The sequence below is a fragment of the Mycolicibacterium moriokaense genome (genome assembly GCF_010726085.1).
GTDB lineage: Bacteria > Actinomycetota > Actinomycetes > Mycobacteriales > Mycobacteriaceae > Mycobacterium > Mycobacterium moriokaense.
The window spans coordinates 4,664,088-4,892,811 of sequence record NZ_AP022560.1 but is presented as its reverse complement, the minus strand read 5'-3'; the positions used below and the strand labels follow the sequence as shown (position 1 = coordinate 4,892,811).

Genomic DNA, 228,724 nt, shown 5'->3' with positions numbered 1-228,724 from the left:
CTGCTTCCGACGATGACGGCCTGGGAGAACGTCGCGGTGCCCAAGCTGCTCGATGGCGCACGGCTATCGAAGGTGAAGTCGCACGCGTTGGATCTGCTCGCACTGGTCGGGCTCGCGGAACGCGCAGAGCATCGGCCGTCGGAGATGTCCGGTGGTCAGATGCAGCGTGTCGCCGTCGCGCGGGCGCTGATGATGAACCCGCCGCTCATCCTCGCCGACGAGCCGACCGGCAATCTCGACACGAAGACCGGGGCGGCGATCATGGGCCTGCTCACCGCCATCGCACATCAGGACGGACGCTCGGTGGTCATGGTGACGCACAACCTCGAAGCCGCTCAAACGACGGATCGGGTGATCACGCTCACCGACGGTCGCATCGGTTCCGACGTGCTGGCTGGAGGGTTGCGATGATCATCGACCGCCTGCGCGTCTTCAATATCCGCGAGTGGCGCAGGCACCCCGGCCGTACCGTGCTGTCATTTACGGTCGTGGCGATTTCGGCGATGCTCCTCGTTGCGGTGTTCGGCATCGCCGGGTCGATCACCGGATCCGCCGACCGTTTCGTTGCCGGGATCGGCGGAAATGCGAATCTCGAGGTTTCCGGCGTCACCGACACCGGGTTACCCGAAGCCGTCCGAGTCGACGTCGCGAAGGTGCCGGGGGTGGCCGCGGCCGTACCCATGCTGCGAACGTCCATCGGGCCGGCCGCCGAACGCGTCGTCCTGCTCGGCGTGGACGAGAGCATCAATGCCATGCAGAGCGATCTGCAGCGAGCGGTACAGGATCAGATCGGCTCGTTGGCAACGGGACCGGGCGCTGTCGCGGTCGGCGTCGCGACCGGACATGCGGTGGGTGATTCCATTGCTGTAGGCAACGGCAAGGCGACGGTCGCTGCCGTGATCACGGGTGCGGACGCCGAAAAGATCAACGGCGGCAATTTCATCCTCGGGCCGCTGCCGCTGCTTCAGCAATTGACGAATCGCGTCGGCATGATCGATTCGGTGCTGGTGATCGCAGCGCCGAACGCCGATCTCGCATCGGTACGTGCCGATGTCACCGAGGCGGTAGGCGGACGGGCCGTCGTCACCGATCCGACTTTCCGCTCCGCCAAGAGCAGCGGAGCCGTTTCGATCATGAGCACCTTGATGCTGTCGGCGGCGTCCTGCTCGCTCATCGTCGCCGGATTCCTGATCTTCAACGCGATGAGCATGTCGATATCCCAACGCCGCCCCGTGATCTCGTTACTTCGGGCCGTCGGCGGCAAGAAGTGGCAGATTGTGCGTGACCTCCTGGCTGAGGCAGGTCTGGTTGGGTTGGTCAGCGGAATCGCCGGATCGGCGCTGGGCGTTCTGATCGGCCGACAGGCAATCGCAGGTCTGCCGGCTGGTCTGCTGCAGGGCCTCGAAACGCGAACCGACTACATCCTGCCCGGCTACGCAATACCCGTCACCGTGGCCGCATGCATCGCCGTGAGCGTCGCGGCGACGGCGTTGGCGGCCCGCCAGGTGTACAAGGTGACGCCGGCGGAAGCCCTTGTCCCGGTGGGCACGTCGACCGCCGATACCGTTCCGCCATCGGTCCGCGCTGTGGTCGGCATCCTCGGGGTGTTCTTCATCGGCGCCGCGGCATACATCGCGTCCATCGACCTCGGCAAGCTGTCGGTGGCGGCCATCGGGCTCGCGGTGGTCGGTGATATCGCTCTGTGCTTCGCCTTCGCGGCCACGATTGTCCGCGCCGCTTCGGCGGTGGCCCGGGCCTTTGGTTCACCCGGCGCGCTGGCGGCGGCGACGATCGAACGCGCCCCTCGGCGAGTGTGGGCCACGCTGATGACAGTGATGATCGCGGTGTCGATCACCGTGCAGAGCACGGGCGCCAACACCAACGCGATCGATTCGACGAACGCGAGTTTCGCCTCGCTCACCGACGCCGCGCTGTTTGTGAGCCCTTCCCCGCCCGGCGTGCTCCCGACCGCACCAATGCTGCCATCGGACGCCCAGTCCTCGGTTGCATCGATCCCAGGCGTCGCAGCAGCTGTTCCTACACAGATGGCATTCGCAACGCTCGGCGACAACCGAGTGGTTGTCCAGGGGCTCGCGCCCGGCTCGGTTGGGCCCCCGGTCAGCGACATGAATCCGCAAGTCCTGCAACAGATGCTTGCTGGAGAAGGCGTCGTGGTGTCACGCGAGATCGCCCGCAATCTGGGAATCGGACCAGGCGATGTGGTGACATTGCCCACCCCCACCGGCGAACGCAAGGTCAGGGTGCTGGAAGTGGTCCCGTACTTCTCGCTCTTCGGCGGTCTCGTATCGATGGGTCTGACTCAGATGCAGGAGTGGTTCGATCGTCCCGGGTCGACCATCCTGGACGTCAAGCTCACGCCCGGCGCGGATCGCGCCGAAGTCGAAGCGCTGATCAAGGATCGGTTGCCGTCCGACGTCCTCGTGTTCTCCGGTGACGAGTCAGTGGCAGCCATCGAGAAGGGGATGGCGTCGACCACCAGTCTCATCGACGTCATGGCGTGGATCGTCGTGTTCGTCGCGAGCATCGCGCTGCTCAACACCCTGATGTTGTCCGTCTTGGAACGGCGCCGCGAATTGGGTGTGATGCGGGCGATGGGCGCCTCGCGCCGCTTCGTGTTGCGCACGGTCGTCGCCGAGGCGGCAGGCATCGGTGTCGTCGGCGCGGTGATCGGGGCGCTGTTCGGTGCGGTCAACCAGTATCTGGCTACGTCCGCGTTGACCAATGTGCTCAGCATCGATGTCGACTACGCGGTCCCCGTGCTGGCTGTCGTCTTCGCCTGCGCCGCATTCATGTTGACGTTGCTCGGGGCGATTCCACCGGCCGTTCGCGCGGCGCGCCTTGAAATCGTCGAGGCCGTGGCAGTCGAATAGCAGGGGTTCTCGTGCCCGCAGCTGGCTATCGCCGTGGCAATCGGAGGATCTGTGCGGCCTGGTCGGGCGTCGCGACGGGTCGGCCCACCCGCTGGCACAGCGCCACGGCTTCCGACACCAGGTCGACGTTGGTCGGCGTGCGGTCGCCGCCGTAGAACTCCAGTCCCACATGGAGGTTCCCGCCGCGTTCGAGGGCAAGCTCGGCGAGTCGATTGGCGCACAGGTCACCGCCGACGATGGAAACCGCCCACGGAATATCGCATCCCTCGAGCAGTTCGAGGTATGCGTCGAGCGCGCGTTCGGTCGGGGGCAGCCCGAAAGGCGCACCGAGGTAACCCCGTTCGGTGGAGAAGTACAGCTTGATCATCGCCCCGGGCGGCAATCGGCCGGCGCGCCACCACGCGAGGGTGGCACGCAGAAAGCCCGGTTCGTAGATCGCCAGACTCGGGCCGAGCCCTCCGTCGCGGCTGATGTCGAAGGCGCGGCCGATCACCTCGAAGGAGTTGCGGTAGACGAAGTCGCCCGAGGGCAGGCCGTCGGCGTCCCTGATGCCCAGGTTCACCGAGCCCGGATCGGTGATCCCGATACGCATACCCGCCGCGGCCAGTGCGATCAGATGCTCATACGAACATGAGCCGTCGGCGTCGAAATGAATCGTCGGATACAGCAGGGCATCGGGCCGGGCGGCAAGCACCGGACGCCACGCATCGAGATACCGCTCGACCGCGCGCTCCACACTGACCCCGGGCAGATCGATGTGGTTGTGGATGATCGCCGCGCCAGCTTCGATACAGGCCAAGGCGTCAGCGGTGATCTCGGAAGGTTCGACGGGCACATGCGGGTTTGCGGCCTTCGACGTCACACCGTTGATCGCACATTCGATGATGACGGGGTCCATCGGACTCCTTTCCTCGCGATCAATCACGATCGTCACACTTCCCATTCGCGCTTTTGGACGCCGCCGGTTGTAACCGTGTGGCTGAAATTCAGGCGCAATCGCGCCATGACGTTACAACCGCGTCGGCTGATCGGCTCCATCGTTGAGATGCGCGTCGCTGCGACCTAGGGTTCAGGTGTGACGACTCGTCCGGCCTTCATCGACTTCCACTTCGACGTCATGTGTCCCTACGCGTATCAGACGTCGCTGTGGATTCGCGAGGTCCGAGACCTGACCGGCGTCGACGTGAACTGGCGCTTCTTCAGCCTCGAGGAGATCAACCGTCAGGAGGGCAAGAAGCACGCGTGGGAACGGGAGTGGTCCTACGGCTGGTCGATGATGCGCATCGGTGCGCTGTTGCGGCGACGCTCGATGGCGGACCTCGACGCGTGGTACGCCCGGGCGGGCAGGGCGCTGCATGTCGACGGACACAAGCCCCACGAGAAGGCCGTCGCGCGCCATCTGCTCACCGAACTCGGTGTGGATCCGGAACTGGTCGACCAGGCGATCGCGGATCCGACCACCGGTGACGAGGTGATGGCCGAGCACCAGCGGGTGGTCGACGCCGGAGGATACGGCGTACCGACGATATTCTTTCCCGACGGGCAATGCCTCTTCGGCCCGGTGCTCATCGACCCCCCCACGGGCGAGGCGGCGCTGCGGCTCTGGGACGCCGTCGTCGCCTGGACGGAGTTCCCGCACCTGTACGAGCTACAGCGGCCCAAGACGCCAGAAGACGGAAAGCTGATCACCGAGACCTTCCGCTCCTATCTCGAGGCTCGCGACTGGGTGTCGATCAATCGTGGTGAAGTCATCACCTTCGACACGTGACGACTGGACCAAAGCCCGCGACTTGATAAAACAGAAGTGGCTAGGTCCAGCTGTTCCACCCCACGCAGATGCAGTGCACGGTGGAGTTCAACCCCGTCATGTCATGGCACACGTATTCGCCGTGTCGATAGAGCTCGTGAGCTTCTTTCGGGCTACCTCGAAAGTCCAAGTTGTGTAATTCTTTTGGGTGACCGCAGGTGCGGCAGTAGTGGGTCAGCTGTTCGACACTGCTTTGCGTTTGGACATCGGTCGCCATGATCACGCTCCTGTTCGGTTGATCATCGTCAGAATGCTCCGAGCGGCGGAGTAGTAATAGGGCCGATGGACCCCTCGTCGACCGTGGCGAAATGCCCTTAATAGCCGGTTTCCGAAGTTGGTCGCTGCGCAAAGAGGCTGCGTTGCAGCGCCTTACGATGTGTCGGTCAGTGGTCTACGTGATCCTTCACCGGCATGGCTGCAATACCCGGGGTATCGACGCCGACCCTGCCGACCTTCTGCGCTCCACCTGGCGAGCCCAGCGGCTCCGTACGCCCGGGCAGCACAGTCTGGAAAAACGCGGCATTGTCTTCGAGGTGCCACAGCTCGTCGTCCTCGAGGTCGGTCTCATATTCGATCGCCTCGACACGGCAGACCAACTTGCACGCCCCGCAGTCGACACACTCGTCGGGATTGATGTAGAGGGTGCGCGCACCCTCGTAGATGCAGTCGGCCGGGCACTCCAGTACACACGACTTGTCCATGACATCAACGCATGCTGAACCGATCACATAGGTCATGTCACCACGGTAGAAACCCGATGCGCCGAAGCGCGGGAGCCCAATGGCACGAGCGGAAGTGACCTTAGTCCCTCGCCGTGTACCAGCGCTTTCGCGTGCCGGCAACCCAAGCCACACCCGCCAGCACGATGTGACCCACGCTACCCGTTTCGGGGACTTTGGTCCGTAGTAGGGGAGCGCAGTTCCGGCGCAGAATCCGGTAATGGCCAGTCTCGCGGAGCCGACGGTGCGCGACGAGCTCGACCGTGTCGTAGCGGAGCTGCGCACCAGATTCCCCGATCGCACGCGACCGGATATCGAGAATGTCGTCAACGGGGTGTACACCGAGCTGTCTGCAACAGCGACTGTCACCGCGCACTTGATTCCGCTGACCCTCAACAGGAGTCGACGCATCCTCACCCGCGGTGCAACGTCCGATCGTCCGATGCGAGCGGTCGGCTCGCGCTAATCCAAGGAGAATGAAATGTCTGCTTCAACCGCGTCTTCGGACACCAAGCACCACGGCATCGTCGTCGCCGTCGACGGTTCGCCCGCATCGGATATCGCGACGGAATGGGCCGCCCGAGACGCGGCACTTCGTAACGTGCCGTTGACGGTCGTTCACGTCTTGCCCACGGTGGACACCGGTGCGTGGGTGGACATTCCGATATCGGCCGACTACTGGACCGAACGGGATCGGCTCGCCGAGCAGGTCGTCAACGACGCCATGAAGGTGGTGCACGAGGCCACCTCCGGCGCACCGGGTTTCCCCACCGAGCATCTGGTGGTCCCCGGACCGGTGGTGCCCACCCTTACTGACCTGTCGAAGGATGCCGAGATGGTCGTGGTCGGGTGCCGCGGTCTCGGCGGTGTGAAGGGGTTGTTGCTTGGGTCGGTCAGCTCGGGGCTGCTTCACAATGCCCATTGCCCGGTAGCAATCATCCACGACGAGGAGCCGGTGACGAACTATGCCGTTAGTGCGCCGGTGGTCGTCGGTATCGACGGCTCGCCGGCATCCGAGCGCGCGACGGCCATCGCCTTCGACGAGGCATCACGGCGCGGCGTCGAGCTGGTCGCCGTCCACACGTGGCTGAACAGCGCCGATTTCGCGATCGACGTGGCTCCTGAGGGTGTGGCGGCGCAGGCCGATGAAGAGCTCGCGCAACGGCTCGCCGGCTGGAGCGAACGCTATCCGGACGTCGTCGTCAGGCGGGTCGTCAGTCACGACGCGCCGGCCCAGCGTCTGCTCGACGAATCGCAGCAGGCACAGCTCCTGGTCGTGGGCAGCCACGGTCGCGGGGCATTCGCGGGCCTGCTCCTGGGTTCGGTGAGCTCGGCCGTCGCACACGCAGCGCGGATTCCGGTCATCGTGGCCCGTCAGTCATAGGTCGACACCGCAAGTCATTCGGATACGGGTCTTTAGACCCTCTCCAGATCGACGCGGAAACGGCAGCCTGACAGAGGACACAAGACTTCTCCTATCGAGGTTGGACGAATGAGCTCACATTTTCCCGGCACCGAGACGATGCGGTCGGCGCTGCTGCTGGCCACGAGGGCCCCGTCGGTGCACAACTCACAACCGTGGCGCTGGGTGGTGGGCGATGAGAGCCTGCACCTTTACGCCGACCGTGATCGGCAGCTGCCGAATACAGATCCCGACTCTCGGGACCTGCTCCTGAGTTGTGGTGCTGCACTGAACCACTGCGTGGTCGCCTTCGCGGCGTTGGGCTGGGCGGCACGGATTCACCGGTTCCCCAATCCCGTCGATGCCGACCATCTGGCCTCGATCGAGCTTCGTCGGCAGACGCCGGCCGATCTCGACATCAGTTTGGCGGCGGCGATCCCGCGTCGACGCACCGATCGCCGCAGTTACAGCGAATGGCCTGTCGCCACTGGTGATCTCGCGTTGATGGGTGCGCGCGCTGCGCGCGCTGGCGTGACCATGCGCAGGATCGACGACATCACGCACCTGAAGCACATCGTCGCCGACGCCGCCTTGCGGCATTCCTCCGACTCCGAGTACTCGGCGGAATTGGCGGCGTGGAGTGGAAGGTATGCGTCGGTGGCAGGTGTCCCCGCTCGGAGCACGCCGGTACCGGACGCGTCAGCGGCGATTCCGGCGCGGTGGTTCGCCGGGTCAGCACTTGCTCAACCCCCTGACGTGGATGCGGCGGAGGACAACGCGGTGGTCCTCGCGTTGGGCACTACGAACGACGATGATGTGTCGAGACTTCGTGCCGGTGAAGCCACCAGCGTGGTGCTGCTGACTGCGACCGCGCTCGGGCTCGCGAGCTGCCCGATCACCGAGCCGTTGGAGATTCCGGAGACGCGCGAAGCCGTCCGGGTAGAGGTTCTCGGCAACGAGAGCTATCCGCAAATGCTATTGCGCGTCGGCTGGGCTCCCATCAATAGTGATCCGCTTCCCGCCACACCGCGCCGTCCGCTGGCGGACGTGGTTACCCGACTGGATGACGCGCCGCTCGACTAGCGGGACCTAGGGCGGTCCAGGCGTTACCCGATGCGTGTTCAGCTCTGCTGCAAAGTGCGCTTCTCGACGCAGTGACGCGTTGTCACCTTCTGCGACTTCCGCGTTGAGGCGCTTGTGCAGCCGGGTCGCTGCCTTTGCGCGCCGTCGGTTGTAACCGTATGGAGAGAATTCGGCCGCAATCGCGCCGTGGCGTTACAACCGCTGAGACGGAGTAGCGACGGCCGACGATGACGCGACGACGGCGGTGGCGTGAGTCTGCTGCGCCGTGAGGGTCGGATGTCGTCCGAGTGAAGTTCGGTGCGGCCTTCCAGTCGTCGGCTGTCTTACGAATGATTGTCACGGCGTCGCCTACCAGTCCGGTGTCGGAAGGACGCCGTTGCGCAGGGCCGCACCGATATTGGCCATGACGTGTTCCAGCACCCCGTTGAAGGACCCGTCGCGGAGCAGGTCGGAGGCCTCGTGATGCTGAAGATAGGCTTCAATACGTCGGTCGATCGGCCAGTCGGCGTAGATGGGAGTGGAGAACTCCGATCGCAGGAACCGCCATGCGACGGCCTCGAGGTCTTCGGTTTCGAGCTCGGGCTCGGTCGGGGTCATAGGCATTCCTCTTGGATGTGTATGAGCGTCTCCATTTTTTCCGCTCAGTTTTTGTGGCACTAGAGACGAAAGTCACCGGCGTATTGGTCACTCGTCGTGCGATGACGTGTGTTTGGCCGCGAGGTCGCTTGGCGGCGGATTCAGTGGGAACAGGTGCCAATGGTCCCTCTGTTCGTGTCCGGTCGGCCCTTATGCGCGGATGCCTTCGGCGATGAATATCGGCGTATGAGCACCACAAAGACGCAGTTCACGGATCGGCTCAAGGATGAAGTGCGCCAATTCAACAAGCGCGTGCTCAACCCGCCGATGATGCATCTGGCCGGGCGCCGATACTGGTATGCGGCAGTCATCCGCCACAGCGGGCGCCGATCGGGGCGGCACTACGCCACGCCTGTGGTGGCCGATCAAGTTGCGAACGGTTTCGTCATACCGCTGCCCTATGGGACCGATGTCGACTGGGTGCGCAATGTGCAGGAGTCCGGGAGGGCCGTCATCGAGGTGGGCGGCCGCCGCTATGACGTCGCGGAACCCGAGATCATCGATGCGGCAACGGCAGGTCCTCAACTGTCGCCGGTGCGGCGGCGTCTTTTCCAGGCCTTCGGAATCGAGAGCTTCCTCAAACTGAATGTGGACAGGGGCTGACAGCATGCTGGAGTGTCCTCACGGTCACCCGAACCCGGATGGGTGGCAGTTGTGCGGCGAATGCGGCAGCCCCATCGAGGCGACGCCGGAACCGTCGGACGGCGTCTGGTACCGGACCAAATGGGCGATCGCCGGGGCGATCGTCGTGGTGGCCATCGTGCTCTTGAGCGCAGCGATCACCCTCGTGGTGACCGGCGATCGGCACGCCGTTCCCTCCGGGCCGGAATCTGCCCACCAGGCAGCGGTTTTGGACTGGTGGTCAGGGGCGCGCGAGCCGTTCGTCGATCTGCAGCGGTCCCTTACCGACGCGCAGCGCGCGCTGACCGACGTCGACCGCGAGGCGATGGATGAGGCGTGTCGGCAGATGCATGACAGTGCAGCGGTCGGCCTTCGGGCGCATCTGCCGGCACCCACCCCCGAACTGACCAGCGAGCTGGAGGCCGCGACCGAGGATGCCCATGCGGCCTCCCATATGTGCATGTCGGTGTTGGCGAGGTCATCGAACAGTTACGACGGCGAGTTCCCCGTCGACGTGGAACAGGCTGAGATGCACCTGGACGCGGCCCAAGAGCTGGTCCGCCAGGCGCTGGCCGGAACCGCCTAGCGCTACCGTCGGTTCCAAACCTGCGAAACGGTATTCCAGCCGCGACCCCTCATGCGTTCGCTGCTGGAATACCGCGTCGTCTATCAGCACGCTACCGCGCAGCCTCGAGCAGCAGTCGTCGCTCAGCCGCGGCGATCGTCCGTCGCGCGGCCACCAGTGCGTCCGGGTTCACCGAGACCGACGTGATCCCCATCCTGACGAGGTGTTCGGCGAACGCGGGCTTGGTCGACGGCGCCTGCCCGCACAGCGAGGATGTGATTCCGAATTTCCTTGCCGTGCTGATGATCTGACCGATCGCATCGAGCACTGCCGGATCGGATTCGTCGAACAGCTCAGCGCAGATGTCGGAGTCACGGTCGACACCGAGCACCAGCTGGGTGAGATCGTTGCTCCCGATCGAGACGCCGTCGACCCCCATGCCGATGTACTCGGGCAGCCAGTGCACGACCGACGGCACCTCGGCCATCACCCAGCGATGGAGCCCGCGTTGACGACCCAACGGGCTTGCGTCGACGAGCGACAGGCACTCCTCGAGTTCCCATCGGGTCCGGACGAACGGAATCATCAGGTGCACGTTCGGCGACTGCTCGCGCACGCGCGCAAGTGCCTGCAGTTCCAGGGCGAACAGGTCGGGTTCCTTGATGTAGCGGTAGCAGCCGCGATAGCCGATCATCGGGTTGTGCTCGACAGGCTCGTACGCTTCGCCGCCCTTGAGACCGCGGAACTCGTTGCTGCGGAAGTCAGTTGCCCGATAGATGACCGGCCGCGAGCCGAACGCGGCAGCGATCCGACCAACTGAGGCCACCATCCCGTCGACCAGAGTTCCCTCCTCACCGCGCGCGATCAGATCGCGTGGATGCCGGCCCTGCAGTGCCTCGGTCAGCATCAACTCGGCACGCAGCAGTCCGACGCCGTCGGGTCCCTGTGCGGCAACGGCTTCGGCGGTGTCGGGCATCGCCAGGTTGACGTAAACCTTGGTGCCGGTGACCTCAGTCGGAATCTCGACCGGCATCCGGCCCTCGATCGTCTGTGTTCGGGCCCGAGGGGTCTCCTCCTCGACGCGCCCGGCCAACACCCGCCCGTGCGCTCCGTCGACGGTCACGGTGGTGCCGTCGTGCAGGTCCCGCGTCGCGGTGCGTGCCCCGACGATGCACGGCACGCCCAACTCGCGCGCGACGATCGCGGCGTGACACGTCATGCCACCGGTATCGGTGACCAGCGCCGCCGAGCGGCGGATGGTCGGCAGCCAGTCGGGGTTGGTCATCTGGGCGACCAGGATCTCACCCTCGAGCAACCGGTCGCCCTGGTCGGGAGTCTCGAGCACGCGTACCTTCCCCGTGGCCACGCCCGGCGCCGCCGCCAGGCCGCGGGCCAACACGGCGTGCTCGTTCGACGTGGGCGGCGCCGTATGACGCAGCGTGGTGATCGGCCTGGCCTGCACCAGGTAGACCTGACCGCCGGAGATCGCCCATTCGGTGTCCTGTGGGCACCCGTTGTGTCGTTCGGTGGCGATGGCGAGTTCGGCGATCCGGCGCAGCTCGGAGTCGTCGAGCACCCGCGCGTCGGCCCGTCCGTCGCTCAGATCGACCCGCTTGTCGTTACCGTCCGGCCCGCGGACGATCTTGAACGACTGATGCCCGAGGCGGACGTCAAGAATCTCGAGGGACTCCTTGGACACGATGTACGTATCGGGCTCGACCAGGCCGGAGACCACGACTTCGCCAAGCCCGAACGCGCCTTCGATGACCACGCGGTCCTGGGCGCCGTTGCTCGGATCGGCGGTGAACGCCACGCCGGCCTTCTCGGAGTCGATCATCTGCTGGACCACGACCGCCATCGCGGGGATCCCGGTGAAGCTCCGGCTGGCGCGATAGGTGATCACCCGCGGCGAGAACAGCGACATCCAGCAGCGCAGCACCGCCTCGACGAGCGCGTCCTCGCCGCTGACGTTGGTGATGGTGGCGTTCATCCCGGCGAAGGACGCGTCGGCACCGTCCTCACCGGTGGCCGAGGACCGCACGGCCACAACGGCGTTCGGCCCGAGCTTTCGATAGGCATCGAGCAGCGGCGCACGGACCGCATCCGCGATACCCGCCTTCTGCACGAGTCCCTGCAACTGCTCACACCGTTCCGGCAGGTGCACGGTGTCGGCGACGTGCTCTAAGGCGTCACGGTGCAGCTGTGCCAGATCGTCATCGACGCCGCCCGCCGCCATCGAGTCGCGGTAGCAGTCCCGCAGAAGCACGAACCCGGGTGGGACGGGCAGTTTCGCGGCGACCAGTTCGCCCATATTCGCGCCCTTACCGCCGGCCTCTTCGGCGTCGGCGATGCGCAACGTCGAGATGTCGCGGATGTATCTGTCGCTCATGGCACCACCCTTGTGTGTGCCGGGCAGCCCACCTAGCGTCCGATGGCCCGATCCTTGGGGTCAAAGGTCCCCTGCGGCGGTAACGGCGGGTATCAGCGACGAACGCCACCGCGGTGCGGGACTTCAGTCCCTACCGTCTCGATATGTCGCATAGTCGGATCAGTGGTGGCGCATGAAGCGAGGAGGTTGTGCCATGGATTCGATCGTCACCTTGACGATGAACCCGGCGCTCGACATCACCGTCGCCGCGCCGGAGGTGCGGCCCACCAGTAAGATCCGCTGTTCACGTGCCCGCTACGACGCCGGTGGCGGAGGCATCAACGTGGCCAAGATCGCGCACGTCCTCGGAGCGCCGGTCGCGGCGGTTTTCCCTGCCGGAGGTGCCAGTGGTGACCTTCTCACGCAGCTCATCGCCGAGGCGGGTGTGCCCTTTCGGCGCATCGACATCGCCGAGCCGACGCGGGAGAGCTTCACCATCGACGAGGAGGCGACCGGTCTGCAGTACCGGTTCTTGCTTCCTGGCCCGCGACTGACCCCGTCCGAACAGGCCGAGTGCGTCGACCAGCTGCGCCGTCAGGCCATGTCGACGCAGTTCGTGGTGGCCAGCGGCAGCCTGCCGCCGGGTGTGCCCGCGGACTTCTACCAGCGGATCGCGGATATGTGCGGAGCGACCGGGGCCCGATTCGTCCTGGACACCTCGGGGGCCGGTCTCCAACACATCAAGGGTGGCGTCGCTGTGCTCAAGGCAAGTGCGCGCGAACTCCGCGAATGCGTCGGACGTGAGTTGGCGACCGAATCCGAACAGCTGGATGCCGCCCACGAGCTGATCGACTCCGGCCGCGCCGAGGCCGTCGTCGTGTCGTTGGGGTCCGAGGGTGCGGTGCTGGCCACGGCGACCGAAAGCTACCGATTCGCCGCCATCCCGATGCGCGCGGTCAGTGGTGTCGGCGCCGGCGATGCGATGGTCGCCGGCATCACCGTGGGTCTGACGCGCGGATGGCCGCTGAGCACGTCGGTTCGCTTCGGCATCGCCGCGGGAACGGCGATGCTGATGACGCCCGGTACAGCACCGTGTACGCGTGCCGATACCGAGCGGCTTTTCGAGATCGCTGAAGAGCCAGTGGAACTCGCTGTCGTACCTGCATGAACCATCGAACAGTCAACAAGGAATACACATGAAGGCGACGGCGACCATCGATCCCCGGTTCTACGATGCCGTGGTCTTCGGCCTCGACGCCGTGGTCACCGAAACTGCTCCCAATGACGGTTGGGCGGTATCCGATTCGACAGTCGCCCTCGTGCGCAAGCTAGCCGAAGCAGGGGTCGCCACGGCTGTGTATTGCCCGGGGCGCAACAGCGAACAGGTGTTGAAAGCGGCCGGGCTCGACGACCTGTTCGACATCCACGCAGACGGTCTGGTCGCCGATGCCCTCGGGCTGCCCGGGCAGCCCGACCCCGCGGTGCTGCTGGCCGCCACCAACAGATTGGAGACGACGCCGGCGCGCACCGCGGTCGTCGAGGCCGCGGAGGCCGGGGTGCAAGCGGCCCGCAACGGGGGTTTCGGTCTGGTCATCTGGGTCGACCACACGGGGCTCGCCACGCAGCTTCGGCAGAGCGGGGCGGATGTGGTCGTCGAGAACCTCGCGCAGATCACCGTGCGGCGGGGTGATAAGCGCATTTCGCAGTTGCCGAATGCGCTCGACTCCTACGGTCAGTTGGTCGGAATTGTCGCCGGGCGGCAGCCGTTCGTATGCCTCGACTTCGATGGCACTCTGGCTGAGATCGTGGCGGAACCGGATGCGGCTGAGCTCGTCGAGGGCGCGGCGAAGACTCTCGAGCGACTCGCAGCGTTATGTCCAGTGGCCATTTTGAGTGGCCGCGATCTGGCCGATGTCCGGGAGCGGATGGCGATACCTGGAATCTGGTACTCGGGCAGCCACGGCTTCGAAATCGTCGGACCCGACGGCGCGCACCGTCACAACGACGCAGCCGCCGCTGCGGTTCCGATCCTGGAAAGTGTTGCGGCCGAACTGCGCGAGGATCTCGGAGAAATTCCGGGCGTCAACATCGAACACAAGCGCTACGCCGTCGCGGTCCATTACCGCAACGTCGCCCCCGAACAGGTGGCCGACGTCGTCGCGACAACACGTCGACGCGGTCAGCGTCGTGGACTGCGGGTCACGGGCGGCCGCAAGATCGTCGAACTGCGACCCGATATCGATTGGGACAAAGGCACAGCGCTTGGCTGGCTGCGCGACCAGATCCATCAGACGGGGCGCGTGCTGCCCATCTTCATCGGCGACGATCTCACCGACGAAGACGCCTTCGACGCCCTTCGGTTCAACGGTGTCGGGATCGTGGTGCGTCATGACGAAGACGGCGACCGTGACCGCGCTACGGCCGCCCAGTTCATGCTGAACAGTCCCACCGAGGTCGAGGAGTTTCTGCGCCGCGGCGGCGACTGGCTGGCATATGAGCAGCAGACCTCCGACGAGGCATGGACCCTGACATACGACGGCTATGACCCGCCGAACGAAAAGCTCCGTGAGGCCCTGTGCACGGTCGGGAACGGTTACTTCGCCACGCGCGGCGCCGCACCGGAATCCAAAGCAGGGCAGGTCCATTACCCGGGCACCTATGCCGCGGGCGTGTTCAACCGACTCGACGACGTGATCGCCGGCACCACCACCGCTCATGAAAGTCTGGTGAATCTCCCCAACTGGCTTCCGCTCACCTTCCGCATCGATGGTGGGCCTTGGTTCGACGTCGACGAAGTCGAGTTACTCGACTATCGCCAGGTTCTCGACATTCAGCGCGCCGTCCTGACGCGCGAGCTCCGCTTCCGCGATCACGCCGGCCGTACCACGTCCGTATCCCAGCACCGATTCGTCGCGATGCATCAGGCGCATGTCGCCGCGATGGAAATGACTGTCACCGCCGAGGATTGGAGCGGCACGATCGAGGTGCGATCCACGCTCGACGGCCATGTCGGCAACACCATGGTCGAACGCTACCGAGATCTCGCCAGCACCCACCTCACATCTCCGAAGAAGCATGCACTGACGCCGAATTCGGTGCTGCTCGAGGTGAGTACGACGCAGTCACAGATCCCGGTGGCGCTGGCCGCCCGAACCACCGTGTGGCGGGACGGCCAGCCGGCACCCGCGACGTACCGATTGGTCGATGAGGAATTCGAGATCGGCCACGAGATCTTCGCCGAACTGACGGCGGGTCAGTCGGTTTCGGTCGAGAAGGTCGTCACCTTGGTCACCGGCCGCGACGTCGCGACGTCCGAGCCCGCCGCTTCGGCGGAACGACGACTCGGACGCCAGGAGCGGTTCGCCGAGATCCGCGATGCCCACGCCCTTCGCTGGGCCCACCTCTGGGAGCGCCTGTCGATCCAATTCGAGGACCACGCCGATGAATTGCGCATTCTTCGACTGCACCTACTGCATCTGTTGCAGACGGTCTCCTACAACAGCGAGGACCTCGATGTCGGCGTGCCCGCCCGCGGCCTGCACGGTGAGGCCTATCGCGGACACATCTTCTGGGACGAGCTGTTCATCTTCCCCGTGCTGAATCTGCGGCTGCCGTCGATCACACGGTCGCTGCTTCGCTACCGATATCGGCGATTGGTCGAGGCGCGCCGCGCCGCCAAGCTCGCCGGTTATGACGGTGCCATGTTTCCGTGGCAGTCCGGCAGCGACGGCCGGGAGGAGAGTCCGGTACTGCATCTGAATCCCCGCTCTGGCCGGTGGAATCCAGATCCCAGCCATCGTGCCCACCACATCGGAATCGCGGTCGCCTACAACGTCTGGCAGTATTACCAGGTCACAGGCGATCTGGCTTATCTGATCGACTACGGTGCCGAGATGCTGGCGGAGATCGCGCGATTCTGGGTCAGCAGGTCGACCTACGACGAGGAACGCGACCGCTACAACATCAACGGCGTCATCGGACCCGACGAGTTCCATACCGGTTATCCGGGTAGACCTTTCGAGGGCATCGACAACAACGCGTACACCAATGTCATGGCTGTCTGGGTGATCATGCGGGCGATGGACGCTCTGAAGCTCCTGCCGCTGCCCAGCCGAATCGACTTTCGCGAGCGGCTCAGACTGACCGATGCCGAACTGCAGCGGTGGGATCACGTCAGCCGGCGGATGTTCGTGCCGTTCTGCGATGGACGCATCAGTCAGTTCGAGGGTTACGACGAGCTGGCGGAACTGGATTGGGACGCGTACCGCACCCGGTACGGCAACATCCAACGGTTGGATCGCATACTCGAGGCCGAGGGTGACGACATCAACCGGTATAAGGCGTCCAAGCAAGCTGACGCGCTGATGCTGCTCTACCTACTTTCGTCGGACGAGTTGCGCGAGGTGCTTCATCGGCTCGATTACAGCCTTGCCCCCGAGCAGATCCCGGAGATGGTTGACTACTACCTGGCCCGGACGTCGCACGGGTCGACGCTTTCCGGAGTGGTCCATACCTGGGTGCTCGCCAGGGCCAATCGTGATCGCGCCATGGAGTTCTTCGAGCAGGTGCTGAAGTCCGACGTCGCTGATATCCAGGGTGGTACCACCTCCGAGGGTATTCACCTCGCGGCGATGGCGGGCAGTGTCGACCTCATACAACGATGCTTCACCGGCTTGGAAACCCGCGGCGATCGCATGGTGTTATCGCCCCATTGGCCGGATTCTCTTGGTGCACTGGGATTCCCGGTCCACTATCGCGGGCATCACGTGTACATCCGGGTGAGTGGAAAGGGCGCGGAAGTCAGTGTGGATCCGTGCGATGTCCCACCGGTCGTCATCGAGTGCCGAGGCCGAGTCGAACAGCTCAGGCCTGGATGCACGGTTCGATTTCCCAGTGGATCCTTCGACGCGAGATGAGGTTACGGCTCGCGCGCGACAATCACCGGCATCCGCGCTGATCGAACCACCGCGGCGCTGACCGAACCGAGCAGCATGCCGGCGAATCCGCCACGCCCGTGGCTGCCGATGACGGTCAACTGCGCCTTTTCCGAGTGCTCGATGAGCGCGCGCGCCGGATGCTCGCAGACGACGACGCGCTGGATATTGACATCCGGGTAGTCCTCTTGCCACCCCGCGAGTCGCTCAGCCAGCGCCGCATCCTCCGAGGTCTTCATCTCCAGCCAGTTCATGCCGAGATAGTCGCCCACCCCGAACTCGGTCCAGGCGTGCAGGGCGATGACGTCGACGTGCCTGCGCGACGCCTCGTCGAAGGCGATCGCGGTAGCCAACTCGGATGAGGGGGAGCCGTCGATCCCGACGAGAACCGGTGCCTGTGCCGGATGCGGCATCAACGGATCCTCGTCGTGGATGACCGCGACCGGGCCGTGCGCGTGCTGCACGACCCCCGCGCTCACCGATCCGAGCAGGCCGCCGACGGCGCTGTGGCGGCGACTGCCCACCACGACCAGGTCGGCTCCCTTCGACATGTCGACGAGAGTGGGCACCGCGGACGAGTAGTAGATCTCGGAGCGGACCTCGAGGGGGCCGGTGTCCTTCTCCACTTCCGCCACCACCGCCACGCCCTCGGCAACGGCTTCGTGAGCCCAGTGCTTCTGCCGCTTCCCGATGCCGGTGGGCAGGGGCACTTGAGACAAGGAGCCGAGGACACTGCTGACGACGTGAACGAGGATAAGCGTTGCACCGCGTTGCGCGGCGTCGCGTGCGGCCCAATCGACGGCAACCTTCGCGGCGGGCGATCCGTCGACGCCGACCACGATTTCCGGGGAACCAACCGAAGACATAGGGCAAGTCAATACGATGCCGGGTCTTCGGGCGGGAGTCTTTGGTCCTCACCCGTTCGGCAATGGGCCCGTCAGTGCCCTGTAAGCGATGCCATGCAAAAGGACCAAAGCACTCAGGGAGTGTGCGTTGGCCCCACCGTTGTGAGGTCCTCGGGTGGTCTGATCAACAAGGTCAACCCAACGAGGAGGCCACCCATGAGATCGCTGCCGGTTTCGACGAGGTGCTGGCGCTCGCGGACTCACGTGCCGAAGCACGCCGGCCGGGACGACGATGTCCCTGCGGTTTGAGGACTTGTGACCCTGCCGCCGGGCGCTGCGCGAAGCGCATCGTGATCACATGGAGCATCTGACCGCACTGGATGCGAGTTCTCTGCAGGCTGAGGATTCCGATTCCCATGTCGGCCAGGCAGTCGCCAGACGACAGACCCCGGCGGCCGGTGACCACAAATGACCGAATTCATGCGAAGCAGCGACGCCTTCACCTGGGGCATGGAAAGCGATCCTCGGTTACGTTCCACGGTGGTCACGGTGGTCATGCTCGACCGATCGCCGGATTGGGACGAGGTCCGCGATCGCTTCGACATCGTTTCGCGTGCCGTACCGATGGTGCGCCAGCGTGTAGTTCCGTCGCCGGCGCCGGCGCCACCGAGATGGGAATACGCCCCGGACTTCGACCTGGGGTTCCACATGCGTAGGGTGACGGCGCCCGCACCCGGCACCATCGACACAGTGCTGGAGATGGCGCGGGTCGCGGCCATGGCGGACTTCGACCGCGCTCGCCCCCTGTGGACGGCCACGCTGATCGACGGACTCGAAAACAACCGTGCAGCGATGGTTCTCAAGTTCCACCACGCGCTGACCGACGGAGTTGGGGGCGTCCAGATCGGGATGATTCTCTTCGATCTGTCCGAGGCTCCTGAGCGGCACGACCTTGGTCACGCCTTGCCTGACGCAACCCCGCCGCAGCGGCTGCGAGGCTACCGGGACACGGCGCGATACGGCGCCGGTTTGATGGTGGACGCGCTGACGGGCACGCTGAAGAATGCTCCGAAGTTGATTGCCGACAGCATTCTGCGGCCAGTGGACACGGTTTCGTCGGCGGCCGAGTTGGCCGCCTCGGTCTACCGCACCATGCGTCCCGTGAGCCGCAGGGGCTCCTCGCTGATGAGCAAGCGCAGCCTCATCCGAAAGCTCGACGTGCTCGAGGTCCCGTTCGCACAGCTGCGGGCGGCCGCTCATCGGGGCGGCGGTGCATTGAACGACGCGTTCGTTGCGGGCGTCGCCGGAGGGCTTCGCCTATACCACGAAAAGCACGGCGTCACGGTCGGCGACCTTCACCTGACGATGCCCATCAGCCTGCGCGAAGAGGGGCACGAAATGGGCGGCAACCATATCACCCTCATGCGGTTCGACGTGCCGGTCGGCATGGCCGATCCCGAGGAGCGAATCCGTGAGATCCGCGACAGGACCGCCAAGGTACGCCACGAGAAGTCGCTGCCGTACACGCAATGGATCGCCGGGGCGCTGAACATGATGCCTCGCTGGTACATCGGTTCGATCCTGCGCAATATCGACTTCCTGTGCAGCGACGTACCGGGGATACCCGTGCCCGTGTTCCTCGGTGGCGCGAAGGTGTTGACACAGTACGCATTCGGCCCGACGATCGGCGCGGCCGTCAACGTCACGTTGTTGACATATGTAGATGTGTGCACGCTGGGCATCGATGTGGACACGGGCGCGATTCCCGACCCCGACGTGTTCATGGACAGCCTCGCCGCGGGCTTCGACGAGGTGTTGGCCCTTGGCTCGGACCATGTCTAGGACTGATGGCCGACGTGTCGCGGTCGCCGGCATCGTCGGCGCTCTCCAAGACCGGCCGCTCCGAGCTGGACCACCAGCGCGAATCGCGGGATACACTGCGAGGTAACAGATGAACGCGGACATCGATACCCTGCTCCGGCGCTACGGCCACGACGGAACGCGGCTGATCGACATTCTGTGGGATGTCCAGCATCTGTACGGCTACCTGCCCAACGACGTCCTGCCGCAGCTCGCGGCAGGGTTGAACCGGTCCCTTCTCGACATCGTGGAGACCGCGTCCTTCTATCACTTCTTCCGTAGCGAGCCGTCGGGGCGGCACCAGATCTACTTGAGCAACACGGTGATCGCCAAGATGAACGGCTATCAGGAGGTCTACGACGCGCTCGAGCGCGAGACCGGCGTCAGATTCGGAGAAACCGACGCAAAGGGGATGTTCGGCCTGTTCGAAACGCCATGCATCGGTCTCAGCGACCAGGAACCCGCGATGATGGTCGACGGCGTGGTGTTCACACGACTGACGCCGGATACCGTCGCACGCATCGTTGCGCAGTTGAAGACGGGGAAGGTCGCCGCCGAGATCGCGAACCCCGCGGGGCTACCCGATGACGACATCGCCTACGTCGACGCTCTGGTGGAGTCCAATGTCCACACGCGGGGGCCCGTGTTCTTCCGCGGCGAGCCGGATTACCAGACGTTGCTCAAGAACTGCCTCTCCCGTACTCCTGACGAGATGATCGGCGCAGTCATCGAATCCGGGCTACGGGGATACGGCGGCGCGGGGTTCCGAACCGGGCTCAAGTGGCAGCTGTGCCGCGCCGCGCCGGGCGACGAGAAGTACGTCATCTGCAACGCCGACGAGGGTGAACCCGGCACCTTCAAGGACCGGGCGCTGCTGACGCGATCACCTCTCGACGTGTTCATGGGGATGGTCATCGCGGCCTACGCGACCGGCAGTTCTCACGGGATCGTCTACCTCCGTGCCGAATACGTCTACCTGAAACGGTATCTGGAACGACAGCTTCAGCGACTCCGGGATGACGGCCTGCTCGGCTCCGATATCGGTGGCCGGACGGGATTCGATTTCGACATCCGTATCCAGATGGGTGCCGGCTCCTATGTGTGCGGTGAAGAGTCGGCGTTGATCGAGTCTTGCGAAGGCAAACGGGGTACGCCCCGGCTGAAACCACCCTTCCCGGTCCAACAGGGTTACCTCGGCAAACCGACCAGCGTCAACAACGTCGAGACTTTGGCTGCGGCAACCCGCGTCATCGAGGAAGGGGCGCAGTGGTTCCGCCGCATGGGCACCCCGGACTCGGCGGGCGCACGCCTGCTGAGCGTCGCCGGCGACTGCGACCGTCCCGGCGTATACGAGGTCCAATGGGGCATCACCCTCAATGAGGTGCTGATGATGGTCGGCGCGCGCGACGCCCGCGCCGTGCAGATCAGTGGCCCATCGGGGGAGTGTCTGTCGGTGGCCGTGGACGGCCGACGCCGCATCGCCTACGAAGACATCCCGTGCAATGGCGCTGTCACTGTCTTCAACGCCTCCCGTGACCTTTTGGACATCGCCAGGGACTACACGAAGTTCTTCGCCGAAGAATCCTGCGGCATTTGCGTTCCGTGCCGAGCCGGCACAGTCGACTTACACGACAAGCTGAGGCTCATCACCGTTGGCACGGCAGACCACGAGGATCTGGATGACCTGGCCGGTTGGGGTGCGGTGGTCAAGAGCGCCAGTCGGTGCGGCCTGGGGGTCACCGCGGCCAATCCCATTCTGACGACCATGCAGAAGTTTCCCGAGCTCTATCGAAAGAGGTTGCGCAGTCAAGAGCAGGCCCTCCTGCCGTCGTTCGATCTGGACGGTGCGCTGGCCGGGTACGACGAGGCAGTGGCCGAACTGGAGACGGACGGGACGGCATGACCATCCGCATCGAGATCGATGGACACCTGGTGTCGACCGACGAGGGCGAAATCCTGGTCGATGTCGCCGCCAAGGCGGGTGTGTACATCCCAACGCTGTGCTACCTCAAGGGAAAACCGTGCCTCGGTACCTGCCGGGTGTGTTCGGTCAAGGTGAACGGCGTCGTGGTCGCGGCGTGCACGGTTCGCGTCTCGGACGGTATGCACGTCGAGGTCGACGAGCCGGAGACGGCTGATACCCGAAAGGCATTGGTGGAATTGCTTTTCGCCGAAGGCAACCACAATTGCCCGAGTTGCGAGAAGAGCGGTCGTTGCACGCTACAGGCCGTCGCCTACGAGGTAGACATGCTGGTCTCCCGTTTCCCGTACCACTTCCCGGTTCGCGAACGGGACCACGCGTCGGACAACATTTGGCTGGAGCGCGATCGTTGCATCTTCTGTCAGCGCTGTGTGGAATTCGTCCGCGACGAAACCACCGGGGAGAAGATCTTCAGCATCAGCGGCCGCGGCAGTGAGTCCCGGATCGAGGTCGATACCGACCGTGCGAACGCGATGCCCTCCGAGCAGGTTCGCTATGCCGTGGAGATCTGCCCTGTTGGTGCCATCCTGAAAAAGGGGGTCGGATTCGACGTCCCTATCGGTCGACGAAAGTATGAAGTCCGCACCGTCCGGGAACGGGCGCTTAATCCCTCAGATGAATCGGATGCACCGTGACCGAGGAAATCGCATCGCACGAAATGCCTTCGACGCCACCTGATCCAGCGTTGTCGACGGCACGGCGGGGCAAGATCAACGTGGCGATGATCGGTCTGTGTGGCTGCTGGGGATGCACCCTGTCGTTCCTCGACATGGACGAGCGAATCGTTCCACTCTTGGCGAGGATCACCATCCACCGATCCTCGCTCACCGATATCAAGCGAATCACGCAGCGATGCGAGATCGGATTCATCGAGGGTGGTGTCGCGAATGAGGAGAACATCGAAACGCTGCGGCATTTTCGCAACAACTGCGACGTCTTGATATCCGTCGGTGCCTGCGCCGTCTGGGGCGGCGTCCCTGCAATGCGCAATGTGTTCGAGCTGAAGGACTGTCTCTCCGAGGCGTACATCAATTCACCCACGGCGATACCGGGGGCCGAACCCGTCATCCCCTCCCATCCCGATATTCCCCGACTCACCACCAAGGTTTACCCCTGCCACGAAGTGGTCAAGATGGACCACTTCATTCCCGGCTGTCCGCCGGACGCCGACGCAATCTTCACGGTGCTCGACGACCTCATCAACGGTCGTCCCGTTGCGCTGCCGCGCTCGGTCAACCATTTCGACTGATCTGGAAGGCTTGGTGTGAGCAGAAAACTGATCATCGATCCCGTAACCCGAATCGAGGGTCACGGCAAGGTCACCGTGCACCTCGATGACGACAACAATGTCGTCGACGCGAGGCTGCATGTTGTCGAATTCCGTGGGTTCGAGAAATTCGTTCAGGGCCACCCATTCTGGGAGGCGCCGATGCTGATGCAGCGCATCTGCGGAATCTGCTTCGTCAGTCACCATCTGTGTGGCGCGAAAGCACTCGACGACATGATCGGCGTCGGGGTGAAGACGGAAGTCGGAATCACGCGGACTGCAGAGAAGATTCGCCGGCTCGGCCATTACGCGCAGATGCTGCAGTCGCATGCGACGGCATACTTCTATCTGGTCGTTCCCGAGATGATGTTCGGGATGGACGCCGCGCCCGAGCAGCGAAATCTGTTCGGCCTCATCGAAGCCGACCCAGCATTGATGCGGCGAGTGATAATGCTGCGCAAGTGGGGGCAGGAGGTCATCAAATCGGTCTTCGGCCGAAGAATGCATGGCATCAGCTCGGTGCCGGGAGGCGTCCACAAGAGCTTGAGCAGGGCCGAATGCGACCGACTGCTGAATGGCGCGGAGGGCCTCCCGTCGATCGACGAAATCATCGACTACGCACAGGACGGTCTTCGCGTCTTCTACGAATTCCACGACAAGCATCGAAGCGAGGTCGACGGTTTCGCCAACGTCCCTGCCCTGAACATGTCCCTTGTCGACGTCGACGGAAACGTGGACTACTACCACGGGACACTACGCATCGTCGACAAGGACAAGAACGTCGTCCGGGATATCGACTATCACGACTACCTGGACCATTTTTCGGAAGCGGTGGAGGACTGGACGTATATGAAGTTCCCCTTCCTGAAAGATCTTGGCAGGGAGGACGGCTCGGTAAGGGTAGGCCCGCTCGGGCGGATGAATGTCACCAAGTCTTTGTCGACGCCGCGCGCACAGGAGGCCCTCGAGCGTTTCCATGCGTATACCGACGGATCCGCCAACAACATGACATTGCACACCAACTGGGCACGGGCCATCGAAGTGCTCCATGCCGCCGAACTGATCGAGGGACTACTGCGCGACCGCGATCTGCAGAACGAGGATTTACTCGTAACCCCCACTGCCGACGCGTGGGTCGGTGAGGGCGTAGGTGTCGTCGAGGCTCCGCGCGGTACGTTGCTTCACCATTACCGTGCCGGTCCAGAAGGCGACATCACGTTTGCGAACCTGATCGTGGCGACCACGCACAACAATCAGGTCATCAACCGGACGGTGCATTCTGTAGCCGAGAAGTATCTGCAGGGGCGCGGTGAGATCTCTGAAGCGATGATGAACGCCATCGAGGTTGGGATTCGCGCATACGATCCATGTCTGAGCTGTGCGACGCACGCCTTCGGACAGATGCCGCTGATTGTCACCGTCTTTGATTCCGCCGGGAACGTGATCAACGAACGTGCTCGATCGGCATCCGGTTCATGAGACTCGACGACTTCGACAACGACTCCTGCCTGGTCTACGGCATCGGCAACGTAGGTCGGCAGGATGACGGATTGGGCTGGGCGTTCGTCGATTGGCTTGAGGCGCAAGGGCTGTGCTCCAACGCGGAGTTGCAGTGGGGTTATCAGCTGTTGCTCGAGGACGCCGAACTCATCAGCACCAAGCAACGCGTGTTGTTCATTGACGCTACCAAGGATGCCGCGGTGGAATCCTTCACGCTGGAACGCGCGGCACCGCGAATGGACTTCAGCTTCACGTCGCACGCCATTTCGATTCCGGCGATCATGGCGACCTGCCAGCAGTGTTTCGATCGCCTGCCGATTGTGCATGTGCTTGCGATCCGAGGGTATGAGTTCGGACTCGAACAGGGTTTGACGCCAGCGGCGAAGCGGAACCTGAACGACGCGACAGCTCATTTTTCTGGTCTGTCGGCCTCGGCCCTCCGACGCTCGAGGAATTGACCCCCTGAGTCCTGAAGTTATGTGACTTTTGGCCGCATTCGCGGGACCACCGTGTTGGGTAGCCTCATGACCATGACCACACCGACGCAACCGATCGCCATCCTGCCGGAGAGTGAGTGCTGGAAGTTGATGTCCAGCGCCGCGCTGGGACGGCTCGTCACGGCCGTCGACGGTCAGCCGGAGATATTTCCGGTCAACTTCGTCGTCCAGAACCGGACGGTGTTGTTCCGCACGGCGGAGGGCACCAAGCTGATCAGCACCGCGATCAACCACAACGTGCTGTTCGAGGTCGATGACCACAACGCCGACGAAGGATGGAGCGTGATCGTCAAGGGCCTCGCGCGATCGCTGCATACCGACGACGAGATCGCCGAAGCCGAACGCGCCCAACTGCTCCCGTGGACGGCCACGGTGAAACAGCACTATGTGCGCATCCGCCCGCTGAGCGTCACCGGCCGACGGTTCACCTTCGGATCCGAGCCGGATCGCGAATTCACCATCGCCTGAGGGGGCCGGGCTCCTCCGCGTCCTGGTGCGGAGAAGCCCGGCAAAACTAGAGGACGTGCAGATCGTCGCTTGCCTGGGAGGCCGACACCTCGGCCTGCACCTGCTGCTGCGCCCGCCGCTTGATGCCGAGCAATATGCCCCGGGTCACGAACGCCGTCGCCGGTCCCAAGAGCTCGGTCACCGGCACCTGACTCGGTAGACGCAACGGCGTCCGAATCCGGATGAGAAGGCGGCAGCGATCCTCCCAGTGAGGAATGACGTGGAAGGACCACACCACATTCCAGGTTTGGCCCACCGAACCCCGCAACACGATAGATTTCTCGGACTCTTGATCGTTGACCTCGACCACCTCGAGGGCGAACCCGTCGCGCAATCCCATCCAACCGCGGGGAACGAGCCTGACGATGTCGCCCGGCGCGAGATGCTGCCATTCGGGATGGATACTGTCGGCGTTGACGTAATGCAGCCCGGCGAGGTTCTCCACTTTCTCGAATGTGTACAGGCCGCCGCGGTCGTGACCCATCTGCACCAGCCACGGCCATACCGCGCTGGCCGGAGCGTCTATCCACACCGCCTCGGTACTCCGCACGACGGGCCCGAAGATGAGCGCATCGCCGTCGAGGTACATCTGGCTTTCTTCCTTGGTGGTGCCCCAGTTGCGGTAGTACCTCCGCGCCGCATACAAGAACGCCAGCGCACCGGCGAGCCGCAGTCCGTTCGCGATCATGGTCCAACAGTGCGGTGTGCAGCCACGATGCGGCTAGGGCCGGTAGTCCCTGATCCGACCGACATTCGCCGTAGCTGTTGCCGCAGGTCCGACAGCGGCCGTCGCGGACACTGATCGCCCAACGGCCCACTGAGCGGGGACTTCGGTCCCTACCCGACGCCGATGTGCGGTGGTCGGATACAGGAGTGGACTAAGAGGAGATGACTGCGATGACCGGGGAACGATCAGATCACGTCGCGAAGAACTGGACAGTCGAGGTGTCGATCGATGAGCACATGGGGCTCACCCGAGCCAAGGCGCGGCTGCGCTGGCGCGAAATAGAAGAGGTGGGTATCGGCACGGCGCGGCTGAATCCGGAGGATCGCGATATCGCTGAGATCGGTGACGAGCTGGCCGTCGGCCGCGCGCTGACGGACCTGGGGAAGCGGTTGATGGCTGTGTCTGCTCAAGACATCGAGCGCGTGACCGGACAGCCGGCGACCCTGCAGCCCTGAAGAAGGGGGAGTGCAGAGATGGGCCGGACCTCCGAGACGTTGAGGAGCCAACCCAGGCGCGTCTTCCGCGATCGTCGCGAAGCGGGTCGGGTGCTGGCCGACTTGCTCGGCGCCTATCGCGGGCGCGAAAACGTCATCGTGCTGGGGCTGCCCCGCGGCGGCATACCCGTCGCCTGGGAGGTGGCGGCGGCCTTGGGTGCGCCCCTTGATGCTTTCGTCGTTCGCAAGCTGGGCGCCCCAGGGCATGAGGAGTTCGCCGTCGGCGCGTTGGCCAGCGGCGGGCGGGTGGTCGTCAACGACGACGTGCTCCGTGCGTTGCGGGTGACGCCGCAACAGCTGCGCGATGTCGCCGAACGCGAAGGACGAGAGCTCATCCGACGGGAGACCGCCTACCGCGGTGATCGGCCTCCGTTGGACCTGGCGGGTAAGACCGTGATCCTGGTCGACGACGGTTTGGCGACAGGTGCGAGCATGCTCGCCGCAGTGCAGGCCCTGCGCGAGATGGAGCCCGCGGAAATCGTGATCGCGGTGCCTGCTGCACCCGAATCGACCTGCCGCGAGTTCGCGGCGATCGTTGACGATGTCGTCTGTGCCTCGATGCCGACGCCGTTTCTGGCGGTCGGTGAGTCGTTCTGGGATTTCCATCAGGTGAGCGATCAGGAGGTGCGTGGCCTACTTGCCACCCCGACAACGGGTTTCGCCACCGCTGCGATCCGTATAAAGGAGAGCCCCGCGGAGGCGATCGAGCGTGTTGCCGTCGACGCACCCGGCGGTGTGCCGTCTCCTGAGGTGCTCGAGGAGATCATCGGGGACGCCCACATCGTCCTGATCGGCGAGAGCTCGCATGGGACCCACGAGTTCTATCGGGCGCGTGCCGAAATCACCAGATGGCTCATCGAGGAGAAGGGCTTCGTCGGTGTCGCCGCCGAGGCCGACTGGCCCGATGCCTATCGGGTCAACCGTTACGTCCACGGTCGCAGCGATGACCAATCCGCGGAGGAGGCATTAAGGGGCTTCGAGAGGTTCCCCGCGTGGATGTGGCGCAACACCGCGGTGCGCGAGTTCGTCGACTGGCTGTACGACCACAACCAGCGCGCCCGAACCGTCGGGGGACGTCAGGCGGGTTTCTATGGGCTCGACCTCTACAGCCTGCACCGGTCGATACAAGAAGTGATCTCCTACCTCGACAAGGTTGATCCGCGGGCGGCGGCGCGGGCGAGGGCCAGGTACGCGTGCTTCGACCACGTGTCGGCCGACGACGGTCAGGCGTACGGGTTTGCCGCAGCGTTCGGTGCCGGGTTGTCGTGTGAGCGCGAAGCGCTCGAGCAACTGGTCGAGATGCAGCGCACCGCAGCGGAATATGCGCGACGTGACGGTCTGCTGGCCGAGGACGAGGCGTTCTATGCCCAGCAGAACGCGCAGACCGTGCGGGACGCAGAGGTGTACTACCGGGCGATGTTCAGCGGCAGAGTCACGTCCTGGAATCTGCGGGATCGCCACATGGCCCAGACCCTGCAAGCGCTGATGGCACATCTGAGCCGTCACGGCGATCAGCATTCAGCTCGAATCGTGGTGTGGGCCCACAACTCTCACGTCGGGGACGCCAGGGCCACCGAAGTGGGTGGCGACGGGCAGCTCACCCTCGGTCAGCTCGTACGTGAGCGGTACGGTCAGGACTGCCGCCTGATCGGCTTCACCACGTATTGGGGCACCGTCACGGCTGCCAGTGAATGGGGCGGAATCGCCGAACGCAAGGTCGTCAGGCCCGCCTTGAACGGCAGCGTCGAGGAACTGTTCCACGAGTCCGGGCGCCCGGAGTTCCTGGTGTCACCGGCTATCAGCCGTGCCGCGGCCGATCCGTTGGACACCGTTCGGTTGGGACGGGCCATCGGCGTCATCTATCTGCCCGAGACCGAAAGGCAGAGCCATTACTACCATGTTCGCCCCGGCGAACAGTTCGACGCGATCATCCACATCGACCGAACGCGGGCGCTCGAGCCACTCGAGACGACGAGCGTGTGGGAGGCCGGCGAGACGCCGGAGACGTACCCGACGGGGTTGTAGTCCTCGGACAGTGAGCTGATTTCAGAACCGGTACAGCGCGGCGCCGGCTGTGACTCCGGCACCCGCGGCAGCGACAAGCATCACGCCTGTCTCGCCGATCACCTTGGCGGCGCGGTCGAATGCGGAGACCAATGCGACGGTGTGCATGCCCGCATCGTCGCCGACGGTGATGGCTTCGGTCTCCACACCCAACTGCTTCGCCAGTACGGCTCGGAAGCGGGGTCGCGCCGGCGCGGCGGCGATGGCGTCGACGTCGTCGATCGTGAGACCCGATTCGTCGAGACATTGGCCGGCAGCCAGTGCCGCGGCCTTTGCATAGTGTGCGTCCAGTGATGATGTCTCCTGAAAGCGCAGCATGTTTCGTCGCCCGTTCTGCAGTCCGACGGTGGCGCGGAACGCGTCGCTGTGCTCGGGCAGATTCTTCCAGTACGTTCGTCCGAGCCCGCGCCCGTGGGTCGCCCGCGAACACAGCAGCGATGCTCCGGCAGGCGTGAACGGAAAGTCCTCGCTCTGGCGGCGTCCGGGATCGGCATCGCTGGCCACCACCAGGGCGCAGTCGATAGCGCGCGAGTTCAGAAATCCGTCGACGATCTGCAGCGCAGTCAGCACACCGCACGCTCCGTTCGCGACATCGAACGAGAATGTGCCGTGCGCGTTTTGGTGCGGTTCCTCAGGATTGGCGCCGATGTCCTGTTGGATCAGGGCGGCGAGGGCGGGCTCGGCCAGGTTGCGATCGCGGTAAATGCCCGCGTTGACCAACAGGTCGACTTCGTCGGCCGTGCGTCCGGCTCCGCGGAGGCAGTCCTCGGCCGACTTCACGGCGAGCCGCAGGGCGCTGTGGCGGTTGCGCCATCCGCGCTCCACGATGGCGACGCGATCAATCAGCATGCCCATGACGACCCACCATTTCTTCATCCAGCGTCAGCAGGATGATGCCGATCTCCAGCCCTGACGCCAGAGCGATCAACGCAATTGTTTCTCCAGGCTTGATGTTTCCGGCCTCCAGCTCCTCGACGAGGGCGACGGTGTGAGTGGTCGACGCGGTGTTGCCGTACCGGTCGACGGTGATCACGGCATCATGCTGCGGGGCGTCACCGAATTCCGCGGAGATCTTCGCCATGCCTTTGCGGATCGCCCGGGCAGAGGTTTGATGTGTGATCACGTGGTCGATGTCGTGGATCGAGATGCCCACCGTGTCAAGCACTTCGTGCAGCAGCACCGGGGTGTTCGCCATCGCTGCCTTGTGGATGCCCCGCGCGTCGGTGAACATGCGCGCGGCGGGTTCGTCGTCCGTCGGATAGGCGAGACACAGTCTGCTGTACTGGGCGACGGTCGTGAATCCCGCGAAGTCGATGCCCGCGCTGCCGGGCTCGGCCCGCTCGAGAAGCAGGGCCGCCCCGGCGTCGCCGAGGGTCAGCGAGGCGAGCTCCTTGCTCATGATGGTGCGGATATGACGCGCCGCGTTCTGACCCAACTGCGAGATGTATTCACCGCTGACCACGAGTGCGCGTTCGATGAAGCCTTGGCGAATCCAGTTGTTGGCCAACGTGACTCCGGTCAACATTCCGGCGCACGCGTTGGACAGGTCGAATGTCAGCGCGTTCTCGGCGCCGATCGCGCGGGCCACCGCGCCGCTCATCGTCGGTTCCAGCCACTGGGTGAAGTCGCTGCGAAGCTTGGTGATGCTGCAGTTGATCACCGCGTCGACCGACGCGGCGTCTGTTTGTGCGTTGTCGAGACACTTCACCGCCGCCGCGGTCGCCAGACTGTACGAGTCCTCGTCGCCCACCGACACGCGCCGCTCTCGGATCCCCGTCAGGCGTTCGAGGTCGATGTGGGTGCGGTGTCGGGTTGTCGACATCAGCTTGTCCGTTGCAAGGCGGGTCGTCGGCAGATGCCGTCCCGCGCCGGCGAGCCGGGTGCGGAAGGGCGCGTCGCGCGACCCGGCCTCAGACGCCGTCGCCGCCAAGGGCTCCATGACCAGCCATTGCTTGCGTGCCATCACCCGATGATGGGCCTCTTCGCGCCGACGATGTAGGGCGCAATTGGCATCGATGGTTGGGACCTTCGGCCCTTCGCCGTGCCCCTGTGCATTTCTAGTTTTGTCGTATGCGCAGACCTCTAACCGTGGCCGGCGGCAGTGATGGCCGTGTCGATGGCGTCATGACGCAATACCGATGCCACCGAGGCGAAACCGCCCGGAGCACCTGACTTCAACGTGAGCAGGGAAAAACGTCAGCCGCGTCAGTTGCCCCCCGGAATCGCCGACATTTGGCGAGCCCGGTGGCACGATGAGGCGGTGAGCGATGGGCCGGGGGCGAGCGCTGAGCCACGTGCGCCGCGGGTGCGTGAAACCCTGTCGGGGTTGCGGCTGCGGGAGCTGCTCACGGAGGTGCAGGACCGCGTCGAGCAGATCGTCGAGGGTCGGGACCGCCTGGACGGTCTCGTCGAGGCCATGCTGGTGGTCACCGCGGGTCTCGAATTGGATCAGACCCTGAAGACGATCGTGCACACAGCCATCGAGCTGGTCGACGCCCAGTACGGCGCCCTCGGCGTGCGCGGCCACGACCACGAACTGGTGGAGTTCATCTACGAGGGCATCGACGAGCAGACGCGTGAGCTGATCGGCCACCTCCCGGAGGGCCGTGGCGTACTCGGGGTGCTGATCGACGACCCCAAACCGATTCGCCTGGACAATATTTCGCATCACCTGTCCTCCGTCGGGTTCCCCCCGAACCATCCGCCCATGCGAACGTTCCTCGGCGTACCGGTGCGCACTCGCGACGAGGTGTTCGGCAACCTGTATCTGACGGAGAAGGTGGGCGGGCTGCCGTTCAGCGAGGACGACGAGGTACTGGTCCAGGCCCTGGCGGCCGCCGCTGGCATCGCGATCGACAACGCCCGGCTCTACGAACAGTCCAGGACCAGGCAGTCGTGGATCGAGGCGACCCGCGATATCGGGACCGAGCTCCTCGCGGGGACCGATCCCGCCACGGTGTTCCGCATGGTCGCCGACCAGTCCCGGCATCTGAGCGGTGCCGAGCTGACCCTGGTGGCCGTCCCGGCCGATGCGGATCTACCCGTCGCCGAGACCACCGAGCTCGTCGTCACCGCGACCTCCGGTGACGGACCGGGGGCGTCGGTGCGCTGCATCCCCGTCGAGGGCACACCGATCGGAGACGCATTCGTCCAGCGCACCCCCGGTCGGTTCGACCACATCGAGTTGGACGCGGCGGAGACCGGTCCGGCGCTGGTGCTGCCGCTGCGTGCCAGCGACGAGGTCGCCGGCGTGCTGGTCGCCCTACGCCCGGTCGGGGCGCCGCGGTTCAGTTCCGAGCAGTTCGACATGATGACCGCCTTCGCCGACCAGGCGGCCCTGGCCTGGCAGCTGGCCAGCGCGCAGCGCCAGATGCGTGAGCTGAGCATCCTCAGCGACCGCGATCGCATCGCCCGTGACCTGCACGATCACGTCATCCAGCGGCTGTTTGCGGTGGGCCTCGCCCTGCAGGGCACGATCCCGCGGGCACGGGCGCCGGAGGTGCAGCAGCGGCTGGTGGAATCCGTCGACGACCTCCAACAGGTGATTCAGGACATCCGGACGGCGATCTTCGACCTGCACGGGTCGTCAGCCGGGGTGACCCGGCTGCGCCAACGGCTCGACGAAGCCGTCGCACAATTCGCCACCGCAGGAATTCGCACCACCGTGCAATACGCGGGGCCGCTTTCGGTGGTCGACGCGACCCTCGCCGACCACGCCGAAGCTGTTGTCCGAGAAGCGGTGAGCAACGCCGTCAGGCACGCGCAAGCCGCCTCGATCGCGGTCAGCGTCGGGGTCGGGGACGACTTGACCATCGAGGTCACCGACAACGGATGCGGCATCGAGGGTGAGATCACCGGCAGCGGGCTGAGGAACCTGCACAAGCGCGCCGAAGAGGTCGGTGGGTCGTTCACCGTCGAAGCGGTACCGACCGGTGGCACCAAGTTGACGTGGAGTGCGCCCCTGCCCTGACCGGCGCCGCCCGCCCAACCATGCAAACCACGCCCGCAAAGCCTCCTGACTGGGTTTAATTGTCGCGTGCGTAACACCCAATGGCTGTTCGGAGCGGGCAGTTAGTACCGCGATCGAACGCCCGCACTATGGCACCGCTGGTGGGACGCACAACAGCCCAGGCTTGCGTACTGGGGAATCGTCGTCTCCGAGTGCTGGGGGAACCAACATTTGACCGTGAGGGTGGATCGCGCGACAGCGGCGGACGCAGCGAATGGCGTGGAAGTCGGTGGACTTCCCGATATCGATGCGTTCGCCACCAGCAACGGCGCAGACGTCCCCGATCTCGTCGCGGTGACCTTCAGTCCGCATCAGGAACCGCAGGAGACGGCGAAGGGCCGTCAGCTTCCCGCCGCCCTGAGCAGGCCACTGCGGTACGCGCTTGCCAAGTCCGATTCCTCGTTGCAGACGTTGGGCCGTTTCTTCGACTTGGCCGCGCAGTCATTCCGCTACCTGATCGTGGATCTGATTCGGTTGCGCCACCCGTGGCGGGACACCATCAATCAGGCCTGGTTCATCATCAGCGTGACCGCGATTCCAGCGTTGCTGGTGTCGATCCCGTTTGGGGTCATCGTGGCCGTGCAGGTCGGCAGTTTCATCCAGCAGGTCGGTGCCTCGTCGATCTCGGGTGCCGCCGGGGGGCTCGGGGTCATCCGGCAGGGCGCACCCATGGTGGCGGCGCTACTGCTGGGCGGGGCCGCCGGTTCGGCGGTGGCAACAGATCTCGGCGCACGCACCATTCGTGAAGAGGTCGACGCGCTGCGTGTCATGGGCGTGGACCCGGTGCAGCGGCTGGTCGCCCCGCGGCTGGCGGCGATGGTGCTCGTGGCGCCGGTGCTGTGCGCATTCATCATCTTCATGGGCCTGGCGGCCGGCTACGCGATCAATGTGGGCTTCCAGTCCGGCACTCCTGGCAGTTACATCGCCTCGTTCGCGTCCTTCGCCAGCGTCGGCGACGTCGTGATCGCCATGCTCAAGACCTGGCTTTTCGGCATGGTCGTGATACTTGTGGCCTGTCAGCGTGGGCTGGAGGCCAAGGGCGGGGCACGCGGCGTCGCCGATGCGGTGAACGCTTCCGTCGTCATCGGCGTGGTCGCGGTGTTCATCCTCAACCTGATCATCACGCAGGGCGTGTCCATGTCCATGCCGCTGAGGGTGGGCTGAAGTGGCGACACCATCACGACATCTACCGCGCGTCCTGCGTGCCCCCGCATGGGTCGTCGGTCAAGGTGACTCGGTTCTGCAGCGCCTCGGTCACCAGCTTTCGTTCTTGATCCAGGTGATCGCCGCGATACCGCACACCCTGCGGAACTACCGTCACCAGACCGGGGTGCTACTGGTCGACGTGATGTGGGGCAACGGGTCGCTCATCGTCGGTGGCGGCACCATCGGCGTCCTGGTGCTGATGGGCGCGGCTGTCGGCGGCGCGGTGGGAATCGAAGGGTACGGGGCCCTCGACATGGTCGGTATGGGCCCGTTGACCGGTTTCGTGTCCGCCTATGCGAACACCCGTGAGATGGCGCCGATGATCGCGGGCATCGGTTTCGGTGCGCAGGCCGGCTGCCGGATGACCGCTGAGATCGGCGCCATGCGGATCAACGAGGAAATCGACGCGCTGGAAGCCCTTGGTATCCGGTCGATCCCGTTCGTCGTCACCACCCGCGTGCTCGCAGGCATGGTGACCATCATTCCGCTGTACATCGTGACCCTGGTGTTGAGCTATGTGTCGTGCTCGCTGGTGGTCAACGTGCTGCACGGGCAATCCTCGGGCACGTACAACCACTACTTCAGCTCGTTCATCCAGCCGTCCGACGTGGTGTTCTCGGTGCTCAAGGCGGCCATCTTCGTAACACTGATCATCGTCATCCACGCGTATCACGGCTACTACGCCACCGGCGGCCCCGAAGGTGTCGGCCGGGCCTCCGGCCGAGCGATCCGCGCCAGCATCGTCACCGTCGTCGCCGTGGATATGGTTCTGACGCTGTTGTTCTGGGGTAACAGCGCCGGCATTCGGATATCGGGATAGCCGCTCATGCCTCTGTTATCGAGTAATCCGCTGTCTGCCAATCAGGGTGTGCGCGCGCTCAGTTCGCGCTCACTGCGGATCCGCGGCCTGATCGCCGCGGTGATTCTGGGTGTTGCGGGCACTGTGCTCTACCAGATGGGCACCGGCGGCTTCGCCAACACGTTCAAGCTGACCGTACTGGCCGACACCCTCGGTGAGGGACTGACGCCGGGAGCGGAGGTGAAGTTCCGCGGTCTGACGATCGGATCGGTGGAGAGCCTGCAGACGGTCGGATACAACAAGCAGAAGATCACGCTGGAGCTCGAGCCACGCCAGGCGGCGGTCCTGACCGCCGACACAACGGCGAACTTCATGTCCTCCAACACTTTCGGCCTCGCAGCCGTCGAACTGGTGAGCAGCGGAACCGGACCGCGGTTACGTCCGAACCAGACGCTGATGGTCGACACCAACGCGCGGTCAACCTCGATCACCGGACTGCTGCGTGAAGGCCAGAAATTCGGCGACATCATCGACTCGCCCGACGTCGACCACATCATCGAGGTGGTGCGCAGGCACTCCGACCTCACACAGCCGGTGACCCGGTCCTATTTCGACCTGATCAAGATGCTCGCCGACTCCCAGAGAGTGCCCTTCTCGCAGTCGCTTTCGGTGTTTGCTTCGGTGATTAACGGTGTCAGCGACTCCGTCCCACTCATCGGGTTGGCGTACGACCTGCTCAACGGGATGGAGTTCCTGGCACACCCCGACGGCGTTCAGCGGATGAACACGATCTTGGATCAGACCACCAAGCTGCTCCTCGACACCACCGAGATTCTCGCGAAGAACATGTCGTGGCTGGTCCCGATCATCGACGCGATGATGAGCGTGTCGCTGCCGCTTTCGTACTTCCAGGGCAGCTTCGCGCCGGCGTACGACCGGCTGTCCGGTCTGCTGGACCGCACCAGCGCGGCTTTTCCGATCATCGACGGCAAGGTCCGCATGCAACTCGAACTCACGCTGGAGACGATGCCGGGGTTGGCGGCGGCCCTGCCGTTACCGACGCCCGCGGATTCTCCGGTGCCTCCCACCGCCCCGCCCATGCTTTCTCCCACCGCCCCGCCCATGCTTTCTCCCACCGCCCCGCCCATGCTTTCTCCCACCGCCCCGCCCATGCCGCTGCCCCTCCCTGACACGGTGCCCCAAGGCGGTGGCCGATGAGAAGTGTCGCCAAATCCGTGACGTGGTTGACGATCTTCACCGCGATCGCGGCGGTCTGCACGCTCATCGTGTTGACCGCCCTACGCAGCCCCGTCAGCGGGAAGGTGTCTCGCTACACCGCGGAGTTCTCCGATGTGTCAGGGCTTTACGTCGGTGACGACGTGCGCATCTCCGGCGTACAGGTCGGCAAAGTGGAGGCCATCCGCCTCGACGGCCGGATCGCCAAGGTGGATTTCACCGCGCAAACCGACCACCCGCTGTTCACCAACACCGTTGCCGCCGTGCGCTATCAGACGCTGATCGGTCAACGCTATGTGGAGCTCGTTCAACCGGCCGAGCCGGACAGCCAGTTGGTCAACAGCGGCACGATCCCGCTGGGACAGACCATTCCCTCCTTCGACGTCGCCAAGCTGTTCAACGGTTTCCAACCGATATTCCAAACCCTTGACCCCGCCCAGTTCAATCTCCTGGGGGAGAACCTGCTGCGGCTGATTCAAGGCGACGAATCCGGCATCGGCCCGTTCCTTCATCACCTCGACGTCATATCGAAGTTGGCCGTGGACCGGCAGGCTGTCATTACCGTCATGATTCGCAATCTCAGCGCGATCTCCCAAGACCTGGGCGGCAAGTCGCAGCAACTGTTCAACCTCATCACCGAGCTCAATGACTCGCTGGCGAGGTTCGCTTCGGTGGGCGAGGAGTTCAATGCCTCGCTGGACACTCAGCTGCCCGGGCTCCGAACCATGACCCATCTTCTGCAATACACCGAGCGCACCTTCGACGGGACGACGGTTCCGCTCTACGACCTCGTCAGCCGAATGTGGCCGCAGACGCCGACGATCATCGCGGGCCTGTCCCTGGCGCCGTCGTTGATCCAGGGGATGCGCAACTGGCTGGTGGATGCGCAGCCGGCCCAGCCGACGTTCTTCTGCTCGAACGGAGAGGTCGAACTACCGGGGATCGGCCAGGTGTCGTTCGCCCAACAGAACTTGGTGGTGTGCCGATGACGGCGTGGCACAACCGACTCACCGACTGGCGCGCACGGCTGGGCAGGCGTCGGGGTGTGCTGGATGAAGGCGAAGCGGCATCCCGCAATCGCAGGCACGGCGTCATCGGCGTCCTTGTCATCGTCGTGTCGTTGGCGGTCACCGCGATGGCCTACCTCAACCCGACAGGTCACACGACCTATACCGCCCACATGGCCAACTCGGCCGGTGTACGCGTCGACGATCAGGTGCGTATCGCCGGCATCCCGGTGGGCAAGGTCACCAGTGTTCGCCTCGACGGCGCGGTCGTCGAGATGAAGTTCGATGTCGAGAAATCGGTGATGGTCGGCTCGGATTCGACCCTGGACGTCAAGCTGCTGACCCCGCTGGGTGGCCACTACATCTCGCTCGACCCGAAGGGCGCTATGCCGCTGGGGCACAAGGTCATTCCGTCAAGCCGTGTCACATTACCGTTCGAGGTGAACGACATCATCCAGGCGGCCACGCCGGTCATCAAAGAGGTGGACGGCGACGTCATCCACGACACCTTCACCGAGGTTGCCAACGCGGCCAACAAGTATCCCGACGCGGTGCGCGACCTCATCTCGTCGGCCAATGCCCTGACCACGTCGATGAGTGCATCCACGGCCGACTTCCACCGCAGCCTCGACTTCGTCAACAACGGCATACGAGCCATGGTCACCAACCGGGCACAACTCATGACGCTCGTCGAGCAGTTCGCTGCCCTCAGCCGGATGTACACCTCGAGGGCGGTGGATATCGTCGAGTTCTTCAGTCTGCTCAAGGAATTGGCCCGAGTTCTCGACCGCGTCGCGACGTTCTACGGTCGGGAGGTCGCACCCATCACCGAAGGTCTCGAAGACATCACCGACACGCTTACCGCGCATCCGGAACGATGGGGCATGGCACTGGACGGCCTGGGGCAGACGCTCAACATCGTGGTGCCGATGCTCAGTGGCAACGGGGTCATCTTCGACAAGAGCGACGTGCGGCTGGCTCCCGGCCAGGACCTGTGCCTGCCCAACATCATGAGGCACTGCTGACATGGCCGGCCTCTGCGCTGTCCGCGCGCGGTTGCGTTCCCCGTTGGGTATCGCGACGGTGACGGCCGTCGTGGTCGCCGTCGTGGCCGCGGCGGTCATGGGTGCCAAGGTCGTGACGCCCAAAATCAACAGCACCCGGACGATGTGTGCCGAATTCACCGATGCGGTAGGGCTTTACCCGGGAAACAAGGTGGCGCTCCTGGGCATCGAAGTCGGTTCCACGAGCGCGGTCGTCAACAAGCCCGACCACGTCGAGGTCCAGTTCACCGTGCCCGCCGATCTCGACCTGCCCGTCGATGTCGGTGCGGTGACCTACTCGCAGTCGATTGTCACCGATCGTCATATCGAGCTGACCAAGGCCTACACCGGCGGTCCCAAATTCACCGGTCCGGGCTGCATCAAGCTGGAGTCGACCAAGACCCCGCTCAGCATCAGCGAAACCTTCTCCGCGGTAGGCAACCTCGCGGACGCCATTATTGGAGCCCAACCGGGTCAGGACCCGTCCAACGCGCCGGGTGTGCGAGCCATCAACGACAGCCTGAGCGCGGCCAGCCGTTCGCTGCAAGGCACCGGGCCAGGCCTGAACCAGACGATGCGCAATCTGGTCACCATGCTCGGCGACCCGTACAAGGCCGACGCCGACTACCGGCAGCTGTTCGAGAACAGCGAGATCCTCACATCGGACTTCCTCAACAACTGGGACAGTTTCGCGTCGGTCATCCGAACGCTTCCCGAGACAACCCAGTTGATCGAGGGCCTGTCGGAGAACTTCTCAGGGTCCCTGAGCTATCTGTCGCACTCGCTGCCGATCCTGGTCGACGCCATGCAGCGGTTCGGCCCGCGGATGTACAACACTGCGGGCTCGCAGGTCGCGTGGCTGCGGGACCTGCTGAACAACCACAAGCCCGCGATCCTCGCCATGATCAACTCGTGGCCGCAGTTCAGCAACTGGATGGCCGACATCTATGAGCCGGCGTGGGGCACTCACAACGTCACCTACATTCCCCCGCAGGTGGCGATAGCCCCGACCCAAGCCGGTGCGATATGCCAGGCGCTGACGCAGCGCAATATTCCCGGTGCCGCGTCGGCCTGCGCGTCGGGTAACGGTTCGGATCCGGTTACCCTCGGCCTCACCGATCTCGTCCTGGGGGCCGCGCTCGGATGACGGGACGATCGATGCGTGCTGTTCGCGTGCTGCTGGGGGTGGTGATGGTCATTGCGGCGGCGGCATGCTCGCTGGATCCGACCCGGCTGCCGGTTCCGGGCGCGTTCACCGCACACGACGCGTACAAGATCAAGATCGAATTCTCCAGCGTGCTGAACCTGCCGGCCCGCGCGAAGGTGGACTCCGGTGGGGTGCAGGTCGGTGTGCTCGACCGTGTCGAGCTCGACGGCAACACCGCGGTCGCGTACGTCGAAATAGCCGGTAAAACCACGCTTTCCGACAACACCCGCGCCGAGCTTCGTCAGGCCACACCGCTCGGCGACATCTACATCGCCCTGCTTCCACCGGAGGAACGGTCGGCCGGGGTCCTGCGCGACGGCGATACCATCCCGCTGCGCAACACCGCCCCGGCCGACAACGTCGAAGACCTCCTGCGGTCGATGTCGAACCTGGTGGGCGGCGGCGCGGTCGGCACGCTGCAAAACACCGTGGTCGAGGTCAACAAGGCGTTCCCGGACGACCCCGCCGAGCTGACCCGGATGCAGCGCACCGTCGCCGGTGTGCTCAATGACCTTGCGGCCAACCAGGACACAATCAACGGCATGCTCTCGAGCATGGAGAACATCAGCACCGCGATGGCGGCGAATACCACGGTGTTCAACCGGCTCGTCACCGAAGGTCCGGCGAAGCTCGAAGGCCTGTCGGATATCACGTTGGCAGTCCTGAACGTGGTCAACAACTCTCGGGACATCGGCACTCTCAACGCCGAGCTGATCAACCCGATCGCCGGCGATCTGATGCAGATGCTGTCCTACCTCACACCCATGGTCGGAACGATGGCCACCGTCGACACCACCATCCCGGTGCTGGCCGACAAGTTCGTCGCGTTCCTGCGTTACAAACTTCTCGTGTTCTTCCGCAAGGGCGGACCGAAGTTCACGATCACCGGGCTTCATCCCCCGACCGGGAACGAGGGCGTGGATCCGGCGGACAAGACCGACGCAGCGGTCGAGGCGATGCAGACGATGGGACTGCTGCCGCCATGAAATTCAACGCCCGCGCCACGCTCGTCATCCTCGCGGTGATGACGCTGCTCGGTGCCGTCTACATGTCGTTCGGTGTGCTCGACGTGAGTCCGGCCAAGCAGGTCACCCGGCTCACCCTGCTGCTCAACACTTCCGGCGGCCTAATGCCGACCTCAGAGGTGACGATGCGCGGCATCAAGATCGGCCGAGTGTCGGATATCCAGACCACCAGCACCGGCCTCGCGGTCTCGATCGAACTCGACGACGAGCACCGGGTTCCGGCCGACAGCCCGATCACCATCGAAAATCTCTCGGCCGCAGGCGAACAGTACATCGACTTCAAGCCGAAGCTCATAGCGCCGCCGTATTACACCGACGGGGCAGTGATCCCCGCTGATCGCGTCGCACCGGTCGTGACGGCCAGTGACCTGCTCGCCAAGATCAATGTCTTGTTCACGGCGCTGGACCTCGACCAGATCCACGCCATCATCAACGAAGTGGCTGCGGCGATGGCCGACAACGACGACACCATCGACTCCCTGGCGACCACCGCCGGGTTGACCGCCGACGTGATCCACGATGACAAGGCCCTGATGGCCACCCTGTTCAACAATGTCTCCGTCCTCACCACCAACCTGGGCGACCTCAACGCCGGCCAGGTGATCAGCGAGACCGGCCATCAGCTACCGCGCTCGATACCGGCGTTCCTGGAGCTCATCCGCGAGATCGAGAGCATTTCACATGCGGGCATGGGCGTGATCGGCCCGGACGATGCGGTCACGGTCCTGGTTCAGAAACTCCGCGAATACCTCGACATGCTGGCCGGCCCGCTTGGCTCTTTTGCCACTGTGCTGCAGCCTGCGCTCAAACCGCTGCACGACATCAAAATCGACGCCGGGCACTGGCTCGACTTCTGGGAATCGACGTTCAACGATACTGGCAGTGTGCGGGTTCAGCTCAATGTGCCCGAATGGCACCAATGAGCCCTAAAGAGACTGCAATGAAAGAAGCCGACATGACCGACTCGACCGACAGCAATGCCGGCGATGCCGACGCCTCAGACGAGTCCCCGCCCAAGGCGGCGACAGACCGTGCCGAAACCGAAGACACGGATACCGCGGCCACCGATGGCGCAGACTCCGTCGACACGTCACGATCCGGTCCCACGAGACCCTGGGTATGGGTCGCAGCGGCGCTGGTTGCGGTGCTTGTCGGCGGGGGCGTGTTCGGGTTCATCAAATATCAGCAGGCGACCAGCCAGCTCGAGCAGCTACGGCAGAGCGTGGCCGATCGCGAGGCAGCGGCACAGCTCGCCAAGGACTATGCGCTGAAATCGCTGAACTACACGTATGAAGATCCGGACGCCTTCTTCCGCGCCGTCGAAGACGGTGTGTCACAACAACTCAAGGACAAGTACGTCAACGCCAGCGAGCTGCTCACGGCCGTCATGCTGGAGGCGCAGGTCACCTCCAGCGGCGAGGTGTTGGCCACCGATCCCGTCCTGCAGCCCGACGGTTCGTATCGCGTGGTGGTGTCGGCCCACCAGACGACCCGTAATCTGCAGAACCCGACGCCCAAGGTGTCGATCATCCTGTTGCGCGTCACGGTGAACAAGGTGGGCGATGGCTGGCAGGTTGCCGACATCGGGCCCGAGACAGGCAGCAAACCACCTGTGGATGAACAGCTTCCGGCGCTGCCGCCGCCGGCGCCGCCGACTCCCACCAAACCGACGCCGCAGCGGTAGGCACATACGTGAAGCGGTTGTCAGCACTGGCCGGCGTCGTCGCATTGGCGACCGTCGGTACGGTGTGCCCAGCCGCCGTCGCCGCCCCCGCACTGCCGCCATGCCCGCAGTCGATGCCGATCATCAGTCCGGAGGGGACGTCGCCACATGTCGACTGCTCGTTGCACTCCGGTGCTCTTGATTTCACCGTCACGTACTTCTCTGTCCCCGAGTTGCCGGAGCCACGGGCGGTAAAGGTCACCGTGACCGACCCGGCGGGGGAGGTCGTGCAGACCATCGACGAGCTGCTGGAGCCGTCGAGTCCGGGCGGCGTCGGGCTGGAGGATGTCGACGCCGACGGTCGCGAAGAACTGATCATCCCGATCGCCCGAAACATGTTCAACGGCAGTCCAAACACCCGGTTCGCAACCTGGCGCGCACCGGGCGACCGTTGGCATTACGAACGCACGCAGATGGTGGGGCAGGCCGCCTATCCCAGCGGGGACGGTTATCTGGTGGTCAACGGTGGCGGTCTGGTCAGCCGCGATCTCACCTTCTATCTGCCGACCGGGGCCGGGTACACGCTCGTCGTGGTGTTGACGATCGAAGCCCAGGAAGTCGACCCGCACACCCGCAAGGTACTGACCGTCATCTGTCGGGCCCACCAGGAAGACGGACTTCATGCGGTCGGCTTGACCATCCGCCAGGCCGAGGCGGCTTTCTGTGCGTCACCGGCTGCGAACGCCATTTGGCCTGGCGCCGAACGGCTGTCGGTTCGAATATGGGGACCCGGGAGCTAACTGAGTCAACTGAAGGGCATGCCCTGAGGTGCACAGGATCCGCGCGCCCCGGCGAGCAGTTCTCTCGTCGCGGCGAGATCGCGGACGAGCAGGTCTGGGCTTGCCGGTCGATAGGGATCACTGTCGTCGATCTGGGCCGCCAGCATGTCCGACCGGATCCGGAGATCGATGGCCGACGGAGTTCTCAAGCCGTACAGCGGCGATACCGCCTTTCGAACCTGGCCTGCCACATACGACGGTGTCCCGGCTGGAGCGACCGTATTGAGCGCCGCCTCCAGGCGGTCAGCCACGGGCAGGATGATGCCGCACTCGCTGCCGGCCGCTGCGGGCGCAGCCGCGAGCCACATGGCCACCGCGGCCACCGAGAGCGGCACTGCGAGAATTCGTCGAGACATCGGTCCTACCTTGACACCGCGCCGCGCGGTTTGTCGCCGTTATGAGTCGCTTGATGTCGCCGGATCCTGCCGGGGGCTGGTCAGCTGCCCTCCGCCGCCCCCGCTCAATGTGTCGGTTTGTTTGGCGATGAAGGCGTCCCAGTCCGTCGCGCGCTCGATGAGGAGGTCACGGACCTGATCGTCGGTATACAGCATGAAGGTGTCGTCGAGGATGGCGTTGGCCACCATCTCGCCCACCGTATCGGGCAGGAGGATTCCGAATTGCGGTCCGGGAAGGCCGGTTTGAACTTCCGGTCCGAACCTTTCAGGCATCGTGGCGAGGATGTTGGTCGCCACCGGTCCCGGACATAGCACGGTGACACCGATACCTTGCGGGTGCAGGTAGAGCCGGAGTCCTTCCGAGATCTGAACGATCGCAGCCTTGGTGGCGGCGTAGGGAATCCGGTCATATGAGTACGTGTAAAGGCCCGCGAAGGACGCGGTGTTGACGATATGGCCGTGGCCCTGCGCGATGAGGATCGGCAGGAACGTGGCGTTACTTCGTACCACCGACATCAGGTTGATGTTGATGATCCGTTCCCATTCGGCAATGGGGAGGTGATCGGGCCGTCCGCTGGTGAGAACGCCGACGTTGTTCATCACGATGTCGACGCCCCCGAAACGCTCCATCGTGAAGGCCTTGAGAGCCCCGAAAGCCCGGTCCGTACCGACGTCACAGACAAAAGCCTCGGCCTCGTGACCTTCCGCCCTGATCTGGTCCGCGACCGCATTCGCGTTGTCCGCGTGGATGTCCGCGACGACGACACGGGCCCCGCGGTTCGCGAGTGAAACCGCCGTAGCCCGGCCTATTCCGCTTCCGCCGCCGGTGATGACGGCTGTGGCGCCCCGTACCGATGTCATCGCCACCTCAACGCACCGTGCAGCCGGCATCGAGCGGCGACTGGGGGTCTCGTCTGCTCAATCCCGGCCGGGACCACACCGGGCCGAACACCCGGTCGGCAACCATCATGTCTTGGTAGCTCGGGTCCGACTCCACGTGCACCTCTTTTTCGGATCGGCTAGCTGAGCGTTCGCAGCAATGCGGCAGCACGGATTTCATCGCCGACCGCGATCGCGATGTTCACGTCGTCGTCGCGTCGGGCCCATCGCAGGGTGACGTCTTCGCCGTACTGGATCGGCCGGCGATACTCGACCACCGCGCGATATGGTGCGCGGCACACCTCAGGCACTTCGGCCATCACTTCGTGGATGGCATGCCAGTAGGCGGTGTTGGTGACGTGTTCGAACACGTCGATATCGGTGCGACGCAACGCGAATGGTCTAACCACATCGGCCTCGTCGAGGTTGGTCAACCACGGCCGCCACTTGAGGCGGTGCTCATCTGCGGTGCTGGAGAACTTGTCGATCAGACTGTCGGAGACCCGCTGCGGTGTCAGGGTGCGTTCGTTGATCGCGATCCAGAAACCCTCGGTCTCGATCCGGCCGCCCTCGCTGCCGACCAGATCGACGCGCATCGTGCACCAGCGCGTCGACAGTGCCGAGCACCAGCGGCTGAACGACACCTCGTTGGGCCACTCGATCGGCTCGATGACATCGATCACCGTGCGCTGGACGAGCCAGTGCGGATGCGCCTCGGCCTCGCCTGCATCGAGCAGATTCTCGGCACCGACTTCCTGGATGTAGCGGGCCACCCCGTCTAGGCGCAACTGCAGCTGGTCGCCGATGTCGCCGGTGGGCACGGCCCAGGACGTGCGGTAGATATAGCCGTCCGAAGGCTGCGGTCGCAGCCGTTGGTTCACATCCATACTTGGCATCGAGTCCTGTCTACCTGGTGATTCACCAAATACTGCGAATTCGTGTCGTTCCGCCCGCTTCGGTCCCTTCCCGAGTCAACCGAACTATTGTGGTCGAAATCTGTCTTTTGGCTGGTCGAAGGGGGCTCGATGTCTCACAGGGGCCTGCGCGGACAGAACCCGCCGTGCACGCCCGGTGAACGGGGGAGGTGTGCGCCATCCACGCTGACCGATGGCGCCACGCCGAAGCGCATACCGGCCGACGACATGCAGACCATCCTCGTTGTCGACGACGACACTCGACTTCGCGATCTGCTGTGGACCGTGCTCACGCCGCTGAAGTGTGTGGTCGTCACGGCAGGTTCCGGCGAAGAGGCCCTCACTGTGCTGCTTCAGCGCAAGGTCGCAGTGATCGTCCTCGACGTCAACCTGCCCGGAATGGACGGTTTCGAGACCGCGCAGCTGATCAGGGACGTCGAGGAGATGGCGTCGACACCCATCATCTTCCTCACCGGCCAGGCCGACGCCGGCGATCTGAACCGGGGCTATGACCTGGGTGCGGTCGACTTCCTCGTCAAGCCCGTCGCTCGGGAGGTGCTGTACGCCAAGGTCAAGGCGCTGTTGGAGCTGGATCGGTCATTCGCCCGGCTCCACCGCGAGGCCGCCGAGCTGCACGAAGAGCAACTGCAGGCGGCTCGCGCCGCTGAGATATGGCACCGGGAGGAGTTGGCAGGTGCGCGGGCGCGGGCGCGGCTGGCCAACATGTTCGCCGAACAGACCCTCGATCTGGCCTCCTTGGAGACGACCATCGTCACCGGGTTGAGCGAGTTGGTCAGAGGCGATTGCCTGCTGCGCCTGCCGACCTCCGGCGACGGTTGGCGCCACTCGTTCGCGCGCCCGGAGTCGGCCGCACCGTCCGGTCTTTCGCGAGAGTGGCTCGCCGAGCAATTGACCGACCGGAATCGAAACCCGAACGACCGACTGGTGCTGGTCGAGGAGTTGACGGCCCGGGGCGAGCTCGTCGGCACCCTGTGCGTCGGCCGACCCGACGGACCTTCGTTCACCGAAACCGAGGTCGCACTGTTTCGCGCAGTAGCGGTGGCGGCCGCATTGTCGATTTCGAATGCCTCCCTGTTCCGGGTCCAGGCCGAGTATGCCGCCGTGATGCAGGGCACCAGCGATGCGATCCTCGCGGTCAACGGTGCGGGCGAGATACGCAGCTGCAACAAGGCCGCCGAAGCGTTGTTCACTCAGGACTGCGACACGTTGATCGGCCGATCCATCGTCGAGCTCGCGGTTGACGGTCACCGGGGCCGGCTGCGGGAGCAGTTGAACGACGCGCTGGCGACGCGCCGGCAGAGCTCGCTGGAAACGACGCTTGCGGCACACGGCGATCGCCACGTCGACGTTCTGATCACGCTGTCACCGATCGGCGACTCGGACGATTTCAGCGTCGCCGTGGTGATTCACGACCTGACCGAGATCAAGCAGGCGCAGTCGGTGATCACCCATCTCGCGACTCACGATCCGCTGACCGACCTTCCCAACCGCAGACAACTGACCGAGCGGCTTGAAGAGCTGGCCCGCCAGCAGGACGGCGACCTGGCGGCGTTGCTGTACATGGACTTCAACAAGTTCAAGCCGATCAACGACACCTACGGCCACGAAACCGGCGACGAACTGCTCGTCGAAGTGGCGGATCGACTTCGTGCGGCGGTACGGGGCGACACCCTGGTCTGCCGTGTCGGTGGCGACGAGTTCATCGTGCTGTTCGAACACGTGGAGTCCGCTAGCGCGGCCGTAGCTGGAGGCAATCGCATCCTCGAGCAGGTGCAGTCGCAGCCGGTGCAGTGTAAGAACGCGACACTGCAGCCCTCGCTGAGCATGGGTATCTCCGTCTTGGGCGCGACGGCTCACACACCGCAGCAATTGCTGACCCAGGCCGATATCGCCATGTTCGAAGCGAAGATCAATCGTCTGGACGAATGTGTGTTGTACACCGAATCGATGGGGTCGCGCCGCCGGGGGAATGCACATCTGCGGGCGAAGCTGGCCGACGCCATCGCGCGTTCGGATCTGCGCATGGTTTACCAGCCGATCGTCAACGCGGTCACCGGCGAGCTGTTCGGACTGGAAGCGTTGGTGCGCTGGCTGGCTCGCGGCGAACCTGATGAACCCGACCGGGACGTGCCCGCGAACGAGATCATCGCGCTGGCGGAGGCGTCGGGACAGGCCGGCGCTCTCGGCCGGTGGACCGTGACACGAAGCTTCGAAGACTATGTGGCTCTTGGCCATAACGACCTGAAGCTGCACGTGAACCTGTCGCCGGCCCAAGTCCTGGACAAGAAATTCCTCAGTCACCTTGTCGCCGCGCACCGCGACTACGGGATAGCCCCGGACAGCATCTGTCTGGAACTCACCGAGCGCGCTTTCACCAAGGACCCCTCACCCGCATACGCGGACCTGCAGCGCGCGCGCGAACTCGGGTTCAGCCTTGCCCTCGACGATTTCGGCGTCGACCACGCGAGCATGACCACGTTGAAACACATCCCCGCCAACTGGTTGAAGATCGATCGCTCGTTCGTCGAGGACGTCCACGAAAGCGACCGTGCGCAACGGCTGGTGCGCGGTCAGATCGCCGTGGCTGCGTGCATGCAGATCGATCTGATCGCCGAAGGAGTCGAGAAGCGCGAACAGGCGGACTGGCTCAGCGAGGCAGGATGTGTTCTGCAGCAGGGGTTCTGGCATGCCCGTCCGATCGAGGTGACAGACCTTGCCGACCGGGTTCAGAACTGGCGTGCGGGGCGGGCCGCCCGCGGTACCGGTGAAGGCTAGGGTGACATGACGCTTGCGACCAGACTGGCCCTCTTGTGCGGATCCGCACTTCTCGCAGTCATTTTGGGGAATACGCTTTACACGATTCAGACCAATCGGATCAACACCCTCTTCGAGGAGCGCAACGCAGCGCGCAACGCGCAGGTCGACGTGCTGGAAATTCAGCGGAACCTCGAGACATTGCTGACCACCTACCACCAGTTCCTGTTCGACCATCCGAGCCGACGTGCCGCACACGCCGCCGAGATAGAAGAACTCGACAAATCCATTCAAGCCGAGCTGCGGGCGGCCGCAGCGGGGGATACCGACAGCGACCAGCGGATCCAATATCAGCAGGCGCTGAATACCTGGGCCAGCTTTCAGTCCGACTACCGGACAGGTATGCAAAACTTCGCGACGACCGGAGATGCCGCGGCTTCCGCGGAAAACCTCAGCAGTCAGGTGGCACTGCTCGAGCAGCAACTGGAAGGCATCGAGCAGGACACGCTCGAGACGGTCGACGTCGCCAGTCTGCGGGTGCGGCAGGCGATTGCGACGACCCGTGCGTTGCTCTGGACATTGGCGAGTGTCATCGTCGCGACGTTGGCGGTGCTGCTCTTCTTCACCAGCCGCAACATTCACCGCACCGTGACCAGCGCGGCGCAACGGGACGAGAAGGCGCGTCGCTCCAAGGAAATTCAGGCGAACCTGATGACCGAGGTGCAGACTGCACCGGATGTGGCTGCCGCAGCCAAGATCGTCATGAAGGGCGCCGCGGACGCGCTGGACGCCAAGCACGGAGCGCTCTACCTCCGACAGCCCGACGACCCCGGCCGCTTCGCCCTGACGGCGTCGTACGCCTTCCACCGCCGCGAGGACCTACCCACCTCGTTCAACCTGGGTGACGGCTTGGTTGGCCAGTGTGCACTGGAAGGCAACAGGATTGAGGTGGTGGGCGCTCCCGACGACTACGTCGAGATCGTGTCGGGACTGGGCAAGACCGCGTCCGTATCGCTGATGCTGATCCCGATCAGCTTCGAATCCGAAGTGCTCGGCGTTCTCGAGCTCGCCGCCCTCCGTTTGTTCACACCGGATGACATCGAACTCGTGGAGAGCATCGCGCTCGGAGCCGGTGTCGCCATCAGTGCGATCGAATCCGCGGAGAAGACTCGGGAATTGCTGCAGCTGGCGCAGGCGCAGACGGAGGAACTGAAGGCTCAAGAGGAGGAGCTACGAGCGACGAACGAGCAACTGACACTGCGTGAAGATCAATTGTCGGCGCAGAACGCCGAGCTCGAGGAGACGACCGAGGAACTCCGCTCGCAGCAGGAAGAGCTCAGGGCCACGTCGGAGCGACTCGAGACGCAGGCGCGTTCCCTGGAGTACAAGAACGAGGAATTGCACCGCCTCAGCCAGACTCTCGAAGAGAAGGCCGAGGAACTGGCCGTGTCGTCACGGTACAAGTCGGAGTTCTTGGCGAATATGTCGCACGAGCTGCGCACCCCGCTGAACAGCATCCTGATCCTGGCGAGCCTCCTTGCCGATTCCGATGAGCCGCTCACCGAAAAGCAAAAGGAGTTCGCGGAAACGATCCAGCACGCCGGCAAGGACCTCCTGAACCTCATCGACGAAGTACTGGACCTCGCCAAGGTCGAATCCGGTTCGATACGCCTCGAGATCGAACCGATCGATGTGTTGGAGCTGGTCAGCTTTCTCAACCGCAACTTCCGCCCGATCGCCGAGAACAAGGGTGTGGCCTTCAGTGTCGTGCTGACCGACGCCGCGCCGCGGGAAGTCATGAGTGACTACACGCGGGTCAAGCAGATCGCGAAAAACCTGGTGGCGAACGCGATCAAGTTCACCGACGAGGGTTCGGTGACGGTCGAGCTGTCCGGAGCGCGCGACATGGAGGGCCACCCTGGCGATGGCTATCTGACCCTGGCCGTCGCGGACACCGGAATCGGCATCGACGAGAAGGACCACAGTCTGATCTTCGAGTCGTTCCAGCAGGCGGGTCGCGGCACCGCGAAGCAGTACGGCGGGACCGGCCTGGGGCTGGCGATCAGCCGGGAACTGGCCCGCAATCTCGGGGGTGAGATCACGGTTCGCAGTGCCCTGGGGCAGGGATCGACATTCACCTGCTATCTGCCGGTCGAGGCGCCGTCGCTGCCTGAGGGAGACCGCTCCGCGGTGCCGGCCGGTACGGCGGTGTCCACCGGTGAGGGCGGTCGGTCGAATGGTGAGGTGTCGCGTCAGTCGGATGGTGAGGATGCCGGGCCCGTCTCGGCGGACACCGGGGGTCTTGGTACCCGCTTCGAAGACGTCGACATCTCGGACGTCACCTGGCCGACAGGCGCCAAACCTGTTCTGCTGATCGTGGAGGACGATCCGATCTTCGCCGGTCTGCTGGCCGACCTGGCGACGGAGGCCGGGTTCGACTTCGTCGCCACCGGCAGCGGCCGAAAAGCGTTGGCGTTGGCGAAACAACGGCAGCCGGCGGCGATCACCCTGGACATCGGGCTGCCGGATATGGCCGGCTGGGTGGTCCTCGACGTCCTCAAGCACGATCTCGACACCCGCCATATTCCGGTCAATGTCGTCTCCGGTTCCGACGACGGTGGGCGTGGCCGTCGTATGGGCGCCATCCAGACGTTGCAGAAACCGAGCGACATCTCCGAGCTCCGGTCAATGTTCGCCACCGTCGCAGATTTCCTGAAGCCTGGGCCGCGACACGTCCTTGTCGCCGAGGACGACGTGAATCAGCGTGCGGTCGTTCAGCAGTTGATCGAGAGCGACGATATCGAGATCACCTGCGTCGGTACGGGTCAGCAAGTCCTGGATGAACTGGCCGGCTCGACGTCCTACGACTGCCTGGTTCTCGATCTCGGATTGCCCGACATCGACGGCATCGACCTCATCGACCGCATCAAGGATCAGCTCAAGCAGCAGAGTCTGCCCGTGATAGTGCACACGGGCCGTGAACTGACAGCGGCGGAAACGGAGCGCCTCGAAGCGTTGGCGTCGGCGATCGTTCTGAAGAACGCCAGATCGCCGGAGCGACTGCTGGACGAGACCGCACTGTTTCTCCATCGCGTGGCGACCGACATGCCGGATTCGGCCCGCGAAATCCTCGCCAACACCACCCGAATCGACGAATCCCTGCAGGGCACCACCGTGTTGCTTGTCGATGACGACGTGCGAAACGTTTTCTCGCTCGGCAGCCTGTTGAAGCGGTATGGGATCACGGTCATCCCAGCCCGCAACGGGCAGGAGGGGCTCGACAGCCTGGCCGCTCACCCGGAGATCGGGCTGGTGCTGATGGACATCATGATGCCCGTCATGGACGGATACGAGGCGATGCGCCGGATCCGGGCCGAGTCCCACTGGAAGAGTCTTCCGATCGTCGCGCTCACCGCGAAGGCCATGAAGGGTGACCGCCAAAAGTGCCTGGACGCAGGCGCTTCCGACTACGTCACCAAACCCGTCGACATGGATCAACTCACGTCGGTGCTCCGGGTGTGGCTGACCGGCAGGCCGCGGGTCTCAAGCACCAGTGAGTAAGCCCGACGAAAAGCCGGAAGCGGCTCGCTCCAACGAGTTGACTGCCATTGAGGCGGAAGCGTTCTTCTACACGCTGTACAACCATCTCGGCTACGACTTCCGCCACTACAGCGACGCGTCGAGGAACCGCAGGCTGATGGCGTTCGTCGAACGACACGATTTGGGCACCATCTCCGAGGCGCAGGGCCGGGTCCTGCGCGAGCCAGAGCTGTTGTCGGCTTTCCTGTCGGCGATGACGGTGAATGTCACCGAAATGTTCCGGGACCCGTTGGTGTTCGCCAAGATCCGTACGGGCGTGTTGCCCAGGCTGGCCACCTACCCGCGCATACGGGTCTGGATCGCGGGCTGTGCGACGGGTGAGGAAGCCTATTCGGCCGCGATCCTGTTGGACGAGGCCGGTCTGTTGGATCGGACGACGATCTACGCCACGGACATCGACAATGGGTCACTGCGGGTAGCGGCGTCGGCGATCTACCCGGCGGATGCCATGGTGGGTGCTACCCGCAACTATCAGGCCAGCGGCGGCGAAAGGCCGTTTTCGGACTGGTACACCGCCAAGTACGGCCGGTGCATCCTCAGCCCCCATCTGCGGTCGAGTCTCGAGTTCTTCTCGCATAACCTCGCCACCGACAGCACATTCGGCGAATTCCACCTGATCCTGTGCAGGAATGTCTTCATCTATTTCGAAGAATCACTGCAGCGCAGGGTCGAGCGGCTGTTCTGGGAAAGCCTAGCGCCCTTCGGCAATCTCGTCACCGGCCCGCGCGAAGGCCTCACCGGGGAGGGCAAGCGACTGTTCACCCCGGTCGAGCGTCGGCTCGGGATCTACGTCAGGGGTCAGAACGAGCATGTCCGGCCCTGACGTCGTCGTCATCGGGGGTAGCGCCGGCGGCATCGGGGCGTGCACGGGAATTTTCGAGACGCTCGAAAACATCGGTGAGAGTGTGGTTTGCGTGGTGCTGCACCGCGCGCCGCAGTATGCGGGACTTGTCGAGGTGCTTCAGGATTACACCGCGATTCCGGTCCACGAACCGAACTCCAGTCCCTGGGCCTGTCCATTAGGCGCGGTGACGGTGTCGCCGGCGGGCTATCACCTCCTGCTGGGTAACGACCGAGTTCCGTCGAACGAGCCGCAGACACCCATCGAACAGTACGAGACCAGGCCGGGTGTCCGCGCGCACCTGACCTTGGATGAGCCGGTCGCCTATTCGCGACCCTCGATTGATGTCGTCTTCTCCAGCGCAGCGCACCTCGTCAATTCGGTGACGGCCGTTCTGCTCTCCTGCGCGAACGACGACGGTGCGCGTGGTTGCGAGGCGGTGAAAGCGGCCGGGGGCCGGGTCGTGCTTCAGGACCCCGACAGCTGCCAGGCGCCGGTGGCCGTGAATGCGGCGATGCGCCTGGTGGAACCGGACCACGTCGCGGATCCTCCCGGGATCGGGAGGTGGCTCTCAGGGCACGGGTGACGTTGGGCGCGCACTCAGTTGGCCGCCTGCAGGGTGATCTCTGAGATCTCCGTGCGGCTCTGGCCGTCTGTCGTGCCCAGTTTCGAGATCCACACCAGCACATTGGATGTCTTGGTCCGGTTGTGCACCTCGATGCGGTTCTCGCCCGGCTCCAACGTGGTGGTGGGGGTGAGCTCGGTGGTGTCGGCCAACGTGGCGGGATTCTCGGTGGGCGAGGACCGGATCTGCACCTCGGTGCCGGTGCTCGACAAGTCGATGGTGACGGCGCTCAAAGCCGTCGGCTCGGAAAGATGTAACAACAAACCCTGTCCCTCAATGAATTTCGGGAACGGGTCGGCGTCTCGGTAGGTGACGGTTTTCCATGCCGTGTCCGGGTTGCCGTCGATGGCCAGGCCGGCGTCCTGCGGGTTGTCAGGTGTGCCGCCGGGGGCGAAGACGGTCGCGCTCACCGGCTTGACGATCGGCCCCGGACGGGTCCAGAGGCCGAATCCGTCGGTGAAGTAGAGCACGGCGCCCGCCGTCAACGCGAGCACCGCGACGAGTGCGGCGATCGGGATCCACCTGCGTGTGCGCGTCTTCTCGGCGCGGGGCGGCAGGGTCCTTCGCGGCTTGGGCTTCCGCGGAGCCCGTCGCTGCTTGGGGCGGACTCCGGCCGAGATGTTGACGATCGTGTCCGCGTCGAGACGGTCGCCGTCCCATGTCCCGGTGACCTCGACCTCGTCTCCGTCGGCGAGCTGATCCGCGACGAGCTGAGTCTGTATCTCGACGGGCACCGGCGCGTCCCGGCCGGCGACGGGTTCATATGGCACGAGGTGAAACGACAAGAGCCCGATCGCATCTCGATTGTCCAGCGCCCTGCGCTGCACACCGCGCGCGGTGCCGTGGACGACAAGACGCTCCAGGCGTTGCGTGGTCGGGCGCTCATCCGCGGCGTGCATCGGTCCCGTCGCCTGCGCGGCGGCCTGCACGCGTCGCTCCCGCTCCGTGAGCGCACGCGCGAAGTCCGTGCACGTCGCGTATCGCTCGTTGGGGTCCTTGGACAGCGCCTTCGCAAGCACCGGGTCGAGGTACGCCAGATCGGGTCGGCGCTCCGATATCCGCGGCGCCGTCGTGCCCAGATGGTGGCTGATGATGACGGCGGGATTCGAGTCTTGGAAGACAGGTTTTCCGGTCAGCAGGTGAAAGGTGGTGGCGGCCAAAGCATATTGATCGGCCCTGCCATCCAGCGCCCGGCCCAGCAGCTGCTCGGGGGCTACATAGTTGATGGTGCCCAGCGCGATGTTGGTATCGGTGAGGTTGCTGGCGTCATCGATGCGGCGAGCGATCCCGAAATCCGTCAACAGGACTCGGCGCCGGTGCCCATTCGGGGCGGTCACGAGGATGTTCTCCGGTTTGACGTCCCGGTGGAGCAGACGGCGCTCATGACCGAAGTCGAGCGCATCGGCCACCGCGGTCACGATCTCGAAGACGTCTTGCTCCGGCATGCCGCGGGGATAGGTCTCGCGGATCAACTGACCGGCGTCGGTGCCCTCGACGTACTCCATCGAGATCCAGAGCCGACCCTCGAATTCACCGCGATCGAGGACGCTGACGATGTGGGGATGCCAGAGGGTCGCGGCCAGTTCCGCCTCGCGGTTGAACCGTGCCCGAAACTCACCGTCGACCTCGGAGGTCTTGGTCAGGATCTTGAGTGCATCCTGACGAGGCAACCGGGGGTGCTGGGCGAGATAGACCTCACCCGAACCACCGGTGCCCAGCAGCCGCTGGATCACGTAGCCGGCGAAGACCTCGCCGTTCTCGAACGGCATCCCCGAAGACTACAAACCACGGCCCCCGGGCGACGAACTATGCCGATGACGAGCCTGCGGCTTCGGCGTGCGCAGTCGCGTTCAGCGTTACTAGCCACGCCGAAATCGCAGCGCGTTCGCCCGCCGAGTGCACACTTTCTCGATAGTGTCGCCTGCGTGGACTTCGAGCTCGACGACGAGCAACGAGCCTGGGTAGCCGAGGTAGGGCAGTTTCTCGAGGAGAACGTCACCGCCGCGCTGCGGGCGGAGATGGCCGAGCACGGCCTCGAACACCAGGGCGGCGAGCTGACGGCGTTCCGCCGCAAGATCGGCGAAAAGGGCTGGTTCGGCCTGAACTGGCCGAAGGAGTACGGCGGTCTCGGGCTGACCGCCATGCATCAGCACCTGCTGATGAGCGAGTTCGAGTACGCCGGCGTACCCGGTCCGGATCTGACGGTGACGTCGGTGGCGCCGATGATCATGCGCCACGGCACGGAGCAGAACAAGAAGGAGTTCCTGCCCGGGATCGCCAGGGGAGAGATCGTCTTCGCGCTCGGCTACTCGGAGCCCAACGCGGGCACCGACCTGGCCAGCCTGCGCACCCGCGCCGTCCGCGACGGCGATGAGTGGGTGATCAACGGCTCGAAGATCTGGAACAGCGGGGCACAGCGGTCGACCCACGAGTGGTTGTGCGTGCGCACGGACCCGGACGCACCGCGGCACCGCGGAATCTCGGTGATCGTGGTCCCCATCGACACCCCGGGCATCGAGATCCACCCGCTGTACGCCTGGTCGGGCTACCGCACCAATGAGACGTTCTTCCGCGACGTGCGCGTGCCCGTCACCAACCTGATCGGCGAGCTCAACATGGGCTGGACCTACATCACCGGCGCGCTGGATCTGGAACGCGGCGCGCTGATCAACGTCGGCGACCTGCGTCGGGCGCTCGATGAGCTGACCGCGCTCGCTCCCGATCCCGGCCCGGCCTATAGGCGGCGGCTCGCCCAGGCCGAGGCCGACGTGGAGGTTGCCCGGCTGATGGGCCTGGAAGCGGCCTCGATACTCGACAGTGGTCGCATCCCGTCCGTCGAGGTCAGCGTCGAGAAGATCTTCACCAGCGAGCTGCGCCAGCGGATCGCCGACCTCGCGATCGACCTGCTCGGGCCCGAGGGCCTGCGCGCCCACCGCAGCGCCGGGGCACCGCTCGACGGATTCTTCGAGCGCCTCTACCGGGTCTCGCCCCTCATGCGCTTCGGGGGAGGCACCAACGAAGTGCTGCGTGACGTGATCGCTCAACGCGGTCACCGGATGCCGTCGTACGGGCGGTGACGCATGCGGGTGATTCCTTCGCAGGACGAACGCGACCTCGCCGCGATGTGTCGCAGCGTGCTCGCCGCCGACCTCGAGCCGGACGCGCAGTGGAAAGCGCTGGCGTCGGCGGGTGTCCTCGGGTTGGTGGTCGACGGCAGCCTCGGCGATATCGGCGTCTTCTGTGTGGAGGCGGGCCGGGCGCTGTGCCCCAGGGTGGTGCAGAGCACGGTGTATGCCGCCCTGGCCGTCGACTGGCTCGGCGTCGGGTCGGCGTGGCTGCCGCGGCTGACGTCCGGTGAGGCACGCGGAACCTGTGCGCTGTTCAATCCGCGCGACGCTGCGGATGCGACGCCCCGCGTCCGTGTGCGCCGTGACGAGGACACGTGGCGGGTGAGCGGCGAGGTGCGCTACGTCGCCGACGCGGACCGGGCCGACGTGATCATCACGACGACCGACGGTGGCGTCGTCGCAGTCGACACCGCGGCGAACGGCATCGACATCGAGGCCCTGCCCATCATGGGCGGCTTTCCGGTGTTCACCGTCCGGTTCGACGACGTTCTGGTCGACGAGCCGGTGCCGGTCGACGACGAGCAGCTGCGGCGCACGGCCAACGCGATTGTCGCGCTGGACTGTCTGGACCTGGTCGGTGTCGGCGAGGCGGTGATCGACCGCACCGTCGACTACACGAAGATGCGGGAGCAGTTCGGTCGACCGATCGCCTCGTTCCAGGCCGCGCAGCATATCGTCGCCGATATGCACATCGCGCTGGCGGCAGCGCGTCTCGCTGCGCAGTCGGCCACATTCTGGATCGGGCGTGGCCGCACGGCGACGCGGGAGACCGCGATCGCGCGGATGCGGGCGGCCGAGATCAAGAAGGTCACCCTCGACGCTCATCAGCTGCACGGCGGAATGGGGTACGTCGTCGACACCGGGCTACATCTGTTCTCCGAGCGTGCCCGCGTGTTGTCGACGCTGGGCGGGGGTGCCGACATCGCCGCGAAATGGCTTGTCGGGGATGCACAGTGAGCGTCGAAAGCCTCATCGATCCGGAGTCGGCCGCCAAGGTCGGAGAGGTGGTCGCCGTCGCCACCGGGGAGGTGTACCGCCGGGATTGGCAGCGCTGGGCCGCCGCGGTCGGCGATCACAACCCGCTGTGGTTCGACCCGGACTACGCGCGGCGGCACGGCTATCGCGACATCATCTGCCCGCCGCTGTACCTGCAGTACGCGATCCTCGGCGTCGCCGCTCTCGGCGACTTGCGGCCCGACGGATCGTCAGGCGCGGCGACGGGCAGCATGGCTTTCCCGAAGGCGCCGCGGCGCATGGCCGGCGGCGAGAACACCACATTTCATCTGCCCGCCTACCACGGTGATGAGGTCGAGATGACGCGCACGGTCGAGTCGATCGTCGAGAAGGAAGGTAGGTCAGGAAGATTCGTGTTGGTGACCTGGCGCGCCGAGTACCGCAACCAGCATCGTGAGCTTCTCGCTGAAGCCACGACGTCGATGATTGCGCGGCCAGCATGACTCCGTCTTCTTCCGCGCCGCACCCTTCTTCCGCGCCCCACTCTTCTTCCGCGAGCAGACGCGAAAACCCCCAAAATGGACCCGAAAAGGGGGTTTTCACGTCTGCTCGCGAGGGGACGCAACCCTACTTCGAGGACGTCGCCACCGGTGACGAGATCCCGGCATTGACGGTCACCGTCGACGAGACGCAGATGTTCTTCTTCAGCGCCGCGACGTACAACGGCCATCGCATCCATTACGACAAGGACTGGGCCCGCGACACCGAGGGCTACGACAACGTCCTCGTTCAGGGCCCGCTGCAGGCCGCACTGCTGTCGCGGGCGTTGACCGACTGGATCGGTGGCGCCGGCCGGTTGGTGGCGTTCGCCGTCCAGAACCGGGCGATCGCATATCCCGGGCAGCCGTTGACATTCGGCGGGGTGATCACCGGAAAGCGTGACGACGGGCTCATCGACCTCGACATCTACTGCAAGCGTGGCGACGAGGTGCTGATGCCCGGGACCGCGACCGTCGCACTGCCGTCGAGGGGCCAGTCGTGACGGGCCTGCGTGGCGAGGCGGCGATCATCGGCATCGCGGAACTGCCTGCGGAGAAGCGCCAGAGCGCACCGCCGTCGTTCACGCTCGATCAGTACGCCCGACTCGCGAAGATGGTGATCGAGGATGCCGGCGTCGAACCGGCTGTGGTGAACGGTCTTTCGACGCACGGCATTGCGGAGTCGGACATGTTCGCACCAGCGACGCTGTCCGAATACCTGGGTCTGCCGCTGAACTTCGGTGACCGGGTGGATCTCGGCGGGGCCACCGCCGCGGGAATGGTGTGGCGCGCCGCGGCCGCCGTCGAATTGGGGCTATGCGATGCGGTGCTCGCCGTCGTACCCGGATCGAGGGAGGTTCCACGTTCGGAGTCGAAGCCGGGGCGGACGCTGAGCTGGTACGGCGCGTCGAGCAACAACTACGGTTCACCGCAGGCGGAGTTCGAGATTCCGTACGGCAACGTCGGCCAGAACGGTCCCTACGCGCAGGTCGCCCAGCGTTACGGCTACGAATTCGGTTACGACGCCGCGGCGTTGGCGCGGATCGCCGTGGATCAGCGGACCAACGCCTGCGCCCATCCGGGCGCCGTGTTCCACGGTAAGCCGATCACCGTCGACGACGTGCTCAACAGCCCGGTAATCGCCGACCCGATCCACATGCTCGAAACCGTGATGCCCGTGCAGGGCGGCGCCGGTGTGCTGATCGCCAATGCCGACGTCGCGCGCCGCGGTCGTCATCGCCCGGTGTGGCTCAAGGGTTTCGGCGAGCATATCCGGTTCAAGACACCAACCTACGCCGATGATCTCCTACGGACACCGATTGCGCGGGCCGCCGAACGGGCCTTCGCGATGGCGGGACTGCAGCCCAGAGACATCGACGTGGCGTCGATCTACGACTGCTACACGATCACCGTGCTGATGACGCTCGAGGACGCGGGCTTCTGCGGCAAGGGCGAGGGTATGAAGTGGCTGACGGAGCACGACCTGACGTTCCGCGGCGACTTCCCGCTCAACACCGCGGGCGGCCAATTGTCCTACGGGCAGGCTGGTATGGCCGGCGGGATGCACCATGTCGTCGACGGTGCGCGGCAGGTGATGGGCCGGTCGGGGCAGGCGCAGGTGGCCGACTGCAACACCGCGTTCGTCAGCGGAACCGGCGGCATCATGAGCGAGCAGGTCGCCCTGATCCTGGGTGGCGACTGAGATGACCGCCCCGTTGCCCGAACCGACCCCGGTGTCGCAGCCGTATTGGGACGCTCTGCGTGAACACCGGATCCTGATCCAATACTCGCCGTCGGCTGACCGATACGTGTTCTACCCGCGCACGCTCGCGCCGGGAACCCTGGCCGACGACCTCGAGTGGCGCGAGATCGACGGCGCGGGAACGCTGTACACCTACACCGTCGCGCGCCGCCCGACCGGGCCGCCGTGGGCGGAGAAGCTGCCACAGCTCTTGGCGGTCGTCGAATGGGATGTGGGTCCGCGCGTCAGTACCGAACTGGTCGACGTGCGGCCCGAGGACATCCGGATCGGTATGCGGGTCGTTCCGGTGTTCTGCGACGAAGACGGTGTGACCTTGCTTCGCTACCGGCCCGCCGATGATTGAGACGGTGCAGCAGCTCCTGCGCACACGCCTGGACGACGATGGTGTCGCGATGATGCACGGCGACCGGACGTGGACGTGGCGCGAGCATCTGGCCGAGGCGTCGGCGGAAGCTTCGGCACTGATCGGACTGGCCGCATCCGAGGAGCCTCTGCATGTCGGTGCACTACTGGGCAATTCACCGGCGATGCTGCGCTCGATGGCCGCGGCAGCGCTCGGCGGCTATGTGCTGTGCGGAATCAACACGACGCGGCGCGGCGAGGGGCTGGCGAAGGACATTCGCCGTGCGGACTGCCGGATGGTGCTCGTCGACAGCGACCACCATCCGCTGCTCGACGGGCTGGATCTTGGCCCGGTGACGGTGGTCGACGTTGACGGCGAGCAGTACGGCGCGGCGGTCCAAGCGGCGAAACCACTTGTTCCGTTTCGCGAGGTTAGCGGTCAGGACACCGCGTTGATGATCTTCACGTCGGGAACGAGCGGTGACCCCAAGGCGGTGCCGTTTGCACACGCGATGGCGGTGCTGTGCGGTGCCAGCCTGGTGGAGCGCTTCGAGCTGACCGCCGACGATGTGGCCTATCTGTCGATGCCGCTGTTCCACTCGAACGGTGTGGCGGCCGGATGGGCGATCGCCATCGCGTGCGGGGCGGCGATGGTGCCTGCGAAGTTCTCGCCGTCGCGATTCCTGTCCGACATTCGCCGGTATGGGGCCACGTACATGAACTACGTCGGCAAGCCACTCGCGTTGATAATGGCGACACCGGAGCGCCCCGACGATGCGGACAACACGCTGCGGGCGGCGTTCGGTAACGAAGCGACGGAACGGGATATCGACTTGTTCGCCAAGCGGTTCGGCTGCCGGGTGGTGGACAGCTTCGGCTCGAGTGAGTTCGCCGTGGTGGTGATGCGCGAGGACGGCTGCCCGCCGGGATCCATCGGAAAGGGTTATCCGGGAGTCAGCGTGTATCACCCCGACACCGTGACTGAATGTGCGACTGCGGAATTCGACAAACACGGGGCGCTCTCCAACTTCGACGACGCTGTGGGGGAGTTGGTGAACACATACGGGTCCGGCGGGTTCACCGGCTACTACAACGACCAGGCCGCGACGAACGAGCGGATGCGCCACGGCATGTACTGGTCGGGTGATCTGGCGTACCGCGACGCCGACGGGTGGATCTATCTGGCGGGCCGCACCGCGGACTGGATGCGCGTCGACGGGGAGAACCTCGCGGCGGGGCCGATCGAGCGGATTCTGCAGCGTCTTCCGGAGATCACTCTGGTCGCGGTGTATGCCGTGCCCGACGAGCACGTCGGGGATCAGGTGATGGCGGCCGTCGTGCTCAACGGTGAACTGACGCCGCGGCGGTTCGGGGAATTCCTTGCGGCGCAACCGGATCTGTCTCCGAAAGCCTGGCCTCGCTATGTGCGGATCAATGACGACCTGCCGCAGACTGCGACGAACAAGATCCTCAAACGCGAGCTCATCCGGGAGGGTGTGACGGCCGGCGACGGCGTGCTATGGGTACGCGAGCCACGCGGGCACCGTTTTTCTGCGATTTCGGCGTGCTAGGTAACGCTCAGCGAGACTAAGCACGCCGAAATCACACTTTTGCGCCCCGGTAATCCACCTGCCAGTGCTTGATGCCGTTGATGAAACTCGACCGCAGCCGCTGAGGTTCGGATATCGGTTTGAGGTCGGGGATGCGGTCGGCGATCGCATTGAACATCAGATCGACGGTCATCCGCGCGAGGTTGGCGCCGACACAGTAGTGCGCGCCGGTACCGCCAAAGCTCAGGTGCGGGTTGGGATCCCGCAGGATGTTGAACGTGTGCGGATCTGCGAACACATCCTCGTCGAAGTTTGCCGAACGGTAGAACAGCACCAGCCGTTGGCCCTTCTTGATCGGCACACCTGCAACCTCGGTGTCCGCCAACGCGGTGCGCTGGAACGCGGTGATCGGCGTGGCCCAGCGGATGATCTCGTCGGCGGCCGTCTTCGGTCGCTGCGCCTTGAACAGCTCCCACTGGTCCGGATGGTCGGTGAACGCCATCATGCCCTGGGTGATCGAGTTACGGCTGGTCTCGTTACCCGCGACCGTCAGCGTCACGACGAACATCCCGAACTCAGCCTCCGTGAGTTGCCCGTCGGCTTCGGAGTCGACCAACGTGCTGACGATGTCCTCGCCAGGCTGTTCCTTCCTCAGGGCCGCCAATTCCATTGCATAGCCAATTAATTCGCCCACCGCGGCCAGCGAGTTGTGCTCTTCGAACTCGGGATCGTCGCCGCCGATCATCTGGTTCGTCCAGTCGAACAACTTCTTGTGGTCTTCCTCCGGAACACCCAGAAGTCCGGTGATGGCCAGCAGCGGCAGTTCACGCGCGACCTGGAGGACGAAGTCGCCGGAGGTGTGGGTCGCAGCTTCGGCGGCGATGCGCTGCGCCTGCTCGTTGAGCCCGGCGCGCAACCGCTCGACAGCGCGCGGGGTGAACCCGCGGGAGACGATCTTGCGCAGCCGGGCGTGTTCGGGGTCGTCCATCATCAGCATGGACAACTTGGACGCCGCGATCTGACCTTCGATGTCGACCGACGGTTTGAGGTGGGGGACGACGGTCTTCTCGGCCGCCGAGAACACGTCGCTGCGCAACGACACCTCGCGGACGTCGCGGTGCTTGCTCACCACCCAGAACCCGCCGTCGTCGTACCCGCCGACACCGGGAGGCTGCTCGTTCCACCAGATCGGCGCCGCGCGACGGACCTCGGCGAGCTCCTCCGTGGGCAGCCGGGTGGCGTAGATGTCGGGATCGGTGAAGTCGAAGCCGGGCGGCAGGTTCGGGGCGGCCATCAGAACTCCTCGGATGCGATTACGCGATGAGCTGAGTATCGCCGGGCACGTCACCCATCCGTGCGATTTCGGCGTGCGCAGTCACGCTCAGCGTGACCAGCCACGCCGAAGTCGCACAAAAACGCAGTGACGGCGCCGAAATCGCGAGCTACGATGAACGCACTGTTCACGTCAGGGCCAGTCGGGGGCCACTGCATAAGTTGGAAGGTCCCCGAACATGCTCAACCTCTCATCGAAAAAGTTGCTGGTCGCCGCGGTCGGCGGTCTCACGCTGTCGGTTGCCACGGGTACCGGTGTGGCGTCCGCCGACCCGATCATCGATACGACCTGCAGTTATCCGCAGGTCATGGCCGCGCTCAACTCCGAGAACCCGGCGCTGGCGCAGAAGTTCAGCGCGAACCCGCTGGCGGCGGTCATGCTGACCAACTTCCTGGCCGCGCCGCCCAACGAACGCGTGCAGCTGGTTCAAGAATTCCAGACGACGTCGTGGGGGCAGAAGTACTTCGGCGCCATGGCATCGATCGCCAATAGCTGTAACAACTACTGATCGGCAGGCCGGGCTGCGTAGCCTGCTGAATAAGGCAAGTGCGGGGACCTCGTCGGGTGGGGCCCCCGCACTTGCTGACAGCAGAATCGTGCGGCGGCCTTGGAAAGTTCTAAAGACCTATCTTTCAAGGTCCCACTGCCCGAAGTCGGGAGCGAGGACGATGTCCACGTCCACGCTGGTGTTGGCCAGGATGACGCCGGGATCGTTCGGGGTGACGATCACGTCCTGATACAGCACGGCCGCAGGCTCGCGCTCACCGTTCGACCATGCTCGCGTCTGCCAGGCCCAGGTGTGGCCGGCACTGGTCGACGGTCCGATGACGCCGTCCGCCAGGGCCCACCCGCACGCATTCGCATGTCCGTAGATACCGGTGCGCGGCACACCCAGCACCGAGTTGATCCCGCGAAACCACTCGACCGCGACGCTGTTCCACGTGTCGAGGTCGATGTCCTCGTCGACGCTGAAGAAGATCGGCGCGGACGCGGGACCGCCGGCCGCGCCATGATTCAGCAGAGCGGTCTGCGCGTCGTAGACGCCCCCGTCATAGCCGCGGGTGTAGTCCGACGGCGCGTTCGGCCAGTTGGGCTTTCCGTACTGATAACAGCTGACGACGTGTAGGCCCTCAGCCCGTAGTGCGTCCGCATATTCGCGGGTGACGGGTTTGAAATCGAAGTCCGCGCCCGGCCGCAACTCCGACACATATACCAGTGCCCCGTCGAAGCCCGCCGCTTTGATCTGGTTCGGAGGTACCAACCGGTGCGTGAAATCGATCAGTTTCATGGGGGCGGCCGAGGCCTGCTGTCCCCGCAGTGTCGCCGCGGCCGTCCCGAGAACCAGCAGAGCGGGTGCGGAGGCGGCATATTTGAGGACCTCGCGCCGCGTACGTGCTCTGCGACTGGGTGACGCCGGCGAGTCGACCACGGCGCGATGCTAACAAGATCTGCGGCCCAACCTTTCCCGGCTCGCGAGATTCACCGACGCCGGATCTCGCGCGGCCGCGGCGCCCTATGCTGTTGGTCGACTTGTGGTGACGAACGCACACCTTCGATTTGGCGAGGTGGCCATGGCGAAAGGCTCTTCGCGGAAGGCCATTGCGATGGGCGTTGTCGTACTTGCGTTGACCTCTTGCGGCGATGCGGAACAGCCGGCAGTCGAAAGCACGCCGTCATCAACCAGCACACAGGCGACCACGCCGACCCAGGCGCCTAGAGCGGCTCCGGAGTTACCCACGGTCTCGAAACTGATCAACGACGCGATTGTGGCGCGCACCCTGCCAGGCGCGGTGGTGTTGATCGGTCACGGCGGCAAAATCGTGCACGAGAAGGCCTACGGCGTACGCAAGCTTGCCGGCGAATTGGGTCTCGACGGAGCACCGTCCTCCGAAGAGCCGATGACCGAAGACACCATCTTCGACCTCGCTTCGTTGACAAAACCCCTCGCGACGGCGACTGCGATCATGCAACTCCACGAACAACGCAGAATTCAATTCGACGACGCCGTGCAAACGTACTTGCCGGACTTCAATCCCTCCGGTGATCCGCAACGTGCCGAGGTGACCGTGCGCATGTTGCTCACGCACACTTCAGGTTTAGTCGGCGAATTGGACCTCCGGGACCCCTGGGGGTTGAACGGTGCAGACCACGCGGAGGGCATCCGCCGCGCGCTCACTAAACCGTTGGAGACGACGCCAGGAGCGGGCTTCCACTACTCCGACGTCAACTTCATCCTGCTCGGCGAGATGATCAAGAGGCTCACCGGTCAGCCGGAAAACGTGTACGCGCAACAGAACATCTTCGCGCCGCTCGGGATGGCGGAGACCCGCTATCTGCCACCGACGAAAGTGTGTGGGCCACATGAGATCAGGGGATCGGCGGTGGCGTGGGCGCCCGGACCACCGGCTGATACGTGCCCTGCGGACTCCTGGAACATCGACCTGTTGCCGCGGATCGCGCCGACGGCACGCGACGAGGAAGGCCGAGCGAACCCGGGCAGCAACCCCGATCTCGATCGTCTGCTTCGCGGCACGGTGCACGACCCGACCGTGCGCCGCATGGGGGCAGTGGCGGGCAGCTCCGGTGTCTTCTCGACCGCACACGACGTCGGCGTCTACGCGCAGGCCCTGCTTGACCGGCTCGCGCGCCGCCCCAGTGACTTTCCGCTGACACAAGCCGCGCTGCAGGTGATGACGACTCCGCAGCAGCCGGGACATACGCCCGAACAAGTCGAGGCAGCCAATGCCGCCGAACAAGAAGCCATCGCGACAACACCGAACATCCAGCATCCGCTGCTTGCGCCGCACTATCCCGCGATCACAGGCCAGAACCTCCGCGGCTTCGGGTGGGACATCGATACCGCCCACTCCAAGCCGCGCGGAATGGTGCTTCCTATCGGCAGTTTCGGCCACACCGGGTTCACCGGAACGTCGTTGTGGATTGACCCCGGCTCGGACACCTACGTCGTTCTGCTCACCAACGTGATCCACCTGCGCGGCAGCGCGCCGATCTCGAATCTGCAGGGTGAACTCGCGACGGTGGCCGCACGGGCCCTGAACCTCTACTGATGGTCAGGACGCGGAACGGCGCCGCGACCGTGACGGCGGCGCAGCGACTTTGGTCAGCGCGCCCATCGCATCGGCGAAGCGAGGGTAGATGACCGCCGGACCGATCCACCGAGCCAAAAACCTGCGCAGGGCGTCGCCCTCGCGCGGGGCCTGGCCAGGGTCGACCAGGAAGGAGTGCAGCACCCGAAGCAGGTACTCGGCCAGTTCGCTGAGGTCGTCTTCATCGAAACCGTTTGCCTCCCAGTCAACCTCGTATCGATGAAGCATCGAGAGACTGAATGCCAGCGCTGTGTCGGAGGTGAGCGTGTGGGCGACCTCGCCGCGGGATCGCTTGGTCATGATGAAACCGATGCGCTCATCTTTTGACAGGTGCTCGATCGCGAACGCAAGGCCCTCGATGATCGCGGTCACCGGGTCGGTCTCACCGCGAACATGATTGGCCAGTTGTTCGAGGAAGCCGTCGCCGGACCGCATGGCCGTGGCGAGCAGCAGCGCTTCGGTGCCCGGAAAATAGCGGTACACCGTCTGACGGGTGACACCCAGCGACCGGGCGACGTCGGCGATCCGCATCGCGGAGCCGCGCTCGGCAATGATCTCGTCGGCCGCGTCGAGGATCCGGGTGATCGCCTCCTCGTCCGAGGTGGGCGTGTTACCCGACCAGCCGTGGCTGCGAACCATTACTCGCTCACCTGCATGCCGCGATCATATCGGCGGTATCGCGGCGCACAGTCGCGCTAGCCGCTGGCCGCGCCGACCGAGTACCAGCGGGCCGCGCACTTCGGTTCCTCTTCGTAGCGATCGAACCACCGCCCCGCGAAGGCCGGCAGCTTTTCGTACGTGGGGTCGTGGCTTGGGCCTTGGGATCGCACCAGCCCGACCAGCATGGCGAGTAGTTCGCGCCTGGGCACACCGGCGTACGTCGCTTGGCCAGGGTCGGTGAGCTCGCGGGCGGCGCGTGTGGCGGCAAGCAAGGATCGCGGTGACAATCCGTTCGGAATCAGCCGACCGAATTTGCCACCGTCGGCCACCGGTACATGCTTCTGGAAACCGCGGGAGACGATCGCGAGGATCTCACCGATGTGCTTGACGACGCCTCCGATCGTCCGTACTCGGTAGGGAAAGTCGCCGTGTACCGCGTCGTAGACCATCAGTGCGGAGCTGCGATGCTCGATCTCCTCGACGAAGTGCCAGAGAAACAGCGATGCCACGCGTTCGTCACCGGGTTCGAACAACTTGTCCTCGTGGTCGAGGAACACCTTGAAGTACGGCGTGAAGGTGTTCTCGATGACGGCGGTATAGGCGAGCCGCCACGCCAAAGGCTTTGTGGCGGTGAGCCGGTCGTAGGAGGCTACGACCTCGTCCAGCGTCTCCGATAGCCCCGGCCAGCGTCGGGCGAGGGCACGGAAGTGACTCATATGCGCCGCCGAATGCTGAGCCTCCTGGCGCAGATAGGCGTTGGCCTCCTCAGCCTGTTTGGGGTCACGCATCAGCGGAATCGCCTCGCGGGTGGCGTCGACGATGAACTTCTCGAAACCCGGCGCGAAGAACGTGATGAGGTTGCACTGCATGGCGAATGCCGGGCGCTGCGGATGCCAGTTGAACGGCACGTCGTCTCCGGCGAGATCGAACCGCACGCGTCGCACCTGCAGATCCGTCATTCATCGACGGTAGCCCGGCCGCGACGCGATGACAATACGTATTTCAAAGAGCGTATGGTCAGCGGATGGTCTATGTATGGTGAGGCGATGGGTCACACTTCGGTAGGCGACACCACCACCTGGGACACCGCGAACCCGTTGTTGGGGCTGCCGTTCGACGACTCCGACGACGTGATTCGAGACGCCGTCGAGCAGGCCAGCGTGCCCGCGCTGCTGATGTCGATGGTGCACATGACCGGCGACATGGGGCTGCTGGAGGAGCTTCCCGGGCCCTACATGCTCATCGCAATGGACCTCCAGGGCGGCATGAGCGAGCCCGACAAGGAGCTGGTGCGCAAGCGCGCCTTCGATGTCATCCGCGACTATCGCGACCGTGGTTGCCCGCCGCCGTTCGTCCCCGATGCCCAGCAGATGCGGGTGATGTTCGACGTGATGTCCGCGGGAACGGTCACTGAGGAGCACGTCGACTACGTCGCGGCAGATCTCCGCTTCAGCGACGCCGATCAGTGTGGACCGGAGCTTGCGTCGACGCCCGATAAGCGCGCCGACTTCCCCGTGGTCGTCATCGGGTGCGGTGAAGCAGGCCTGTTGGCCGGGATCAAACTCAAGGCGGCAGGTGCGCCGTTCACGATCATCGAAAAGCAGTCGGAGGTGGGCGGAACCTGGCTGGCCAACCGCTATCCGGGATGCCGCGTCGACATCGCGAATCAGTACTACGCCTACTCGTTCGAGCCGACCGACCACTGGACCCACTACTACTCCGAGCAGCCCGAGATCCTGCAGTACCTCCGGGACGTCGCGGCGCGCCACGAGATCGTCCCGCACGTGCGCTTCGACACCGCGGTGACTGGCGCGGTGTGGGACGACGAATCGGCGACCTGGCGGGTGACCATCACCGGCGCCGATGGCGGCACCGAAGAGCTCACCTCCCGCGCGCTGATCTGTGCCGTCGGTCAGTTCAGCAACGCGGTGATCCCAGACATCAAGGGCGCCAGCGACTTCCGTGGCCCATCCTTCCACACCGCGGACTGGCGCGACGATGTCGATCTGGCGGGGAAGCGGGTCGCGGTCATCGGTGCGGGCGCCAGCGGATTTCAACTCGTACCCGCGATCGCGGACACGACCAGCCACGTCGACGTCTATCAGCGCACGCCCCAGTGGATGGCGCCCAATCCGATGTATCACGACGCCATTCCGGACGGGGTCCGCTGGGCGATCCGGCATCTCCCGTACTACGGGCGGTGGCTGCGGTTCGTCTCCTGGTGGCCGATCGCCGACGCCCTCGACGAGCAGGTCAGGATCGACCCGGACTGGGATAACGGTGGCCTCTCGTGCAACGCGTCGAACCACGCCATCCGCGAGATGTTCATCGCGTGGATGCGGGCCTTCTGCGACGACGAGGAACTGCTGGACAAGGTCACGCCGAAATACCCGCCGATGGGCAAACGGACCTTGCAGGACAACGGAACCTGGCTCAAGACGCTGCAGCGCGACGATGTCGAGCTCATCACCGACGGCATCGCCGAGGTGACCCCCGCCGGGGTGACCACTGTCGACGGCGTACACCGGCCTGCGGACGTCCTCATCTGGGCCACCGGCTTCGACGTCAACCACCAGCTCGGTCCCATCAACGTCCGCGGCCTCGACGGGATCGAACTCAACAGCGCGTGGGGCGATTCCCCGTACGCCTACCTCGGCATCACCGTGCCTGGCTTTCCGAACTTCTTCTGCATGTACGGGCCGGGCACCAACGGCGTCAACGGCGCGAGCATCATTTACAACTCGGAATGCCAGATGCGCTACATCATGGGCTGCATCGACATGATCGTGGCGGGCGGATTCGGCTCGGCCACCGTACGGGCGGACGTGTGCGACGACTACCACCGGCGCGCCCAGGAGCGGCTGAAGCAGATGGTGTACAGCCACCCGGCGATCACGAGTAGCTACTACAAGAACGCCGCCGGAGAGGTGCCTACTCTGTACGGGTTCCGCATCTTCGACTATTGGAGATGGACCAACCGCCCGAATGCCGCGGACTACGAACTGCGGCCGTAGCCGAGTATGGCTCGATCGCGGCCGGCAAGGTCGCACATCCGCCGTCGACGCTGACCAGAAAGGCGACTACCGATGAAGAGCGTGGTGATCGATACCCCGGGGCAAGTCCGGGTGGAGACGCTGCCCGACCCGGCTCTGCCCGGCGCCGGCGGCGCGGTGATCGAGGTGAGTACCGCGGCGATCTGCGGTTCGGATCTGCACTTCTACGAAGGTGATTACCCTCTTGGCGCGCCGGTGGCGCTCGGCCACGAGGCGGTCGGCACCATCGTCGAGGTCGGGCCCGACGTCAGGACATTCGCGGTGGGCGACGAGGTGCTCGTCTCATCTGTCGCCGGCTGCGGGTCCTGCGTGGGGTGCGCCACCCGCGATCCGGTGACATGCGTCGGCGGCCCACGGATCTTCGGCGCGGGTGAACTCGGCGGCGCGCAATCGGAACTGCTGGCGGTGCCGGCCGCGGACTTCCAGCTGCTGCGTCTGCCCCACGACATCGACACCGAGGAGGCGCTACTCCTGACGGACAACCTCGCCACGGGATGGGCGGCCGCTCAGCGGGCCGACTTCCCGCCGGGCGGCACGGTGGTGGTCCTCGGTCTCGGTGCGGTCGGCCTGTGCGCGGTCCAAAGTGCTCTGACGCTCGGCGCAGGAACTGTCTTCGCTGTCGATCCCGTCGAGGGCCGTCGTCTCCGTGCGGAACGGCTGGGAGCCACGTCGGTGGAACCGCCTGCGCTGCAGGCGGTTCTAGACGCGACAGACGGGAGAGGCGCGGCTTCGGTCATCGACGCCGTCGGAAGCGACGCATCGATGTCGGACGCCCTCAATCTGGTCCGGGCGGGCGGCACCGTTTCGGTGGTCGGCGTCCACAACCTCGATCCGTTTCCATTCCCCGCGACGATCAGCCTGATTCGCAGCATCACCCTGCGGATGACGACGGCACCGGTGCAGCGCACGTGGCCCGAACTGGTACCGCTGCTTCAGTCCGGCCGTCTCGACGTCAGCGGCATCTTCACCCACACCATGCCGCTGACCGATGCGCCCGCCGCCTACACCGCCGTCGCGGCACGCACCGCGGACTGCGTCAAGGTCGCGCTGACCGTCTGAGCCGAAACAACATCAGTCGATCCCGAGGTAGCCGAGGATCGCCGCACATACCGCCTCGGGTTGGTCCACCTGCAGGAAATGCCCAGCGCCCGGGATGGTTTGGACCCGGCTGCCTGGCGGGGGAGCATCGATCACCCCGTCGAGGTAGCCGACCTGAACCGCGCCGTCCTGCTCGCCGTGCAGCACCAGCACAGGCGTGCGCGCCATCGAGACGTATGCGCCGAACGGCGACCCGGGGTACGCCGCGAGTCCGTTGGCCGTGAAGCACCCCCAGTCGTGCCCGATCAGCACCGCATCGGCCCGGCCGTCGAGCTGCTTATGCAGGTCGATGAGATCGGACATGAGTGCACCCAGGTGGTAGTCGCCGTCGGGTGCGGGTCCCGTCGGTGCATAGCCGCGGGTGAAGGGTGCTACGACACGAAATCCCGTGGCCGCCAACATGGGTGCCAGAAGACGCCCAACTGTGGGCACTGTCGGGGAAGCCGTGGACTAGCAGTGCGAGCCTGCCGTCGTCCTGGCCCCAGGCCAGAGCGGTCATCCGCAGATGGGGGAGTTCGAACTCGACCGCTTCCGGCTCGGCCATTTCTTGACCATACAGTAATTGATAAGTGTATTGTGATGGCCACGGCCCGACGGTGGAGGGGTAACCCATGAGCTTCGACGTGGTGATCAGGAACGGCCGGTACTTCGACGGCACAGGTGGACCGTCAGCGATACGCAACGTCGGCATCAAGGACGGCCACGTCGCGGTGGTGACGGAGGAGCCGATCGAGGGCATCGAGGAAATCGACGCCGCCGGCCAGTGGGTGAGTCCGGGTCTGATCGACATTCACACGCATTACGACGTCGAACTGCTCAACGGTCCCGCGCTGTCGGAATCGCTGCGCCACGGCGTCACCACTGTGGTGATCGGATCGTGTTCGACCTCGACCGTTCACGTCGACGGGGTCGACGCGGGTGACCTCTTCGGCAGGGTCGAAGCGATCCCGCGCGAGCATGTCACCGGCTGCTTCCTGCGTGCGGGCCGCATGATCCCCGCGCCTGCGCAGCCGATGCTGGCGAGAGGTGGGTGACATCGACTACTCGCAATTCGACCCGGAGCTCAGGACGCCGGCCCGCGTGCTCCCCAAAGGCTATGCGCTGCAACGGGGTCTGACGCTGCCGCGGGCGCTGATGAAGGCGGTCGGACGGGTGGGCCGGATTCGCGGGGCCGAGGTGGCCAACGTCAACGACGATGTCACGGTACGCATCCACCGACCGACCGGAATCGGTGAACCGGGACCCGCACTGCTGTGGATCCACGGCGGCGGAATGGTGATGGGCACTGCCGGACAAGAGGATCGGTTCTGCCGCAAGCTCGCCAACTTCACCGACACCACCGTCGTGGCGGTGGAGCATCGTTTGGCTCCCGAGTACCCGTATCCCACGCCCGTCGAGGACTGCTACGCCGCGCTGTGTTGGCTCGCAGGCAGGCCCTGGGTCGATCCGGGGCGCATCGCCGTCGGCGGGGCCAGTGCGGGCGGCGGATTCGCCGCTGCGGTCGCGCAACTCGTGCGCGATCGCGGCGACGTCCAACTCGCACTCCAGATGATGGTGTACCCGATGCTCGACGACCGCACCGGTGTCAACGGCGACCGACCGCGGGTGATGTGGACCGCCGACGACAACCAACACGCGTGGCGGTGGTATCTCGCCGGTGCCGATCCCGCGACGGCGGTGCCCGCACGCAGGGCCGACCTGTCGGGTCTGGCACCGGCGTGGATCGGCGTCGGGACGCAGGACCTCTTCTACGACGAATGCCGCGCGTACGCCGCCCGCCTGCGAGAGGCAGGCGTACCGGTGCACGAGGAGATCGCCACCGGAGCCTTCCACGCGTTCGACCTCATCGCCGCGAACGCTTCAGTGTCCCAACGTTTCTTCGCCAGTCAGTGCCGTGCGCTGCGCGCGGCACTCGTCGAAACCACATGAGGTGTCCCATGCCACGACAAGAAGCTCTCGAGCTCACTCGATGGGTGCTCAAGCACTTCGAAAACGACACTCTCGATATCGCCGACGACGTCTGGCGCGAGCCGCGCGACACCTACGTCGACCACGCACGATTCGAAGCCGACCTCCGGATGTTGCGCAGCGTTCCGCACGTCATCGGGTGGACGGGTGAGGTCGCGTCGCCGGGGTCGTATACGACGAAGGATGTGATGGGTGTCCCCGTGCTTGTGGTCCGAGGGAAGGACGGCGTGCTGCGTGCCTTCATCAACGGCTGTGCCCACCGCGGGGCGCAAGTCGCCGACGACTGCGGCACGGCGCGAATGTTCAACTGTCCCTACCACGGCTGGAGCTACGGTCTGGATGGTCGCCTCATGGGGACACCTGGCCGCAAGATGTTCGCCGGAGCCGACCTGGAGCAGCGCGGTCTCATCCCGCTGCCGATCAGCGAGCAGGGTGGCCTGATCGTCGTGGGACTGTCAGCCGAGGTGGACGTGTCGACGGCGCTGGACGGCATCGCGGACCAGTTGTCGGAATACGGGTTCGACCACAACCACCACGCGGAGACCCGGCGCTTCGATATCGCATGCAACTGGAAGCTCGCCGTCGACGTGAACTTCGAGGGCTACCACTTTCCCTACGTGCATGCCGACACCCTGGATCCGCTGGCTTCGAACAACTCCGTCTACGACATCTACGGCCGAAACATCAGGTGGGCCTTCCCGTTCCGCGACATCGTGCAATACCGGGACGTTCCGGAAGTCGACTGGCCGAACCAGTTCTTCGGCACGGTGGTGTACGGATTGTTCCCGAGCTGTGTGCTGATCGAGGCGCCTGGGACGTCGCAGATGCTACGGGCATACCCGGGGAAGAGTCCCGGCGAGACGGTGATCCACCTCTCCATCGCAGCGCCCAAAGAGATCACCACCGATGAGGAACGGGCCTGGTACAAGATGGGAATCGACGGCGCCGCCCAGGTGCTCGACGGCCAGGACTTTCCGATGGCGGCGGCATGTCAGCGCGGTCTCGAAGCCGGCGTCGACCATGTCGTGTTCGGCCGCAACGAGGCTCTGCTGCATCACCTGGCATCGGTCCGGAACCAGGCGCTCGCCGCCGGGTATGGGGCAAAATGACCACGGCACAGTCGCTGACGCCGTTCCCGATCACCGTCGCCGAGGCCGACCTCGACGACCTGCGCCGCCGCCTTGACTCAGCACGCTTCCCAGCTGAATTGCCGGACAGCGGGTGGGACTACGGCACGGAACAGCGGTTCCTCCGATCCATCGTTGATCGGTGGCGCGACGGATACGAGTGGCGCGCAACCGAAGCCGAGCTCAACGGGTGGGGGTCGTTCGTGACAACGGCCGCCGGCCAGCGGGTGCACCTGCTGCATGTGCGATCGGACGACCCGAACGCGATACCCCTGGTGCTTGTGCACGGGTGGCCGGGGTCAATCATCGAGTTCTTGGACGCACTTCCGATGCTGCGCGAGCGATTCCACGTCGTCGTGTTTTCTATGCCCGGCTACGGATTCTCCGGTCCAACTACGGAGCGAGGCATCGACGTAGCGAAGGTCGCCGCCGCCGTCGCCGACGTGATGGCTCAACTCGGCTACGACCGCTACCTCGCACAGGGCGGGGACTGGGGCGCGCTCGTTGTCCGTCACCTCGGCGAACACCATGCGCCGCAGGTCGCCGCCATCCATACCAACATGTTGTTCGCCCCGTTCGACGGGGATCCCGCCGATGCGATGACGGGGGTGTCGGAAAGCGAACTGGCCGCGATCGTCTCGTCGGCCCAACGCATCACCGACGGCACGGCCTATATGGAGATCCAATCGACACGGCCGCACTCCTTGGGTTTCGGACTCGACGATTCGCCGCTCGGCCTGGCGGGCTGGATTCTGGAGAAGTTCCACGCGTGGTGCGACATTCGCGAGGGCATGCCGATCCGCGTCGACCGCCTCATCGACAACCTGATGATGTACTGGCTCACCGGCACCGCGACATCGGCGGCGCGGCTGTACTGCGAGGCCAAGCGGGCCGGAAACTCGCCGCTGAGTGAGTGGACGGGACGCGTGGACGTCCCGACGGGTTACGCGGTCTATCCGTATGAACTCCTGCAGACGCCGCGGGTCTGGGCCGAAAAGCGTTACAACCTGGTGCATTACAGCGTGCAGGATCGCGGCGGGCACTTCGCCGCGTTCGAGCAGCCGCAACTCTTCGCCGCCGATGTCAACACCTACGGCGACACCCTTCGGGAACTCGGGGTGTTCTGAGCGCGATGGGATTCTTCAAAGCGGATTCACCGTCGATCGAGTACGAGTCGTGGCGGCTGGGTAGCCGATCCGAGCGGCTCAGGCCACTCGTCCGGCACATCGCCGAGCGGGGCATGGGCAACCCGGACGTCCTGTACGTGGTCTATGCGGTGAAGATCGGGCTGTTCGTCCTCGGGGCGGCCTGTTTTGCGCTGGCCACCAAGGGGATCGACGGTTGGAGCAACATCGGATGGTGGTGGAGCGAGCCGATCGTCTTCCAGAAGGTCGTGCTGTGGTCGTTGCTGTTCGAGGTACTGGGCCTGGGCTGCGGATTCGGCCCGCTGACGGGAAAGATCAAGCCACCGATGGGGTCGGTGCTGTATTGGCTCCGCGCCGGCACCCTGCGGTTGCCGCCATGGTCCCGTTGGATTCCGTTCACGGGCGGTGACCGCCGCACGTTGTTCGAAGTACTGCTGTACGCGGGCCTGCTGGTGGCGACAGTCTACGCGCTGTGTTCCGATGGGACCGGGCCGGTTCCGGCGCTGAACACGACGGTCGGTCTGCTGCCGATCTGGAACATCGTGCTCATCCTGACGCTGCTCGCGGTTGTGAGCCTGCGCGACAAGCTCATCTTCCTGGCCTGCCGCGGTGAGGTTTACGGCGCGCTGACGGTGACGTTCCTCCTCCCCGGCGTGGACATGATCGTCGCGGCGAAGCTGGTCATGGTTGCCATCTGGATCGGCGCCGCGACGTCGAAGCTGAACAAACACTTTCCCTACGTCGTGGCGACCATGATGGGTAACAGCCCATTGATTCGCTCGCGGTGGTTGCGTAAGTCGCTCTATCGCCACTATCCGGATGACGTGCGGCCGAGCATCATTCCGCGACTGCTCGCCCACGGCGGCACCGCCATCGAGATGGGTGTCCCGCTGGCGCTGTTCTTCTCCCAGGGCGGCACTGTGACCGTGGTCGCCGCGATCGTGATGGTGATCTTCCACTTGGTGATCCTGACGGCGATCCCGCTCGGAGTGCCGCTGGAATGGAACGTCTTCATGATCTTTGGCATCGGATCGCTGTTCGTCGCCCACGCCGGCCTCGGGCTTGGGGACCTGGAGCATCCGTGGATCGTCGCGGCACTGATGGCCGTGATCGTGGCCGCAATCGTGGTCGGTAACCTGCATCCCCCCGCGGTGTCATTCCTCCCGGGCATGCGGTATTACGCGGGCAACTGGGACATCTCGACGTGGTGCCTGACCGAATCGGCGACGAACAAGATCCATGCCCAACGGATCGGTCTGGGAATGCTGCAGCACAAACAGCTCGAACGACTTGTCGGCCCGGAGAACGCCGAGACCAGCATGCACCGCGGCCTCGCCTTCCGGGCGATGTACGCCCATGGTCGCGCGGTGGTGACGTTGTTGAATCGCGTCATGCCGCCGGGGCGTGAGGATGATTACGCCGTGGTGGAGGGTGAGATGGTGGCCGCCTACGCCCTCGGCTGGAGCTTCGGCGACGGGCATCTGCACAACGAGAACCTGGTGCGGGCTTTGCAGAAGCGCTGCCAGTTCGAGCCAGGCGAGGTCCGGATCATCATCATCGACGGCCAACCCATCCACCGGCAACGCCAGCAGTACCGCCTCGTCGACGCCGCAACCGGCGAGTTCGAACGGGGTACCTTCGACGTCGCCGATCTCGTGGTACGTCAGCCCTGGGAGGACGACGTCCCGGTCACCGTGATGTCGCCGACCGGGGGGCGCGCGCAGGCCCAGGGGTGACGCCGGCGAAGCGAGCACTGCCGTTACGCTTCCGGTCGACGCTGGCACGCGCGCAGCGGGCCAAACGGCGACGCTAGGGGACAAGTGGAATGGGCGTGTACGCGGTCACCGGATCGGCGTCGGGGATGGGACGTCAGGCGGCCGAGAAGCTCAGGGCTGCCGGTCACACGGTGATCCGTGTCGATGTCAAGGAAGCCGACGTCGTGGCCGACCTGTCGACAGCTGACGGTCGGCAGGCGGCGGCCGACGCCGTATTGTCGGCGGCGGACCACCGACTCGACGGGGCCGTCCTGGCGGCGGGTATCGGGCCCACGTCCGGACCGGACAGTCCGCGGCGCATCTTTGCGGTCAACTACTTCGGCGCGGTGACGTTGTTGGAGGCATGGCGCCCGGCCCTGGCCGCCACCGGACGCGCCAAGGTGGTCGTGATCGGGAGCAATTCGACGACGACGAGCCCGTTGGTGCCGCGGCGTACGATACGCGCGCTGCTGGCCGACGATGCCGATAAGGCCTTGCGTTCATTACGGTTTCGCGGCCCCTTGGCGCCGACGCTTGCCTACGCCGCATCCAAGATCGCGGTATCGCACTGGGTGCGTAGCACCGCCGTCACCCGTCCCTGGGCGGGCGAAGGTATCCGCCTCAACGCGCTCGCACCGGGCGCCATCATGACGCCCCTGCTGGAGAAGCAGCTCGCGACACCAAGTCAAGCCAGGGCCGTCAACGCCTTCCCCGTGCCCGTCGGCGGGTTCGGTGACCCCGCCCATCTCGCCGACTGGATGCTCTTCATGCTCTCGGACTCTGCCGATTTTCTCTGCGGCAGTGTGATATTCGTCGACGGCGGATCCGACGCCTACTTCCGCGCGAAGGACTGGCCGCGAAGCGTTCCCGTGCGGCGCCTGCCCACCTATCTGTGGCGATTCATCAGGTTCGGCCGCTCGAAATGAATCGCTGCTCCTGACGGGGCCGCGGGACCTCGTCGCGCCATTCTTCATAACTTCTAGACAGCTTATTCACAGCTTCGGGCCCCTAAGCTCGAGTCTGGACGCGAACCGCCACAGCCGCTGTCGTTGTCCTGCAATGACTTTGGATCCTGTCGACACAGGGCCAGAGTCAACCTGTTCAGTTGCCTCCAGGCAGGAGTATGGCATGAAGAACATGAAGAGAGTCGCGGTGACATCGGTCGCCGTCGCCGCATTGGGTCTCGCCGCGTTCGGGGGTGCGGTGGCCGATGCCGCCCCGCCGGTGCCCGGTACCGAATGGGCACAACAGCCCTGGATCGGTCCCGTCGGTCCGGGTGGGCCAGGCGGGCCGGGCGGACCTCCACCGCCAGTGGGTCCCGGCGGGCCGGGTGGACCGTGGGGCGGTATTGGCTTCGCTGGTCCGCCTCCACCTCCGCCGCCACCACCCGTGCCGTTCGCGGGTTGGGGCGGCTACAACGAGCCGTGTCTCACCGGACCGCTGGGCTTTCTGCGTCTCTATGTCTGACCGACGCCTCGCAGCCACCGGTAGATGAAAGCTGAAAGTGGTTCTGCGAGAATCGGATTGGGTCTGCACGGTTCCGCCGTGTGTCTCGGCGATCGACGCGGCGATCGAGAGGTCCAATCCGAAACTGCCCGCGTCACGCGATCGCGACTTGTCGGCACGCACGAACCGTTCGAACAAGTGCGGCAGCAGCGCAGCGTCGATACCCGGACCGTCGTCGGACACCGACACCTCGACGTAGGCCGCGACGTCGCCGATGACGTTGACACCGAGGTCGTCACCGTCGCGCCCTCCGGGGTAAGCACCCGCGCATTGGACAGGAACACCGCCAGCATCTGATGCAGCCGCGCTTGGTCGCCGCTGACCCACACCGCGCGGTCGGGCGCTTCGGTCAGCCAGCGATGCGTCGGTGCGGCCGCCCTCGCGTCGTTGACGGCGTCGGTCACCACGTCGGTGAGGTCGACGCGGGTCTTCTCGGGCCGCCACCTCGGCTGCCGTCGCGGACGCCCGGCGCAGCGGACGCAGGGCGAACCGCACGATGGCCACGGTGCTGAGCGCGGTGATCGGCAGCATGGGCGACCTCGATCTCCCACCCTTCGTACTGCAGGGCCATCCGCACCAGGTTCGTCAGTGCGCGTTCATCGTCGACGAGCAGCACACGAATCGCGGACCCGTCGGCGCGGTACATCCGCGGCAGTTGACCTAGGACGGCGCGACGGGGCCCGCGGTTTCCGACAGGCGCAGACGTCACGTGACCATTCTGTCCGCCTCACAGCGGGCCGGCGGGAGCTCGTAGGAATCTCATATGTGAACGACTGACCGAGTCGCGCTGGTAATGGGGTTGACATGAGTTGAACCGATTTAGGGTGGTGCGATGACCCGCAGTGCCGCTCGCCCTGCCGAGTCCTCGCGGTGGTCCCCGCGCGAGGCCGAGCTCCTTGCGGTGACCTTGCGGTTGCTGCAGGAGTCGGGTTACGACGGGTTGACGGTGGACGCCGTCGCCGCGGCCGCGCGAGCCAGCAAAGCGACGGTGTATCGACGCTGGCCGACGAAGGCCGAACTGGTGTTGGCGGCATTCATCGAAGGCGTGCGCCAGGTCGCGGTAGCCCCAGAAACCGGCTGCCTGCGCGGCGACCTCCTGCAATTGGGGGAGGTGATCTGCGAGCAGGCCCGCACTCACGCCAGCAGCATGCGGGTGGTCATGGTCGAAGTGACACGCAATCCCGCGCTCAACGACGTTATGCAGCACGAATTCCTGCATCAACGCAAAGCCTTGTTCAAACAGATCCTCGCGCAAGCCGTCGAACGGGGCGAGATCAACGGAGCGGCGGTCAGCGAGGAACTCTGGGATGTGATGCCGGGCTATCTCATCTTCCGGTCCATCTGGTCGGGGCGACCGCCCACTCGCCGCACGGTCCAATCGCTTGTCGACGACGTGATCATTCCGAGCCTCACCCGCCTGAACAGCTAGTTGTGTTGCGGCTCAGATCCGCGGGCAGACTCCCTTGTGCTGTCCGGTACCGTACCGTACTCTCAACTAAGTTGACATACCGCCTGACTGAAATAGGGTTGTTCACGATCTGACCCTGGTTTGCGGGTATCGAAAGGCTGACGGGTGCAGCGGTTTTCAGTGGGTCGCCTTCTTGGTCGAAACTGGATGCTGATCGTCGCCGTCGTCGTGGTAGCCGTGGCGGGTTTCGCGGTGTACCGCCTGCACGGAATCTTCGGCTCGAACCACGACACGTCGACCGGGGCTGGGCTTGCCGATGAGATCGTGCCGTTCAATCCCAAGCACGTGGTTCTCGAGGTGTTCGGCCCGCCGGGCACCGTGGCGACGGTCAACTATCTCGATGTCAATGCCCAACCTCAGCGCGCCGAAAACGTCGTTCTGCCGTGGCGGTACGACATCACGACGACCCAGCCGGCGGTGCTGGTCAACGTGATGGCGCAGGGCAACAGCGATTCCCTCGGTTGCCGGATCACCATCGACGACGTGGTCAAGGACGAGAGAACGGTCGACACCATGAACGCCTACACCTTCTGTCTGGACAAGTCGGGATGACAAACCACCTGGAAACGCGCACGACTTTCACCCACCGCGTCGCGAAGTGGATTCGGTGGCTCGTGGTGCCGATCGTCTTGTTCTGGCTGGTGGTCGCGGGACTCACCAACTCCTTGGTCCCGCAATTGGAAGTTGTCGGCGAAGCCCAGAACGTGGCGCTGAGCTCACCTGACTCGCCGTCGCTGAAGGCGTTCAAGAGGATTGGCGCGGATTTTCAGGAGTTCGACTCCGACAGCGCGGCGATGATCGTGCTGGAAGGCGACGAACCTCTCGGGGCGGACGCCCACCAGTTTTACGACACGCTGGTTCAGCGCATCGAACAGGACCAGAAGCACGTTCAGCATGTCCAGGACTTCTGGGGTGATCCGCTGACGGCGGCCGGCTCGCAGAGCGCCGACGGCAAGGCGGCCTACGTTCAGGTCTTCCTCATGGGGGATCAGGGCTCAGCGCAGTCGATCGAATCCGTTGACGCGCTGCGCGACATCGTGAAGAACACGCCGCCACCGCCCGGCGTCAAAGCCTATGTCGCAGGCCCGGCGCCGCAAATTGCCGACCAATTCGAGGTCGGCAACGAAGGCACCACGAAAGTCACCGTGTTGACGATTGGCGTGATCGCGGTGATGTTATTGTTCGTCTACCGCTCTGTGGTGACGATGATCCTGGTGCTCATCACCGTCCTCATCGAAATGTCCTCCGCCCGTGGCATTGTCGCTTTCCTGGGCCATTCCGGAGTCATCGGTCTGTCGACTTATTCTACGAACATCCTCACCCTGCTGGTCATCGCGGCAGGCACCGACTACGCAATCTTCCTGCTGGGTCGCTACCACGAGGACCGCAACAACGGGCTCGACCGTGAGACCTCGTACTACAACATGTACAGCGGAACCTCACACGTCATCCTGGGGTCGGGTCTGACCGTCGCGGGCGCGGTGTTCTGCCTGAGTTTCACCCGGTTGCCCTATTTTCAGAGCCTGGGGATTCCCGCCGCGATCGGTGTCCTGGTGGCACTGCTGGCAGCCCTCACGCTGGCGCCGGCCGTGATCATCATCGGTGGCCGTTTCGGCCTGCTGGATCCGAGGCGCAAAACACGCACCAGGGGATGGCGCCGGATCGGCACCGCGATCGTTCGGTGGCCAGGGCCGATTCTGGTGGCGACGCTGGCGGTCGCCGCGGTGGGCCTTTTGGCGTTGCCCGGCTACAAGACCAGTTTCGACGTCGGCGACTATCTGCCCGACCGTGCCTCGTCCAGTGTCGGCTACGCCGCCGCTGAGCGGCACTTCTCCAAGGCCCGGCTCAACCCCGAACTGCTGATGATTGAGGCCGATCATGATCTGCGCAATCCGACCGACATGATCCTGTTGGAGCGCGTGGCAAAGGCCGTCTTCCACACGTCCGGCATCGCCCAGGTGCAATCGATCACCCGCCCCTTGGGCACACCGCTGGATCACACGTCGATTCCGTTCCAGATCAGCGCCCAAAGTGCCGGGCAGATCCAGAATCTCGGTTATCAGCAGGACCGGGCCAACGATCTGCTCAAGCAGGTCAACGAGATCGACAAGACGATCGGCATTCTGCGGCAGCAGGCCACCCTCCAGTCGCAGGCGAACGCCGCCACGCACGAACAGGTCGAGGCCTTTCACCAAACCGTTGCCGTGGCCCAAGACCTGCGGGACAAGATCGCCAACTTCGACGACATGTTTCGGCCCGTGCGCAACTATTTCTATTGGGAGCCACACTGTTTCGACATCCCGATCTGCTGGGCGTTCCGATCGCTGTTCGACGCGCTGGACGGGATCAACGCGTTGACCGACCAGCTGGCCAACGTCACCACGAGCCTGGACAAGCTGGATGCGATTCAGCCGCGACTGCTGGAACTGATCCCACCCCAGATCGCCAGTCAGATGACGAATCGCGATCTGGTCATGACGAACTACGCGACCCTGTCGGGAATCTACAGTCAGAACGCGGCGGCATTGCAGAACTCGACCGCGCTGGGAGCGGCGTTCGACGCGTCGAAGACCGACGACTCGTTCTATGTCCCGCCGGAGGTGTTCGACAACGCCGAGTTCCAACGCGGGTTGAAGCTGTTTCTGTCGCCCGACGGCAAAGCCGCCCGGATGATCATCACTCACGACGTCGATCCCGCTACCCCGCAGGGCATCTCGCATATCGACGCGATTCGCCACTCGGCTGAGGAAGCCGTCAAGGGGACGCCGTTGGCGGGATCCCACATCTACATCGGCGGCACGGCGGCGACGTTCAAGGACATCCAGGAGGGCGCGAAGTACGACTTGATCATCGTCGTCATCGCGGCGCTGAGCCTCATCCTGCTCATCATGATGTTCATCACCCGCAGCCTGGTGGCCGCGGTCGTCATCGTCGGCACGGTGGTGCTGTCGCTCGGCGCCTCGCTTGGTCTGTCGATCTTGGTGTGGCAGCACATCCTTGGCATCCAGTTGTATTGGGTGATCATCCCGCTTGCCATCATCCTGCTGCTCGCAGTGGGTTCGGACTACAACCTGCTGTTGATATCCCGCTTCAAAGAGGAGATCGGCGCCGGCCTGAACACCGGCATCATCCGGGCGATGGCGGGTACTGGCGGAGTCGTCACCGCGGCGGGATTGGTGTTCGCCGTCACCATGGCGTCGTTCGTCTACAGCGACCTGACCGTGCTCGGCCAGATCGGCACGACCATCGCGCTAGGTCTGATCTTCGACACGCTGGTGGTGCGCGCATTCATGACGCCGTCGATCGCCGTGCTGCTCGGACGCTGGTTCTGGTGGCCGCTGCGCGTGCGGCCCCGTCCGTCGAGCACGATGCTGCGTCCCTACGGACCCCGTCCGGCAGTGCGGCAGCTACTCCTATGGGAGGACGACGAACTCGGGCGCGTCTAGATGCGTCAGCTCTTCTGAGTCCAGTAGTTCTTATGTGGCTCCAGCACGGCGTCCGCGACCTCCGGGATCGGCCCAATCACCTCGATCTGCTTTTGCCCGGCGCCGAAAACCTGTCGGCAGTCAAGGCTCAGTGTGGGATTCCTGGGATCGTCGCCGGTTTCGGCGAGCAGTTGCTTTTCCGTGATGCCGTAGACAAGACGTCTGACATTGGCCCAGTACATCGCCCCCGCGCACATCGAGCAGGGCTCCGCCGTGGTGTAGAGCGTGCATGTGGCAAGAAATTCCTTGTCGAATTTCTTTGACGCCTGCCGCATCAACGCGGTTTCCGCGTGACCGGTGCAGTCGGATTCGGTCACTTCGATGTTGGTCTGCTCCAGTAAAACGTTGTCCTCGCTGTCGACGAGGACGGACCCGAATGGATGATTACCCTCGCGGACAGATCGTTTCGAGACATCAACGGCATGCAGGAGATGCTTCAGGTCGTCCATCGATGGACTCCTTTACTTTGCGGTGGGGATTGGCAGCGGATCCACGGTCGTGGACGACGGTGGTTGCGCTCGATCCTTGAGTGCAACCGAGCACAGTGCACCGACGGACAGCACGACGAGCAACGGAATCAACGCTCCGCGGTAGTGGCTGATCGCGATGTCCGTACCGACTGGTGGAGCCTCACCCACGAGGACGCCGATCACATAGTCCAGTCCGGCGCCGGTGAGGAAGCCGACGCTCGTCATCAACCCGAACGCGGTGGCCTGAGCGTTGTCGGGGATGTGCTGCCCGATCTGCGCGAAACCAAGGATGTTGCTACCCAGCAGGAAACCGAAGACGAACAGGAGAACGAACACGCCGGCGGTCGGGAGGCGCGGAAGGAACAACACCAGGGCCATCGTGAAAGTCAGTAGCCAAATGGTGATCTGCGTGACACGCGACCGCTTCCCGAGCCGATCCGAGATCCAACCCAGCAGCAGGCCGCCGACACCGGCGGCTATGGCGCCGGTCGATGTCAACGCCGTAGCCATCTCCAGGGTGCGTCCATACGCCCGCTGGTTCATGATGCCCCACAGGTCGTTCCAGGCAATGAGGACACCGAATACACTCGCGAAAAATGCTGTACCCAACCAGAATTGCGGTACTCGCACCACCTCGCGTAACTGTCTGAGAATGCCAGTGTCACCTGGCGCAGCGGTGGCAGCTGCTGTGGCTGGTCTGGACACCAACAAGAGGATCGCAATCCCGAGAACCACGTAGCCGACGGCCATGCCAACCATCGCGGCGTGCAGTGGCGGGATGGTCTCGGTGACAGAAAGGCCAATGAGCATGAGGGCCAATATCACGTTGGTCGCCAGCTGAGAAACGGAGGACATCACCGCGAATCGTTGCGGAGGGAACCAGATTCGTGCGAGGTAAATCGCACCGAGGAAGCTGGTCGAGAGCCCGATTCCGAGTATGACCCTGCCTGCGACGGTGACGCCGATGCTCGTTGCGTTGGCAAGAATTACACATCCGACTGCAGCGATCAGCGAGGAGATTCCGAGAATCAGGCGCGGGCTGAGGCGGTCGAGCATGATGCCGCCGATGAATTGTGCAATCGAGTATGCGACGTAGAAGACGGCGCTGAGCATGCCGATCGCGTGTTCGGACACCTCGAGGCGGTCTCGAACCTGCTCAGCCACAATGCCGATCATCACAGCGGTGAGCAGGCCCAAGCCCAGGAAAAGTGTGCCGAGGCCCCAGACGACTATCGCCTGGGCCCGAGTCGGAGGCCGCTCAGAGCCAGCCATCGCGCATCGCACTCACACTCCTGTGTGCGTAGCCCTGGTCTGGACTTCGCGGATAAACCGGAGCGTAATCGCTCTTTGCGTCACTGTGTCGACTTTGCCGATGTTGATCTTAGATGGTGCTTATCCCGGTGAGGGGTCGGCCAGCAGTGAGAAGAACTCAAACGACGGATCGGTCTCGTCCATGGCGCCTTTGAGAGCGTCCTTGGTAATCGGGTGGCTCACATCCATCGACGAGGGGTCTTCCAACCGGGCCCAGTCGGTGACGATGGCCCGTTCGATCAATTTCCACGCGCCATCACGCTTCTCGTACTTGTCGAGGTAACGCCCACCGATGATGAGGTCGACGTCTCGCTCCTTGCCGGCGAGCGTGTGGACTGCGATGTTGTAGATCTCGCCTTCCGCCCTGTTTCCTTCGATCGCGAAGTTCGCCGTCGTGATGTTGTGCGCCATCATCCGGATGAAGGGCCTTGAGGCGACAAGCTGTTCGAAGAATCTGTCAACAGCGCCCGTCGAGAATGCGCCATGGGCATCGACGGCGTCACGGTGATAGAGCTCCCGCAGCGTTGCGATATCTCCACGGTCCACGGCGCGGCAGTAGGTGTGGACCAGCTTTCGTAGCGCAAACTCGTCGAGCATCTCCTGCAGCGCGGCGTCAGTCGTTGCCATCGTCGCCTCCGAGCTCGCGTCACCCATCACTTAGCCGTGCCAACAGTGCACTCAGCCCGTACTCGAACACCGCGTCGTAGTCGGTAGGGGATTGCAGCGCGTCGACCAGCGCACGGTCGGGCCAGGCATCCGCCCACAGCGACGGGTCCTCTTCATCGTGCTTGGCCCCGCGGACCGCCGAGAACTGCATGACCGCAGAGGAAATGACGTGAACCTGGATCGCCCGCAGCACCAGGGCAGCCTCGCTGCCGGTGACCCCCAACTCGGAAAGCTCCGCCGCCAACCGCTGCTGGATCGGCAGGAACAACTGGGGCGTCCTGTCACGTTCATGTGCGATCGCCAGGAGATGCTGCTTGTCGATGAGCATCCGACGTTGCGACCGCGCGAGCGAGGCGATGTGCTCGACGGGGCTTTCGCCGTCGCTCGGCAGGTGGGCCATCTGTCGCAGCAGTTGTTCGACCAAGCTGTCGAAGAGTTTGTCTCTGCCGCCGACGTGCCAGTAGATGGAGGTGACGGCGACGCCCAACTGCTCGGCGAGTCGGCGCATGGTGAACGCATCCACCCCGTCGACATCGATCATCCGGGCCGCGGTGTCCAGAATCTGGTCGGCCGTGACGGGGTCGCCGGTTCGGCTACGTGGCTGCGCCAAGCGGCTCACCTCCGGTGATTCGTTCCGACTCGGGCAGGTCCAGATAGCGTTCCAGATTACGGTGCATGTTGATCACGCGGCGCTCCTCGTTGGACAGCACGACGTGGGTGAAGCCGGGCTGGTGAAGGCCGCGCTGTAGACCCGCCAACACCGTGATGTCCTGCGTCAGAACCAGACCGGGGTGCGCATCTGCCGCGGTCATCCGCACATCGGTCGGCTTGACACGGGGTGCCTCCGGCGGCACCCGCATCCAGACGATCATCACCAGCTCACCATGATCGGGATCTGGGCCGGGACGGGCGGTGAGTACCGTCAAGTGGTCGGCGTTGGTCAACAGCGACATGTTCGGGAACACGTTGTACTGGTGTAGGCGCATCACCTGGTCGGTGCTCGCCCAGCTCAGGTCGACACCACGCTCACCGGCGAACTCCTTTGTCCGCGCGGCGATCACGTCGGCCGCCGACCGCCCGTCCTGATCAGCGGGGAACGGCGTGTCCTCCGCGACCCCCATCAGCGCACCCTGCGTCGCGACGTAGGCGTCCCACACCTCGCTGTCGGTCAGCCCCTCCTTGATGCTCGGACTCGGCACCCCGTAGTACTGCTCCGACTTTCCGGTGTGACCCCAGATGATTTGCGGGGCATAGACGTCGTCCATACATCTGTGAAGCTCGGGATGCAGCGTCTGGATGTGGTAGGTCTCGCTGAACCCGTCGGCGATCGTCTTCCAGTTCGCCTCGACCTCGATGGTCATCGTGGCGTAGCAGCGGAAGTCGCCGAGCCGGTTCCAGGCGATGTCGTCGGGCATCGCCTCCAGGTACTCCCGCAACGGGACCGCGTCGGCGTCGAGATTGACGAACACCAGACGTTCCCAGGTTTCGACGCGCACCGGCAGCAGGGGATAGTCGGTCAGCCGGAGCGCGCCGAAGCCTTTCCTGTGCGGCACGCGCCGCAGCGCGCCGGCCAGATCCCAGGTCCAGCCGTGATAGCCGCACCGCAGTTCGCGCAAGCCCTCGCCCGACCCGGCGCACAGCGAATTGCCGCGATGGCGGCACACGTTCTGGAAGGCGCGCAATTCGCCGTCGTCGCCGCGCACCACCAGCACGGAGTGGACGCCGCACCGGTACTCGAAGTAGTCGCCGGGTTCGGCCACGTGGTCGACCGTGCAGGCGAACTGCCACACCCTGGGCCACATGCGTTCGGCCTCGAGCCGGGCGAACTCCGGCGAGTAATAACGCTGCGCCGGTACCAGCGTGGGCCGTTGCGGTGGCGCGCCGATCGCGTCTTCGCGCCGGGGGTGGTCCGGGTCGCCGACGTTCTCGCTGACCGGTGCCGTTCGCGTCACGATTCGCCTCCGAAATCCGGCTGCCGCCGCCTGTAACGGTGTTACATTCGACACCATAACGGCTGCCCGGGCGTCGAGGGAGAAAATTGTGTTCGACCTGAAAATCACTGGCGGAACCGTGGTGGACGGCACCGGCGCGGACCGGTTCCAGGCTGATGTCGCCGTCAAGGACGGGCGGATCGTCGAGATCCGTCGACGCGGGTCCGGTGATGCGCCGCTGGAAGGTGACGCGGCGGAAACGATCGACGCGACGGGCAAGATCGTCGCACCCGGATTCGTCGACATCCACACCCACTACGACGGCCAGGTGAGCTGGGACAGCTCGCTGGAGCCGTCGAGCGCGCACGGTGTGACGACCGTCGTCATGGGCAACTGCGGTGTCGGGTTCGCGCCCGTGCGGCCGGGCCGGGAAGACTGGCTGATCGGGTTGATGGAGGGCGTCGAGGACATCCCGGGCACCGCGCTCACCGAGGGCATCTCGTGGGGCTGGGAGACGTATCCCGAATATCTCGACGTGATCGAAAAGCATGAGTTCGCCGTCGATGTGGGCAGCCAGATCGCCCATGGTTCGGTGCGCGCCTACGCGATGGGGGAGCGGGGAGCCCGCAACGACCCCGCCACGCCGGATGACATCGTCGCGATGGCACGCATCGTGCAGGAGGGCATCGAGGCAGGGGCGCTTGGGTTCTCGACATCGCGCACCCTGGGGCACCGCGCGATCGACGGCGAGCCCGTGCCCGGAACCTATGCCGCAGAGGACGAGTTGTTCGGGCTCGGGCGGGCCATGGCGGCCGGTGGGCGCGCGGTCTTCGAGTTGGCCCCGCAGGGTGTCGCCGGCGAGGACATCATCGCGCCCAAGAAGGAACTGGAGTGGATGCAGCGCCTGGGCGCCGAGATCGACCGGCCCATCTCGTTCGGCATGATCCAGGTCGACGCGGCGCCAGACCTCTGGCGCGAACAACTCGACATCTCGGCGGCCGCGCACGAGGCAGGCAGTGAGCTCTACCCGCAGATCGCCGCGCGGCCGTTCGGCATGCTCTTCGGCTTCCCCGGCCACCACGCGTTCACCCATCGGCCAACCTTCCGCCGACTCAAGACCGAGTGTGACCGCCAGGAGTTGGCGACGCGGCTCGCCGACCCCGCGGTCAAGGCCGCGATCCTGTCGGAAGAGGACCTGCCGCCGGACCCAACGAAGCTGTTCGACAACATGTTTGCGCTCGTTCAGTACTCACTCGGTCGCATCTATGCCCTTGGTGATCCGCCGGATTACGAACCGACCGTCGAGCGCACCGTCGAGAAGATCGCCAGCGAGCGCGGCGACGATCCGCTGTCCACGCTGTACGACCTGATGCTCGAAGACGATGCGACGGCCATGTTGATGCTGCCGTTCTACAACTACTTCTACGGCAACCACGACGCCATCCGCGAGATGCTGTTGCATCCGGCGGGCGTCGTCGGACTGTCCGACGGTGGTGCGCACTGCGGCATGATCTGCGACGCTTCGTATCCGACGTTCCTGTTGACGCACTGGGCGCGCGACCGTCACCGCGGCGAGAAGCTGCCGCTGGAGTATCTGGTGCGCAAGCAATCTCACGACACCGCGCAGCTGTTCGGCCTCAGCGATCGTGGTGTTATCCAAATCGGTAAGAAGGCCGACATCAACGTCATCGATATGGACGCGTTGACGCTGCACCCGGCCAAGATGGCTTACGACCTGCCGGCCGGCGGTCAGCGCCTCGTGCAGGGCGCCAGCGGCTACAGCGCCACGATCGTCAGCGGTGTGGTCACCCGTCGCGACAGCGCGGACACCGGCGCACGCCCCGGCCGTCTGGTGCGCGGCGCGCGCTGAGCGTCAGAACTTCGCCGTCGCTCCCGCATCGATCGGGAGTGCCGCGCCGGTGATGTACTTGGCCTCATCCGATGCCAGGAACAGCACGGCGTTGCTGACCGCCCGCGCCTCGAAGTACGGCACCGGCAGCAGGTGGAAGTTCCCGATGATCTCGCCCGCGTCGGCCATGGTCGGCTCGGCGAGGTCCGGGCGCAGGGTGCGACGGAACCGGTCGTTGTCGATCATCGGCGTCAAAATGTTCCCCGGGTGGATCGAGTTCACCCGAATCCATTGCGGGGCAAGTTCATTGGCCAGCGAGTTCATCAGTCCGACGACGGCATGCTTGGCGGATGCGTAGTGGGCCATGTAGCCACCGCCGCGCAGTCCCAGCATCGAACTGACGAGAATGATCGATCCGCCCCGCCCGTCCGACATGTGGGGGACGGCCACTTTGACCGTGTGCCACACGCCGGTGATGTTGATGTCGAGCATCGTGCGCCACGCGGCTTCCTCGATCATCGCGGCGGGGGCGGGACTTCCGCTGATGCCCGCATTGGCGACGACGATGTCCGGTCGGCCCAGCTCGTCGATGCCCTGCTGCAGCGCCTTGCCGAGCTCCTCGACGTCCCTGACGTCCGCCTTCGCGGTGACGATCCGGCGGTCCAACTTCTCGACCAGCGCGGCGGTTTCGTCGAGGTCGGCCTCGGTCGCTCCCGGATAGGGGACGCTGTCGATCTCGCCGCACACGTCGACGGCGATGATGTCAGCGCCCTCCTCGGCGAGCCGGATGGCGTGCTCGCGGCCCTGACCGCGCGCCGCACCCGTGATGAACGCGACCTTGCCGGCTACCCGGCCAACTGTGTTCGGCATCATCACCCCTCGGTCACCTCTCGTTGCTTGGCCTCTACACATTCCGCTGTGACAGCAATGAAGTCAACGACGGGGGCGTCACGTCGAGCGAGTGATGGGCCGGACAAGGACTTCCTGGGCGGTGTTGGCGACGACGTGTCCCGCGGCGTCGCGAATGACTCCGTGAACCAGTGCCCGATGTCCGGCGATCGCAGCGATCTCCTGCGTGTAGAGATGCCATTCGTCGAAGCGGACGGGGCGGTACAACCAGATGGCGTGGTCGAGGCTGACCGCCGCCACCGAGGTGTAATCCGCGGGTTGCGGATGGCAACGAAGCGCCATGTCGAGCATGAGGTAGTCGCTCGCGTAAGCGAGGACCGCATTCTGTAGTGCGGGCCTGTCGCCGATGCTGCGTGGCAGGCGCATCCAATGTGAACGCGGGCCGGACGTCTGCTGACCGCCCAGGAACGTCGTAGGTTCGGCGATGCGCATTTCCACCGCGGGCGGGACGTCGATCCACGTCTGCGCGTTGCTGCGGAACTGCGGCGGCACCCGATACACCCAGTGTTGCAGCAGCGGCATCTCTTCCGGCCTGGGCACATGCGGCTGTTGGTGGGTCAATTCAGGTTCGGCCGGGTTGCTGTGGAATGACGCCAACGCGGTGAGCAGCGTCCGATCGCCTTGCGCCACGGTCACCTGCCGCGCTGCCATGGACCTCCCGTCGCGCACGGGATGCACGACGATCTCCACGGGTCGCCGTGAATCGCCCGTCTGAAGGAAGTAGGCGTGCAGCGAATGCGGCGGGTGCGCCTCGACGGTCGTCGCCGCCGCGTACAGCGCCTGCGCGAGCAGCTGCCCGCCGAAGATACGTCCGAACCGATCGGCTTCGTTGGTCGCTTGAAACCTGTTGTCGCCCAGGGGCTCCAACTGCAGCACCCGCTCGAGGGTGTCCAGCGCACCAAGGACCGACGCCTCGAGCGTGGTGCCCCGCAGTGGCCCCGTCAGATCGTCGGCCGAGGTGGACTCGTCACCGCCCACCTGCGTCCTCCTGCTCCATGGGGCGAATGGTTGCAGATCTTCCCTCTGAAACCCTAAAGTTCATTAGATTAGCTCACTACATCGAGGTAGGGGCGGCTTTATCGCTGATGTCGCCAACATCGCCGACTCGATCAGTCGGGCACCCGGTAGCCACCTCGGGTCATGATGCGCACCGGGTCACGGCCGTCCCAGTTGGCGCAGGTATCGGAGATGCCGCGCACTTGGTCGAGGAAGCTGGACGGGGCGTCGACGACCTCGGTATAGAAGCCGAATTCTGCCGCGGTATCGATGTAGGCCACCCGAAAGCCGCCGCCGAGACTCTCCGCGGCGATCGGAAAGCCGAGAGCCTTGAAGTGTGCGACCTTCCCGTCGTAATCGGCTGTCAGCGTGGCCATCTGGTGGAAGGCGGACGTACCGTTTCGGCTCCATTCACTGAAAATGCTTGGCGTGTTGCAGTGTTGCTGAATCAACTCGATCTGGACGGGCCCCGCCTGCGCGACAGCGACTTGGATCTGAACGGTGCGGACCTCGCCGCCATAGTCGGCGTGTTGCCCGACGACAGGAAGCACGTGGAACGGCCCGATGCCGAAGGTCCGTGCCCAGCGACCGGCGGCGGCAACGACATCGTCGACGACGTGTCCCAACTGGAAGAACCGGTACTCACTGGCCCAGGACTCCTCGAACAGCGGGTGTGCCGGTGGCGTCATGCGGACGATCATGGCATGAGGTCATCGCTCATCACGCACTCTCGGTTGAGACGGGAGGAGTGCGATCTGTGCGGCGGCGAGGGCGTTCACGCTCAGAGGGTGAACGAGAATCCCCCGTTCACCGGAATCGTCTGCCCGGTGATCCACGAGCCGTGGTCGCTGGCGAGCAGTACGGCGATGCCGGCGGCGTCGTCCGGGGTGCCGGGCCGGCGAATCGCGTAGTTCTGCAGAATCGCCTTGGCTTGCGGTGAGTCGGCGTGCTCGGCCCAGAACTGCTCGGTCATCGGTGTGCGCATGGTGCCGAGCGCGATGTTGTTGGCCGTCACCCCGTGGCGCCCGTTCTCGGCCGCGATCGAGCGTGTCAACCCGGCGGCACCCGCCTTCGATGCGGCGTAGGCGGCCCCGTTCGTGTCGCCCGTACGTCCGGCATCGGACACGATGGTGACGATGCGACCCCAGCGTCGACCCACCATCGCCGGGAGCACCGCGCGTGTGCAATACATCGCGCCGTACAGATTCACCCGCAGATACGGCTCCCAATCGGCGGGGTCGGATTCGGCGAACGGGCCGCGACCGCCGAATCCCTCGGCGCCCGCGTTGCCCGCGTTGTTGACCAGGACGTCGATATCGCCCGCCGCCGCAACGGCTTTCGTGACGGCGTCGAAGTCGGTGACGTCGAACACCGCCGGGCTCGCTTGAGCGTCGTTCGCGCGCAACTCGTCGACGACGCCGTCGGCGCGGCCGGCGTCGATATCGTTGACGAGCACTTCGGCGCCCGCGCTGGCGAAGGAATGCGCCAACCCGCGGCCTACTCCTTGCCCTGCGCCAGTGATCAATGCTCGACGGCCGGTGAGGTCAATGTGCAGCGTCACAGCTGCAGAGTCAATCACAGTGGTCGCGTCGGCTCGCCAGTGCGTGACGGAAAGCCGTGAGGCTGCGGTGATCTCACGTTGGACCTTGTCGTAAACGGGTGACGGCCCCCTCGTTACCGAGGGGGCCGTCTCTTCAACGCCTTAGTCGTCGCTGCCCGAGCCGGAACCGGAACTGCCGCCGGAACCGGAACTGCCGCCGGAGCCCGAACCGCTGGCGGAGCCGGAGACCGAACCGCTGCTGGTGCTGCCGCCGCTACTGGCGCCGGTGGTCGAGCTGGTGCTGCCGCCGCTGGTGGAGCCGGTGGTCGACCTGGTGCTGCCGCCGCTGCTGGCGCCGGTGTTGGTGCTGCCGCTCGAACTGGTGCCACTGTTGGACCGGATGCTGCTGCTACCGGTGGTCGACCCGCTGTCGGATTTTCTGGCACCGGTGTTCGAGCTGCTACTCGCTTCCGTGCTGCTGCTGCCGGTGTCTGTGCCGGCGCCCGCGGCGGTGTCTGAGCCGGTGTCGCTGCCGGAGTCAGTGCCTTTGGCGGACTCCGAGCCGGAGGCTTCGCCCGCTCCGGAGCCGCTGCCGCCACCGACGCCCTCACCGGTGCTGCTGTCGCCGGCTGAGCCCATCGATTCCTCTTCGGTGCCACCGTTGGTCACGCCGCTGACGGGGTCGACGTCCCCACCACCGGCGCTTGTGCCTGAACCGTTGTCAGTGGCATCTGCCAGGCCGTCGACGGAGCCCCGCTCATCGCCACCCGCGATCGTCGCGTCGGTGGTGCCGATGTCTAGTGTGACAGTATCGCTACCCAGGCTGAAATCCGTCGGTGATCCTTGTGCGACAGCGCTTTTCGCGCTGGCGCTCGCAACCGGTGCTGTCAGTGCGGTAGTGATCTGATTGGGCAGCGTCACCAGTACGTAGTCAACGAGACCTCCGTTGATCAAGCCGGGCCATGCGCCGGTGGAAAAGCCCGGCGTATACCCGTTGATGAAGGCGTTGAGCACCTTGGCCGGCAGGTTCACTAACTCGCCGACCGCAGTCTGGATATCTCCCGCGGTCAATGCGGCTCTGGTGGCGTCAAGGATTTCCGCCGTTTGAGCGAACGCGGTGAGAAGCGGGCCGAACGCGGCTTTCGCGAGGGCGAACTCGGAGATGACGTTTAGCACTGCGGGAAGTCGCTCCGCGCCAGGGAGATTCGCCACGATCTCACTGGGAATGGAGAACACCGGGATCAGGGGACGGAGTGCGCCCAATACGCGGACCACGAAATAGACGTCGGCTTCCGCGAAAGCCTCGACGAACTGCCCGGATGCCAAGTACCGCAGCGTATTCACCAGCACGGTGGGGAACTGCTCAGCAGCTGTCTGCAATCCCGTGAAGGTATCCCCGAGGGCAGTACCGATCAGGCCGCCGTAGTTCGCCGGGAACTTGATGATTTCCGTGAGAAGCGGAACCGGATTCGCTGCATTCTGCGTGACGAGGTTGACCAATTCGTTGAACAGCGCTGGGTTGCTCAATGCCTGTGTCAGTGCCGCCGCCGACTGGGACGTCTTGGTGCCCAGGATCTGGAGATTCTCCAGTGAGGTGGCGATCGTCTGTTGCCATTGCACGAGCGGATTGACACTCGCCGAGAGCGCAACCGCGCGCTCCGCGATATCGGGCACCGCGGGCACGGTGGGCGTCACGGGGTTGACGGCGATGACGCCGGCGCTCGCCATTGCGACCCCGGCTACCAAGAATTTGGTGCTGCGGCGAGTCGCTGGTGAGTAGCCGGATGTGAAGTCGATATCCGGCGAGGCGGCATGAACTGCGAGTTGCACGTTGTCTCCTGTAGTGCGTGTGTATTTGCCAGACGGCGAGGTGAAGATTAGCTGAGGCTAACCTAAGTGACAAGCGCTTCGCATGCCCGAATAAGCAATCCCAGGAAACTCGGCTTGATCATGCCGGGGAGGTTCCAAGAGCTGAGACTTTGCAGCTAGAGGGGGGTATTTGCGAAGTCATGAACCAGTCGACAGCGAACCTACATCAAGGTCAGCCGCCGTGGGCGGCTACGTCTCCCGCGACGATGCAAGGTTCGCCCCACACGTGGACAGACCTTGCCGACCAATCAGGAGATGTTCAGCAGAGCGTGATCGACTTGCGACCGGGTGTCCGCGGGAAAGGTGCCGGCCATCTCAGCGAGGAAACGACGGGCGAGTTCACGAACCTTGATGTTCGTCTCCTGTGACCGCCAGACCAGGATGTCGAAGGCGCGGTCCGCGCTGATGCCGTAGGCGGCCATGAGTAGTCCTTTGGCCTGTTCGATCTCGGCGCGAGCCTCGGCCACCTTGGACACCGCCGCCGAGACGTCGGTTTGCATGGAGTCGGTGTAGTCGACGTAGAAACCGGAGGTGCCGATGACCTCGCCCGCCTCGCCCAGCATGCGTTCGCCGATGACGATCACCCAGCGGGTACGCCCGTTCGCGTCGACTATGCGATGGCGACTGCTGAACGGTTCGCCGTGCACCATTTTGTCCAGTACGGCCGCGACCTTCTCTCGGTCCTCGGGGTGCTTGTGGCTGAGCACCAGTTCGGTGGTCGGTGTCACGCTGCCGGGTTCGTAGCCATGAAGTCGCGCGACGTTTTTCGACCATTCCCACCGCTGGCCGTCGATGTAGAAACGGAACCGCCCGATACTCTCCGGCTCTGCGGTGCCGACCGAGGCGTCGACTTGATTCACGTCATCGATCGAGCCCGAAGAGCCTCGTGCCGCAGAATCGCCGTCAGTCGATGTCGAAGACCGCCCCCTGCGTCCATCGACGTCGGGGGCGCCATGGCGCGGATTCAGCAGCATGATCGTAGTCCCGTGGGGTCAATCCCGTTGTCGAAGCGAGGCAATAATCTATGGCTGTTGGTATAGATTTTTTATAGCACCGGCCAGAGTGCTTGTGCAACGGCGCCGCTGTATGTTGACCTTTGCCGGGCACACATTCCTGTCACCAGAAGAACGAGCACCCACGATGACCGCCGAGGACCAGAAACGCGAGGTCAAGCCCGGCCCAGCCTCTGATCGCGGCGTTTACGGGATCTCGGTCGCGGCGGAATTGTCGGGTATCAGCGAACAGTCATTGCGGCTATATGAACGTCATGGGCTGATCAAGCCCGCACGGAGCCCTGGCGGCACCCGCCGCTACAGCGCCGACGACCTCGTTCGCCTCCAACGCATCAGCGAGCTCGTCGCTGCGGGAGTCAACCTCGCCGGCATCGAACGCATTCTCTCGCTGGAGGACCGCAACGCCGCCCTCGACAAACGCAACATCACCCTGGAGGGCGACAACGAAGAGCTACGGGCACAGCAGCCCAAGCGGCGGGCACGTCGCAAGAAAGGTACGGAGTAACGGGCTCGGTGCCCACTAGGTGCTCGTGGCGCGCGCCTTTCGTTCGGCTTCGTGGTCCTCGATCGCCTTACCGATCGCGTGCGAGGCACGATCGACGAACTCCGTTCCGCTTCCGATCACCCAGTCGGCCGAGGCGGCCGGTCCCTCGAGCTGACCGGTGAAGTGTGGAATCACGTACTGCGCAAAGAGTTCATAGCTCTTCAGCTTCGCAGCGGGCGGTGCCCAGTCGTGGTCGAACAACAGGAATGCGCCGAAGCCGCCGTTGCTCGCCTCGACCAGCTCCTCGATCTTGGCCACCGCGTCGTCGGGTGTCCCGATCACCGCAAAACCGGACTCATGGTTGTTCGCGATGATCTCCGCAGCGGTATCGCCCTGGACGGGACCCGCGGGCAGGATGTGCCTGAAATAGCGCGAAAACTCGGCGATGCCGTATTCAACGTCACGCTCAGCCTGCTCGCGGGTCTCGGCAAGGTGCATCGGGCCGACGAGGCGCCACTTCGACCGGTCGGCGACGTGTCCGTTCTCTTCGGCCACTTCCTCCCACGTCGCCCAGTGGTGGGCGAGCAGATCCATACCCTGTTTCGCGGTCGCGGCGATGGACAGCATGCCGATGCCGTGCTTGCCCGCGCCGCGCGGACCGGTGGGGGAGAACGACGCCGCGACAGCGACGTCGAAGCAGGGGTCGCTGTACGGCTTCAGCTGCAACCGCGCGTCCTTGAGGGTGAATCCGTCGGTCTCCATGGTGACGGTCTCACCGCGGAGCAGCCGCATGATCGCGTCGAGACACTGCTCCATGCGCGGACGCTGCTCGTCCGCCGGTATGCCCAGCATGTGCGCATCCGACGTGAGCTGTCCGGGCCCGCAGCCCAGCATCACCCGGCCGCGGGTGAGGTGGTCGAGCAGAACCATTCGATCGGCCAGCATCAGCGGGTTGTGGTACGGCAGTGAACTCACTCCGGTGCCAAGCCTGATGTGCTTGGTTCGCTCGGCGGCAACTGCGATGAAGACCTCCGGTGATGCGATGATCTCGAACCCGGCGGAGTGATGCTCGCCGATCCACGCCTCGTGGAACCCGAGTTCGTCCATCGCGGCGATCAGCTTGAGGTCTCGCTCGAGAGCGAGCGTCGGATTTTGTCCGACCGGGTGGAAGGGCGCCATGAAGTTTCCGAATCGCATCCGCCCATTCTGGACCGTGTGCCGCGTTTGTCGGTTAACTTCCGCTGCGGCGCGGCGAAGCCGGTCCGCGCCTTCGAGCCGAGGAGACCGCAGTGACAACACCCAAGACCGAAGGCACCGTCATCGTGGCCGAGTCCGGCGCGGGGACATACACCCAGCGGATCACTGCAGGGAACCATGAACTGGTCGCTGATGAACCGCGGCCGGTCGGTGACGATGCCGGGCCGACACCATACGATCTGCTGCTCGCGGCGCTCGGCTCCTGTACCTCGATGACTGTGCGGATGTACGCCAAGCGCAAGGAGTGGCCACTCGATCAGGTGCGAGTCACGTTGCGGCACTCACGGATTCACGCCGAGGACTGCGCAGATTGTGAGACACGCGTCGGCCTGGTCAACCAGATCGATCTCGACATCGAGCTCATCGGCGACCTCGATGACGAACAGCGGCAACGGTTACTGCTGATCGCCGGACGCTGCCCTGTCCATCAAACCCTGACGTCGGAGGTGCACATCACCACGACCCTGCGATGAAATCACGGGTGGCCGGCGCCGGTGAGTTCCCTCGACATCGACCGGCCAGACTGGCCGGTTGCGCTGACCTGCGGTTATGAATTGACGTTTTCGTAGGCGACGGTCGGGTATCCCGCAGTGCAGGAGGTTGGAAGAGATGCCCGTCTGGAGCTGGTTCTTCATCGCGGCAGGCGTACTGATCGCGTCGACGGTGGTCATTGCCGTCGCCATGTCGGTGACCGGTCGCGGCAAGGCGCGACGAAAGCAGAAGGACGTCGCGGCAGAGCCGGAGATGACGTCGCCCCCTGAAAAGTTCAGCGCCACAGTCAAAGTCCCCGAATCCCCGCCATCGGACGACGAATTGATCGCGCCAGCAGATGATTCCGAGCTGCAGTCGCGATGGAACGACATCGAAGCGGCCTTCGTCGACGACCCCGCAGGATCCGTTCAGAAGGCGGACGGACTCGTGGAGGAGGCCGTCAAGCAGGTCATGTCACGTATCGACGACGCGCGATCGCGCCTCGAGGCCCAGTGGGCTCGTGATGATGTCTCCACCGAGGACCTGCGTCTGACGCTGACGCGATACCGAGAGCTCTTCCAGCGACTGCTGTCGGTCTAGTCACCCCAGTTATCCCGCGAGCAGACGCTAAGACACCCAAAACCGCGGCGTGTCGGGGACTTTTGCGTCTGCTCGCCCAAGGAGAGTTGAGAGCGAACCGGCCGATGTCGCGCCATTTTCGGCGCACGAACACACCCGCGGTTAACCCACAGAGGAAGCCCGCGACGAAGAATCGACTTGCGCGCCGCTTCTTGCGCCGCGCGATCGTGGACGCGACGTAGGCGCACACCGCTGCGCCGGCTGCCACACCGACAAGCAGCACGATGAACTGCGTTGGTCCCAGTAACCCCATATGACCTCCGGGCCGTCGATCGGACCCTCAGCCGATCCAAGCACCGTCGTGGCCGGATGCAGAACCTCAGTCGTCAATCGTGACCAAAGCGAGAACCGCGAGTTATCCCGCGAGCAGACGCGTACACCCCCATTTCGCCGCAAAATAGGGGGTGTACGCGTCTGCTCGCGGAGGGACTCGCCAGGGGAAGAGCCCTCAGTTCGACGTCCAGTCATCAACGAGGTCCGCCCAGCGGCGTGAAATCGTTTTCGCCAGTTCGCCTTGTCGGCGCCGAGTGTTGACGTCGTCGGGTTGGATTGCGCCGACGGCCAGCCGCGCGATCTCGTCGACCTGATCACGCTCCAGCCCGAACTTCTCGAGCACGTCGCGGTCACGATCGGTATCGATCGTCTCACCCAGCTCGGAACGGGCTACGAGGACGGCCGCGTTCTCCTCGCCGACCTCGGAGAGCATCGCAACCAGGCTGGCCTTCTCGACTTCCACGAAGCACCCGTCAGACGGGGCGCCGGGTCGCCAGGCCGAGCCCGTTGTCGCGCATGACGGTGCGGCACTGCTCGGGTGTGTAATCGAAGTTCTCGAGATCCTTGATGTAGGACGCCGGTTCGGCGAGACCTTCCACATGCGGGAAGTCCGAACCCATGATGATGCGTTCCGGGCCCAGCAGTTTCAGCAGGCTGGCGAGCTCGTCCTCGTAGAACGGCGACACCCAGACGTGACGCTTGAACGTCTCGCGCGGGTCCTCCTGGTAGATGAACGGGATCTGGCCGTACGACTTGGTCAGCTTCTCGAAGAGGTGAAACACCCACGCCGAGCCACTTTCGATCGACGCCATGCGCAAGTTCGGGAACCGCAGAAACAGGCCATTGTGGAGGTGGTTGGCGAAGGTGTCCTGGAGCGCGTCGCCGGAGAACAGCGACCGGAACCCGAGCAGCGCCTGGAAGGACATCATGTAGTCGGGTTCACCCCACGCCGGCATGAACTTCGAGTAGTACGTCTCGCCGGAGTGATAGCAGACGGTGATGCCCGAATCGTTGGCCAGCCGCCAGAAGTCGTCGAACATCGGGTCGCCGGGTGCGCGCATGCCGACGTCGGTGGCGATCGGTCCGGGGACCATGACGATGAAGCGGGCATCGCGTTCCAGCGCCCACTCCAGTTCGCGCACAGCGGCCGCCGGCTTGCAGAGCGTGATATACGGCGCGGCGAAAATGCGCTCCTTATAGGCGAATCCCCAGTCCTCCTCCATCCACCGGTTGAACGCGCGGAACGTCGCCACCAGAGCATCGAGGTCGGACAGCAGCGCCTGCTCCATCCCGACGCCGAGGGTGGGCAGCATGATGCAGCCCTGCATTCCCTGCTCGTCCATCAACGCCAGTCGTGCATCGCGGTCGCGGTAGGCAGCGGGAATCGGTTCCAGTTCGCCGAAAAGCGAATTCATGTCGGCGCCTTTGGGATTGCGGCCGCGGAAGTACTCGTCGAGCGCGCCCGGCTTGCCGACCGGATCGAAGGTGGGGTTCGGAATGAACCTGTTGACCCGACCGCCGACGAGCAGCCGCTGCCGGCCGTCGATCTGCGCCCACTGAATCCCGCGCTTCCGGTACTCCGGTTCGATGTACCGGGTGAACGCGTCGAGCGCCTCGTAATAGTGGTTGTCGCAATCGAAGAATGTGAAACCCAAGTCCGTTTTCACGTCTGTCGTTCCTTCCGCGGGGCTGTTGATTGCGTTACTTGCGTGGCAGACCGAGGATCATGGATGCGATCACTGTCAGCTGTATTTCGGCGGTCCCGCCGCCGATGAGTTCCGACGGCATGTCCAAGTAGGGGCCGATGACGGCCGGCTCGGACTCCTCGAGCAGTGGGGTCTCGCCGGTGAGCCGAAGGGTCGCGGTGGAGGCGCGGCGCAGCAGCATGACCATCGCGTACTTGGCGATGCTGGAGGTCGGCCCGGCTGCCTGCCCCTGCGCCAAGCGGAGTGTTTCACGCAACACCAGCGCTCGTATCGCGGCGGTGTAGGCCTCGATCTCACCGAGGGCCTGCAGGGCGGCATCTCGATCCAACCCGTCCTGACGGGCAACATGTCGCAGCGCGGCCGATCGGTCGATGTTGACGTAGTTGCCGATCGCGGTGCGTTCGACGGCCATGGTCGCCACCGCGAGATTCCAACCGTCGCCAGGCTTTCCGACAAGCATGTCGTCGGGAACGAAGACATCGCTGAAGAAGACCTCGTTGAAGTCCTGATGCCCGCTGGCCTGTCTGATGGGTTCGACGGTGAGCCCCGGCGACGTCATGTCGATGAGGAAATAGCTGATACCCCGGTGCTTGGGCGCGTCGGGATCGGTGCGGGCGAGCAATGCCCCGAACTGCGCGCGGTCGGCCAGTGACGTCCAGATCTTGTGCCCGTTGATCAGCCACCCGCCATCGACTTTCCGGGCGCGGGTGCTCAGCGATGCGAGGTCAGAACCCGCGCCCGGTTCACTGAACAGCTGGCACCAACGTTCGGTGCCGCGCAGCATCGGCTCGGCGAAGCGTTGCCGCTGCGCGTCGGTTCCGTGGCTGAGGATCGTCGGCAGAATCCACTCCGCGATGCCGAGCGAAGGTCGCTGTACGTCGGGTCGCTTGTCGAACTCCTCGGTGATGATGACCTGCTGCAACGACGACGCGCCGATTCCCCACGGCGGGGGCAGGTGCGGCGCGACAAGACCGTACTCGGCAAGCAGATCGCGTTGGTCTCCCCAGGCCAGTCCCGGTGCCCTGTCGTCATCAGACGCATGCGCGTTGCGCAGGGTGCGGGCCTGATCGAGCGTCGCAGCGACGGACGCACGAAACTCCGATTCGACGTCGCCGAGATTCAGTGCCGTCGAACGCTTCTCCGTCAGCAGGAGCTCGCCCGACTGCCGGGCCCACTGGGTGATCGACCCGATCGACGCGGCAAGGCTGGTCGCGCGGCGCCAGTACAGATGGGTGTCGTGCTCCCACGTGTATCCGACGGCGCCGTACATCAGCAACGCGTCGAGCACGAGGTCGGGACCCGCCGCGACGGCCGTCAACGCGGCGGCACCGGCGGCGAGTCGTTGTTGCTCAACGGAATCCCCGCACGCCCGGATGGCGTCCCAGGCTGCGGCGGACGCCAGTTCCGAGTTGACGAACAGCACCGCGGCCTTGTGCTGCAGGGCTTGGAAGGCGCCGACGGGTTGACCGAACTGCTCACGGGTACGGATGTAGTCCGTCGCCGCCTCCGCGCACCTGCGCACCGTGCCCGCGGACGCGCACGCCGTGAGGGCGACCGCGGTGCAGTGGGCGCGCTCGACGGAGATTCCGGTGAGCTCAGCGCTCGCGGGGACGGCGTAGGCAGTCAGCGTCAGAATGCCGACATCCGTGCTCAGGTCGGTACCGCGTGGCCGCGTGATCGACAAACCGGCGCCATCGGCTGCGAGGACGAACCAGCGCACCGTTCCGTCGGTGTGTGCGGCAAGCAGAATGCGTTGCGCCGCTACGATTCCGAGTGTCGGTGCACTGGTACCGTCAAGACGCCAGGCGTCACCGTCGCGGACAGCGCGCACGTTCGAGTGGTCTGGGAGTACGACGACGGCGGTTGCTCCGGCCGCGAGTTCGGCGATCAGCGCGGACTTGGAGTCGTCGGCGAGATCTGCGACGGCACTGGCGATCGTGGTGCTGAGCAGGGGGCCGGGTAGCAGCGCCGCGGCGGCGGCCTCGACGACGCATCCCAGGTCGGTCATCGTGCCGCCCTGACCTCCGACGGATTGGGGAAGGTGCACCGCGTGAAATCCGTATGCGGTGAGGTCTTCCCACCATGACGGAAGTTCGCCCGCCGCGATCGAGTCGAACGACGCTCTCGTCTTGTCGATCGGCGCGTGACGTGCGGCGAAGCTCGTGACCGCTGCCGCCAGCTGTTCCTGCTCGTCTGTGATCGCCAAAGCCATGGATCAGTCCGTCAGGCCGAGGATGCGGGCGGCGTTGCCGTACAGGAACTTCGGCCACACCTCGTCCTTGAACGGCACGTTCGGCAGCTCGCTGAATATTCGTTCGAGGGACAGCCCCATGGGGAAGTAGCCGGCATAGAGGACCTTGTCGGCGCCGCGCGAGTTGGCGTAGTCGATGATGGCCTTCGGGTAGTACTTCGGGGCGAAGGCAGAGGTCGAGTAGTACAGGTTCGGCCACTTCAACATCAGCTTCACCGCGAGGTCCTCCCAGGGTTCGCAGCCGTGCCGGGTGACGAACACCAGATCGGGGAAGTCGAACATCACCACGTCGATGCGTGAGACCTCTTGCGGGGCGAAGGGTACCCGCGGGCCGGGTATCCCGGCGCAGACGAAGATCGGCAGACCGAGTTCGACGCAGGTGGCGTAGATCGGGTACATCTTCGGATCGTCGATCGCGACCTGCGGAAAGGTCCCCGCGGGAAACACCGACGTGGCCCGTATCCCGTACTGCTCGTAGTCGCGACGGATTGCGTTCACCGAGCCCATCACGTCATTGGGGTCGAAGATCGCGCCGGACGGAACGAAACGATCCGGGAACGTCTTGAGCGCCTTGGCGGCACATTCCTCGGAGACACCGATCATGGCCTTCTCGATACCGAACCGATCCATCTGTTGCAGCACGAGCGACACCGGATCGTCGGTGGGCAGTCCCTTCGGAACGTCTTTGAAGATGTACTCGACGGGGAAGTCGAAGCCCTCCTTGGACTCGCGGTCCTTGGTCTGCCGTCGAATGAAGTCGTATTGCGCCGACCCCTCGTGCGGAAAGCCGATCATGGTGTCGATCACGGGGAGACCGACGGGTCCTGGCATTGATTCCTCCGATCGGGTCAACCGTGGCGACCGCGCCGCGGCTCGCCGTCTATTTTGAAACACTGTTCTATTTAGAGTCAAGAAGATCGAGCGGACATTCTCGAAAGGTGCATTACTAGCTGTAGAAATACGCTACGATTGCTGTAAACAGCTAGAACGACGTTATGAAACGTAGCGAGTGAAGGGCGCACCGTCATAGCCAGGATTGCGGATCGCGTTGAGGGCGATGTCCTGTCGACCGCCGACATGACCAGCGCACAGCTGGCGCGCCGGGCGAAGATCGTCGAGGCGGTCATCGCGCTGATCAATGAGGTCGGCGCAGACGCCGTTCAGATGCGCGACGTGGCTCAGCGGTCCGGTGTCGCACTGGGCACCGTGTACCGGTATTTCAACTCAAAGGAGCACCTGCTGGCGGCCGCGCTGGAGGACTGGCAGAAACGGCTGACGCGTCGGGTTGTGGCGGCCAGCGGTTCCGTCGGTAACGGTCCACTACCGGCGACACTTGACTACCTGCAACGCGCGCAACGCGCGTTCCACCGCCATCCGAACATGACCGCGTTGATGTTGCAGGCGATGACCTCCAAGGATCCAGAGATCAGGACGGGCATCGACCACATGGCGCGCACCAACGTCGAGTTGTTCGATCGCTTACTCGAAGGCATTGAGCCAGAACATGTCCCAAACGTGAGCTTCGGAGTGAACGCGGCGCTGTCGAGCGCGCTGGCGGCGGTGCTGACCGGATCGCTCTCCATCGATGAGGCTGTCGAGCGAGTCGAGTGGGTGGCGCGAACGCTGCTCGACGCCGCTACCGTGCCAACGACATAGAGCGCCCAGATCAGTGCACGGAGGCGATGGCCTGCTCGATGACGTCGGTCACCGCGTCGGGGTGGGAGATCAGCGTCAGATGTGAGCCGCCGTCGAAGATCGTGACGTGCGAGTGCGGCCGCTCGGCCATGGCCTTCTCCGACGTCGGGGTGATGATCTGGTCGCCACTGCTGATGAAGTACCAGGAGGGGATCGTCTTCCACGCTGCGGCCTTCGACGGTGTTTCGAACGCACTCGTCGAGGCCGCCCGCTGCGTCGCCCACAGCCGGGTTGCCTCATCGGTCGGCAGGTCATTGCCGAAGTTATGCAGGAAGATGTCCTTCTTGAGGTAGAGGTCCACCGCTTCGGGGGGCGCGCCCGGGTAGGGGAGCTTGTCGAACAGTTCGCTTTCGGGCCTGTGCTTGAGCACCGAGTCCGAGCCACTCAGTGAGCCGTTCGTCTCGCCCACATCGGGCGCGGCCGCATCGACGTAGACGAGCGCCTTGACGTTCGGAATGCCTGCGGCCGCATTGGTGATCACCGATCCGCCATACGAATGACCGACCAACACGATCGGGCCGCTGATCGACTTCAGAAAGTTCGCGACGTACTCGGAGTCGGTGGTGAGGTTTTCCAGCGGATTGGCGATCGCCCGTACGTCATAGCCCTGCTTCTGCAACGCGGCGACTTCGCCGTCCCAGCTGGACGCATCCGCCCACGCGCCGTGAACCAACACGACCGTGGGTTTCACGGCGTTCGGTGACGCGCTGACGGCGCTCGGCTCCGAAGTCGGTGTGTGCGTTTCCGGGGCTGCGCACGCGACGGCCACCATGGCGATGACGGCGCCCACGCTGACGAGCGCACCCAGGCGCATCACCCCACGGCGTGATCCGGTGAATTCCATGCCAATGAAACTCGTCGATCCGGGCGCGGGAGTCATCCAGGCTGTCGGGCGGCGCAGATACCGGCTAGCCGTAAACCTGAGGGATATGTGCCAAGGCGAGCGTTTACGTGCCTGAGGCAATAGGGTTCTATAAAACAAGGGGACCCCATGGAGCTGTTGGCGGCGCAGCGGGAATTCACGGCCTACGGGCCGTCACATCTGGTGGTCCTGACCGTGTTCGCGATCGGTGCCGCCCTGCTGATCTGGGGCGGCCGGCGGCAGACCCAATCGCAGGCCCGAATCTTCGGGCGGGCCTTCGCGATTGTCATCCTGGCGATGTTCCTGGTCGCGTTGACTTACAAACTGATCAGACCGGCCGCCGAGACGTCGATTCCGTTGCAGCTGTGCGACGTTGCGGAACTCGTTGCGGTGTATGCCCTTTGGGCCCAACGGCATTGGGCGTTCGTGCTCACCTACTACTGGTGTCTGGTGCTCAGCTCGCAGGCGTTGATCACACCCGACGTCGGCACACCGGAGGAAGGCTCACCGGACTTCCCGCACCATCTGTTCGTCACGTTCTTCGCTCTACATGTGCTCGTCGTGTGGGCGGCCATCTACCTGACGTGGGGACGCGGGATGCGCCCGAGCTGGCGCGACTATCGTTTCGCGGTCATCGCCACGTTGGTGTGGGGCGCCTTCACGTTCACGTTCAACGCGATTGTCGGCACCAACTACGGCTACCTCAACGGCAAACCGCCCACCGCATCAGTGCTGGATTTCCTGGGGCCGTGGCCGGTGTATTTGCTGATCGAGGTCGCCATCGTGCTCATCGTCTGGGCGCTGATCACGTGGCCGTGGGAGCGGAAACGCCGCCGGGCGCAGGAACGCCCGGCGACCGTCTGAGCGCTTTTAGACCGACTCGCCGGTGGCAGAGAAGATGACCCGGCGACCGATCTCGACGGCGTGGTCGGCGAAACGCTCGTAATAACGGCCCAACAGGGTGACATCGACAGCAGCGGCCACGCCGTGCCGCCACTCCCGGTTCATCAGCACCGAGAACAGGTGGCGGTGCAGGTTGTCCATATCGTCGTCATCGTCCGCGAGCTGCTCTGCCCGGTGGGCGTCCTTGGACAGGACCACCTGCTTGACGTTGCTTCCCATATCGACTGCGATACGGCCCATTTCGGTGAAGTAGCCGTTGACTTCCTCCGGCAGCACGTGCTCGGGGTGACGTCGGCGCGTCAGCTTGGCGACATGCAGCGCCAGCGCGGCCATCCGGTCGACGTCGGCGATGTTCTTCAAAGCGCTGACCACAGCGCGTAGGTCGCCGGCGACCGGAGCCTGAAGGGCGAGCACCGTCAGCGCCTGCTCCTCGGTCTTGCGGGTCTTTTGCACGATGAGGGCGTGGTTGGTGATCACCTGCTCGGCCAGCACCAGATCGGCCTGAAGAAGGGCCTGGGTTGCGGATTCCATCGCCTCGCCCGCGGCGCCGCACATTTCGGCGATGCTGACGATCAGGTCGTCAAGCTGCTGATGGAATGCGTTGCGCACAGATAGAGCTTAGGTGGCCGCGGGTCGTCGAGGATCCGGTGACGCACGCCGAAGAGGGGCCGCAGCTGACTGCGGCCCCTCCCGGTTACCCACCTATTCAGGGCTGCTTGGCGTAACGGAGCAGGAAGACGGCGGACACCCAGCCCGATCCGACCGCAACGACGGCCCACCAGATGAGCGGGAGGATCAACGTCGTCGCCGACCAGCCGATGCTCGAGTACACCGCCGCCGAGTAGAAGAGCCAGAACACGCGGTAGATGGACCACAGCGCGGTCACGCCGGCCAGGATGCCGTAGACCAGGCTGAGCGTGCGGTCGACGTGGCTGACCTGGTCCTGGATGCGGGTGGGCACGATGTTCATTGTTGGGTTCCTTCTGCTTCTCTGGCGTTGCCGGGTTGGCGACGTCACTGGGGTAAGTACAGCGACCCGGGGCGGCTACCGATCCCAACAACCGCCTGCCCCCGTGCAGCGGCACCGTCGACTACCTGGAAAGATGCTGTGAGAGCCAAGTCAGGCGGCTGCTGTAGCAATTGACAGGCGACAGTTTGACGGGCTACATATATGTCGCGTTGTACGAGTCGTGTAGCGCGCGGCTTCTTGTGGGCCAGTGAGGGGCCGATAGTCCGACGATGAGTTCTGTCACCACGGAGCGATCGAAGATCGCCCACGCGATCCGAGTGCTCGCCGTGCCCATCGTGCTCGGCTGGGTGGCGCTGACGGTCGTGACGAACGTCTTCGTACCGTCGCTGGAAGCGGTGGGCGAGGCCCACACCGTGTCGATGAACGCCCACGATGCGCCGGCCTTCATTGCCATGCAGCGCATCGGCAGAAACTTCGAGGAGTTCGACTCCGACAGCAACGCCATGGTCATCCTCGAGGGGGAGCAACCCCTCGGCGACGAGGCACACCGCTATTACGACAACTTGATCAAGGCATTCCGCGCCGACCCCGAGCACATCGAGCACATCGCGGACTTCTGGAGTGATCCGCTGACCGCGGCGGGTGCGCAGAGCAATGACGGCAAGGCCGCCTACGTCCAGCTGTATCTGCGCGGGAACATGGGCGAGACGCTGGCCAACGAGTCGATCGCCGCCGTGCGGGAGATCATCGAGAAGAACCCGCCACCGCCAGGTGTGAAGGCGTTTGTGACCGGCGGCGCGGCGATGAACGCCGATCAGCGGGTCGCGGGCGACAAGGGCGCGGCCAAGGCCACCCTCGCGACGCTCGTCGTCATCTTCGTCATGCTTCTGATCGTCTTCCGCTCGTTCGGCACCACGATCTTGATTCTGCTGATGGTGTTCATCGAGCTCGGGTCGTCGCGCGGCATCGTCGCGTTCCTCGGAAACGTCGGCGTCATGGGGCTGTCGACGTTCGCCACCAGCCTGCTGACCCTCATCGCGATCGCCGCGGGGACCGACTACGCGATCTTCCTCATCGGCCGGTACCAGGAGGCGCGTGGTGCAGGCGAGGACCGGGAAGCCGCGTACTACACCATGTTCCACGGCACCGCGCACGTGGTGCTGGGCTCCGGTCTGACCATCGCCGGCGCGCTGCTGTGCCTCAAGTTCACCCGCCTGCCGTGGTTCCAGACCATGGCGATCCCGTGCGCGGTCGGCATCTTCGTCGCGGTCGTGGCCGCACTGACGCTCGGTCCCGCGGTGATCGTCATCGGTGGCCGGTTCGGTCTGTTCGAACCCAAACGGGCGATCGCGTCGCGCGGTTGGCGCCGTGTGGGCGTGATAGTCGTGCGGTGGCCGGGCCCGATTCTGGTGGCCACATGTGCGCTTGCGTTGATCGGGTTGCTCGCGCTGCCGGGCTACAAGACCGACTACGACGGACGCCACTTCATGCCCGAGGACACCCCAGCGAACATCGGTTACGCCGCCGCCGATCGGCATTTCGACAGCGCCCGGATGAATCCCGAACTGATGATGGTCGAAAGCGACCACGATCTGCGGAACTCGGCGGACTTCCTGGTGATCAATAAGATCGCCAAGGCGATCTTCCGGGTGCCTGGCATCGCGCGGGTGCAGACGATCACCCGTCCCGACGGCAAGCCCATCGACCACACCACCATTCCGTTCCTGCTGAGCATGCAGGGCACGACGAACCAGCTGAACCAGAAGTACAACCAGGACCGGATGGCCGACATGCTGGTTCAGGCCGACGCGATGCAGAAGAACATCGACACGCTCACGCGGATGTCGGAGCTCACCCAGCAGATGGCGAACATCACCCACAGCATGGTCGCCAAGACCAGGGCCATGACCGCCGACGTTGCAGCGTTACGTGACAACATCGCCAACTTCGACGACTTCTTCCGGCCGATGCGGAACTACCTCTACTGGGAACCGCACTGCTTCAACATTCCGGTCTGCTATTCGATCCGGTCGATCTTCGACACCCTCGACGGCGTCGACATCATGACCGCCGACATCGAGGACCTGCTGCCCGATCTCGAACATCTCGACACGTTGATGCCGCAACTGGTCGCGCTGATGCCCGCGCAGATCCAGACCATGAAGACAATGAAGACGATGATGCTGACGATGTATGCCTCGCAGAAGGGCATGCAGGATCAGATGGCGGCCCAGCAGGAGAACGCATCGGCGATGGGCGACGCCTTCGACGAGTCGATGAACGACGACTCGTTCTATCTGCCGCCGGAAGTGTTCGAGAACGAGGACTTCAAACGCGGAATCAAGAACTTCATTTCGCCCGACGGCAAGTCGGTGCGCTTCATCATCGAGCATGAGGGCGATCCGGCCTCCCCCGAGGGGATTGCTCGGATCAACATGATCAAACAGGCGGCCAAGGAAGCCATCAAGGGCACCCCGCTCGAAGGGTCCACCATCTTCTTGGGCGGCACGGCAGCGACCTACAAGGACATGCACGACGGGTCGACCTATGACCTAGTGATTGCCGGAATGTCGGCTGCCACACTGATTTTCATCATCATGCTGCTCATCACGCGAAGCATCGTGGCGTCGGCGGTCATCGTGGGTACGGTTCTGCTGTCGCTCGGCACCTCCTTCGGGCTTTCGGTGCTCGTCTGGCAGCACCTGCTCGGCATCCGGCTGCACTGGATCGTGCTGGTGATGTCGGTGATCCTGCTGCTGGCAGTCGGTTCCGACTACAACCTGCTACTCGTATCCCGGTTCAAGGAAGAACTGCACCACGGGCTCAAGACCTCAATCATCCGCGCGATGGCGGGATCGGGTTCCGTGGTGACGTCGGCCGGCCTGGTCTTCGCCGCCACGATGGCGTCGTTCGTGGTCGGCGATCTGCTCAGCATCGCGCAGGTCGGCACCACCATCGCACTCGGACTTCTGTTCGACACGCTGATCGTGCGGTCGTTCATGACGCCGTCGATCGCCGCGTTGATGGGCCGGTGGTTCTGGTGGCCGCAGCGCGTGCAGACGCCGGCGTCCAGGCGCCGGATGCAGAAGGTCTTCGGCGACCGCGACGAGCACCAACCCGCCTAAGCGTTTCGCGCCAAACTGCGGAGAGACCGCGATTTCGGGCGGCGGGCTCAAGCAGTCTCGGCGTGCCGGTCGAGGAATTGCACGACGGCGTCGGCGAAGTGGTCGTTGCGGTCCCCGGCCACCATGTGCCCGGCGCCGCCCACGTCGACGAATTCGACAGCTGGGAATCTGGCGAGGAACTCGTCGGCGCGTTCCTGCGTGACGAGGTCACTCATCTGGCCGCGCACCAGCAGCATGCGAACGCCCGAGTCGAGGATCGCCTGGATGGCGGCGTGCATGCGATCGACCTCGGTCACCTCGATCGGCGGCAGCGCCGCGGTGCCGTCGATGAACTTCGGGTCCCAGTGCCAGTACCACCGGCCATCGCGGTGACGCAGGTTCGTCCGAAGGCCGTCCAGATCGGTGGGTCGCGGACGGTGCGGGTTGTACTCCTGAATCATGTCGGCGACTTCGTCGAGTGACTCGAAACCCGACTGCATCCGCTCGTACATGAAGTTGTGTATCCGTGACGCGCCTGACTCGTCCATGTCGGGAACGATGTCGACGAGTACCACTGCGCGCGCCGTCCCCGGCGCGAGTTCGCCCTCGAGGAGCATCGAGGTGAAGCCGCCAAGGGAGGCCCCGACCAACACCGGCTTGGGCGGCAGATCACGCAGCACCTCGAGCACGTCGCGGGCGAAGGAGGTAACGCGATAATCCCCGTCGGCGGACCAGTCGGACTCACCGTGGCCACGGAAGTCGACGGTGATCGCCTGCCAGCCGCGCTCGGCCACCGCCGCCGCAGCGCGACCCCACGACCTGCGGGTCTGGCCGCCGCCGTGCAGGAACACCACCGCAGGGGCGGCGGGGTCACCGATCCGGTCGCCGACGATCCGGACACCGCCGTCGCCGGCTGTCGTGAATGCCTCAGGTGCCATCGTCACGATGTTTTCTTAGCTCGTCTGCATTCATTGCGGGCAGACATTGCGGAATTCCGTCACTCCAGGAATCCGTTGGTGACGAACTTGTGGTCACCGATCCGACAGGTGACGGCGCCGTGATATGTCGAACCGCATGCGGCCCGCACCGTACGCGTAGCCGACCGGACCGCCGGGCACGTTGATGTACTGCACCGGCTTCGCATCGAGGGTGACGCTGCCGCCTTGGGCGTCGGGCCCCAGCCGCGAGAACAGCAGGTCGACATAGCCTTCCCCATCGCCTTCGAGGGTCCCCACCAGAACGTCGAGCACGACCATGTCCGGTGACATGCCGCTGTCGGTGACCCGACCGGCGGTGAGCGCGGAGAACTGCGCGTCCTCGAACCCGGCTCCCATATCGGCGGGGCAGATGGGGACGACGATCAGGTCATTCGGCAACCCATCAAATGCCGCGGTGAACGCCGCGTTAAGAAATCTCCAAGTAGGTCTGCGCACCCTTCCTCCACACCAGGAAGGAGGAGACCAATGAGAGCAGTGAGTGATTCGGCCACCGAGCTGACGTCGAAGCTTCGCACCGTGACCCTGCACGGCAACCGCGTGGCGTATGTGGATGAGGGCGACGGCGACGTGCTGTTGCTGATCCACGGCATCGGCGGAAGTTCGCACTGCTGGCGCAACGTCGTGGACAAGCTCGCGTTGCGGTATCGCGTCATCGCCGTTGATCTCCTCGGCCATGGGCAGTCCGACAAGCCGCGCGGCGACTACTCGCTGGGCGCGTTCGCGGTGTGGCTGCGTGACTTTCTCGACGCCCTGGACGTCCGCGAGGCCACACTCGTCGGCCACTCGTTCGGCGGTGGGGTGGCGCTGCAGTTCGCCCACCAGCACAAGGAATATTGCCGTCGGCTGGTCCTGGTCAGCAGCGGTGGCCTCGGTCCCGATCTGGGTTTGCTGCTGCGGGTGTTGTCGCTGCCCGGCGCCGAGTTCGTGCTGCCGTTGATCGGCTCGCGGCCGGCGGTCAAAGTCGGTGCGGCGCTTCGCAAGCGCGCACTGTCCTCGGGCCGCGAGGTCACCCGCTACAGCGAGACGTTGCGCGCCCAGGTCTCGTTGTCCGACAGGCAGGGCAGGGCCGCGTTTCTGCGGACGCTGCGCTCCGTCGTCGATCACCGAGGTCAAGCGGTGTCCGCGCTGGACCGGCTGCCAACCGATCTCCCGACGCTGATCATCTTCGGTGACCAAGACCGTTGTATCCCTGCCGCCCATGCGCATTCGGCGCATGACGCGATTCCCGGCAGCATGCTCCACGTCATTCCGGGTGCGGGTCATCAGCCGCAGGTGGAATGCCCCGACACCGTGATCGCCGCCTTGGACGAATTCATCGACTCCACCAGTGGCGCACGCCGATTCCACGCAGTCGCCTAAGGAATCCCGGCGTTAAGAAACTTCCAAGCCCCAACCCGCAAATTCCTACCCAACAACCATCGAACCGAAGGAGTGGAAAATGACCGTCGAGTCAGTTCACGTCAAAACGGTTTATCCCCACTCTGACAGCCGTTACGAGTGGGTCGAGGCGACGGTCGAGTTCGCCGTCGATCCCGAGTTACTCGCGAACGAGCGCATCGTGGACCTCGAGTTCGCCCCCCGCGACGCCGACGGCCTGGTGCGGTTCGACGCCGACCTGAAACTGCTTCGCCCGGTCGACGGCGGCAACGGAAAGCTGTTGTTCGTCGTGCCCAACCGCGGCATGCCCACGCTTGCCCCATGGCTGAAGAACGACTTCCTGCTCAACCGCGGCTACACCATCGCGTCGTGCGGCTGGCAGTGGGACGTCCAGCGCGGGCCGGCGACCCTCGGAATGTCCGTCCCTCACGCCGACGTACCGCCGGGATTCATGCGCCTGGAATGGCGGTCGGACAGCGCCAGTGCGGATCACCCGCTCAGCTTCACGGTGCCCGAGATCGACGCGCTGCCCCCGGGCGCCGAGGCGTTGTTCACGTTCACCGACTACCCGACCGTTGACGTCGACGATCCCGAGGCCGTGCTGAGTGTGCGCACGTCGCCGGATGCCGAGCCTGCCGTAATCCCAAGGAAACGTTGGCGATTCACCGACGAGACGCATCTGGCGCTCGACGGTGGCTTCAAGGCGTTCCATTGGTATGAGTTGGTGTACCGGACGGCACGGACGCCCGTGGTCGGGTGCGGCATGCTGGCCATCCGCGACATCGTGGCGCACTTGCGAGGTGACGGAATCGAGCACGCTTTCGCCTATGGCGTCTCCCAGGCCGGACGGCTTCTGCGCCAGTTCCTCGCAGACGGACTCAACGTCGATGAGACGGGCATGACCGTCTTCGACGGGGTCTTCAGCGAGTCCGCCAGCGCGGCAACCGGAGAGTTCAACCACCGATATGCCCAGCCGTCGGTGGCTCAGGTCAACGGCTTCGGGAACGTGGCGCCCTTCGCAGCCGCCGAACTGCTTGCGCGGCAACGTGAGTTGGGCGGTGTGCCGAAGACCATCTTCACCAACACCGCGACGGAGTACTGGGTCAGCGGCGGCGCGCTGCTGCACGTCGACCCGCTCACGGGTGCCGACCTGCCCGAGGATCCCGACGTCCGCACGTACCTGTTGGCCAGCACCGACCATTTCGGGAGCAGTAAGCTCAAAGAGGCGTTCCCGACGGCCAATCCGGTGCACCGCCTCGACGTGACGCCCGTGAACCGGGCGCTGTTCGCGGCGCTCGAGGAGTGGGTCTGCGACGGTGTCGAGCCCCCGCCGAGCAAGGTGCCGCGAACCAGCGACGGCACCGCCGTGTCTCGCAAGGAAGTCCTGTCGCTGTTCAGCTACACCGCGGCCCCTGATCCGTCGGCGCTTCCACACACCCGGGACATCGACCTGGGCCCCGACGCCCATCGTGGAATCGGCCGCTGGCCGATCAAACTGGGAACGCCGTTCGTCGACCTGGTGTCGGCGGTCGACGAGGACGGTAACGAGGTGGCCGGTATCCGGCTGCCCTCGGTCGCCGCACCGCTGGCCTCCTATACGGGGTGGAACCCGCGCTGCCACATCGACGAGTTGCCCGATGTCCTCTACGAGCGGGTCGGAAGCAAGCTGGCATTCCCGCCGGGGCGGCCGTCGGTCACCGACCGGTATCCGACCCGCGAGGACTACGTCGCCGCAGCGCGACGTGCGTCCGAATCGCTTGTCGCCGAGCGGTTCCTGCTCGCAGAAGAACTCGACGCCGTCGTCCAGAAGGCGGCAGCCGACTACTGACACACCCCCCATGCACAGCGGCCGGGAAGCCTCAGCCCCGGCCGCTGTGCGCTGTGTGCACGGTAGACCGGTAGACGAGTTCCTGGATGTCGCCGTCGAGCGTTCGGCTTTCAATCAACTCGAGATCGAAGTCAGCTGCGCCGTCGAAGATGGGATCATCGCCGGTCTGGCCGGTGATCACGGGGAAGATCGTCACCTGTAGGAAATCGACCAGGCCCACGGCCATCAGCGCCCGATTCATTGACAGGCTGCCGTGCGAGCGCAGGGGGACCGCGGACTCTTGCTTGAGTCTGGCGACGACGTCGACGGCGTCACCGCTCACGACCGAGGCGTCGGGCCAGTCGAGAGGTCCGGTCAGGGTGGTCGACACCACGGTGGCAGGCAGGTGCCGCATCCGGGTGACCCACGGGTCGTGCAGCTCCGACTCCTCGGTGCTGTCGGCGACCATCTGCGCGAATATCCGATAGGTATTGGCACCGAAGACCATTCGCTGATCCCCGTCGTACAGCGCGAGACGACGGCTGAGCAGTTCGGGGCCTTGCTTGCCCCAGTAGCCGCCCCAGTCCCCGCCGCTGACGACGCCGAACCCGTCGAGGCTGGAGAAGACGTCGAAGGTATACGTGGCGGTCATGAGGCTCCCCTGAGTGTGGTTGATGGCGCGTTGGAGATACAGACCGGCGGCCGAGGCGAAACTCATCGCCGCTCCTGGCGCCGAGCGTGAACCCACGGTTGTTGTCTGGCGGCAATAGCAGCCGTGGGTGCGCTCTCGAGGAGGACGTAGGACGCTAGGCCGAGATGGGCGGTGCGTAGACGGGCGCGAGTCGCCGCGTGCGCTCGTCGGCCGCCTCGACGTGAAGGGTCCGCCCACCGACGCGCACCGAGGTTCCGGGCCGGAAGGCCACCGGCTGCCACGGCACCAGCCGCGTCCACACCTGCTGACCCGGCTCGCGCATCAGCACGCCGTTGGTGGAATTGCGGTCGATGACCACCAGCCCGCCGTCGACAATCCGAATCTCCATGTGCGCACGGGACATCAGGCCCGAGCTGTCGTCGATCCGTAGCGGTCGAAGACCTTCGCGCGCGGCACTCGAACCGTGCGGGTCACGCCCGATGACGCAGTCGCGGTCGATCCGCAACCGGGAGTTGTCATCGAGGACCACCGACTGAGTCGCACGCGACAGCTCAACGGTTGGTTTCGTCGCAAAGGGTGTCGACACCGGGGCGGGCCCCGCTTGCACCGGCGCAGGCGCCGCATCCGTCGACCACACCACCGCGCCCCGACCGTGCACGACACCATCGGCCAGCGCGTAGGCGTCGTTGCGATGCGGCGCCACGACGGGCGGCTTACCGAGCTCGTCGACGCTGACCACCGCCGCGACCCCGGGCACCTGAACGGAACGGTGCAGGCAGCGGTTGCGGCCCTCGATCCGGGTGACGTTCGCCCCGTCGTCGAGCGTCACGGTCACCCCGCCGCACAGGAAGATCTCCAGGCCCTTGGCCGTCGGGATGACGACGCCGACCTCCGCCAGATCTCGGCTCCACGTGGTGCTCCGCGTGAGCTGCGAGAATGCATACGCCAGCATCTCGGGTTCGGTCCGCCGGACGATCTCGACGAGATGCGACATCTGCTGCGCGGCCATGGCCTGCTGGGGCAACGAACTGCGGTTGGCGACCACGATCACGGTGCCGTTCACGTTCGCCACAAGATGCTGACCGGACACCACCTGCACCCGCCCGGCCAGCGCGGCACGCTTGATCGCCAAGGTCTGGAGAAGCTCTGCGGGCAGCGCGTCCGCCGTGCGGTGCTCCGAGGTCACCTCGTCAACGGCGAACGACAGCGCTTCGCTGATGCCGATACGGGAGTGCAGCCACCGCAACGGTTTCGGCGCCCACCAGTTGAGTTCGCCTGCGACGCGCAGGAATGCCGGCACGACGACGCCGCGAATGATGGTCGCGTCGATCACGACGGCCAGCGCGGTGCCGATGCCGAACATCTTCATGAACGACATGCCGTTGGCGAACGAGACCAGGGTGATCGTCAGCAGAAGCGCTGCGCTGGTGACGATCCTGCCGACCCGGCCGAGTCCGACGACGATCGCGTCGTCGTTCGACATGCCCGACTCGCGGGCTTCCTTGATGCGGCTCAGCAGGAAGATCTCGTAATCGACGGACAGGCTGAACGCGATGGCGCAGAGCAGAACAACCATCGACAGGTTCAGTGGCGCCGGCGTGAATCCGAGCAGCGATGACAGATGCCCGTACTGGAAGATCCAGACCATGACGCCGAGGACGCCGGACAACACAAGGAGATTCAGCAGCAGCGCCTTCAGCGGCACGACGACGCTACCGGTGAACAGGAACAGCAGGATGAAGGTGAAGACCGCGATCAATCCGATCGCCCACGGCAACCGCTCGGCGATAGCGTGCCGGCTGTCGACCAGCGTGGCGGTCGGTCCACCCACCTCGACCCGCTTGTCGGTGATCTTCGCGCGGATGTCGTGCACCAGATTTTCGGCGATATCCGAATCCGCATCCACCGCAAGGTAAGCCAGCGCGTAGGCGGCGCCGCTGGCCTCGCCGGGCGGCGCTGGTGCGACGCGTGCACGCCGCTCGAACCTGCCGATCGAACCGTCGACGAGGACGACGTCGCGCATGCCGGACACCTCGGCGGCGAGGGCCTCCAACGAGGAGGCGTCGTTCTCCGTAACCAACGTGATCGCCTGTGACGGGTCGAGGGGATAGTCCCGCTGCAGCGACTCGGCCACCTGGCGCGCATTGGAGTCGGTGGGCAACGCGCGTTCGTCGGGATTGGTGAATTGCACCTTCAGGAAAGGGATTCCGAGAGCGATGAGCACGACAACGACGGGCAGGGCGTACGCGAGCGGCCGGTTGATGACCTTCTCCGCGAACCGCCGCCAGAAGGCGGAGTCAGCGGACAGCGGGGTCTTGCGCTTGATGATGGCCAGCGAGTCGATGCGCGTCCCCAGGATGGCGAGCATCGCAGGCAGAACGACGATCGCACTCAACGCGGACAGCACGACGGTCGCGCTCGCGGCGATGCCCACCGACCGCAGGAAGTACGTCGGGAACACCAGGAGCGACATCATGGCCAGGGTGACCGTCGCCGCGCTGAAGATGATCGTGCGGCCGGCGGTTGCGACCGTCGCGATGATCGCCGTCTGGTGGTCCTTGCCGCTGGCGCGTTCCTCCCGGAATCGGGACACCATCAGCAGGCCGAAGTCGATGGACAGGCCGAGACCGAAGGCGGTGGCGACCGTCAGCGCGTGCGTCGATACCTCGGTGACCTGCGTCATCAGCACGAGGACCAGCAGCGTGGTGACTATCGACGTGATGCCGACGGCGATCGGTAGAAACGCCGCGATCAGACCGCCGAACACGATGACCAGCACCGCCAGCGAGACCGGCAGCGCGATGCTTTCGCTGATCTTGATGTCGTGCTTGACCTTGGCGCGGATCTCCTGCTGGACGCCGAGGGTGCCGCCGGCGCGTACCTCGACATTCGGGTTGTCAGGCAGCCCGGCGATCAGTTCTTTCGCGGTGTCGGCGGCCTCATCCGCGGTGCCGCTGACGTGCACCAGGATGAGTCCGGAGCGTCCATCGCGGCTGCGCAGGTCGGTGGCCGACTTGTCGGTGAACGACCGTGTCACCTTCGCGGCGGGCTCCGCCTTGATCTGGTCCGCCACCTGACCGGCGACTTCACGCGCCTCGGCGCCGTCGATGGTGCCTTCCCGCGGCAGCAGCTGGATGACCAGGTTCGCGGTGGTACCGAAGTTCTGGTCCATGACCTCGGCCGCATGCGTGGACTCCGATGACGGGGCGTTGTAGCCGCCGACGGCGAGCTTGTCGGACACTCCACCGCCGATGACGACGCTGACGCCGAGCAGAACCGCGACAGCGCCGAGTACCACCTTGGGGGACCGCACGGTGAACGCGGCGAGACGCGTCAAGATGCCGCTACGCATCACCTTCACCAGCAACCCGACAAAAGACATGCAAGAAGGGTGCGGTGCGGACCTTGGCGCTTTCTAAAGGCCGCCGGGGCCCTCAATCGCGCCTGGTCAGGGCGGTTTAGCGCATCAAGCGGACAGCAGTTCGCGGGTGTCCGCCCGCTCCGGTTCACGGACCTGCTCGCGCAGGGTGTTGAGAGCCTTCGCGATCAGCCGCGACACGTGCATCTGTGAGTAGCCCATCCGCTCGGCGATCTGCGTCTGGGTGAGGTTCTCGAAGAACCGCAGCGTCAACACGGTCTGCTCGCGTTCGGGCAGAGCGGCGATGAGCGGACGTACGGTCTCGATGTCGACCACCTTGTCGAGATTGGTGTCGACGTCGCCGAGCGTGTCGCCGATGGCCCGGTATTCGGCGTCCGGCCCGGCCTGCACATCGGTCGACAAAGTGGTGTAGTTACTGCTCGCGATCGTCGCTTCGATCACCGATTCCCGGTCGATGCCAAGGTGTTTCGCGATCTCGGAGGGCGTCGGTGCGCGGCCGAGTTCTTGCGACAGTTCGCCGCGGGCCCTGACCATCTGGCCCTGGAGGTCTTTCAGCCGGCGCGGCACCTTGACCGCCCACCCGTAGTCACGGAAATGGCGGCGCACTTCGCCCATCATCGTCGGCACGGCGAACGCCAGAAAATCGGAGCCGTTCTCGGGATCGAAGCGGTTGACGGCGTTGACCAAGCCAACGCGGGCCGCCTGGACGAGATCGTCGACCGGCTCGCCGCGGTTGCGGAAGCGTCGTGCGATGTGATTGGCGAGCGGAAGGCCACGCTCGATGATGGCGTCGCGTTGACGCCGGTACGCGGGCGAGCCTTCGTCGAGAGTCGCCAAATGACGAAACATCTCGGTGAGGTCGGCGTACTCAGAAGTCGGTTCAGACATGAAGCCCCTATCCGGTACTGCGTAGTAAATGACGCGGCTCGGATTCTGAACCTCTCGTGATCCGGGCTATACCCATCCGACGACGTGCTGAAACCCCTCGCGCCCGGCCCTCGGGACGCGGGATCCGCCCAATGGCGCGGGATGGGTGGCCGTTTCTGATATGACCATCGGTATGCAGCCAGACCACAGCGAACCCGTAGCTATCACCGGACTCCACCACGTGTCCATCACCGTCACCGACCTGGAGGCCAGCCTGGCCTGGTACCAACGCGTGTTCGGCGGTGAGCGGATGCCGATCAAATTCCCGCACTACGGATGTGAGGACACCGGCTACGGCGAATTGCTTGTCGAACCGCGCTCCGGCCTCGTGTTCGGCCTGCACACCAACACCGGCAACGATGGGGAGCGTTTCGACGAAGCCCGTACGGGGCTGGACCACCTGGGGTTCAACGTCGCCAGCCGTGCCGATCTGGAGGCGTGGACGGCCCGGCTCGACGAGCTCGGTATCGAGCATTCCGGCATCAGGGCGTTGGATCAGCCGTTCCCCTTCGCCACAGTGGTGTTCCGCGACCCCGACAACATCCAGCTGGAGCTCATCGCCGTGGGTTGATCCAGCGCATTTCGCCGTAACGCGGTCTCGGGTCGGGTTGCGCGGCCACAATGGCGATCCGTACGACTGTCCCACCACCGGGGGTGCTGAGCTTTGCGGATTTTCGGGCGCACGACGGCGATCATCGCCCTTCTCCTGGGCTTCGTCGCCTACAGCGGTGCGTCGGCCTCGGCCGTCCCCGGCGGCGACTTTCCCGACGCCCTGACGTTCGGCGGGTTGCAGCGCACCTATCTCGTTCACGTCCCGCCCGGTCTCGAGCAGCCGAACGGCCTTGTGCTCAACCTGCACGGCTCCGGGATGACCGGAGGCGCGCAGGCTGCGGCGACGAACTACAACGCCGTCGCCGATGCGCACGGGTTCGTCGTGGCATATCCGGAGGGCATCGACCTCAGCTGGGCCGATGGGCGTGGTGCCTCGATACCCGACCGTCAGGGGATCGACGACGTCGGCTTCCTGGTCGCCGTCGCCCAGCGGCTCACGCACGACTTCGGCATCAACCCGGGCCGCGTCTTCGCCACCGGAATATCGGCGGGCGGCTTCATGGCCAACCGGTTGGCGTGCGATCGCGCCGACGTCTTCGCCGCCGTCGCCTCGGTGGCGGCGACGCTGGGGTCCTCGCTGCCGTGCAACCCGTCGCAACCGGTGTCCGTGTTGATGATCCACGGGACCGCGGACCCCGTCGTGCCGTTCAACGGTGGCGCGATGGTGGGCCGCGGCGGGGCGAGCGACATTCTGTCAGCCCTGGAGATGGCGCAGCGGTGGCGCGATATCGAAGGCTGCCCGGCGCCCGTCGAGGATTCTCCGATGCCCAGCGTCATCCGATTCACCGCCGCCGGTTGCGCCGACGGGACCGAGGTCTCGCTCGTTCAGATCGACGGCGGCGGGCACACCTGGTTGGATGCCTCGAACGCCAGTGCCCAGTTCTTCGCCACCCACGGCAGGTGACTAGGTTTCGTCGGCGACCTGGTCCTTCGTCTGATGCCCGCCAGGGGCGTCGGGATCGTCGTTCTGGTGGTCGAGCTTGTCCTGCATGTCCCGCTGCTCATCAGTCACCTTGGTGGCGTCCCTAGGCGTCGATGGTGGGTCGTTGGTCTGCTCCATGCGTCGAGGTTCGCCCGGCCGGTCTGCGACTAAACCCCGGCGTCGGGTGACAGCCGGAACACGTTGATGGTGCGGACGCCGTCGGTTTTCACCGCGTAGGACGCGAAATTGGAGGCGTAGCCCTCGGCGAGGGCGAACAGGCGATCACGGTCCGCGCCCTCGGCGAGCCGGGCCACGAAGTGACCGCCGCCGTCGAGACGGCCGTCTGGGAACAGTTCGCACCGAGGGTTTTTCCGCAGGTTGTAGTACCAGCTCGGGTGTCTCGCCTGGCCGTAGTTGGAGGCGATCAGGATGACGTCGTCACCGTCGGTGAAATAGCCGAGCGGTACGTCGCGCGCGATCCCCGACTTGGCTCCCGTCGACCGCAGCACGACCAGCGGGATGGTGCCCTTGCCGAAGTGAAAGTGGCCATTCGTCAGACGCATCAACGGCCCGTCGAGCGGCGCCATGACATGGCGATGGATGGTCGAGCCGAGCCCGGTGGAGAGGATTCCCCCGACCGCCCGCAGCATCCACGACGGTTCGGCCGTCGGGTCGACCCTCGGGATGCCATTGAGCAAATCGGTCATTGGGGCCATGGTATGAACCCAGAAGGCCATCGGGAAGAGGCGCAATGAGCGACGAATCGGCAGCCGCCATCCGGCAGGAACGCGACTGGACCACCCATCACCGCGAGATGTATCTGCGATCAGGCGGCACAGCTGGCCACGTCATGGACATCAGAGATGTCGGGGGCCACCGATTCACGACCCACTGTCTGATCAGGGTCAAGGGCCGCAAGTCAGGTCGGACGCAGATCGTCCCGCTGATCTACGGCAGTATCGGCGGCGAGATCGTGATCGTCGCGTCGAGGGCTGGCGCGGACCAACACCCCGAGTGGTATCTCAACATCCGCGCCGGCGACCACGTCGACGTGCAGGTCGCCACCCAGGCCTTCCGGGCGTCGTGGCGGGAGCCCGAAGGTGAAGAGCGACACAGGATCTGGGACTACATGGCGCGGGTGTTTCCGCCGTACCTCAACTACCAGAAGGCGACGACGCGGCACATTCCGGTGGTGATGCTGACTCCCGGCGAGAGCATCGACGTGTTCACCGAAGCCGATCTTCAGTCGTAGCGTGTGGCCCCATCGCGATCAATGAAATGCAGAGGTTTACAAGCACTTCCGCCGCATTTCGTTGAAACCGATGAAGCGGCAGTCCTCCTAGTAGTCGACGAACGCTTACGAAAGAAACAGACTTGCTTGAACATTCATCTCACCTCAGGCTCGCGCGGAGTTCTCGACGATGATCTGGCAGGCGGTCTCGTAGAACGCGGTGATGAGTGTGGAGAACGAGAGCTCGAACGGATAGATCATGTGGACATCCATCGCGTCGAGCTTCCACTCCGGCAGCACGGGAACGATGCTGCCCTCGCGCAGTTCGGTGGTGCAGATGATCTGTGTGGGCATGACGCCGACCCCGAGCCCCTGCAGGATGTACTGCTTGGACACCTGAAAGTTGTTGGCGCGCGCCCGCACCTGGGGCGACAGCTCGTAGCGGCGTTTGTGTCTGGCCACGCTCATCTTGCGGGGCCCGCCGAAGCCGAAGTCGATGAACGGGACGGTGTCCAACTGCGCGGGATCCGTGATCGGTTCGGGCAGCCGGGCGACGAAGTCCGGTGAGGCGCACAGGAAGAGCCCCAGGCTGAACACCTTCCGCGCGATCAGCGTCGAATCCTGAAGCGGCCCGGTGCCGAACACCACGTCGAACCCGTCCTTGACCGGGTCGACGAGGTTGTCCACCAACCGGATGTCCAACCGCGACTGGGGATAGTGCTGAAGGAAGGCCGTGCCGACCCGCGACGCGTAATCGATACCCAGGAAGATCGGTATCGCGACCCTCAGCTCGCCCTGCGGCTCGGACCTGCTGCCCTCGACCAGGGCGCGGACGCCGTTGGCCTCGGCCAGGATGTTCACGGCGTGGCTGTAGACCTGCTCGCCGAGGTCGGTGACGGTGAGCTGATGCGTGTTCTTGCGCAGCAGCTTGATGCCGAGATCCGCTTCGAGCTTGGTCAGCTTGCGGCTCACCGTCGACTTGGGCATGCCGAGGAGAGCGGCCGCCTTCGACAGGCTGCGATTCTCGACCACCTTGCCGAACACCAGCAGGGCATCGAGGTCGAAGGGCAGGTTCTGTTCCATCGGCTGTTCCAAATATGCAACAGGGTGTTGCGGTTCTGCATCTGTTTTCGCCATTTCCGCAGCTGTTAGCGTCGGCCCAGCTGCAATCGGGGTCGAAGTCTGAGGAGCCTCATGAGTCACGACAGCCTGGTGACGAAACCCGAAAGCGGACATTGGACCGACGCCTATCCCGAACTCGGCCGCGGCCCGGTGTCTCTGGAGGACTGCGTCTCCGAGGAGTTCTACAACAAGGAACGCGAGCACGTCTTCCGCAAGACCTGGCTGTATGTCGGACGGGTCGAACGGGTGCCGAAGTCGGGCAGCTACTTCACCCGCGAGTTGCCGTTCCTCAACACCTCGATCATCGTCGTGCGCGGCAAGGACGGCGTGATCCGCGCCATGCACAACATCTGCCCGCACCGCGGCAACAAGATGCTGTGGGAGGACGATCCGTTCCAGGAGGTCGAGGGCCGCGCGCCGCTGCTGTACTGCCGGTTCCACGGCTGGCGCTACAAGCTCGACGGCACGCTGCATTCGGCCACCCGCAAGGACCTGCTGCTCGACTTCGACGCCGACAGTTGCCGGGTGCCCGCGGTGCAGTGCGAGGTGTGGGAGGGGTTCATCTTCATCAACCTCAACCCGCACAACACCGAGCCGCTGCGGTCATACCTCGGCGAGCTCGCGCACGATCTGGAGGGCTATCCGTTCCAAGGGCCGCACCAGGTCTATCGGTTCAAGGCCGAATTAGAGTGCAACTGGAAGATTTTCGTCGACAGTTTCGCCGAGAGCTACCACGGTCCCTATCTGCACGCCTCCTCGTTCGGGGCGCTCACGGCGGAGGCCAGGGAGGCGTTCGACCAACCCAACCCGTTCACCGACGCGCTGGCCTACCAGCTCAAGGGTCCGCACCGGATGTTCTCGTTCGCCGGCGAGCCGTCGCAGAAGACCCCGTACTCCAAACCGATCGAATGCGTCTTCGAGGCCAGCGCAGCGGGCCCGTGGAACAAGAAGATCGACAGGGGGCCGATGCCGCGGGGTATCAACCCGACACGATCGGAGAAATACGGCTTCGACTCGTATCAGTTCTTTCCGAACTTCGTGCTCATCTTCGGCGCGTCGGGGTACACGGTGCACACGCACTGGCCCACCGGTCCGCATTCGCACATCTTCGAGACCGAGGCGTACTACCAACCGCCGACGACGCATCGCGAACGACTTGGTCAGGAACTGACCGTGACATTCCTGAACGACATCATCCTCGAGGACGCCAGCCCGTCCGAAGGCCTGCAGGCGATGCTCAACAGCGGCGTCCTCACGCACTTCACCATGAACGACGAGGAGATCCTGCTGCGGCATCTGCACAAGGTCGTCGCGGATTATGTGGAAGCAGGCGAGAAAGAGAAGGACCGGTCATGAGTTGTGTTCTGCCGCCGGAGTTCTCGAAACTCGAGCACCTGGTCGACGAATGGGCCATCGAGGACGGCCACCAGCGTTACGTCAAGCGGGTGAACTCCACGATGGAAGAGATCCAGGCGTTCTACGACGAGGTCTTCCCCTTCGCCGAGGAAGCGGTCGCCTACATCGACAAGTTCGACTACTCCGAGCCGTTGCCCGACGACGTCGCGAACCTGCGCAACCTGCTCTACTCGCTCATCACCGTCTCGCTTGCGGTGGAACTGTGGAAGCAACCGCGAGTGAAGCATTCGGCCAACACCATCCTGACGAGAGTGAGCTGACTCGCCATGGGAATCACCTCTGCACAACTCGACGTCGTAGACCTCACCCCGCGGATCGGCAGCGAGATCAGAACCGACCTCGACACGCTGCTCAGCGGCGCCGAGGCCGCCAACATCCGCGCGATCCTCGAGCAGCGCGGTGTCGTCTTCCTCCGTGGGCTCGACATCACCGACGAGCAGCAGGTCGCGATCGCCAGAACGCTCGGCGACATTCCCGAAAACGAGGGGGAGAGCGGCATTTACAAGATCTCGCTCGACGAGAACGTCAACCAGCGCGCCGAATACCTCAAGGGCTCGATGTTCTGGCACTTCGACGGTTCGCTGCAGCCCTACCCGAATCTCGCGACGCTGTTGCGGGCCGTCAAGCTGTCCGACACGGGCGGTGACACCGAGTTCTGCAACACCTACGCCGCCTACGACGATCTGCCGGAAACCGACAAGGAACTCATCGCCGACCTTCGCGTGGTCCACAGCGCCGAGCGATCGCAGTACTACGTTCGTCCCGAGATGAGCTACGAGGAAATAACGTTCTGGCAGAAGTCGCCGACGAAATCCTGTCCGCTCGTGTGGACGCATCGATCGGGCCGCAAGTCCCTTCTGCTCGGCGCGACAGCGGATTACGTGATCGGTATGCCGGTGGAGGAAAGCCGCGCGCTACTGGCAAGGCTGCGTGACTGGGCGACCCAGCCGCAGTACGTCTACCGCCACGAGTGGGTTCCCGGCGACCTGCTGATGTGGGACAACACCGGCACGATGCACCGGGTGCTGGAGTATCCCGCCGACAGCGGACGCCTCATGCACCGCACGATCCTCGCGGGAGAAGAGCCTTTGCAGTGAAGATCGGCATTGCGACGCCGGTGGTCACCAATGTCGGCGGTGCGGCCCTGACGTGGGAGCGCGACGCCACGATCGAGGACATCGGTCGGGTCGCCGAGGCGGCGGATCGGCTCGGGTACTACCACCTGACGTGCAGCGAACACATCGGCATCCCCTCGTCGGAGGCCGGCCGGCGCGGCGCACGCTACTGGGATCCGCTGGCCACGTTCGGCTACATCGCGGCTCGCACCGAGCGGATCAGACTGGCGACCATGACGCTGGTGCTCGGGTATCACCATCCGCTGGCTGTCGTAAAGCGTTACGGCACACTGGATCATGTCAGCAAGGGGCGGGTGATCCTCGGCGTAGGTGTCGGATCGCTGCGCGAGGAGTTCGATCTGCTCGGTGCACCGTTCGAGGACCGCGGGGCGCGCGGCGACGATGCCCTGCGGGCGCTGCGCGCTGCGCTGCCGACGAAAGAACCCGCATACGACGGCGATTTCTACTCGTTCAGTGGTCTAACCGTCGATCCCTGTGCGCTACAACCACATATGCCGATCTGGGTCGGCGGCCGCACGAAACGGTCGCTGCGACGGGCGCTCACGCTCGCCGACGGGTGGAGCCCGTTCGCCGTGCCGATCGACACCGCCGCCGAGTGGCTGAAGGACCGCGATGTCCCGCCCGGCTTCGAAGTGGTCCTACCGCCGGAGAGGCCGCTGGATCCGGTGGGAAATCCCGCGGCGGTCGAGGCGACACTGGAGAAGATGGCCGCCGCCGGCACGACGACCGTCTTCGCCCACTTCGTGCACAGGTCGTGCGGGCACTACCTCGAACAGATCCACGCGTTGGCCGAGTTGCACGGACTGGACGGAGAGACATGACGCTGCTGCGCCCGCTTAGCGCGGACGAGTGGGGTGACGACGAGTACGCGGCCGTCGGCGCGTTGTTCGGGATACCGGGTGACGACGTACCGCGTGCCGGCTCCGGCAGCGCCCGTGACCCGTTGAAGTTCGACATCCTCGGGGTGCTGGTCCGCCATCCGGCGATGGCCCGGGAGTTCCTGGCCTACAACGCGTTTCTGCTGCAACGCGGGGAGCTGCCGCTGCGCCTGCGTGAGCTCGCGATCCTCCGGTTGGCCCATACCCGGCGATCGGCGTTCTTTTGGGGCGAGCACGTCAGAGTCGCGATCGCCGGAGGTCTGTCCGAGGCGGACATCGCGCGTCTTGCTCAGGGCAACGACGGGTTCGAGGGTCCGGACCGGTTGGTGCTCGAGGCAACCGACGAACTGCTCGCCGACGGGCGCGCCGCGCCGCGGACCTGGGAACGCCTTGTCGACGAGTTCGGCACACCCCAGGCGATGGAGCTCATCTTCGTCGTCGGCACCTACGCGATGCTGGCGATCGCGTGCGACACCTGGGCTCTCACGCCACCTCCGGGTAGCGCCAAACTACCCAATCCGCGTCCACCGTCGCCCTAAACTGGCGCCGTTCTGCGGCAGACAAGGGAGCGACATGCGGGTTGGGGTCTTGACGTTCGTGACCGACCAAGGAATCGGCGCTGCCGACCTCGGAGCAGCTGTCGAGGAGCGGGGCATCGAGTCGCTGTTCCTGGCCGAACACACGCACATCCCGGTCAAGAACCCGAGCCCGTATCCGGCGGGTGGCCCGATACCGCCGAAGTACTACCGCACCCTGGATCCGTTCATCGTCTTGACGGCCGCCGCGGGTGCGACCGAGACGCTGTTGCTCGGTACGTGTATCGCCCTGATCCCGCAGCGTGATCCGATCATCACCGCCAAGGAGGTCGCGTCGCTCGACCTCGTTTCGGCGGGCCGGTTCGTCTTCGGCGTAGGGGTTGGCTGGAACCGTCAGGAAATCGCGAATCACGGAGTCGATCCCGCCGTGCGCGGCCGGGTGGCCGACGAGCGGCTGGATGCGATGATCAACATCTGGACGCAGGACGAAGCCGAATACCACGGTGAATTCGTCGATTTCGACCCGATCTTCTGCTGGCCCAAGCCGGTGACGAAGCCGTATCCGCCGCTGTACATCGGTGGCGGGGGACCGGCGGCGTTTCGGCGCATCGCGCGACTGCAGGCCGGCTGGATGGCGATCGCCCCGTCTCCGGACGTGCTCGCCGGGCAACTCGAGGAGCTGCGTGCCGTCACGGGCCAGGACGTGCCGGTGACGGTCAGTCAGCTCGGCTCGCAGTCGGTGGATTCCTTCGCCGGCTACGCATCTCTCGGCGTCGAGCGGGTCGTGGTGGAACTTCCGACGGAGCCGCGCGACGAGACGCTTCGACGGCTGGACCAGTTGGCGGTGGACATCGCGAAGCTCGGTTAGTCCTCCTTGATTAGGCCCCAGTGACCTTCGCGGCGAGTGCGGCGAGCTTGACGTCGAGTTCCTGCGCGGCGGCGAGCAACGGTGGATTGGGTTCGACGACCATGAGGGACGACGGCACGACGTAGGTCAGTGCGCTGCCGTTCTCCTCGTCGGTCAGCAGGAGTTCGACCGGCGCGAACAGCCCCGCGGTCACGTCGTGGCGAATCATGGTGATCGCTATCAACGGATTTCCGATGATGAGACGCAGCACCTTTCGGTGGATGCCGGTTTTGGCGATCCACCCGCCGTGATTCAGCGAACCGAACAACATGAAACCGCCTGGGCCGACGTGCTTCTGTACCTCGTGCTCGTAGGACTCCCAGCTTGCGAAGCGCTGCCCGATGTCGTCGATCGGCACGGGTTCGTGGCCGACATCGGCCAGCACCGCCTCGACGAGGTTGTCGTAACTCTTGGTGCTGTCGAAGCGAAGGCGGACGCCGTCGAAGGGGGTTGCTTGCGGCTCAGATGCGGACATGATCGTCCTCCTCGATGTTGATGTCGTGTGTGTAAGGTGCGGGGCTGCGGTTGATCATCAGGCTGAGCAGCTCCGGGCGGCCGTAGTGCCCGCGGGCGTCCATCTTCGACTTCCGTTGATCGATCAAGGAAAAGTCGAGATCGGCAATCACCTCACCTTCTCCGGAAACCAATGGCTCCGTGAGTAATTCACCTAGCGGCGACACGATCGCGGTGAACGATCCCGCCGAGATCGGACCGACGGGTCCGCCCGTATCCGCGACGATCTGAGCCCGCTGGTCGGCGTCGAGCCACCCGGTGGCGTTGACGACGAAGCTTCCCGACTCGAGGGCGTGGTTGCGAACAGCGATCTCGGTCTGATCGGCGAAGATCGGTCCGCCGAACGATCCAGGGAACATCGACGAGTGGATCTGCTCGCCGTCGGCGATCAACGCGTACCGGAACAGCGGGTGATAGTGCTCCCAGCACGCCAATTGCCCGATTCGTCCGACTGCACTGTCGACCGCGCGTAGGCCGGAGGCGTCGCCCTGGCCCCAGAGGATTTTTTCGTGGTAAGTGGGTGTGAGTTTGCGGCGCCGTTGAAGCAGTGCGCCGTCGGCATCGAACAAGAGTTGCGTGTTGTACAGCGTGCCGCCGTCACGTTCGTTGACACCGATGGACACCACGACGCCGGCCGATCTCGCGGCATCGGCGATCGCGTCCGTCGACACGGACGGGATGGTCACGGCCTGGTCGAGCAGGCGTAGATGCTGAGGGGCGAGTTCGAACGGAGGCTGCAGGAAAGTGAAGTACGGGTAGTAGGGCACGATCGCCTCCGGGAAGGTGGCAAACTGCACGCCCTGGTCACCGAGTTCGGCGATCTTGGCGACGACCTTCTGGACGGTGCCCTCCCGGCTGTAGAGGACGGGACTGAGTTGTACCGCAGCGGCTTTGACGACAGTCATGGCCTTCACCTTTCCGATATTCACTGTTGTCAGGTGCAAGCGAACCGCGTCGGAACGTATTCCTGAGTTTAGTTGTGCATACCTAGCGGACCTGCAGCTGCTGCCAATGGCCCACGAAAGCACGCCATAAATGGCCCGCACACCATGGCCAATCGATGGGTAGCGTCGATTGGTGTAGCTGGAATTGATCCAGATTGGACACAGGAGGCGGTGCGATGACCGAACGCATATTCCTGGCAGGGGCCACCGGCGTCATCGGCAGCCGACTCGTCCCGCTGTTGGTTAGTGCAGGCCACAGCGTCGGCGCGATGACGAGAACGCCCCATAAGGCGAAATGGCTGTCATCGATCGGCGCTGAGCCCATCATCTGCGACGTCTTCAATCGCGCAGGCCTCGCTGACGCCGTGAAGTCGTTCTCACCCGACGTGGTTCTGCATGAGCTGACCGACCTGCCTGATGCATTCGAGGACATCCCAACGGCTCAGTTGCTCAATGCCCGGATCCGCGAGGAGGGCACACGCAACCTCATCGACGCGATGAACGGTTTGAGCCATGCGCGCATCATCGCGCAAAGTATCGCGTGGACCACGGATCCTGGCCCGGGTGCCGATGCGGTGAGCTACCTCGAACAGGCTGTGCTCGGGATGAACGGTGTCGTGCTCCGCTACGGTGCGTTCTATGGTCCGGGTACGTACTACGAAGGTGAATTGCCCTCAGCGCCAAGGGTGCACATCGACACCGCTGCCGCTCGGACCGTCGAAGCTCTCGACGCGCCGTCAGGAATCCTGACCGTAGTCGACTGATCCATGAACGTTTGCATATTTCTGTCGGCAGCCGATCTCGACCAGCGTTATACGCGGCCGGCGCGCGACTTCGCCGAAGGCCTCGGACGGGCCGGTCACACGTTGGTGTGGGGCGGATCCGATACGGGGCTGATGAAGGTCGTCGCTGACGGAGTGCAGGAGACCGGTGGACGGCTCGTCGGGATATCGGTGGAGCTTCTGCGGGATAAGGCGAGAACGCACGCCGACGAGATGGTGTTCGCCTCGGATCTCGCCCAGCGAAAAGCGTTGTTGCTGAGGCATTCCGACGCCGTCGTGGTCATGGCAGGTGGGCTGGGGACGCTCGACGAGGCAACCGAGATCCTCGAACTCCGCAAGCACGGCCTGCATGACAAGCCGGTGGTGCTGCTGAACACGGCCGGCTTCTACGACGGGCTAGTACTTCAGCTTCACCGGATGGAGGAGGAGGGCTTCCTGCCGGTGCCCCTCGACGATCTGGTTTTCGTGACCGACGACGTCGCACGGGCGATCGACTTCCTCGAGGAAGTCGTTGCCTAGTTCGCAGCGCTCAGCGCGTCAGGACCATGCAGCCCGCGATCGGGCCGCCACCTGCGGCGGCGATCGCCACCTCGGGCCGTCGCGTGAGTTGACGGTCGCCGGCCTGCCCTCGCAATTGGAGGCAGGCCTCGTGCAACAACCAGTAACCGTGCAGGCGTCCCGCCGACAGTTGGCCCCCATATGTGTTGAGCGGCAGTTCTCCGTCGAGCGCGATCCGCGTCGCGCCCTCGATGAACGGTCCCGACTCGCCGTCGCCGCAGAAACCCAGCGCCTCCAGCCACGCGAGCGTGAGAAACGTGAAGCCGTCATAGATTTCGGCGACATCCACATCTGACGGCTTCAGGTCTGTGCGCGACCACATCGCGACGGCGGCTTCGACCGACGCCATCTTCGGAAAGTCGTCGCGATGAAACCATCCGCCCGAACCGTAGGTGCCCCCGACCGCCTCGACCCTGACCGCGGGAGTCGGGCAGTCCGCCGCGTAATCGGCGTGCGAGACCACAAAGGCGATGGCGCCGTCGACCGGGATGTCGCAGTCCAATAGGCCGAGCGGCGTCGAAATCGGGCGCGCGCTCAGATAGTCGTCCATGGTCATCGGCTCGCGAAACGCCGCAAGAGGGTTCAGCCCGGCATTGCGCCTGCTGTTGATCGCCAGCCAGCCCAGCTGTTCCTTGGTCGTCCCGTACAACGCCATGTGGCGCTGGCAGTGCATGGCCACCCAGTTCGCCGCCGAATACGCATGGGCCGCCAGCAGCGCGTCGATGTCCTCGAACGGCTTGAGCTTGCGTCGCGTACCGGGCAGTCGCGGCTCGACGGGCGGGTTGGCCAGCGGGCCGAGCAACGGCGAGGCGGGCCCATCGGTCATCGCCCCGCCCAGCATCTGCACCGTCCGATAGACAAGCACATGCCGCGCCCGCTTCTCCGAAACCGCGACCAGAGCCGACATGAACGGCGTGAGCACCCCGCCGGTACCGAAGCCCACCCCGACATCGGTGGCTTGATTGCCAAGCGCAGCAACGATTTCGGAGGGCAACGTGTCGCCGAACGTCGCGATCCCGTCGATATCGTCGGGTGTGAGTCCGGCATCGGCGATCGCGGCGCGGACCGCCTCCATGCTCAGCTCCAGGCCGGGAATCCCGGTCCGACGGCCGATCTGGGAGATGCCGAGGCCGCTGACGATCGTGTCCTTCTCGAAGTGGCTCATCGGCACCATCCGTCTATTTTTGTAGTGACAGCCGATAGGAATGTACTTTGCTTTGCATGTCCGACGACGCCCCGCCCACTGTCCCGGGGCGGATGTTGCCCGCGCTCAACGACCACAACCGGGCGTTCTGGACGGCAGGAGCAGACGGACGGCTGCTGATCCCCTTCTGCGTGCCGTGTGGCGTATGGGTGAATCCGTCGGCCGCCGACTGTCCCGACTGCGACGGCGTGCTGGAGGCCCGCCCGGTGTCCGGCCGCGGGACGGTGTTCACCTACACCGTCAACCATCAGCCGTTCAACCCGGACGTACCCGTGCCGTACGTGATTGCGATCGTCGAGTTGGACGAGCAGCACGATCTACGCATCGCATCGAACATCGTTGACTGCGAACCGGACTCGGTTCGCATCGGTCTCCCCGTCGAAGTGCGCTTCGAACGGCAGGAGGTGGGCGCCGAGACCGTGTACGTGCCGGTGTTCGCGCCGAGGGACTGACTATGCGCTGTGCCAACCTCCGCGCGACAATGTCGCGCACCTTCGTGGCCGCCGCGTAGTAGTTGAGCGACAATGTCGCCACGAGGTTGGCAACTACGGCATTCTGCCCGGCGGGCCGGCAGGCTAGGCCGGGTGCCGCGGCCGGGCGCGTGTGTCAGGCTGATGCGGCCAGCGACTTGCGGTCTTCATCGGCGAACGTGTCCTCCAACTGCACCGGCGAATAGTCGATATCGATCTCGGCGAGGTCCCGCCCGCGCGCGCTGCTGATAGTTCCCAGCCGACGCATTCCCTTGTCAGACGCGTACGCCGCGAACTCGTCCATGGTGAGGCCGAAGGGGATCTCGTCGTAAAGAGCGAAGGCGTCGTCGTTGTTTTTCAGTGCCAGCGGGATGAGTTCGTTCATCTGGTTCTCGAACACCGTCCAGTTCGCGTCGTCGGCGGCGACGTGGCGCCGGCACGTGAACGTGCCCCACGCCATGTGGCGGCGCTCGTCATCGCCGATGCGGCGCACCAACTCCTGCATCCCCGGCAGAATGTTGTTGTCCACGCAAATGCGGTGCCACGCATAGTATCCCGTTAACGCCATCATGCCTTCGATGATGTGGTTGTAGGTCGCCGAGGCGCGAACTTGAGCCGCGGGTGAGGGATCGGACGCCAGCGCGTTGAGTGACTTCGGCAGCTCTTCGTAGAACATCTGCCGGTACGCGGGCAGGCCGTCCAGGTAGTGCTGCAGGTCGTCGGTCATCCCGACCGCGTCGAGCCACATGCGGAATACCTGCGTGTGCTTGGCCTCTTCGAACGCGAACTGTGTCAGATACATCTCGTCGCCGAGGCGGCCCTCGGCGCGCATGGCCGCCATGAAGGGCTGGATGTCCTGGGTGACCGCCTCCTCCCCGGCGATGAACTGGGCGCACAGTCGGGTCGCCCAGTCCCGTTCGAGCTCCGACAACCCCTCCCAGTCCTCGCGGTCACGCGAGAAATCGATATCGGCGGGATCCCAGAACTTGGCGTTTCCCCCAGCGAACAGCTTCAACGGCAAGCTGTCCCAGTTGAGCCCCCCGGCGGCGAGTGAATCAGAGCGGTTCCTGGTCATGGGATGACTCTAGTGTGACTGCGGTCACAGTCAACCAAGCGGTTGGGAGCTCGCCAAAACAGGCTTCTGACCAGCGACGATGAGCTCACCCGGACCACGGTGACCTATTCCGCCTGTGTTCGCGCGTGTGCACGCCATTTTCGGTAGCCCTGGTGAGTGGCGAACGCGCCGACGACGGCGGTGACGCACCAGACCGCGATCGCGGCGTACGCCAGCGGCGAGGACAGGTCGCCGATCGACGCTCCCAGTGCGGTGTAGACGAACGCTCGCGGCACCGATCCGATGAACGCGCCAACGGCCATCTGCCACACCGGAACCCCGAACGCGCCGAACGCATAGGACGCGAGCGCATCCGAGACGCCGGGGATGAACCGCTGCCCGACCACTGCCCACAGCCCGCGTCGCTCGATCAGCCCATCGATCCGGTCGGCTCGGTCGGCACCCAGCAGTGCTCGTGCGCTGTTGCGTCCCGCGCGCCTGCCGATCAGGCTGGCGACGACGGCTGTTCCCACCGTCGCGCCCAGCGTCACGAACAGTCCGAGCACAGGCCCGAACAGCACGCCGCTGCCGGCCGCGAGGATCGGCCCCGGCACGAACAGGGCTCCCAGCAGAGCCGACACCACGACGTAGACGACGGGTGCGACGGGCCCCGTGGCGGCGACGGCCTCACGAATCGCCTCGACGTCGACGACCCTGGCCACCGCGACGAGGTAGAACAGGCCGAGCAGAAACGCCACGACCACCGCAAGCCGCAGGACATGGCGCCAGCGCGACGTGGGTTCGGGCTCGTCAATCTCGGACATGTTGCCTGCGATTGTGCCCGGCTACCGCCTTTCCAGAGCGGGCAGCACCTCGTCGGTCAGCAGATGCACCGATTTCCACGCCTCGTCGATCGGCATCGCGCCGACGAGCGGGTGCAGGACGATGTGGTCGTCGGGGTTCTCTTTCACGTCGGCGATCAGCTCGTTGGGCGACATGAAGCGATACCGGCCCGCCGCTTTCACGTCGTCGAGGGTCTCGATGGTCTCGGTACCGTGCATGAACGAGTGCACCTGACCGCCGCTCCATCCTGAGTAGACGCGCGCTTCCCAGAGGTAGTGCTCGCCGAGTTCCGCCCAGGCCCGGTCCGGATCCTCGTGCAGGAAGACCATGCCGCGACTGCGCGCTGGCGGCATCACGACGATCGGTCGGTGTCCGGCCTCTGCGCACAGTTCCCGGTAGTAGTCGGCGAGTTCGGGGAGATGGCTGGGCAGGTTCAGCGGCAAACCGTAGCGGGCGGCCCGCCTCGCGGTGGCGCGGACACTGCCTCCGACGAACACCGTCGGGTGTGGGCGGGTCAGCGGGCCGGGGCTGAAGTCCGGCGACGACCACAGCGACAGCAGCGCCTCGAGGAGCTCGTCCATCAGACGGCCACGGTCCTCGAAAGGCGTTGCGAACATTTCATATTCGACGGGGCGGTACCCCAGCCCCAGCGTGACGATGAGCCGTCCGTTGCCGATCGTGTCGGCCAGCGCGATGTCCTCGGCGAGCCGCGCCGGGTGCCACAGCGGACCCAGCGCACAGTCGACGCTGGCGACGAGGCGTTCGGTGCGGGACAGCAGGACCGCCGCGGTCATGATCGGGTTGCAACTCCAGCCGTGCCCGCTCTGGTGATGCTCGTCGAAGCTGACGGCGCTCACGCCGCGGGTTTCCGACCACGCGCTGAGCTCCATCGCCGCCTGTATGCGGTCCCGGCGTGTGGCCGGTTCATCCTGCGGTGCAGCGAAATTGAACCGCAAGATGGCCATCGTCATGGGGGTGCCTCGTTCACTGGCTGGTGGATCCGCCGTCGACGACGAACAGCGAGCCGCTGGTATAGGAACTCTGTTCGGTACACAGAAACGCGATCGTCGATGCGATCTCGGCCGCAGTGCCTAAGCGGCCGAGCGGAATTCGGGAGAGTTCGGAGTCGATGATCTCGGGCACCGTCTGGGCCAGCTCGGTCATCGGGGTGTCGATCACGCCGGGCACCACCGCGTTGACGCGGACGCCGCGCGGTGCCCACTTCACCGCGAGATTGTGCGTGAGGCTCGCGATGCCGGCCTTGGCCGCGCCGTAACCGGGCACCATGGTGACCGCTCGCAGTGCCGACAACGACGACAGGAAGACGACGCTGGCGCCGCCCTGGGCCGTCGACGCCGCGAGCGCCTTGCGAAGTCCGACGGTCAGGCGGTACGGGGCGGTGAGGTTGAGCGCCACCGATGCCTCGAACCCGTCGGGTTCGGCCTCGTTGAGCCCACCGGGGAAGTTCGCGCCGGCATTGTTCACCAGTACGTCGAGTGTGCTTGTGGCGGCGACGAGTTCGTCGATCGAGTTCGTATCGGTGAGGACGAGTTGGCGATACGTCATTCCGGTCAGGTCGGTGCCGTAGTCGCCTGCGCTCGCCTTGGTGCCGGTGACGGTGACGCTGGCGCCGGCGTCGCGGAAGAGCGTGGCCGTCGCGTGCCCGATGCCACTCGTTCCGCCGGTGACCAGAGCCGCGGTGCCGGTGAAGTCGAAGGTCGCACGCGCGGTCATGAATACTCTCCGATCTTCTTGGTCAGCCAGGCGGATTCCCAGAAGTTGGTGCTGGCGGCGAGCAGTTGCTGATGTGCCGACTTGAGCACCGCTCGTGCACCGGCGTGGTCCGGGTCGGCGTTGACGACCACTTCGGCGAGATGGATCGCGTGCACGGGGCGCTCCGCCGCGAGGTGTGCCTCCGCCCGCTCCACGATCCGGTCGACACCAGCCAGCTCGACGAAGTCGGCGTTGAGCTCGTCGGGGCCGACGGCGTAGAGCTCGGTGGTGGAGCGGTGATGGAACCATCCGGAGTAGTTCTCCCAGATGGCCCGCACGTCCCAGGAGGCCTTGCCGTAGCCCTGACCGACCTCGAGCTCGGCGGGCAGCGTGATCTCACGCATCAGCGTGAAAACGTCCTTGCCCGCGTTCATGCCCTCCACCGTTCGGTCGTGCAGGTAGGCGATCGCGTCGCGCAGGCGGGTCAACTCGGCGTGGATGCGGTCGGCGCCGCGAATCGGATCGAAGTGCCCGGTGATGAGGACCTCGGGCCGCAGATCGCGGACCCGTTCGATCGAGGCGATCGTCGTCAGCGCGTCGCGATACCGGTCGCCGCGCATGGTGACGAAGTTCGGGATGTGGCCGAACGCCGGACCGAAGGTGTTGCCGCACAGGCACACCCGCTCGTCGGGCAGCCAGACGACCATTGAGTCGGTCGTCTCACCGCCGGGCGTGGCCAGCAGTTCGAGGGTGCGGCCGCCCACGGTCAACACGAGGGAGTCGTCCACCTCGATATCGGCGGTGGGGGCGGCCTGGGGCGGAATCCGTTTCCCGAAGCGCTGCTGGATGGCCGCGATGCCGTGCGCGAGTCTGTCGGAGAATGCGAACGCGCTGTTGTTGGCGCGGTAGGCGAGCAGGCGTTCGTTGTCGTCGCGCCAGTGGCGCCAGTTGGCTTGGGCGACCACCTGGGTCTGCGGATCGCGCATCGTGTCGAGGCCGCCGACGTGGTCGTAGTGGCCCTGAGTGACGATGATGTACCGGATGGGGGAGGAGTCGACGGCGTCGAAATTGGCGCGGTGGACCGCGCTTTCGAATCCCATGCCGGTGTTGACGACGACGCGCCCATCAGTAGTGGTCAGCAGATAGGCGTTCGACAGTCCCGGCGAGCACCAGATGCCCGGGGCGACCTTCTCGGCGTGCTCGGCCGTCGCCGGGGCGAGTGCGTCAGCGCCCGGGCGGCTTCGGTAGATCGGCTCCTCGCTCACCTAGTGTCCTTCGGGCCGCACGTCGAACCGTTCGAAATAGAAGGCGAATTGCGAGCGTAGTTCGTCGGGCGACACCCCGAAGTGCCTTTGCAGCTCATAGCGCACCGCGCCGTGCTTACCGCGCGGGTTGCTGTCGAGATACTTCTGGAACGCCTTGCGGACCTTGCCGGTCAGCTCGACGCCGGCGCGCGCATAGAGGTCGTCGAGCAGGTCGAATTCGTGGCCGTTGAGATGGTGGAAGCTTATATCCACACTGCGGTCGGCGGGCACCAGGGCGCGGTCTCGCACGCAAGCACGCAGCAGCCGCTCGACACGGTCGGCCCAGTAGTCGAGCAGCCACTGCGGTTCGATGCTGCGCCGGCGCAGCCGGTCGGAGTAGGCCATCATCGTGATCGCGGACTGGATCACGGCGACGGGGTCGCGGTGGGTGAAGGCCACGGTGGCGTCAGGAAATGTCGTCATCAGTGGGCCGAGCTGCTCGCAGTGTTGCGGTGACTTCAGTACCCATGTGCGGGGCCCGCGCAAGAACGTCAACGCTTGCAGCACCTTTTTCAGGTACGCATAGTGACGCGTCTGGTCCAGGCCGAGGTAGAGGTCCCGCCAGCCGGGCACCCGCGCGTGCCATTCCAGCACGTACGCGGCGAAGTCCAGGTCGAGGATCTCCACTTCTTCCTCGATCGCCTCGGGGAAGCGGTCGTGCATGGCCGCGGTCGCCGGGGCGCTGACCATCATTGCGTCGTGCTCGTTCTTCGCGCGGGTGTACCGGGGGTCGACGCCATGGACGTCGGGTCCGTGGCCTGGAATCGGCAGTGGCTCTTGACTTTCCCAGTAGGGCAGCGCGCGGCGACGAGGATCGGCGGCCAGCAGGTTGACCAGGTGTGTCGTTCCCGAGCGCGGCATCCCGACCACGATGAACGGCTTCTCGACGGGGATCGACTCGATCTCGGGGTAGCGGTTGAGCAGTTCGGTCAGCGACAACCTGTTGCGTAGGAGCCGCACGATGCGTTGCCGCAGTGTCCCGCGGATCAGCTGCGTCAGGCCGTCGTCACCCTCGATGGCGTCGACGTAGCCGGTGATGCGGTCCCAGAATCCGTCATCGGCCGCGAAGTCGTCGACACCGGCTTCGGCGATCGCCTCGGCGACCATCGGTTCGACGGCGAGGTCGACGGTGCGGCTCTCGGTGTGCTCGAGAATCTGCTGCTGAACGTCGGTCAGCTGGGGTGCGGTCAGATCGTCGAAACGGAGTTCGCCGCTGGCCATCACCGGTCCTCGCATCGTCATTGCGTGCGTCGAATATTCGACATACCGTTCGATATTGTGACGCTGAACGTAGACGCCGGCAGCGTGGGCCGTCAAGTGCCGTCCCCGCCGACCGAACGCGTCGTCGCGGTGATGCACCTGTTGGCGTCCGACCCTGAGCGCAGCTTCTCGCTCACGGACATCGCCCGCAGCCTCGGCATCAGCCGCGCCACGTGTCACGCCATCCTGGCGACCCTCGCGCAGCACCGCTGGGTGATACGTCACGAACCGTCGGCGACCTACTCGTGGGGCCCGGCCATCGGTGCGCTGGCCCGGCCGACGCGTGACCAGCAGTTCCGCCCCCTGCTGTACGACCTGTCGAAAACCCTTGGGACGCAGGTCTTCCTGGCGCGGCGCGAGGGTCCGACTCTGGTGGTGACGGATTCGGTCGGGGAATCGCTCGCGGCCCCGCCCATCACCGCGGGCCTACGCCTGCCGCTGGTGGCCCCGTTCGGGCGCGACTATGTGGCCTGGGCCGGCGAACAGGCCATCAAGGCGTGGCTCGCCGGCATCGGTGAGCCCTCGACCCGGTTGCGCCGTCGACTCACCGCTGTGCTGACGCAGGTGCGTGAGCGCGGATTCGTCATCGAACGGCTCAGCCGCGAGTACCTCCGCGTCTACGCCGCGCTGCGCGCGCTGGCCGCCGACGGCGAACCCGACGAGATCACCGCACGACTGGCCGGGGCCTTCGCCGATCTGGTCCTGGTCGACTGCCTGCCGGACGAACTGACCGGCGGCGCCGACCATCCGATCGCCACCATCTCCGCGCCGGTCAGGGACGCCGACGGCGTGGTGTCGATGTCGGTCACCGCGGCGCCGCTGCGCAGCCTGACGGCCGACGAGATCGCCGATATCGGGTCCGCGGTCCGTGATGTCGCCCACCGGATCGAGGAGACCGGCTAAACACGCGTTTGGACTGTGCCTTCTTTGTCAACGCTTGCGCGGTGAGCTGCGAACGGCCATGGAGGGAAAGATGACGTCGACGGCAGAGACGCGCGCCGGTGAAGGCGACGCGGGGACCGAGGGCAAACTCAGGCGAAAGATCACCGGGCCGCTGCTGTTCGCGTTCATCCTCGGCGATGTGCTCGGCGCAGGCATCTATGCGTTGATGGGCGTGCTGTCCGGCGATGTCGGCGGGATGCTGTGGGCGCCGTTGGTCGTGGCGCTGCTGCTGGCCCTGCTCACGGCCGGGTCCTATGCCGAACTCGTCACCAAGTACCCCAAGGCGGGCGGCGCCGCCGTCTTCGCCGAGCGCGCGTATCGACAGCCCGTGGTCTCGTTTCTGGTCGGCTTCTGCATGCTCGCCGCGGGCATCACCAGTGCGGCCGGGCTTGCCCTTGCGTTTGCGGGCGATTACCTCGCCACGTTCATCGACATTCCGGCGGTGCCCGCTGCGATCGCGTTCCTGGCACTCGTCGCATGCCTCAACGCGCGCGGCATCAGCGAATCGGTCAAGACCAACGTCGTGATGACGGTCATCGAACTGACGGGGTTGCTCATCGTCATCATCGCGGTGTCGGTCATGGTGGGCGGCGGTCGTGGCGAGGTCGGCCGCGCCATGGAGCTGCCTGACGGCGCGACGCCCGCGCTGGCGATCCTGGCCGGCGCGATCGTCGCGTATTACTCGTTCGTCGGTTTCGAGACGTCGGCCAATGTCGCCGAGGAGATCCGCAATCCGAGCAAGGTGTATCCGACCGCGCTCTTCGGCGCGCTCATCACCGCGGGTGTGCTGTACGCGCTGGTGGGAATCGCCAGTGCCATCGCCTTGCCGTCGAGCGAGCTGTCGGAGTCGTCGGGGCCGCTGCTGGCCGTCGTCGCCGCGGCCGGCGTGGGAGTGCCGGACTGGCTGTTCAGTGCCATCGCGCTCGTCGCCGTGGCCAACGGCGCGCTGCTGACCATGATCATGTCGAGTCGCCTCGCCTACGGCATGGCCGAGCACGGTCTGCTTCCCGGCGTGCTGAGTCACGTGCTGCCCCAGCGGCGGACGCCGTGGGTGGCGATCGTGGCGACGACGGCGGTGGCCATGCTGCTCACGTTGGTCGGCGACCTGTCGACGCTTGCCGAGACCGTCGTCCTGCTGCTGCTGATCGTGTTCATCTCGACGAACGTCGCCGTGCTGGTGCTGCGCCGCGACACCGTGGCGCACCCCCACTTCCGGGTGTGGACCGCGGTACCGGTGCTCGGCGTGGCGTCCTGCGTGCTGCTGCTCACCCAACAGACGGCGCAGGTCTGGCTGTTCGCCGCCATCCTGTTGGCGGTGGGTGCGGTGCTCTACTTTTCGGCGCGCGCGGCAACGCGCCGCACGGCCGCAAAGTCGCCCGCCGACTAGGGGGAGCGGCTAATGTCCGTCGCCATGACCGGTGGCGGATCGGTACCGCGCATTGATGACTGGAACCGGCTCCTCGACGGTCGGGTCGCGGTGGTGACAGGCGGCGGCGACGGTATCGGAGCGGGTATCGCCCGGCTGTTCGCTCAACACGGAGCGCTCGTCGAGGTCGCCGAGATCGACCGGGAACGTGCCGACCGCATCCACGACGAAGTGACCAGTGCGGGCGGATCGATCCGGTGTCATATCGTCGACGTCACCGTCGACGAGGACGTCGCCCGTCTAGCCGACGCCGTACTGGACGCACACGGGCGCGTCGACGTGTTGGTCAACAACGTCGGTGACTACCGACCCCTGGTGCCGTTCCGCCGTTCGACACCGGAGTCCTGGCAGCACCAGTACGACATCAACCTGCGCCACGTCTTCGCGGTCACGCGGGCATTCGTCCCGGCGATGGTCGAGGCGCACCGCGGCAGCATCGTCACGATCCATTCGGTCGAGGGCATGCGGGGGTTTCCCATGGACCCGGTGTACGGCGCGATGAAGGCGGCGGCGGCGCACTTCACCACCTGTCTGGCGGTGGATCTGGGTCGACATGGCATCCGGGTCAACGGCATCGGCACCGACCTCACGCAGACGCCGCAGGTCGACTATCTGACCGGCTATGAGGACGTCCGCGAGTTGTGGGCTTCCTGGGCGCCTGTCGGCCGAGTGGGTTGGCCCGAGGATCAGGCCCGTGTCGCACTGTTTCTGGCATCGGATCAGTCGGCGTTCGTCACCGGCCACAACATCCCCGTCGACGGCGGCACCAAAGCCGGTGGCGGATGGCTGTTTTCGCCGCGTGAAGGCCGCTTCGTCAACAGATCGAGGAACCTGTGATCGCTGCCGATGAGACCGTCGACGTCCTGGTCGCTGGCAGCGCAGGCGCGCTCGCCGGCGCGTACACCGCTGCCCGCGAAGGGCTTTCGGTGGCGATCGTCGAGGCGACCGACCAGTTCGGCGGTACATTCGCCTACTCCGGCGGCGGTGGAATGTGGTACCCCTGCAATCCCGTCCTCGTCCGGGCGGGCGCCGACGACACGATCAAGGACGCGCTGCGCTACTACCGCAGCGTGGTGGGTGACCGCACGCCGGCCGAGTTGCAGGAGACGTACGTGCGCGGCGGTGCGCAGCTGATCGAATATCTCGAAGCCGACGAACACTTCGCGTTCAAGATCCTGCCGTGGCCGGACTACTACAGCTCGGTCCCCGGCGCGCGCCACGACGGTATGCGCCACACCGTTTCGAAGTCGGTGCCCGACGAAAGACTCGGACGCTTCCGCGGAAAGGTCCGCGGCCCCTTGGACCATGAACGCCTCGGTACCACGCAACCCGAGCTGCTCACCGGTGGCCGTGCCGTCGTGGGCCGCTTTCTCTGGGCGATGGCCGACAACCCCGACGTCGCCGCCTACCTGAACACCAGTCTTGTCGAGTTGACCGTCGGCGGTGGTCGGGTCACCGGTGGGGTGGTCGAGTGCGACGGTGACCGGCGAACGATCAGGGCGAGGCGGGGAGTGCTGCTCGCCGCGGGCGGATTCGAGCAGAACGCCGAGATGCGCGCCGAATACGGTGTTCCGGGAACGGTATCCGGCACGATGGGCTCACCCGGCAACACCGGGCTGGCGCACAAGGCCGCGATCGCCGTCGGTGCGAGCACCGACCTGATGGACCAGGCCTGGTGGTCGCCCGGGCTGATACATCCCGACGGTCGTGCGGTTTTCGCGCTGTGCTTCACCGGCGGCATCTTCGTCGACAAGGCGGGCCGGCGGTTCGTCAACGAATCGGCGGCCTACGACCGGCTGGGGCGGGAGATCCTGGCCGCGATACAGGCGGGCACCGTCGGCGCGCCGTACTGGATGGTCTATGACAGCCGCGCCGGTGAACAGCCACCGGTGATGGCGACCAACGTCTCCTTCTCACCGACAAGCGCCTACGAGTCCGCCGGGCTATGGGTACACGCCGATACTTTGGAAGAACTTGCTCGCAAGATCGACGTGCCCGCAGCGAATCTCGTCGAAACCGTGCTCCGGTTCAACGAACTCGCGGCGCGTGGTGACGACGAGGACTTCGGGCGTGGTCGGGAGTCGTTCGACCGGGCGTTCACCGGCGGGGCGTCACCGCTGGTGCCCATCGACGCGCCGCCGTTCCGCGCTGCGGCGTTCGGGACGTCGGATCTCGGCACCAAGGGCGGACTGCGGACGGATGTCGATGCGCGGGTGCTGGACACCGAGGGCCGGCCGATCCCCGGCCTTTATGCGGCGGGGAACACCATGGCCGCGGTGTCCGGTGAGACGTATCCCGGTGGTGGCAACCCGATCGGCGCGTCGCTGTTGTTCAGTCACCGCGCGGCGCTGCACATGGCGCGTGAGGAATCGGGCGAATGACGGCTGGCGTACTGACTGGCAAGGTCGCCGTGGTCACCGGACCAGTCGAGGCGTCGGAGTAGGTAACGCGCATGAACTGCCGCGTGCCGGCGCGACGGTCGTCGGGTGTTCGCGGTCCGACTTGGATGCGCTGCCGGGGACGGCCGACAATCCGGAGTGGGCATCGCGTTCTGCTCAATTGGTGTGCGATCAAGGCGATCTCCATTCGATCGACGCGTTCATCGGCGAGGTCGTGAATGCGCACGGGCGGATCGACATCCGGCCGAAGATCCGGGTGAACTGTATTGCGTTGGGGCCCACGATCACCGAGAACTTCCGATCGTTCGTGCTGCCGAAGAATGATCCGACCGGCAGCAAGTATTTCGACACAGTGCCGATGAAGCGCGGCGGGGAACAGGAGGAGGTCGGCCGCGTCTGTGTGTTCCTAGCGTCGGGTCCGGCGGATTTCGTCAACGGCACGACGATCGAAGCCGACGGCGGGATGCTGCCAGGCGTGCTCTACGACGCCGGCCTCGAGACGATCACCGATCTGCTGTAGGACTCAGCTGAACTCGATCACACCGCGAATGTTGCGACCCTCGCGCAGATCGTCCATCGCCTGGTTGATGTCGTCGAGCTTGTAGCGGTTGGTGACGAGCTCATCGAGTTTGAGTTGTCCCGCCTCGTACATCGACAGCAGCATCGGCATGGCGTCCCGAGGATTCATCTCGCCGTAGAGCACGCCCTTGAGTGTCTTACAGGAGCTGACCATGTCGGGCAGGAGTAGGGGCACCATCATGTCGGAAATCTTGCCCATGCCGGTGAGCACACAGGTGCCACCCTTGCGTAGCAGCATCATCGCGACCAACACGAGATCGGGCGGGACCACGCCTGGCGTGAGGACCACCCGGTCGGCCATGACGCCCCAGGTGAGTTCCTTGACAAGATCAACTGCCGCCGCAGCGTCGGGCGCGGTGTGCGTGGCACCGAATGAGGGTGCGATCTCCCGCTTGAACTCGATCGGGTCCACGGCGACGACGTACTTGGCACCTGCCGCCTTGGCACCCTGCACCGCGTTCATCCCGATGCCGCCGGTGCCGATCACCACGACGGTGTCGCCGACCCGGGTGCCCGCCGCCACCGACCCCGACCCGAATCCGGTTGTCACCCCGCAGGATACGAGTGACGCGGCTTCCAGTGGGATCCAGTCGTGGATCTTGACGAGCGACCGCTCGGAGGCGACGACGTATTCGGAGAAGGTGCCGACCTGCATCATCGCCATGAGGTCCTCGTCGCCGAGGTGTCGTCGCCGGGTGCCGTCGGTGGTCATCGCCTTGTCGTAGATATCGGCGCCGACATCGCACAGATAGGTGTAGCCGGTCGCGCACCATCGGCAGTTCCCGCAGGCCGGGAAGAACGAGATCGCGACATGGTCACCGGGTTTGAGTGTATGGACTTCCGGTCCGACTTCCTCGACCACACCCGAGCCCTCATGGCCGCCGAGCATGGGAAACCACTCGGGCACGGGATGTCCCGCGGCCCGCATCATGTCCTCCATCTCCTTGCTCGGCACACTGTCGCCTGAGTGGAAGTGCTCGTCGGAATGGCAGATGCCCGCATAGGCCATCTTGACCAGCACCTCACCCGCCCGGGGTGGATCAAGCTCGACATCGGTGACTTCCCAGTCCACGCCGACACCGCGTAGGATCGCTGCCTTGGATTTCATCGAATCTCCTTGCGAATGGGCGATTATGCCGGCCAGCCGACGGTCTTGGTTTCGGTGAAGATCTCGAGACCTTCCAGCCCGCACTGGCGTCCGACGCCGGACTGCTTGTAGCCGCCGAACGGAGCGTCCGCGCCGTACCAAAGTCCACCGTTGATGCCCAGCGTTCCCGTGCGGATGCGACTCGCCACGGCTTTCGCCCGATCCAGATCGTTCGCGAACACCACGCCCGACAATCCGTAAATAGAGTCGTTGGCGATGCGCACCGCGTCGTCGTCATCGTCGAACCCGATGATCGACAACACCGGACCGAAGATCTCCTCCTGCGCGATGGTCATGCGGTTGTCCACGCCGGCGAACACCGTGGGTTCTACGAAGTAACCCTTCGGAAGGTGTTTGGGCACACCGCCGCCCGTGACCAGTTGCGCACCCTCCTGTTTGCCCTTCTCGATGTAGCCGAGCACCCGCTCCTGTTGCCGTTTGGACACCTGCGGACCCTGCAGCACAGAGGGATCGGTCGGATCGCCGTACTTGTTGTTCTCCATCGCGACCTTGGCGATTTCGACGGCCTCGGCGTAGCGGGAGTTCGGCACGAGAAGACGGGTCGGCATCGCGCAACCCTGCCCGGCGTGCATCGAGATGAACGCGCTCCCGCCGACGGTGGCCGAAATGTCCCCTTCGTCTTCGAGCACCAGATAGACCGATTTGCCACCGAGTTCGAGGAACGTCGGTTTGACCGTCTCGGCGGCCGCGGCCATGATGCGACGTCCGGTCGCGGTGGAACCGGTGAACGCCACCATGTCGACCAGTGGGGATGTCGAGAGCACCTCGCCGACAAGGTGATCGGACGACGTCACGATGTTGATGACACCGGGTGGGATGTCCGTCTGCTCGGCGATGAGCCTGCCGATGCGCGTCGCATTCCACGGTGTGTCCGGCGCCGGCTTGAGCACACATGTGTTCCCCATCGCGAGGATGGGCCCGATCTTGTTCAGGATGATCTCGAACGGGAAATTCCACGGAGTGACGACACCGACGACGCCGACCGGTTCCTTCCACACCTCGCGTGCGGCGAGTGTGCCCATCCCGAACGCGTCCTTGTCGGGAAGCTTCCGCTTCCAAGGGAACTCGGCGATCATGTCCGCAGGCCAGGTCAACGCCTCTTTGAGCGGAACGTCCAACTGCGGGCCGAAGGTCGACAGCATCGGGCAGCCGACCTCGGCGATGAGTTCGCTGCGGAACTCCTCGCGCTCGGCCTCGAGCGCCGCCTGCAGCTGCCGGAGTCCCGCTGCGCGTGCCTCACCGTCGCGTGACCAGTCGGTCTCGTCAAATGCCCGCCGCGCCGCTGCGACCGCGCGCTCCATGTCGGCACGGCTACCGTCGGTGGTGCTGCCGAGCACCTCCTCGGTCGCCGGATTGATGTTGTCGAACAGCCGACCCGTCTCGGACTCGACGAGTTTGCCGTCGATGAGCATGCGGGATTCGTGTGTCACCGTTGGCCGTCCTTCACCACTGTCGGAGTTCCTTGACCGAATCTGACGGCCGCGGAGCAAGGGTCAGATACGGGATGAAACTGCTACTGCCGCAACGGAGCACCGAGTCGACGACGTTGGTGAGATGATCAGCGTCGACCAGGCCACCCTGCATGTACCCGTTGTCCATCCAGAACCGGATGGCCTTGTCGAGGGCCTCGGGATCCCAGTTCTTGTTGAACTCGGTCTGTGAATCGCCAGGTCCGCCGAAGCAGTCGCCGACGGCGAGCCGGGTGAACCCGATACTGGGCTGTTCGATCCGCCACGCCTCGACGAGCTTGTCCAGCGCTGCCTTGCTGACGGCGTAGGCGCCGAGCAGTGGCCACGGGGTCGAGTAGGACGCGCTCAGCGACGACAGGTAGACGGCCGAACCGCTGGCCTCGGCAAGGTGCGGGGCAGCCGCGGCGGTCACCGTCGATGCGCCGGTGACGTTGGTGGCGAACAGCTGCGCCCACTGGTCGGTGCTGACGTCAGCCAGCGGAGAGAGGATGCCCATGCCGGTCGTGTACACCAGCGCGTCGAGTCCACCGAACGTCTCGACGACCTCGGATATCGCACGGGTACAGGAGTCGGCGTCGGTGACGTCGCAGACGACGGCCGCAGCGCCGTTACCCGCTTCGTCGGCCGCCTTGACGAGCCGGTCGCGGCGCCGCGCCAGGAAGGCGACCCGTGCGCCGCGTTGGGCCAGGCCGATGCCGATGCACCGACCGAGGCCGGCGGACGCACCGACCACGGCGACGCGGAGCGTGGAGTCCTCGGGCGGCATGCTTCTCCTAGGGCAGAGGTCGAGAGCGACGTTATCAGAGAGCAGAAGAACTATATGCAAAAATGTAAATCATCATTTACGCCAAGTCGTGTATACGCCATCGAACGGTTCCCGTCCTTCATGTAAACGCTATCGTCGCAAAGCTTTCCGCGGCTGCGCGGCGAAGCTGAGCAGCATGCGGTCCAGCACCTTGGCTGCGCGCTGACGGGCCTTGGCGGGTTGTCGCGAGTGTGCGACGAGTAGCGCTGCCTCTTCGAGTGCGGCGATCAGCATATGGGTGAGTTCGGCGACGGGCTGATCGTCGATGATGCCGGCGGCGATCGCCTCGCGCACCATCTCGTTGATCAGCGCGACGCTGTTCGCCTCCTCGATCGCCCGCAGCGTCTGCCAGCCCAGCACCACCGGTCCGTCGAGCAACATGATCCGCTGCACCTCGGGTTCCAGCGCGGACTCGAGAAAGCTGTGCAATCCGCGCGACAGCTTCTCCCACGCGTCGGCCCCCGGCGGCGGCGAGGCCATGGACCGCAGCGTCAGGTCCTGCTCGACCTCGGCGAAGACGGCGCGAAACAACTCCGCCTTGTCCTTGAAGTGGTGGTAGAACGCGCCGCGGGTGCCGACACCCGACGTTGTGACCAGATCGCCGATGCTGGTGTTGAAGAAGCCCTTCTCAACGAACAGTTTGCGACCGGCGTCCAGCAGGTCGCGCCGTGTCTGATCGCCACGGGCCCGGCGTTCGTCGTCGGTGCCGCCGCGCTTCGCCATTCAGGCATCGTAGCAACATTCAGCTTGTATGTTGTAACGGTCAGAGTGGCTTCAGTGCACAAGCCCGCACATGGGCATAAGCCGAATTCCCGGTGAGGGTGAAGTAACGCATCTCCAGTGTGCCGACGTTGCCGATGTCCTCACTGGATCAGGCGACCCCTCTTTGCCATCGGCAGGGTTGTGTCATCGTCGCCGCAATGAGTCCGTGATGGTGCCGACACTCGACGCCGTAGGACCCTTATATGACGTTTGAAGATGATCGTGGTCGCAACATTCATCGTGTAGGTTGCGGGTATGGCAGACGATGAGGTTCGCGCATACGGTTCGGTGGCTCCGCTGAAAGTTGGTCTGCTCAACGATTATCCGACCAGTGGGGACACCGACAGCGACACCGTGGCATCCCTGCGGCTGGTCTTCGACGAGGCGATCGCCGCGGGCGTGGTCGACCGGCCGATCGAACTCGTGATACGCAACGCGATCGGCTTGCCCAACGGCACCTATCACGCGGTCGAGCAGGCCTACGACGAACTGGTCGCCGAGGGGTGCCTGGTCATCTTCGGGCCGTGGGTCTCCGACAATGCAGTGCCGCTGACCGGTCATGCCGACCGGGTTGCGAAGGTCCCCAACATCATCCTGTCCGGATCGGAGGGCGCGCTGGGGGAGTGGACGTTCGCGCTGAACAACGGGTCGATGCCCGAGGAGCCGGTGATGTTGGCCGCGGTGCTGCTGGGCGACGGGCGGTCGCGGATCGCGATCGCCTACGAGGCCTCGCTGATCGGTAAGGAGTACCTGTCATTCGCGGAAAAGGCCTACGCGGCAGCCGGTTTGAAGGTTGTGACTACGGTGGCGATTCCGCAGGTCGAGGCGGACAAGGCCGAGGCGGTCAGACAGCTGCGCGCCGCCGAACCGGACGCGTTGGTGCACGTCGGGTTCGGGCACGGTCTCTGGGGTTTCTCCGACGCGCTGCTGGCCGCCGACTGGGACCCGCCGCGCTACACCACGACGGCCTTCGAGATGGCACACATCAACACCGATTGGATGTGGCAGCTTCGCGGCTGGATCGGACTGGACAGCTACGACGAACGCAACGAAGTCGGCCAGGCGTTCCTGGACCGCTTCGAGGCTCGCTATGGGCGCAGGCCGGGCCAGTCGATGCCCGGGCTGTGCCACGACGCCGCGACCGTGATCGTTCGCGGTCTTTCCGCCGCCCGACCCCTGACCGGTGAGGGGGTCAAGCACGGCATCGAGCAGGTGAAGCTCGTGCCGGCGGCGAGCGGAGCGCCCGGCACGTTTCTGCGGTTCGGTCGCTATATCCGGCAGGGCTGGATGGGTACCGACTACCTCATCGCGCGTCGGATCCTGCCCGACGGCACGGGGCACGTGTTCCACTCGGAGCCGAGTGAGCACATCTCACGTGCGGTGGGTGTCGCTTCCGGCTAGCTGGATCGCACCGAAGATCGGAGCGGTCACGATGCCCGGCGGCTGGGCCAGGACGTACGGAACCGCGCGCAGCGCGCCCATCGCGATCATCAGATGCCCCGGCTGCGCATGCTGACCGGTGGGCGGCGTGCCGTCCCAGCCGACGTCGAGTTGTACCTCGAAGCTGGGCGTGCCCTTGATGACCGCCCGGATGAGCGGCGCCTTCTCGCCGCGCTTCAGTGGTCTGAGCCCCCACTGCGGCAGGTCGCGAGTCAGCACCCACTCCTCGTGAATGGCGAGCAACGGCCTGCCCGCCCAGTGCCCGACCCACGAGAAGCGCTGCCCAACAACAGTTCCCGCCTCGATGGTGCCTGCGGGCACCTCGAGGTCGCGATCGAGCGTTGTCGCATCCACCGACACGTCGACATGGGTCAGGGTGACGCCCAGAACGTCCGCGGTGGCGTTGAGCGCCTGCCGGTAGGCCATGTCGAGTTTCTTGATGATCGGCGAGTCGATCGTGACGTCTTCGGGTGGGCGACCCATGCCCATGAGGTCGACGAGCATGGGTCTGCTGTCCACGGCCGACACGTCGGTCGCCTCATACAGGTCGATCCGGTCGATCGTCTTGCTCAGCCCGGTCACCGTCGCTACGAGACGTTCGAACATGAAGCCGGGGTTCTCGCCCGCGGCGTGGAAACGGGATCCACCGGCGCGACAGGCTTCGACGAACGCGGTCTCTGTCTCGGCGCCGTAGGTCGGCAGGTGGTTGTACGACGTCGTCGTGATCACGTTGATGCCGGCAGCGAGCAACCGGCAGATGTCCTCGGCGTTGGTTTCGACGGCGTGGGCCTTGCTGGCAGCGTGCACGACGACGTCGGGACGCAGGGCGACGATCTCGTCCTTGTCGGTCGTCGCGAGCACGCCCGTCGTGGGCGGCAACCCGCAGAGCGCGCCGGCGTCCTGCCCGGCCTTGGCCGGGTCGTAGACCAGCACACCGACCAGTTGGAAATCGGGATTCTCGATCATCTCCTGCAGCGCGGCACGCCCGACGGCGCCCGTTGCCCACTGCACGACTCGTACGGCCAATCGAACGCTCCTGGTTGCTGTTTCGCGTTTTCGCTGTTCCGCGGTCCGTTCAACCTACATCATGTAGGTTCGCAACCACCAGGGTGTATGTTGAACGTTGCCGAGCCAGCAGAAAGGGTCGTGCGATGGGTGAACAGGTCACCGTCGAAGATCTCGAGCAGAGCATTCGGGACGCGCAGGCGAAGTTCAACGCCGGTATGGGGGCCGACGGCGACGCGTCTCCGTACCCGTTACTGAAGGAACTGCGCGCGCAGAGCCCGGTGCACGCCGGCTGGCCCGAAATGGGGATCCTCGGCAATTCGGGCGACGGCCCACCGACGTTCACGGCCTACACCTTCGACACTGTCAAGGCGATCTTCACCGACAACATCACCTTCAGCACACGCTGCTACGAGGATATTGTGCGCCCATTGCAGGGACCCACGATTCTGGAGATGCAGGAACCCGAGCACGCCGTCTACCGCAAGCTGCACGAGTTCGCGTTCGCCCGTTCGTCGATGAAGCGGTGGGACGCCGAACTCGTCGGCCCTCTGGTGGACAGAACAATCGCCAAGATCAAGGACGCGAAGCGGGCCGATCTCGTCGATGCCGTGTTCATGCCGATCCCGGTGCGGGTGATCGCCGCACTGTTGGGGTTGCCCGATTCCGACGTGCTGCAGTTCCACCGGCTCGCCATCGACCTGCTGGGCTTCCGCGGGGACATGGAATGCGCGATGCGGGCGTCGGCTGAGATGAAGGAGTACTTCGTCGGGATCCTCGCTGAGAAGAGGAAGTCTCCGAAAGACGACATGGTGTCGATCCTGGCGGGGGCTGAGGTCAACGGCGTGAAGATGACCGACGAGCAGATCTACGGTTTCATGCGCAATCTGCTACCCGCGGGCGCCGAGACGACGTCGCGGTCGACGGCCAGTCTGGCGATGGCGCTGCTGACCCATCCCGACCAGCTCGACGCTGTCCGCGACGACCGCAGTCTGCTGCCGCAGGCGATCGAGGAGGGCATCCGGTGGGAGACGCCGTTGTTGAACTTCATGCGAGAGGTCACCGTCGACACCGAGATCGGGGGTGTGGCGGTGCCCAAGGGTGCGACCATGATGCTCAGCCTCGGCAGCGCCAATCACGACGAAACCCGCTGGGACAACCCGGAAGAATTCGACATCTTCCGGGAACGCAAGCCGCACATCGGATTCGCGCACGGCGCCCACGTCTGCCTCGGCATGCACCTCGCGCGACTCGAGACGACCAAGATTTTCAACGCGCTGTTCGACCAACTGCCGAACCTGCGCCTCGACCCCGACGCACGGGCGCCGTACATCACCGGCACGATGTTCCGTTCGCCGCCGCGCCTCGACGTGATCTGGGATTGAGATGACTCGCGTAATTCAATGGGCCACCGGTGTCACCGGAACAATGTCACTGCGGCATGTGATCAACAGGCCAGACCTCGACCTCGTGGGCGTGCGCGTCTACGACCCTGACAAGGACGGTGTCGACGCGGGCGGTCTGTGCGAGGGACCCGTCACCGGAGTGCTGGCCACCACGAACCGTGACGCGATCATCAACACCGATGCCGACGTCGTTCTCTACATGGGCAAGGTGGAGACCGACACGCCCGGGTGCTTCGCCGACGTCTGCGATCTGTTGTCGTCGGGCAAGAACGTCGTCGCCACCGGTAGCAGATTCATCCATCCGCGGTCACTACACGAGTCGCTGGCCGACGGGATCGAAAATGCCTGTCGCGCAGGTGGATCTTCGTTCCTCGGCGTGGGCTTGTATCCGGGTTTCTTCGGCGAGGCCCTGGCGCCGGTGCTGTCGCGGCTGACGCAGCGAACCCGCCGGATCAGTGTGCGCGAGGTGCTCGACTACTCGACCTACGCCAGCCACGATCTCGTCTTCAACGCCATGGGTTACGGGCACGATCCCGAGGACACCGCGCCGTTGCTGAGCAACACCGACTATGCGGCGAGCGCGTGGATCGGCAGCGCCACCGTGCTCGCACAGTCGCTCGGACTCGAGATCAGATCAGTGACGGGCTTCCGCGAAGTCGTGACCACCCCGCGGGATCTGACCGTGGCGGCGGGGCAGATCCCCGCGGGCACCGTCGGCGCGATGAGGTTCGGCGTCGAGGTCGACTGCGGCGAGACCACCATGGCCGTCGAACATCTCACCCGCATGGCCGACGACCTCGCACCGGACTGGCCGACCGAGATCGGCTACGAGATCACGTTCGAAGGTGAGCCCAACATGCGGGTGCACCTCGTCATCGGTTCACACGATGAGGACCACTCTGCACAGGGATGCCTGGCCACGGCCATGCATGCGATCAACGCGATCCCTACGGTGATCGCCGCCGAACCGGGCCTCTACGACCTATCGAGCATCGCACCGTTCGTCGCGCATTGGACCAACCGCTGACCGTTCACTCTGCGCCCAGGGCGCACGTCGGGTGTGATTCAACGCCCTGAGCGCAGAGTCAACGCAATCCAGGTCAGGTGTTTCCAAAACCTGTGTAGCAGCGGATAAGCGGCAAATCAGCCATAGTCGCGAATCCGGCGGGTGCCGCGCACACGGCGGGTATGGCGTTGACGACTTGCATCGCGACCGTGATCAACCCCGCCCTCACGTGCTCCTCGATCGAGGCGTCGCGGGTGAAGCTCGCGAGCGGAAAGAAGTGGGTCTGCATCGACGGGTCGCCCTCGATGGTTAGCGTCCAGCCGTCGCGGGGTTTGGGCCAGTGTTCGGGATACTCGCCGCCGACGGTCCACAGCGTCTCGAACTCGATCAGCGTCTCGCCGTTGCGCTGACCGCGGAAGCTCCACCGTTGCCCTGCAGTGGTGCCTGCTTCCACCACGTGGTCGAAGATCTGCAGATCTTTCGTCGCGGGAACGGTTTCCAGGTTCACCGACACGTCGTCGATATCGCCGTTCAACGAGTCGGACAGAAACCACGTCTGTTCGACGAACAGCCTTGTCAAGAAGCTGAGGTACGTATTGGCGGTCGGCGTGACCTCCTCGGTCGGCCGCCCGAACCACATGCCGTCGAACGTGATCGCGGTGCTTTCCCACAACGTCCAGTCAGCTCGTTCCTGGAGCGTGATCCGGTCGATGGTGCGGCTCATCCCCGATAGTGCGAGCGGGAGTACGCCGGAGAGATTGCCGGGATTCAGCCCACCGCCGTGGATGGTGCTGTCACCCTTGGTGCACGCCGCTGCGAGCTTTTCGCGGTCGTCGGCCGGGATTCGGCGCGGGTGAAACAAGAACGACGGTGTCGCCACGTTCTTGCCGCTCTCCAGCAGTGCGCAGACGTCGTCGAGATTGGTGAACGACGGTGCGTACAGCACCAGATCCGCATCGAGGGAGAGGATCTCGTCGACATCGGTTGTCGCGGTGACACCGATGGGCGTCCTGTCGACAAGTGTCCCCACATCGATACCGGCCTTGTCTTCGGAATAGACCCGTGCGCCGACCAATTCGATGTCCGGGCGGTGATCGATGATCGTCCGGACCATCTCGGTGCCCACGGCGCCGGTGGCCCACTGGATGACGCGGAACGGACGGCTGGCGGTCACGGTGGCTCCCTTCGATCCTCACCAACGTGCCACGATAACCGGGATGATAATCTTTGTTCTCGTTATCCAGTAAGTGAGGTTCTCGTCATGGATGATGTGTTGGGCTACGAGGGCAAGTCGGTCGTGGTGACGGGTGCAGCCTCCGGTATGGGTCAGGCGGCGGCGCAGATCCTCGTCGATCTCGGAGCCACCGTTACCGCACTCGACATCAAGCCGACCACGGTTCCCGTGGCCCGCGCGCTACAGATCGACCTGCGCGACCGCGAGAACATCGAAAGCGTCGCGGCCGCTATCGACGGGCCCGTCGACGGACTGTTCAGCTGCGCGGGCTTACCGGGCCCTCCGTTCAGCGAATGGGACACCATCCTGGTGAATTTCGTCGGGGCCAGGCACCTGGCCGAACTCCTGGTGCCGAAGATGACGGTCGGGTCGGCGATCAGCGTGATCTCGTCGTCGGCGGCGATCGGGTGGCAGGACCACATCAAGGTGATCACCGAACTGCTTGAGACTGACGGTTTCGACGGTGCGGTCGAGTGGTTGAAGGCAAACGAGAAGAAGTGGTCGTGGAGCGGATACGCCTACTCCAAATACACGATCGACGCGTGGGTGGGCTGGTGGTATCCCGTGCTCGGAAGGCAGGGCATCCGGATCAACTGCATCAATCCGGGGCCAACGGAGACTGCGATGATGCCGGCCTTCCAAGACTTCGCGGGTAAGGAGACGATCGACGACTCCGTGGGACCTGTCGGACGGTACTCGACACCGGAGGAGCAGGCGTGGCCGTTGATCTGCCTGGGCAGCCCGCGTCTGAGTTATGTCGGCGGTACGGTGCTGTGGACCGACGGTGGCTGGAACGGCGCGATGACGATGGGCCGGCATGGAGCCAAGTGGGCGGACACGGCGGCCTCGGAGATGTCGAAGAACGGGTGACGGCCGAAGTAGCTTCGGCACCAAAGGTTTAGGCGATCGCCAATCCAATCCCTGCTGGTGCCTGCTGCCGTCGCACCGGTGACTACTTGGGCTTCGGTGCCCGCGGGGCGAGATGCACGATGTCGCTGACCACCGTCGGGTTCGCCCGTGCGACCGCGATGAAGGACAACAGAGTGTTCGCGACGTCGTCCACCGTGGACATCTTGGCCGGAATCTGGCCTTCCTGCACCCACATCCGGTACAGGTCGGCGAGTAGATCCCGATCGGCGCCCCGCAGGATCTCGGTTCCCTCGGTGGGTCCGACGCTGACCCGGATGACGGGTAGCTCGGGATGTTCGGCCCGCCAGGAGCGAAGGATCTCGTCGAGTGCCGCCTTGCTGGCGTGGTAGGCCGCGACGCCTGCGCGTGGCCGGCCGACGTCGTGGCTGGAGGCGACGAGTGCGACGGCGTTGTCGGACAGGTGGGGAAGGGCGGCACGCAGCAGGTGCGAGGCGCCGACCGCGTTCACCGCGTAGGCGTGCAGCCAGGTCGTCACATCGGTGTCTTCGATCAGAGCGAATGGCACTGCGGCACTGGTGAACACGACGGCGTCGATCTCTCCGAACTGCGCGGCGACCTCGTCGACGACGGTCTCGATCGCGTGTGGATCCGAAACGTCGAGTTCGTGTGCCGAGCCGTCGATCTGCGCTGCCAGCTTGCCAAGGATGTCCACCCGCCGTGCGGCAAGGGCCACCTTGGCGCCGCGGGACTGGGCGGCCAACGCGAGTGCGTACCCGATGCCCGAGGAGGCGCCGACGACGAGCATCCGTAGCCCCTCGATGCTGGACTGGCGATCAGTCATACCCTGCTTCCCCTGTCTGCTGTTGTGGTTGGCGACAACGATTCGATGATCGACCGAATGGTGCGTCGGCAGCGACCGCATTCCGATCCGGCGCCGCAGGCGTCTGACACGTGCTTCGAGGTGGTCGCGCCCGCCGCGACGGCGTTCGAGACGGTCTCGTTGGTGACACCGAGGCACAGGCAGACGTACATCAGGTGGGGTCCGTTCGGGTGGTCCCAGACGGTCGGACCGCACTGACGAACCGCCCGACGAAGACCGGGGGATAGGCACCTACCCCTGCAGCGCTGAGCCACGCCGCCGCGATCTCCGGCCGTTCAATCCATTTCAAGGCGTTGTCGACGGTGGCGAGCTGCTGGAGGAACATCACCTCGCGTGGTGTGTCGTAGGCGCGATAGATCAGTGTCCGCCGGATTCCGGCCTTCGCGAAGTCGACGAGCGAATCGCGGACGCGGGCGGTGAACTGGTCGACGTCGTTGACCGGGGTAACCGCGGCGACGACGATCTCCTCGCCCGGCGGAGGGGGCTCGCCGATATCGAATCGCTCTACGATCTCGCCGGTGAAGACGGCAGGAAGATCGTCGAGGCCGACGGCGTCGAACCATTCGAACAGTTGTGGGGAGCGAAGGATGTCGACCAACGGTCGCCGTGTGTGTATCCCGATGACAACCAGCACCTGTCCCGGGTCGACCACCGACTCGTAGACGAAGGCATACTGCGCGCCGAGGTCGCGAAGGTTCTCCTGATGGTGGGTCAGCACCGGACCCACGAGCTCGCATGCGGAGATTCGGAATTCGACGGCGAAGACGAAGCTGTGAGCGGTGGGATCAGTCACGCCCGCCTCCTTCGCTCGGTTGATCACAAATATTCTCGCATGTGAGAAGCCGAGTTCTCATGGCCGCCCCCAAGTGATTTGTGCGCGTTTCGGTGCGCTGACCGCTCCCGAACGCACACAAATCGCGGGTTGGGTCCGTCGGAAACGCGTATTCTCAGCGAGTGACCTACAGCTTGCAGGTTGATCCGTACTACGACCCGTTCGACTTCGACATCGATGACGATCCATACCCCGTCTGGAAGCGGCTGCGTGACGAAGCGCCGCTCTACCACAACGAGAGGTACGGCTTTTACGCGCTGAGCAGGCACTCGGATGTATCCCGCGAGCTGGTCAACTGGAAGGACTACCGCTCGGGCAGGGGGACGACGGCCGACATCATTCTCAACGGCGTCGACGTACCGCCGGGCATCATCCTGTTCGAGGACCCGCCGATTCACGACCTGCACCGCCGCTTGTTGTCGGGGGTGTTCACGCCGCGGCGGATGGCCGCCATCGAACCGTTGGCCAGGGATTTCTGTCGCCGTGCACTCGAGCCGCTGGCGGACGCAGACACGTTCGATTTCATCGCCGACCTCGGTGCGTGGATGCCGATGCGCACCATCGGCTATCTGCTCGGCATCCCGGAAGACCGGCAGGTAGCGATCCGGCAGAACACGGACCGGATGCTCGAACTCTCCGAGTCCGGTCTCGCCGACGTCGCCGAGGACGCGCTGAAGGACTCGGGTTCGATGCTCGAGGAGTTCATCGACTGGCGTTACGACCACCCGTCCGACGATCTGATGACGGACCTGGTCAACGCCGAGGTCGAGGAACCCGACGGCAGTCGCAGACGGTTGACCCGCGGTGAGGTGCTGCTCTACACCGGCACGGTCGTCGGGGCGGGTAACGAGACCACCACGCGATTGATCGGCTTCGCCGGTCAATTGCTGTCCGATCATCCCGATCAGCGCCGTGAACTCGCGAACGACTTCAGCCTGATCCCGAATGCGATCGAGGAGGTACTGCGCTACGAGGCGCCGTCACCGGTGCAGGCGCGCTACGTGGCGCGCGACGTTGAGCACTACGGGCAGACGGTGCCGGCGGATTCGGTCGTGCTGCTGATCAACGGTTCGGCGAACCGCGACGAGCGCCAGTTCCCTGACGCGGACCGATTCGACATCCACCGGCAGGCCGCGCATTTGTCCTTCGGGCACGGTATTCACTTCTGCCTCGGCGCGGCGCTGGCGAGGGTCCAGGCGCGGGTTGCGTTAGAGGAAGTGCTCACCCGATGGCCCGACTGGGAAGTCGACTACGGCAACGCGAAGCGCGCTCACACCACCAGCGTTCGGGGATGGGCGACACTCCCGGTGAAGGTGTGATTTGACGAATACGGTTGACTCCAGCCGGGATTCACGGGAAGCGCCGGCACAGTCGCAATTCTCGCCGTGGCCTGCCCGCGTGGGTTGGACACTGTTCATCCTGGCTTATCTGGGTTTCGCGGGCATTACGATCGCGACGATCCAGTCCGGCCTGCACGGCGATCCCACCAGGACCAATCCGAACCCAGGGCCCAACCCGTATCCGCCATTCCTCGGTTTCGACAACTGGCCACTCGCGGTGTCGATCTCGTCGATCCCGATGGCGATCGGACTGGTCACCGTCTTGGTCTGGCTGTCGTGGCGGCAACGGAAGCTGCACTGGTCGGTCATCATCGCGTTCGCAGGCCTCATCACCGGTGCGCTCGACCCGCTCGCGAACTGGGCGACGTTCGCCATCTTCGATCCGCGCATGCTGCACTTCCCGCTGTCGTGGCCGTATGTGAACATCTCACCGAATCTCGAACCCGCGCTTGCCTTTCTGGGCGGGTACGCGGCTTACTATCTGCTCAACGGTCTCGGCTTCCTGAAGTTGCACGACCGGTTGTTGGACTCGCTGATGCAACGCGCTGGCTGGTTGGCCGACCATCGGTTGGTCAGAGTATTCATTGGGGCGACGATCATCGCCATCCCGATCAACGGGCTGATCCAGTTCACCTGGATGCGCGCGGGCATCTTCTTCTACACCGAGTCTGTCGGCCCGGTACTTCAGATCGGGCACATCCATTTCCCGTTGATCATGGCGGTCTATGACTCGCTGATCTTCGCGATGGTCGCGGTGATGTGTGTCCGCGACGACACTGGGGAACTGGTTCTGATCAACCGCATCGCCCGCTGGTTGCCTGCGCGACAGGGCCGCCCGAAGGTGACGCTGACAAGGCAACTGCTGATTTCGGTGACTGTCGGCCTGCTGTCGTTCGCAGCGCCGCTGGGCGTCTTGGCTGCGCTGCGCGAGGCGGGATTGTCTCGACCGGCCTACGACCAGAATCCGTACCCGAACGTGAAGGTCTACGACCCGTACGGACACCTTGAAGAGGCCGGCAAGCCCGGGCCTTTCTACAAATGAATCAGAGACCAAACCCCTACGAGGAGATCAACTTTGGCAGAGCAACGTAGTCGCCGCTACCGGGTGGTGCATGTGGGTACGGGGTTGACGGGCAAAGAGGCGCTGCGCGCGGTCATCGCCGATCCCGCGCTCGAACTCGTCGGCGTCAAGGTCTCGACGCCGGAGAAGGTAGGTGTGGACGCGGGACAGCTGTGCGGGACGTCGGAGGTCGGCGTGCTGGCGACCGACGATCTGTCAGCGGTCCTCGCCTTGTCACCGGACTGCGTCATGTACAGCGCTACCGCCGTCCGCCGCGAGGAAGAGGCGATCGCGGACATCGCGGCATACCTCGAGGCCGGAATCAACGTAGTGACATTCTCGACGATCCCTCTCGTCTATCCCGCTGCGGCCCCGTCGGACTGGCGGGACGCGTTGGAAAGCGCAGCACGCAAGGGTGATTCGTCGTTCTACGCGACTGGCAGCGAGCCAGGGTTCATCAGCCTGAACATACCGACTGCGCTGCTGACGGGCGCAGGACGCGTCGATGCGTATCGGATGGATGAATACGCACTGGATCTGGACAAGGCCTACCCGATCTGGGAGGTGCTGCACGAGTCGATGGGTTTCGGCAAGCCAGATGGCCATGTCCCGGCGCGGATCGCGTCGGGAAAGGTGAACAAGGACTGGGAAACCGTCGTGCGCTACATCGCCGACATCCTCGGAATCGACCTCGACGGCGTCGAGCTCGACTGGGAGACGCTTCTCGCACCGACCGATCTCGAGACCGCGCTGGGCACCATTTCCAAGGGGACGATCTGCGCGCATCGCTGGCAACTCGCGGGGGTGGTCGACTCCAAACCGGTTGCCGCAGTGCAGTACTTCGCGACGGTCAGCAGCACGCCCTGGCCGGAGCACTGGCCGAGACCGGCGGGTGAGGGGCAGGGCGGAATGGTGTTTCGGGTCCAGGGGAGCCCGAATATGAGCCTGGCGCTGAGTCTGGAACCGTCGGCCACCGAGCGGGTCAACCCCGGCGTCGCGGCCACGGCGCTGGCGGCGGTCAACGCGATTCCCGCCGTCGTCGACGCGCCGACCGGCGTCATCGACACACCCCTGTCGGGTCCCGCGATCGTCAGCCGACAATCCCGCAGCTAGTTTCCCAGCGATTTGTGTGCGTGTTGTTGCGCTCGCCGCTCCTAAACGCACACAAATCGCTGTCAGGTTCCCGTCACACCGAGGTCGACAGGTATTGCGGCGGCGGTCACGTATTTGGCCTGGTCGGACGCCAGCCACGCGACGGCATCGGCGATGTCCTCGGGCAAGGCCACCGAATCCGGAATGACTTGTTTCGAGAAGCCATGCCGCAGAACCGGGTTCGATGTCGCCGCTTCAACCATCGCCTCGACCATTTCGACGCTTCCCATCGGGGTGACCACAGATCCGGGGTGCAGGCTGTTGACGCGGATCCGGTGCTTTCCGAGTTCCGCTGCGAACGACCGCGCGAGGCCCGTCACGGCGTGTTTGCTGGCCGTATAGGCGATCATGAACGGTTCCATCGTAAGACCCGCGGCGGAACTGATGAGAATGATCGACCCGCCACGCCCGCCCGCGACGATGTGTTTGGCGCCCGCCATAACGGTGTTCCAGGTGCCGACGACATTGATGTCGATCGTGTCCTGAAAGTCCTGTGGCGACACTTTGTCCCAGGTTGCGGGCACGCAGATCCCTGCGTTGGCGACGATCACGTCGAGTCTGCCGAGTTCCGCGACTCCTGCGTCGACGGCCTCGCACAGCGCGTCGTGATCACGGATGTCGACGCACGCGGAGAATGCTCGTCGTCCGTTGGCGGCAACCAACTTCGCGGTTTCTGCCAGGTCGTCGGGGGTGGCCGAGTCGTAGGGAACGCTGGGCGGAAGCGGTGCGGCGATATCCACGAGGATGACGTCGGCCCCGTCCGCGCTCAGTCGCTCCGCATGCGCACGTCCTTGGCCGCGCGCAGCGCCTGTTATCAGCACGACTCTGTCGGTCATATCTGGCACATCCGCACGCTACCGCACAGGAGAATCGTCATTTCAGATTTCGAGAATCAACGTTGACGGACAGGTACCGTGTGTGGGCATGGGTGTGCTTACCGATCAAACCGCGTTCATTCTCGGAGCCTCGGCCGGAATCGCGCAGGCGAGCGCGAAGCTACTCGCCGCCGACGGGGCCACCCTGTTTCTGCTGGGCAGGTCGATGACCCGGCTGGAGGCGGCCCGCGAGAATATCCGCGGGGTCGCGCCGGACGCCGAGATCGTTCTTCAGAAGGGTGATCCAGAGGATGAGGCAACCGTGCGCAGCGCCGCGCAGGCAGCCTACGACGTCCACGGCCGGCTCAACATCGTCGTCGGCACGGTCGCCACAGGCGGAACGGGGCCGCTCATCGAGCAAGATTTGGACACCTTCACCGATTTCGTCATGGGTAATCTCCGGTCCAACTTTCTCGCCCTGCGCTACTCCGCACCCCTGATGACCGAAGGCGGGTCCATCGTCTTCATCTCGTCGACGTCATCGAAGATCCCGATGGAAGGTCTCGGCCACTACTCCGCCGGCAAGGCGGCACTCGAGATGCTGATCCGTGTCGCGGCATCTGAACTCGGGCCGCGCGGAATCCGCGTCAACGCCGTCAGACCCGGGCTGACCGAAGCGGCCACCACGCAGGGCTACATCCATCTAGAGGAGCTCACGAGCAGTTTCCTCGAGCGGGTCCCCTTGGGGCGGCTCGGGGTGTCCGATGACATCGCCCCCGGGGTGCGTTACCTGGCTGGGCCGGAGTCGAGTTGGATGACTGGACAGAGCTTCGCAATCGACGGCGGTAACGAGGTCCGTGGGGCGCCGCGTGGCCCCATGTTCACGGTCTAGCCGGCGTCGATTGCGTTGCGCGGCGCGGTGATCGGCAGATCCAGCGATGTTGCGATTCCCGGCGCCGCGTCGACGACATAGGGAATGGCATTGACGACCCGCATGGCCGTCGCCTCCATCGCGTTGGCATTGGCAGACTCCGGAGTGTCTTCCGTGCCGAGTTTGAGATCGCATTGCATATGTGGCTGACCCTCGATGATCAGTCGGTACGTGCCATTTGGGGCGGTCGCCCATTCGGGGGCCAAATCAGGAGCCATCCGGTTGATGTGCTCGATAGTGATCACCGGCCGCCCATTGACGACGCCGCTGGTCACGGCGCGGACTGCGCCAACCGTACCCGCGGGAATCGTTCCGCACGCGACGTGGAGATCGCGAGGGGTGAGCACGCGCTCATACGACTCGTCGATACGTTCGAGTTCCACGCCGAGGGCTTTCGCGACTAGTCCGATCGGCGGCCCCCACGCGAACTGCTGGGCACCCTCGAGTTCTAGAAGCGGAGTGAAGTCGAGCGGCTTGCCGAACCCCATGGCGGTGATCATCAAATCTTGGTTGGGGTAAGCCGAATAGTCGAAGATCTCCTGAGCACGGATCGAGGTGATCCTGTTGGACAGCGTTGTCAGCAACACGGCGAACTGATCCCCGGCGAAACCGGGTTCGATACCCGAGGTATAGATGGTGACGCCGGCGTCTTGCGCAGCCGTTCGCACTTGGTCGGCCAGATCGGGAATCCACCTGTCGGGGAACATCATCCCGGGCGTATTCGTGGTGACGACGTTCAGGCCGCCGTTGAGCAGCCTGACATAGTCCCGCACCGCTGCTGCGTCCATCTCGGCGCTGGCGGCGCCGTAGACAACGCAGTCCGGCTTCAAGGCGATGATGTCTTCGAGATCATTCGTGGTGATGACCCCGATCGGCCCCAACCCGACGATGTCACCTGCGTCGCGGCCGGTCTTCTCAGGGCTGTGCACCCACACCCCGACGAGCTCGAGGTGCGGGCGCCGAACGATAGCGCGTATCGCGAGGCTGCTGATCCAACCCGTGGAGATCACTGCAACCCGTAGCACTTCACTGTTCATTGCGAGCTCCGATCGTCATGTGTGGTCATCGAGATTTCATCAGTGCGCTGAGTTGGGTTGCGAGGTCGGACTTTTTCACCTTGCCGGTCGCGGTGAACGGCAGCGCGTCCTTGCCGGTGATCCAGATGAACTTGGGCACCTTGTAGGCCGACAGGCGAGTGCGGACCTCGATGCGCAACTGCTCGCTGTCCAGTACGGCGTCGCCCCGAGGCACGACTGCGGCGGCGACCACGGTGCCGTTGCTTCCCTCCTCGGCGCCGACGACGTACGCCTCGAGCACCCCGTCGCAGTCGGTCAGGGCCAGTTCGACTTCACTCGGTGTGACGTTGGTGCCGCCCGCCGTCTTGATGAGATCGCCCAGTCGGCCGGTGAATTTGATCCAGCCGTCGTCGTACTGCACACCGCAGTCGCCGGTGCGGTAGTAGCCGTCGGCCGTGAACACGTCCTCACGCTCGCGTTTGTACATCCGCTGCATCAACGAGTAACCGCGCACCCAAATCTCACCGTCAGTGCCGACCGGAACGGGTTGGCCTGTTTCGGGATCGACCAGCACATGGCTGAGCCCCTCGATTGAGAAGCCTCCGGTCTGTGCGCGTTCGGGCGGTTGCGGGGGATAGGGGTCGACGCCGATGTGATTGCCGCAGAGTTCCGTCATACCCAACGCGTTCGGACCCTGCGGCCGACGGTCGGGCGGGACGATCGCAGGCAGACTGGTGCGCTTGACCGAACTCAGGTCGCGGTGTTTGAAGTCGGGGTGTTCGGCGATCGTTTTTCCCTGCTGTGGCCAGCCGAGCACGATGGTCGCGCGTTGCGCTTCGATCAGGGCCATGGCCTCGGCGGCGTCGAAGGCGGGCTGGGTGACCAGCGTGGCGCCATGGTGGATGACCGCGTTCAACCCGGTGATCAGGCCGCCGACCCAGAAGAACGGCATCGAGGTGAACATCACGGAGTCACCGGTGACCCCGTAGTCGAACGTGAGGTTGTACGTGTGCCGGACCAAGGTGCCTTGTGTGTGCACCGGTCCTTTCGGGTCGCCCGTGCTGCCCGAGGTGTAGATGATCATCGCGTCGTCGGCCGGCGTCACGCACGATTCGACATCGACGAGTAGTTCGGCGTCGAAGCCGTCGGTACGTGCCTCCACGTTCAGCGTTGTCGCCCAACGACGTTCGCATCCACCCCAGACGGCGACAGTCCGGAGGTAAGGGGCGTTGCGGAGGACGATCCGACCGGCGTCGCGTTGTTGGGCGAGGCCGGGAAGTGCCTCCTCGAGACGGTCGAGGAAGTCGTTGTTGCGAAAAGCCCGCCACGTCAGAACGGCCTTCAGATCCGCATGCCGGGTGGTCCATGCCAATTCGGAGGCCTTGTAGAACGTGTTCAGAGGTACCGCGACGGCGCCGATGCGGGTCGTCGCGAACCACGCGAGGGCCCATTCGATGCTGTTGGGCATCAGGATCCCGATGTGGTCGCCTTTTCCGACACCGTCAGCCAGCAGGCTCAACGCCAACTGGGCCGATCGTTGGTCCAGATCGGCATAGGTCAGCGTGTGACCGTCGGCGACCAGAAAAGGCCTGTGCCCGAAACGTGCCGCTGCGGTTCGCACGAGTGTGGGAATCGTGGGCACGATAGTCGGGAAGGGCATTGCGGTCGGCGTCCTTGCCTTGGGCGATGTTTGGCCTCAACAGGATAGTCGGCTTTCCCATTGACGAGAATACCGGTTCTCATACCCGCTACGCTGCGCCATGGACGCACCGGGACCGACGGAGTCCGACAGTCTGGATCGCGTCGAGGCGGGCGTTCTGGGCGGCCGGTGACTCGGAGCTTTTGGAGCGGGTGTCCGCCGTCCGTAGCGGTTTTACAAAGCGCGCCGAAAGTGACATTCTCAGGAATTGTAAATGACCGTTATCGCAGGAGGGCGTCATTTCCGAGGAGAAAGTACTCGAAGGAGTACGAGTGCTCGAGGTCGCGGCCTGGACCTTCGTCCCGTCGGCGGGAGCGGTACTCGCCGAGTGGGGTGCAGAGGTCATCAAGGTCGAACCGCGTCAGGGCGGTGATCCGCAGCGCGGTCTGGTCACGATGGGCATCGTCGACGAAGGCGGCGGGTCGGTCAACTACATGATCGAGATCCCCAATCGCGGGAAGAAGTCCATCGGCGTCGACCTGAGCACTCCCGGCGGTCAGGAGGTCGTCCGCGAACTGGCCAAGACCTGCGATGTGTTCCTCACCAGTTATCTGCCGGAACGTCGCAAGAAGCTGGGCATCGACGTCGACGGCATCCGTGCCGCCAATCCGAGCATCGTGTATGTCCGCGGATCGGGGCACGGACCGAAGGGGCCGGACGCGAACAAACCGGGTTACGACGGCGTGTCCTACTGGGCGCGCGGCGGCATCGCCACTGTCTTGACCGAGGAACGTGACGAGTTGGTGCGCTCGCGGCCGGCCTTCGGCGATCTGCTTGGCGGACTGACGATCGCAGGCGGTATCGCCGCGGCGCTCTACCGGAAGGCGACGACGGGTAAGGGTTCGGTCGTCGACGTGTCACTACTCGGATTGGCGGCGTGGAATCTAAGTCCCGACGTCGCGGTGAGCCAAATCCACGGGGGGAGCGCCATTCCGAAGTTCACCCACGCCGATTCGCCGAACCCGCTCGTAGGCACGTATCGAACCAAAGACGGACGATACGTACAGCTGATGATGCTCCAGCTCGACAAGTTCTATGCCGAGGCGATGCGGGTGATCGGTCTTCCCGAGTTGGTCGACGACCCGCGGTTCGCCGACCCGGCGTCGCGATACGCGAATCGCGTCGAGTTGATCGCGTTGCTCGACGAGGCGTTCGCCAGGCACACCCTGGCCGAATGGCGGGTGACGCTGGCGCCGCTGTCCGGTGCGTGGGGCATCGTGCAGACGCCTGCCGAACTCTGTGAGGATCCCGCTGTGACGGCGAATGGATATGTCGCACATACCGAAACCGTCAACGGTGTGCCGTTCGCGCTGCCCACCAATCCCGTCCAGTTCGACGAACGGTCTGTGGTGCCTCCGGGTGCGCCCGAGCACGGTCAGCACACCGAAGAGGTGTTGATGGATGCGGGTATGGACTGGGACACGATCGAGAAGTACAAGCAAGCCGGAGCGATTTTGTGAGTTCGGATTTATGGCGATTTGTGTGCGTTTAGTTGCGTTGGGCGCTCCCCGACGCACACAAATCGCTGGGGTCAGCGGCGCCGGGGGCGGTTCTCGACGAAGCCGTTGACGACGTACGGCCGCACGAACTCCGCCACGGCCTTGTCGTCTCGCATGTCGATGTTCGGCGACGGAGTGGTGAACAGTGAGAACAACATCCGTGCGAACCATTCGGTGGCGGACGCGACATCGAGGTCACTGCGGACCTCGCCGGTCAGCCTCGCCGCCGAGACGTAGGGTGCGAGGAACTCGGCGCATTCCTTCAGCAGGGTCGCCGCGTTCTTCGTCATCATGAGGTTCACTTCCTCCTCGTCGAAGTACGCCTCGGGTTCGACGACCTGACGTGCCTGCGTGACGAAGACGGCGGCCCGCACCAGTCGGCCTTCCAGGGTGCTGCCCCCATGACGGTCGATAGCCTTGGCCATATTCCGGTAGAACCGCTGCGACGCCGCTTCGGCGCATGCTTCGACGATGGATTCCTTGTCGCGGAAATACTCGTAGAACGTGCTGCGGGAGACATCGGCCGCCTTGGCGATGTCGACGATCGTCGTCTTGCTCAGGCCGACGGTACGAAAGCAGGCGAAGGCAGCCGAGATGATGGCACCCCGGGTGTCGGTCGTGGTTGCCTGCGTCGCTTCGATCCCCACAGCCATGAGGCTAACGGTCAGGCGCCAGGATCAGGCCGCTGGTCGGGACGCCTGTGCCGGAGGTCACCAGGACGTGCTCGACGTCCTCGACCTGGTTGTAGGAGGTGCCGCGCACCTGGCGGACGCCTTCGGTGATGCCGTTCATCCCGTGGATGTAGGCCTCGCCGAGTAGACCGCCGTTGGTGTTGATCGGCATTCGGCCGCCGAGGGACAGCTCGTCGACCGAGACGAAGTCCTTCGCCTCCCCGCGGCCGCAGAATCCGAGTTCCTCGAGTTGGGTGAACACGAAGGGTGTGAAGTGGTCGTACAGGAACGCGGTTGAGATGTCGTTGGGCTTGAGTCCAGAGTCCCGCCAGAGGCGCTCGCCGACCACGCCCATTTCGGGCAGCCCGGTGATCTCCTCCCGGTAGTAGCTCGTCATGACCTCACCGTCGTAGGCGGCGCCCTGCGCGGCGGCGGTGATGACGGCCGGCGGTTGGGCCAGATCGCGTGCCCGCTCAACGCTGGTGACGACAAGTGCCACACCGCCGTCGCTCTCCTGGCAGCAGTCCAGCAGCCGCAAGACGGGTTCGACGATCCAGCGTGACTCCTGATGCTGCTCAATCGTTATCGGCTTGCCGTAGAACCAGGCGTCGGGGTTGTTGGCGGCGTGTTTGCGATCGATGACTGAGATCTTGCCGAAATCGGCGTTGGTGACGCCGTACGTCGACATGTAGCGCTGTGCGTGCAGCGCCACCCAGGCGGCGGGAGTCATCAACGCGAACGGTGCGTACGGGGCCATCCACAGAGGAGTCACACCGGGCTGGCGGCCCGCGCCGCCGAACCGGAATCCGGAGCGTTCGTTGAACGCGCGGTAACAGACCACGACCTCGGCAACGCCTGTCGCCACCGCCATCGCCGCCTGCATGACCGTACCTGCGGCGGCGCCGCCCCCGTGCGGCACCCGTGTGAAGAAGTTGAGGTCGCGAATGCCGACGTTGCGGGCGACCTCGATCTCCTCGTTCTCGTCGACGGAGAAGGTGACCATGCCGTCGACGTCGGTGGGACGCAGCCCGGCATCCTCGATCGCGGATTTAACTGCCTCACAGGCCAATTGCATTTCGCTGCGGCCTGACTCCTTGGAGAACTCCGTCTGGCCGATCCCGACGAGTGCGGCCTTACCGGCGATGCCGCTCATGCATCGACCCCGTCGAGCAGGCTGAGCACCGCGGTGCCGGAAACGTGGTCGCCGAGGCTGTTGGTGCCCTTGAACGTGACCTCGACGAAACCCTCGCCGTCCGCCGACGACTTGTCGGTGACGCTGCCCGTGAAGTGCAGCGGATCGTTCGGGTACGCGGGCACTCCGAGGCGGATCGACAGCTTCTTGACCATCGCCTCCGGCCCGGCCCAGTCGTGCAGGAACTTCACGCACAGCCCGTTGGTCGTCAGGATGTTCAGGAAGATGTCTTTGGAGCCTTGGGAATTGGCGAAGTCGCGGTCATGGTGTACCGGCATGTAGTCCCGCGAGGCGATGGCCCCGGCGACGATGAGTGTGGTGGTCACCGGAACGTCCATCGGGGTGACTTCGTCGCCGACACTGATCGAGTTCCACTTCAGCGTCGTGGTGCGGTCAGCGGTGGTGGTCATTTGATTCCTTCCGGATAGGCGGCGCCGAGCCGGCTCAACTGTTGGGACGCCGAGCCGAGCGTCAGCTCGATCTGCTTGGCCCACAGGAAATAACGGGACAGGGGATAGGTGACGTCGATGCCCATGCCGCCGTGCACCTGCTGAGCCGATGCCGTGACGCGGGCTCCGGCCTCGGCGGCCCAGAACTTCGCGATGGCCGACTCCCGCTCGGCCGGCCGCCCTTCGGCGATGAGCCACGCGGCGTACCAGGTGGTCCAGCGGATGGCTTCGACATCGATGAAGGCGTCGGCGAGCCGCTGCTGTACGGCCTGAAACGATCCGATGGGTCGGCCGAACTGCTCGCGCTGGCCGGTGTAGGAGGCCGCGAGCTTCAATGCCCGCTCTGTGACGCCGACTTGGATCGCGCACAGCCCGACCAGGGCACGTGTGTAGAGCGAGCCGACGATATCTGCATGCGCGTTCTCGGTGAGCCGGTGGCCCGTCGCACCGTTGAGCTCGACGTCGGCGAACGGCTCACCGTTGGTGGTGCTCACCGGTGTGACCGTTACACCGTCGGTTCCGGAGTCGACGACAAACAGCGCGGGGCCGTCGTCGCACCGCGCCGAGACCACGATGGCCGTGGCGAGTTGTGCGGCGGGGACCAGCTCCTTGACGCCGTCCAGCCGCCACACCCCGCCGTCGGCGCGAGCGGTCGCCTGTGGTGCCGCCGGGTCGGAATTACCCGGCTCGGCCAACGCGGCCGTGAGGATGACGCTACCGTCGATCACACTGGGGAGATAGCGCTGCTGCAATGCGGAATCACCGTGCCGCGCAATGGTATCGGCGCCGAGTGCCAGCGTCGCATAGACGGGCACCGGTGCCACGCTCCACCCGACCTCGGCGAGCAGGACACCGAGTTCGAGGAATCCGCCCCCGCTGCCGCCCACCGATTCGGGCAGTGCGATCCCCAATAGGTCCGACGACGCCAGCTCGCTCCACAACTCGGCGTCGTATCGCACGTCGCCGGCCTCGAGTTCGGTCAGACGCTCGGGGGTGGCGCGGTGCTCGAACAGCTGCCGGGCGACCTTGCCGACGGTTTCCTGCTCCTCGGTGAAAGAGAAATCCATGTCCGTTGCTTGCCTCTCAGCGGGCCGGCCGAAACTGGTGGAGTACCAGTTCGTCACCGGATGGGAGGGCCTCGAAGGTCTCGTAGAAGGCCTCGACGGGCATCCCTACCTCGATGGCCTCTGGCTCGATGTCGCAGAGGTTCGACACGATGCGCACACCCTCATCCAGCTCGATGAGCGCCACGACATAGGGGTACTCGAGGAACGGCAGCGGTGGATATTTCGGCATCACGAAGGAGTACACGGTGCCGCGCCCGCTCGACGCGACGTAGTCCCAGTTCAGTGATTGGCAGTTGCCGCACATCGGACGCGGCGGAACGCGCAGCGTCTGGCAGTCGGTGCAACGCTGGATGCGGAGCTCGTGCTCTTTCAAACCCGACCAGAAGAACTCGGTGTCCGGGCTGATCGTGGGGGCCAGCCTGGACGCCATCAGTTTCCGCCCGTCTTGAATCGCAGCGTGCGGAACCACTGACGACCGATCACCTCGTTGTTCTGATCGCGGTAGGTCGTCACCCAAGTGACGAAGAATCCGTTGCCCATCGCCGTCTTCTTCTCATCTGAAATCGAGTCGAAGACCGTTTCGGCGGTGATCTCGTCGCCGACACGGGGGTAGCGCTCGATCTCGAATTCAGAGTTGGTCGCGATGATGCCGGTGTAGCCGGCCTCGGAGAGGAACTCCAGCGGGTTCGACTTGATCTCGACCGGCACCCCGCCACGCTCATGAATGCCTGCCAGTTTCGGCGGAGGCATCGTCCAGCTCTGCAGCATCACCGGCGGTGACACCAGGCCGCCGTAGCGGGAGTTTTCCGCGAACTCGGGATCCAGGTATGCCGGGTTCATGTCATCGAGGGCATACGCCCAGTGCCTGATCATTGCGGCGTTCACCGGATCCGGTGCGCGCGTGGGCTTTCCGATCCCGTCGGTGGGGGTGCCGATCAGCGCGTCGAGGCGCTCTCGTAGTTCCTCGCTGGTCACTGTTGCTGTCCTTTCGTCAGGCTCGTACGTCGCGGGGCGCGCGCGGCATGCCGAGACCCGCCATGGCGATGATGTCGCGTTGCAGTTCGTTGGCGCCGCCGCCGAAGGTGTTGATGACGGCCAACCGGTAGGCCTTCTCGAGTTCGCCCTTCAAGGGTGCGGAATCCCCCTTTCGGGTGCCCGCCTGGCCGACGACGTCGAGTAGCTCGCGCGCTACCTGCTGCGTGAGTTCGGTGCCGAAAACCTTTGCCGCCGAGGCTTCACCCATGCCCAGCGCGCCTGAACTCATCGTGGCGTTCACTCGAAGGTTGAGCAGACGGTATGCCGCGACCTGCGCTTCCACCCGGGCGAGCGCCTGCTGTACCCACGGCTGATCGATGACGTATCCGTCGTCGAGCGCCGTGCTCCTTGCCCAGTCGAGCGTCTTGTTGAAGAGGGGCTCCAAGTCACCGAGGTTGCCGAGTGCGGCCCGTTCCAGGTTCAGCTGGTTCGTCACCAGCTTCCAACCCTCGTTCTCCCCGAGCACGATTGCGCTCTCCGGCACCCGAACATCGTCGTAGAAGGTGTAGTAGGTCGAGACGCCCGGCATGGTGTGCAGGGGTTTCCACGAGAATCCGGGCGAGTCTGTCGGCACGATGAACACCGTGATGCCCTTGTGCTTCTTGACATTCGGGTCCGTGCGTGCGGCCAGCCAGATGTAGTCCGCGAATGCTGCGCCACTGGTGAACATCTTGGCACCGTTGATGACGAACTCGTCGCCGTCGCGCACGGCGGAGGTGCGCAGCGACGCGAGGTCACTGCCCGCACCCGGCTCGGAGTATCCGATCGCGAAGTCGATCTCGCCCTTGAGGATTGCGGGCAGAAACTTGTTCTTCTGCTCTTCCGTGCCGTACTGGATGAGCGTGGGTCCGACGGTATTCAGCGTGACGAAGGGTAGTGGCGCGCGCACTCGGCGTGCTTCCTCGGCGAATATGTACTGCTCGAGTGCGGTCAGACCACTGCCGCCGTACTCGACCGGCCATGCGACGCCGAGTAGTCCGGCTTCCCCGAGGGCTCGTCGGCACTCGGTCATCGCCGCACCGCCCTCCATCTGTCCGGCGACCGCCGCGCGCCGTTCGGGCGTCATGACCGCTTCCAGACGTTGCCGGTAGTCCTTGCGCAGCTGTTCCTGCTCGGGGGTGTAATCGAACTCCATCAGGCGTTCGCTCCCAGTCGTACGGGCATTTTCTTCACGCCGGGCACCATGGTGTCGCGCAGCCGCGTCACTTCCCCGGTCAGTTCGATCGACGGGTAGGTTCCGAGCAGCACCTCGAACATGACCTGTGCCTCGAGTCGCGCCAACTGCGCGCCGAGGCATGAGTGTTCGCCTGCGCCGAATGCGATGTGCACGTTGGGGCTGCGCGTGATGTCCAGCACCTCTGCGGTGTCGCCGAAGATGTCCTCGTCGCGGTTCGCCGCGCCGTAGAGCATGACGATGGTTTCGCCTGCTTTGACCTTCTGCCCACGGATCTCGACGTCCTGGGTCGCCTCCCGCGCCATGTGGGTCACCGGGCTGGTGTAGCGCAGCAGTTCCTCGATGGCGCTGGGCAACAGCGAGGGTTCCCTCAGCAGCAGCGCGAACTGGTCGGGATGCTCGACGAGGGTCTGCGTACCCAATGCGATGAGGTTGCGCGTTGTCTCGTTGCCCGCCACCAACAGCAGGAACGAGAAGTTCAAGAGATCCGCGTCGGTGAGGCGTTCACCGTCGACCTCGGCGTGAGCGAGGATGCTCAGCAGGTCGGCGTCCGGTGCGACCTTGCCGGCCCGCCGCTCCTCGATGAGTTTCGTGAAGTACTCGTACAGCTGGGCGAGCGCCTCGAAGTTGTCCAACTCGATGTCGGGGTCGTTGCGGCCGACGGCCGCGTCGGACCATGCCCGGAACTGTTCCCAGTCTTCGGGTGGGGCGCCCATCATCTCCGCGATCATCCGCGTTGGCAGGGGAGCGGCGATCTCCTCGGCGAACTGGTATTCGCGGCTTGGGTCGATCCCGTCGACGATGCCTCTGACGATCTCGCGCGCCTTCGCTTCCAGCAACGTCACCTGCCGCTTGGTGAAGCCCGCGTTGATCAGCTTGCGGAGCTGCCGGTGCCGTGGCGGGTCGGTGAAGATCAGGTTGCCCTCCTGCACCGGCGTGTCGATTTGCGGGTCGGGGATCGTGATCCCCTTGGTCGAGGTGAACAGCCCCGGGTTGCTGGAGACGTACCGGATGTCCTCGTACTTCGTCAGCGCCCAGAACTCGGTTTCGGCGTTCCACACGACCGGGGTCTTCGCGCGCAATTCGCGGTAGGCCGGATACGGATCTCCGGCATAGAAGTCCGGTGAGTGCAGAGGAACCGTGCATGTGGGTCTTGACGCTGGTGACGCAGGCGCAGCGGGCACTGGGAGCCTTCCTCGACACGATGTGGACATTCGGCTGATCGGACAGATTGTCCAATTATGTCCGGCGAACTCTGTGTCTACCGCACCCGTATTGGCTGTGTCAATCACCGTTTCATGCGTAATTGCAGGCAGATCCATTGACGATGACACGAGGGTCGGTGTACACAGAGCATCGATGTGTCGGACAAATCCGGTGCGGGGCCCACTGCGGGCGATCAAGGAAGGTGCAGTGATCCGATGACCGAGTCACGTTCCCTCGTCGACAGCTACGGCCACTACATCGGCGGGCACTGGGTCGATCCGGACAGCGGGCGCTACGACGTCGTCGACCCCGCCACCGAGCAAGTCATCGCGACGGCACCGGACGCCAGCGTCGCGCAGGTGGAATCGGCCATCGCCTCGGCCCGTGCCGCCTTCGACTCAGGGATCTGGTCGGGTGCGGCGCCCGAGGAACGGTCTCGCTGCCTGCAACAGCTCAGCGACGCACTGCTGGCACGAGCCGACGACTTCTACGCGCTTGCACAGACGGAATGGGGGTGCACGGCGAACGAGCGATTGATCCAGATCGAGGGTCCCGCGTTCATGGTCGGGCGCGCTGCCGAACTGGCGCTGGAACCCATCGAGGCTCCTGCCGATTTCTGGGGGGCCGCGGGCACCACCCTGCTGCGGTACGAGCCGCTCGGTGTGGTGGCGGCGATGACACCGTGGAACTTCCCGCACACGCTCAACGTCATGAAGCTGCGGGCGGCGTTGGCGGCAGGCAACACGATGGTTCTCAAACCGTCGCCGCTCACTCCGCTGGCCGGGTTGGCGTTGGCGCGGATCATCGACGAGGAGACCGACATTCCGCCAGGCGTCGTCAATGTCGTCACCCCGAGCGGCATCGACGCGAGCAAGGCGCTCACGCTCGATCCGCGGGTGGACATGGTGACCTTCACCGGCAGTTCCGCGGTCGGCCGCGATGTGATGGCGGCCGCTGCCACCACGATGAAGCGCATTCTGCTCGAGTGCGGCGGCAAGTCGGCGTGCATTTTCCTCGACGACGTCGACGTCACCGACGAACTTCTCGAGCGGGTGCTATTCGACGGTTGCACCCTGCATGCGGGTCAGGCCTGCATCCTCAACAGTCGGCTCGTCGTGCCCGACGAGATCCACGATGACGTCGTGAGCCGGTTGGTCGAGCTGGCGCGAAACGTGACCGTCGGGGATCCGCGCGACCCGGATGTGGCGATGGGTCCGCTGATCAGCCCCGGACACCTGGAACGTGTCGAAGGATTCGTCCACCGCGCCGAACGGGACGGCGCGAAAGTCGTTGCAGGCGGTGAGCGTCCGAAAGATCTCGGCACCGGCTACTACTTCGAGCCGACGATCCTGACCGACGCGACGCCTGAGTCCTACATCGCGCAGGAGGAGGTGTTCGGGCCGGTGCTTACGGTGCTGAGGTACCGCGGCGACGACGAGGCCGTGGCGATCGCGAACAATTCGGCGTACGGTCTCGGCGGCGCGATCTGGGGCACCGATGTGGAGCGGGCCGTCGACGTCGCGCGGCGCATCCGCACCGGACAAGTGTCGATCAACGGCACCATCTCCGGCGATGCGCCGTTCGGCGGCTTCAACCAGAGCGGCATCGGCCGCGAGGGCGGGGTCATGGGACTTCGGGCATACATGGAACCGAAGGCGATCGGGGTGCCTGCGTGACCGCACCGCTGACGGGACTGCGCGTCGTCGAAGTCGGCACTGAGATCACCGCACCGTACTGCACGAAACTTCTTGTCGACCTCGGTGCGGACGTATGCAAGATCGAGCTGCCGTCAGGCGATCCACTGCGGTGGTGGGGGTCCTCCGGTGGACTATTCGAGTACCTCAATGCCGGAAAGCGGGGATGCACAGTCGATTCCGAATCCCCCGGTGACATGTTGCACGACCTGATCGCGCAAGCCGATCTGCTGGTCGAGAACCTTGCCCCAGGCTCGGTGCTGCGCCGGTACTGGGGCATCGACCACGACAGCCTGCAACGGATCAACCCGAATCTCGTCGTGGTTCGAATCTCGGATTACGGGCAGGACGGCCCGCGCCGCGACCGCCCGGCGACGCCGTTGACCGTTCAGGCCGCATCAGGCTGGGTGAGCACCCGGGAGCCGGACCGGCCGCCGGTGCAGTCCGGCGCACGCATCCCCGAGTACATCGCGGGTGGTTACGCCGCGCTGGGCGCCTTGACGGCGCTGCGGGTCGCGGCCGCGGACACCGGACGGGTGGTCGAAGTCGACGTCTCGACATTCGAGGCGCTGTTGTCGACTCTGCCCTACCCGATGCTCATGGCGGCGCGGCTGAAAAGCATGGGCCTACCGCCGAATTCAAAGGCCGGACCGATGCTGGGCATCGTGCGCGCTGCGGACGGCTGGGTCGGAATCAACTGTCTGACCGGCCAGCACTGGCTGGATGTATGTGCGATGGTTGGGCTCCCTGAGTTCGGGGACAAGCAGATCGCCATCATGTTGGGTGGGCCTGAGCGCGCCGAGTTCTTCGCCAAGGCGCAGCCGTGGCTTGACTCGATGAATGTGGCCGACCTGGTGGAGTTGAGTCAGGCGATGCGGATCCCCGCAGCGCCGATCAACGACGGCGCGACGATTCTGAACTGCCCGCAGTACCGCGAACGCGGGTTCTTCATCGAGAGTGACGCGCCCGGTGGTCGCTTTGTGCGGCCGGGTGCACCCTTCCGGTTGGCCAGAACGCCAGTGGCCGCTCCGAGGCCGGCGCCGCCGCTGGGTGACGATGCCGTCACCGGCTGGCCGCTCCGTGCTGAGGCGCAAGGGTCGTCCGCCCCGGCTGAGGTCGATGCGCCGTTCGCGGGGCTGAAAGTGTTTGATCTGAGCACGTTTTGGTCCGGCGCTTACCTCACCATGTTCTTGGGTGCGTTCGGCGCTGACGTCGTCAAGGTCGAGTCGATCCAGCGCCCCGACGGGCACCGGTATTCAGGTTCGCTGCTGCGCAGCAGCGACGACTGGTACGAGATCGGCCCGATGTGGCAGGCCACGAACCTCAACAAACGCGATATCACGCTCGACCTGACCTCGGAAGCGGGCCGCCAGCTCGCACTGCGATTGGCCGCCGAGGCCGACGTCGTGGTGGAGAATTTCTCACCGCGGGTGGTGGAGCAGTTCGGCCTGGATTACGACTCGTTGGTGAAGGTCAACCCGGATGTGATCATGGTTCGCATGCCCGGCCTCGGGCTCGAGGGACCGTGGCGCGATTACGTCGGATGGGCGCTGAACTTCGAGCAACTGTCCGGAATGTCGGCGGCCACCGGCTATCCCGACGGTCCGCCGTGCAACCTGCAGGGACCCGCCGATCCCGTGGTCGGCACCCACGCGACCATCGCGTTGCTCGCCGCCCTCGAACACAAACGCAGGACCGGCGAGGGCCAACTGATCGAGGTCGCGCAGATCGAGGTCGGAGCCGTGGTGACGGCGGAACCGGTCATCGAATACTCGCTCACGGGCCGAGTGCCCCAGCGAGAGGGAAACCGGCACCGCATTTACGCGCAGGGGGTATACCCGGCGGCCGGTGAGGATGAATGGGTGGCCGTGTCGGTGCGCGACGATGCCGACTGGGCCGCCACGGTCGAGGTGATGGGCAGACAGGAGCTGGTTGACGATCCGCGGTTTGCGACGGCGGAGGCGCGTCTGGCCAACCACGATGCTTTCGACGAGTTGCTGCAACAGTGGACGGCCACCCAAGACCCGGACGAGGCCGCGGACGCACTGCGTCGCCGCGGGGTCCCGGCGGAGCGACTACTCACCGGCGACCGCATGTATGACGTGGATCAACTGGATGCGCGGGGTTTCTACGTCGATCTCGAACACCCACTCTCGGGCCGGCAACGGTTCCCGGGCTGGCCATTTCGGATCACCCCTGGACCGCTGCGGCATCATCTGACGCCGTCGCCGACCCTGGGGCAGCACAACGACGAGGTGCTGACCGCGCTGGGTCTGTCCGAGGGAGAGGTGGCGGCGCTGCGCGAGCAGAAGGTCATCGGAGAACGACTGCTGAACGCCTAGCGCCGAGTTCACGCTCGACGCCGAGTGCTTAGGTTCAGACCGAGACCTTCAGCCCCAGCTGCTCGATGGCGTTGCCGCCCATGATCTTCGCCTTGGCGGTCTCGGAGATGCCCTCGAGTCGGTCGACAAAGCTCAACGGATCGCCGATGCCCTCCGGATGGGGGAAGTCCGAGCCGAACATCACGTGGTCCTCGCCCATGATCTCGATGATGCCCTTGATGTCGTCCTCGAGGAACGGGTGGATGTAGACATTGCGCTTGAACACCTCCACGGGATGTTCTTGGAACTCCTTGGGCATCGTCCGGTAGGCCTTGTCCAACAGACGCAGCAGGTTTCGTACCCAGCCACTGCCGTTCTCCACCACGAGCACCTTCAGGTCGGGGAAGCGCGAGAGCGCACCGTGGCAGATCAGGGCGGCCAACGTGTCCTCCATGGCCCGGAAGCCCATCACCACCTCGCGCAGCGCGCTGGGTTTGAACGACAGGTACTCGTCGCCGCCCTCCCATTCCATGAGGTGCTTCTGGTAACCGCTGTCGGCGGCGTGGAACGTCACCGGAATGCCGGCGTCGACGACCTCCTGCCAGAACGGGTCGAATTCGGGCAGGCCCATCGAGCGCGAGCCCCCGAACCGGCTCGGCACCGGCGCAGGCCGCACAAGGAAGGTCTTCATGCCGCGCTCCAGGCACCAGCGGAACTCCTTGATGGCCTCCTCGACGATCGGCAGGCAGATCACCGGCGTGGCGAAGATCCGGTCCTTGTAGTTGAACGTCCAGTGCTCATGCATCCACTCGTTGAGCGCGTGGATGATCGCGTGGGTCAGGACGACGTCGTCGGTGGTGCGTTCTTCGATGAGGCTGGCCAGCGTGGGGTACATGACGCACTGGTCGATGCCGAGTTCGTCCATCAACTCCAACCGGGGTGCCGGCGCCTGGAAGGCCGGGATGACATCCATTGGCTCGCCGACGAATTCGCGGAAGTTCAGCCCCTCGGGGTTGTTGCCCAGGAAGTAGTCCTCGGCGCTACCCGGGCGAGCGACGCGCTCGAACGTGGGGTTCGGGATCATGTGGCTGATGTGGTCCTTGACGACCAACTTGGGCCGCCCGTTGACCTCGACGTAGCCGACCTTGCCGCGATGCTCTCTCGGCAGGTACTTGGTGAGCGCGTCGGTGGTCTCATACATGTGGTTGTCGATGTCGAACACCGGGTACGGCAGTGACCGGGGAGACATGAGGCGGAACCTCCTCAGAGCAGCGGATATGTGCGTTTACGCCAAGTGAGAATGACGTTATCACTTCGACGCGCCAACCTCCATATCGGGTCAGTCGCTGGACAGTTCCTTCCAGGCATTCACGACGGCGTCTGTCGTCGTCACGGTCGCCAGCAGTGCCAACGTGTTGTCGATGACGGCGTCTGCGTACTCCCGCGGAAATCCGGCGACGGCGTCGCGCGGCAGTACGAATTGATAGCTGCGATTGACAGCATCCATCGCGAAGTTCTGGATCGCGATGTTGACCGAAACACCTACGCCCACAATCGTCTTGACGCCGAGATTGCGGAGCACCGGATCGAGATCCGTCCCCGTCATGGGCCCCACGCCGTGCGTACGGGTGAGGACCAGATCGCTTGGATCCGGGCCGAACTCGGGCAACACGGAGGCACCCGGACTGCCGGGCGTCAGATCTGCGGTGAATGACTTGCCGGCCATGAACAGCCGGGCGTTGGTGTTCGACCCGCGGTTGTCCGCACGCTTCTGCATCAGGCAGTGGACGACGGGCACCCCTGTCGCCCGCGCCGCGTCCAGCAGCGTCGCGATGTTGGGAATTGCCTCACGCCGCGCCTCGTCGGCCAGCATCGGCAGGCCGGCCTGCGGGCCTATCACCCCACCCTGGCACTCCTGGGTGACCAATGCGGTCGTGGACGGATTCAACAGGTCGAGCAGGCTCGGTTGCGGCATGAGAACAGACGTTATCGTGTGTGAGAATGCATTTTCCAGAGGGAGACGCAATGGATGGGTGGGAGCTCGAGATCCGTGAGTCGGTGCGCCAGACGCTCGCCGACTACACCGCAGCCACCGACCGGTTCGATCTCAGCGCCCTGGCGGCGTGCTTTGCCCCGGATGGCGTTCTCGAGTTCACCGGCGGCGACGAACCACTCGTCGGTCCTACCGCGATCGAGCAGGGCCTTGGGGGCGCGCTGGCCAGGGAACCCGATCCGGTGCGCCGGATGCCGTCCCACGTTCGCCACCACGTCTCCAGCATCCGGTTCGGCGCGGTCTCCCGCGACAGAGTCGAGGTGAGCAGCTATTTCGCGGTCCACACCGACATCGGACTCGACCACTGGGGTCGTTATCGCGATGTGCTCGTGCCGGTCGACGGCCGCTGGTTGTTCGCCCGGCGCCGGATCAGCGTTGACGCGTTCGCCGAACAGAGCCTCATGGCGTGATGAACTCCGCGGCGAAGGCGCGCGCCCGCTCGATGTACTCGCCGCGGTCGGCACCGGTCGGCGCGACGACAAGCCAGGTGACCCCCGCGGCCTCGAGCTTGGCGATCGTGGCATGCCGTTCGTCGGCCGACCGGCTGTCGTCCAGGAGGTTCCCCGCTGAAAAGCAGATGTCCAGTGGGTCCGTGCGCCCGATCTCCGCGGCGTACTTGCTGGCCCACGCGATGGCGGACGCCAACTCATCGACGGTCGAGATCTCCGCTGTTCGCGAGGCGGCGGCATAGCCGAACGTGTTGAACGGAGCCCACCCCTGAGCGCGGGATACCGCCCGACGCACAGCCGGCTTGCTGTTGCCGCCGACCCAGATCGGGGGTGGAGCAGCGATGGGGCGCAACCGGACACCACGGGCGGCGAACGAGATCCCCTCGTAGGCGACATCATCGCCGGCGAACACTTTCGCCAACACATCCAAAGCCTCGTCCAGTAACGCACCGCGATTGTCGAAATCGATTCCCAGCGCTCTGAATTCGGGCTTTAGGTAACCCGCAGCGGTGCCGACGATGAGGCGGCCGCCGGACAGCACATGCAAGCTGTGGATCGACTTCGCGCCGAGGAACGGGTTGCGATACGCGGCGATGTAGACGTTGGTCAGAAGTCGCACATCCGTCGTTGCGGCGGCCGCGAACGACAGCGCGACAAAGGGATCAAGTGCATGGTGTCCACCGTGGTCCAGCCATTTCGCGTCGGGCGCGGGATGGTCGGTGACGTGCACGGCGCGATAGCCGCTCGCCTCGGCCGCACGCGCGACGTCGGCGATGGCTTCGGCGGTGACGAACTCCGCAGCGGATTCGACTCGCTGGGTGGGGAGTTCAAGGGAGAACGAGATGGGCACGGTGATCCTTCCGGCTAGTGTGAAGACGTAACGAGGTCTGCCAAGCGTTGCGCGTGGTGGTCGGGGCTACCGAAGATCAACTGGCTGGCCTTGGCGCGTCGCACGTATAGGTGTGCGTCGTGCTCCCAGGTGAATCCGATGCCACCGTGGATGCGCATATTGTCCAAGGCGACTTGTAGAAGTGCCTCTGAACAAACCATTTTCGCCACCGAGGCCGCACGCGAGAGCTCATCGGTGTCTGCGACCTCCGCTGCATGCATCGCCGCGGATCGCGCACCCTCGACGAGCACCAGCATGTCGGCGCACCGGTGTTTGATGGCCTGAAAGCTGCCGATTGCGCGGCCGAACTGGATGCGCTCCTTGGCGTACGCGACGGCCATGTCCAGGCATCGCTGCGCGGCTCCCACCTGTTCGGCGGTCAGTGCCACGATGGCGAGATCGGATGCGCGGGCTAATCCGGGTGCGGCATCACCATCGGTACCGATGAGCCGTGCGGACACATCGTCGAACCGGATCCGCGCGATCTTGCGTGTGCGGTCGAGTCCGGCGAGCGCCTCACGCTCCAGGCCGTGGGCGTCCGCGGACACGGCGAACAGTGAGATCCCCGCTTCGGTACGGGCCGCGGCGAGTATGAGATCGGCGGTGTGCCCGTCGAGAACTCGCCCCGCTTCACCGGACAGCGAGAACGCGTCACCGTTTCGGTGCGCGGTCAGCGACACCGACGCGGGGTCCCACGCATCGAGGCGTCCGTTGAGGATCAGTGTGGCGGTGCACCCACCGTCGACGATCGCCGGTAGATAGTCCGACATGGCGGCCCGGTCGCCGGCGGCGATAAGCGCCTGAGCGGCCATCGCCACAGTCGAGAAGAACGGCGAGCATAGGAGCGCGGCCCCCATCTCCTCGAATACCACGCCGAGTTCGGCTGCGCCCGCGCCGGCACCGCCCCATTGCTCAGGCACCGCGATCCCGTGCAAACCGAGTTCCGAAGCCATGCGCAGCCACGTGTCCCGGTCGTAACCCTGCACCGTTTCCATGAGTGCCCGCACCCGGTCGCTGGATGACGCGGTCGAAAGGAAATTACGGACGGCGGCACGGAGTTCGGCGGCTTCACTGGCACCCACGGGCCACCTCCGGTGGGGTCCGACCGAGCCTGGTACCCGTGGACGTTGGTGCGGTCATGTATTCCTTCGCTGGCGGGCTCGGCTTCGCCTTACCGTCCCACCTGGGATAGGCATTCCCGGGCGAGGATAGTATCTTTTCTGAAATAGGAGAATATCCATTCTCGCATGAAGGGGCCGCGCGGTGACGACGAAACTCGACTACGGGATCATTGACTGCGACACGCACTGCTACGAGACCCGCGATGCGTTTACCCGGTACCTTCCCAAGGAATTTCAGGATCGGGCGATCACCACGGTGCGCGGAGCGGACGGGGTTGAAGTCATCCTCGCCGGCCGTCGCGTCGCGACGTTCAACAGCGAGGGCGGGCTGGGGCTTGACGTCGCGTACCGGCCGGGGTCGCTGAAAGAGATGCTCAGGCAGATGGGGTCGGGCGACCCCGACGAATCGTACGAGCCGCAGCCCATGCAGCCCGAGTACATCGAGCGTTCGGCGCGCCTCGCGGTGATGGAGAAACAGGGCGTCGAGCGGATGGTCATCTATCCGAGCGGAATGGCTCTCGCCGCGGAGCACTATGTCGATGACACCGCGGCCCTGTACGCGAACCTGCGGTCGTTTAACCGGTGGTTCGACGAGGAATGGGGCTTCAACCGTGACGATCGCATCTACGCCACTGGCCTGCTTTCGCTTCGCGACCTGGATTCAGCCGTCGCCGAGACAGAAGCGCTCATCGCGCAGGGCGCGAGATTCGTCCTGCTGCCCACCGGGCCGGCCTACGGCCGATCCCCGGGTGACCCGTACTTCGATCCGATCTACGCCCGCCTTCAGGAGGCCGGCTGCGTGCTGGTGTTCCACATCATGCCCTTCTGGTATTTCGACGCGATCTCACCCGCGTGGGGGCACAATGCGGATCCCGCATCGTGGCACATGTCAGCCTGGCAGTGGATGAACATCTATGGCCAGCGGCCGATCGAAGACACGCTTTCGGCGCTGATATTCGACAACCTGTTCGGCCGGTTCCCAGGACTGAAAGTCCTTGTCGCCGAACATGGTGCCGAATGGGTGCCCTTCTTCACCAAGCACATGGACAAGAGTCGGGGCATGGGCCGAAACGGTCCGTGGATCGGCGGGAAACTCACCGAACGGCCGTCGGCGATCTTCCGGGAACACGTTCGTGTGGTGCCGTACCCCGAGGACGACATCCCGGCGATCGTGGCAGGCCTCGGCTACGACGATTGCCTGGTGATGGGTTCGGACTATCCGCACGCCGAGGGCCTGGCCGAGCCCGCCGACTTCGTCAAACTCCTCGACCCCCTCGACGATGCGGCCAAGAAGAGGATCATGCGCGACAACGCCGATCAACTGTTGAGCCGGAGCTAGGCGCGTATGGCTGACGAGGACTCGGCGGACGTCGACCTCGACCTGCTGCGCACCGCGGCGCGCGAATTCTTGTCCGGTCGTGGCGCACAGGACTCCGTCAAAGAGCTTGCGGCGATGGACTGGACCGGTCTGCTCGTCGACGAGGACCTCGGCGGCAGCGGCTGGCGTCCCGTGGAGTCGACGGTCATCGCCGAGGAACTCGGTCGCGCGCAGAACACCGCGCAATGGCTTGGCAGCGTCGCCGCCGCGGCCGCGTTGAGTTCGGCACCGCCGGAGATTCGCGACAAGTGGCTGCCGGCGATGCTCGACGGAACCGGCACAGCCGCGTGCGCCCTGGCCGGCGACGTAGTCCGGATCACCGGCGCGGATACGGTCGACATCATTGTGGCACTGGGCGACAAGGGAATTGAACTCTTCGAAGCAGTAGGCTCACTGCCGCGAGAGCTCGATGACGAACTGCTGGACGTCAGTCGCCCGGTATGGCGCGTCGATCTCTCCGGTGCGCAGGGCGTGTCGATCGGCGAGGCCGAACGAGCGAATCAATTGCTCGCGTTGGCGAGAGTACTGCTCAGCGCAGACTCGCTCGGTGCCCTGTCGGCTACGTTCGACCGGTTGGTGGCCTACCTGAAGGAGCGCATCGCCTTCGGGGCGCCGATCGCGAGTTTCCAAGCCGTACAACACCGATTGGTGGATCTGTTGGTCCTCGAAGCCAAGGCCCGCGCGATTGTCATGAAGGCGGCGCGCGCGCTGGCCGCCGATGCCGACGACGCCCCGACGCTGTCAGCGGTGGCGCACGCGTTCGTCGCCGCCAAGGCCGCCGCCGCAGTGGACGAGTGCATGCAACTGTCCGGCGGTATCGGGTTCACCTGGGAGTATCCGCTGCATCGCGAAATGCGCCGGGTATTCACCAACGCCTATCTGCTCGGCACGGCGCGCTCCAGCCGTGGGCTTATCGCGGACAAGGCCGGCTGGTGAGCGCCCCGGGAACCCGGCCCACGGAGGCCGAACTAACCGAATTCCGCGACCGTGTGCGGGCACACATCGCTGAACACGCGCCGTCGTTCGGCGCCAGGGAAGGCCATCGGGCACCGGAGACCCCCGAACAGGAAGCCCAGTTGCGCAGCTGGTTCGCGTCGCTGTTCGACGCGGGTTTCGTCGGCGCCGACTGGCCCGTGGAGTTCGGCGGCCGCGCCGACCACCATCCGCTGCATGATCGCATCGTCTCCGAGGAGATTCTGCGGGCCCGCGCACCGCGACCCGTCGACCAGGTCAACCTTGCGGCCCATGTGCTGTTGCATTTCGGATCCGACGAACAGAAGTCCGCGCTGCTGCCTCCGATCAGAAGCAGTGAGCACGTCTGGTGCCAGCTGCTCAGCGAGCCCGATGCGGGTAGCGATATCGCCGCGGTCCGCAGCAGGGGAGTGCAGCAACCCGACGGGTCCTGGGTTCTTGACGGACAGAAGACGTGGATCACCGACGGGCATTGGGCCGATATGGGTTTGGCGCTGATCCGCACTGATCCGTCGTCGTCGCGCCACCACGGACTCTCGGTGTTCGTCGTGCCGTTGGCCGCACCTGGTGTTGAGGTGCGTCCCATTCGCACGATCAACGAGGCGATCGAGGTCAACGAGGTTTTCCTCGACGGAGTGACTGTCGCGGGGAACAGCTTGATCGGCGAGGCGGGCCAGGGATGGTCGATCATCATGGCCGGTCTCGATTTCGAGCGTTTCGGGATCGGCGGCAACGTCATCCTGTTGGAGTTGCTCAGCGATGACCTGGTCACGGTCGCTCGCCACGGTCTCATCGGCGGTGTGCCCGCGATTCAACATGAGGACATCCGCCAGAAGGTCGCCGAGTTCGCCGTCGAGGTGGAGGTCGCCAAGGCCTTCATCGACGACCACGTGGAGCGCATGGTCGCCGCCGCGGACCGCGTCGGCGACGGTTCGATCGCCAAGCTCAGCTTCGCCGAGACCTATCACCGCATATCGGCCTACGGCGCCGAACTGGCCGCGATGGTCTGCACCGTTGCCGCCGACCCAACTGTGGAGCTGGCCAAACAGCGTTTGAAAGAATGCTGGCTGTGGTCACGTGCCTACACCGTGTCCGGCGGGAGCAACGAAATGATGCGTAACATCCTCGCAAAACGTCGACTGTTGCTTCCTTCCCGCTGATGGCGCACACCTTCTGGAGCCTGGTCGACACGACTGCGCGGACGCACCCCGACCGCGTCGTACTCGTTGACGACTTCGGTCGCAGCCTGACCAGCGCCCAGTTGCGTGATGCTGCCGAGAGAACCGCCGCCGCGCTGGCCGAACGCGGGGTCGTCGAAGGCTCCGTGGTGTCGTGGCAACTGCCGACCACCCTGGAGACGATGGTCGTGATGGCGGCGCTGACCCGTCTCGGTGCTCTACAGAACCCCGTGTTGCCGATTTGGCGTGAGAGCGAAGTCCGTTTTGTGACAGCACAACTCGGCACAGAGGTGATCATCGTGCCCGGTGTGTGGCGCGGGTTCGACCATGCCGCACTGGCCAAAGAGCTGGCGAAGGACAATCCGATGACGGTCGTGGTGGTCGACCACGACGCTCCGATCACCACGGGACTGCGCTTGCCTTCCGGTGATCCCGCAATCCTGCCGCCGCCGCCGACGTCGGCCGAAGATGCGCGGTGGGTCTACTACTCGTCGGGGACGACCGCGGCGCCGAAAGGTATCCGGCACTGCGACCGCTCGGTGATCGCGGGGTCGGCCGGGGTGGTGGGGATGTTCGGCGCCTCCAGCGACGACGTCAATCCGATCGCGTTCCCGGTGTCGCATATCGGCGGTGCGGCGATGTTGGCGGCAAGCCTGCTCACCGGTATGCGGATGGTGCTGTTCGACGTATTCGATCCGGTCGCCACACCGAAGGCGGTCGCCGCGCACCGGCCGACAATGCTGGGATCTGCGACCCCCTTCTTCGTCGCTTACATGGCCGCGCAGCGCGCACACGGCGCAGAACCGCTCTTTCCGGATCTGCGCGGGTGCGTGGGTGGCGGCGCACCCATCACACCCGAACTGGGACGGCAAGTGCGCGAAACGCTTTCGGTGGCCGGTATCGCGAACTCGTGGGGCCTCACCGAGTTTCCCGTAGTGACGTCACCCCCACCGGATGGCGACCCGGAGGTCCTTGACCACACCGTCGGACGGCCCGTACCCGGCGTCTCCGTGCGCGTCGTCGATGACAACGGGCGGGAAGTACCGACCGGCGAGGAAGGCGAACTCCGTCTCAAGGGCCCGCAGTGTTTCCTCGGCTACGTCGACGAGTCGCTGAACGCCGACGCGTTCGACGCCGAGGGTTGGTTCCGCAGTGGGGACCGGGGCCGGATCGACGCGGACGGCAACGTCGCCATCACCGGACGGATCAAGGACGCCATCATCCGCAACGCGGAGAACATCTCGGCACTCGAGATCGAGGGTGTGTTGGCGACCCATCCCGGGGTGGCCGACGTTGCGGTCATCGGCGTGCCCGACCCTCGCACGGGGGAGCGAGTGTGTGCCGTCGTGGTCGCCGCACCGGGGGCGGAGGTGACGCTGAGTGCGCTGGCGGATCATTGCCAGTCGCTGGGTTTGAGCAAGCACAAGTCGCCCGAACGCCTCGAAATCGTGGCCGAACTGCCCCGCAACCTGACTGGCAAGGTGCTCAAGAACAAGCTTCGAGAACAGTTTGGCTGCTGATTCCGGCGATTTCACCCAGCAAAGGTTCTGCAGCAGAGCGGATTTCGTCGATGGTCATGGTTCGGAGGGGGTGAATCCCAAGAATCAGACGCACGCGTCCGGAATCGTCCAGAACAGGCGCCGAGATCGTGGCCACCGGGTGAGCGCCGAGCGAGTTGTCGTCCGACAAGGGGTTGGCCGAAATGAACTCGACACGCAGTTGGTCGACCACTGCGCGCAAATTCTGCGGAACGGTTTCCCCTGTCAACGTTCCGAGTGCATGGGCTGCCTGGGCCAGCGCCGGGGTCATCCAGTCGACGTCATAGCCGCGCGCTCGGGTCTCTGCCAGCACCCCGTGCAGGCGCTCAACCAGTTGTGCGTCGCCCGCTGCGCCACGCCGCACCCACGACTCCTGCTCGTCAGGCGTATCCCATGCGGCACAGGCGATTCCAAACGGAGGCGCATACGGGATACGTTCTCGGGGGAGATTGCGTCCGGCGGAACCATCGGGGTTCGCAAAAGCGGTGATGACCAACTCGTCTCCGTTGCGTTCGACCACCGAAGCCGGCATACCGGTGGATTTGACGAGACGATCGATGGCATCGCGCGCCGTGGCAGCCAGTGGCCGGGTCGTCGCGAGACGATGCGCGATGACGGCTAGTGCCGGGCCAAGCGCAAATTCTTTCGAGGTCGGGTCTCGGCTGACCCAACCGCGTGCCGTGAGCGTCTTGAGGATGGCGTGTGCGGTTGCTTGCGACAGGTTGAGCTCGCGTGCCACGTCTGAGAAGCGCAGCGGGCGATCGCGCGACTCGCTGAGCAACTCGATGACGTCGAGTACGCGCTCGGTCGGCGCCGAATTCGCTCCACGCAACCTTGACTCCTTCTCGTCGGCATCCTACGGTCATTCTCAATAATTAGAGAATAGTTCTCGAATAATAGAGAAATCGTCGCGAGGATGTGAGCGCGTGCGCGCAGTCGTGTTGCGAGACGGACAACTCTCGGTCCGTGAGACCGCGGATCCCGTTCCCGGCCCGAACGATCTCCTTCTGAAAACGTTGAGCACCGCGATCTGCGCGTCGGACGTCCACTTCATGGACCATCCCGAACTCGCGATAGACGATCCGACCGGACGGTCCCTTTACGACCCTGACCGCGACATCGTCATGGGCCACGAGTTCGTGGGCGAAGTCATCGGCCACGGTCCCGGATGTAGCGATGCCTTTCCGATCGGAAGTCGGGTGACGTCGATGCCGGTCCGCTTGGTAGCCGGCGGAGCCGGCGGACTCCGGATCATCGGCCAACACCCCGAGGCGCAGGGCAGCTTCGGCGAGTTGCTCGTCGTGCCGGAGGCAACTGCTCGAGTCATCGAGGGGTCGGTGTCCAGCGACGCGATCGCGGTTGTGGACGCGTTCGCGGTCGGTGAGTACTACGTTCGTGTCGCCGAACTCAAACCCGGTGAGATTCCGATCGTCGTCGGTGCCGGCGCGATCGGGCTGTCCGCGGTCGCGGCCTTATCGGCCCGCGGTATCGAGCCCATCATCGTCTCCGACTTCAAAGCGGAGCGCCGCGAACTTGCGAAGTCGGGATTCGGCGCCCATGTACTGCACGATCCTGCCGAAGGGTCTTTGTTCGATGCCTTCCGCGAAACCCGTCTTGAACACAAGCTTTCCGGAACGGCGGTGGTATTCGAGTGTGTCGGAGCACCGGGACTCATCAACTCGATCGTCAAAGAGGCGGATTTCTACACTCGCATCTACTGCGCCGGCGGCTGGTACACCGGTGACACGCTGGACATCACAGAGGCGACCCGCCAAGGTTTGACATTGAGGTTCGGCGGCGGGCCGATGCCGGAGGACTGGTACGGCGTACTCGACGCGGTGGTCACGGGGCGCCTCGACCCGATGCCCAGTGTCGGCAGGATCATCGGCCTCGAGGAGGTGCCCGATGCACTCGACGATGCTCGCCGCTCTGACGGGCCGCCACGCATTGTCGTGCACCCGAATGGAGATGTCGTGTGAGTGACCGCGACGACCTCATCGAGCTGACGGTCCGCTATGCGACCGCTATCGATACGGAGCAGTACTCGCTGCTGACCCAGGTCTTCACCGACGACGCGCAGGTGGACTACGGCGAGGTCGGTCAGTGGACGGGCGGCGCCGCGGTCGCCGAGTTCATGGAGGCGGCGCATGTCATGGCGGCCCACACCATGCATCGCATGTCCAATCAGGCCGTCGACATCGACGGCGACACTGCCACGATTCGTACGTACGTCGACGCGCTGATCCTGTTAGAGGACGGATCGGGCGCGAATCCTGTCGGCTACTACGACGACCACGCGGTGCGAACCACCGACGGCTGGCGAATTGCACGTCGCTCCTACACCTCCGTTCGCCTGGCGGCGGTCCCGGCACCATGACCGCCATCGCTGAGAAGTATGGACCGTGGGCGCTGTTGGTCGGCGCATCCGACGGTGTCGGCGCTCTGTTCGCCGAGCGCCTCGCGAGCGAGGGTGTGAATGTCACGCTCGTAGCTCGCCGTCAGCATTTGCTCGACGAGGTCGCTCAGGGTATTCGCGAGCGCACCAATGTCGAGACGCGGACAGTCGCAGTCGACCTCATTGACCCTGATGCTTCGCACAGAGTCATCGAGGCGACCGATGACCTCGAGATAGGCATGCTCGTTTACTGCGCTGGCGGTGATCCGAATTACCAGCCTTTCCTTGCCAATCCGGTGTCCGCAGCCGAAGACCTACTGCGCCGCAATTGTTTGGTATTGATGCGGTTGTGTCACCACTTCGCAGGCCAGATGGTCGAGCGGGGAAGGGGTGGCATCGTGAACTTCACGTCGGGGGCCGCACTGGCCGGTGGCCGAAACATGGTGGCTTACGGGGGAACCAAAGCCTTCGACATGGTGTTCACCGAGGGTTTGTGGGCGGAGCTGCACGACAAGGGTGTCGATGTGCTTGGACTGGTCCTCGGCATGACAGATACCCCGGCGTTGCGAAAGTTGGAGTTCGAGCGCGGGCGCCTGGCGTCGGTCGACAAGGTCCCCGCGGGCGCGGTCACGGCCGCAAGCGTCGTCGACGAGGCGTTCGCCAACCTCGGTAACGGACCGACGATCGCCACCGGCGATGACGTCCGGATGGCCTTCGAACTCTTCAAGTCCATGTCTCGCAACGAGGTTGTCCGCCTGATCATGCAGATGTCCACCGAAGTCATGGGTACCGACGACCGCCCGGGGAGTTAAACACGAGATGTTCACCCTTCGCTTCGACATGCGTGCGCCCTCGATCGGTGCACCCCCAACCGAGCTGTACGCGGCAGCGAGCGAGATGGCGGCGTGGGCGGAGACCCGCGGGTGCGTCGCCGTCGTTTTGTGTGAGCATCACTGCGCGGACGATGGGTACCTCCCGTCGCCGCTGATGCTCGGTGCGGCGATCGCCGCGCGTACTGAGCAGTTGATGCTGAACCTGGTGATCCTCCTTCCGTTCTACGACGTCGCGCGCCTGGCAGAGGACATGTCAGTTCTGGATCACATCAGTGCTGGGCGGGCGACCTATGTGTTCGGGATCGGTTACCGCAAGGAGGAATACGACCACTTCGGCTTGTCAGTCTCCGATCGCGGGCGGCTGGCAGACGAGAAACTCGGGCTTCTTCGGCGCCTGCTCGCGGGAGAGGAGGTCGTACACGCCGGTCGGCGGATGAGGGTGACCCCGCAGCCCCGAACCCCCGAAGGTCCCATGATGAGTTGGGGCGGTGCCAGCCTCGCGGCGGCCCGACGTGCGGGGCGAAACGGGTTGGGGCTGCTCGCCAACGGCAGCGTGCCGGGTATGCAGGAAGCCTACGAAACTGCGTGCCGGGAGAATGGTTTCGAGCCTGGGTTCATGCTGATACCCGAGCGTGATGCTGCGACCAACTGTTTCGTCGCCGAGGATGTTGACGCCGCGTGGGACGAGATCGGCAAGTATTTGTTGCACGATGCGATGGCGTACTCGGAGTGGAATCCCGACAACACCGTCTCCGCCAACATCACCACCGCCAAGACCATCGACGAGTTGCGGTACAACTCGTCGTCTCACGTGATCCTGTCGGTGGACGAAGCACGCAAACGCGTCGCCGCAGGCGAGGTGTTCAACCTCAATCCGTTGTGCGGGGGGATACCCCCGGCAATTGCCTGGCCGTATTTGAAGAGATTCGCTGAACTGGGCTAGCCAGGGGGAGACATGAGCAGCGACCGCGTGGCCTTGAACAAAGAGATCGCTTTCCAAAAGTGGGAAGGCTATGCGAAACCGATCGACCGTGGCCGCCACGTGAACTTCGGTGAGAAGTTCGTCTTTGCCCCCGATTACGTGATGATGAGTCCCCATTTCAACGATGGCACCCCACAATCGGCGGCCGAGATGTTCTCGGACGAGGTCGCGGCGGCCATGGCCGAGTACGCGCCTGACGGCGACATGCTCACGGCGGAATGGCGCATGTGGTGGAAGCACATGCCGGATTATCGCCTTGTCAGCCCGTTCGAATGTGTTGCCGGGGAATGGGGTTTCTCGTCCTGCGACACCTACGCGGGGACACTCCCCGACGGGTCAGTGTTGGAATTGCGCGAGTGGGATTACATCTGGATCAACGAGGCAGGCGAGGTCACCCGTTGGGACTGGTTCGTCGACCCTGACAAGTGGGAGCAGTTGCTTGCCCTCGTCGGGCTCGAGCCGAAGGGATTGACGAGCCAGCAGTACACGGTCAACTTCTTGCGCGAGGGTGGTTCCCGCAACTGAGCGCGCCCATCTGGGCAGCCCGTAATTGCGCGGGTATCCGGACATTCGCCACATCGACTGGTCAACTTTACATATCATGTAGCGGTGTTCTATGCCTGCGTGTTCAAGGGGCGCTGTGCGCTTCTTGATAGCGTCCCGGGGAGTGGTGGACTTCGGATCTGGCGTGGTTCACGCGTTGCGATCAACGAGTCATGTTGAACGCTAGGTGATTTGGTGTTGTTTGACAAGTGCTGCCGCGGCGTGTTTTGTCTCGATGACGGCGCGTAGTTCGTCCATGGAGACATCGGAAAGATAGCGGCGGGTGACCTGCCACTCGTCGTGGGCTTCGATGACTACCGCGGTGGCCAGGCGCAGGAACGCTGCGGGGTTGGGGAAGATCTCCACGACATCAGCGCGGCGCTTGATCTCCTTGTTGAGCCGTTCGATGGGGTTGTTCGACCAGATCTTCTGCCAGTGCGCCCGCGGGAACGCGGTGAACGCCAGCACGTCGGTCTTGGCCTCGCCGAGCATGGCCGCGACTTTCGGGAAGCTAGGGGCCAGGGTGTCGGCGACGCGGTCCCACTGGGCGGCGACCTCGGCGGGGTCGGTGTGGGCGAAGATCGTCTTGACCGCCGCAGTCACCGCCGGCGCGTGTTTGGCGGCGACCGCGGTGTGCAGGTTACGCATGAAATGTACCCGGCACCGCTGCCACGATGAACCGGTGAACTGCTGCGCCACCGCGGCTTTGAGCCCGGCATGGGCGTCGGAGATCACCAGATGCACCCCAGTCAGGCCGCGGGCTTTCAGCGACGCCAGAAACTCTCGCCAGAACTCGAAGGACTCACTGTCACCGACCGCAGTGCCCAGCACTTCACGGGTGCCCTCGAGGGAGACCCCGGTAGCCACCACCAGGGCCTGAGAGACGACGTGCGCCCCGATACGCACCTTGCAGAACGTCGCGTCGCAGAACACGTACGGGAACTGCGTGTGGGTCAAGCTGCGGGTCCGAAACGCCTCGATCTCCTTATCCAGGCCCGCGCAGATCCGTGAGACCTCCGACTTGGAGACCCCCGCCGCGACGCCCATCGCCGCGACCAGGTCATCGACACTGCGGGTCGACACGCCGTGCACGTAGGCCTCCATGATCACCGCGTGTAACGCCTTGTCGATACGGCGGCGCCGCTCCAACAGCGACGGGAAGAACGACCCAGCCCGCAGCTTGGGGATCTGCACCTCAATATCGCCTGAGGTGGTCGACACTGTCTTCGGGCGGTGCCCGTTGCGGTGCACCGTGCGTTCGTCACTGCGCTGATAGCGGCCCGCGCCGATCGTGGCGGTGGCCTCGGCCTCGATGAGCTGCTGCAGGCCGGCGCGGATCAATTCGGCAAACACTGCGCTCGCATCAGCGGACTTGAGCGCGTCGAGCTGGGCAAGCAGGGCAGAATGATCCTGGGTCATCGCGTCGTGTGTCTTCCTGTTGAGTCACTTGGTAGGTAACTCACTGACCACTACGCGATGGCCCACCCCAACACCGGCAACGACACACCCAGCACCATCGGCCTCAGCTCCCGAAACCCCACCACACCAGGGGACTTACCCCGCTTCTTGGTCGGTATGGCACAAGGTGACGCGAACGTTGTTCGGACATGCTGACTTTGGGGCAGACGCAAGGGGCAGAGGAGAGCCATGAGTAACGGACATCATGGGGTGTGGGGCACGCGCCATCGAGTCGTAGTGCCATGAGTGAACGACAGCAGGGGGATATAGCCGCCAAGAATGATTATGAGGCCGTCGCGCTGCGATTCGCCGCCGCAATGGGGGCTGACCCGAAAGCGATGTACGACCTGCTTGCCGATGACTTTGTCCGCCTCGGTGAGGAGACCCTGTGGCAACCGTTGGGCAAAGCGAACTACGTGGCCATGTCGGACAATTTCCTCAGCGCATTCCCTGACGTGTCGTGGCAGGTCGTCGAGGTACTTTCAGACGGGGACCGGGTCGTGTTGCAGGTCGTGGAGACCGGCACATTCTCGCGACCCTGGGTGATCGGGAATGTGGAGATTGCTCCGAATGACCGGCCGTACAGCATCCGGGGCGCAGTGTTCATGACTATCGCAGAAGGGCAGATCCACACCTACACGTACATTCACGACGCATCTTTCACGAGTACGTACGCCGATGTACTCACCGACGACTTCGCCCTCGCTTATTACGAGTTCTTGATCGCCCCATATGCGCCGCTGGACTGATCACAAGCAACCTTCGTAGGCGGTCGCGCCGTGGCTGACCACCGCACTCACATTCATCGAGCGTCAACAACTACAACCCGATCAGTTCCTTGAGGTTGCCGCCCATCACTTTTGCCGTGGTCTCGGCTGGTAAACCTTCGAGCTCTCTGACGAAGTCCACTGGATCCGCCAAACCCTCCGGATGCGGGTAATCCGAACCGAACATCACCCGGTCCGCGCCGAGGAGATCGACGAGCTGGGACATGTCCTCTTCGTGGAAGGGGTTGATCCATACATGCCTGCGGAAGACGTCGGCAGGATGCTCACTGAAGTCATACGGTCGCTTGCGGTACACGCGGTCGAACACGTCCAAGAGCCGGTTCGCCCACGATCCGCCGTTCTCGATCACTCCGATGCGCAGCCCGGGGAACCGCTCGAATACCCCGTGCGCGATGAAGGCCGCAAGGGTATCGAAGATGTTGCGGCTCTCCTCGTAGATGAAGCCTCGCAGCTTGCTCAACGCGAAACCGTTGAATTCGGCGGCGTCCTCCCAGTCGTCGACATAGCGCTCATAACCGGAATCCGAGTTGTGCATCTGGACCGAAATTCCCGATGACTCCACCAGCCGCCAGAAGTCGTCGAACTCCGGCAGCGCCGCCGAGCGCGACGTTCCGTCTTCGCGCGGAACCGGGGCCGGTCGGATCAATACCGTCCTGGCGCCGTTCTCCAAGCACCATTCCAGCTCCCGGACTCCCAGCGCCGGATCGTTGAGCGAAATCGCGGGCACCGGGAAGATCCGGTTCTGGTAGTTGAATGTCCAGTCGTCGAGCAGCCAGCGGTTGAAGGCGTGCGTGATGGCGTGGGTCAGCTCGGTGTCGGACTTGGTCCGCTCCTCGAGCATGCCCGCCGTCGTCGGGAACATCACCGCACCGTCGACTCCCTGACGGTCCATCAGCGCCAAGCGCAGGTCGGGTCGACGGAACTCGTCGGGGCACCGGATCGGCTCGGCCAGCTCACGCAGCGTCTTGCCTTCGGGGTTGATGCCGCGGAAGTAGTCAGACCACGCCCCCGGGGTAGGGATCACTTCGTACGTCGGATTGGGGATGGTCTCGGTGACGACGCCCAGGATCTGCAGCTTCTTGCGTCCCTTGATGTCGACGAATTTGAGGGCTTCCGAGTACTTCTGCGGCAGGTACCGCGTATAGGCGTCGATGGTTTCGTACATGTGGTTATCGGCATCCCACACCTCGAATGCCCTCGTGTCGTCCATCTTCGCCTCCAAAGGTGAGAATGTTTATTCTCAACATAGCAAACCGTGATATCCGTCGGCAGCGGGGTCAGAGATTCATGAAATGGCCGCCGTCGACGCCGAGGGTCTGGCCGGTGATGTACCGAGCCGATGGTCCGACCAGAAACGCGATCGCCGACCCGATGTTGCGCTCGGGATCGCCGATCCATCCCAGCGGAATCCGCCTTGACAGTCGCTCCTCCATGGCCGGGTCCGCTTCGATCGCTGCCGTCATCGCCGGCGAATAGGCCAGCGGCGAAACGATATTGACGGTGATCCGATGCGGCGCCCACTCCCGCGCGAGGCTCTTGGCGAAGCCGCGCAACGCACCTTTCATGGTGGCGTAGAGCGGAAGCGTCGAGCTGCCCTCGATACCGGCGGGCGAGGTGAACACCAGGAACGTGCCACCGCGCTCCCGCAGCGCGTCAAGCGCGGAGAAGGCGCAGTGCTGGGCACCGCCGACCGACACCGCGAAATGATCGTCCCACGAGGATCTGTCCACGTCCTCGAGTCGATGTGGCCGGCTCGACCTGTTGCTCGTCGCGTTGTGCACCACGGCGTCCAGTCGGCCCGTTTCGCTCAGGGCCGCTCCGACCGCCGCAGCCACCTGCCGGGGTGCCGTCACATCACAGGGTGCCCACGTCGCACGGTGGCCTCGCGCGATGATCTCGCCGGCAACGCCACTGTCGGAGCGGGATGCGACGACGACGTGTGCGCCCTCGGCGGCAAGCGCCAATGCGATCCCACGTCCCACACCGGCGCCCGAACCCGTCACCAGCACTGTGTGACCGTCGAGGCTCACGGCAGCATCACCTGGCCTCCGTCGACGATCACGGTCTCGCCGTTCAGGTGCCGAAGGTCGTCGCGGAGCAAGAACTTCGCCGTCTCGACAACCGACCGAATCAGACCGTCGTCATCAGCCACCGCGGCAGCGAGTAGGTGCGAGGCATCGACATCGTATGCGAACAGATGCGACGGCGCCGCGACGATGTTCACGCCGACACCCTGCGATCCCCATTGACGCGCAGCGGATTTCGCCATCGCTCTGATGCCCTCGACCGCAGTCGTATAGGCCACTGCCCCGGTTGCACCCGCCATCCCGATGGTCGGCACGACCAGCACGATCCGGCGGTCCCCGGTGCGGTATGCGGCCTGCATTGCGACAAGCGTCTGCCACATCGTCTCGTCGGCGTCATCGGAAGAGAAGGCGATCACGCCGACGTCACCGATGTCGCCGAGTGCCCTCGTCAGCGCCTGGGAGGGATCCAGGACGATCGTGCTCACACGTCGGCCAGCGCTGCCAGTTCGCGTTTGACGACCTTGCCGACGTCATTGCGCGGCAGTCGGTCGACAAACACAATTCGGGCGGGTACGCGGTACGGCGTCAATCGCTCTCGACACCACGAAACGAGGTCGTCCTCCGACACGCAATCGTCGCCCCGCACCACGAACGCCCAGGGAACCTCGCCAAGCCGGTCGTCGGGGACACCGACGACCGCCGCTTCGCGCACTCCCTCGGCGGCGACGAGGACGTCCTCGACGGTGCCGGGAAAAACTTTGAGTCCGCCGCGGTTGATCATGTCGGACACCCGGCCGTCGAGCCAGAGGAAACCGTCGTCGTCGAACCAGCCGAGATCGCCGGTGTGGAACCATCCGTCGTCGGTCAGCCTGTCGAGAAACGCCGGGTCGATCCTGCGCGCAGCGGTGGTGGGGGTGCGCACCATCACCTCGTCGTCGACGATCGTGACGTCGATGCCCGGCAGCGGGCGTCCGACCGAGCCAAGCTTGGTCTCGCCCCATTCGCGTGCGTCGGCAGCCGACCACCCGACCACCTCACCGCCGAGTTCAGTCTGGCCATACGAGTTGAGCACGATCACGCCGAATTTGTCGCGGAACCGGCCAGCCTGTACGGGGGACAGGGGTGCGGTGATCGAGCGCACGATCTTCAGCGGCGACAGGTCGGTCACCGCATCGTCGTGCAGCACCATCGTCAGCGCCGCCGGCGGTAACACCGTGGAGCGCAACTGATGCCGCTTGACCAGCGCGGCGAAATCGGCCGGGGCGAACTTGTCCATCAGCACGACACCCGAGCCTGCACGGAACGCGAACAGCACCTGATAGATACCCGCCCACAGCGACAGTGATAGCGGCACCAGATTGGGCATCGGTGCCCGGTCCGACCCGGCGGCACCACTTTTGGCCCCGCGTAGCTTTGCCAGCAGCCGGTCGATCAGGTCGAGCACCGTCGAATGACGCAGCGGGACCGGTTTCGGCGGCCCCGTGGTGCCCGACGTGAACTGCAGCAGTGCAACATCGTCGTCGTAGTGCCGTGCATCGCTGCGCGGTGTCGAGACCGAACTCAGTGACCACGCCAACTCCGCTCCGGTCACGACCGTCACGTTCGCCGTGGCGAAGCGGTCCGCGAGATCGGGTGTCGTGACGACGGCGACGGGCCGCAGTGTCTCGAGTTGGGTGACCAGTTCGGCGTCGGCGGTCCTCGGGTTCAGCGGCGTGTACACACCACCGGCGCGCCACGTCCCGAACAATGCGGCGATCGTGGTGGCGTCGTTGGGCAGCATCGCGGCGACGACCGCGCCGGTGGCGACACCGGTGTCCCGCAGCTTATCGCCGAGCTGCTCGGCACTCGAGACGAGTTCGTCCCGGGAGACGTCGCCACCGAGCGTGTGCACCGCGACATCTGGCAGGCCGTCGAGCAACTGCGCAAGGCTCACGAGTCGGCCTCCAGCGGGGCCCAGTTCGGCGTCCTCTTATCCGCGAACGCCAGCGGTCCCTCGTTCTGGTCGGGATGTCCCCACATCGACGTCAGGTGCTTGGCGCCCTCGCGGCAGGCGTCCGTCAGCCCCAGTTCGAGTGCGCCCCACAGCGCCCGCTTGGTGGCGCGCATCGCGGCCGGAGAGTTCTTGGCGATCTTCTCGGCCAACGCCTGCGCGACATCGCGAAGATTCTCGGGCGGATCGACCACCTCGCTGATCATGCCGAGTTCGTAAGCGCGCTGCGCCGTGAGCCGTTCGTGGCTTCCGACAAGCGCCATCCGCAGAATGGCCTCGGCGGGCACCTTGCGCATCAGCGCAATGGTCTCCAGGGCGCTCACCTGACCGATCGACACGTGGGGATCGACGAACGTCGCGTCCGAAGCGGCGATGACGATGTCGGCGTCGGCCACCCAGTGCAGTCCACCGCCGGCGCATACGCCGTTGACCGCCGTGATGATCGGTTTACCGACATTGCAGTGCCAACCGGTCAGTCCAAGGTCCAGGCTGGTCATCGTCTCCTGGAACTGCTGCACCGCGTCGCCGTCGAGATCCTCGACGTCGGCACCGACCTGAAAGGCCCTGCCGTTGCCTGTGTGCACGATGACGCGCACATCGGGGTCGGCGTCCAATTCCGCCCAGGCCCTGCGGAACTCGTCGCGCATCACCACGTCGTAGGCGTTCAGCCGATCGGGGCGGTTGTTGATGAGCCAGCCGACCGGGCCTCGCCGCTCGATGATTAGCCGTTCGTAGGTCATTGCGCCTCCACAGTCGCCAACGGTTGCCACCGGGGCGCTCGTTTCTCCAGCCAGGCGCGCGCGCCTTCCTCCTGGTCCGGGTGTCCGGCGAGTCGGTCGATCGCGATCGCGGCCTCTTTGCGTGCCTGGCTGAGCCCCACCTCCAACGACCGCCACAGCGCCTTCTTGGTGGCCCGCATCGCCGTCGGCGAGTTGGCGGCGATCGCTTCGGCCAGGGTCTGGGCCGTCGACAGGAGTGCATCGCCGGCGACCACGTCGGACACGATGCCCAACTGGTAGGCGCGCTGCGCCGAGATGCGTTCGCCCTTGCCGCTCAGCGTCATCCGCAGGATCGCCTCCATCGGCGATTTGCGAAGTAGCGTGATGGCCTCGTATGCGACGGCTTGGCCCACCGACACGTGGGGATCGACGAACGTGGCCTCTGCGGCGGCGATCACGATGTCGGCGTCGGCGACCAGATGCAAGCCGCCGCCAGCACATACACCGTTGACGGCCGCGATCACCGGCTTCCACACGCCGCAGTGCCACGACGAGATCTTCAGTTCGGCGTCTCGCGTCCGCCGGGAATGCTTGCGCATCGCGTCTTTGTCACGGGCGACCTGTACGACGTCCATTCCGGTGCAGAAGGACTTCCCGTTGGCCGTGTTGACGATGACACGCACCTCGGGGTCGCGGTCGAGTTCCGCCCACGCGGATTCGAGTTCGTCGAGCATCAACGCGTCGAAGGCGTTGCCGGCATCCGGACGATTGAGGATCAGCCAACCCACCCCGTCGGACTTCTCGACGACCAGGCGTTCGTACGTGCTCACGAGCGCGGGATGTCCTTCCAGGGCTTGCCCTTCCACGGGTCGGGTTCCTTGGGCAGTCCGAGTACCCGTTCACCGAGAATGTTCTTGTTGATGTCGGTGGTGCCGCCCTCGGTGGCGTTGGCGAGGCTGCGCATCATGCCGTGCACATCGCGGGGCAGCGCGTCCGGGTCGTCGGTCGCAGGCCATGCCACCGCGTCGGTGCCGAGCAGATCGACCATCAGGTCCTGGATCTGCTGGTTGAGCGTCGCCTGGTGCACCTTGCCGATCGAGGAGGCGGCGCCGGGAGACTGGCCGGCCGAAAGAGCCGCGCGCACGCGGGCATTGGTCCATCCACGGATCTGTTCCTGGGCCCACAGACGCATCACCTTGTTGCGGACGACGGGATCATCCCACCGACCCGTTTCCTGCGCCAACGTGATCAACCGATCGGCACTGGAGCCGCCGAGCCGTCCCATCCCGCCGGAACCCGAGCCCGACACCATCTGCCGCTCGCTGGACAGTGTCGATGCGCTGACACGCCAACCATCGTTGACCTCTCCCACGCGGTGTGCGTCGGGTACTCGCGCGCCGTCCAGGAACACCTCATTGAATTCGGATTCTCCGGTGATCTGGCGCAGCGGCCTGACCTCGACACCCGGCTGATGCATGTCGAGCAGGAAGTAGGTGATGCCTTTGTGTTTCGGCGCATCGGGATCGGTGCGCGCCAGCAGGATCGCCAAGTCGGCCTCATCGGCCCACGTGGTCCACACCTTTTGGCCGGTGATCACCCAGCCGTCACCGTCACGGACGGCGCGCGTGGCCAGCGACGCGAGATCGGATCCCGCCCCGGGCTCGCTGAACAGTTGGCACCATTTCTCCTCGTTGCGCACGATCGGAGGAAGAAATCGTCGCCGCTGCTCCTCCGTTCCGTGACTGAACAGGGCCGCCGCAGCGTTGTTCAGCCCCAACGGATTCAGCCTTCTCAGCCTGAGCGGTCCGAGTACCTTCTCTATGGCGCGGGCGATCTCGTTGGTCACACCGAGGCCCCCGTGCTCAGGCTCCCACGTCGGCACCACCAGCCCGGAGTCTGCGAACGTCGGATACCACGACACGTAGGCGTCATGGCTACGCACCGCCCGAAGCGCGTCGGACCCATCGGCCGCAGCCGACCGCCACTCCGCAGGCACCTCTGCCTCGACCCACTGCTGCACCGTGGCGACGGCATCGTCGACGCTGGTGGTTGCGGAGATCGGGAGACGGGACATGGGTGTCAGCGACCCTGGTACTTCGCGTCGCGCTTTTCGCGGAATGCCGCCAGACCTTCGCGGAAGTCCTCGCTGCGGCTTGACAATTCGAGCGCCATCGCCTCGTTCTGCAGATGCCGGTCGAGATCCAGACCGTTGCCGCTCTGCAGCAACCATTTGGTGAGACCGAGCGCGACGGTTGGGGCCTCGCTGAGCTTGGTGATCAGTTCTCGTGCCACCGAGTCCAATTCGCCTTCCGGGTGAGCCCCGTGGATGATGCCCCACTCAGCGGCGGTGGCTCCGGAGATCTCCTCGCCCAGCATCAGCAGTCGTCTGGTGCGCACTAGGCCGATGACGCGGGGGAGTAGCCACGCCGCTCCGCTGTCAGGGGTGAACCCGCGCGCCATGAACGGTTCCCAGAACCGCGCGTTATCGGCGGCGACGCAAAAGTCGGACGCCAACGCGATATGGAAGCCGAGGCCGGCGGCCCATCCCCGAACGACCGTGACGATCGGAACCTGCGTTTCGAGCATCAGGGGTATGAACCTGTTGGCCTTGTTCGGCAGCCGGCGCTGGGTGCTGCCCACCCGTGGTTTGCGTTCGGAGCGCGCATTGTTGGCGATCAGATCAGACCCGGCGCAGAAGTCGGGACCCTCGGCATCGATGCGGATCACCCGCACCGATTCGTCAATTCCCGCAGCCGCGAGGTGGCCGATCATCGCGTCGAGCACGACGTCGTTGATCGCGTTGCGTCGGTCGGCGCGGTCCAGTGTGAGATGTAGCACCGGGCCCAGCTGTTCGGCGCGAAGGCCGGTCACACTGTCGTAGGTCATCGTTCGGCGAACTGGGCGGAAACGGCGGACAACAGGTCGGTCAGGTTCGTGGCGTTACCTGGTGGATCAGGAAGGCGGACGGGGCCGCGCTGCCGGCTGGGCAGCAGGATGGTGGCGTGTCCCGGTGCGGTCACCTGGCCACGGTGATTCGTCGCCGCGAGTTCGACGTCGACGGCGGGCCGGTCCCCGTCGGCGAGGTACTTACGGACCACCGTGCCACTCACGGTGTGTAGATCGCCGACGTAGTTGAATAGCCGGAATTCGCAATCGAGCTTCCACAGCCACGCGTCGTCGCCCATCCAGTTGGTGCAGAGGTGAATCAGCCACGTCTCGCGCATGCGGCCGTAGTCGAACGTCGTGGGATTGCCCGCGTTACGTGCGGCGGTCGGATCCCAGTGCACACGTTGCTGCGCATCGGGCACGCCGTGTTCGTCCGGCGTGTAGAAGCGCGGAATGCGCTGCCGGTTGCGCCATGCCAACTGCAGTGGCCGCACGCCGTACAAGCCCATCCCCATTCCGACGTGCCAGCACACCATGTCGGTGACCGTCAGGGGACCCTTGGTCAGCGTGCCAAGGTCGTCGCCCTCGTCGACGTCCTCCCACCAGCGCGGGTCGGCGCCGCGAGGACTCTCGCGCGCGTACCGTTCGTCGATCTCCGCGATCTCGTCGGGGCTCCACGTCTTCAATTCGATGGATTCGTACTTCTTCTTGCCGCGCGCCTTGCTGCGCTCCGTGCGGATCATGTTGCGGTACTGGCCGCCGAGGATGGTGCCCTCGTCGTCGCGAAACACCTGCGCCGACCATTCATGGACGGCGCGTCCAGCGAACTCGCTGGTCTTGTCGAGCGCCGCGACGAGTGCGTTGCGCCGGAACACCCGGTGGTTGGCACGTAGCGGTGCCCACCACTCGCGCGCCGAGGAGGCGTAGAAGGCGTGCACGCCGCGGAGCGGGTCGCCCTTCGTGAGGGCCCGGTCCTCGTCGGAGAGTTCGGTGACCTCGTCCTCACCGATCAACGTGTCCCCGCCGATGAGGGCGGGCGGCGCAACGGATTCGCCCCACACCGTCTTGGCCGCGTACTCGGGATCACCCCACAGCGGGTTGGCATCGCCGTAGCTCTCGGCGACGTGGCGGAACGTGTCCTCGTTGGGACGCAGGTAATGCGGCGGCTGAGGGTGCGGGACGGCGATGCCGATGGTGGCGCGAAGGCGGGCCAGTCCCTCGTCGGTGATCTGGCCCGTCTGAGGCGAGGTGTCGGTCATCCAGCGCCTCCTCGTTTCGGTTCTTTGCCGTCGTCCAACCGATAGTGGAAATTAAGATACCCGAAAAGCGGAAACGCCGTTAACACTGGGGATGAAGTGATCTGTGAAGAGGCCATCGGCATCACTCTCTTGATCGGCGAGGACGGTGTGCAACGCGTGACCATCGATCGACAGGAAATGGGAAACGCGTTGTCGCCCTTGGCTTCCGCGCGGGTTCTGAGCGAGAGCGTCAGGACGTGGGGCCGCCCCGGATCGTGAACGCGGAGCTGTCGTCGATCTGATCGATGGCCTCGGCCACGGTTTCAGCGGTCAGCGCGGTGTCCTCGATGCCCTTGGTGACGCCGATGAACACACGCGACACCTTGCCCCCACCCACCGAATAGATGTGCGCGGTGCGGTCGCAGCTCTCGTGGGCCAGGTAGACCACCACCGGCGTGACAAGTTCGGGGTCCATGGCCTTGCCGGCCTCGCCCATGATGTCCTCGGTCATGCGGGTTCTGGCGATCGGCGCGATGGCGTTGATCGCGATGCCGTTGCGCGCGCCCTCGATGGCGAGCACGTGCATCATCCCGACCAGACCCATCTTGGCCGCACCGTAGTTGGCCTGTCCGAAGTTTCCGAAAAGACCTGTACCCGATGTTGTTTGGACAATACGCCCGTAGTTCTGGTCGCGCATGACCGGCCAAACAGCGCGGGTTACGTTGAAGGTGCCCGTGAGGTGAACGGAGATGACCGCGTCGACCTGTTCGGCGGTCATGTTCTTGAACGCCGCGTCGCGGAGAATGCCCGCGTTGTTGATCAGGATGTCGACCCGTCCGAATTCGGACATGGCCTGGTCGACGATCGCCGCGCCGCCCGCCTCGGTGGCGACGGAATCGCCGTTGGCGATCGCGGTGCCGCCCGCTGCGGTGATCTCATCGACAACCTTCTGCGCCGACGAGATCGAGGCACCGCTGCCATCCACCGCGCTGCCGAGGTCGTTGACCACCACCCGTGCTCCCCGGCGGGCGAGTTCCAGGGCATGACAGCGTCCGAGTCCACCGCCCGCGCCGGTGACGATGGCCACCTGGCCGTCGAAAGTCAGCGATGAGCGTTCAGACGATGAGGGTTGGGCGTCGACCATGCGTGAGAGGATACATTTACCTCAGACGAGAACCAGCATTTGCATCGGAGGATCCATGAGTGCCCCGGCCGAGCTCCTGCGGCACGCGCGTCGGCGAGCCGAGGAATTGCGCCCCGGCTACCGCGCCGCCGGGCACTGGTCGGAACGACCGATCGACGTCGTGCGGACCGCTGCCGCGCGGCACCCATCGAGGCAGGCCTTGTGCAGCAGGGACACTCAACTCACCTACTCCGAGCTCGACGAGCACATCGACCGCATATGCAGCGTGATGCACGATGCGGGAATACGCGCGTCAGCTCCAGTGGTCCTAGTCGTCGGCAACGACATCGACTCCGTCGCCGCCGTGCATGCCGCACTTCGGCTCGACGCGTTGGTACTGCTCGTGCCGCGCAGTGCCGGGCCCGCCCAGGTCGCCGATATCGTCTCCCGTACGGGTGCGGTCCACGGTGCGGCGCCGAATTGGCCGGCCGTCACCGAATCCGGACTGGCCGACGTATGCACATGGATCGAATTGGGTGGTGCCGGCGACGAAACACGCGGCGTCGAGTCGCACCACCCCAGGCGTCCCGCCGACGAGCCCGCGCTGATCCTCTACACATCGGGGACGACGTCGCGGCCGAAGGGCGTGATCCACTCGTTGAGCACCTTGATCAAGGCCTCGCAGAACTACATCGCGGCGGCCGGACTGGGGAGGGACGACCGAATCTTCCTTGTCAGCCCGCTGGCGTCGGTCACGGGCGTCGTGCAGGCCCTTTTCATCGGGCCGATGCTGAAGGCACCCGTCGTACTCGAGGATCGTTGGGATCCGGTCAGCACGTGCGAACTGCTCATCTCGACCGGTGCCACCTGGTACGGCGGTCCGGACCGTCTGCTCGACAGGCTGCTCGACGAAGCAGTCAGCCGCGGTGAACCCGTCCCGCTGCGCGCCGTGTATCTCGGCGGAACCATGCTTGACCGGCGCATCGTCGAACGCGTGGAGGACGACTTCGGCATCGTCGTCATGCGCGCCTACGGTTCGTCGGAGGTGCCGGTGAGTACGTCGGGCCTCCGCGGTGAACCGAGGGACGTGCGCCATGCAGACGACGGAGTGGCGCTGGCCGACGTCGAGGTGCGGGTCGGATCGTCGGCCGACCCGGCGGAGTGCTGCATTCGGGGACCACACGCGTTTCTCGGATACACCGACGCCGAGGACGACGCGCTCGGGTACGACGGGGAGTGGTTCCGCACCGGAGATGTGGCCGAGCTCAACGCCGGCCGGGTTCGCGTCGTCGGGCGGATCAAGGACATCGTCATCCGCAACGGGATGAAGATCCCCGCGGCTGAGGTCGAAGAGGCCGTCGCCCGCATCGACGGCGTGCGGGAGTGCGCGGCGTATTCGGTGGCCGATGCCACGACCGGGGAGCGGCTGGCGGTGGCGATGGTGCTCGAAGATGGGTGCCGGCTGTCGCTGGCCGATGTCGCCAACGCGTTGGGCGCGGCAGGGTTGCCCAAATACAAACTGCCCGAGGAACTCGTGTTCTGGGATCAGCCGTTACCGGTCAACGCCAACGGCAAGGTGGAACGCAATACGCTGCACGCGCGCTCGGAAGGGCGGCCGCGCGTGGTGGCCGACCGCCTCACCTGAGTCGTCGAGCCGACTGTCAATCGTGTGTGTTCGCGGTGACCTTGCTCATCTGCGCCTGCCAGTCCCGATCAGAATCATCTCGTCTTTGTTCATCGGGGTTCTCCCTTGATCCGCACGGCCGGTTTGAAAACTGGAACGACGAATCCGTCGTCCTCGCGGAAGTCCAGGTCCAACTCGAGCCCGGCCTGCAGTGCGGTGTCGCGGCAGTCCTCGATCACCGTCATCAGCCGAGGTCCCTCGTCGAGGTCCACCATGGCCAGCACGTACGGAGTGCGCGCGTCGAACGGTGCGGCGTTCTGGTGTACGACGCTCCAGGTGTACAGGCGGGCGCGTCCGCTCGCAGGCACGAGCGCGACATCCTCACTCCAGCAGTGCGGGCAGAACGGCCTGGCGTACAGCGAGTTTCGACTGCATGATCGGCAGGCGTTGACCATCAGCCGGCGGTCCTCGACGGCCGTCCACCAGGCTTCGCTGTCGGAGTCGACGGTGGGCCGGTTCGGCGCGCTCATGAGTCTCTGCCCAGGATCAGAGTGGCGCTGTGGGTGAAGAATCCGCCCATCGCGTGCACACAGGCCAGGCGCGCGTCTTCGACCTGCCTGGCGCCGCATTCGCCGCGCAGTTGTCTGACCGCCTCCACCATCAGAAACATCCCTCGCATGCCGGGATGACATGACGCGAGCCCGCCGCCGTCGGTGTTCGTCGGCAGCGCGCCGCCTGGTCGAAGTGCGCCGGATCCGATGAACGGTCCACCGTCCCCTTTGGCGCAGAAACCCAGATCCTCCACGGTCAGCAGCACAGTCGACGTGAACGAGTCATACAGCTGGCATACATCCACGTCGGCGGGTGTCACCCCGGCTTGCGCGAACGCCGCAGGGCCGGAAACCGCCGCGGCCGATGTGGTGAAGTCGGTCCACTCGCTCATGCTGACGTGCGAGGTCGCGTCGGCCGCGCCGAGGATCCACACCGGGTCTTTCGCGCAGTTTCTTGCCACCCGCTCGCTGGCCAGGACGACCGCACCGCCACCGTCGGTGCGAAGGCACACGTGTTTGGCGGTGAACGGGTCGGCCAGCATCGGGGCGGCCGCGACGTCGGCGACAGTGATGCGATCACGCTCGAATGCGTTGTCGTTCATGGCCGCCCATTCGTGAGCGGCGACTGCGACTTCGGCCAACTGCTCAATGGTGGTGCCGTATTCGATCATGTGCCTGCGGGCGGCCATCGCATACTTCGCGATCAGCGTTGCGCCATAAGGCGCCTCGTACTGCATCGCACCGCCGGTGCCCATCGCGGCCGCCGACGCCCGGACCCGTCGTTTGACGTCGGAGCGCGCGGTCGACCCGTAGGTCAGCAGCACGACCTCGACGTCACCCGCGGCGATCGCGTCCGCCGCATGACGGGCCATGACCTCCCAGGACGAGCCGCCGACGTTGGTGGCGTCCACCCACGTTGGGCGCAGCCCCAGGTATTCGCTGACCTCGACCGGCGGCAGGAGCGTCCCGTGGCCGCCGAAACCGTCGATATCGCCTTTGGTCAGCCCTGCGTCAGCGACGGCGCGGCGCGCGGCCTGAGCCATCAACCCCATGGCTGTCTTGTCGGGTACCCGTCCACAATCGGACAGCCCCGCGCCGACGAGCGCAACGCGGTTCGATGGCATATCTAATGGTTATCACATTGATAATGGCGTTAACGAATGGATGGAATGATCGTTCTCAGTCGGATACCGTGAGCGTGTGCAGGGATCGTTGCGTGCTGCGCTGACGGGTGACCGACTCGTGCTGTGTCTGGCGCTGATGAACGCCCGAACCCCTGATGTCCCAGCAATCGCCGCATCGTGCGGATACGACGCCGTCTACGTCGATCTGGAGCACACGTCGACATCGCTCGAGACGGCGGCGATGCTGTGCAGCAGCGCAGTCGGAGCCGGTATATCGGGGCTGGTTCGGGTGCCGTCCCACGACCCCAGTGTCATCGCTCGGGTGCTGGACAATGGTGCGGTGGGAGTCATTGTCCCACATGTGAATTCAGCGTCTGAAGCGCAAGCTATCGTCGATGCGGCGCGCTTCCCACCCGTTGGCCACCGATCGATTTCCGGACCCAATGCGGTGAGTGGATTCGCACCTCGGCCTGGCGCGGAACTGACGAGAATTCTGGAAGAGCAGACCGTGGTCGCCGTGATGGTGGAGACGCCCGAGGCGGTCGAAGCCAGCGCGGACATCGCCGCGGTCGGCGGTGTCGACATGATCCTCATCGGGCCGAGCGACCTGACCGCCGAAATGGGCATCCACGGGCAGTATGAGAATGCCCATTTCCACCATGCCGTAGAATCAGTCGCAGCGGCTTGCCGAACCCACGGCGTCGCGCTCGGAGTGGCTGGAATCAAGTCCGTTGACCTGCTGAAATGGTTCGTGGACCAGGGCCTGCGATTCATCTCGGCTGGCACGGATGTCGGGATGATGACCGATGCGGCCACGACGCGCGCAGAGGCGCTCCGGGAACTCGATAAGCCACGTGAGCAGTGACACGGACGACTAGCAGCGATTGCCGAAAGATGTGCCAGGACAACAGGAGGACGGATGCCCACCGCGATCTACACCGAGCAAGTCACCGATCCGATGGCGTGGACGGGCGCTGATTTCACCAGCAAGGAGGACTTCGCCTTCGACCTGTCCGCCCGTAACGTCGCCGCCTTGGAATCGATTCTGGCCAAGACCGCGCATAAGGATCGCGACGACATCACACCGGAAGATGCGCGCCACCCCGACCTCGACGAGGACCTTGCGCGGCTGTACCACGAGCTGATGTTCGGCAGAGGCCTCGCGTGCGTGCGCGGGTTTCCGGTCGAGCAGCACTCGATCGAGGACCTCGAACGCATCTACTGGGCGTTCTGCACGCATCTGGGCTACCTGGTGTCCAACAACTCCTTCGGCCACCGCATGGTGCGGGTACAGGAGGAGGTGTTGCCGAACGGTGTTCAACCCGCCCGCGGCACCAAGTCGCGAGCCGAACTCGCGATGCACAACGATGCCGCGGACATCCTGTCGCTGCTATGCGTCTACCCGGCGGCGCAGGGCGGTGAGAGCCAGTTCGCCAGCGGTCCCGCGGCGCACAACCGGATCCTGGCCGAGCGGCCGGATCTGCTCGATGTGCTGTATCAGGGCTTTCCGCATCACCGTCGCAGTGAGCAACCTGACGATCAACCCGATGTGACCCCGTATGACGTGCCGGTCTTCTCCCAGATCGACGGCCGCATTTGCATCAACTTCACGTACAGCAGCATCCTGCCCGCGATGAAGACCCTGGGCCGCGAGTTCACGCCCAAGCAAGAGGAGGCGATCGAGCTGTTGCGGGCCATCCTGGTCGAGCAACAGGTCGAATTCCGGCTCGAATCAGGAGAAGCCGCGGTCGCCAATAACTTCGCGATGTGCCATTCGCGCTCGGACTTCGTCAGCAGCACCGATCCCAAGAAGGCCCGCTGTTTCCTGCGCGCCTGGATGGAGGTACCACGCGAGGACCGTCGGCTGCCGATCGGCCGCGAATACTTCCACATGGAGAACAAGGATCTGCGGCTCGGCTACGACGTGGTGCCGGGACGGGACGGCGCGATTGCGCCTAACGACTACAAGAACGTCGACGCCGAACTGGCCGAAATGTTCAAAGCGGCGCAGGCGAAGCCCAAACTGAACAAATGACGAACGGTCCGCGCCCGCGACTGGTCTACGAACGATGGACAGACCCCGTCGCCGGTGACATTCTCGAGGTAGCGGACGTGGACGTTCGCAAGCTGGACCTCACCGCGCCCGATGAACAGGGCTGGGCGGCACTGGAATCCGCGCACGGATACCAGGTGGCCACCCGCACCGATGTGGCGTCGGTTGCCGGCGGATCGCAGTGGCTGGCGGGGCGCGATCTGGTAACGCGCTGTCGGGACCTGCTCGCGGTGTGTTCCGCGGGCGCGGGGTACGACGTGATCGACGTCGAGGCGTGCACGCAGGCAGGTGTCGCGGTATGCAACAACTCGGGCCCTGGTGCCGAAGCGGTGGCTGAGCACGCGCTGGGATTCATGCTCGACCTCGCTAAGAAGATCACCGTCGCCGACCGCCGGCTGCGCAGCGGCCCGCTCGGTGACCGCCTGGCACTGCGCGGCAGTCAGCTGATGGGAAAGACGCTCGGTGTGGTCGGACTCGGCGCCATCGGCGGTCGCCTCGTCGAACTGTGCGCGCCCTTCGCAATGGACGTCCTGGTCTTCGACCCCTACCTTGACGAAGTGACCGCTGAACGCCGCGGGGTGGAGCTGGTTTCGCTCGACGAGCTCGTCGAACGCTCGGATTTCGTACAAGTCACATGCCCGCTGACCAGTGAGACCGAAGGACTCATCGGCAAGGCGCAGTTCGCGGCGATGAAGCCGACTGCGTTCTTCATCACGACGGCACGCGGTCCCGTCCACGACGAAGCGGCGCTGCTCGACGCGCTCGTCAGTGGCGGTATCGCGGGCGCGGGTCTGGACGTGTTCCACCAGGAGCCGCCAAGACACGACAACCCGCTGCTGCACCTCGACAACGTGGTGGCGACCCCGCACACCGCGGGGATCACGATCGAAGCCGCCCACGACATCGCGGTGGCGACCGCGACGCAGTGGCAGACGATCTTCGCGGGCGGCATGCCCCCGCGACTACTGAATCCCGATGTCTGGCCGCGATACTGTGAGAGATTCAACGCGATCTTCGGGTTCCGGCCCGATGCGACAACGGATTTGGACAAGGTTTCAGAACAAGGGAGCCACGTTACGTGACGCAATACGACACGATCGAGGTCGAGGTCAAGGGGCACACCGCCTGTGTGACCCTCAACCGTCCCGAGGTGCTCAACGCGATAAACGACGAGATGATCGCCGAACTCGCGGTGGCCTACGCGGAAATAGAGCGCTCCCAGGACATCTGGACGGTGATCATCACCGGTGCCGGCCGCGCGCTGTGCGTCGGCGCCGACGTCAACAAGGCTGCCGACCACGACATGGAGAACGCCGCGGGCATCGACAACCAGGGCGAACCCATCCTCAGTTCGATGCGTCAGTGGGACGCCCCCCAGGAGGCGACCCCGCCGTGGCTTCAGATGACGAAACCGATCATCTGTGCGGTCAACGGCATCGCCTGCGGCGCAGGCCTCGACTTGGTCACGACCGCCGACATCACCGTCGCGTCCGAGCGCGCCACGTTGATGGATCCGCATGTGAGCATCGGAGTCACCTCGGGACGCGAGGGGGTGCGACTGGCACGGATCCTGCCGTTGCCGGTTGCGATGCGGCTCATCCTGATGGGTAAGCACGAACAACTCGACGCCCAACGCGCGTACGATCTCGGCGTCTTCACCGAAGTGGTGCCACACGACACGTTGATGGACCGCGCCTGGGAGATCGCCGAGGTGGTGAACTCGAATGCACCACTGGCGGTGCGGGGTTCGCGGATGGCCGTGCGCAAAGGATTGACACTGCCGATCTATGAAGCCGAACTGCTCGCCGAGAACTACCGGATGAAGGTGGCGCTGACGAAGGATGCCATCGAAGGCCCGCGCGCATTCCTGGAGAAACGCAAGCCCGACTGGAAAGCTCTCTAGTTCTTGTCGCGGGCAGACGTAAAGTGCCCCGACACGCCGGGGTTTTGGGGCACTTTACGACTGCTCGCGAAGGAACGGGCGGCGAACGGTCAGGCCAGGCCGAAGAAGTTCTTGGCGTTGGTGGACAACACCTTCCGCTTGGTCTCCTCGTCGAGTCCCTCCGTCGCCTTATTGGCGACATCCATGCTGTGCGGCCAGTTCGTATCGTTGTGCGGATAGTCGGTCTCGAACATCAACTGGTCCTCGCCGACGAGGTCGAGGATGCGGAACGCGACGGGGTCGCCGAACGTGGAGAACCACACCCGACCCGGCACCTGGGTGCTCGGCGGTTCGGTCAGCAGCGGATGGATACCGCCCCACGTGCGCCGGTCCTCCCACACCTCGTCACACCGCTGCAGATAGTAGGGGATCCAACCCGCCTGCGCCTCCGCGAACGCGATCTTGAGTTTGGGGAACTGCTTGAGCTTGGCGGAGAACAACCAATCGACGAGCGCGATAGTGCAATTCACCGCCATCAGCGCGCTCGTGACGACGTGCGGCGAGTCGGGGGAGGACTTCGTCAGCGAGGAACTCGATCCGATGTGCAGCATGATGCCTACGTCACTGCGTTCGCAGGCGGCGAAGAACGGGTCCCAGTAGCCGCTGTGGATCGACGGTAGGTCCAGTCTCGCGGGAAGTTCCGAGAAGCACACCGCGGGCATCCCCTTGGCGGCGACGCGCTCGACTTCCTTGGTCGCCAGTTCGACATCCCACAGCGGGATGATGCCCAGCGGGATCAGCCGGCCGTTGGAGCTACCACCCCATTCGTCGATCTGGAAGTCGTTGTAGGCCCGTACACACAGCAGCGCCAGGTCCTTGTCCTTGGCGTAGAGGAAACGTTGGCCGCAGAAGCGGACGAGGGTGTTGGGGAAGCACGCCGACGCCTCGATCCCCGCGATGTCCATGTCGGCGAGCCGGTCGGCGGGGCGGTAGCAGCCGGGCCGCATCTCGTCATAGGTGATGGGGTCGGTGGTCAGCTCATCGAGTTCATAACCCGCCGCCGCGCTGATCAGCGGTATCGGGATGATCGAATCTTCGTAGTGCCAGATGTCGGCGTCGCGGCCATCTTCGTCCTCGATGAACGCGACGTCGGAGGTGACCGACGGGTCCATCCGCCCCCGATGCCGGACTATGTGTGGCCCGATGTCCCGGTAGCGCTCCGGCAGCCTGCTCGTCCACAGATCCGCGGGCTCCACCAGGTGGTCGTCCGGCGACACGATCAGAATGTCTGCGCTCAAGACTGCACTCCTTCGAGGACGGTGGCTTCAATCTCGCAAGTCTGGCGGACCGCGCGGAACTTTGATTACCGCAAGCGAGAATGACCGTTTCCAGAGTATCGCACGGGTGCGGTCGGCAGTGCCCGGGCGTCGCGGGAAGCGGGCTAGATCGAACGGGCAGCTCAACATACCCGTGTAGGTAGATTGCGTGGAATCGTCCGGGAACCAGTATTCTCAAACCACCATGACTGCTAAGAAGCGCACCGGCGACGACACCGAGGCCGAACTGGAACTCGTGGACGCCGAACTGGAGATGCCGACCAGTTGGCAGGAACGAACCATCGAGCGGCGGCTATCCGCCGCCCGTGCGCGTGCGTTGGCACGCAGTTCGAGGTTCCTCGCTACGGCGCTGGAACTGGTCGAGGAATCCGGCAGGGCGGACTTCACCATCCAGACGTTGATCGACCGGTCCAACCTCAGCCTGCGCGCCTTCTACCAGCATTTCGCGGGTAAGGAAGAACTCCTGCTGGCTCTCTATGAGAACGCCACCAGCCAGTTCATCGAAGCGATCCGCCACGAGGTGGCTGCGGCCGACGGTCCGATGGAACAGCTCGAGGCGTTCTGCCGCGGATTCCTCTCCAGGGCTGAGTCATCCGAGGCGATCGGTGGCAGGGTGATGACGATCTACAACCTGAGTTTGGAGATCGAGCGCCCCGCCGACTTCGCCAAGATCTGGGAGCCGCACCAGAAGCTGTTGACGAAGATCCTCACGTCGTGCTCGCGTGCCGGACTGGTGCGCAAAGACATGACGCCCGCGCAGTTGACGACGCTCCTGAACTCGACGTTGATTGCGCTCGCCCAGATCGGCGTGTTTCACCTGGGCGTCAAGGGTGCAGAACTGTCCGAGGATCAGCTGTGGGCCTGGTGCAAGCAAGCGCTCACCCCGCCCACGGACAGTAAGCCAAAGGCCGTCGCCGCCAAGACCCCCGCGAAACGGTCGACAGCGCGCAAGCCGCGAAAACTAACGGGGTAGACCGAGCCCACGCTGGGCGATGATGGTGCGTTGTACCTCGCTGGTGCCCGCATAGATCGTGGTGCCCAATGAAAATCGCAGCAGATGCTCGAAGCGACCCTGCTCGGGTGCCGTTGGCTCGAAATAGCTGCGCATCGCGTCGGGTCCCACGAGTTCGACGATGTCCTGGCTGGCCCGCACGAGTGATTCCGTGCTGAACACCTTGGACATGGGTCCCTCCGCGACGGGAACCTGACCCTGCTCGGCCATCCAGACGCATCTGCGCAGCAGAAGCTCGGAAACCTCGACTTCCATTGCCACTCTTGCGATCCGGCGTCGAACGTCGGTCTTGGACAGCTGCGCGTAGCCGTCATCGGCCGTCGTTGCGCGCGCCCACTGCTCGGCGTGTGCCAGAAGGCGGACCAGGTGGGGACCCCAGCCCGAGGCGTGTTCGTCTTGTAGCGACAGCCCGAGTACCTGCCAGCCCGCGTCGACGTCGCCGATGCGCCATTCGTCGCCAATTCGGACATCGCTGTAGAACGTGATGTTGGTGCGTTCGCCGGACAGTGTCCAGACCGGTTGTGCCTCGACACCGTCGGAGTCGAGCGGGACGAGAAACATCGTGAGGCCCTGATGCTTCGGCTTGTCGGAATTCGTTCGAGCCAGCAGGAACACATAGTCCGCGATGTGTCCATTGGTGGTGAACATCTTGGAACCGTTGATGATCCAATCGTCCCCGTCACGCACGGCCCGTGTGCGGGCGGCTGCCACGTCTGATCCGCACTCCGGCTCGGTAAAACCGAGAGCGATGGTGATGTCGCCCTTCAGCGCGCCTGCGAGGATACGGTCCTTCATCTGCGGGGTGCCGACCTCGCGGATGATCGATGCGACCATCCGGGTGGTTTCGGACAGATACACCGGCGCGTCGACGAGCATCATCTCCTCGCGGACGACCTGATCGTCCCACGCGTTACGGTCTTGACCGCCGAACTCGGCGGGCCAACCGGGTGCGAAATAGCCCTTGTCGACCAGGCCCTTCGCGAAGTCGTCGTCGTGCGCGACTCCGCTGCGATATATCCGTTCCTCGAACTCCGGCGTGATGGTCTCGGCCAGATGAGCGCGCAACCCGGCACGGAATGCCTCGGTCGCCGGATCGAGTCGAAAGTGCATGAAGTCGAGCCAATCTGTCGTCAGTCAGGCCGATTGGACCAGCAGATGATAATGCTACTCTCAATTGTGAGAGTAGCCGTATCCGCATGTGATGGGACTGTCTATTGGACCTGAGCCTCACCGGTGAACAGCGTTAATTGGTCGACTCGTTCGCCGCGATCTACGCCAGGGAGTCGACGTCCGAACGTGTGCGCGCTGCCGAACCGCTGGGGTTCGACCCTCAGCTGTGGAAGGCGCTGACGGACACCGGTGCAGTCGAGATGGCCGTCGACGAAGCCGTCGGTGGTTGGGGCGCAACCGAACTCGAGTTGGCCCTGATCGCCGAACAGTTCGGCAGGGCGGTCGCGTCGGCCCCGGTGATCGAAACACAGGTGGCGGCTCAGCTTCTCGCCCGGTGCGACGCGGTGGGTGCCGAGTTGCTCGCGCAAGCGCTGGCCGGCGACAAGCTCGTCACCTTCGCGCCGCGGGTGGCCCGCGGTGACGTGCTGGGGCTGGTCCCGGCCGGTGCCGTCGCCGATGCAGTGCTGGCATTGGTCGACGGCCGGTTGGTGGCGGTGCCGGTCACGGATAACCGACAACCGGTGCGAAACCTCGGCTCTCTGCCCCTGGCCGATATCACCGTCGACAGGGATGTCGTCGTCCTCGCCGAAGGCGGCGCCGCGGATCGACTCTTCTCGGATGCGCTGGACCGGTGGCTGGTGTTGACCGCTGCCGCGTTGGCCGGTGCCGCCCGGCGGGCCGTGGAAATGGGTGCGGAATACGCCAAACAACGGCACGCGTTCGGCGCGCCGATCGGCACCTTTCAGGCGGTGTCACACCCGCTCGCCGACAGCGCCACGGCGGCCGACGGTGCGCGGCTGTTGGCGCTGAAAGCTGCGTGCGCGTTCGCCGACGAACCGGACCGGGTCAGCGAACTTGCCGCGATGGCGTTCGCATTCGCATACGAAACCGCCCGCGACGCAACGCATCGCAGCCTCCACATCCACGGCGGCTACGGCTTCGGGATGGAAGGCGACATCCAGCTGTACTACCGGCGCTGCCGGGGATGGGCGATGGCGTTCGGCGACTCGGCGGTAGCTCTGGATCGCGTCGCCGACGCTCGCTATGGAGTTGCCGTCTCCTGAACGGGCGGTCGCGTCGCCATCACCGCGAAGCTCAGCGTGGCGTGTGCGGCCAACCGATCCGCAGCCACATCGACCACGTCGACCGCGACGACGATCAGTCGCCTGCCTGCGCGGAGCAGCGTCGCCGTGGCGCGTGCCGGACCCTCGACGATCGGCGCGAGATAGTGGATCGACATGTCCGCTGTGCCAGCGCCCGCTGCGCCGTCGGTGTGCCTGATCGCCAACCGTCCGCCTGCCACATCGATCAGTGTCGCGACCAGGCCACCTTGTAGCGCGCCGCGGATGTTGACCAGATCCGCCCGGGTGTGCAGGTCGATTACGACGCAGTCATCGGTGTCGACGACGTCATAGAACGGCAACTGGCCGAAGAGGTGGCCGGGGATGGTGACCTCCATCGGTTGAGGAGTGAGTGTCATGCGTCGGCCCGCACCTTGTCCTTCTCCGCCAGCACAATCGGTGGGGCAGTGCGCCAGTCGGGGACGCCGTTCTCCGGGCCCGCCGTCGCGCGCCTGTCGTCGCGGACACCCACCCAATGCGAATGATTGAGTTGGTGCAGCGTGAAGCAGGCCTGCAGGGAGTTGTAAAAACCCATGTTGTCGACGGTCTGGTTGACCGACTCCTTGATCAACAGCGCGGCCATGGTCGGCACTTCGCCGATGCGACGGGCCAGGTCCAACGTGCGGTCGGCGAGCTCGTCACGGCTGAACACCTTGCTGACCATTCCGAGCCGATGTGCCTCGTGGATGTCGATCGCGTCGCCGGTGAGCAGCAGCTCCTTGGCCTTCCTGGGGCCGAACTCCCAAGGATGTCCGAAATACTCCATCCCGCACATACCGAGTCGCGTGCCGACAACGTCGGCGAAGCGCACGTCATCGCTACCGACGATGAGGTCGCACGCCCACATCAGCATCAGTCCCGCGGAGAACACGTCACCATGTACCTGCGCGATCGTGATCTTGCGGAGGTTGCGCCAGCGCAACGTGTTCTGGAAGAAGTAATGCCACTCCTGCAGCATGATCTTTTCCGAACCCTCGCGCGTGCCTCCGTTGATCGTGGCCGTCGGATGCTGATCGGGGCCTGGCCGGAACTCCTTGCTGGCCTGCTTCGACCCGATGTCGTGACCCGAGGAGAACATCTTTCCCTCGCCCGCCAGGATCACGACCCGCACCGCGTCATCGGCCTCGGCCCGCCCGAACGCCTCGTCGAGTTCGACCAGCATTCCGCGGTTCTGCGCATTGCGCTGTTCGGGCCTGTTCAACGAGATTCGGACGATCTGGCCGTCGTCGAACGTCTGCCACTTCAAGAATTCGTAGTCGCTCACCGTGCTCCTCTGGGCTCTGCAGTACGGTAACGGTGTTACCGATTTATGAGAAAGTATGTTCTCACGATGGGGTCACCGGCAGTCGGGAAGGGTGCACATGACCGGACGTGAACGCAATCCGCGGGTGATTCTGTGGGGACCAGGGCAGGTGGGCGTCGGTGCCCTGCGTGCGCTCATCGCGCATCCGGGACTCGACCTCGTCGGTGTGGTGGTGCACGCGGAGGCCAAGGACGGCAAGGATGCCGGCGCCCTGTGCGGTATGCCTGCGACCGGGGTGATCGCCACCCGCGACATCGCGGCAGCGCTGTCGATCGACGCCGACGTCGTCGCGTACTTCGCATCGGGCGATTACCGCTACCGCGAGGCGGCCGAGGACATCGCCCGCTGCCTGCGTGCGGGTAAGAACGTCGTCTGCACATCCCTGGTGCCGATGTGTTACCCGCCGGCCGCCGACAAGGAAACCGTCGACCTCATCCGGGCGGCGTGTGAGGCGGGCGGCACCAGCTTCTTCAACAGCGGGGTCGATCCCGGCTGGGCGAACGATGTGATCGCGCTGACGATGACCGGCTTCTCCAGTCGCGTGGACACCATCACGATGCTCGAGATACTCGACTACGGACCGATCAACCAGCCCGACATCATGTTCGACTTCATGGGATTCGGCCATCCGCCGGACCATCCGGCGCCGCTGTTCGACACCGAACGTCTCGCCGCCCTGTGGGCGCCGACCGTGCATCTGGTCGCCGACGGAGTCGGTCTACCGTTGGATCGCGTCGAAACGACGATCGAGAAGTGGTTGGCCACAACGCGTTACGAGGTGGCGTCGGGCTGGGTCGAGCCGGGCACGATGGGCGGAATGCGGTTCAAGCTCGCCGGGATGGTCGACGGCGAGGAGCGCATCGTCCTCGAACACATCACGCGCATGGGTGAGGGTGCGGCGCCGGACTGGCCGCGGCACCCGTCACCGCACGGCGGCTACCGGGTGATCGTCGACGGACTGCCGACCTACACGGTCGACATCGAGATGCATGGCCGGGGAAACAATATGCGCGGCTTGACCTATGCGACGGTGATGCGCGAGCTCAACGCCATCCCCGCGGTGATTGCTGCCCCGCCGGGGATGTTGTCGACGCTCGACCTCCCGCTGGTGACCGGACCGGTGCGTGGCGGGACATGGCGGGGCGTGTTGCCGGGAACGATGACGGCATGACCGACGTGCCGTCGACTTCTACGGATCTGTGGACGGTGATGCGCACCGCCACGGCTGTGCGCAGGTACCGAGACGAACCCATCGACGACGAAATACTCGACCGATGCCTGCGCGCGGCCAGCTGGGCTCCGTCGGGGGGAAATCAACAGCCGTGGCGGTTCGTTGTGCTGCGCTCGGCCGAAGCCCGTGCCGTGGTTACGGCCGCGGCGCACGAGACGTGGGAGGTGATGAAGGACTTTTACGCATTACCTACGCCGGCGGACGGCGCCCTCGACCCCAAATCCCGCGTCCTGCGGGCGATGGCCGAGCACATGCGGGTCGGCGGCGACGCGCCCGCACTGGTGCTGTTCTGCGTCCGACCCCAGCCGGGCGCATCCGAGCTGCAGCAAGGCGGTTCGATCTTCCCTGCGGTGCAGAACTTTCTGCTCGCAGCCCGGGCCCAGGGCCTGGGTGCGGCGATCACGTTGTGGCACAGCCAGTGTGAACCCGAACTGCGTTCACTGGTCGGCATTCCCGACGATTGGTTGATCGCAACGCTGGTGACGTTGGGTTGGCCCAGGGGTGGACACCGACCGGTGCGCCGGAAGCCGTTGACAGAGGTGGCAGTGTTGGATCGTTGGGATCGACCATGGGCCTCGGAGAGACGATGACGACGCGTACACCGGAACTGTCGCTGTATTTGGGCACGTTCAGCGATGCCCCGCACCACGACTGGCGCGCCACGCTTGAGCTGGCCCGCGCAATAGACGAGGCGGGAGTGGACCGGCTCGTGGTGTCCGACCATGTCGTGTTCGGTGAGAACCTGGACGCGTACTCGGATCCGTCGATCGGCGGGCAGGCCGGCGGCAGACAACCGACGGGGCCGGACGGGGCCTGGCTGGAACCGCTGGTCGTCCTGACGGCGATCGCCGCCTCCACGACCCGCATCAGGTTGGGCACCGCGATCCTGCTGGCGGCGCTGCGGCGACCGGCGGTCCTGGCCAAGCAGCTCGCGACCCTCGACGTGTTGTCGGACGGCCGGGTGGACCTGGGCGTCGGGGTCGGTTGGCAGCGCGAGGAGTACGAAGCCGCGGGCCTGTCCTTTGAGAACCGGGGTCGGCTACTCGACCACACGCTCGAGGTCTGTCAGACCCTGTGGACACAACAGCGGGCTTCCTACGACTCCGCCGAGCTGACTTTCGACGGCATACACCAGATGCCCAAACCTGTTCAACCAGGCGGCGTTCCGTTGTGGATCAGCGGCACCGTCAACAACGCGGTCGCACGCAGGATCGCGCGCTTCGGAAGCGGCTGGATTCCCTGGGGGTCGGCCTACGCCGATCTGCCCGGCGCGATCGCGGCGATGAAAGAGAAGGTGCGCGAACACGGCGGTGATCCGTCGGATCTGCAGGTGCAAGGCGTCGCGCGGGTCGTGAAGGGCGACGACGGGTCGATCGACTTCGAGGCCTCGTGCGCGGCGATCCCGGCGCTCGTCGCGGCCGGCGTCACCGATGTCCGGTTCCCCGCCGCGGTGACCGCCGACCACGATCGGGCGCTCGAGCGGATGTCGTCTCTCGTCACCGCGTTCCGCGACGCGACCCGCTGACCGATCCATGCAGCTGCGCGATCACGTCGGTTCCCCGAAACCCGCTGTGGTGCTGCACCCCTCCGGCACGGTGGTGACATTCGCCGAACTCGAGGCGCGTGCGAACCAACTCGCGCATTTACTGCGTCGAGCAGGCCTGCGGCCCAGCGACACCGTGGCGATCCTGATGGAGAACAACCACCACGTCCACGCCGCGATGTGGGCCGCGCGGCGCAGCGGGCTCTACTACACGTTGGTGAACACGCATCTGACGGCGTCCGAAGTCGCCTACATGGTCGGCGACAGTGGCGCCAAGGCCGTCATCTCCTCACATGCGATGCGTGCGGTGTGCGAACAACTGCCGACCGGAGCACTGACCATTGCACTGCTGGCCGACGGCGAGCTCGCCGGATGGCAGCGCTATCCCGACTGCGTGGCGGGCGAGCCCGAGACACCGATCGCGGATGAGTGCGACGGCCTGCTGTTGCAGTACTCGGCAGGAAGCACCGGCAGGCCCAAGGGAATCCGACGCCCGCTGAGCTCCGCGAGCCCGACGCTGACGACGCCGGTGTTCGGGGCTCTCGGGGTTACCGAGGATTCGGTGTACCTGAGCCCTGCGCCGATCTATCACACCGCGCCGGCAATGTGGACGATGGCCGCACAGGCGGTCGGGGCCACCACGGTGGTCATGGAGCGATTTGACGCCGAGCGGGCGTTGGAAAGTATTGAACGCTACGGGGTTACGCATGCGCAGTTCGTGCCGTCGATGTTCGTCCGTATGCTTCGCCTACCCGAGGAGACACGACGCCGCTACAACCTGTCGAGTCTGCAGCGCGTGGTCCATGCGGCGGCGCCCTGCCCGCCGGAGATCAAGCGTCAGATGATCGACTGGTGGGGCCCGATCGTCGACGAGTACTACGGATCATCGGAAGGCGCAGGAATCTCGTTCATTCGGGCGGAGGAATGGCTGGAGCGGCCGGGTTCGGTCGGTAAACCCATGCTGGGGGTGCCGCACATCCTCGACGAACATGGCGTCGAGCTGCCCGCCGGCCAGATCGGCGAAATCTACTACGAGGGTGGCTATCCATTCGAATATCTGAACGACCAAGCGAAGACTGCCGATTCGCGCAGCCCGCAGGGGTGGGTGACCGTCGGCGATGTCGGCTACGTCGACGACGACGGCTATCTGTATCTCACCGACCGTCGCAACCACATGATCATCTCCGGCGGCGTCAACATCTATCCGCAGGAAGCGGAGAACATGCTCGTCAGCCATCCGCTCGTCGTCGACGCGGCTGTGTTCGGGCTACCAGACGACGTCATGGGTCAATCCGTCAAGGCCGTCGTCCAGCTGGTCGACCCCGCCTTGGGTAACGATGCTCTCGCGGCCGAGTTGATCGCCTGGCTTCGAGATCGCTTGGCCCACTACAAATGTCCCCGGTCCATCTCATTCGAGAGGGAGTTGCCGCGTACCGACGCCGGGAAGCTGTACAAGCAGCGACTCATCGACAAATTCTCGTGATTTGTGTGCGTTTAGGAGCGCTCACCGCTCGCGAATGCACACAAATCCCTAGAGAACGTCGTTGATGTCGTTCTTCAACGCCTCGGCGTCGGTGCCGAACACCGCCTGCACGCTGTTGCCGACCTCGACGACGCCTGCGGCGCCGAGGCTCTTCAGTCGACCCTGGTCAACCTTGCCCTTGTCGGACACCTCCACCCGCAGCCGGGTGATGCAGGCGTCGACGTTGACCAGGTTCTCCCGTCCGCCGAAGGCCGCGATGACCTGCTCGGCCTTGCTGTCCGCGCGGGTGGGTGCGGTGAGTGTCGCGGTCGCCGAATCGGCGCCCTCGCCGAGGTTGGCCCGCTCCTCGGCCTCGAACTCGCTCTCGAGTTCGCGTCCGGGTGTGCGCAGGTTCCACTTCTTGATTGCGAACCTGAACAGCAGGTAGTAGACGACGAAGAAGCCAATACCCATGACGATTAGCAGCGGAATGTTCTTCGCGGCCGGCGCGGTCCCGTAGAGCAGCAGGTCGATGAGGCCGGCCGAGAACGAGAAGCCCAGGTGGATGTCGAGCAGATAGGCGATGGCCAGCGAGAGCCCGGTGAGCACCGCGTGAATGACGTAGAGAGGGAATGCCACGAACATGAACGCGAACTCGAGGGGCTCTGTCACGCCGGTCAGGAACGCCGTCAGCGCGGCGGCGGCCAGAATGCCGACCGCGACCTTGCGTTGCTTCTTGTTCGCGACGTGGATCATCGCCAGCGCGGCGGCGGGTAGCCCGAACATCAGGATCGGGTAGAAGCCCGAGGTGAGGATGCCCGCGGTCGGATCGCCTGCGGCGAACCGGGTCAGCTCACCGGTCACGGCCTCTCCGCCCGGCGGCTGATAGTCGCCGTAGAGGAACCAGATGTAGGAGTTCGGGATGTGGTGCAGGCCGAACGGGATCAGCATGCGATTGGCGAACCCGTAAACGAAAGCGCCGAATGCCCCGCTCGCACCGATGAACTCGCCGAGGCTCGTCAGTCCTGCGTCGAAGATCGGATAGAAGTAGCTCATCGCGAAGGCGATGAACAGGCTGGCCAGCGACACCACGATCGGGACGAACCGCCGGCCCCCAAAAAAGCCTAGGTAAGACGGCAGCTGGATCGTGTGATAGCGGTCGAACAACCACGCCGTCACCAGGCCGATCACGATGCCGGCGAACACGCTGTAGTTGATCTGCGCCTGTTCGCCCGCCTTGTCCAGCTCACCGGCGAGGACGATCGGCGACATGGTCTTGAAGACCGCCTCCATCACCAGGTAGCCGACGACGGCGGACAGGGCGGTGGACCCATCGGCTTTCCTGGCGAAACCGATCGCCACACCGACGGCGAACAGCAGCGGCAGGTTGCTGAAAAGCGCATCGCCCGCCGCGCTCATCGCCTTGAAGAAGTCTCCGATGACCGGCGTCTCGATCCTGCCTAGCAGGTCGGGCTGGCCGAGCCGCAGCAGAATGCCCGCCGCCGGCAGTACCGCGATCGGCAGCATGAGGCTTTTGCCCAACCGCTGAAGCTGCGCGAAACCGGGGAATCTCAGCCCTGACTTTGCCTGTGTTTCACCGGTTTTCGCTGCGTCACTCATCTACGGTGACCTCCTCGCCATAGCCGACCGAGCGTTGCAAGCTTAGAGGAATAGCCGAAGTCCAGGCCCTCTTTCCGGCACGCTCGTATTGTGGGTGCGCACGAGCAGAATGGAGTCTCGACGTGAGTACGACGCAGGTGACCGCGCCGGTCGGCGGGCGCGCGGTTCCGCTCGGGGACGTCCCCGACCCGGTCTTCTCGGCGGGGATGGTGGGTTACGGCGCCGCGGTCGACCCTCCGCACAAGGTGGTCGACGCGGTCGCCCCGGTCAGCGGAAAACTGTTGAAACTGATGCCGCACGCGTACGTCGTCATGACGCCGGACAACGTCGGCGTACTCGTCCACCTCGGTCTCGACACCGTCCAACTCAAGGGCGACGGCTTCAGGGCTCACCTGAGCCAGGGCGACGACGTCGCCGTCGGCCAGGTCGTCATCACGTATGACGTCGCCTCGGTCGTAGCCAAGGGGCTGAGCCCGATCGTTCCCGTGGTCGTGATGGACGAACGCGAGGCCGGGAACATCGTGCCGTCCGAAGCCGTGCTGGAGGGCGCGCAGATACGCTCCGGGGCAAACCTTTTCATCGCGAACAAGTAGATGGAAGTCATCATCCTGTCAGACGCCGACGAGATTGGCGTTGTCGGCGCCGACGCCATCGCCGCGCTGCTTGCTCGTAAACCGGATGCGGTGCTCGGGCTCGCCACCGGCTCGTCGCCGCTGGCGATCTACGACGAACTCGCGCGGCGATACGCGGCCGGAAAGATCTCGTTTCACCGGGCCCGAGGCTTCACCCTCGACGAGTACGTGGGCCTGCCCGCCGACCATCCGCAGCGGTATCGCAACGTCATCGACGAGGTCTTCGTATCCAAGGTCGACTTCGCTCCCGACGCCGTGCAGGGCCCCGACGGGCTGGCCGCCGACATCCCGGCCGCCTGCGCGGAGTACGAGACCGCGATCCGCGACGCGGGTGGTGTTGACCTCCAGATACTCGGCATCGGCACCGACGGGCACGTCGCGTTCAACGAACCCGGCTTCTCTCTGGGCTCGCGCACCAGGATCAAGACGCTGACCAGGCAGACGCGGATGGACAACTCGCGGTTCTTCGGAGACGACACCGACGCGGTGCCGACCCACTGCCTGACCCAAGGCCTGGCGACCATCATGGAGGCCCGACACCTGATCCTCGTGGCGACGGGTCGCGGCAAGGCCGAGGCCGTGCATCAACTGGTCGAGGGGCCGATCTCCGCGCTGTGGCCCGCGACTGTGCTGCAGCTGCATCCCCATGTCACGGTTCTGCTCGACGAACCCGCGGCGCGACGACTCCAGCTCGTCGACTACTACCGCGAGACCTACCGCGCCAAACCGGAATGGCAGGGCATCTGAGTGCTGCTGACCGCCGAAGCTCTGCTCACCGGACGAGAACTGTTGCGGCCCGGATGGATTGAGATATCGAACGGTGTCGTCGATGCGGTCGGTGCCGGCCCGCCACCGCAACAAGCGGATCGGGACCTCGGCGCGGTGATCGTGGTGCCCGGCTTCGTCGACACGCATGTGCACGGCGGGGGAGGGACGAACTTCTCCGCCGCCGCCCGCTCGGTGACCGCCACCGCCGTCGACTTCCACCGCAGGCACGGCACCACAACGCTGATCGCCTCCCTGGTCACCGCGGCGCCCGACGAGCTACTGCACCAGGTAACCGAATTGGCCCGCGATGTCGCCGACGGGTTGATCGATGGCATCCATCTCGAGGGCCCGTGGCTGTCCACGGTCCGATGTGGTGCGCATCAGCCCGCCCTGATGCGCGATCCGAACCCCGCCGAGATCGACCGCGTCCTTGCGGCCGCTACCGGGGCGGTGCGCATGATCACCATCGCACCGGAGCGCGACGGCGCGCTGGCCGCGATCGAGCGGATCGTCGATGCGGGTGTCGTCGCAGCCGTGGGACACACCGAGGCGACGTACGAGCAGACGCGCGCAGCGATCGCGGCCGGCGCGACCGTTGGCACCCACCTGTTCAACGCGATGCGCCCCATCAACACCCGCGAACCCGGTCCCGTCATCGCGCTGCTGGAAGACCCGCGCGTCACGGTGGAGCTGATCACCGACGGTGTGCACGTCGATCCGGCCATCTACCGGCACGTTTCGCGAAGCGCCGGACCCGACAGGGTCTCGTTGATCACCGACGCGATCTCCGCCGCCGGCATGAGTGACGGTACGTATCGCCTGGGCCCGCTTGCCGTCGACGTCGTGGGCGGGGTGGCGCGTGTGGCCGGCACGCAGACCATCGCGGGGAGCACCGCGACCATGGATCACCAGTTCCGCTTCGCGGTCCACAACAGTGGGCTTCCGGGCGACGAGGCACTACTGAGCGCCGTGCGCCAGGCCTCGATCAACCCGGCCCGTGCGCTTGGCCTGGGGGCTGAGGGGCTGGTCCCCGGCGCCGACGCGAATCTCGTCGTGCTCGACGCCGATCTCGCCGTGACCGGCGTACTGCGCCGGGGATCGTGGGTCGTCGCCGTTTAACTGGCATGCTGGCGAGGTGGGGCTGATCATCCGCCTGTTGGAGTTGCTGATCGTGATCGTCCCGGTCGCAGTCGGCGCCGTCGCCGCGATCAGGGCTTTCTCATCGGCCAAGAACCGAGGTGCGCAGCAGGACGAGATCGACGGTCACACCAACCCTGATCCCGGGCCGGCGCCGTCCGCCCGCGGTAACCCCGCCGCGCTGTGGCGCACCATCACGCGTGCCCTCGAGGAACATTCCCGAACCGAGTCGCGATGGTTGAGCTACGAGCTGGATCCCGCCAAACTGCTGGACTACCCGCTGATGACCGACCTGCGGGCGCCCCTCACCGAACGATTCCACAAGGCGAAGATCCGGGCGGACCTCCTGCGACCGGTACGAGCCGAGGATCTGCTGGAGGATCGCGAGTCGGCCGCCACCTACCTGGCCGCCGTCGAGGAGTTCGTCGCGGCATTCAATGCCGCCGAGTCCGAGGCGATACGCAGACGCCGCGACGACTTCCCCGAACCCGACAAGCAGCGACTCGACCGCGCCCAGCGACTGCTACGGGTGGCGTCGAACGAGGCTGCGACACCGAGCGAACGCGAACGCGCTTACGACCGCGCGCGTCAAGAACTCGAGGGTCTGATCGTCCTTCCGCCGTCGATCCGCGCGGCCATCGAGCGCGGCATCGCGGGCGAGCTCGACCCCTGAGCCGCGGGTCACGTCAGCCGTTGGTTTCGCCACCGCGCCAACCGATTCTGAGGCACCTGGAGGGTCGCCATCACCGCACTCATCGGCGGTGCCACCGATTTGCGACGATCGCCGGGCTTGGTGTCGGGGACCGCGGGTCGGTCGCCTTCCCACCACGTCGGTTGTAACAGCGCCGTGGTGACGGGGATGGCCTTTTCGGCGCTCTTTCGGCCCCACGCGCAGGCGCGGTCGATGGACACCCCCGACGGTGCGAGGTTGGCGGGGGACAATGTCGGGGAGAACCGCACCAGGTGGTCGGCGTAGGGAGCGTTGCGCATCATCTGCAACTGCACCGCCTGCGCGATCGGAATGAGCCACAGATGACGCGGATCCCATTGCGGGTGAAAGCAATCGAACGCGAGGTAGCACGCGTTGCGGGTGCCGATCCTGCCGTCGCGGACGCGCTTCCACGCCAGCTCGACCGGGACGTTGCTCGCCGCGCCGCCGTCGACCAGCGCCGCGACGCCCTTCTCCCTGCACAGGGCGTCGAGGATCGGGACCATCCTGCGGTCGCTCGTTTCATGGTGCAGCACACCGGGAATCGCCGACGAGAAGGAGGCGGCGTCCACGACGTCGATGTCACGCGTGAGGTCGTCGTCGCCCACGACGATCGGCTTGACAACCCGCACGTCGATGAACGCCGACACCTGCCACAGCCGGCGCGCGACCTGCGCACCGATGCCGATCGGACGGAAGGGCAGCGACCGCATCTGCAGCGCCGCGAGTTCGGGACGGCGAAACCGCGACGGCAGTGCGGCATACGGCTGTTTGCGCACACCGGCCACGACGATGTCGAGCGGAATCGTCAAGTCCGCCATTCGCATCCGTTCACCGTCCTCGCGGCTGAACAGCGCGTGGGCGAAGTCGTCGAACCGCAGCGAGAAGAGACCGGCCAGCCCGTGCCTGCGGCGCAGGCGTTCGGGCCCGAGGATGGCGCCGTACGTCACCGTTTTCGCCCACGCGACGTACTCGTCGACCGGTATCGGCAGGGTCCGGGCCATCACGCTGCCGATGATCGAGCCGAACGACGAACCGATCATGTAGTCCGGTACCTGGCCTGCCTCGAGCAGCCGCTGCATGCCGCCGATATAGACGAATCCCGCACCGCCTCCGCCGCCGAGTACGGTGACGAGTTTCTTGTAGCCGACTTCGGCATCGAGTTCGGCGGGGGAGAAGTCGTTGGCGTGCCTCTCGATCAGCAGCCGACGCTGCTCGTCCTGGCCGTCGGTCAGCTCCGCGAGGACGTCACGCGCACGCGTCAATGCCGTTGTGGGGTCGCGTTCTTCGCGAAGCGGCACATAGAGGGCGTCGGCGACCCTGGTCCGCCATTGCGAGAGTTCGGCGCCCACGGAGACGTCGCCGCGTCCGCGGCTGCCGCCTGGACCGGCGGCCCCGGGTTCGAAGTCGGCGAGCCGGGCGAAGTTGAGGATGTAGCGCAGCCGGCGCAGCTGTTCGTCGCTCAGCACGTCGGGCTTCGCCAGGTGGTGCCGGACGAGTTTGTTCTCCATCTTCTGCAGCAGAAGTGTCGGCTCGGCGGACGGGAGATCGACGGCGCCGACGGAGTCGACGACCTCCTCCTCGACGGCCTCGGCGAGGTCGAGCGCGATGTCGCGGCGGTTGAGCCGGTCGAACACGTCGTCGTCGAAGGGAGTCTCCATGTCTGCTCGACGGTATGGGGATCGGGCGGCTCGCGCACGCAATTTCGGCCTTCCGCAGCGCACGCAGTTCATGTACCGTCTGGTACATGATTACCGATGCGGGTGTCGACATCGACGCACCAGCCACCGTCGTCTGGGACGTCTTCAGCGACGTCGAGCACTGGCCTGAGTGGACGGCCTCGGTCACCAGCCTGGTCGCCCTCGATGGCGCGGGCCTCGCCGTGGGCAAGCGCTTCGAGATCAAACAACCGCGCATGCCCAAGCTGGTGTGGGAGGTCACCGACGTGGCACCCGGCGAGTCATGGACCTGGGTGCAGCGCTCGCCCGGCGGCCTGACGGTGGCCAGCCACGAGGTCACCGCCATCTCCGACGGCCGGACGCGGGTGCGTCAGCAGATCGACCAGCGTGGACCGATCGGGGCATTGGTCGGCCTCGCCGTGCGGCGGATGACGCGGCGCTACCTCGACATGGAGGCCGTCGGCCTCAAGGCGCGAAGCGAGCAGCTGTACCACCTCGATGGCCCGGCCTCTTGACCTAGAGCGGCGCCAGGCGCTGCTCGACGCGCTGGTGGAGGAGTTCGCGGCGGCCGGCATCGGCGATCGCTCGCTCCGCGATGTTGCAGCCGCCGTCGGCACCAGCCATCGCATGCTGCTGCACCATTTCGGGTCGCGCGACGAACTTCTCTTGGCCATCGTCGACGAGGTTGAGCGACGGCAGATGACAGCGATGCACGAGCTGCCTGACGACCCGGCGGACGCGATCGCCGCCATGTGGGCGGACCTGCGCCGGCCCGAGCTACGCCCGTTCGAGCGGCTGTTCTTCGAGTGCTATGCGCGCGGTGTGCAGGGCGAGCAGCCCTTCGCGCGGATGGTGCCCGCTGCCGTGCACGCCTGGCTTGACGATGAGGCGGCGCGGGCAGTCGATCCTGCGATGATGCGCCTGGGCCTGGCTGTCGCGCGAGGGTTGCTGCTCGATCTGGTGGCGACCGACGACCACGAAGGTGTCGACGCGGCGGCGGCGGCGTTCGTCGATCTGGTGCGCCGAGCAGGCGTTTAGCGGGCGTAGGCCCACGGGTAGTCCACGAGGGTCGGGGGTCGGCCTGCCCACACTCGGTGGGCATGCGATTGAAGGAGTCGACCTAAATGAATGTCAAGAA

Annotated in this window: 218 protein-coding genes and 4 pseudogenes (2 of these 222 only partly in view); 122 read left to right on the top strand and 100 right to left on the bottom strand. The window is 64.9% G+C overall.

Annotated features, from left to right (window positions below; genetic code table 11):
• Nucleotides 1-411, top strand: the 3' portion of a protein-coding gene (locus G6N43_RS24055; RefSeq protein ID WP_234809991.1) for an ABC transporter ATP-binding protein. The gene continues 309 nt to the left of window position 1, outside the view; the window shows 411 of its 720 coding nt (coding positions 310-720); its start codon lies off the left edge, out of view; its stop codon occupies nt 409-411.
• Nucleotides 408-2,891, top strand: coding sequence for an FtsX-like permease family protein (locus tag G6N43_RS24050; RefSeq protein WP_083149321.1), 2,484 nt, complete (start codon nt 408-410; stop codon nt 2,889-2,891). The genes G6N43_RS24055 and G6N43_RS24050 overlap by 4 nt, the downstream gene beginning before the upstream one ends.
• Before the next feature lie 25 nt (nt 2,892-2,916).
• Here G6N43_RS24050 and G6N43_RS24045 read toward each other — a convergent pair whose 3' ends face one another.
• Nucleotides 2,917-3,789, bottom strand: coding sequence for a beta-keto acid cleavage family enzyme (locus G6N43_RS24045; RefSeq protein WP_083149322.1), 873 nt, complete (start codon nt 3,787-3,789; stop codon nt 2,917-2,919).
• A gap of 219 nt (nt 3,790-4,008) precedes the next feature.
• On the opposite strand from G6N43_RS24045, the gene G6N43_RS24040 reads away from it, so the two are divergent.
• Nucleotides 4,009-4,659, top strand: a complete 651-nt coding sequence (locus G6N43_RS24040) for a mycothiol-dependent nitroreductase Rv2466c family protein (protein ID WP_234810003.1) — start codon at nt 4,009-4,011, stop codon at nt 4,657-4,659.
• A 422-nt stretch (nt 4,660-5,081) separates the two neighbouring features.
• On the opposite strand, the gene fdxA is transcribed toward G6N43_RS24040, so the two are convergent.
• Entirely contained in the window at nt 5,082-5,435 is a 354-nt protein-coding gene (gene fdxA, locus G6N43_RS24035; RefSeq protein ID WP_083149324.1) for a ferredoxin, read from the bottom strand.
• 202 nt (nt 5,436-5,637) lie between these two features.
• Here fdxA and G6N43_RS24030 point away from each other — a divergent pair, with 202 nt between their 5' ends.
• The 3 genes from G6N43_RS24030 (at nt 5,638) to G6N43_RS24020 (ending at nt 7,902) form a co-directional block, all read left to right on the top strand.
• The gene (locus G6N43_RS24030) at nt 5,638-5,883 is read left to right on the top strand and encodes a three-helix bundle dimerization domain-containing protein (RefSeq protein ID WP_083149325.1); all 246 of its coding nucleotides are present in this window, start codon (nt 5,638-5,640) and stop codon (nt 5,881-5,883) included.
• 15 nt (nt 5,884-5,898) lie between these two features.
• On the top strand, nt 5,899-6,801 hold the full coding sequence (locus G6N43_RS24025) for a universal stress protein (RefSeq protein WP_083149326.1): 903 nt from the start codon (nt 5,899-5,901) through the stop codon (nt 6,799-6,801).
• A gap of 108 nt (nt 6,802-6,909) precedes the next feature.
• Nucleotides 6,910-7,902 carry an Acg family FMN-binding oxidoreductase gene (locus G6N43_RS24020; RefSeq protein WP_083149327.1) on the top strand — a complete coding sequence of 331 codons (993 nt, stop codon included), beginning with the start codon at nt 6,910-6,912 and terminating at the stop codon, nt 7,900-7,902.
• A 348-nt stretch (nt 7,903-8,250) separates the two neighbouring features.
• On the opposite strand, the gene G6N43_RS24015 is transcribed toward G6N43_RS24020, so the two are convergent.
• On the bottom strand, nt 8,251-8,499 hold the full coding sequence (locus G6N43_RS24015) for a hypothetical protein (protein ID WP_165761843.1): 249 nt from the start codon (nt 8,497-8,499) through the stop codon (nt 8,251-8,253).
• 225 nt (nt 8,500-8,724) lie between these two features.
• On the opposite strand from G6N43_RS24015, the gene G6N43_RS24010 reads away from it, so the two are divergent.
• Both G6N43_RS24010 and G6N43_RS24005 read left to right on the top strand, forming a co-directional pair.
• Entirely contained in the window at nt 8,725-9,141 is a 417-nt protein-coding gene (locus G6N43_RS24010; RefSeq protein WP_083149329.1) for a PNPOx family protein, read from the top strand.
• 4 nt (nt 9,142-9,145) lie between these two features.
• Entirely contained in the window at nt 9,146-9,745 is a 600-nt protein-coding gene (locus tag G6N43_RS24005; protein WP_133056527.1) for a zinc ribbon domain-containing protein, read from the top strand.
• Between the two features lie 91 nt (nt 9,746-9,836).
• Here the strand turns inward: G6N43_RS24005 and ppsA are convergent, their stop codons facing one another.
• The gene (gene ppsA / locus G6N43_RS24000) at nt 9,837-12,113 is read right to left on the bottom strand and encodes a phosphoenolpyruvate synthase (RefSeq protein ID WP_083149331.1); all 2,277 of its coding nucleotides are present in this window, start codon (nt 12,111-12,113) and stop codon (nt 9,837-9,839) included.
• 193 nt (nt 12,114-12,306) lie between these two features.
• Here ppsA and G6N43_RS23995 point away from each other — a divergent pair, with 193 nt between their 5' ends.
• Both G6N43_RS23995 and otsB read left to right on the top strand, forming a co-directional pair.
• On the top strand, nt 12,307-13,260 hold the full coding sequence (locus tag G6N43_RS23995) for a 1-phosphofructokinase family hexose kinase (RefSeq protein ID WP_110810273.1): 954 nt from the start codon (nt 12,307-12,309) through the stop codon (nt 13,258-13,260).
• 28 nt (nt 13,261-13,288) lie between these two features.
• The gene (otsB, locus tag G6N43_RS23990) at nt 13,289-17,008 is read left to right on the top strand and encodes a trehalose-phosphatase (RefSeq protein WP_083149333.1); all 3,720 of its coding nucleotides are present in this window, start codon (nt 13,289-13,291) and stop codon (nt 17,006-17,008) included.
• Between the two features lie 2 nt (nt 17,009-17,010).
• On the opposite strand, the gene G6N43_RS23985 is transcribed toward otsB, so the two are convergent.
• On the bottom strand, nt 17,011-17,892 hold the full coding sequence (locus G6N43_RS23985) for a universal stress protein (protein WP_083149334.1): 882 nt from the start codon (nt 17,890-17,892) through the stop codon (nt 17,011-17,013).
• 447 nt (nt 17,893-18,339) lie between these two features.
• On the opposite strand from G6N43_RS23985, the gene G6N43_RS23980 reads away from it, so the two are divergent.
• The 7 genes from G6N43_RS23980 (at nt 18,340) to G6N43_RS23950 (ending at nt 25,444) form a co-directional block, all read left to right on the top strand.
• Entirely contained in the window at nt 18,340-19,713 is a 1,374-nt protein-coding gene (locus tag G6N43_RS23980; protein WP_083149335.1) for a wax ester/triacylglycerol synthase domain-containing protein, read from the top strand.
• A 109-nt stretch (nt 19,714-19,822) separates the two neighbouring features.
• On the top strand, nt 19,823-21,634 hold the full coding sequence (locus tag G6N43_RS23975) for an NAD(P)H-dependent oxidoreductase subunit E (RefSeq protein ID WP_083149336.1): 1,812 nt from the start codon (nt 19,823-19,825) through the stop codon (nt 21,632-21,634).
• A complete protein-coding gene (locus G6N43_RS23970; RefSeq protein ID WP_083149337.1) occupies nt 21,631-22,347 on the top strand; it encodes a 2Fe-2S iron-sulfur cluster-binding protein in 717 nt (238 codons plus the stop codon). The genes G6N43_RS23975 and G6N43_RS23970 overlap by 4 nt, the downstream gene beginning before the upstream one ends.
• Nucleotides 22,344-22,961, top strand: coding sequence for an NADH-quinone oxidoreductase subunit B family protein (locus G6N43_RS23965; RefSeq protein WP_083149338.1), 618 nt, complete (start codon nt 22,344-22,346; stop codon nt 22,959-22,961). Before G6N43_RS23970 ends, G6N43_RS23965 begins: the two co-directional genes overlap by 4 nt.
• 15 nt (nt 22,962-22,976) lie before the next feature.
• Nucleotides 22,977-24,458 carry a Ni/Fe hydrogenase subunit alpha gene (locus G6N43_RS23960; protein ID WP_083149339.1) on the top strand — a complete coding sequence of 494 codons (1,482 nt, stop codon included), beginning with the start codon at nt 22,977-22,979 and terminating at the stop codon, nt 24,456-24,458.
• Nucleotides 24,455-24,937 (top strand): hydrogenase maturation protease, encoded by a 483-nt coding sequence (locus tag G6N43_RS23955; protein ID WP_083149340.1) that lies wholly within the window; start codon nt 24,455-24,457, stop codon nt 24,935-24,937. Before G6N43_RS23960 ends, G6N43_RS23955 begins: the two co-directional genes overlap by 4 nt.
• A gap of 72 nt (nt 24,938-25,009) precedes the next feature.
• The gene (locus G6N43_RS23950) at nt 25,010-25,444 is read left to right on the top strand and encodes a pyridoxamine 5'-phosphate oxidase family protein (RefSeq protein ID WP_083149489.1); all 435 of its coding nucleotides are present in this window, start codon (nt 25,010-25,012) and stop codon (nt 25,442-25,444) included.
• A 46-nt stretch (nt 25,445-25,490) separates the two neighbouring features.
• On the opposite strand, the gene G6N43_RS23945 is transcribed toward G6N43_RS23950, so the two are convergent.
• Nucleotides 25,491-26,171 (bottom strand): SRPBCC family protein, encoded by a 681-nt coding sequence (locus tag G6N43_RS23945; protein WP_083149341.1) that lies wholly within the window; start codon nt 26,169-26,171, stop codon nt 25,491-25,493.
• Nucleotides 26,172-26,380: 209 nt separating this feature from the next.
• Here G6N43_RS23945 and G6N43_RS23940 point away from each other — a divergent pair, with 209 nt between their 5' ends.
• Both G6N43_RS23940 and G6N43_RS23935 read left to right on the top strand, forming a co-directional pair.
• Nucleotides 26,381-26,665, top strand: a complete 285-nt coding sequence (locus G6N43_RS23940) for a DUF1876 domain-containing protein (RefSeq protein WP_083149490.1) — start codon at nt 26,381-26,383, stop codon at nt 26,663-26,665.
• An 18-nt stretch (nt 26,666-26,683) separates the two neighbouring features.
• Nucleotides 26,684-28,729, top strand: a complete 2,046-nt coding sequence (locus tag G6N43_RS23935; RefSeq protein ID WP_083149342.1) for an erythromycin esterase family protein — start codon at nt 26,684-26,686, stop codon at nt 28,727-28,729.
• Between the two features lie 21 nt (nt 28,730-28,750).
• Here the strand turns inward: G6N43_RS23935 and G6N43_RS23930 are convergent, their stop codons facing one another.
• Together G6N43_RS23930 and G6N43_RS23925 are read right to left on the bottom strand one after the other, a co-directional pair.
• A complete protein-coding gene (locus tag G6N43_RS23930) occupies nt 28,751-29,623 on the bottom strand; it encodes a 3-oxoacyl-[acyl-carrier-protein] synthase III C-terminal domain-containing protein (protein WP_083149343.1) in 873 nt (290 codons plus the stop codon).
• Nucleotides 29,607-30,731, bottom strand: a complete 1,125-nt coding sequence (locus G6N43_RS23925; protein ID WP_083149344.1) for a 3-oxoacyl-ACP synthase III family protein — start codon at nt 30,729-30,731, stop codon at nt 29,607-29,609. Before G6N43_RS23925 ends, G6N43_RS23930 begins: the two co-directional genes overlap by 17 nt.
• 297 nt (nt 30,732-31,028) lie before the next feature.
• On the opposite strand from G6N43_RS23925, the gene G6N43_RS23920 reads away from it, so the two are divergent.
• The 11 genes from G6N43_RS23920 to G6N43_RS23870 all read left to right on the top strand — a co-directional run bounded on the left by G6N43_RS23920 (nt 31,029) and on the right by G6N43_RS23870 (nt 42,763).
• Nucleotides 31,029-32,738, top strand: a complete 1,710-nt coding sequence (locus G6N43_RS23920; protein WP_179967913.1) for a GAF domain-containing sensor histidine kinase — start codon at nt 31,029-31,031, stop codon at nt 32,736-32,738.
• Between the two features lie 210 nt (nt 32,739-32,948).
• Nucleotides 32,949-33,941 (top strand): MlaE family ABC transporter permease, encoded by a 993-nt coding sequence (locus G6N43_RS23915; protein ID WP_407664826.1) that lies wholly within the window; start codon nt 32,949-32,951, stop codon nt 33,939-33,941.
• A gap of 1 nt (nt 33,942) precedes the next feature.
• Nucleotides 33,943-34,803 (top strand): MlaE family ABC transporter permease, encoded by an 861-nt coding sequence (locus G6N43_RS23910; RefSeq protein WP_083149345.1) that lies wholly within the window; start codon nt 33,943-33,945, stop codon nt 34,801-34,803.
• 6 nt (nt 34,804-34,809) lie between these two features.
• On the top strand, nt 34,810-36,000 hold the full coding sequence (locus tag G6N43_RS23905) for an MlaD family protein (RefSeq protein WP_163658176.1): 1,191 nt from the start codon (nt 34,810-34,812) through the stop codon (nt 35,998-36,000).
• A complete protein-coding gene (locus tag G6N43_RS23900) occupies nt 35,997-37,007 on the top strand; it encodes an MlaD family protein (RefSeq protein ID WP_083149347.1) in 1,011 nt (336 codons plus the stop codon). The genes G6N43_RS23905 and G6N43_RS23900 overlap by 4 nt, the downstream gene beginning before the upstream one ends.
• Nucleotides 37,004-38,050, top strand: coding sequence for an MlaD family protein (locus G6N43_RS23895; protein WP_083149493.1), 1,047 nt, complete (start codon nt 37,004-37,006; stop codon nt 38,048-38,050). The genes G6N43_RS23900 and G6N43_RS23895 overlap by 4 nt, the downstream gene beginning before the upstream one ends.
• Before the next feature lies 1 nt (nt 38,051).
• Nucleotides 38,052-39,215, top strand: coding sequence for an MlaD family protein (locus G6N43_RS23890; RefSeq protein WP_083149348.1), 1,164 nt, complete (start codon nt 38,052-38,054; stop codon nt 39,213-39,215).
• A gap of 11 nt (nt 39,216-39,226) precedes the next feature.
• Entirely contained in the window at nt 39,227-40,261 is a 1,035-nt protein-coding gene (locus tag G6N43_RS23885) for an MlaD family protein (RefSeq protein ID WP_234809992.1), read from the top strand.
• Nucleotides 40,258-41,223 carry an MlaD family protein gene (locus G6N43_RS23880; protein ID WP_083149350.1) on the top strand — a complete coding sequence of 322 codons (966 nt, stop codon included), beginning with the start codon at nt 40,258-40,260 and terminating at the stop codon, nt 41,221-41,223. Before G6N43_RS23885 ends, G6N43_RS23880 begins: the two co-directional genes overlap by 4 nt.
• Nucleotides 41,224-41,255: 32 nt before the next feature.
• Entirely contained in the window at nt 41,256-41,984 is a 729-nt protein-coding gene (locus G6N43_RS23875; protein WP_234809993.1) for a hypothetical protein, read from the top strand.
• An 8-nt stretch (nt 41,985-41,992) separates the two neighbouring features.
• Entirely contained in the window at nt 41,993-42,763 is a 771-nt protein-coding gene (locus G6N43_RS23870; protein WP_083149352.1) for a hypothetical protein, read from the top strand.
• A gap of 5 nt (nt 42,764-42,768) precedes the next feature.
• Here G6N43_RS23870 and G6N43_RS23865 read toward each other — a convergent pair whose 3' ends face one another.
• Genes G6N43_RS23865 through G6N43_RS23850 form a run of 4 tightly spaced genes read right to left on the bottom strand, consistent with a single transcriptional unit; the run spans nt 42,769 to nt 44,972 of the window.
• Nucleotides 42,769-43,158 (bottom strand): hypothetical protein, encoded by a 390-nt coding sequence (locus tag G6N43_RS23865; RefSeq protein ID WP_083149353.1) that lies wholly within the window; start codon nt 43,156-43,158, stop codon nt 42,769-42,771.
• 39 nt (nt 43,159-43,197) lie between these two features.
• The gene (locus tag G6N43_RS23860) at nt 43,198-44,058 is read right to left on the bottom strand and encodes an SDR family oxidoreductase (protein ID WP_083149494.1); all 861 of its coding nucleotides are present in this window, start codon (nt 44,056-44,058) and stop codon (nt 43,198-43,200) included.
• A gap of 7 nt (nt 44,059-44,065) precedes the next feature.
• On the bottom strand, nt 44,066-44,194 hold the full coding sequence (locus tag G6N43_RS30900) for a hypothetical protein (protein ID WP_263991850.1): 129 nt from the start codon (nt 44,192-44,194) through the stop codon (nt 44,066-44,068).
• 22 nt (nt 44,195-44,216) lie between these two features.
• On the bottom strand, nt 44,217-44,972 hold the full coding sequence (locus G6N43_RS23850; protein ID WP_083149354.1) for an acyl-[acyl-carrier-protein] thioesterase: 756 nt from the start codon (nt 44,970-44,972) through the stop codon (nt 44,217-44,219).
• 129 nt (nt 44,973-45,101) lie between these two features.
• Between G6N43_RS23850 and G6N43_RS23845 the strand changes: the two genes are divergently transcribed.
• The 4 genes from G6N43_RS23845 to G6N43_RS23830 are packed head-to-tail and all read left to right on the top strand — an operon-like array spanning nt 45,102 to nt 52,792.
• Complete coding sequence (locus tag G6N43_RS23845; protein ID WP_083149355.1) at nt 45,102-47,786, top strand: two-component system response regulator; 2,685 nt, start codon at nt 45,102-45,104, stop codon at nt 47,784-47,786.
• A 6-nt stretch (nt 47,787-47,792) separates the two neighbouring features.
• Nucleotides 47,793-51,326, top strand: coding sequence for a response regulator (locus tag G6N43_RS23840; RefSeq protein ID WP_083149356.1), 3,534 nt, complete (start codon nt 47,793-47,795; stop codon nt 51,324-51,326).
• Complete coding sequence (locus G6N43_RS23835) at nt 51,319-52,188, top strand: CheR family methyltransferase (protein WP_179967912.1); 870 nt, start codon at nt 51,319-51,321, stop codon at nt 52,186-52,188. Before G6N43_RS23840 ends, G6N43_RS23835 begins: the two co-directional genes overlap by 8 nt.
• The gene (locus tag G6N43_RS23830; RefSeq protein WP_083149357.1) at nt 52,175-52,792 is read left to right on the top strand and encodes a chemotaxis protein CheB; all 618 of its coding nucleotides are present in this window, start codon (nt 52,175-52,177) and stop codon (nt 52,790-52,792) included. Before G6N43_RS23835 ends, G6N43_RS23830 begins: the two co-directional genes overlap by 14 nt.
• 14 nt (nt 52,793-52,806) lie before the next feature.
• Here G6N43_RS23830 and G6N43_RS23825 read toward each other — a convergent pair whose 3' ends face one another.
• Nucleotides 52,807-54,600: a serine/threonine-protein kinase gene (locus tag G6N43_RS23825; RefSeq protein WP_083149358.1), complete on the bottom strand. Its 1,794-nt coding sequence runs from the start codon at nt 54,598-54,600 to the stop codon at nt 52,807-52,809.
• A gap of 156 nt (nt 54,601-54,756) precedes the next feature.
• On the opposite strand from G6N43_RS23825, the gene G6N43_RS23820 reads away from it, so the two are divergent.
• The 7 genes from G6N43_RS23820 to fadD1 all read left to right on the top strand — a co-directional run bounded on the left by G6N43_RS23820 (nt 54,757) and on the right by fadD1 (nt 61,127).
• Nucleotides 54,757-55,908, top strand: a complete 1,152-nt coding sequence (locus G6N43_RS23820) for an acyl-CoA dehydrogenase family protein (RefSeq protein WP_083149359.1) — start codon at nt 54,757-54,759, stop codon at nt 55,906-55,908.
• A 3-nt stretch (nt 55,909-55,911) separates the two neighbouring features.
• Nucleotides 55,912-56,916 (top strand): acyl-CoA dehydrogenase family protein, encoded by a 1,005-nt coding sequence (locus tag G6N43_RS23815; protein WP_083149360.1) that lies wholly within the window; start codon nt 55,912-55,914, stop codon nt 56,914-56,916.
• Complete coding sequence (locus tag G6N43_RS23810) at nt 56,913-57,416, top strand: MaoC family dehydratase (protein WP_083149361.1); 504 nt, start codon at nt 56,913-56,915, stop codon at nt 57,414-57,416. The genes G6N43_RS23815 and G6N43_RS23810 overlap by 4 nt, the downstream gene beginning before the upstream one ends.
• 155 nt (nt 57,417-57,571) lie before the next feature.
• A complete protein-coding gene (locus G6N43_RS23805; RefSeq protein WP_083149496.1) occupies nt 57,572-57,955 on the top strand; it encodes a hotdog family protein in 384 nt (127 codons plus the stop codon).
• On the top strand, nt 57,952-59,154 hold the full coding sequence (locus G6N43_RS23800; RefSeq protein ID WP_083149362.1) for a thiolase family protein: 1,203 nt from the start codon (nt 57,952-57,954) through the stop codon (nt 59,152-59,154). Before G6N43_RS23805 ends, G6N43_RS23800 begins: the two co-directional genes overlap by 4 nt.
• A gap of 1 nt (nt 59,155) precedes the next feature.
• The gene (locus G6N43_RS23795) at nt 59,156-59,557 is read left to right on the top strand and encodes a Zn-ribbon domain-containing OB-fold protein (protein WP_083149363.1); all 402 of its coding nucleotides are present in this window, start codon (nt 59,156-59,158) and stop codon (nt 59,555-59,557) included.
• Complete coding sequence (gene fadD1 / locus G6N43_RS23790) at nt 59,550-61,127, top strand: fatty-acid--CoA ligase FadD1 (protein WP_083149364.1); 1,578 nt, start codon at nt 59,550-59,552, stop codon at nt 61,125-61,127. The genes G6N43_RS23795 and fadD1 overlap by 8 nt, the downstream gene beginning before the upstream one ends.
• A 31-nt stretch (nt 61,128-61,158) precedes the next feature.
• On the opposite strand, the gene G6N43_RS23785 is transcribed toward fadD1, so the two are convergent.
• Complete coding sequence (locus G6N43_RS23785; protein ID WP_083149365.1) at nt 61,159-62,400, bottom strand: cytochrome P450; 1,242 nt, start codon at nt 62,398-62,400, stop codon at nt 61,159-61,161.
• A gap of 217 nt (nt 62,401-62,617) precedes the next feature.
• Here G6N43_RS23785 and G6N43_RS23780 point away from each other — a divergent pair, with 217 nt between their 5' ends.
• The gene (locus G6N43_RS23780; RefSeq protein WP_083149366.1) at nt 62,618-62,947 is read left to right on the top strand and encodes a hemophore-related protein; all 330 of its coding nucleotides are present in this window, start codon (nt 62,618-62,620) and stop codon (nt 62,945-62,947) included.
• Nucleotides 62,948-63,064: 117 nt separating this feature from the next.
• On the opposite strand, the gene G6N43_RS23775 is transcribed toward G6N43_RS23780, so the two are convergent.
• A complete protein-coding gene (locus G6N43_RS23775; RefSeq protein WP_083149367.1) occupies nt 63,065-63,868 on the bottom strand; it encodes a DUF1906 domain-containing protein in 804 nt (267 codons plus the stop codon).
• Between the two features lie 142 nt (nt 63,869-64,010).
• Between G6N43_RS23775 and G6N43_RS23770 the strand changes: the two genes are divergently transcribed.
• Nucleotides 64,011-65,507 carry a serine hydrolase domain-containing protein gene (locus tag G6N43_RS23770; RefSeq protein WP_083149497.1) on the top strand — a complete coding sequence of 499 codons (1,497 nt, stop codon included), beginning with the start codon at nt 64,011-64,013 and terminating at the stop codon, nt 65,505-65,507.
• 3 nt (nt 65,508-65,510) lie between these two features.
• Here the strand turns inward: G6N43_RS23770 and G6N43_RS23765 are convergent, their stop codons facing one another.
• A complete protein-coding gene (locus G6N43_RS23765; RefSeq protein WP_083149368.1) occupies nt 65,511-66,185 on the bottom strand; it encodes a TetR/AcrR family transcriptional regulator in 675 nt (224 codons plus the stop codon).
• A 56-nt stretch (nt 66,186-66,241) separates the two neighbouring features.
• Nucleotides 66,242-67,165, bottom strand: coding sequence for a metal-dependent hydrolase (locus tag G6N43_RS23760; protein WP_083149369.1), 924 nt, complete (start codon nt 67,163-67,165; stop codon nt 66,242-66,244).
• A gap of 87 nt (nt 67,166-67,252) precedes the next feature.
• Between G6N43_RS23760 and G6N43_RS23755 the strand changes: the two genes are divergently transcribed.
• Both G6N43_RS23755 and G6N43_RS23750 read left to right on the top strand, forming a co-directional pair.
• Nucleotides 67,253-69,220: a flavin-containing monooxygenase gene (locus tag G6N43_RS23755; protein ID WP_083149498.1), complete on the top strand. Its 1,968-nt coding sequence runs from the start codon at nt 67,253-67,255 to the stop codon at nt 69,218-69,220.
• Between the two features lie 72 nt (nt 69,221-69,292).
• The gene (locus G6N43_RS23750) at nt 69,293-70,318 is read left to right on the top strand and encodes an alcohol dehydrogenase catalytic domain-containing protein (RefSeq protein WP_083149370.1); all 1,026 of its coding nucleotides are present in this window, start codon (nt 69,293-69,295) and stop codon (nt 70,316-70,318) included.
• A 12-nt stretch (nt 70,319-70,330) separates the two neighbouring features.
• Here the strand turns inward: G6N43_RS23750 and G6N43_RS23745 are convergent, their stop codons facing one another.
• Nucleotides 70,331-70,759 carry an alpha/beta fold hydrolase gene (locus G6N43_RS23745; RefSeq protein ID WP_407664824.1) on the bottom strand — a complete coding sequence of 143 codons (429 nt, stop codon included), beginning with the start codon at nt 70,757-70,759 and terminating at the stop codon, nt 70,331-70,333.
• A 209-nt stretch (nt 70,760-70,968) separates the two neighbouring features.
• Here G6N43_RS23745 and G6N43_RS23740 point away from each other — a divergent pair.
• From G6N43_RS23740 to G6N43_RS23710, 7 genes and pseudogenes are all read left to right on the top strand, one after another.
• Nucleotides 70,969-71,319: pseudogene (locus tag G6N43_RS23740) on the top strand (amidohydrolase family protein); the annotation flags it as partial.
• Nucleotides 71,320-71,383: 64 nt separating this feature from the next.
• Nucleotides 71,384-72,286 (top strand): alpha/beta hydrolase, encoded by a 903-nt coding sequence (locus G6N43_RS23735; protein WP_083149371.1) that lies wholly within the window; start codon nt 71,384-71,386, stop codon nt 72,284-72,286.
• Between the two features lie 8 nt (nt 72,287-72,294).
• Nucleotides 72,295-73,434, top strand: coding sequence for an aromatic ring-hydroxylating oxygenase subunit alpha (locus tag G6N43_RS23730; protein ID WP_163658173.1), 1,140 nt, complete (start codon nt 72,295-72,297; stop codon nt 73,432-73,434).
• Nucleotides 73,431-74,579, top strand: coding sequence for an epoxide hydrolase family protein (locus tag G6N43_RS23725; RefSeq protein ID WP_083149373.1), 1,149 nt, complete (start codon nt 73,431-73,433; stop codon nt 74,577-74,579). The genes G6N43_RS23730 and G6N43_RS23725 overlap by 4 nt, the downstream gene beginning before the upstream one ends.
• 5 nt (nt 74,580-74,584) lie before the next feature.
• Nucleotides 74,585-76,333 carry a DUF3556 domain-containing protein gene (locus G6N43_RS23720; RefSeq protein WP_083149374.1) on the top strand — a complete coding sequence of 583 codons (1,749 nt, stop codon included), beginning with the start codon at nt 74,585-74,587 and terminating at the stop codon, nt 76,331-76,333.
• Nucleotides 76,334-76,422: 89 nt separating this feature from the next.
• Nucleotides 76,423-77,277, top strand: coding sequence for an SDR family oxidoreductase (locus tag G6N43_RS23715; protein WP_083149375.1), 855 nt, complete (start codon nt 76,423-76,425; stop codon nt 77,275-77,277).
• 202 nt (nt 77,278-77,479) lie between these two features.
• Nucleotides 77,480-77,818 carry a hypothetical protein gene (locus G6N43_RS23710; protein ID WP_179967870.1) on the top strand — a complete coding sequence of 113 codons (339 nt, stop codon included), beginning with the start codon at nt 77,480-77,482 and terminating at the stop codon, nt 77,816-77,818.
• Nucleotides 77,819-77,890: 72 nt separating this feature from the next.
• Here the strand turns inward: G6N43_RS23710 and G6N43_RS30760 are convergent.
• Nucleotides 77,891-78,040, bottom strand: a pseudogene (locus tag G6N43_RS30760) (ATP-binding protein); the annotation flags it as partial.
• Here G6N43_RS30760 and G6N43_RS30755 point away from each other — a divergent pair.
• Nucleotides 77,996-78,154, top strand: a complete 159-nt coding sequence (locus G6N43_RS30755) for a hypothetical protein (protein WP_234810006.1) — start codon at nt 77,996-77,998, stop codon at nt 78,152-78,154. The pseudogene G6N43_RS30760 and the gene G6N43_RS30755 overlap by 45 nt on opposite strands.
• 232 nt (nt 78,155-78,386) lie before the next feature.
• Here the strand turns inward: G6N43_RS30755 and G6N43_RS30750 are convergent.
• Nucleotides 78,387-78,503: pseudogene (locus tag G6N43_RS30750) on the bottom strand (DNA-binding response regulator); the annotation flags it as partial.
• Between the two features lie 186 nt (nt 78,504-78,689).
• Here G6N43_RS30750 and G6N43_RS23695 point away from each other — a divergent pair.
• The 3 genes from G6N43_RS23695 (at nt 78,690) to G6N43_RS23685 (ending at nt 82,771) form a co-directional block, all read left to right on the top strand.
• Nucleotides 78,690-79,286, top strand: coding sequence for a TetR/AcrR family transcriptional regulator (locus G6N43_RS23695; RefSeq protein ID WP_083149377.1), 597 nt, complete (start codon nt 78,690-78,692; stop codon nt 79,284-79,286).
• Between the two features lie 144 nt (nt 79,287-79,430).
• Nucleotides 79,431-79,877, top strand: coding sequence for an MmpS family transport accessory protein (locus G6N43_RS23690; protein ID WP_197745391.1), 447 nt, complete (start codon nt 79,431-79,433; stop codon nt 79,875-79,877).
• Nucleotides 79,874-82,771 (top strand): MMPL/RND family transporter, encoded by a 2,898-nt coding sequence (locus G6N43_RS23685; RefSeq protein ID WP_083149379.1) that lies wholly within the window; start codon nt 79,874-79,876, stop codon nt 82,769-82,771. The genes G6N43_RS23690 and G6N43_RS23685 overlap by 4 nt, the downstream gene beginning before the upstream one ends.
• Nucleotides 82,772-82,776: 5 nt before the next feature.
• Here the strand turns inward: G6N43_RS23685 and G6N43_RS23680 are convergent, their stop codons facing one another.
• The 5 genes from G6N43_RS23680 to G6N43_RS23660 form a co-directional block, all read right to left on the bottom strand.
• On the bottom strand, nt 82,777-83,259 hold the full coding sequence (locus G6N43_RS23680) for a nucleoside deaminase (RefSeq protein WP_083149380.1): 483 nt from the start codon (nt 83,257-83,259) through the stop codon (nt 82,777-82,779).
• 12 nt (nt 83,260-83,271) lie between these two features.
• A complete protein-coding gene (locus G6N43_RS23675) occupies nt 83,272-84,552 on the bottom strand; it encodes an MFS transporter (RefSeq protein WP_083149381.1) in 1,281 nt (426 codons plus the stop codon).
• Between the two features lie 120 nt (nt 84,553-84,672).
• Entirely contained in the window at nt 84,673-85,218 is a 546-nt protein-coding gene (locus tag G6N43_RS23670; RefSeq protein ID WP_083149499.1) for a nuclear transport factor 2 family protein, read from the bottom strand.
• Nucleotides 85,219-85,237: 19 nt separating this feature from the next.
• Nucleotides 85,238-85,876: a TetR/AcrR family transcriptional regulator gene (locus G6N43_RS23665; protein ID WP_083149382.1), complete on the bottom strand. Its 639-nt coding sequence runs from the start codon at nt 85,874-85,876 to the stop codon at nt 85,238-85,240.
• Nucleotides 85,851-87,209 carry an aromatic ring-hydroxylating oxygenase subunit alpha gene (locus G6N43_RS23660; protein WP_234809994.1) on the bottom strand — a complete coding sequence of 453 codons (1,359 nt, stop codon included), beginning with the start codon at nt 87,207-87,209 and terminating at the stop codon, nt 85,851-85,853. The genes G6N43_RS23665 and G6N43_RS23660 overlap by 26 nt, the downstream gene beginning before the upstream one ends.
• Before the next feature lie 88 nt (nt 87,210-87,297).
• Between G6N43_RS23660 and G6N43_RS23655 the strand changes: the two genes are divergently transcribed.
• On the top strand, nt 87,298-89,058 hold the full coding sequence (locus tag G6N43_RS23655; protein ID WP_083149384.1) for an N-acyl-D-amino-acid deacylase family protein: 1,761 nt from the start codon (nt 87,298-87,300) through the stop codon (nt 89,056-89,058).
• A gap of 3 nt (nt 89,059-89,061) precedes the next feature.
• Here G6N43_RS23655 and G6N43_RS23650 read toward each other — a convergent pair whose 3' ends face one another.
• The 6 genes from G6N43_RS23650 to G6N43_RS23625 all read right to left on the bottom strand — a co-directional run bounded on the left by G6N43_RS23650 (nt 89,062) and on the right by G6N43_RS23625 (nt 95,325).
• Nucleotides 89,062-89,907 carry a mycofactocin-coupled SDR family oxidoreductase gene (locus G6N43_RS23650; RefSeq protein ID WP_083149500.1) on the bottom strand — a complete coding sequence of 282 codons (846 nt, stop codon included), beginning with the start codon at nt 89,905-89,907 and terminating at the stop codon, nt 89,062-89,064.
• Nucleotides 89,908-89,985: 78 nt separating this feature from the next.
• Complete coding sequence (locus G6N43_RS23645) at nt 89,986-90,924, bottom strand: acyl-CoA thioesterase (protein WP_083149385.1); 939 nt, start codon at nt 90,922-90,924, stop codon at nt 89,986-89,988.
• Between the two features lie 131 nt (nt 90,925-91,055).
• Nucleotides 91,056-91,631 carry a VOC family protein gene (locus G6N43_RS23640; RefSeq protein WP_234809995.1) on the bottom strand — a complete coding sequence of 192 codons (576 nt, stop codon included), beginning with the start codon at nt 91,629-91,631 and terminating at the stop codon, nt 91,056-91,058.
• A gap of 92 nt (nt 91,632-91,723) precedes the next feature.
• Nucleotides 91,724-92,503 carry an SDR family NAD(P)-dependent oxidoreductase gene (locus tag G6N43_RS23635; RefSeq protein WP_083149387.1) on the bottom strand — a complete coding sequence of 260 codons (780 nt, stop codon included), beginning with the start codon at nt 92,501-92,503 and terminating at the stop codon, nt 91,724-91,726.
• Between the two features lie 141 nt (nt 92,504-92,644).
• Complete coding sequence (locus tag G6N43_RS23630) at nt 92,645-94,165, bottom strand: hypothetical protein (RefSeq protein WP_163658171.1); 1,521 nt, start codon at nt 94,163-94,165, stop codon at nt 92,645-92,647.
• A gap of 434 nt (nt 94,166-94,599) precedes the next feature.
• Nucleotides 94,600-95,325, bottom strand: a complete 726-nt coding sequence (locus G6N43_RS23625; protein ID WP_083149389.1) for a PAS and ANTAR domain-containing protein — start codon at nt 95,323-95,325, stop codon at nt 94,600-94,602.
• Between the two features lie 166 nt (nt 95,326-95,491).
• Here G6N43_RS23625 and G6N43_RS23620 point away from each other — a divergent pair, with 166 nt between their 5' ends.
• A complete protein-coding gene (locus G6N43_RS23620) occupies nt 95,492-95,869 on the top strand; it encodes a MerR family transcriptional regulator (RefSeq protein ID WP_083149390.1) in 378 nt (125 codons plus the stop codon).
• A gap of 15 nt (nt 95,870-95,884) precedes the next feature.
• Here the strand turns inward: G6N43_RS23620 and G6N43_RS23615 are convergent, their stop codons facing one another.
• Nucleotides 95,885-97,045 carry an LLM class flavin-dependent oxidoreductase gene (locus G6N43_RS23615; protein WP_083149391.1) on the bottom strand — a complete coding sequence of 387 codons (1,161 nt, stop codon included), beginning with the start codon at nt 97,043-97,045 and terminating at the stop codon, nt 95,885-95,887.
• A gap of 92 nt (nt 97,046-97,137) precedes the next feature.
• On the opposite strand from G6N43_RS23615, the gene G6N43_RS23610 reads away from it, so the two are divergent.
• Both G6N43_RS23610 and G6N43_RS23605 read left to right on the top strand, forming a co-directional pair.
• Entirely contained in the window at nt 97,138-97,578 is a 441-nt protein-coding gene (locus tag G6N43_RS23610) for an OsmC family protein (protein ID WP_083149392.1), read from the top strand.
• A 136-nt stretch (nt 97,579-97,714) separates the two neighbouring features.
• Nucleotides 97,715-98,176, top strand: a complete 462-nt coding sequence (locus G6N43_RS23605; protein ID WP_110810275.1) for a hypothetical protein — start codon at nt 97,715-97,717, stop codon at nt 98,174-98,176.
• Between the two features lie 487 nt (nt 98,177-98,663).
• Here G6N43_RS23605 and G6N43_RS23600 read toward each other — a convergent pair whose 3' ends face one another.
• From G6N43_RS23600 to G6N43_RS23585, 4 genes are read right to left on the bottom strand one after another with little or no spacing between them, the layout of a single operon-like run.
• Nucleotides 98,664-98,951: a hypothetical protein gene (locus tag G6N43_RS23600; protein WP_083149393.1), complete on the bottom strand. Its 288-nt coding sequence runs from the start codon at nt 98,949-98,951 to the stop codon at nt 98,664-98,666.
• A gap of 10 nt (nt 98,952-98,961) precedes the next feature.
• Complete coding sequence (locus tag G6N43_RS23595) at nt 98,962-100,155, bottom strand: amidohydrolase family protein (protein ID WP_083149394.1); 1,194 nt, start codon at nt 100,153-100,155, stop codon at nt 98,962-98,964.
• A 34-nt stretch (nt 100,156-100,189) separates the two neighbouring features.
• Nucleotides 100,190-102,406 carry an acyl-CoA dehydrogenase family protein gene (locus G6N43_RS23590; RefSeq protein ID WP_083149395.1) on the bottom strand — a complete coding sequence of 739 codons (2,217 nt, stop codon included), beginning with the start codon at nt 102,404-102,406 and terminating at the stop codon, nt 100,190-100,192.
• A 3-nt stretch (nt 102,407-102,409) separates the two neighbouring features.
• Nucleotides 102,410-103,276, bottom strand: a complete 867-nt coding sequence (locus G6N43_RS23585; RefSeq protein WP_083149396.1) for an amidohydrolase family protein — start codon at nt 103,274-103,276, stop codon at nt 102,410-102,412.
• A 246-nt stretch (nt 103,277-103,522) separates the two neighbouring features.
• Between G6N43_RS23585 and G6N43_RS23580 the strand changes: the two genes are divergently transcribed.
• Nucleotides 103,523-104,101, top strand: coding sequence for a TetR family transcriptional regulator (locus G6N43_RS23580; protein WP_083149397.1), 579 nt, complete (start codon nt 103,523-103,525; stop codon nt 104,099-104,101).
• A gap of 10 nt (nt 104,102-104,111) precedes the next feature.
• On the opposite strand, the gene G6N43_RS23575 is transcribed toward G6N43_RS23580, so the two are convergent.
• The gene (locus tag G6N43_RS23575) at nt 104,112-104,984 is read right to left on the bottom strand and encodes an alpha/beta fold hydrolase (RefSeq protein WP_234809996.1); all 873 of its coding nucleotides are present in this window, start codon (nt 104,982-104,984) and stop codon (nt 104,112-104,114) included.
• A 147-nt stretch (nt 104,985-105,131) separates the two neighbouring features.
• On the opposite strand from G6N43_RS23575, the gene G6N43_RS23570 reads away from it, so the two are divergent.
• Nucleotides 105,132-105,866 carry a YwaF family protein gene (locus tag G6N43_RS23570; RefSeq protein WP_083149398.1) on the top strand — a complete coding sequence of 245 codons (735 nt, stop codon included), beginning with the start codon at nt 105,132-105,134 and terminating at the stop codon, nt 105,864-105,866.
• A 6-nt stretch (nt 105,867-105,872) separates the two neighbouring features.
• Here G6N43_RS23570 and phoU read toward each other — a convergent pair whose 3' ends face one another.
• Complete coding sequence (gene phoU, locus G6N43_RS23565; protein ID WP_083149399.1) at nt 105,873-106,514, bottom strand: phosphate signaling complex protein PhoU; 642 nt, start codon at nt 106,512-106,514, stop codon at nt 105,873-105,875.
• A 97-nt stretch (nt 106,515-106,611) separates the two neighbouring features.
• A complete protein-coding gene (locus G6N43_RS23560) occupies nt 106,612-106,875 on the bottom strand; it encodes a hypothetical protein (protein ID WP_083149400.1) in 264 nt (87 codons plus the stop codon).
• 269 nt (nt 106,876-107,144) lie between these two features.
• Between G6N43_RS23560 and G6N43_RS23555 the strand changes: the two genes are divergently transcribed.
• The gene (locus tag G6N43_RS23555; RefSeq protein WP_083149401.1) at nt 107,145-110,000 is read left to right on the top strand and encodes an MMPL/RND family transporter; all 2,856 of its coding nucleotides are present in this window, start codon (nt 107,145-107,147) and stop codon (nt 109,998-110,000) included.
• A gap of 47 nt (nt 110,001-110,047) precedes the next feature.
• Here G6N43_RS23555 and G6N43_RS23550 read toward each other — a convergent pair whose 3' ends face one another.
• The gene (locus tag G6N43_RS23550; protein ID WP_083149402.1) at nt 110,048-110,917 is read right to left on the bottom strand and encodes an alpha/beta fold hydrolase; all 870 of its coding nucleotides are present in this window, start codon (nt 110,915-110,917) and stop codon (nt 110,048-110,050) included.
• 93 nt (nt 110,918-111,010) lie between these two features.
• Complete coding sequence (locus G6N43_RS23545) at nt 111,011-111,412, bottom strand: hypothetical protein (protein WP_133056529.1); 402 nt, start codon at nt 111,410-111,412, stop codon at nt 111,011-111,013.
• A gap of 30 nt (nt 111,413-111,442) precedes the next feature.
• On the opposite strand from G6N43_RS23545, the gene G6N43_RS23540 reads away from it, so the two are divergent.
• Nucleotides 111,443-112,336: an alpha/beta fold hydrolase gene (locus G6N43_RS23540; protein ID WP_110810276.1), complete on the top strand. Its 894-nt coding sequence runs from the start codon at nt 111,443-111,445 to the stop codon at nt 112,334-112,336.
• A 79-nt stretch (nt 112,337-112,415) separates the two neighbouring features.
• Nucleotides 112,416-114,182: an alpha/beta hydrolase domain-containing protein gene (locus G6N43_RS23535; RefSeq protein WP_083149404.1), complete on the top strand. Its 1,767-nt coding sequence runs from the start codon at nt 112,416-112,418 to the stop codon at nt 114,180-114,182.
• Between the two features lie 31 nt (nt 114,183-114,213).
• Here G6N43_RS23535 and G6N43_RS23530 read toward each other — a convergent pair whose 3' ends face one another.
• The 3 genes from G6N43_RS23530 to G6N43_RS23520 form a co-directional block, all read right to left on the bottom strand.
• Nucleotides 114,214-114,813 (bottom strand): dihydrofolate reductase family protein, encoded by a 600-nt coding sequence (locus G6N43_RS23530; protein WP_083149503.1) that lies wholly within the window; start codon nt 114,811-114,813, stop codon nt 114,214-114,216.
• A gap of 154 nt (nt 114,814-114,967) precedes the next feature.
• A complete protein-coding gene (locus G6N43_RS23525) occupies nt 114,968-118,195 on the bottom strand; it encodes an MMPL family transporter (protein WP_083149405.1) in 3,228 nt (1,075 codons plus the stop codon).
• Nucleotides 118,196-118,279: 84 nt separating this feature from the next.
• Nucleotides 118,280-119,080 (bottom strand): SigB/SigF/SigG family RNA polymerase sigma factor, encoded by an 801-nt coding sequence (locus G6N43_RS23520; protein ID WP_083149406.1) that lies wholly within the window; start codon nt 119,078-119,080, stop codon nt 118,280-118,282.
• A 145-nt stretch (nt 119,081-119,225) separates the two neighbouring features.
• Between G6N43_RS23520 and G6N43_RS23515 the strand changes: the two genes are divergently transcribed.
• On the top strand, nt 119,226-119,690 hold the full coding sequence (locus G6N43_RS23515; RefSeq protein ID WP_407664823.1) for a VOC family protein: 465 nt from the start codon (nt 119,226-119,228) through the stop codon (nt 119,688-119,690).
• Between the two features lie 93 nt (nt 119,691-119,783).
• The gene (locus G6N43_RS23510; protein WP_083149407.1) at nt 119,784-120,635 is read left to right on the top strand and encodes an extracellular catalytic domain type 1 short-chain-length polyhydroxyalkanoate depolymerase; all 852 of its coding nucleotides are present in this window, start codon (nt 119,784-119,786) and stop codon (nt 120,633-120,635) included.
• On the opposite strand, the gene G6N43_RS30455 is transcribed toward G6N43_RS23510, so the two are convergent.
• Together G6N43_RS30455 and G6N43_RS23505 are read right to left on the bottom strand one after the other, a co-directional pair.
• Entirely contained in the window at nt 120,636-120,791 is a 156-nt protein-coding gene (locus tag G6N43_RS30455) for a hypothetical protein (RefSeq protein WP_165761844.1), read from the bottom strand. It abuts the gene before it with no gap.
• A gap of 29 nt (nt 120,792-120,820) precedes the next feature.
• Nucleotides 120,821-121,360 (bottom strand): nitroreductase/quinone reductase family protein, encoded by a 540-nt coding sequence (locus G6N43_RS23505; RefSeq protein WP_083149505.1) that lies wholly within the window; start codon nt 121,358-121,360, stop codon nt 120,821-120,823.
• A gap of 44 nt (nt 121,361-121,404) precedes the next feature.
• Here G6N43_RS23505 and G6N43_RS23500 point away from each other — a divergent pair, with 44 nt between their 5' ends.
• Nucleotides 121,405-121,905: a nitroreductase/quinone reductase family protein gene (locus G6N43_RS23500; protein WP_083149408.1), complete on the top strand. Its 501-nt coding sequence runs from the start codon at nt 121,405-121,407 to the stop codon at nt 121,903-121,905.
• A gap of 144 nt (nt 121,906-122,049) precedes the next feature.
• On the opposite strand, the gene G6N43_RS23495 is transcribed toward G6N43_RS23500, so the two are convergent.
• Entirely contained in the window at nt 122,050-122,967 is a 918-nt protein-coding gene (locus G6N43_RS23495; RefSeq protein ID WP_083149409.1) for a LysR family transcriptional regulator, read from the bottom strand.
• A gap of 111 nt (nt 122,968-123,078) precedes the next feature.
• Here G6N43_RS23495 and G6N43_RS23490 point away from each other — a divergent pair, with 111 nt between their 5' ends.
• The 6 genes from G6N43_RS23490 to G6N43_RS23465 are packed head-to-tail and all read left to right on the top strand — an operon-like array spanning nt 123,079 to nt 127,840.
• Entirely contained in the window at nt 123,079-124,362 is a 1,284-nt protein-coding gene (locus tag G6N43_RS23490; protein ID WP_083149410.1) for an aromatic ring-hydroxylating oxygenase subunit alpha, read from the top strand.
• Nucleotides 124,359-124,682 carry a hypothetical protein gene (locus G6N43_RS23485; protein WP_083149411.1) on the top strand — a complete coding sequence of 108 codons (324 nt, stop codon included), beginning with the start codon at nt 124,359-124,361 and terminating at the stop codon, nt 124,680-124,682. Before G6N43_RS23490 ends, G6N43_RS23485 begins: the two co-directional genes overlap by 4 nt.
• A 6-nt stretch (nt 124,683-124,688) precedes the next feature.
• The gene (locus G6N43_RS23480; protein ID WP_083149412.1) at nt 124,689-125,519 is read left to right on the top strand and encodes a TauD/TfdA dioxygenase family protein; all 831 of its coding nucleotides are present in this window, start codon (nt 124,689-124,691) and stop codon (nt 125,517-125,519) included.
• Entirely contained in the window at nt 125,516-126,379 is an 864-nt protein-coding gene (locus tag G6N43_RS23475; RefSeq protein WP_083149413.1) for a TIGR03619 family F420-dependent LLM class oxidoreductase, read from the top strand. The genes G6N43_RS23480 and G6N43_RS23475 overlap by 4 nt, the downstream gene beginning before the upstream one ends.
• Complete coding sequence (locus tag G6N43_RS23470; RefSeq protein ID WP_083149414.1) at nt 126,376-126,975, top strand: carboxymuconolactone decarboxylase family protein; 600 nt, start codon at nt 126,376-126,378, stop codon at nt 126,973-126,975. The genes G6N43_RS23475 and G6N43_RS23470 overlap by 4 nt, the downstream gene beginning before the upstream one ends.
• Before the next feature lie 34 nt (nt 126,976-127,009).
• Nucleotides 127,010-127,840 carry an LLM class F420-dependent oxidoreductase gene (locus G6N43_RS23465; RefSeq protein ID WP_083149415.1) on the top strand — a complete coding sequence of 277 codons (831 nt, stop codon included), beginning with the start codon at nt 127,010-127,012 and terminating at the stop codon, nt 127,838-127,840.
• Nucleotides 127,841-127,850: 10 nt separating this feature from the next.
• Here G6N43_RS23465 and G6N43_RS23460 read toward each other — a convergent pair whose 3' ends face one another.
• Together G6N43_RS23460 and G6N43_RS23455 are read right to left on the bottom strand one after the other, a co-directional pair.
• Nucleotides 127,851-128,354 carry a DUF302 domain-containing protein gene (locus G6N43_RS23460; RefSeq protein ID WP_083149416.1) on the bottom strand — a complete coding sequence of 168 codons (504 nt, stop codon included), beginning with the start codon at nt 128,352-128,354 and terminating at the stop codon, nt 127,851-127,853.
• On the bottom strand, nt 128,341-129,297 hold the full coding sequence (locus tag G6N43_RS23455) for a nitrilase-related carbon-nitrogen hydrolase (protein ID WP_083149506.1): 957 nt from the start codon (nt 129,295-129,297) through the stop codon (nt 128,341-128,343). Before G6N43_RS23455 ends, G6N43_RS23460 begins: the two co-directional genes overlap by 14 nt.
• Nucleotides 129,298-129,512: 215 nt before the next feature.
• On the opposite strand from G6N43_RS23455, the gene G6N43_RS23450 reads away from it, so the two are divergent.
• Nucleotides 129,513-130,100: an NAD-dependent epimerase/dehydratase family protein gene (locus G6N43_RS23450; protein ID WP_083149417.1), complete on the top strand. Its 588-nt coding sequence runs from the start codon at nt 129,513-129,515 to the stop codon at nt 130,098-130,100.
• A 3-nt stretch (nt 130,101-130,103) separates the two neighbouring features.
• Nucleotides 130,104-130,637 carry an LOG family protein gene (locus tag G6N43_RS23445; RefSeq protein ID WP_083149418.1) on the top strand — a complete coding sequence of 178 codons (534 nt, stop codon included), beginning with the start codon at nt 130,104-130,106 and terminating at the stop codon, nt 130,635-130,637.
• Nucleotides 130,638-130,647: 10 nt separating this feature from the next.
• Here the strand turns inward: G6N43_RS23445 and G6N43_RS23440 are convergent, their stop codons facing one another.
• Entirely contained in the window at nt 130,648-131,841 is a 1,194-nt protein-coding gene (locus G6N43_RS23440) for a thiolase family protein (RefSeq protein WP_083149507.1), read from the bottom strand.
• Between the two features lie 92 nt (nt 131,842-131,933).
• Between G6N43_RS23440 and G6N43_RS23435 the strand changes: the two genes are divergently transcribed.
• Complete coding sequence (locus G6N43_RS23435; RefSeq protein WP_308206483.1) at nt 131,934-132,332, top strand: Zn-ribbon domain-containing OB-fold protein; 399 nt, start codon at nt 131,934-131,936, stop codon at nt 132,330-132,332.
• Between the two features lie 154 nt (nt 132,333-132,486).
• Here G6N43_RS23435 and G6N43_RS23430 read toward each other — a convergent pair whose 3' ends face one another.
• From G6N43_RS23430 to G6N43_RS23405, 6 genes are all read right to left on the bottom strand, one after another.
• Entirely contained in the window at nt 132,487-133,425 is a 939-nt protein-coding gene (locus G6N43_RS23430; protein ID WP_083149420.1) for a R2-like ligand-binding oxidase, read from the bottom strand.
• Nucleotides 133,426-133,529: 104 nt separating this feature from the next.
• Nucleotides 133,530-134,228 carry a TVP38/TMEM64 family protein gene (locus G6N43_RS23425; protein WP_083149421.1) on the bottom strand — a complete coding sequence of 233 codons (699 nt, stop codon included), beginning with the start codon at nt 134,226-134,228 and terminating at the stop codon, nt 133,530-133,532.
• A gap of 21 nt (nt 134,229-134,249) precedes the next feature.
• On the bottom strand, nt 134,250-135,218 hold the full coding sequence (locus G6N43_RS23420) for an LLM class flavin-dependent oxidoreductase (RefSeq protein WP_083149422.1): 969 nt from the start codon (nt 135,216-135,218) through the stop codon (nt 134,250-134,252).
• Between the two features lie 13 nt (nt 135,219-135,231).
• Entirely contained in the window at nt 135,232-135,981 is a 750-nt protein-coding gene (locus G6N43_RS23415) for an SDR family NAD(P)-dependent oxidoreductase (protein ID WP_083149423.1), read from the bottom strand.
• Nucleotides 135,978-137,225 (bottom strand): MBL fold metallo-hydrolase, encoded by a 1,248-nt coding sequence (locus G6N43_RS23410; protein WP_083149424.1) that lies wholly within the window; start codon nt 137,223-137,225, stop codon nt 135,978-135,980. Before G6N43_RS23410 ends, G6N43_RS23415 begins: the two co-directional genes overlap by 4 nt.
• The gene (locus tag G6N43_RS23405) at nt 137,226-138,500 is read right to left on the bottom strand and encodes a sulfotransferase family protein (protein ID WP_407664922.1); all 1,275 of its coding nucleotides are present in this window, start codon (nt 138,498-138,500) and stop codon (nt 137,226-137,228) included.
• Nucleotides 138,501-138,542: 42 nt separating this feature from the next.
• Here G6N43_RS23405 and G6N43_RS23400 point away from each other — a divergent pair, with 42 nt between their 5' ends.
• The 5 genes and pseudogenes from G6N43_RS23400 to G6N43_RS23380 all read left to right on the top strand — a co-directional run bounded on the left by G6N43_RS23400 (nt 138,543) and on the right by G6N43_RS23380 (nt 143,811).
• Entirely contained in the window at nt 138,543-139,427 is an 885-nt protein-coding gene (locus G6N43_RS23400) for an IclR family transcriptional regulator (RefSeq protein WP_083149425.1), read from the top strand.
• A gap of 70 nt (nt 139,428-139,497) precedes the next feature.
• Complete coding sequence (locus G6N43_RS23395) at nt 139,498-140,853, top strand: APC family permease (RefSeq protein WP_083149509.1); 1,356 nt, start codon at nt 139,498-139,500, stop codon at nt 140,851-140,853.
• 12 nt (nt 140,854-140,865) lie between these two features.
• Nucleotides 140,866-141,729: an SDR family NAD(P)-dependent oxidoreductase gene (locus G6N43_RS23390; protein WP_083149426.1), complete on the top strand. Its 864-nt coding sequence runs from the start codon at nt 140,866-140,868 to the stop codon at nt 141,727-141,729.
• Nucleotides 141,726-143,273 carry an FAD-binding protein gene (locus tag G6N43_RS23385; protein ID WP_083149427.1) on the top strand — a complete coding sequence of 516 codons (1,548 nt, stop codon included), beginning with the start codon at nt 141,726-141,728 and terminating at the stop codon, nt 143,271-143,273. The genes G6N43_RS23390 and G6N43_RS23385 overlap by 4 nt, the downstream gene beginning before the upstream one ends.
• Nucleotides 143,270-143,811, top strand: a pseudogene (locus G6N43_RS23380) (SDR family NAD(P)-dependent oxidoreductase). Before G6N43_RS23385 ends, G6N43_RS23380 begins: the two are co-directional and overlap by 4 nt.
• A 3-nt stretch (nt 143,812-143,814) precedes the next feature.
• On the opposite strand, the gene G6N43_RS23375 reads toward G6N43_RS23380, so the two are convergent.
• From G6N43_RS23375 to G6N43_RS23360, 4 genes are all read right to left on the bottom strand, one after another.
• Nucleotides 143,815-144,978 (bottom strand): NDMA-dependent alcohol dehydrogenase, encoded by a 1,164-nt coding sequence (locus G6N43_RS23375; RefSeq protein ID WP_083149428.1) that lies wholly within the window; start codon nt 144,976-144,978, stop codon nt 143,815-143,817.
• 23 nt (nt 144,979-145,001) lie between these two features.
• The gene (locus G6N43_RS23370; RefSeq protein WP_083149510.1) at nt 145,002-146,450 is read right to left on the bottom strand and encodes an aldehyde dehydrogenase family protein; all 1,449 of its coding nucleotides are present in this window, start codon (nt 146,448-146,450) and stop codon (nt 145,002-145,004) included.
• A gap of 31 nt (nt 146,451-146,481) precedes the next feature.
• The gene (locus tag G6N43_RS23365; RefSeq protein ID WP_083149429.1) at nt 146,482-147,273 is read right to left on the bottom strand and encodes an SDR family oxidoreductase; all 792 of its coding nucleotides are present in this window, start codon (nt 147,271-147,273) and stop codon (nt 146,482-146,484) included.
• A 129-nt stretch (nt 147,274-147,402) separates the two neighbouring features.
• Nucleotides 147,403-148,035, bottom strand: a complete 633-nt coding sequence (locus G6N43_RS23360; RefSeq protein WP_083149430.1) for a TetR/AcrR family transcriptional regulator — start codon at nt 148,033-148,035, stop codon at nt 147,403-147,405.
• A gap of 294 nt (nt 148,036-148,329) precedes the next feature.
• Between G6N43_RS23360 and G6N43_RS23355 the strand changes: the two genes are divergently transcribed.
• Nucleotides 148,330-149,475, top strand: a complete 1,146-nt coding sequence (locus tag G6N43_RS23355; protein WP_083149431.1) for an ABC transporter substrate-binding protein — start codon at nt 148,330-148,332, stop codon at nt 149,473-149,475.
• Here G6N43_RS23355 and G6N43_RS23350 read toward each other — a convergent pair.
• Nucleotides 149,446-150,525 carry an NAD(P)H-dependent amine dehydrogenase family protein gene (locus tag G6N43_RS23350; protein ID WP_083149432.1) on the bottom strand — a complete coding sequence of 360 codons (1,080 nt, stop codon included), beginning with the start codon at nt 150,523-150,525 and terminating at the stop codon, nt 149,446-149,448. The two genes, G6N43_RS23355 and G6N43_RS23350, sit on opposite strands and share 30 nt — an antisense overlap.
• Nucleotides 150,526-150,665: 140 nt before the next feature.
• Here G6N43_RS23350 and G6N43_RS23345 point away from each other — a divergent pair, with 140 nt between their 5' ends.
• Both G6N43_RS23345 and G6N43_RS23340 read left to right on the top strand, forming a co-directional pair.
• Nucleotides 150,666-151,904, top strand: coding sequence for a cytochrome P450 (locus tag G6N43_RS23345; RefSeq protein ID WP_083149433.1), 1,239 nt, complete (start codon nt 150,666-150,668; stop codon nt 151,902-151,904).
• Between the two features lies 1 nt (nt 151,905).
• On the top strand, nt 151,906-152,952 hold the full coding sequence (locus tag G6N43_RS23340; protein ID WP_083149434.1) for an NAD(P)H-dependent amine dehydrogenase family protein: 1,047 nt from the start codon (nt 151,906-151,908) through the stop codon (nt 152,950-152,952).
• A gap of 73 nt (nt 152,953-153,025) precedes the next feature.
• On the opposite strand, the gene G6N43_RS23335 is transcribed toward G6N43_RS23340, so the two are convergent.
• Nucleotides 153,026-154,045 (bottom strand): NAD(P)H-dependent amine dehydrogenase family protein, encoded by a 1,020-nt coding sequence (locus tag G6N43_RS23335; protein ID WP_083149511.1) that lies wholly within the window; start codon nt 154,043-154,045, stop codon nt 153,026-153,028.
• Nucleotides 154,046-154,192: 147 nt separating this feature from the next.
• Between G6N43_RS23335 and G6N43_RS23330 the strand changes: the two genes are divergently transcribed.
• Entirely contained in the window at nt 154,193-155,035 is an 843-nt protein-coding gene (locus G6N43_RS23330; protein ID WP_083149435.1) for an SDR family oxidoreductase, read from the top strand.
• 82 nt (nt 155,036-155,117) lie between these two features.
• Here the strand turns inward: G6N43_RS23330 and G6N43_RS23325 are convergent, their stop codons facing one another.
• The 3 genes from G6N43_RS23325 to G6N43_RS23315 are packed head-to-tail and all read right to left on the bottom strand — an operon-like array spanning nt 155,118 to nt 156,708.
• Nucleotides 155,118-155,876 carry an SDR family oxidoreductase gene (locus G6N43_RS23325; protein WP_083149436.1) on the bottom strand — a complete coding sequence of 253 codons (759 nt, stop codon included), beginning with the start codon at nt 155,874-155,876 and terminating at the stop codon, nt 155,118-155,120.
• Nucleotides 155,873-156,067: a (2Fe-2S)-binding protein gene (locus G6N43_RS23320; RefSeq protein WP_083149437.1), complete on the bottom strand. Its 195-nt coding sequence runs from the start codon at nt 156,065-156,067 to the stop codon at nt 155,873-155,875. The genes G6N43_RS23325 and G6N43_RS23320 overlap by 4 nt, the downstream gene beginning before the upstream one ends.
• Nucleotides 156,067-156,708: a hypothetical protein gene (locus tag G6N43_RS23315; protein ID WP_083149512.1), complete on the bottom strand. Its 642-nt coding sequence runs from the start codon at nt 156,706-156,708 to the stop codon at nt 156,067-156,069. The genes G6N43_RS23320 and G6N43_RS23315 overlap by 1 nt, the downstream gene beginning before the upstream one ends.
• A 161-nt stretch (nt 156,709-156,869) precedes the next feature.
• Here G6N43_RS23315 and G6N43_RS23310 point away from each other — a divergent pair, with 161 nt between their 5' ends.
• From G6N43_RS23310 to G6N43_RS23300, 3 genes are all read left to right on the top strand, one after another.
• Nucleotides 156,870-158,066: a cytochrome P450 gene (locus G6N43_RS23310; RefSeq protein ID WP_083149438.1), complete on the top strand. Its 1,197-nt coding sequence runs from the start codon at nt 156,870-156,872 to the stop codon at nt 158,064-158,066.
• Nucleotides 158,067-158,145: 79 nt separating this feature from the next.
• The gene (locus tag G6N43_RS23305) at nt 158,146-159,129 is read left to right on the top strand and encodes a spirocyclase AveC family protein (RefSeq protein ID WP_234809998.1); all 984 of its coding nucleotides are present in this window, start codon (nt 158,146-158,148) and stop codon (nt 159,127-159,129) included.
• Between the two features lie 33 nt (nt 159,130-159,162).
• Entirely contained in the window at nt 159,163-160,260 is a 1,098-nt protein-coding gene (locus G6N43_RS23300) for a dihydrodipicolinate reductase (protein WP_234809999.1), read from the top strand.
• 62 nt (nt 160,261-160,322) lie between these two features.
• Here G6N43_RS23300 and G6N43_RS23295 read toward each other — a convergent pair whose 3' ends face one another.
• On the bottom strand, nt 160,323-161,135 hold the full coding sequence (locus G6N43_RS23295; RefSeq protein ID WP_083149440.1) for a mycofactocin-coupled SDR family oxidoreductase: 813 nt from the start codon (nt 161,133-161,135) through the stop codon (nt 160,323-160,325).
• Nucleotides 161,136-161,223: 88 nt separating this feature from the next.
• Between G6N43_RS23295 and G6N43_RS23290 the strand changes: the two genes are divergently transcribed.
• The gene (locus G6N43_RS23290) at nt 161,224-162,006 is read left to right on the top strand and encodes an SDR family NAD(P)-dependent oxidoreductase (RefSeq protein WP_163658169.1); all 783 of its coding nucleotides are present in this window, start codon (nt 161,224-161,226) and stop codon (nt 162,004-162,006) included.
• On the opposite strand, the gene G6N43_RS23285 is transcribed toward G6N43_RS23290, so the two are convergent.
• On the bottom strand, nt 162,003-163,037 hold the full coding sequence (locus G6N43_RS23285; RefSeq protein WP_083149514.1) for an NAD(P)H-dependent amine dehydrogenase family protein: 1,035 nt from the start codon (nt 163,035-163,037) through the stop codon (nt 162,003-162,005). The genes G6N43_RS23290 and G6N43_RS23285 overlap by 4 nt on opposite strands.
• Nucleotides 163,038-163,107: 70 nt before the next feature.
• Nucleotides 163,108-164,721 (bottom strand): class I adenylate-forming enzyme family protein, encoded by a 1,614-nt coding sequence (locus tag G6N43_RS23280; RefSeq protein ID WP_083149442.1) that lies wholly within the window; start codon nt 164,719-164,721, stop codon nt 163,108-163,110.
• 311 nt (nt 164,722-165,032) lie between these two features.
• Between G6N43_RS23280 and G6N43_RS23275 the strand changes: the two genes are divergently transcribed.
• Nucleotides 165,033-166,220 carry a CaiB/BaiF CoA transferase family protein gene (locus G6N43_RS23275; RefSeq protein WP_234810000.1) on the top strand — a complete coding sequence of 396 codons (1,188 nt, stop codon included), beginning with the start codon at nt 165,033-165,035 and terminating at the stop codon, nt 166,218-166,220.
• A 71-nt stretch (nt 166,221-166,291) separates the two neighbouring features.
• On the opposite strand, the gene G6N43_RS23270 is transcribed toward G6N43_RS23275, so the two are convergent.
• From G6N43_RS23270 to G6N43_RS23235, 8 genes are read right to left on the bottom strand one after another with little or no spacing between them, the layout of a single operon-like run.
• Nucleotides 166,292-166,912: a TetR/AcrR family transcriptional regulator gene (locus G6N43_RS23270; protein WP_083149444.1), complete on the bottom strand. Its 621-nt coding sequence runs from the start codon at nt 166,910-166,912 to the stop codon at nt 166,292-166,294.
• Between the two features lie 4 nt (nt 166,913-166,916).
• Complete coding sequence (locus G6N43_RS23265) at nt 166,917-168,083, bottom strand: lipid-transfer protein (protein WP_083149445.1); 1,167 nt, start codon at nt 168,081-168,083, stop codon at nt 166,917-166,919.
• Nucleotides 168,080-168,532, bottom strand: coding sequence for a MaoC family dehydratase (locus G6N43_RS23260; protein WP_083149446.1), 453 nt, complete (start codon nt 168,530-168,532; stop codon nt 168,080-168,082). Before G6N43_RS23260 ends, G6N43_RS23265 begins: the two co-directional genes overlap by 4 nt.
• Nucleotides 168,529-169,638 carry an acyl-CoA dehydrogenase family protein gene (locus G6N43_RS23255; protein ID WP_083149447.1) on the bottom strand — a complete coding sequence of 370 codons (1,110 nt, stop codon included), beginning with the start codon at nt 169,636-169,638 and terminating at the stop codon, nt 168,529-168,531. Before G6N43_RS23255 ends, G6N43_RS23260 begins: the two co-directional genes overlap by 4 nt.
• Before the next feature lie 16 nt (nt 169,639-169,654).
• Nucleotides 169,655-170,068, bottom strand: coding sequence for a Zn-ribbon domain-containing OB-fold protein (locus G6N43_RS23250; RefSeq protein ID WP_083149448.1), 414 nt, complete (start codon nt 170,066-170,068; stop codon nt 169,655-169,657).
• The gene (locus G6N43_RS23245; RefSeq protein ID WP_083149449.1) at nt 170,068-170,613 is read right to left on the bottom strand and encodes an FAS1-like dehydratase domain-containing protein; all 546 of its coding nucleotides are present in this window, start codon (nt 170,611-170,613) and stop codon (nt 170,068-170,070) included. Before G6N43_RS23245 ends, G6N43_RS23250 begins: the two co-directional genes overlap by 1 nt.
• A 16-nt stretch (nt 170,614-170,629) precedes the next feature.
• Nucleotides 170,630-171,808: an acyl-CoA dehydrogenase family protein gene (locus G6N43_RS23240; RefSeq protein WP_083149450.1), complete on the bottom strand. Its 1,179-nt coding sequence runs from the start codon at nt 171,806-171,808 to the stop codon at nt 170,630-170,632.
• On the bottom strand, nt 171,808-172,980 hold the full coding sequence (locus G6N43_RS23235) for a cytochrome P450 (RefSeq protein WP_083149515.1): 1,173 nt from the start codon (nt 172,978-172,980) through the stop codon (nt 171,808-171,810). Before G6N43_RS23235 ends, G6N43_RS23240 begins: the two co-directional genes overlap by 1 nt.
• Nucleotides 172,981-173,268: 288 nt before the next feature.
• On the opposite strand from G6N43_RS23235, the gene G6N43_RS23230 reads away from it, so the two are divergent.
• Both G6N43_RS23230 and G6N43_RS23225 read left to right on the top strand, forming a co-directional pair.
• Complete coding sequence (locus G6N43_RS23230) at nt 173,269-174,729, top strand: aldehyde dehydrogenase family protein (RefSeq protein ID WP_083149451.1); 1,461 nt, start codon at nt 173,269-173,271, stop codon at nt 174,727-174,729.
• Entirely contained in the window at nt 174,726-177,089 is a 2,364-nt protein-coding gene (locus G6N43_RS23225) for a CaiB/BaiF CoA transferase family protein (protein WP_083149452.1), read from the top strand. The genes G6N43_RS23230 and G6N43_RS23225 overlap by 4 nt, the downstream gene beginning before the upstream one ends.
• Before the next feature lie 34 nt (nt 177,090-177,123).
• Here the strand turns inward: G6N43_RS23225 and G6N43_RS23220 are convergent, their stop codons facing one another.
• Nucleotides 177,124-178,317, bottom strand: coding sequence for an amidohydrolase family protein (locus tag G6N43_RS23220; protein ID WP_083149453.1), 1,194 nt, complete (start codon nt 178,315-178,317; stop codon nt 177,124-177,126).
• A gap of 90 nt (nt 178,318-178,407) precedes the next feature.
• Nucleotides 178,408-179,043: a cysteine hydrolase family protein gene (locus G6N43_RS23215; protein WP_083149454.1), complete on the bottom strand. Its 636-nt coding sequence runs from the start codon at nt 179,041-179,043 to the stop codon at nt 178,408-178,410.
• Nucleotides 179,044-179,093: 50 nt separating this feature from the next.
• On the opposite strand from G6N43_RS23215, the gene G6N43_RS23210 reads away from it, so the two are divergent.
• Nucleotides 179,094-179,531 (top strand): nuclear transport factor 2 family protein, encoded by a 438-nt coding sequence (locus G6N43_RS23210; protein ID WP_083149455.1) that lies wholly within the window; start codon nt 179,094-179,096, stop codon nt 179,529-179,531.
• Here the strand turns inward: G6N43_RS23210 and G6N43_RS23205 are convergent.
• Nucleotides 179,521-180,420 (bottom strand): TIGR03619 family F420-dependent LLM class oxidoreductase, encoded by a 900-nt coding sequence (locus tag G6N43_RS23205; protein ID WP_083149456.1) that lies wholly within the window; start codon nt 180,418-180,420, stop codon nt 179,521-179,523. The two genes, G6N43_RS23210 and G6N43_RS23205, sit on opposite strands and share 11 nt — an antisense overlap.
• Before the next feature lie 14 nt (nt 180,421-180,434).
• Nucleotides 180,435-181,541, bottom strand: coding sequence for an acyl-CoA dehydrogenase family protein (locus tag G6N43_RS23200; protein WP_083149457.1), 1,107 nt, complete (start codon nt 181,539-181,541; stop codon nt 180,435-180,437).
• A gap of 181 nt (nt 181,542-181,722) precedes the next feature.
• On the opposite strand from G6N43_RS23200, the gene G6N43_RS23195 reads away from it, so the two are divergent.
• The 4 genes from G6N43_RS23195 to G6N43_RS23180 are packed head-to-tail and all read left to right on the top strand — an operon-like array spanning nt 181,723 to nt 186,628.
• Complete coding sequence (locus tag G6N43_RS23195) at nt 181,723-182,919, top strand: amidohydrolase family protein (RefSeq protein ID WP_083149458.1); 1,197 nt, start codon at nt 181,723-181,725, stop codon at nt 182,917-182,919.
• 6 nt (nt 182,920-182,925) lie between these two features.
• Nucleotides 182,926-183,894: an acyl-CoA dehydrogenase family protein gene (locus G6N43_RS23190; RefSeq protein ID WP_083149459.1), complete on the top strand. Its 969-nt coding sequence runs from the start codon at nt 182,926-182,928 to the stop codon at nt 183,892-183,894.
• Nucleotides 183,891-185,090, top strand: a complete 1,200-nt coding sequence (locus G6N43_RS23185) for an acyl-CoA dehydrogenase family protein (protein ID WP_083149460.1) — start codon at nt 183,891-183,893, stop codon at nt 185,088-185,090. The genes G6N43_RS23190 and G6N43_RS23185 overlap by 4 nt, the downstream gene beginning before the upstream one ends.
• Nucleotides 185,090-186,628, top strand: a complete 1,539-nt coding sequence (locus G6N43_RS23180) for a class I adenylate-forming enzyme family protein (RefSeq protein ID WP_083149461.1) — start codon at nt 185,090-185,092, stop codon at nt 186,626-186,628. Before G6N43_RS23185 ends, G6N43_RS23180 begins: the two co-directional genes overlap by 1 nt.
• Here the strand turns inward: G6N43_RS23180 and G6N43_RS23175 are convergent.
• The gene (locus G6N43_RS23175; RefSeq protein WP_083149462.1) at nt 186,594-187,478 is read right to left on the bottom strand and encodes an IclR family transcriptional regulator; all 885 of its coding nucleotides are present in this window, start codon (nt 187,476-187,478) and stop codon (nt 186,594-186,596) included. The genes G6N43_RS23180 and G6N43_RS23175 overlap by 35 nt on opposite strands.
• A 94-nt stretch (nt 187,479-187,572) precedes the next feature.
• On the opposite strand from G6N43_RS23175, the gene G6N43_RS23170 reads away from it, so the two are divergent.
• The 5 genes from G6N43_RS23170 to G6N43_RS23150 are packed head-to-tail and all read left to right on the top strand — an operon-like array spanning nt 187,573 to nt 191,381.
• Nucleotides 187,573-188,625, top strand: coding sequence for a zinc-binding dehydrogenase (locus G6N43_RS23170; protein ID WP_083149463.1), 1,053 nt, complete (start codon nt 187,573-187,575; stop codon nt 188,623-188,625).
• The gene (locus G6N43_RS23165) at nt 188,622-189,023 is read left to right on the top strand and encodes a nuclear transport factor 2 family protein (RefSeq protein WP_083149464.1); all 402 of its coding nucleotides are present in this window, start codon (nt 188,622-188,624) and stop codon (nt 189,021-189,023) included. Before G6N43_RS23170 ends, G6N43_RS23165 begins: the two co-directional genes overlap by 4 nt.
• Nucleotides 189,020-189,853 (top strand): SDR family NAD(P)-dependent oxidoreductase, encoded by an 834-nt coding sequence (locus tag G6N43_RS23160; protein ID WP_083149465.1) that lies wholly within the window; start codon nt 189,020-189,022, stop codon nt 189,851-189,853. Before G6N43_RS23165 ends, G6N43_RS23160 begins: the two co-directional genes overlap by 4 nt.
• Before the next feature lie 7 nt (nt 189,854-189,860).
• A complete protein-coding gene (locus G6N43_RS23155; RefSeq protein ID WP_083149466.1) occupies nt 189,861-190,817 on the top strand; it encodes an LLM class flavin-dependent oxidoreductase in 957 nt (318 codons plus the stop codon).
• A gap of 12 nt (nt 190,818-190,829) precedes the next feature.
• Nucleotides 190,830-191,381: a hypothetical protein gene (locus G6N43_RS23150; protein WP_083149467.1), complete on the top strand. Its 552-nt coding sequence runs from the start codon at nt 190,830-190,832 to the stop codon at nt 191,379-191,381.
• A gap of 201 nt (nt 191,382-191,582) precedes the next feature.
• On the opposite strand, the gene G6N43_RS23145 is transcribed toward G6N43_RS23150, so the two are convergent.
• Nucleotides 191,583-192,818, bottom strand: coding sequence for an IS256 family transposase (locus G6N43_RS23145; RefSeq protein ID WP_163658098.1), 1,236 nt, complete (start codon nt 192,816-192,818; stop codon nt 191,583-191,585).
• Nucleotides 192,819-193,099: 281 nt separating this feature from the next.
• Between G6N43_RS23145 and G6N43_RS23140 the strand changes: the two genes are divergently transcribed.
• Nucleotides 193,100-193,606, top strand: a complete 507-nt coding sequence (locus tag G6N43_RS23140) for an ester cyclase (protein ID WP_083157092.1) — start codon at nt 193,100-193,102, stop codon at nt 193,604-193,606.
• 70 nt (nt 193,607-193,676) lie between these two features.
• On the opposite strand, the gene G6N43_RS23135 is transcribed toward G6N43_RS23140, so the two are convergent.
• From G6N43_RS23135 to G6N43_RS23090, 10 genes are all read right to left on the bottom strand, one after another.
• Nucleotides 193,677-194,855 carry an amidohydrolase family protein gene (locus G6N43_RS23135; RefSeq protein WP_083157099.1) on the bottom strand — a complete coding sequence of 393 codons (1,179 nt, stop codon included), beginning with the start codon at nt 194,853-194,855 and terminating at the stop codon, nt 193,677-193,679.
• A gap of 67 nt (nt 194,856-194,922) precedes the next feature.
• Nucleotides 194,923-195,675, bottom strand: a complete 753-nt coding sequence (locus G6N43_RS23130) for an SDR family NAD(P)-dependent oxidoreductase (protein ID WP_083157091.1) — start codon at nt 195,673-195,675, stop codon at nt 194,923-194,925.
• The gene (locus G6N43_RS23125) at nt 195,672-196,157 is read right to left on the bottom strand and encodes an SDR family oxidoreductase (RefSeq protein WP_234810294.1); all 486 of its coding nucleotides are present in this window, start codon (nt 196,155-196,157) and stop codon (nt 195,672-195,674) included. The genes G6N43_RS23130 and G6N43_RS23125 overlap by 4 nt, the downstream gene beginning before the upstream one ends.
• Nucleotides 196,154-197,605, bottom strand: coding sequence for a class I adenylate-forming enzyme family protein (locus G6N43_RS23120; protein WP_083157090.1), 1,452 nt, complete (start codon nt 197,603-197,605; stop codon nt 196,154-196,156). The genes G6N43_RS23125 and G6N43_RS23120 overlap by 4 nt, the downstream gene beginning before the upstream one ends.
• A complete protein-coding gene (locus G6N43_RS23115; RefSeq protein ID WP_083157089.1) occupies nt 197,602-198,402 on the bottom strand; it encodes an enoyl-CoA hydratase/isomerase family protein in 801 nt (266 codons plus the stop codon). Before G6N43_RS23115 ends, G6N43_RS23120 begins: the two co-directional genes overlap by 4 nt.
• Nucleotides 198,399-199,211, bottom strand: coding sequence for an enoyl-CoA hydratase/isomerase family protein (locus G6N43_RS23110; RefSeq protein WP_083157097.1), 813 nt, complete (start codon nt 199,209-199,211; stop codon nt 198,399-198,401). The genes G6N43_RS23115 and G6N43_RS23110 overlap by 4 nt, the downstream gene beginning before the upstream one ends.
• Complete coding sequence (locus G6N43_RS23105; protein WP_083157088.1) at nt 199,208-200,455, bottom strand: acyl-CoA dehydrogenase family protein; 1,248 nt, start codon at nt 200,453-200,455, stop codon at nt 199,208-199,210. The genes G6N43_RS23110 and G6N43_RS23105 overlap by 4 nt, the downstream gene beginning before the upstream one ends.
• A 5-nt stretch (nt 200,456-200,460) precedes the next feature.
• Nucleotides 200,461-201,267 carry an enoyl-CoA hydratase/isomerase family protein gene (locus G6N43_RS23100; RefSeq protein WP_083157087.1) on the bottom strand — a complete coding sequence of 269 codons (807 nt, stop codon included), beginning with the start codon at nt 201,265-201,267 and terminating at the stop codon, nt 200,461-200,463.
• Nucleotides 201,264-202,526 carry a hotdog family protein gene (locus G6N43_RS23095; RefSeq protein WP_083157086.1) on the bottom strand — a complete coding sequence of 421 codons (1,263 nt, stop codon included), beginning with the start codon at nt 202,524-202,526 and terminating at the stop codon, nt 201,264-201,266. Before G6N43_RS23095 ends, G6N43_RS23100 begins: the two co-directional genes overlap by 4 nt.
• 229 nt (nt 202,527-202,755) lie before the next feature.
• Entirely contained in the window at nt 202,756-203,649 is an 894-nt protein-coding gene (locus tag G6N43_RS23090; protein ID WP_083157085.1) for an SDR family NAD(P)-dependent oxidoreductase, read from the bottom strand.
• Nucleotides 203,650-203,704: 55 nt separating this feature from the next.
• Here G6N43_RS23090 and G6N43_RS23085 point away from each other — a divergent pair, with 55 nt between their 5' ends.
• Complete coding sequence (locus tag G6N43_RS23085; protein WP_083157084.1) at nt 203,705-205,273, top strand: class I adenylate-forming enzyme family protein; 1,569 nt, start codon at nt 203,705-203,707, stop codon at nt 205,271-205,273.
• Between the two features lie 89 nt (nt 205,274-205,362).
• Here G6N43_RS23085 and G6N43_RS23080 read toward each other — a convergent pair whose 3' ends face one another.
• Complete coding sequence (locus G6N43_RS23080; protein ID WP_083157083.1) at nt 205,363-205,782, bottom strand: Zn-ribbon domain-containing OB-fold protein; 420 nt, start codon at nt 205,780-205,782, stop codon at nt 205,363-205,365.
• Entirely contained in the window at nt 205,779-206,927 is a 1,149-nt protein-coding gene (locus G6N43_RS23075; RefSeq protein ID WP_083157082.1) for an acetyl-CoA acetyltransferase, read from the bottom strand. Before G6N43_RS23075 ends, G6N43_RS23080 begins: the two co-directional genes overlap by 4 nt.
• Nucleotides 206,928-207,003: 76 nt before the next feature.
• Here G6N43_RS23075 and G6N43_RS23070 point away from each other — a divergent pair, with 76 nt between their 5' ends.
• Genes G6N43_RS23070 through G6N43_RS23055 form a run of 4 tightly spaced genes read left to right on the top strand, consistent with a single transcriptional unit; the run spans nt 207,004 to nt 210,883 of the window.
• A complete protein-coding gene (locus G6N43_RS23070) occupies nt 207,004-207,792 on the top strand; it encodes an HpcH/HpaI aldolase family protein (RefSeq protein WP_165761909.1) in 789 nt (262 codons plus the stop codon).
• A gap of 54 nt (nt 207,793-207,846) precedes the next feature.
• Nucleotides 207,847-208,962 carry a TauD/TfdA family dioxygenase gene (locus G6N43_RS23065; RefSeq protein WP_083157081.1) on the top strand — a complete coding sequence of 372 codons (1,116 nt, stop codon included), beginning with the start codon at nt 207,847-207,849 and terminating at the stop codon, nt 208,960-208,962.
• Nucleotides 208,959-210,062 (top strand): hydroxyacid dehydrogenase, encoded by a 1,104-nt coding sequence (locus tag G6N43_RS23060; RefSeq protein ID WP_083157080.1) that lies wholly within the window; start codon nt 208,959-208,961, stop codon nt 210,060-210,062. The genes G6N43_RS23065 and G6N43_RS23060 overlap by 4 nt, the downstream gene beginning before the upstream one ends.
• The gene (locus G6N43_RS23055) at nt 210,059-210,883 is read left to right on the top strand and encodes an enoyl-CoA hydratase/isomerase family protein (RefSeq protein ID WP_083157079.1); all 825 of its coding nucleotides are present in this window, start codon (nt 210,059-210,061) and stop codon (nt 210,881-210,883) included. The genes G6N43_RS23060 and G6N43_RS23055 overlap by 4 nt, the downstream gene beginning before the upstream one ends.
• 89 nt (nt 210,884-210,972) lie before the next feature.
• Here the strand turns inward: G6N43_RS23055 and G6N43_RS23050 are convergent, their stop codons facing one another.
• Nucleotides 210,973-212,160 carry an amidohydrolase family protein gene (locus G6N43_RS23050; protein WP_083157078.1) on the bottom strand — a complete coding sequence of 396 codons (1,188 nt, stop codon included), beginning with the start codon at nt 212,158-212,160 and terminating at the stop codon, nt 210,973-210,975.
• A gap of 223 nt (nt 212,161-212,383) precedes the next feature.
• On the opposite strand from G6N43_RS23050, the gene G6N43_RS23045 reads away from it, so the two are divergent.
• Nucleotides 212,384-213,172: a TetR/AcrR family transcriptional regulator gene (locus G6N43_RS23045; protein ID WP_083157077.1), complete on the top strand. Its 789-nt coding sequence runs from the start codon at nt 212,384-212,386 to the stop codon at nt 213,170-213,172.
• Here G6N43_RS23045 and G6N43_RS23040 read toward each other — a convergent pair.
• A complete protein-coding gene (locus G6N43_RS23040) occupies nt 213,161-214,321 on the bottom strand; it encodes an acyl-CoA dehydrogenase family protein (protein WP_083157076.1) in 1,161 nt (386 codons plus the stop codon). The genes G6N43_RS23045 and G6N43_RS23040 overlap by 12 nt on opposite strands.
• Before the next feature lie 137 nt (nt 214,322-214,458).
• Between G6N43_RS23040 and G6N43_RS23035 the strand changes: the two genes are divergently transcribed.
• Nucleotides 214,459-215,445, top strand: a complete 987-nt coding sequence (locus G6N43_RS23035) for an acyl-CoA dehydrogenase family protein (protein WP_234810293.1) — start codon at nt 214,459-214,461, stop codon at nt 215,443-215,445.
• On the opposite strand, the gene G6N43_RS23030 is transcribed toward G6N43_RS23035, so the two are convergent.
• Both G6N43_RS23030 and G6N43_RS23025 read right to left on the bottom strand, forming a co-directional pair.
• Nucleotides 215,424-215,840 carry a PaaI family thioesterase gene (locus tag G6N43_RS23030; RefSeq protein ID WP_083157075.1) on the bottom strand — a complete coding sequence of 139 codons (417 nt, stop codon included), beginning with the start codon at nt 215,838-215,840 and terminating at the stop codon, nt 215,424-215,426. The two genes, G6N43_RS23035 and G6N43_RS23030, sit on opposite strands and share 22 nt — an antisense overlap.
• Before the next feature lie 17 nt (nt 215,841-215,857).
• Complete coding sequence (locus tag G6N43_RS23025) at nt 215,858-216,766, bottom strand: enoyl-CoA hydratase (RefSeq protein WP_083157074.1); 909 nt, start codon at nt 216,764-216,766, stop codon at nt 215,858-215,860.
• Nucleotides 216,767-216,890: 124 nt separating this feature from the next.
• Between G6N43_RS23025 and G6N43_RS23020 the strand changes: the two genes are divergently transcribed.
• Genes G6N43_RS23020 through fadD4 form a run of 4 tightly spaced genes read left to right on the top strand, consistent with a single transcriptional unit; the run spans nt 216,891 to nt 221,062 of the window.
• A complete protein-coding gene (locus tag G6N43_RS23020; protein WP_083157095.1) occupies nt 216,891-217,976 on the top strand; it encodes an NAD(P)H-dependent amine dehydrogenase family protein in 1,086 nt (361 codons plus the stop codon).
• Nucleotides 217,977-218,014: 38 nt separating this feature from the next.
• Nucleotides 218,015-218,626 (top strand): nitroreductase family protein, encoded by a 612-nt coding sequence (locus tag G6N43_RS23015; RefSeq protein ID WP_083157096.1) that lies wholly within the window; start codon nt 218,015-218,017, stop codon nt 218,624-218,626.
• Complete coding sequence (locus G6N43_RS23010) at nt 218,623-219,561, top strand: TIGR03619 family F420-dependent LLM class oxidoreductase (RefSeq protein WP_083157094.1); 939 nt, start codon at nt 218,623-218,625, stop codon at nt 219,559-219,561. Before G6N43_RS23015 ends, G6N43_RS23010 begins: the two co-directional genes overlap by 4 nt.
• 7 nt (nt 219,562-219,568) lie before the next feature.
• The gene (fadD4, locus tag G6N43_RS23005; protein WP_083157073.1) at nt 219,569-221,062 is read left to right on the top strand and encodes a fatty-acid--CoA ligase FadD4; all 1,494 of its coding nucleotides are present in this window, start codon (nt 219,569-219,571) and stop codon (nt 221,060-221,062) included.
• 48 nt (nt 221,063-221,110) lie between these two features.
• On the opposite strand, the gene G6N43_RS23000 is transcribed toward fadD4, so the two are convergent.
• Entirely contained in the window at nt 221,111-222,661 is a 1,551-nt protein-coding gene (locus G6N43_RS23000) for a PTS transporter subunit EIIC (protein WP_083157072.1), read from the bottom strand.
• A gap of 122 nt (nt 222,662-222,783) precedes the next feature.
• On the opposite strand from G6N43_RS23000, the gene G6N43_RS22995 reads away from it, so the two are divergent.
• From G6N43_RS22995 to G6N43_RS22980, 4 genes are read left to right on the top strand one after another with little or no spacing between them, the layout of a single operon-like run.
• A complete protein-coding gene (locus G6N43_RS22995) occupies nt 222,784-223,254 on the top strand; it encodes a PTS sugar transporter subunit IIA (protein WP_083157071.1) in 471 nt (156 codons plus the stop codon).
• Nucleotides 223,255-224,040 (top strand): glucosamine-6-phosphate deaminase, encoded by a 786-nt coding sequence (gene nagB, locus G6N43_RS22990; protein ID WP_083157070.1) that lies wholly within the window; start codon nt 223,255-223,257, stop codon nt 224,038-224,040.
• Nucleotides 224,041-225,180: an N-acetylglucosamine-6-phosphate deacetylase gene (nagA, locus tag G6N43_RS22985; protein WP_083157069.1), complete on the top strand. Its 1,140-nt coding sequence runs from the start codon at nt 224,041-224,043 to the stop codon at nt 225,178-225,180.
• A gap of 16 nt (nt 225,181-225,196) precedes the next feature.
• Nucleotides 225,197-225,871, top strand: coding sequence for a hypothetical protein (locus tag G6N43_RS22980; RefSeq protein ID WP_083157068.1), 675 nt, complete (start codon nt 225,197-225,199; stop codon nt 225,869-225,871).
• 8 nt (nt 225,872-225,879) lie between these two features.
• Here G6N43_RS22980 and G6N43_RS22975 read toward each other — a convergent pair whose 3' ends face one another.
• Nucleotides 225,880-227,568, bottom strand: coding sequence for a patatin-like phospholipase family protein (locus G6N43_RS22975; RefSeq protein ID WP_083157067.1), 1,689 nt, complete (start codon nt 227,566-227,568; stop codon nt 225,880-225,882).
• An 86-nt stretch (nt 227,569-227,654) separates the two neighbouring features.
• Here G6N43_RS22975 and G6N43_RS22970 point away from each other — a divergent pair, with 86 nt between their 5' ends.
• From G6N43_RS22970 to G6N43_RS22960, 3 genes are all read left to right on the top strand, one after another.
• Nucleotides 227,655-228,101, top strand: a complete 447-nt coding sequence (locus tag G6N43_RS22970) for an SRPBCC family protein (protein WP_083157093.1) — start codon at nt 227,655-227,657, stop codon at nt 228,099-228,101.
• Nucleotides 228,085-228,624 (top strand): TetR/AcrR family transcriptional regulator, encoded by a 540-nt coding sequence (locus G6N43_RS22965; RefSeq protein WP_083157066.1) that lies wholly within the window; start codon nt 228,085-228,087, stop codon nt 228,622-228,624. The genes G6N43_RS22970 and G6N43_RS22965 overlap by 17 nt, the downstream gene beginning before the upstream one ends.
• A gap of 86 nt (nt 228,625-228,710) precedes the next feature.
• On the top strand, nt 228,711-228,724 hold the 5' portion of the coding sequence (locus tag G6N43_RS22960; protein WP_083157065.1) for a hypothetical protein. Its footprint extends 334 nt past the window's final position; the window shows 14 of its 348 coding nt (coding positions 1-14); its start codon is at nt 228,711-228,713; its stop codon lies beyond the right edge, outside the window.

Excerpts from the sequence above, each read along its gene's own strand:
- G6N43_RS23455 (WP_083149506.1), bottom strand. The coding sequence starts at position 129,297 with ATGACTGTCGTCAAAGCCGCTGCGGTACAACTCAGTCCCGTCCTCTAC.
- G6N43_RS23905 (WP_163658176.1), top strand. The coding sequence starts at position 34,810 with ATGCCTCTGTTATCGAGTAATCCGCTGTCTGCCAATCAGGGTGTGCGC.
- G6N43_RS23265 (WP_083149445.1), bottom strand. The coding sequence starts at position 168,083 with ATGAGCGGCATCGCCGGTAAGGCCGCACTCGTCGGGATCGGCCAGACG.
- G6N43_RS23080 (WP_083157083.1), bottom strand. The coding sequence starts at position 205,782 with ATGAGCGCGCCGAACCGGCCCACCGTCGACTCCGACAGCGAAGCCTGG.
- G6N43_RS23470 (WP_083149414.1), top strand. The coding sequence starts at position 126,376 with ATGACGCTGCTGCGCCCGCTTAGCGCGGACGAGTGGGGTGACGACGAG.
- G6N43_RS23770 (WP_083149497.1), top strand. The coding sequence starts at position 64,011 with ATGGCGAAAGGCTCTTCGCGGAAGGCCATTGCGATGGGCGTTGTCGTA.
- G6N43_RS23100 (WP_083157087.1), bottom strand. The coding sequence starts at position 201,267 with ATGACCTACGACAGTGTGACCGGCCTTCGCGCCGAACAGCTGGGCCCG.
- G6N43_RS23935 (WP_083149342.1), top strand. The coding sequence starts at position 26,684 with ATGGGCCGGACCTCCGAGACGTTGAGGAGCCAACCCAGGCGCGTCTTC.
- G6N43_RS23505 (WP_083149505.1), bottom strand. The coding sequence starts at position 121,360 with ATGACCGATTTGCTCAATGGCATCCCGAGGGTCGACCCGACGGCCGAA.
- G6N43_RS23875 (WP_234809993.1), top strand. The coding sequence starts at position 41,256 with ATGACCGACTCGACCGACAGCAATGCCGGCGATGCCGACGCCTCAGAC.
- G6N43_RS23425 (WP_083149421.1), bottom strand. The coding sequence starts at position 134,228 with ATGTCCGAGATTGACGAGCCCGAACCCACGTCGCGCTGGCGCCATGTC.
- G6N43_RS23320 (WP_083149437.1), bottom strand. The coding sequence starts at position 156,067 with ATGTACGTCTGCCTGTGCCTCGGTGTCACCAACGAGACCGTCTCGAAC.
- G6N43_RS23550 (WP_083149402.1), bottom strand. The coding sequence starts at position 110,917 with ATGGCACCTGAGGCATTCACGACAGCCGGCGACGGCGGTGTCCGGATC.
- G6N43_RS23290 (WP_163658169.1), top strand. The coding sequence starts at position 161,224 with ATGGGTGTGCTTACCGATCAAACCGCGTTCATTCTCGGAGCCTCGGCC.
- G6N43_RS24045 (WP_083149322.1), bottom strand. The coding sequence starts at position 3,789 with ATGGACCCCGTCATCATCGAATGTGCGATCAACGGTGTGACGTCGAAG.
- G6N43_RS23895 (WP_083149493.1), top strand. The coding sequence starts at position 37,004 with ATGACGGCGTGGCACAACCGACTCACCGACTGGCGCGCACGGCTGGGC.
- G6N43_RS23710 (WP_179967870.1), top strand. The coding sequence starts at position 77,480 with ATGAAGAACATGAAGAGAGTCGCGGTGACATCGGTCGCCGTCGCCGCA.
- G6N43_RS23745 (WP_407664824.1), bottom strand. The coding sequence starts at position 70,759 with ATGTTGGCGGCCACGGGATTTCGTGTCGTAGCACCCTTCACCCGCGGC.
- G6N43_RS23795 (WP_083149363.1), top strand. The coding sequence starts at position 59,156 with ATGACCGCCCCGTTGCCCGAACCGACCCCGGTGTCGCAGCCGTATTGG.
- G6N43_RS23030 (WP_083157075.1), bottom strand. The coding sequence starts at position 215,840 with ATGGAGGTCACCATCCCCGGCCACCTCTTCGGCCAGTTGCCGTTCTAT.
- G6N43_RS23150 (WP_083149467.1), top strand. The coding sequence starts at position 190,830 with ATGAGCAGCGACCGCGTGGCCTTGAACAAAGAGATCGCTTTCCAAAAG.
- G6N43_RS23670 (WP_083149499.1), bottom strand. The coding sequence starts at position 85,218 with ATGGCAACGACTGACGCCGCGCTGCAGGAGATGCTCGACGAGTTTGCG.
- G6N43_RS23270 (WP_083149444.1), bottom strand. The coding sequence starts at position 166,912 with ATGGCTGTGGGGATCGAAGCGACGCAGGCAACCACGACCGACACCCGG.
- G6N43_RS23885 (WP_234809992.1), top strand. The coding sequence starts at position 39,227 with ATGCGTGCTGTTCGCGTGCTGCTGGGGGTGGTGATGGTCATTGCGGCG.
- G6N43_RS23675 (WP_083149381.1), bottom strand. The coding sequence starts at position 84,552 with ATGGCTGGCTCTGAGCGGCCTCCGACTCGGGCCCAGGCGATAGTCGTC.
- G6N43_RS24020 (WP_083149327.1), top strand. The coding sequence starts at position 6,910 with ATGAGCTCACATTTTCCCGGCACCGAGACGATGCGGTCGGCGCTGCTG.
- G6N43_RS23530 (WP_083149503.1), bottom strand. The coding sequence starts at position 114,813 with ATGACCGCCACGTATACCTTCGACGTCTTCTCCAGCCTCGACGGGTTC.
- G6N43_RS23930 (WP_083149343.1), bottom strand. The coding sequence starts at position 29,623 with ATGGGCATGCTGATTGATCGCGTCGCCATCGTGGAGCGCGGATGGCGC.
- G6N43_RS23325 (WP_083149436.1), bottom strand. The coding sequence starts at position 155,876 with ATGACTGATCGCCAGTCCAGCATCGAGGGGCTACGGATGCTCGTCGTC.
- G6N43_RS23155 (WP_083149466.1), top strand. The coding sequence starts at position 189,861 with ATGTTCACCCTTCGCTTCGACATGCGTGCGCCCTCGATCGGTGCACCC.
- G6N43_RS23340 (WP_083149434.1), top strand. The coding sequence starts at position 151,906 with ATGACTCGCGTAATTCAATGGGCCACCGGTGTCACCGGAACAATGTCA.
- G6N43_RS24010 (WP_083149329.1), top strand. The coding sequence starts at position 8,725 with ATGAGCACCACAAAGACGCAGTTCACGGATCGGCTCAAGGATGAAGTG.
- G6N43_RS23555 (WP_083149401.1), top strand. The coding sequence starts at position 107,145 with ATGAGTTCTGTCACCACGGAGCGATCGAAGATCGCCCACGCGATCCGA.
- G6N43_RS23335 (WP_083149511.1), bottom strand. The coding sequence starts at position 154,045 with ATGGTCCGGACGATCATCGATCACCGCCCGGACATCGAATTGGTCGGC.
- G6N43_RS23260 (WP_083149446.1), bottom strand. The coding sequence starts at position 168,532 with ATGACCACCACCGCTGACCGCACCACGACGCTGAAGTGGAACTCGATC.
- G6N43_RS23040 (WP_083157076.1), bottom strand. The coding sequence starts at position 214,321 with ATGCACTTTCGACTCGATCCGGCGACCGAGGCATTCCGTGCCGGGTTG.
- G6N43_RS23575 (WP_234809996.1), bottom strand. The coding sequence starts at position 104,984 with ATGGAATTCACCGGATCACGCCGTGGGGTGATGCGCCTGGGTGCGCTC.
- G6N43_RS23360 (WP_083149430.1), bottom strand. The coding sequence starts at position 148,035 with ATGGCGAAGCGCGGCGGCACCGACGACGAACGCCGGGCCCGTGGCGAT.
- G6N43_RS23945 (WP_083149341.1), bottom strand. The coding sequence starts at position 26,171 with ATGATCGCGAACGGACTGCGGCTCGCCGGTGCGCTGGCGTTCTTGTAT.
- G6N43_RS23140 (WP_083157092.1), top strand. The coding sequence starts at position 193,100 with ATGAGTGAACGACAGCAGGGGGATATAGCCGCCAAGAATGATTATGAG.
- G6N43_RS23180 (WP_083149461.1), top strand. The coding sequence starts at position 185,090 with ATGGCGCACACCTTCTGGAGCCTGGTCGACACGACTGCGCGGACGCAC.
- G6N43_RS23355 (WP_083149431.1), top strand. The coding sequence starts at position 148,330 with ATGGCAGACGATGAGGTTCGCGCATACGGTTCGGTGGCTCCGCTGAAA.
- G6N43_RS23840 (WP_083149356.1), top strand. The coding sequence starts at position 47,793 with ATGACGCTTGCGACCAGACTGGCCCTCTTGTGCGGATCCGCACTTCTC.
- G6N43_RS23890 (WP_083149348.1), top strand. The coding sequence starts at position 38,052 with ATGGCCGGCCTCTGCGCTGTCCGCGCGCGGTTGCGTTCCCCGTTGGGT.
- G6N43_RS23465 (WP_083149415.1), top strand. The coding sequence starts at position 127,010 with ATGCGGGTTGGGGTCTTGACGTTCGTGACCGACCAAGGAATCGGCGCT.
- G6N43_RS23460 (WP_083149416.1), bottom strand. The coding sequence starts at position 128,354 with ATGTCCGCATCTGAGCCGCAAGCAACCCCCTTCGACGGCGTCCGCCTT.
- G6N43_RS23420 (WP_083149422.1), bottom strand. The coding sequence starts at position 135,218 with ATGACGATGGCCATCTTGCGGTTCAATTTCGCTGCACCGCAGGATGAA.
- G6N43_RS23860 (WP_083149494.1), bottom strand. The coding sequence starts at position 44,058 with ATGACATCGGTACGGGGCGCCACAGCCGTCATCACCGGCGGCGGAAGC.
- G6N43_RS23750 (WP_083149370.1), top strand. The coding sequence starts at position 69,293 with ATGAAGAGCGTGGTGATCGATACCCCGGGGCAAGTCCGGGTGGAGACG.
- G6N43_RS23975 (WP_083149336.1), top strand. The coding sequence starts at position 19,823 with ATGAACGCGGACATCGATACCCTGCTCCGGCGCTACGGCCACGACGGA.
- G6N43_RS23640 (WP_234809995.1), bottom strand. The coding sequence starts at position 91,631 with ATGACGCCACCGGCACACCCGCTGTTCGAGGAGTCCTGGGCCAGTGAG.
- G6N43_RS23375 (WP_083149428.1), bottom strand. The coding sequence starts at position 144,978 with ATGAAATCCAAGGCAGCGATCCTACGCGGTGTCGGCGTGGACTGGGAA.
- G6N43_RS23435 (WP_308206483.1), top strand. The coding sequence starts at position 131,934 with ATGTTGCCCGCGCTCAACGACCACAACCGGGCGTTCTGGACGGCAGGA.
- G6N43_RS23440 (WP_083149507.1), bottom strand. The coding sequence starts at position 131,841 with ATGAGCCACTTCGAGAAGGACACGATCGTCAGCGGCCTCGGCATCTCC.
- G6N43_RS23220 (WP_083149453.1), bottom strand. The coding sequence starts at position 178,317 with ATGTCTCCCCGGTCACTGCCGTACCCGGTGTTCGACATCGACAACCAC.
- G6N43_RS23830 (WP_083149357.1), top strand. The coding sequence starts at position 52,175 with ATGTCCGGCCCTGACGTCGTCGTCATCGGGGGTAGCGCCGGCGGCATC.
- G6N43_RS23780 (WP_083149366.1), top strand. The coding sequence starts at position 62,618 with ATGCTCAACCTCTCATCGAAAAAGTTGCTGGTCGCCGCGGTCGGCGGT.
- G6N43_RS23500 (WP_083149408.1), top strand. The coding sequence starts at position 121,405 with ATGAGCGACGAATCGGCAGCCGCCATCCGGCAGGAACGCGACTGGACC.
- G6N43_RS23395 (WP_083149509.1), top strand. The coding sequence starts at position 139,498 with ATGACGTCGACGGCAGAGACGCGCGCCGGTGAAGGCGACGCGGGGACC.
- G6N43_RS23135 (WP_083157099.1), bottom strand. The coding sequence starts at position 194,855 with ATGGACGACACGAGGGCATTCGAGGTGTGGGATGCCGATAACCACATG.
- G6N43_RS24040 (WP_234810003.1), top strand. The coding sequence starts at position 4,009 with ATGTGTCCCTACGCGTATCAGACGTCGCTGTGGATTCGCGAGGTCCGA.
- G6N43_RS23160 (WP_083149465.1), top strand. The coding sequence starts at position 189,020 with ATGACCGCCATCGCTGAGAAGTATGGACCGTGGGCGCTGTTGGTCGGC.
- fadD4 (WP_083157073.1), top strand. The coding sequence starts at position 219,569 with ATGCAGCTGCGCGATCACGTCGGTTCCCCGAAACCCGCTGTGGTGCTG.
- G6N43_RS23950 (WP_083149489.1), top strand. The coding sequence starts at position 25,010 with ATGACCACACCGACGCAACCGATCGCCATCCTGCCGGAGAGTGAGTGC.
- G6N43_RS23445 (WP_083149418.1), top strand. The coding sequence starts at position 130,104 with ATGAACGTTTGCATATTTCTGTCGGCAGCCGATCTCGACCAGCGTTAT.
- ppsA (WP_083149331.1), bottom strand. The coding sequence starts at position 12,113 with ATGAGCGACAGATACATCCGCGACATCTCGACGTTGCGCATCGCCGAC.
- G6N43_RS23105 (WP_083157088.1), bottom strand. The coding sequence starts at position 200,455 with ATGTCCCGTCTCCCGATCTCCGCAACCACCAGCGTCGACGATGCCGTC.
- G6N43_RS23405 (WP_407664922.1), bottom strand. The coding sequence starts at position 138,500 with ATGCGAGGACCGGTGATGGCCAGCGGCGAACTCCGTTTCGACGATCTG.
- G6N43_RS23900 (WP_083149347.1), top strand. The coding sequence starts at position 35,997 with ATGAGAAGTGTCGCCAAATCCGTGACGTGGTTGACGATCTTCACCGCG.
- G6N43_RS24025 (WP_083149326.1), top strand. The coding sequence starts at position 5,899 with ATGTCTGCTTCAACCGCGTCTTCGGACACCAAGCACCACGGCATCGTC.
- G6N43_RS23625 (WP_083149389.1), bottom strand. The coding sequence starts at position 95,325 with ATGCTGCTGAATCCGCGCCATGGCGCCCCCGACGTCGATGGACGCAGG.
- G6N43_RS23330 (WP_083149435.1), top strand. The coding sequence starts at position 154,193 with ATGGATGATGTGTTGGGCTACGAGGGCAAGTCGGTCGTGGTGACGGGT.
- G6N43_RS22965 (WP_083157066.1), top strand. The coding sequence starts at position 228,085 with ATGGCCCGGCCTCTTGACCTAGAGCGGCGCCAGGCGCTGCTCGACGCG.
- G6N43_RS23295 (WP_083149440.1), bottom strand. The coding sequence starts at position 161,135 with ATGACCGACAGAGTCGTGCTGATAACAGGCGCTGCGCGCGGCCAAGGA.
- G6N43_RS23010 (WP_083157094.1), top strand. The coding sequence starts at position 218,623 with ATGACGACGCGTACACCGGAACTGTCGCTGTATTTGGGCACGTTCAGC.
- otsB (WP_083149333.1), top strand. The coding sequence starts at position 13,289 with ATGAAGGCGACGGCGACCATCGATCCCCGGTTCTACGATGCCGTGGTC.
- G6N43_RS23430 (WP_083149420.1), bottom strand. The coding sequence starts at position 133,425 with ATGACCAGGAACCGCTCTGATTCACTCGCCGCCGGGGGGCTCAACTGG.
- G6N43_RS23215 (WP_083149454.1), bottom strand. The coding sequence starts at position 179,043 with ATGCCGCAACCGAGCCTGCTCGACCTGTTGAATCCGTCCACGACCGCA.
- G6N43_RS23095 (WP_083157086.1), bottom strand. The coding sequence starts at position 202,526 with ATGACCGACACCTCGCCTCAGACGGGCCAGATCACCGACGAGGGACTG.
- G6N43_RS23955 (WP_083149340.1), top strand. The coding sequence starts at position 24,455 with ATGAGACTCGACGACTTCGACAACGACTCCTGCCTGGTCTACGGCATC.
- G6N43_RS23495 (WP_083149409.1), bottom strand. The coding sequence starts at position 122,967 with ATGGAACAGAACCTGCCCTTCGACCTCGATGCCCTGCTGGTGTTCGGC.
- G6N43_RS23480 (WP_083149412.1), top strand. The coding sequence starts at position 124,689 with ATGGGAATCACCTCTGCACAACTCGACGTCGTAGACCTCACCCCGCGG.
- fadD1 (WP_083149364.1), top strand. The coding sequence starts at position 59,550 with ATGATTGAGACGGTGCAGCAGCTCCTGCGCACACGCCTGGACGACGAT.
- G6N43_RS23650 (WP_083149500.1), bottom strand. The coding sequence starts at position 89,907 with ATGCCGAACACAGTTGGCCGGGTAGCCGGCAAGGTCGCGTTCATCACG.
- G6N43_RS23680 (WP_083149380.1), bottom strand. The coding sequence starts at position 83,259 with ATGGACGACCTGAAGCATCTCCTGCATGCCGTTGATGTCTCGAAACGA.
- G6N43_RS30455 (WP_165761844.1), bottom strand. The coding sequence starts at position 120,791 with ATGGAGCAGACCAACGACCCACCATCGACGCCTAGGGACGCCACCAAG.
- G6N43_RS23570 (WP_083149398.1), top strand. The coding sequence starts at position 105,132 with ATGGAGCTGTTGGCGGCGCAGCGGGAATTCACGGCCTACGGGCCGTCA.
- G6N43_RS23045 (WP_083157077.1), top strand. The coding sequence starts at position 212,384 with ATGACTGCTAAGAAGCGCACCGGCGACGACACCGAGGCCGAACTGGAA.
- G6N43_RS23980 (WP_083149335.1), top strand. The coding sequence starts at position 18,340 with ATGACCGAATTCATGCGAAGCAGCGACGCCTTCACCTGGGGCATGGAA.
- G6N43_RS23075 (WP_083157082.1), bottom strand. The coding sequence starts at position 206,927 with ATGCCATCGAACCGCGTTGCGCTCGTCGGCGCGGGGCTGTCCGATTGT.
- G6N43_RS23390 (WP_083149426.1), top strand. The coding sequence starts at position 140,866 with ATGTCCGTCGCCATGACCGGTGGCGGATCGGTACCGCGCATTGATGAC.
- G6N43_RS23760 (WP_083149369.1), bottom strand. The coding sequence starts at position 67,165 with ATGACGGATCTGCAGGTGCGACGCGTGCGGTTCGATCTCGCCGGAGAC.
- G6N43_RS23060 (WP_083157080.1), top strand. The coding sequence starts at position 208,959 with ATGACGAACGGTCCGCGCCCGCGACTGGTCTACGAACGATGGACAGAC.
- G6N43_RS23490 (WP_083149410.1), top strand. The coding sequence starts at position 123,079 with ATGAGTCACGACAGCCTGGTGACGAAACCCGAAAGCGGACATTGGACC.
- G6N43_RS23280 (WP_083149442.1), bottom strand. The coding sequence starts at position 164,721 with ATGCCCTTCCCGACTATCGTGCCCACGATTCCCACACTCGTGCGAACC.
- G6N43_RS24005 (WP_133056527.1), top strand. The coding sequence starts at position 9,146 with ATGCTGGAGTGTCCTCACGGTCACCCGAACCCGGATGGGTGGCAGTTG.
- G6N43_RS24050 (WP_083149321.1), top strand. The coding sequence starts at position 408 with ATGATCATCGACCGCCTGCGCGTCTTCAATATCCGCGAGTGGCGCAGG.
- G6N43_RS23845 (WP_083149355.1), top strand. The coding sequence starts at position 45,102 with ATGTCTCACAGGGGCCTGCGCGGACAGAACCCGCCGTGCACGCCCGGT.
- G6N43_RS23580 (WP_083149397.1), top strand. The coding sequence starts at position 103,523 with ATGACCAGCGCACAGCTGGCGCGCCGGGCGAAGATCGTCGAGGCGGTC.
- G6N43_RS23525 (WP_083149405.1), bottom strand. The coding sequence starts at position 118,195 with ATGTCTTTTGTCGGGTTGCTGGTGAAGGTGATGCGTAGCGGCATCTTG.
- G6N43_RS23970 (WP_083149337.1), top strand. The coding sequence starts at position 21,631 with ATGACCATCCGCATCGAGATCGATGGACACCTGGTGTCGACCGACGAG.
- G6N43_RS23560 (WP_083149400.1), bottom strand. The coding sequence starts at position 106,875 with ATGAACATCGTGCCCACCCGCATCCAGGACCAGGTCAGCCACGTCGAC.
- G6N43_RS23535 (WP_083149404.1), top strand. The coding sequence starts at position 112,416 with ATGACCGTCGAGTCAGTTCACGTCAAAACGGTTTATCCCCACTCTGAC.
- G6N43_RS23540 (WP_110810276.1), top strand. The coding sequence starts at position 111,443 with ATGAGAGCAGTGAGTGATTCGGCCACCGAGCTGACGTCGAAGCTTCGC.
- G6N43_RS23715 (WP_083149375.1), top strand. The coding sequence starts at position 76,423 with ATGGGCGTGTACGCGGTCACCGGATCGGCGTCGGGGATGGGACGTCAG.
- G6N43_RS23370 (WP_083149510.1), bottom strand. The coding sequence starts at position 146,450 with ATGCTCATCGACGGCAAACTCGTCGAGTCCGAGACGGGTCGGCTGTTC.
- G6N43_RS23450 (WP_083149417.1), top strand. The coding sequence starts at position 129,513 with ATGACCGAACGCATATTCCTGGCAGGGGCCACCGGCGTCATCGGCAGC.
- G6N43_RS23015 (WP_083157096.1), top strand. The coding sequence starts at position 218,015 with ATGCGCACCGCCACGGCTGTGCGCAGGTACCGAGACGAACCCATCGAC.
- G6N43_RS22975 (WP_083157067.1), bottom strand. The coding sequence starts at position 227,568 with ATGGAGACTCCCTTCGACGACGACGTGTTCGACCGGCTCAACCGCCGC.
- G6N43_RS23345 (WP_083149433.1), top strand. The coding sequence starts at position 150,666 with ATGGGTGAACAGGTCACCGTCGAAGATCTCGAGCAGAGCATTCGGGAC.
- G6N43_RS23000 (WP_083157072.1), bottom strand. The coding sequence starts at position 222,661 with ATGAGTGACGCAGCGAAAACCGGTGAAACACAGGCAAAGTCAGGGCTG.
- G6N43_RS23240 (WP_083149450.1), bottom strand. The coding sequence starts at position 171,808 with ATGGAGTTCGATTACACCCCCGAGCAGGAACAGCTGCGCAAGGACTAC.
- G6N43_RS23995 (WP_110810273.1), top strand. The coding sequence starts at position 12,307 with ATGGATTCGATCGTCACCTTGACGATGAACCCGGCGCTCGACATCACC.
- nagB (WP_083157070.1), top strand. The coding sequence starts at position 223,255 with ATGGAAGTCATCATCCTGTCAGACGCCGACGAGATTGGCGTTGTCGGC.
- G6N43_RS23520 (WP_083149406.1), bottom strand. The coding sequence starts at position 119,080 with ATGTCTGAACCGACTTCTGAGTACGCCGACCTCACCGAGATGTTTCGT.
- G6N43_RS23250 (WP_083149448.1), bottom strand. The coding sequence starts at position 170,068 with ATGGCGTCCAGGCTGGCCCCCACGATCAGCCCGGACACCGAGTTCTTC.
- G6N43_RS23145 (WP_163658098.1), bottom strand. The coding sequence starts at position 192,818 with ATGACCCAGGATCATTCTGCCCTGCTTGCCCAGCTCGACGCGCTCAAG.
- G6N43_RS23605 (WP_110810275.1), top strand. The coding sequence starts at position 97,715 with ATGCCCGTCTGGAGCTGGTTCTTCATCGCGGCAGGCGTACTGATCGCG.
- G6N43_RS23085 (WP_083157084.1), top strand. The coding sequence starts at position 203,705 with ATGAGTGCCCCGGCCGAGCTCCTGCGGCACGCGCGTCGGCGAGCCGAG.
- G6N43_RS23365 (WP_083149429.1), bottom strand. The coding sequence starts at position 147,273 with ATGCCGCCCGAGGACTCCACGCTCCGCGTCGCCGTGGTCGGTGCGTCC.
- G6N43_RS23755 (WP_083149498.1), top strand. The coding sequence starts at position 67,253 with ATGGGTCACACTTCGGTAGGCGACACCACCACCTGGGACACCGCGAAC.
- G6N43_RS23585 (WP_083149396.1), bottom strand. The coding sequence starts at position 103,276 with ATGCCAGGACCCGTCGGTCTCCCCGTGATCGACACCATGATCGGCTTT.
- G6N43_RS23880 (WP_083149350.1), top strand. The coding sequence starts at position 40,258 with ATGAAATTCAACGCCCGCGCCACGCTCGTCATCCTCGCGGTGATGACG.
- G6N43_RS23720 (WP_083149374.1), top strand. The coding sequence starts at position 74,585 with ATGGGATTCTTCAAAGCGGATTCACCGTCGATCGAGTACGAGTCGTGG.
- G6N43_RS23415 (WP_083149423.1), bottom strand. The coding sequence starts at position 135,981 with ATGACCGCGCGTGCGACCTTCGACTTCACCGGCACCGCGGCTCTGGTC.
- G6N43_RS23090 (WP_083157085.1), bottom strand. The coding sequence starts at position 203,649 with ATGGTCGACGCCCAACCCTCATCGTCTGAACGCTCATCGCTGACTTTC.
- G6N43_RS23925 (WP_083149344.1), bottom strand. The coding sequence starts at position 30,731 with ATGGCACGCAAGCAATGGCTGGTCATGGAGCCCTTGGCGGCGACGGCG.
- G6N43_RS23725 (WP_083149373.1), top strand. The coding sequence starts at position 73,431 with ATGACCACGGCACAGTCGCTGACGCCGTTCCCGATCACCGTCGCCGAG.
- G6N43_RS23685 (WP_083149379.1), top strand. The coding sequence starts at position 79,874 with ATGACAAACCACCTGGAAACGCGCACGACTTTCACCCACCGCGTCGCG.
- G6N43_RS23730 (WP_163658173.1), top strand. The coding sequence starts at position 72,295 with ATGCCACGACAAGAAGCTCTCGAGCTCACTCGATGGGTGCTCAAGCAC.
- G6N43_RS22970 (WP_083157093.1), top strand. The coding sequence starts at position 227,655 with ATGATTACCGATGCGGGTGTCGACATCGACGCACCAGCCACCGTCGTC.
- G6N43_RS24015 (WP_165761843.1), bottom strand. The coding sequence starts at position 8,499 with ATGACCCCGACCGAGCCCGAGCTCGAAACCGAAGACCTCGAGGCCGTC.
- G6N43_RS23485 (WP_083149411.1), top strand. The coding sequence starts at position 124,359 with ATGAGTTGTGTTCTGCCGCCGGAGTTCTCGAAACTCGAGCACCTGGTC.
- G6N43_RS23615 (WP_083149391.1), bottom strand. The coding sequence starts at position 97,045 with ATGCGATTCGGAAACTTCATGGCGCCCTTCCACCCGGTCGGACAAAAT.
- G6N43_RS23785 (WP_083149365.1), bottom strand. The coding sequence starts at position 62,400 with ATGGCCGCCCCGAACCTGCCGCCCGGCTTCGACTTCACCGATCCCGAC.
- G6N43_RS23190 (WP_083149459.1), top strand. The coding sequence starts at position 182,926 with ATGGCTGACGAGGACTCGGCGGACGTCGACCTCGACCTGCTGCGCACC.
- G6N43_RS23940 (WP_083149490.1), top strand. The coding sequence starts at position 26,381 with ATGACCGGGGAACGATCAGATCACGTCGCGAAGAACTGGACAGTCGAG.
- G6N43_RS23765 (WP_083149368.1), bottom strand. The coding sequence starts at position 66,185 with ATGGTTCGCAGCCACGGCTGGTCGGGTAACACGCCCACCTCGGACGAG.
- fdxA (WP_083149324.1), bottom strand. The coding sequence starts at position 5,435 with ATGACCTATGTGATCGGTTCAGCATGCGTTGATGTCATGGACAAGTCG.
- G6N43_RS23210 (WP_083149455.1), top strand. The coding sequence starts at position 179,094 with ATGGATGGGTGGGAGCTCGAGATCCGTGAGTCGGTGCGCCAGACGCTC.
- G6N43_RS23620 (WP_083149390.1), top strand. The coding sequence starts at position 95,492 with ATGACCGCCGAGGACCAGAAACGCGAGGTCAAGCCCGGCCCAGCCTCT.
- G6N43_RS23590 (WP_083149395.1), bottom strand. The coding sequence starts at position 102,406 with ATGGCTTTGGCGATCACAGACGAGCAGGAACAGCTGGCGGCAGCGGTC.
- G6N43_RS23065 (WP_083157081.1), top strand. The coding sequence starts at position 207,847 with ATGCCCACCGCGATCTACACCGAGCAAGTCACCGATCCGATGGCGTGG.
- G6N43_RS23825 (WP_083149358.1), bottom strand. The coding sequence starts at position 54,600 with ATGCCGTTCGAGAACGGCGAGGTCTTCGCCGGCTACGTGATCCAGCGG.
- G6N43_RS23255 (WP_083149447.1), bottom strand. The coding sequence starts at position 169,638 with ATGGATTTCTCTTTCACCGAGGAGCAGGAAACCGTCGGCAAGGTCGCC.
- G6N43_RS23815 (WP_083149360.1), top strand. The coding sequence starts at position 55,912 with ATGCGGGTGATTCCTTCGCAGGACGAACGCGACCTCGCCGCGATGTGT.
- G6N43_RS23695 (WP_083149377.1), top strand. The coding sequence starts at position 78,690 with ATGACCCGCAGTGCCGCTCGCCCTGCCGAGTCCTCGCGGTGGTCCCCG.
- G6N43_RS23115 (WP_083157089.1), bottom strand. The coding sequence starts at position 198,402 with ATGACCTACGAACGGCTAATCATCGAGCGGCGAGGCCCGGTCGGCTGG.
- G6N43_RS24030 (WP_083149325.1), top strand. The coding sequence starts at position 5,638 with ATGGCCAGTCTCGCGGAGCCGACGGTGCGCGACGAGCTCGACCGTGTC.
- G6N43_RS23985 (WP_083149334.1), bottom strand. The coding sequence starts at position 17,892 with ATGTCTTCGGTTGGTTCCCCGGAAATCGTGGTCGGCGTCGACGGATCG.
- G6N43_RS23850 (WP_083149354.1), bottom strand. The coding sequence starts at position 44,972 with ATGCCAAGTATGGATGTGAACCAACGGCTGCGACCGCAGCCTTCGGAC.
- G6N43_RS23865 (WP_083149353.1), bottom strand. The coding sequence starts at position 43,158 with ATGTCTCGACGAATTCTCGCAGTGCCGCTCTCGGTGGCCGCGGTGGCC.
- G6N43_RS23230 (WP_083149451.1), top strand. The coding sequence starts at position 173,269 with ATGACCGAGTCACGTTCCCTCGTCGACAGCTACGGCCACTACATCGGC.